The sequence below is a fragment of the Pseudoalteromonas sp. SR41-4 genome (assembly GCF_014163985.1).
Taxonomy (GTDB): Bacteria; Pseudomonadota; Gammaproteobacteria; order Enterobacterales; family Alteromonadaceae; genus Pseudoalteromonas; species Pseudoalteromonas rhizosphaerae.
Map to the genome: position 1 here is coordinate 1 of NZ_JACJEI010000005.1, position 230,686 is coordinate 230,686.

Below are 230,686 nucleotides of genomic sequence, written 5' to 3' on the forward strand. Positions count from 1 at the left end.
TGAAAGGTAAAAGGCATCAGGTAAAAGGAAAAGAATAAGCGCCTAATGCCGACCTATACATTTGCTATGTGGCTCTCTACCGCTGTGGGCACTATGACATCACCAAGCTCCAAATTGAGAAAGCCGCTTCAGAAATGAAGCGGCTTTTTTACGTCTGGAATAAAATGAAAACACCAAGCCAAGACCCCATGGTGAACTCAGTAGTGGCCGCTCTTGCAATCCCTATGCTCCACGGCATGTGTATCCCTATTTATCAAACAAACGCTCCTTCACATCCCAGGGAATCTACCTTTAGAGCAATTTGAGTATGGATACTTATACCAATCGACTTAAATATTTAACCATTCTAGCGAGCTAAATAAAGCGCTAACTGCGTTATAATTTTTTTAAGTAGAACAACTACATGTCAAAATTTACGCCTTGTTATCACTGTATTTATCTGTCGCTATAAATGGTCAGTAACTTAACACGATTGGTATTTGTGGTACTGAGTTTGATTATGATGCTGACCCGCACAGTAAATTGGTACCACACTAAATCACAAGCTGATGATTAATCACTGTTTGCAGAGGGCTGCATGATTGCAGCCCTTTAATTATTCAGGCCTAACACAGTTAGCATTGCATATAGCCGCTGAAGATAGGCTTATTATCCAGCGTTCATGTTATTAACTTGCTGATAAAAATACGGTTAGCTTATCGCCTACTTTTAAGCGATCGCTTGAAAGGCTGTTCCATTGTTTTAGCTTAGTGATGCTGACTTTGTAATGGTTGGCTATTTTCCACAAGCTTTCGCCAGATTTAACCTTATGCTCTATTTGCGTATCGGCTAACTGCGGTAGCACTAATTTTTGACCAATACGTATGGTACTATTTTTCAAATTATTAAATGCTTTTAGTTGGCTTAAAGTTACTTTGTAGCGCTTAGCGATCACGCTCAAACTATCGCCACGCTTAACTGTATAATGTTGCCATTGGCTGTAGTCGTTAGAATCTTGATCAGCAATCATAGTCTCAAATTGCTTTTGCTCACTAGCAGGAACGACGAGATGCGGTGCATCAATAATCGCCGGAAAGCGAATGACCCCGTAGTTTAAGGGCTCTAACTGTTGCCATTGGGCTTTATTATCTAAAATAACTGAGCCAGAAATGGCTATTTTGGCAATTGCATCTTTATTTGCTATTGCAGGGAACGCCATTTTTTGGCTTTTTAATAATTGTGCCGCAGCAAGTAGTTTAGGTACATACTGACTGGTTTGCTGAGGGAGTTTTAAACTGAAAAAGTCAGTTGGTTTACCTTGCTTTTTATTGTTGCTGATCGCTCTAAGTACACGGCCTTCACCTAAGTTATAGGCTGCTATAGCGTGATACCAATCACCATCAAAGCGTTTGTATAAGTACTCCATAAAATCCAGAGCAGCGCGGGTACTGTCGATCACATCTTGGCGGCCATCGTACCAAGGGCTAATTTTTACCTTAAAGTACTTAGCAATGGCAGGCGTTAATTGCCAAAGCCCAGATGCATGCTTGTGCGAATAGGCACTGGCATCAAAGTCACTTTCAATTAGCGGCATTAACGCTAATTCTATGGGTAAGTTCCGTTTTTCAACCTCTGTGACAATATAATAAAGGTAAGGCTCAGCACGGCGACTAATTTCATCCATATAGTTTGGGTGAGATAAATACCATGCAATGCGTTGTTGCACATCTGGGTGGCTAGAATTGGAAAATGTAAGCTGCGCTCGGATGCGTTGCCACACATCATCGAGTTCCTGAGGACTTAAGGGAGCTATTTGCTCAATATTTTCGTTTTGTTCTTTAACAACAATATTTGGGTTAGCCTTAATATCAGGTTGTGAAGATGGTTTTTCGGGTGTGGTTTCACAACCGGATAAAATAACAATCAATGGCAGAATGCGGATAAATCGATTTAAAGACACGTACTAAACTACTCCGAAAATATAAATGCGGTTAACTTAAATCAGGCTAGCTTAACATAGCGTGAGTTAAGAATGACTTGTAGTTGAATTTAACTGTCCCTTAAATTGCTCTTTATAGCGACGCGATAAGTTAAGTACTTTGCCCGTTGTAAGTTTTACTTCACTGTCTCCGCTCGGTAGTGGCGTGATTGATTCAATCGCATCTAACCGAACGCCATGGGAGCGATGAATACGGCAAAACCCTTGCGGTTCTAACTGAGTTATAAGTTGGCTCATAGTTGCACGTAACGGATAAATTCTTGCATCAATATGTAGATTTACATAATTACCGCTAGATTCAAGCCAGTCTATTTGTGCTACGCGGACAATAAATTCTTTTCCCAGTTTTTTTACCAGTAGTCTATCGAAATTTAAATTTTCAGGCGTATCTTCGCCTTGTCTGATCGGTGCTGCTTCACCACTTAATTGGCTCACTACATATTGATAGGTTTTAATAACAGCAATTAAAAATAAGAACCCCCACAAGTCTTTGCGGTATTCATAAAGTAATTCAAACCAGACCAAACCAAAGTCATAATACATGCCTTGTACGGTGTAAATGAGCTTGCGAATGGTGACCATAATGCCAATATGCAATAACGAAAAAGCAATGCTTGCCAGCAGATATAGCAGTAATGAGCGGGGGATTTTTTGCCAATTAAAAGGCTGGGTTTTTAATAGCCTAACTAAAGCGGGAAACAACATCAAGGTGCCAATAGCGCTGGAATATTCCCATACAAACGGCTCCCAGATCATAAATGGGAGTTCGCCATCGCGCTGGGCTTCCATAATGTTTGAGCTGGCATTTATAGTATTGTTGATAAAAATATAACTAGATAAAAATAATGCCGCATACCATCTCTGGTAGCGCTGAAAATGCGTTAAGGAGATCATTATTATTGTTACTCTTTAAAAGACCATAATTAGACTAGCAAGATAGTGATAGATCACCAAACTTATCATCCCTGATATCCACCGTTTATCCCTACTGACTGTTTTATCAGCCTTTTCTGATTGCTTAACGCAGATTGTTGTTCATATTTGTTATTAATTAGTCGTAAGCTAAATCTACCATGAAACTTAAAATAGTAATTAAAAACACAACACGTACGCTATTACAGCCATGGCTAAATGTATTTAATCAGCATGATGAACTGCCAAAGCGCCGTTATGATCTTGATTGGCTACGGGTGATTGCGTTTGGTTTATTAATTTTTTATCACACCGGCATGTTATACAGCCAAAACTGGGGATTTCATTTTAAAAGCCAGTATTTGTCTAGCAGTGTTGAAAATGTCATGTTGTTACTGTCACCGTGGCGAATGGGACTAATCTGGTTTATTTCAGGAGTAGCGCTGCGCTTTATTATTGCGCGCTTTAGTTTAGATATGTTTTTAATTACGCGCAGTGTAAAAATATTACTGCCTTTATTGTTTGGCATTTGGTTTATAGTGCCGATTCAGCTTTATGCGCAAATGAGCCAAGAGGTTGGTTTAGCTATGAGCTTTTGGCAGTTCTACCAGCAGTTCTTTGATTTAACTAACCCTTTATTTAATCACTACCAAGCAGGTATTTGGCCACATGTTGATGTAAACCATCTTTGGTACTTGCGTTCGTTATGGCAATTTACTTTATTGCTGGTGTTAATGATACCGCTGCTTCATCATGCTACTGTGCAAGCAATAATGACGCGTTTATGTGAGCGATCGTTAGTTATTGTTTTTATTGTATTGCTATTGCCGCTGTGTATTTTAAAACTGAGCTGGCCGAGTGATACATTCCGATACCCCATGGGCGCGTTGTTTTTACTTTACGGTTACTTGCTTGCTTGGCAGCCTGCATTTTACAGCCAACTGCTACGTCACTGGCAGGCGTTATTAGTGGTATTCATTTTAGGTTATTTAGTTGTCGTGCTGGGTTATCACATGATTTGGCAAAACCCAGCTACGAGCCAATGGCAAATTACCAGCATGGATATGCTGTATACCGCGCAACGATTAGTGGGTGTGATGTTAATGCTGGCATTAGCAAAACGCTTTTTGAATCACGATCACCCTAAATTAGCGTTATTAAACTCAGCCGTATTTCCGTTTTATCTATTACATCAAAGTGTAATTATTGGCCTTGCCTTTTATTTGTCGAAGCTGCAATTAGGTGGCTTTGAAGAGCCATTACTTATACTCAGCCTCACTTTCATTATTTGTTGGCTGGTATTTATTGCTGTTCGCCGTATCGATCTATTAAGCCCATTTATAGGGATTAAAGTCACAGGTAAATATAAAGCATGGCAAGTTAAAGCGGGCTTTTGCTACGGACTTATATTGGTAAGCCCACTGATCTTTAAGTTAATTTAACCAAACACGCATCTAAAGCATGCGCCTTGTGGTTTTGGTACATAAATTAAATCACCGCCGTGGTTGAGCATAATTTGCCTTGATAGGCTCAAGCCAATACCTGATCCTTGTTGTTTAGTGGTGAAAAATGGTACGAAGATCATATCCACCACATGTTCGCTGATGCCTGGGCCATTATCGCTCACTTCAACATAGAGTTGTTGGCTGGCGTTTTGTGCCAAGCTGAGCTTGATGTTTGGCTGAGCGGGGCTTTGCGCGTTATATTTTTTGTTGCTGCTTAGCACTTCAAATGCGTTCTTTATAAGATTTACTAATACTTGCTCTATTTGACTACTGTCTAGCATCACTAATTGCTGGCTTTTAATTGTAAGTTCTATATTGATTTGCAGCTCACGCGACTGTTGTTGATGCAAGGTGACAATACGCGCTAGCATATCGGCTAAATTTTCAGGCGCTAAATTAGGTTTAGGTAAGCTGCTAACTTGGCGAAAACGAGCAATAAAGTCGCCTAAATGTGCCGTTCTTGATGCTAAGGTGCTTAGTGCAAGCTGTAAGTCTTGTTTATCTTCAATATCAATAAAACACAGTTCTTGTGGCAGTAAATTGCTGCACGTATCAGCTAACGATGAAAGCGGGGTAATAGAGTTGGCAATTTCGTGCGTAAGTACTTTAGTTAGGCGTTTATACGCTTGTTGTTCTTTGAGTTGTAGTTGGTCATGAATTGATTGTAGGCTTACTACGCGACGCACTTTGCCTTGTATTTCGGCGATACTGAGTTGGATAGAAAGCGTGTCGTGCTGCTCGCCATTTTGCCAATAGGTGGTGCTGCGCATATTGTTCTTGGCGTTCAAAATTAGTTCACCAACAGCGCCTAATTCTCGTAGATGCTGGAAGCTTTTACCCAGTAGTTTGCTGACTGCTGGGTTTGATTCAATCACTTTGCCGTTGTCGTCACATACCATAACCGCTAAATCAACATGAATAAGCAGTGCTTGCAAAAACTGCGCTTGTTGTTCGGCATTAAAGCGTGCTGTTTGCATTTGCGTTTTTACTTGCTCAAATTGTTGGCGCATTGGATGTTGTTGGCCAAGACCTAAGGTGCTGTCGCCATTGGCTAAGGCGCGGATCACCATTTCTGCTTGTTTTTGTTGGCGCTTAAAGAGCGTAAAAATATGCGTTATCAAGGCCGCAGTGACTAATATAATTAACAGCGAAGTTGCTGAAAGCCCATTATTTTGTAATAGATAACTAACGAGTGCGCTGGCGCTAATAAGTGCCACAATATTAATAGTTAATAATAAATGAGGGCGCATTGTTATAGCCCATACTTTTCAAGACGGCGATACATAGCACCACGCGTTAACCCTAAGGCTTTGGCCGCATGGCTAACATTACCTTGGTAATGTGTTAGCGCTGCACGCACAGTGCGCTGCTCGAGCATCTCAAGATCAAAGGTGTCGTATGCCTCGTTGTCATTGGTGGTTGTATGATTAGTAGCACCAGCACTACCAATCACTGAGCTAACATCAAGATTATCGCCATCACTTAAAATAACAGCCCGCTCAATAGCATGAGCAAGCTCGCGGACATTGCCTGGCCATGCATATTGACAAAGTAAGCTCATATCATGTGTTTTTATGGTTAAGTTGCGCTTGTACTTTTGTGCGAAATGATTGAGGTAATAATCTGCTAGCAGTGGGATGTCATCACTGCGTTCACGTAAAGCCGGTAAGCGAATTTCAACAGTGTTGATCCGATACAATAAATCTTGACGAAAATGCCCCTCTGCGACGGCTTGATCAAGGTTATCATTAGTGGCACAAATAAGGCGTATATCAATATCAATCGCTTTGCTGCCGCCAACAGGTGTAATTTTGCGGTTTTGTAATGCGGCAAGCAGTTTAGCTTGATGCTCAAGGGGCAAATTGCCTAGTTCATCTAAAAATAAACTTCCGCCTTGGGCGAGCTCAAATTTACCAATTCGATCGCTTTTGGCATCGGTAAATGCGCCTTTTTTATGGCCGAATAGCTCACTTTCAAATAGGTTCTGTGCCACAGCACCCATGTCTAAACTCATAAAGGTTTGATTATGGCGCATACTTGCTTGATGAATGGCATGCGCGGTGAGTTCTTTACCTGTGCCGCTTTCGCCGGTGATCAGTATATTGGCATCAGTTTGTGCGGCTTTTTCAATGGTGGTGAATACCTGCTGCATAGCGGCGCTTTGACCTAAAAACTCAAATGGCTGATTATTGAGTACTTGATTAAGGCCGTCCTTTTGACGGGTAAGCTTACCCACTTGCTGTTTGTCTTTGGCATGTGAAAAAGCCGCCGCCACAGCCCCAAGTAGTTGCTCGTTTTGCCAAGGTTTAGCAATAAAATCAGATGCGCCTGCTTTAATAGCATCCACCGCGAGTTGAATGTCGCCGTAGGCGGTCATTAACAAAACAACGATATTAGCGTCTTGCTCGATGATTTTTTTTAACCAATAAAAACCTTCTTTGCCGCTGATGGAGTCTTGGGTAAAGTTCATGTCGAGTAAGATCACATCAATTGGCTGATCAGCTTTGCGTTGCTCGTTAATGATGCCTGCAATTTCAAATGGGTTGTCAGTGGTTTTAACGCTTTGATAATGCTGCTTTAGCAATAACCGTGCGGCGATTAGAATATCGGGGTTGTCATCAACGATTAAAAGCGAGCCTGTGTGTTTCATGATTTTTATTTTTATAGAGTTTTATTTAGCCTAAAACAAAAAAGGAACAGTGTCCATAAATGGACGTTTATAAAATAAAAAAGTGTTCTATTAACGGACACTACAAACATAATAATAATTTCATTTAATTATAAGGCATTGAATTTTAATGTTAAATAAAGTTGGCACAGCGTTTGTAATAACTATCGGTAATTAGTTTATTAAACCTGTATCAAGGTGGCCAACATGGATAAGAAAATAGAACGCTCATTTACCCAAAAGTATTTAAAGAAATTCACCTTTGCAGCATTGGCATTGGGTGTTGCTGCCGCTGCGTATGGGTTTACACAAACAGGTAATACAGGTCGTAGCCAGAATATTGAACGCAGTAGCTTAACCGTTAGCACGGTGAAACAAGGTGCATTTAAAGATGCCTTAAGTTTACGCGGTCAAGTGGTACCAAAAACCAGTATTTACCTTGATACCATCGCCGGTGGGCAAGTTGAGGAGCGTTTAGTGGAGCAAGGCGAATATGTTGAGAAAGGCCAACCACTAGTGCGTTTGAGCAATACCAACTTACAACTAGATGTAATGAGTCGCGAAGCCCAAGTAACTGAGCAGCTAAATTTTTTACGCAATACGCAAATGACTATGGAAACCAGCCGGTTAAATTTACGCCGTGACTTATTAGAAATAGAGCTAAAAATTACGCACCTCACCCGTCGTTTACAGCAAACTAAACCTTTGGTTAAAAGTGGCGTATTAGCGCAGGAGCAACTTGCAGAGTTAGAAGAAGATTTAAATTATTACCACGCTCGTAAAGAGCTCACGCTTGAGCGCCAAAAGCAAGAAAACTCAATCCGTGAGGTGCAAGTCGCACAGTTATCAGACAGCGCTAAAATGCTTGAAAAAAACCTGCAGTTTGCGCGTCGAAATCTCGACAATTTATTAATCAAAGCGCCTGTTTCAGGCTACCTAAGCGAGCTTGATGTGGAAATTGGTGAATCTAAAAACAGTGGCGCGCGATTAGGCCAAATTGATATTCCAAATGAATATAAATTAGTGGTACGCCTTGATGAGTTTTATTTAAACCAAGTACAGCGTGACATGACCGTGATGATTGAACTTGAAAGCGGCACAGTGAACGCCAAGGTGAGCAAAATTGATAGCCGCGTACAGCAGTCGCAATTTCAAATTGAAGTGGATTTACCAAGTAATACCAAAAGCATTAAGCGCGGGCAAAGCATTGATATTGAGTTAATGCTGGGGGGTGACAAAAACAATGCTCTACTGCTTAAACGTGGCGCCTTTTTTACCAACTCGGGCGGTAACTGGGTTTATGTTATTGAGCAAGGTGGCGATAAAGCAGTGCGTCGTGATATTCGCTTAGGCAAAAAGAATCAAAACTATTTTGAAGTGCTTGAAGGGCTAAACGCTGGGGAGCAAGTGATTACTTCTAGCTACAGTAACTTTGATAAAGCACAGCAACTACAATTTTAAGGAAAATAACAATGATCAAACTAACTAATTTAAGCCGCGTATTTCGTACTCAAGATGTTGAAACAACAGCGCTAAGTAACATTAACTTAACCGTAAACGAAGGTGACTTTTTAGCGATTATGGGGCCATCTGGCTGTGGTAAATCAACTTTGCTGTCTATTTTAGGTATGTTGGATTCACCAAGTGCAGGTAGCTTTGATTTTGCTGGAACAGACATCGCAGGGTACAGCGAAAAGCAATTGTCGGAGCTACGTAAAGCATCAATCGGTTTTGTATTTCAGAGCTTTAACTTAATTGACGAGCTAACTGTATTTGAGAACGTAGAGTTGCCGTTACAGTATCAAAAAATATCAAAAAGTGAGCGCAAACAACGCGTTGAAGCCATTTTAAAGCGCGTAGGCATTGATCACCGAGGCGAGCATTTACCACAGCAGCTTTCGGGTGGTCAGCAGCAACGGGTAGCCGTGGCGCGTGCATTAGTGATTAATCCTAAACTAATTTTAGCCGATGAGCCAACCGGTAACCTCGATTCTAAAAATGGTGATGAAGTCATGGCTATGTTGCGCGAGCTAAACCGCGAAGGCACCACAGTAATTATGGTGACCCACTCAGAGAAAGAAGGTGCATATGCTGACCGTTTAGTACGCTTACTCGACGGCCAAGTGATGCTTGACAAAGCGAATGTTGTGCAGCAAAGCGCTGCTGAGGTTGCTTAACATGTTTATTAATTATTTAGTGACAGCCCTACGGGCATTTAAACAGCAAAAACAACATTTTTTACTTAACATCATTGGCTTAAGTGTTGGTTTAGCTGCGGCTATTTTAGTGGCCATGTTTGCCTTTAATGAAGCTTCTTATGATGAACAGCAACCTAATGCTGATCGCGTGTATCGTGTATATCAATATTTCCCATCACTTGGAATGGGAGCACCAGTTGTCAATAAAGATGTGATCGCGTCTTTTAAAGACATGGCTGAAATTGAAGACATACTCTCACTTGATTTGGTTCCGCCAGGCTCTGAGTTTGTTCGTGATGGCGTTGGTTACAAATTAGAAAATGTGCTTGCGGCGCGTAGTAACGTGACTGATTTTATCAATATCGATATTGCAGCTGGGGATCTGGCAAAAGTACTTGCAACGCCAAATATGATTGCACTCAGCGAGCAGTATGCAATACGGATTTTTGGTAGCACAGCTATTATTGGTGAAACTTTAATACAGGGAAATAAGCGTTGGCAAGTCGGTGCTGTGTTTTCTGATTTACCTGATAATACGCACTTCTTTTTTCAAGCATTAATTAAAGAGCCACCTGCAAATAATAACTTTCAAAATAACAATGGCTATACATATATCCGGGTTACTCCTGACGCTGATGTTGGCAAGCTTGCTAAAGCTATTGAGCATCGCTATAGAGAAGTTGTTTATAAAGATTCTGAGTATGATTCAGCCCAGCTTACATTACACTCCTTAACTGCTTTGCATTTAACCGCAAGCTCTAATTTTGAAATGAAAATGAATGGCTCGCTTTCAACGCTGCGTATTTGTATTGGTTTAAGTATTTTATTAGTACTGCTAGCGGCTTTTAACTTTATCAATATGAGTATTGCGCAATCTGCAAAGCGCGCAAAAGAAGTCGGTGTTCGTAAGGCCCTTGGTGCGAGTAAGACACAAATTGTTTGCCAGTTTTTAGTTGAGTCATTACTTATAACCGTTATTGCAGCACTGATAGCATGCATGTTGGTTGAATTATTAACACCAGCTTTTAACCAATTAGTTGATCGTCAGCTAGCGCTTAATTACAGCTCAGCCTTAGGTGCAGCAATTGCCGTTGTTACCTTATTGGTTGGTTTGCTTGCAGGGATTTATCCTGCGATGTTTATGTCGGCGTTTAGTGCTAAGCGTGTACTTAGTGGTGACATGCAACGCGGCCGCACAGCCATTGCCGTTAGAAAAAGTTTATTAGTTTTACAGTCTGCGTTGTCGGTCGCACTGATCATTGCCGCCTTATTGTTACAACAGCAGCTGGCACATTTGCAGTCACTCCCTGTTGGTTACGCAAAAGAAGGCAAGCTAATGATCAGTGATATTGACGCAGGAGATATATTCTATAACCAAAACAATGTGCTGTTAGATCGCATTAACGCTATTAATGGTGTGAAACAAGCCAGCGTAATAGATATTTCACTAACCGGTGCTTATAACTCGTCTCGTACATTTACGGCTGATAACGGTCAGTTTACTAAACAAACTTTACCCTTTATTGGTGTGGGTAATGATGCTGTGAGTGCTTTGGATTTATCACTGGTAGCTGGGCGTGACTTTAGTGCAAAAATGGGGGCTGATTGGTTTAATAAAGTCAGTGATACTCAAGCTACCGCGTCAGCAATATTGACCGAATCTTTAGCTAAACAAGCGGGCTATGTAACTGCAGAAGATGCAATTGGTAGCATTTGGCGCACAGACACAGGTTACGGCCAAGAACTTACCATAACGATTGTTGGCGTTGTTAAAGATATAAAAGTAGGTAGCGTTAAAGATACACAGCCCTCAACCATCTTCATTTGCGGTTACACCAGCAGTTGGGTTGGTAGAATTATCGTTAATCTGGATTTAACACAGCTCCCGCATATAAAGTCACAGCTTGCTAGCATCTTGGCCGAAACACTTGATATTTATGACCCAAAAATAGAAATGATGGCTGACAATTATCGTGCGCTTTATCGTAATGATGAACGTGCCACTGAGTTTGTCACTTTATTCTCTGGCTTAGCTGTCTTCTTAGCGTGTGTGGGGACCTTTGGTTTAGCGTCATTCTCGGTATTACGCCGCCAAAAAGAAGTCGCGGTGCGTAAAGTACTTGGCGCATCACGCATCAGTATTATGAATCTACTGGCGAAAGAGTTTTTGATTTTAGTCGTGGTTAGTGTGGCCATAGCATATCCGCTTACTTATTGGCTGGTAGGAGATTGGTTGGCTAATTTTAATGAGCGTGTTGATCAAGCTATGTGGGTTTACTTAATAGCAGCTCTTAGTGTTGCTGCGATCACTTGGCTCACGGTTGCCAGCCTTGCCTTTAAAGCCGCCAGTACAAGACCTTCGTTAACATTAAGGTATGAATGATAACTAGCACAGAACCCTACTTAAGGCCTATCAGAACATCGATAGGCCTTTTGTATATTCTTGTCGTCATAAATGACGACCAACAATTTGAGGGGGGAGGCAGTAGCGGGTTTATCCCGCGACAGGAGCTTAAGCCGAGTTTTTATATGCTCGCAAACTTGAGTCGTGCTGTTTAAATATCTTTAATTTTCACTGCGGGATTACCTGCAACAACAGTATTTGCTGCAATATCTTTGGTGACGACAGAGCCTGCGCCTACTACAGCATTATCGCCAATGCTAACACCTGCAAGTACAATAACCCCCGCGCCTATCCATACGTTATTGCCAATGGTTATAGGTGCTGCAAAGTTTTCTTTATTGAGCCGCTCTATGGGATTAACTGCATGAGAGACTGTCAAAAGCTGAACGTTCGGGCCGATTAAACAATCGTCGCCAATGCTTATGGCTCCTTCATTAATTGGCGCATCTAACATAGTGCAGTTAATGTTTATAAAAGTACGATCACCAATTTGAACTTGCGAGCCATAGTCAAAGTGAAAGCCTGCCTCAATAACCACTCCATCGCCACACTGCGCAAAAAGCCCCTTAATGCGTTTTAAATTGCCTTTGCTGGGGCTTTTAGCAAACAAGCGGCAGATTTCATGGGTGATTTTACGTTGCTCTAAGTATGACTTATCAAGGCTGTTGAATTTATTCATGAATTAATGCCATTATTTATAATTTCACTTAGCTTAACTTGATTGCTAATAAGATCAACGCTTGGAAGGGTTTATTATATTGTTATGAATTTAGAGGTATTTTTATACATTCACTTGCCATTTTCATAGTTTCGTTTAAAATCTCGTAACTTTCGAAACGAAACTTAAATGGTTTACTTAATGACTAAACGAAACACCCAGCAACGTCGTCATCTTATTCTTACTCAAGTTAATGAGTTAGGTGAAGTAGCCGTAGATATTTTAGCTGAGCAGTTTCAAACCTCTGAAGTAACCATTCGTAAAGACTTAACAGCGCTTGAAAAAAGCGGACTATTACTGCGCCGCTATGGTGGCGCGATTGCATTGCCGCAAGAAATAGTAAGCGATGATATTGATTCAAAACGTAAAGTGGCGATTGCCAAAGCCGCAGCAGCACTAATCAAAGATCATAACCGCATTATTATCGACAGTGGTCGTACTACAGCAGCAATGATCCCTGAACTGGGTAATAAGCGCGGTTTAGTGGTGATGACTAATGCAATTAAAGTGGCTAATCGCTTATTAGCGCTGGAAAACGAGCCAACACTTTTAATGACCGGTGGTACGTGGGACCCGCATTCTGAGTCGTTTCAGGGGCAAGTTGCTGAGGGGGTTTTACGTTCTTATGATTTTGATCAGCTATTTATTGGTGCTGATGGCATTGATGTTGAGCGCGGTACCACTACCTTTAATGAACTTGTAGGCCTAAGCCAAGTTATGGCGGGCGCTGCTCGTGAAGTTATAGTGCTGGTGGAGTCAGAAAAAATCGGCCGAAAAATCCCTAATTTAGAATTACCTTGGCAGCAAGTGACTACGCTTATCACCGACAGCAACTTAGCACTCGATACTCGCCAAGCAATACAAGCGTGTGGTGTGCAGTTGATCTGCGCTGAGCTATAAATTTACAAATTCGTGTTTATTACAGGCCGACAACACCTGTGATGTTCATTTAAATATTAAACAACACATACAAACCCAAAGTTGACGCTTTGGCATGTGCAAAAGGAGAAATTATGTGTGGAATAGTTGGGGCAGTTGCAGAACGCCCAGTAAATAAAATTTTAGTTGAAGGCCTTAAGCGTCTTGAATACCGTGGTTACGACTCAGCTGGTGTGGCACTTTTAGATGGTAATACACTTAATACTGTAAAAGCAGTGGGTAAAGTAGTAAACCTTGAAAACGCGCTTGATGAAGCTGGCGTAAAAGGTACTACCGGTATTGCACACACTCGCTGGGCAACTCACGGCGGCGTGACGAAAGCAAACGCGCACCCGCATATTTCAAACAGCGAAATTGCCTTAGTGCACAATGGTATTATTGAAAACCACGCCAGCTTACGTGAAGCGCTGAAAGGCGATGGTTACGAGTTTTTATCAGACACAGATACCGAAGTAATGGTGCATTTAATTCATCAACTTCGCCAGCAGCACACCACTTTATTAGCCTCAGTTCAAGCAGCTGTTAAACAGTTTGAAGGTGCATTTGGTACAGTTGTATTTGATAAAGCCAACGATAACGAAATTATTGTAGCGCGCTCAGGCAGCCCGTTAGTTATTGGTTTAGGCCTTGGTGAAAACTTTATTGCTTCTGATCAACTTGCATTATTACCAGTAACTCGTACCTTTATCTACCTTGAAGAAGGTGATGTAGCGCGTATCACCCGTAACAGTGTGGAAATTTTTGATGTAGACGGCAATGCCGTTGAACGTGAAGTCATTGAATCAAACATCACACAAGATGCATCAGGTAAAGGTGAATACCGTCACTACATGCTTAAAGAGATTTACGAGCAGCCGCTTGCTGTACGTAACACCCTTGAAGGACGTTTAAACGACGACCGCGTAGCGATTGATGCCTTTGGTGAAAGCGCTCAGCAAATATTTAAAGACGTAAAACACGTACAAATTATTGCCTGTGGTACGTCTTACCACTCAGGTATGGTTGCCCGCTACTGGCTTGAGCAATTTGCAGGTGTTAGCTGTAACGTAGAAATTGCCTCTGAGTTCCGTTACCGTCAGTCGTTTGTACACGAAAATAGCCTGCTAGTAACTATTTCTCAATCGGGTGAAACGGCTGATACTTTAGCTGCGCTTCGTTTAGCTAAAGAGCAAGGCTATATGGGGTCAATGACTATTTGTAACGTACCAGGCTCATCGCTTGTACGCGAATCAGACCTTGCCTTTATGACCAAAGCCGGTGCTGAAATTGGTGTAGCCTCTACTAAAGCATTTACTACACAGCTTGTTGGTTTGTTAATGCTTACTGCGTCTATTGCGCAAGAGAAAGGCTTAGATCAAAGTACGATTGTTAACGCTATTAAATTGCTTCCAGCTAAATTAGAAGAAACGCTACTATTGGCTGATGGCATTGCAGACCTTGCAGAAGAGTTTGCTGATAAACACCACTCACTGTTTTTAGGTCGCGGGTCGCAATACCCAATCGCAATGGAAGGCGCACTTAAGCTTAAAGAGATTTCATACATTCACGCAGAAGCCTATGCAGCAGGTGAGCTTAAACATGGTCCATTAGCATTGATTGACGCAGACATGCCAATTATTGTTGTAGCACCAAACAACGAATTGCTTGAAAAGCTTAAATCAAACGTAGAAGAAGTCCGTGCTCGCGGCGGCATCATCTATGTATTCGCTGATAAAGACTCACACTTTGAATCAGACGAGACAATGCGTGTAATTAACGTAAACCACGTAGATGACGTGATTGCACCAGTGGTATATACAATCCCACTACAGTTACTTTCATACTATGTAGCGGTGATTAAAGGCACTGATGTAGATCAGCCTAGAAATCTCGCAAAAAGTGTAACTGTTGAGTAAAATCAATGGGTTAATGAAGCTTCATTAATTTTAAAAAAAGCGCGTAATGCGCTTTTTTTGTGCCTGAAACTCTGTTAACTTAAGTAACTCATTATTCTCTAAGGGATTAGTTATGCGTTTATTTACAGCTCTCTGCTTTGCTAGTTTTTATATTTTTAGTTCTCAAAGTGCCTTGGCACAACCTAACACCAAACAACAAACCGTAGATTATTCTCAGCACACACATACATTTAAATCGGCTGTTTTAAATGAAGAACGCAGCGTTGTCGTTCAATTACCTAAAAGCTACCAAACTAACCCCGATAAAGTTTACCCTGTGATATATCGCCTAGATGGCGCGGGTAATATACCGCTTGCCAGTGCTGTTATTGAGCGTTTACAAAATGATAATCGTGCGCCAGAGGTTATTATTGTCGCTATTGAAAACACTAGCCGACTCAGAGATATGTATCCTACCGTGAACAAGGAGCCGCAAGGTCCAGTTGGTGAAGGGGGCGGTGCTGCAAAGTTTTTAGCGTTCTTTGAACAAGAGCTTATTCCTCTCATTAATAAAAATTATCGTACGCATGACTATAAGATTATTGCTGGTGCCTCTGCTGGTGGTGTATTTTCGTTATATGCGTTGCAGGCAAAGCCTGAATTATTCCAAGCACATATTGCGTATAGCCCTGCGGTTTGGTGGAACTATGGCGCATCGGTAAAAAGTACAAAGTCGTTTTTAGCTAAAAGCAAAGACCTTAACAATTACGTTTATATAAATATCGGCGAAGAAGCCGGCATAATGCGTGAAAGGTATGATGAATTACAGCAATCACTGCAATCACATAAAGCGCGGGGGTTACGCTTTTTTAATGATGCGTTTGATGGCATCTCGCATGGCTTAACTACTGCTGCTGGCGTATTTAATGCCTACTACAACTTATTTTTACCTAAGCAAATGCCAATCAGTGCTTTGACTGACGATGTAGCCTCTATTGATGCATATTACAAAACATTGTCTCAGCAATGGGGTGAGCAAATATCTCCACCCGATCGCGCTGTTAGATCTCTCGGTTATAACTTAACGGGCAGCAAGCAATTTACTCGTGCAATTGAGGTGTTTAAGTACAATATAAAAAATCACCCAAAATCAGTCGATGCGCTTTCAGCCTTATCCTACGGTTATGAAATGCAAGGTGATACTCGTCAAGCGCTTGAAAATATGGAATCTGCTCTAGCAATTGCAAATGACTCATATCCTTATATAAATTACTTAAAAGAAACTAGGGCTAGGTTAAAAAAGCATGATCAGAGGCAGTAATTTAAGCTATTAACTTTTGAAAATTAAGTTGTTGATTATCGTATATAGCAAAAGTGAGGCCTAACTTTAGGCTTTAAATCACATAATAAGAAGGATATTTAAAGTGGCAGATTTATTAATTGAACACTTAAAAACAAAAGGAACTGAACATTCCGATTTAAGTTTATTAGTGAACCAATGGGGATTTGATCAAAAAATAATCCCAAAAGCTTTACAGAGTATTGGTAGTCTTTTCCCGCACTTCAGCCGCCATGATGAATCTCATAGCAAACAAATTTTGATAAATATCGAAAGAATCTTAGGTAAAGAAAATATAGCTAATTTAACAGCTACAGATACATGGCTTATCTTAGAGTCTGCTTATTGGCATGATATAGGTATGGTAGTTCCGCAAAATGACCTAAAAGAAGCTTTTAGTGATCCTGATTTTCGTCACTATATTGATTCCATAGTTACAGATAAAAATCATCATTTAAATGAGTTTTGCTCAAATTTTAATAATGAAAATCTGATAGATAGCTTTCAATTCATGGGATCGCCCATTGAGGCCACTGATAATTTCCGACAGCTAATGGCTGAATGGTTCAGAAGAAAACATGCCAATAGAGCTGAGCAAACGGTAAATACTCCTTGGGAATCCGCTGGTATATCTTCTCCAAGAACTGAACTGATCCCTAAGAGGCTTTTCAGAATACTTGGGCAAATTTGTGCATTACATGGAGCAAATTTTAAAGAGATTGTTGGTGAAAATGGCTTACCTTATAAAGAAGCTGGACTGGGACAAGAAGATTGCCACCCTAGATTTGTTGCCTGCATGCTAAGAATTGGCGATTTGTTGGATTTAGATGACAACCGTTTTTGTCCTGTAATGAAAAAAATTGCTGGTGATAGCAGACCATCATTAAGTAAGGCTCATGAAGATAAACATGCTGCTATTAGGCATTTGCGCATAGACAAAGATAGGATTGAGGTTACGGCAGAGTGCAGTAGTGTTGATAGTTACCTTGAATCTTATAAGTGGTTTGAATGGTTAAAGCAAGAAACTCAGGCGCAAATGAGCCTTTGGCAAGAAATAGCACCTAGCAGGAGCTTTGGTTTATTGCCTACTTTAGGGAATATACAGGTGAAACTTAGTGGGCAGCAGCAAGTACTGTCTGAAGGGGAAAGACCTCAATTTAAACTTGATAGTGAACAAGCAATTAAGTTACTACAAGGGAGTAACCTTTATGCTTCAAAATTTGCCTGTATCCGAGAGCTTCTACAAAATGCTGTCGATGCAACTTTAATAAGTATTTGGTTAAGGAATAAAAACAAGATTAGTTGTGAAAAATGGAAAGAACCAAGAGATCCAGATGTAAAGAGTGTTATTGATAATGAAGCAATCGAAATCTCACTTAAAGAAATGGGAGAGTGCCCAAAAGAAAGTGAAAATTCATTATGGGAGCTTACTATAAAAGATAACGGTACCGGTTTCAGTATAAAAGACTTTTCTTACTTATTAAGTATTAGTAGTTCTAGTAAAAATAAAACAAAAAAAGATATTGTGGATTTAATGCCTGAGTGGATGAAACCTTCAGGGGCATTCGGTATTGGTTTTCAGAGTTCATTTATTCTTGCAGATAAAGTGAGCATTACAACAAAAAGTCTCTTTACGAATGAGTGTAGCCATGCAGAATTATATAACCCCTTAGGTGAAAAAGAGGGGTTAGCACTTTTAAAAAGTTTGCCTAATGATATATCTACTCAACACGGGTCTGAAGTTAAGATTACATTTTCGCTTAAAAAAATTGCTACAAGTTGGAGTATAAATTTACATAGAGAGCCAAGTGTTAAAAGCATGATTTTAGATAACCACGATCCAAATTTAGATGAATCGTTTCCATTTGAGTCAGCTCGAATTGCTGACTCGATAGTTGATTTTGCGAAACACTCACCAATTAGAGTAAACGGACACTATAAATTGAAAGATCAGGAACCGATCTCTCTCAATACTAAGGATGAAGAAAAGAAAGGGTTTTTTATAGATTTAGAAGATGAACAAGTAGAGCTACTTTTTTATCCCACTAGTCATTTCTCGCGGGTTAATACTTTATATCGCGGACAGGAGTTTGACTCTGGAAACATAAGGTTTCTTTTTGCTGATGTAACAATAAACTTACTTTCAGGTAAAGCAGGTGCTTGGCTTTCAATTAATAGAGATGAAATAAACAAAGAGGCTAGTGCAAAACTGATACAAGTTATTGAAAATTCTCTTTTCCATATTTCTGAGATGTTAGTCGGAGATTTGGAAGCTAATCAAGAGAGCTCAGATGTTAAAGAAGAGTTTAAAATACATTTTTCTTTATTTTTAAATGCCATGGCTTTAATGGATTCTAGTAATAATCCTTGGGAAAAGCTATCTGATGACTTTAATCGTTTTGATAAATTTTGGCTCAAATATAAGGTTGCTGATAAAGCTTTAGACGAGCATTTAAATGGAGAGCCATTAAGGATTGGAGAGAAAAACCTTAATGGTGAAAACGTTTCTATTTGTAATATCTATTTGGGGAGTAACCCTGGTTATGATGACTTGATAAAATGTTTAGTATTCAAAGAGTGGCAAGAAAGGTATGGGGTAAACACAATTGAGGTAATCGAATCAGATGACTTTAAAAATCAAAAAACAGATTTAGTTTACCTGTGTTCAAAACAAAAGCCATTACAACCTTATAACAGTAATGCTTTGCTTTCAGCTCTAATGAAAGCAAAATCGAAAAGTAATGCAAACTCTAGGTTTTTGGTGCCCCCTCCGCAAGGTTTTGAATCATTAGTACTAGATAAGACCACCACGTTAAATGCTCATTATTTATTTGATACAGGAGTAGGTGATTACGAATATATGCTTTTACCCCATTTATTTACATCTCCTAAAAGTGGATATTCTACTGAGGGTATAATTTTTGTATCCGAAGAGAAGTTAGATAAGCTTTGTGAGTGGATAAAACCCAAATTGAAAAACATGTTGACAGAGGCTGAGATTAAAGAAAAATATGATGAGTTAATTAAGTATATAGATGCCTTGATGGCCGAATCACCTTACAAAGATAAGTGGTTTAAATTATTAGCTAAATAATAAAATTGATAGCTAAGAACTAAGTTGAGTCCACCAAGGTTTGTTTAAGGAAAAAATTATTTTACTAGAGCGTGAACCTTCGCTCTAGAAAACTTGACCTGATGAAGTACCAATATTATCGAGTCAAGTTTATTACTTACAACACGCAGCTGTTATTTAAAACCACTAACCCCTACTTAATACGTGCTAAATACGCTAAAATTACAGGCTATTTTTAGTAATGAGCCCGCACCTTTTATGACCTCAGCCGCAAACCCTAGCAATTTCAACGAACTTGGCCTAATTCCAGAGCTAATTGCTCGATTGTCTGATTTGGAATACACGCAACCTACGCCGATTCAGACACAAGCAATTCCAAGTATCTTGGCGGGAAGTGACTTAATTGCAGGGGCGAATACCGGTTCAGGTAAAACGGCTACCTTTGCATTACCAACACTACAAACGCTGTTTTTAGCCCAAAACGTTAATAAAACACCGAGCAAAGGTAACTTTGTATCAGGGCTTATTTTAGTGCCAACGCGCGAGCTGGCAGTGCAGGTGGCTGATAGCGTTAAATCGTATTCTGCGAACTTTAATGGCGCGATTAAAACCGTGGCGGTGTTTGGTGGGGTATCGGTTAATACGCAAATGCAGGCATTACGTGGCGGTGCCGATATTATCGTAGCAACCCCAGGGCGTTTGCTTGATTTAATCTCAAGCAATGCGATTAAGCTCGATAAAGTGAGTACATTGGTGCTTGATGAAGCTGACCGCATGTTAAGCCTTGGCTTTACGGAAGAGCTTGCCGAGCTACTAGCGCTTATGCCTGCTAAAAAACAAACCATGTTGTTTTCAGCGACTTTCCCTGAGCAAGTTAAGCTATTAACCCAAGAGCTTTTAACCAACCCTGTTGAAATACAAGTTCAAAGTAAAGACGAAAGCACCTTAGTGCAGCGTGTATTTACGGTAAATAAAGGTGAAAAAACCACGGTTTTGGCGCATTTAATTAAGCAGCATAAATGGCGCCAAGCGCTGATTTTTGTCAACGCTAAAAAAGACTGTGAGCATTTAGCGGGCAAACTTGAAAAGCGTGGCGTGAATGCGCAAGTGTTCCATGGTGATAAAGGCCAAAGTGAACGTACTCGGGTAATCGAAAAGTTTAAAAATGGCGAAATAGAAGTACTAATAGCCACGGATATTGCCGCCCGTGGTTTAGACATTGCCAAACTGCCAGTAGTGATTAACTTTAACTTACCACGCAGCCCAGCTGATTACATGCACCGCATTGGCCGAAGTGGCCGTGCTGGTGAAGTAGGTTTAGCGTTATCACTGATTGATTATGAAGACTTTCATCACTTTAAAATTATCGAAAAGAAAAACAAACTACGCCTAGAGCGTGAAGAAGTAACAGGCTTTGCCGTAAACCAAGCCAACCTTGATGCAGCACTTGCGCTTAAAAATGACAAGCCAATGGCCAAGCCTGAAGGCACCGGCAAGAAAAAGAAAAAAAATAAAGCCAACTCAGAAGATGATGTGTGGAGTGGCTGGCGTCGTAAGTAAAACTACTTTTTAATGGCGATAGAAAACGAAAAAAGACGCGTCGGCGTCTTTTTTATTGAGCTTGTATAATTTAGAGAAACGTTTAACTCAGAGCGTATTTTTTCTCAAATTTAGCAACTTGCTGTAGAACTTCATCAACACTTTCTTGTAGCTCACCGCCCATTTTAGTGAGTTCATGGGGAAAGTCATCCTGCATTAAAGTCATCAAGGCATACCAAACAGGTTTGCATTTATCTTTTAAGGCGTGTTCAGGCAGCTCTAAAAGCTCTTTCGTTTTATAAAGCTGTTTTTTGGCCATAAGCAAGGTTAAGTAAAGTGCAATGTCATAATCACTGTGTTCTCCATCCATATCTAACCATTGTAAAAATAACTCACCGCTTTGTGATAAATGTTCAGTCCAAAGCAGAATAACGGCGTAGGCGTAAGTACTAGAAAAGTTCGGGTCCTGTTCATAATCAGTTTTAACTAATTGTAATGCCTTATTTAAATCATGGTTTTGTTCGAAGTATAGCCAAACTAAACATTCCTGAGCACTAGATATACCTGCATTAATGGCTTTTAAGTAATAGCTTTCAGCTTTATCAAATAACCCTTGAATATAATATATCTGACCAAGATTAAGTAATGCTCTGTTGTCATTATTTTTGAGGGCCCTTAAATAGTAACTCTCAGCTATATTAAATTGGTCTTGTTCGAAATATACATTACCTAAGTTAATTAAGACGGAATAATTTCCTTTTTCATACGCTTTTTGGTAATGGTCTTTCGCTTTTTCAAATAGTCCTTGCTGGCAATATAGGGCCCCTAAATCTAGAAATGCATTGTTATCTCCAAATTTTATTGCTAGTTGATAGTAATTTTCAGCCTTTTCAAACTGAGCTTGCTTAGCGTATAAATGACCTAAATAGAATAGTGCGTTATTGTCACTACTATCACTGGCTTTTAAATAATAAGTTTCAGCTTTAGCGAGCTGTTTTTGGTCGTAATATAAGTGGCCTAAATGGATAAATGATTTAGTTACCTCACTTTCAGCAGCTTTAAGGTAGTACTTTTCAGCCTCTTTAAAACACTTTTCCTCATGGTACAGCATCCCTAAACTAAGAAGTGCATCACTACCTCCGCGTTTGAGTGACTGTAAAAAATAGTATTCGGCCTCTTTAAAGCTTTCGTTTGTGCGGTATAGAAGACCTATACAAAATAAAATTTTAGCGCTATTTTTTTGTGAATTAATGAGTAGTCTTATTGCTACATCAATCTCATTTTCATCAGCTAATTGAAGGGCTTCTGTTATAATTTCTTTATCTGACGCTGAAATGTCATTAACGAAACTAGAGTTTTTTGAAGTTAAATAGGCTTTGGTGCTTTCCTTCATTTCATGCTCAGTGTTTATATCTAAACCAGCGTAGCTAAGTGCTTCACACATGTGATAAACGTAAGACTCATGAATTTTACCGCCGCGAATAGCACTCATAAAGCCTTTGGCTCTACATTCAAGATCTTCAGGGCTGCACCATGACGTTAAAAAGTTAACTAACCACTCGACTTTTTGGCGATCTTTTTTACGGCCAAAGCGCATTAAATACCAAATATTAAAAAATCGCTCTTCAATTTTATAAATCTTATTTTTACCGATGGAAATAGATTCTACGATGGCGTATTTAGTTTCTAATTGCTTAAGCTGAGCTGATACAGTTTTACTTTCTAAGCGGGTTTTTTTAGCAATATCTTTAGTGCTGATGCCGTCCCAGTTCATTGCTATGGTGTGTGTTATATCTTGTAATGTCTCAGGTAGGTCATCCATGCGGTGCTTATATAAAGGGGTGGCATCATCGAGTATTTTTAATAAGTCATCAAATGCATTACCGCCATCATCGACAAAAATATCAAATAGCATCACCATTGTTCTTGGTACACCACCGGTTAAACGGCGTAAAGTTTCTATGCGCTCGGGGGTATTTTTAATGATACTGGCTATTTTTTTCTTTTGTTGTTCATCGCCCATGCTGGCAAGAAAATCAAAACACTCTTGTTTATTTAAGCCGATAAGTTTAATAATTTTGAAAAATTCGTAAAACGGTTTTCCGTAGTCAAAATGCTGCTCTAGCATTTTGGTTGAACCGCCAATGATTTTGAGAGTTGGCGATGTGAGGAGTATTTCTCTGAGTCTGCGTTGCTCTTTTTCTTTTAATTTGCCTAGTAGCTCGTCAATGTTGTCTATCAACAGTATTAGTTTTTTATTTTTCGCTTTTACTGCTTTTTCTAAGTATGAAAAGCTTTTTAGTTCGTAATTGGCATCGTCAAAATGGCTTTCCATATCATCATGTATGGTAGCAAAGTTATCTTCAGCTGTGCATTGTAAATAATCTGCAATTTCTTCCCATAAGCGGCTAAGCGAACGAATTTGATATTGTTCCTCTGAGAATTTTATCGGGATCAAAAAGTCAGCTAACGTTGGCTCAGCTTGTACTGCGAGTTTTATTTTTCTTAAAAGGGTTGTTTTGCCCTGACCTCGCTGACCGACAATTATAAAGTGTTGGCTAGGAACCGTGTAATCACTATTTATTATGTCATCAAAAATGTCGTCAAAATCATGATTTCGCACAACAAACTTAGCTAAAAATTCTTTTTCATCAATTTCATCAGGCGTGTATTTATAGCGTGAGTAATTAGTTTGCGACATTTTTGTTCCACCACATTCTTAAGATCGGAGAGTTAAATTGATAGGTTTTATTGTTGTCGTTATTGTTAATATAGCCATCGTATATTAGTGAGTGCAGGCAATCTTTTGCTTCACTGTCGTTTAAGTCATGTTTACTGGCAATATTCATAATATCGAGCAAGTTAATCTCTTTTTGGTTCGAAATAGCATTCAGTACTTCTTTACAAAATAAATACTCATTGTTGCCTAATGCGGTTTTCAGCTTACTTTGCCAGCTCTCAAAATGATTGCGGTTATCTAATGCGTTTTGAATTGCTTGATCAATAACAGTTTGGTCAAGTTTTTGCCCTCTTCGGCATATTTTTTTAATTTCTTGAGTGATGAGTTGGATATAAAACGGGATCAGCCAATGTATGGTATGAAGTAAATGATCAATATCAGTTTTATTGATTTTAATCTCTGCGCTTTTGAACAGTGCGATAGTAAACTGCTCTGCTTCGGGGAAAGTTAAAGGCGGGACTTTTATATTGTTTAAATCGTTAATGTGTTTAATAGCGTCAATTTTGGATACTACGCTCTCTAAGCCTATAGAGCCTGCGTAGATAAAAGTCACTTTTTGTGAAAACTTCTTATCTTGTCGTAATTCTCTATGGGCTTTTAGTAAGCTGATTGCGTTTTTAGATTCTTCGTACTTTATTATGTTTTCAATGGTCTGAGCAAACTCATCAATCATAATGATGAGCTTTTTATCATGATCTAAATCTTTAATTAGTCGATAAAAAGCTTGTTTATGATTTAGCTTATCGCCATCACCAAACTCAACGCCTTCCATCGTTATAGATCTGACGTTGATATTTTTAATTTGATCCATGAAGTTTTTAGCTTTTGTTTTTAGGCTTGCAATAAAGTCTTCTTCCATTAGCGCATTAAAAACTTTTGACCAAAACTCTGCCTCAGAATCCGCTGACTCTGTATCAATATAAATGGGGATATAATTTGCTTTAGGCTCATCAACTATTTTATACATTATTGATGTTTTACCTACACGGCGAGGAGCGCATAAAAGAATATGACTGCCGTTGTCTATTGCCTCCCAAATGTCTGCAAGTTCATAGGGTCTATCCCAAAAGTTCGTACTTCTCGCAGCCTGACCAACAATGTTTTTCATAACACACCTCGTGACAAATTATATTTTGTCAGGTTAGTTGGCAAATTATAATTTGTCAAACTTAATGACAAATTATAATTTGTTATAAAGTTTGCTCTGTATTGGCTTTCGTTAGTAAGGTGAAATTAATTAAAAGTTAAACACAAAAAAGCCGACTTCAGTCGGCTTTTTCATTTACAGTAAACAGTTAGTTTACTTATAAAACGCTTCTACTGTGCCTTTTACTTTCATAAGTAATGGCTGGCCGCGGCGGTCTAGTGCTTTAGGTGCGGCTACTTTGATCCAACCTTCACTGATGCAGTACTCTTCAACGTCAAAACGCTCTTTGCCGTTAAGTGTAATGCCGATTTCATGCTCGAATACTTCTTCTACATAAAATTTGCTACGTGGGTTGATCGAAAGTTGATCTGGTAATTCTGGTTTATTTGTATCAGTCATAATTGTGATCTGCATTGAATATATTGTGTGCCATTGTAGGCAATACAGGCTTTAGGCTCAATATACTGATCAAAATAAATTAACTGCACAGTTGCTTTGATTGCTTAATACAGTGGCTAATTATTTCGTCACGAGTGACATCTTTGTCAAAGTAATAATCAAAGCGCATAGTGAGGTTAGTCGCTTGCTCTTGCTCAGGCCAATGCCATTTACGAACAAGTTGCAGAGTAGCTGACACCATAGCATTTAGGGTTGGTATTATTTTTTATTAAATTGAACGTTATATTGTATCACTGCTTTGCAATTATGTTATATTATATCCAAACAAGACTAGCAATCATTAAAGTGGATCATGAAGTACTCAGCATTAACTCTTGCCTTTGCAGCACTCTCTTTTGGCTCTAATGCCACAGAATCAGATATAGAAACCATCACAATTGCACATAAACAAGCCTTTAGAGGAGATATTCCTGTTAAAGAGCTGCCGCAGTCAATTACCACATTAAGTAAAGAAATGATGGTTGATAATGGCATCACTAAATTCAGGGATGCACTTGATTTTTCTGCCAGTATTTCTCGCAAAAATAATGGTGGGGCATTGTGGGATAGCTACTCTATAAGGGGGCTATCGGGTAATGAAAATATGCCATCCGGCTATTTAATTAATGGCTTTAGTGGTGGGCGAGGTTTTGCGGGACCACGTGATGTATCTAACATTGAATATATTGAAGTGTTAAAAGGTCCTGGTTCTGCACTCTATGGTCGTTCTGAACCAGGCGGTACAATTAATATCATTACTAAAAAACCACAGTTCTATCAGCAAGGCCAGTTAAAAGCTGAACTTGGCAGTGAAGATCATAAACGTGTGCAAGGTGATTACACTAACGGCCTAACTGAAGATATTGCATTTCGAATTAATGGTGCATGGCAAGATAGTGACAGTTTTCGAGATCACGTACATCATGATAAGTTTGTGATCACGCCTTCGGTGTATTACAGCATCAACGATAAATCGTCATTAACGTATGAGTTTGAGTACGTTGACCAGCAGCAAATGTATGACCGTGGTATTGTTGTACTTAATGAGAACTTTGATACTGTACCTAGAAGCCGCTTTTTAGGTAACCCTAATGATACGCCAACCAACGTGCACTCTCGTGGACATCAGCTAAATTACAACTATGATTTTAACCGTGATTGGTCTCTTTTACTTGGCAGTAGTTATCGCACAGCGACACTAACAGGACAATCTTCAGATGCTGAGCTATCGTCATCACGCCAGTCACTGTTTGATGATGGCAAAACGCTTACTCGCCAGCATCGTTATCGCGATTATGCATCTGATGATTTATCGATACGTTTTGAATTAAGTGGTCACTTTGATTTTGCGGGTATAACTAATCATATTTTGCTTGGCGCTGATGCCTATGATTACGAATTACGTACTGGTCTGTATCGTTACCGAGGTGGCAAAGATACTTATACAATTGATATTCATGAGCCAAATTACAGCACAGAACCAGGCCCTGCTGTAAGCATGCAATATGAAAACAACGAAAAGCAAAATGCATATGGTATTTATTTACAAAACCAATTAGATATTACCGAGCGCTTCAAAGTAATGGTGGGTTTACGTTTTGATGAAATAGAACAAGATATTTTTGAAACTAAGTCTGGCGTTGCCTCTAACAGCAAAGAAAACCGAATCAGCCCTCGTTTTGGTATAGTTTATGAGTTAAATGATGCCATCAACCTTTATACAAGCTACTCTGAAGGCTTTTTACCGCTGAGCGGAACTGATGCTCAAGGTGAACCTTTTGGCTTTGAAGAAAGTGACTCGTTTGAAGTGGGTATGAAGTTTAGCTTTGACAACGTTAGCGGTACACTTGCGTTATTTGATGCAAGTAAAAGTAATATGCTGGTAGCTGATCCGGTGAATGTTGGCTATTCAGCACCGGTAGGTGAGGCGACGAGTAAAGGTTTTGAACTAGACTTAACTGGCTATTTAGATGCAAATACTGAATACACAATCTCATATGCCTACGTAAAAGCTGAAACAGCGAATGATGTAGTTAATGTTGATTGGTTAGTACCAATTCCCAAAGGCAGCCCATTAGTTAACGTACCAGAGAATAACTTTTCGCTTTCATTAAATCATGATACCCGTGTATTTGAGCAAGACATCAAAATTGGTGGTCATTACCAATATATTTCAGACCGACTTGGTGATCCAGCTGATTTAACATTTCGTCTACCGAGTTATCAGTTAGTGGGTTTATTTGCTAAATGGCAAGCAACTAATCGTACGGCAGTGTCACTGAATATTGATAATATATTTGATGAAAGTTACATAGCCAGTAGCTACAACGCATTATGGGCCTACCCTGGCTCACCAACACAGTTTAAGTTGGGCATAAGCTATGACTTCTGAGCAAATTAAAAACCGTATTCACAGTATCGACATCATGCGTGGTGCGGTTATTTTGTTGATGCTCCTTGATCATGTGCGAGAGCGATTTTTCTTGCACATGCAGGTGTCTGATCCAATGAATGTTGATGTAACATCACCGGGATTATTTTGGAGCCGTTTTGCTGCGCACTTTTGTGCGCCAACCTTTATTTTTTTAACGGGGCTTTCAGCGTGGCTTTATAGCCACCCAAGCTCAGGTAAAGTACGCTCTGCACGTAGTTTTTTAGTTAAGCGGGGGTTGTTTTTAATTGCCCTTGAAGTTACGGTTATTTGCTTTTTGTGGATTTGGTTTATCCCGACTATTTTTCTACAAGTGATATGGGCTATTGGCCTGTGTATGTTGGCTCTGGCATTACTAATTAACTTACCGCAACGACTATTGTTAGCATTGGGTTTATTGATCGTTTTTGGTCATAACTTACTTACACCAATTACCTTCAGTCCTGATGAGTGGGGTTATACCTTATGGACTATTCTGCACGATCGTGGCTTTATCTCCGAAGGTGGTTTAGTTAATGTCAAAATCAGTTACCCTGTATTACCTTGGATTGGGGTTATATTACTTGGTTACTGCGCAGGCCCACTGTATGCACATAACCGAGACAGTGAAGATCGTAAACAGTGGCTAATTGGTTTAGGCTTGGCGTGCGCTGCATTATTTGTGATTTTACGAGGTTTAAATATTTATGGCGAAACCTTGCCTTGGCAGCAATTTGCAAGCACAGCACAAACGGCGATGTCGATATTTAACGTTACTAAATACCCCCCGTCATTGAGCTTTTTATTAATTACTTTAGCGCTGATGTTTTTTGGCTTATGGTTTTTTGAGCGTCCGTTAAATCGCTTTAGTAATGCTTTAAGAGTGTATGGCTCGGTGCCGATGTTCTTTTATATTTTTCATCTTTACGTTTTATTGATTTTATACACAATTTGCAGTGCTATTTTTGGTGCTAATCATGGTGCATATTTTGCCGTAAATGATATTACATGGATTTGGTTAATTACGGTTGTGTTAGCCGTTACTTTATATTGGCCAACTAAGGCATTTAGTCACTATAAGCGCAAAGCAAATAAACCTTGGTTAAAGTATTTATAGTAACAAACAGCGGTTATAGCGCCGGCTATTTATCCACTTGTTATACCTAGCTTTTGGGGCTGGGTATAACAAGGATATTCAGTATTAAATCTTACTTGCAAATCTACAATGATGCCGATAGAGGTAAATATTCGCAGTAAAATGATTGCTACTAGCGGGTAAACGATATTACTGAGCCGAAACAGCATAATGCTTGTTGGGTGAACGGACGCCACTTTAATGTGCTTATCAACGCGCTTTTTACTGTTTTTGAATAAAGTATTAGTTTTACTTCTGTACCAAATATCTACTTTTGTAATGTATTGTAATACTGCATCGCTGATGAAACCTTCTACACTCATTTGACTTACGCGACAAGTTTCTTGGTCGCATATAACTGTCATCATGGAGCAATTGAAAATGCAGAGTGCACAAAAGGCGGTAAGGATTAACCTCGATCTTGATCTTAAAGTCAGCATCAAACAATACAAAAAAATTAAAGAGCGTCCCGTAAGTTACAAAGACGCTGATATTGCGTGTATAAAAGCCATCGCACAAGCTGCGATTAACGTTGAGTTATTTACCATCCCGTTATATATGACAGGTCTGTATTCAATACAAGGCATGCATGCAATAGGTGGGGATGAAGGCTTGTATCCCGAGCGTTTATGGCCTGGGTTAGGGGCAACAGCAGGCTTTATTCCTAATGAACGAATAGCAAAATTAGATATTACTCCAACGCCAAAACCCAGCAAGCCACTGAGCGTAAATGAACAGGCGTTTAATGCTGTTTATAGTGTGTTTATAGAAGAAATGCTGCATTTACAGTTGGCTTCTAATATCGCCAGTAAACTAAATCTAACTCCTTCATTTACCAGTAATGCACTGCAAACAGAAAAGTTTGGTTGGCATTGTTATGACGATACAACGCAAATCCCGCATATCTTAGATTTTAAAGACTGCAGCCGTGATTTATCAAAACTTAGCCCTAAAGTGAAAGAATACTTTACAACTCACTTTCAGGGTCAAACGCTACAAGATATGCGAGTCAATGCAGCTGCATTGACAAAAGAGCAGGCTTTACTGTTTTTATTGATTGAAGAAACCGAGGAAAGTGCAAAAAAATTAATAATTAATAAAGATTTAGATGGAGTTCGCCCTAAATACTTTGAAACAGCTCCTTTTGATTGGTTTAAAGCAACAGATACAGAAGTTGATTTACCTATGTTTGGTTCTATCGGGCATATGTATTGCTGTTATTGGGACTATCTTGAAATTGTGTATGAGGATGGTAGTAGCTTAATTGATATTTTGGTGAATCCAGCTAAACCTGATTCCGTGCAACGTGATTACTTTAATACTCGTGACTCAGCCGAATATAAACCGCAATACCCGGGGATTAATGGTTCAATCAATGAAAGTAATGATCTAGATAAGTTAAAAATTGAAATTGTTAATAATATCAATGCAATAACGGATCAAGGTGAAGGTAAAGGTGTTGTTTCTGAAATCTGCAGCCGCTGGGCGGCAGAGAGTTGGGTAATAACGTATTTGCAGCAACAAACGGTAGCATTGAAAAGCACACCGATTGAGGCAGATGATCATCAGGTCGCTGCTAAGTTTCAACCTAATGCTGATAACCTAAAAGAAGATTACCCAGCGGATAGCGCTGGGCAAAAGCCACTTCCGTTATCTGGTATTGCATGCGCACGTATTACAAATACTAAAAAAGATCATTTTATTACCTTTGCTGATGTACTTGATTTGATTATTCAATATGAATACCAAGAGGGTCAATCTTACAGTGATAACAACGCGGCCCAAGTGTATATGACCTGGCAAACGTGGCATAACTTGTGCGGTAAATTTACAGTAGCAATGCTTAACCCGCAAGGTGGCGATAAGGCTAAGCATAAGCACCCAGATTTACCTGCTGTAGTTGATGTAGAAAAAGCATTGAATAATTTGTTTTCTAGCCCTGAACGTCGTGCACAAACACATCAAATTTTTAGTGAATCAGCGGTTGGCACTTTAAAAGGACTTACCACAGCATTGGATCGCTATTGGGGTGGTAAAACGACTGAGTTTCCAGGTCCTGCAATGGGTGGTTCGGGCGATCGAGTATCTATTTGTTGGGCTACAACAGGGCAGGCTCCAGATCTGGTTGCGGGTATTGCGGATATGTCTAAGGATGTTTTATACCATGCATGCCAAGGTATGGATTATACAAAAGAAAATTCAAATAATTTGCCTCCCGCAACAGTGTTCCACAGCTGTAAAGGTTCGAACAATTGCAAAGCGCAAGGTGGGTGTGGGTTTGTGCATAGCACAACACCGGGAGGAAGCTGTGGTGGTAGCGCCCCTGCTGATGGTCCATTTAGCGCTCCTGCAAATAACAAATGTAATAATTTAGGTGGCTGTGCTGTGCCGATTTCTGCCTCGCAGCTATTCCCAAAAGAGCCATCAGCAAAACCCCAGATGCAATTATTTGAATTTGGTGATGGACCAGACTATGCATCTACGGCTAAACCATATACCGACCCAGAAACAGGTAAAGTTCTAGAGCAAATGCCATTTAAAGAAGGTGATGCGGTTTACAGTATCGCGTGGCAGGCCTATTGTAATGCAAAAGGAGTGCAAACTACGCCGCCACCTGCAGATGATATTCGCTTAGCGCTTCCGCCTTCAACTTAATTGGATTGAATACATGACATCATACATACAGAAGCAGCCTTTTGCTGCTTCTGCTATTGAGCAAATAAACCCGCTAGGCTTTGGTTTGGGGTTGCGCAGTGAGCATTATCCGTACTTAATGCAAAAACCAGTAACAGGGGTTGATTGGTTTGAGATCATTAGTGAAAATTACATCGATAATTATGGCTATGGCCGTCATGTATTAGAACAATTGATGGCTGATTTCCCTATTGTTATGCATGGTGTGTCTATGAATATAGGCAGTAGCTCTGCGCTTGATTTTGACTATTTAGAAAAGTTAAAAGCATTGGCGGATTTTGTAAAACCAGCGTGGATATCAGATCATCTATGTTGGACAGGCTTTGCAGGAGTAAATAGCCACGATTTACTACCTATGCCGCTTACTGAGGAAAGCTTAAAGCATGTTATTAACCGGGTTAATCAGGTACAAGACTTTTTACAGCGGCCATTAGTGCTGGAGAACCCCTCTACTTATTTAGAGTTTCAAAACTCGTCGCTCACGGAGCCGGAGTTTTTTACGCAGCTGGTCGAACAAACACAGTGTGCTATGCTGCTAGACGTTAATAATGTTTATGTGTCGGCGTATAATCACGGTTTTTGCCCAAGGACATATATAAAAAACTTACCGCTTAAAAGTATTGTGCAAATGCATTTGGCGGGGCCAACACTCAGCGGGCATTGTTTGATAGATACCCATGATAAACCAGTTCCTGAACCTGTATGGGAATTGTATCAACTCGCGCAATCTTTATGTGGGCCTGTCTCGACTTTACTGGAATGGGATGCAAATATTCCTGCGTTTCCTAAATTAGTCGCTGAGTTAAACAAAGCTAAAACTGTATTAGCGGGTCAAATTCCTCATGCTCCAGTACAAAATAGCCACCAACAAGGTTGTATTTCTACACCGCTGGTTTTAGCTAAAGAGAAATTATGAGTGAACATTCATTGAGGCAAGTGCAACATTGGTTGCAAACAGTATTAATTGTTCGTGGTGATTTGGATGATAAACTCTTACAGGCATATGCGCATGATGGCGTTATGCTTGATACGCTAATTAAAAGTACAGATAAAATTTCAGCCCAGCAGCGAGTAGATATTTACGCTGCAGGTTATGTGCTAAGGCTTGTGGATTGTTTACGTTGTGAGTTTTCATTGTTGGCGCAGTATATGGGAGATTCGTTATTTTCCACATTTGCTAAAGCATTTATTGTGACGGTGCCTTCTAAAAGTTGGAGTCTATATTATTTAGGTGAGCAATTTGCCGAATTTTTAGCACAAACTAAACCACAAGGTATAATCGATGTTGCTCAACAAACTATGGTCGATTTACCTGCTCAAATAGCCTTATTTGAACGCACCAAGTCTGAGGTGTTAGTAGCCCAAGGTCTTGAAAAAAATGTAACGGCAACCGAGCTTTCTATCGAACAGCAAATGCTCACGTGTTTAGTAAATAATACTGATATTCAAGCGGCGCCTTGTTTGCGGGTAATAACATTAGATTACCCTATTTTAGAGCTCATTTCACAAATTGAAGCCTGCATAGTAAAATTAGAAGTAATGCCTGATGAGTTGATTTTACCTATTCAGCAACCATGTTACCTTGCTTTAACACGTATACATTATAGATTTAGAGTCTGGTCTTTAGCTCATTGGCAGTATTTGCTACTCGGTTTTTGTATACAAGGAAGTAGCTTTAATATGGCGATTAAGCAAACAGCATTACAGCTAGAGGTTTCTAGCGATGAGTTGACCTCAGACGCAATGATGTGGTTGCCACAAGCAATCAATATGGGCTTATTGTTTCAATAAGTGCTACAAGTAAGCAGTTAACCTAATTGATAACAATTAAATAAACTATAGCGCCAAGATTTCATCGCGATTACTTGGCGACCAGGCTTTGTCAGCCGCTTGTTGTTGCGTTAGCCAAATAAAATCGGTGTGCTCATTCGGATCTAAAGTAATGGCGATATCATTGGGTACGCAAATACTAAAAACATACTCAGTATTAATTAACGCATTGGCTTGATAGCGGTGTCGCCATGACTCTCTAATGGTATATTGATTGGTTTTTTGGTGATCGCGTATTGTTAAACCCAGCGCGCGGGCATCTATCCCTGTTTCTTCTAATAGCTCACGGTAAGCTGTCACAACAGGCGTTTCGCCTTCATCAATCCCGCCGGTGACTGATTGCCAAAAGTTAGCATCATCGGTACGTTGGATCAGTAAACAGTCTTTATTTTTTTTATAAATAACAACCAGTACAGAGAAGGGTTTACGAAGTGGTTGGTTATTTAACAAAATAGAGCCTTAAATAGCGTTTGTTGAATCAGTTTACCTAACTACGAAATGTTTAACTAGCCAGATCACATCACTAACAACCAAATACCCAGCAACAAGAGTAGTATATTCATTATTTTCAGAAACTGCGAAGTATTGAGTTTGCCCTGCAACCAGATCCCTAAACGATTACCACAAAAAGCAATCGGCAAGCTGGCAAGTGCAATTAATGCCCACTTTATTTCGATTAAACCCAGACTAATAAAGCCAATAAGCTTGACGGCATTCATCATCGCAAAAATAATCGCCACAGTTGCGACAAATCGTTTCGGTGGTAACTTAATGGTACTGAAATACATTATTAAAGGTGGGCCGCCAGCATGTACTAAGGTACTTGCAATACCGGCTAAACCGCCCATAGAGAAGGCACCTAAACGGCTATTTAAGGCACTAAAAGTAAACTTGCTAAAGGCTAAACTGCGAATAGCAAACACTATACATAAAATAGCAATCGCTGTTTTTATAAACGCCGCATCTAACCAGCCAATTAACGCATGTGCAATAACTACGCCTACCAATAAACCCGGTAGTAAGCGTTTAAGTTGCTGTATATCCCATTGTTGCCAGTAACTTTTTAAACTAAAGACATCGGCAACAATAAGTACCGGTAGCATCAAACCGATTGCGGCAACGGGGGGCATCACTAGCATTAGTAAAGGGACACTAAACACTCCAAGCGCTCCTGCAAAGCCTGATTTTGACACGCCGGTGAGCAATACGACAAATGCGATGATAGAGAGGGTTGTTACTGTCATTGGTTTTTTTACTTACTGATTATTTACTTTATGCTGGTAGATCAAACCACAGCGCTTCTAAGCTGCTGGTGGCTGTTAATGTTACCCGTTCATTGCGATTTAGTGCAAAGGCATCGCCGTTACTAAAATTTTGCTTGTTAGCGTCTATATGCCCGCAGATAATATGCAAATAACCTTTTCTATCCGCTGTTTGCAATGTATGCGATTGACCCTCATCAAGTTTTAAACGATAGATACTAGCATCTTGGTTGATGCTCACGCTGCCGTGTTCGCCATTTGGTGTAACAAGTGGTGTAAGCTGAGTTGTTTGCGGAATACTTTTTTGCTCATAGCTAGGGGCTATACCACGCAATTTGGGTTGTATCCAAATTTGTAAAAAGTGCGCTGTTGCTGAATTTGAAGCATTATATTCGCTGTGCATAATGCCACTACCGGCACTCATCCGCTGCACGTCACCAGCAGGAACAATGTATTCATTACCAGTGCTGTCTTGGTGTTTTAATGCGCCGGAAATGACATAGGAAATTATTTCCATATCTCGGTGCCCGTGAGTGCCAAAGCCTTGGCCTGCAAGTACTTTATCTTCGTTGATCACTCTAAGCACCGACACCCCCATGTGTTTTAGATCATGGTAATGGCCAAATGAAAAACTATGCTGACTTTGTAACCAACCAAGATCAACTTGGCCGCGCTCGCTGGCTTTGCGTATGTAGTGCATAACTTAACTCCTGATTAAACCCTAATTTGAATAGCAGCAGTATAAGTTTTATAAGGAAGATTAAAATCGCTTTTAAAAGGACTATTTGTTCTAATTAATAGAATGAAAGCCCTTGATTAGCAATCAAGATCAGCCTGCATTACTTGATATCGTAACTCGCCAATAAATGTGCGCGCTGCCGGGCCAAGGCGATCACCGTCTTTAAACAGTAAATGTAGCATGGCACTGCGCTTACTATTGTGGCTAAGATTAAGGGGCTTGAGCTGATTTTGTGCTAACTGATTGGTAATCGCTGTGCTAGGCAGCCAAGCAAAGCCTAAGCCGTTGCTGATCATATCAATGGAAGTCCGCATATGGCTTACTGTCCAGCGCTGGTCGGCACCTAACCAGCCACCGTCTTGTTTATTGTGTAAGGCAGAATCGCGTACCACAATTTGTCGGTGCGATTTTAAATCTTCAAGGGTGATAGGCCGAGTGATGCTATGTAACGCATGATCTGGGTGCGCAACAGCAGTAAACTCGATATTGCACAACTCTTCACTAAACCCGGCTTTGCCAGTGAATCCCGATATTGCAATATCGGCACTGGTGTTCTCTAGTAATTCATTCGCGCCAGTCAGTACTGATTCGTATAATTCAATACGTAATAATGGATACATTGCCGAGGTATTGTTGAGTACTTTATAAAGCAGTGCTTGCGGAAAAACTTCATCAACAGCAATACGTAATTTGCTTTCAATCCCCTCACTGAGAGTCTGCCCAATTGCTTCTATTTTGGCGGCTTCATCGAGTAGGTAATTAGCGCGGCGCATCATCATCTCACCAGCTTCGGTGATCACTGTTTTACGTCCTTCAATAGTAAATAACTTAACACCTAAAGCGGTCTCAATTTTACCAACAGCATTGTGAATACTTGATTGGCTTTTATAAATTTTTAGTGATGCTTGATTAAAACCGCCATGTTCAACCACAGCCCTAAACATACGCCATTGCTCTAAAGTTATTTTAAGCATCTTTATGGTTGTCCTCGCAGTCACCTTGGTCACAGGTATTGAGTGATTCTCTGGCACGTTTATCTTGATTGAGTACTTGTTTTAGATCTTCAGTACGTTGGCGTACCGCTACACCATAACTGTGATCATCGCCCCACAGTTTTGCTAATTGCAGTACTGAAGCACGATCGTGCTCTCTAAATAAGTGTCCTGCGCGCTGCGAGTCTTCCTTTGAATTTCCTAATAGTTCTAGGGTTTCAACGGCAAGGTTGATGGCGGAGTCAACGGTTTCTCGGTTAAACGCATCAACGTGCAAATTAAGTAATTGGTAAGCATGGCGACGATCTTTAGCGCGCGCCACAATCTTTAAGTGCGGAAAGTGTTTGCGGACAAGTTTAACTATTTCGAGAGTTTTGTCGGCATTATCAATAGCAATAACCAGTAATTGTGCGGTATCAGCTCCAGCGGCTTCGAGTAGTTCTTTACGTGCTGCATCACCATAATGCACCGTATTACCAAAGCGGCGCAGCAGATCAATTTGGCTAGGACTGTGATCAAGGACACTAATATCATACCCTTGGGTGCTCAGTAAGCGCCCCATAATTTGTCCAAAACGGCCGTACCCAGCAATGATTACGTGTTTGGCTGGGCTTATCTGCTCTGGTTTATCAAACTCAGGTTTTGTTGTTGTGTTGCTACGTTTTTGTAATGTGTCGTAAAGCATTAATAGTAAAGGGGCTATTAACATTGAGATGGCCACGACTAAGGTGGTTAAGTTGCTTTGTTCTGGGGTTAAAATTTGCAATGTATTAGTCATCGTCAGGAGCACAAAAGCAAACTCACCACCTTGTGCTAGGGCTAAAGTGAATAACAGTTGCTGGGTATGATGAATTTTAAAAGTTCGTGCTAAGGCATACAAAACAGCGGCCTTTACAACAATTAAAGCTGCAACCAATGTAACCACTAAAGTAAATTGATTAAATAACAATGCAAAGTCGATAGAGGCACCGACAGCGACAAAAAACAATCCTAATAACAGTCCTTTAAAGGGTTCTATATCGGCCTCTAACTCATGACGAAATTCACTTTCTGCCAGTACCACACCAGCTAAAAAAGTCCCTAACGCTGGAGATAAGCCAACATTTTGCATAATCAGCGCAATCGCTACCACTAAAAATAACGCAAATACAGTGAATATTTCCCGCATTCTGGTTTCAGCAATGTACCTAAATAGCGGCGCAGAAATATACTTACCAGCTAAAATAATTGCCGCGATCACTGTTACTGAGGCGGTTACTTGCCCCCAAACTGGCCAATCGGCAGTTAGCGAATTATGCGTGCTGGTGGCATTTAACATTGGCTCAAACGCCAATAATGGTAGTAATGCTAAAATAGGAATAACGGCAATATCTTGAAATAGCAGTACCGAAAACGCATTTTGGCCGGCTTCATTTTTCAGCCAACCTTTTTCTTCCAGGCTTTGTAGCACAATTGCTGTTGAAGAAAGCGCGAGCATTAAACCAATTGCTAGTGCTGTTTGCCAATGCATGGCCATAAACCAATAACAAATTGCAAAAATTACCGCGGCTGTTAGGGTTACTTGCAAACCCCCAAGCCCTAAAATAGAGTGGCGTAACTTCCAAAGCCTTGCAGGTTGTAGTTCAAGGCCGACTAAAAACAGCATCATTACTACACCAAATTCAGCAAAATGCATAACAGACGTTTGATCGCCCACTAACCCCAGCAAATACGGGCCAATTAAAATACCTGCCAGCAAATAGCCGAGCACGGAGCCTAACCCAAGGCGTTTTGCGATAGGCACCGCAACAATGGCTGCGGCTAAATAAATTAATGCGATCTCTAACATAGTTGTCCTTTGCTAATACTGGCTAACTTATTATGCCTTAAAATACTGTTTACTATAGCGGAATAAATTCTTTATCGTCACCAGGGATTTTTGGGAAACGTTGAGTTTGCCAGTCTTGTTTTGCCTGCTCTAAGCGTTCTTTGCTATAAGCAACAAAGTTCCAATGCAAGTATGGGACTTTTTCAAATTTATCGCCACCGAGCAAAATAAAGCGTGCATCACTGGCAAAGTGAATATCAGTATCGAGGTTATCAAGTAGGATAAAATCACCTGCTTGATAATCCTGTTGACCCACGGTAACGCTTCCATAAATAACATATAACGCGGTTTCTTGCTGTGGGTTAGGCGACTTAATTTGACTATTGGCGCTGCCAACCACATCAATATAAAACATGGGGGAGTAGGTTTTAACTGGGGAGCTTAATCCGTAAGCTTCACCAACAATTAAGCGCATCATGATACCTTCATGAATTATGTGTGGTAGTTGCTGTTTTTTTATATGGGTGAATGAAGGCTCAATCTCAGTCATATTTTCTGGTAGCGCAATCCAGCATTGTAAGCCGTCAATATGATGCGGGTTAGCGCGCACTTCAAAGCTTTCTCGTTCTGAGTGAACAATGCCTTTACCTGCCGTCATCCAGTTCACATCGCCTGGGTGGATTTCTAAATTATTACCTAGCGAGTCGCGATGTAAAATGCTGCCGCGAAATAAATAAGTGAGTGTTGATAAGCCTATGTGCGGGTGAGGGCGAACATTGATCCCTTGGCCAACAGGAAAATCGTTTGGTCCCATGTGATCAAAAAAGATAAATGGTCCCACCATTTTTTTATCAAAATTAGGCAGTACGCGCTTTACGTTTAAGCCACCAATATCATGTTCAGTTGGGTTGAGTATTTTAGCCATGTTTTGCTCCTTAAAGGTGACCAAGCAGAGTCACGTTGATTCGATTAATTGAATACATAAGTTATAGCCCTAACAATAGATGATCACTTAATTTCGAGTGTCACTATTGATGCTTGATTAATAATATACTCAGGTTAAAAGAACGAAAATTAGTAAAAATAGGCATTAACATTCTTTTTTAAAGAATTTTAATGGTGTGTTGTATGGCACTAAAAGGAGCTTTATGCGTAGTAAACAGTGCTTACTATTACTTGTTGATGTTTTTAATGCAAAATACCGCAGGTAGGGAAACTAGCGACGACACATTTACGCTCATCAAGCATTGCGATAAGACGCTGAGGGTATTTGCGATTAGCAAAACATAGCAGTTGTTGTGATCACACGACCGACAACACAAAATTAGACAGTAAAAAACGGCCAATTACTTGGCCGTTTTACATCAAGAGTTAGTTAAGTTTTACTGGGCCGTTGATATTATCGATGCTCAAATCACCAGAGCCAGCGTCAATGATGGTGAGACCTTTACTGTCGTTAACACGAATACTGCCTGAGCCATCCTCAATGGTGACTAGGCCATTTACATGTTCAACATAAATATCACCCGATTCATCTTCAATGGTGATGTAACTGCCTAGAGTTTTGGCATTGATGCTGCCAGAGTTATCGTCAATATCTACGCTGCCAGTGATATTAGTAAGGGTTATATCACCCGAATCATCTTCAATAGTCATATTGCCAGCAACGTTACGTGCAGTAATACTGCCAGAGTCATCACTGATCTCTACATTACCAGTAATATTTTGCAGATCGATATCCCCTGAATCATCGTCAATTGTGACGTGATGACCTTGATCAATACGAATGCTCCCTGAGTCGTCATCTATAATGATATTACCTAGTACACCAGCAATATCTATATCGCCAGAGTCATCGTCAATCTCAAGGTTAAATGAGCTTGGCACAGTAATAACTAAATCAATACTGGGTGAATTACCTTGATATACCACTATTCCTGATGAACTATAATTTTTTGCTATAAGTACGGCTTTATCGCCTTTTTGTTCCAGAGTAAGTATGTAAAGGTCATCACTTTTTGCTGTATAAATAGTGGCATCTACGCTGATGTTAGTTGCTGTGGTTGAGCCGATCACTTTAAGTGAACCCGCCTCAGCATTAATACTTAGTTGCTGTAATTGTGACGCTGATATTGAGCGTTGCTGCTGTTGTTGTATATTGGCTGACGAGGTTGAAACATGCACAATACAGCCACTGAGAAACAATAGGCTAGTGGCAATAGGAAGGGCTTTGGCTAGCAAAGAAAGAGGTTTGTTGATCATTATTTATTTTCTCATTGTTAATTATATTTTACGATTTGCTAATTTATAGCAAAAACAAAGCCAAAATTTAATGATTTGTTTTTATTGGTTTTTATTTTTATTATCAGATAAGTATAGCGAATAAGTGGTCAAAAATACCAAATTTAGGGTTGTTCTTAATATTCTTTAGATTGGATCTGGAAGGTACGCTAAGCCACTTCAACACGCGTGAAGTGGCTTAGTTTTTTCTAATTATTACAAATGGTGATTATCGCTAAGTTTGGGGGCGACTGAGAGTAGTAAATAGCAGTACTTGAATAAGATGTATTGCGCACATTGTCTTCAACCACGGTTATTTCATATGTTGCAGTTACAGGGAGTGCAATATTTAGTGTGCTATCTAGATATGTGTTATTACTTTTTTGTAATATCAAAGGCTTGGTTTCATCATACTGAGCCTGAAAACTATTCGACGTTAAAATAGTATCGATCATTTTAAAGCGCAGATTTACGGTGTCGGGTCCAGTAAAATCAGGACAGACGAATACAGAGACTTCTACATCTTGAAAAACCGGTAGGCTTGTTTGATTAATATTAATGATAAAATCATTTTGTGTTATCGCTGCTGAACTATACTCGCTAGTTGCCAGTCTTTCATCTGCTGTAGAAATACTAACAGTTGCGCCCTGTTCAACACTAACTATTGCCTCAAAGAAGCCGCTGCTATTTGTAGTATGCTGCTTACCATTTATCATCAGTATAGCGTTATTGATACCAACTTTAGCTACGTTGGTAATTTGTCCTTTAACTATGCCTGTTAGTAAAGCGGAATCGGTAGCAGAGATCGCAAACTCCATTACAGCTGCATTGCCCTCAGCATCAGTAACAGTAACAGTTACATTATAGCTACCTATAATATCAGGGGTAAATTCAGCGACGCCATCTTTTATGTTTACCAGTGCTGCATTTGACTCATTAGGCTTGGTAAGCCCCCAAGTATAATTAAGATTGGTCTCTTCAGGGTCGTAACTTTGGCTAACATCAAATGTTACTATATTACCAACAAAAGCCTGACGTAATTGTTCGCCTTTAGAAATAATGACTGGCTTTGCATTGTCTCTAACTATGATAGTAATTGTTTGCGTATCGGAGTCCTTATTACCATCATTGGTACGTAACGAAATAACAAAACTTCCTGCACCTGATGCTTTAAAGTAAGGTTTAGCAACGTCTGTGTTAGAAAGCGTAGCACGTCCTAATGGCGATAAAATTTCCCACTGGTAGGTAAGCTCTTTGCCTTCAGGATCTGTGCTTTGTGAGCCATCAAGTTGAATTTCTTCATCGACTAAAATAGGTGCTACATCAGCAATAATCGCTGTTGGTTTTGCATTGGCTTGAGCGTGAAGAACGCTTGTTGCTTGCTCAGAATTAAGCTGTCCGTCTGATACGATTAATGTGATCACATAATCACCTTCAATATCAGCACTGATAGAAGGGGTTGCTGTCGTACCTTGGATTAGCTGCGCTATACTATTCTCAGGTCTGCTTTTTATCTGCCAAAGGTAGCTCAAGGGTTGCCCTTCAGGATCGTTGCATTGTTCGCATTGCAGAGTAATAGTTTCAGCTAAGTTAATGTTTCTCTCAGCTACAAGTTGTGCAATAGGAGCTTGATTTGCTATCTCTACAGTTAAAGTAACTGTGGCGGTATCAGTTTCACCGTATTGATCTTTAACTGTTAGTGAGAGCGTGTACTCACCGAGGTCTAAAGAAGAGAAGCCTGCGGTATGGCTTAAGTTATCAGTGAGTGTCGGGTTGCTATCGGCAGGTTGTGCGGTAATAGTCCACAGATAACTTAGTGTATCACCTTGATCAGGGTCACTGCTTTGCTTGCCATCTAATGTGACTATGCTGCGAGGAGCGACGGTTTTATTTTGTACTTTAATAACCGCTTGAGGAGCTGAATTTTCGTATAAAGACTCACTTTTTATCATTACCTCGTTGCTTGCTGTTTCGCCCAGTGAATTAGTAATGGTTAGCTTTATTGCGTAAGCACCTGTTTTATCTGCAATGAATTTGCTGGTAACGCTATTATTATTTTCTATGATTGCATTGCTGGTAAGAGGCTTTGCCGTAAACTGCCATAAGTATTTATTTATTACACCGTTAGATGTGCTACTTAGCGCACCATTTAATGCAACCACATCACCTTGTTTTACTGTTTGAGTAAGTCCTGCATGAGCAATTAATTGCGTTGGCTCGGCTTTAATTTCAATTAATTTTTCAACTGGGGCGCTCGAAAGTTTGCCATCGCTCACAACTAGAATTAGTTTATAACTCTTTGCTTCAGCAAGTGATACTTCAACTTTACTTTCATTATCAACAGCAAGAGCGAGCTCATTTTGTCCGTCTGCAGTGGTTAAGCGCCATTTATAAACTAATGAATCGCCGTCGGGATCGCTACTTTTTGTACCGCTAAATGTTAGCGCGGTATTTACCCGCATTTCACCGGTTGGTGCACTGATCATGGCAACGGGTTTATTGTTAGTGACTTTATTGGTTGGTTTTTTTTCTGAGTCACCACCTCCTGAGCCACAGGCTGTGAGAGTTAGGATCAAAGCTAGCTGGATTAAAAAACTCCATTTCATATTACTTTCCTTGTTGTTGGTTTTGTTGTGTTTAGTGGTACTGTAAAGCTAAGCCTGTAGTGCTTGCTATTAAATTTAAATGAGGATTATTTCTGGTTTGAATTAGGTTGGTATAAAGTCCATTTTTCATAATATTTATTTCCGTTAAATATTTTATAGTTATGTTAATTTAATTGTTTATAATATGAACCCAAAAGAGGGAAAATAAAAGAATTAAATTCAAATTTTAGAAAAATTTTGGCGCTAAGTTGTTTATGTGTTTATTTAGAGTTGTAGGCCAAGCTAAGTTACTTGGCCTTTATTTTTAATGAGGGGTTTTATTCAGGTGCTACATCTAATGTAGTAAATAATGAATAACGTACGCTATCGATACCTTTTTCAGTTGAACCTTCGCTCACACTTGCTTCAATCAGGTATAGTCCAGGGTGTTGCCATGTGTTAGTGAAAAAGCCGTTTTTATCTGTGGTTACTTTAACTTCGCCACGTTCGTTACGATAACGTGTATCACCTTTTAAGATGGCAAGTTCTATGTTGGCAGCAGGTTTACCGTCTTTTAATAACTGAAAACGTGCCTCTTCACCAACAAATAAATCATTAGGATGAGTCGGGCCGCTGATCTCTAAGCCTTGACCAAGTAGCGCAGGTTTTGAGGTGCCGTTGCGGCTTACAAATGTATCTACCGTTGCAATCGATTTTGTGGTTTTAATATCGGTTGCATCAGCTGGGATATCTTTACTGTCTTTAGGGCCAAATACACGGCCACGTTCGCCTTTGGCATCTTTATAAAAAGTCATTAGTCGTGGTTCTTGGCTCATCGTTATATGATAAGTACCTTCCCCAGCTAGTTTTACCGCCGCTGAATTTTTACGTTGCAGATAATATGCACGAATTTTATCGCTAACTGGTTTGCCATCAGGGCCGATTGCCATAATCAGATTATCATCATATTCCGCGCCTTTTTGTGCTGGACGATATGCTTTATCTGGTGCGAAAATTTCATTCGAAATACTGGCATCGATCATCACATAATGTGCTTTGTCGCCTGAAAGAGATGTGTGCGAAGGCACTAACCAGCGAGCATGTGCATTGGCATAGCTAGATGCTAGGGCAGTGAAAGTAAGTGCGCCGATAAATGCGCTTTTAAGTAAATTGATTTTCATAGTCTTTCCTTATTTAAATTGTTTTAGCAGCTACATTTACTGACTTTTAATGGTGACGAAGCTTTGTGAAAATTCATTGGTGCCATCGATGGTGATCTTGCCGTCTTTATTTAGATCAAGTTCTACACGGGTGTAATCACGGCCACCTTCTTCGCGAACGACTTCTAAATTAAGTAAATACTTGCCTGCAGCTACGGCTTTGCCATCTAGATCTGTGCCATTCCAGTTAATGGTGTAAGTACCTGGGCGCTTTGTTGCACCTGTTACACCATCAAAGTTAGCGTCACTTTTTCCGGCTTTACGCCACCACTGGCGTAAGTCTTTAAACCATTCTGCTTTTTCAACCCATAAGGCAACCGTGGTTACATGCTTACGCTCTGGGGTTTCTAGCCAAACCGCGACATAAGGTCGATGGTAAGGTTGTACGTCTAGATCAGGTAGGGTTAGTTCTATTTCAAGTTCAGCGGCATTCGCATGAGGTTGAAACAAAGCTGCTGTAAATAAAACAACAGCGCTTATTAAGGTATTAAGTTTTAGCATTAAGACACTCCTTTTAGTTGCGGAACCCAGCATAAATAAATGACTGCTGGTGTTGCGACCCCAAGCACTGTTAGCCATATTCCTACTAAGCGTTTTTTTCTATTTTGAAATAAAATAATCATCCCGGTGATAGCAAAAAAAATCATTAACACGGCTGATATATCAATCACCCAGCTCCATGCTTCGCCGCTATGACGGCCTTTATGTAAATCGCCAATTAAGCTTAAAAAGCCGCCAGTTTGATATTCGAGATTCAGTTCGCCACTGATGAAATTAAGTTCTGCGAAGGCAAAACCTGCAGGCAGTGGGTAGTCGAGCATCACGAGTGCATCTTCTTTTTCCCAGTCGATACTTTTTACTTTAGTTAAGCCATATTGGTTGGCTAAGTAAGCTTCTATTTCAGGGTATAAAATGGGTAAGGTTGCTAGGTTTTCTTGGCCCTGCTCAAGTAATGCACTTGGGAGTGATGTGGTTAGTTGCCCATCACTTTTATCGCCTTCTAGCCAATCAACATGATTAAGTACAATCCCACTGACAGAAAATAAAGTAAGCAAAAACAGCAGTGCTGTTGATAGATAAATATGCAACGCACGACTGGTACTATATAAAGTTCGTTTATTTATTAACGGCATAAATAATTTAGTAGTTAAGCAATGTTATCTACATGGTAATGATTTGCATTAGTTATCACAACATTATTTACGAAATTTACATTGGTAGGTATTTTGAAGGGCGAGAGAGTAAATAAACCATAACCGCTATTTCGATGCAGGCTACCAGCAGTAAAACCCACCACGGCGGTGCACAAAGCAGCAATACAATAAAGCCAAGTGACATACCAATACCCGCAAACCACTTCGCCTTTACGGGTACTACTTTGTACTTTTGCCAATGGCGTAAGGTTACGCCATAACGAGGATGATTGAGTAACCAAGCAGCGAGTTTTGGGGACGAGCGAGTAAAGCACGCTAATGCCAAAATGAAAAAAATAGTGGTGGGCATCACAGGTAAAACAATACCTATAATTCCCAGCCCAACCAAGGCTAGTCCTAATAGTTGATAGCCAATACTTTTATAAGTGGCTAAAATTACTTTTAAATTCATGAATAGACTTGTGCCTGATAAAGTTGAAAACGGCTAAATGCTTGGCAAGCAACGTTAAACAATATGCTGCTAGTTTACTCAGCATTGTCAGTTAATTGTACTCGATGACGTTATACTCTGCCACGTTCAGCGCCTCAGCTTGCGATTCAACCTGATGCCGCTGTTCTTTTTATATCCTATTATGAGTTGATGGGAATGTAATTGCTTGCAGTCATTGCTTACAGCGTTATGAAGGATGAGTTTATGAGGGGGTAACCTCTTAAGACTAACCCCCCTAATTACAGGCTGACTTTAAAGATTAAAAGTAATAGCCAATATTAATATTAAAGCGACGCTCGGTTTCATTACTATCACCGGCAACAGAGCCACCTACAAATGCTTGATTGCGGGCATGAACTAAATCAAAGTAAGTGAACAAGCCGCCAGCCGCGACGGATACCCCGGTAACATTCATCCAAGTATCGGCAGTGTCATCAGACTTGTTATAGATCGCGCTGTAATCATTATAAAATTGCAGGTTGCTTACTGGACCCCATTCAACCGGTACGCTGTAAGCGACATTAAAGCTACTGGTGGTTGCATCGGTCGCAATAGAGTCATAAAACCCATATGCGCCAACCGCGATACGATTAGTGTCATCGATATTGTAGTCATATTCGCCATGCTGTAGCTGAATATTCCAATTATTGATAACGCTGTTTACATGCAGTGCCCATGCGTTGTAACTTCCTGCGCGGTCTTGGCCGTCATGTAAGCCACCGGCTAAGCCTGATATTCCGACTTCTGTGGTCATGCCTTTGCCGTGTTCAAAGTAATAGGCGTAGCGGCCGGCAAAGGTATTATACTCACCAAGCCCTTTGCTCGGTTCGGCATAAATACCCTCGTCGACGGTGCGACTACCAACAATATCGTACGAATAGCGATGGCTGCGATCTTCAACATAACCATCGACACCACCGAGTTCGTCATTTTTGAAAAAACCTAAATCGAGCTGCCAGTTATCAGCTACTTTACGTTTAAACATCACGCCTAAATCATGATCGTCTTCTAAACCAACGTAGTAGTTTGCACTAAAGAAATAGTTATGGGAGTTATAAGGATCATTACCAAACGGCACTTTTGTGATACCTACTTGCACTTGCCAGTCGTCAGTAAATTGATAGCCTGCCCATGCTGATTTTATTGCGGTCATGTAATCAAAAAAGCGGATCTCTCCGCCGATCAGCACTCCACCAATATCGCCAGAAACATTTAAACGGAAAATATCAAAATCAAAATCGCCACCACGGTTTTTATTGCCGTCATCATATGAGGTGTGACTGTAGTTAGTACGAATTGCACCACCAAATTTAACTCCGGATAGGGCTGTTTCGGTATTATCTTGAGTTTGCTTTGCGATAGTCTTGGTCTGTTCTTCAAGCTGTTGATTAACTTTAGCTTGTTTTGCTTTTTCAGCCGCAAGCTGCTGTTGCAGTTGCTGCATCTGTTGTTGGAGTTGAGAAAGTTGAGCTTGCATAGCATCAATGTCTGAAGCATATGAGGCGCTGCTTGTTGCGCCTAGCATAGTCGCGAAAGCTAACTTTGATAGTTTAAGCATGATAAATCGCTATTCTTGATATAGGTCTGTATAGAATAGACTAATTGTACCTTTAACCCAAGTTAACTAACCATGCGTTCTAGGGTAATCATTTGTTTAATATGATTTTATAAACTATTTATTCGGTGGGTTTGCCTTCAGCGGCGCGGGTCAGCACACCAACTTCTAATAAAGGAGCTGCATCTATACTTTGAGCATCCATCATAGTAGCAATACGCTGCATTGATGATAGTAGCTGGCTTTGTTCCCACTCGTCTAAGGCTGAGAACTTTTCAATAAAGTGTTCTTGTAACGGTTGTGGTGCTGCTTGCAGAATCGTTTGACCATTTGCAGTGAGGTAAAGACTCACTCGACGTTTGTCTAATTGGCTGCGAACACGCGTCACTAAATCGCGGTTTTCTAAGCGATCCAAGATATTAGTTACAGTTGCAGGACTCAGGTTTACATTTTGGGCAATGCGACTGGCTGTAATACCATCAGTTTGTGCTACTTCAGTCATAATTAATAGCTGCGGACCGGTAAGGCCGGAGATTTTATTTAACTGCTTAGAATGGAGGTCGATCGCGCGGATCACTTTACGTAAAGAAACCAATAATTCGTCATATTTTTTCATTTTTATCTCATTCGCAGATGGTTTACGGTCAAGGCGCTCGCGCAATCAATAAATATTACACATCTAATAAATAGAGTTCAAATAGATAAGGTCGATTTATACTGTATTATTGGCTTTACACAGAACTGTGGCTGTTTTTTATTTGTTTTGAGTTGAAATTAAATTTAGTTCATTTGCATATTATTTAATTAAACGTTTTTGGTGCTGAGCTTACCTATAAGTCATGACAGAGTGAAAAATTGTAAATTTGACATAAAAACTCACTAAATAATATTTACTAATTGGTTGGGGATTGGGTAAGGTGAGATAGGTTTTTCATTTTTATGGGACGTATAATGAAGTTATCTCCATCTGTAAGCATCGAACAAACTGACACTGGTTTAGAATATATCAATGTTGCAAGCGAGCTTTGTAGCGCTAAAATTTTTCTACAAGGTGCACAACTCACTGAATTCACGCCAAGTGGCAAAAAGCCATTAATTTGGGTATCAAGCGAAGAAGATTACCAAGAAGGTAAAAGTATACGTGGTGGCATTCCTATTTGTTGGCCATGGTTTGGTGTCAATCCAAATCCTGAGTGGCCAATTCACGGTGTAGCACGTACGAGCTTATGGCGAGCAGATGAAGTTGCAGAGCAAGACGATGAAATTCGAGTTAGCTTAACCTTGCCAATGGCACAAGTTGATGAAACCTACTGGCCACACAAATCAAAGCTAAAGGTTGAATTTATACTAACTAATCAGCTTGAAGTGCGTTTAACAACCACTAATTTAAGTAACCAAACTATTACTTTCACGCAAGCGCTGCACACTTATTTTCCAACCCCTGCTATTGAAGAAACTCAAGTGGATGGGCTGCAAGGTTCCAAATATATTGAGTTTAGCGAAGGCCCGTTTGATCAAGATGGACTGGTTGGTTTTGCTCGTGAAACAGATATGGTTTATACCCAAGCCGCAACTATCCAGCGTATTATTACTCCGGATGGAATTATTGAAGTCGGCCGTGAAAACTCCAGCTCTTGTGTGCTGTGGAACCCGTGGATTGATAAGTCTAAGCGTTTATCTAATTTTGCTGATGATGAATACCATACAATGTTGTGCCTTGAAGCGGCAAATGTAATGGATGATAGTGCGATTGTAGCGCCAGGCGAAAGTCATACCTTAGCGACGACCATTCGCTGGGTGTAATATTGGGCCGCAACTTTGCTATAAATCAAAGCCAACGTATCAAATCGTTGGCTTGTTAAGGAAAAAAAGTGTTCGAAAACCACCAACTGGACGTCTTACCCCAACATCAACAAATAGTATATAAGCCACTGGCAGATAAAGCGTTGCTGCACGCTCAGCTTAACTGGCTGCTGTTTTATCTACCATTAACTGCAATATTAGGCGCTGTTTGCTTTTTTAATCAGGAGTTTGCAGCACTGGCACAAACGAGCTTACTGATTGGTTTACCAATTATTTTAGTTTTATCGCTAGCTTATAATGTTGTCAGTATGCGACTTAAAGGAATTGCTATGCGTGAGCATGATATAGCTTATCGCAAAGGCGTTATTTGGCAGCAGGTGACGATTTTACCTTTCTCACGAGTGCAGCACACAGAAATACATCGTGGCCCTTTGGAGCGAAAACTGGGCTTGGCTAGCTTGCGTTTGTACAGTGCTGGCGGAATGAGCGCCGATCTCAACATTAGTGGCTTAAGTCATGATGATTGTAAAAATATCCGTCAGTATATTCAAAAGTACACTGAAGCAAGACAAGTATCTAACAATACCAGCAATCAAGCCGGTGATAGTGTATTAGCTACTGATGAGTCGTTAAATGGATAATTTGAAATGGCAGCGTGTTTCGTCTTGGTCACTGGTTTATTTTATCGTGCATTTTGCTTTCCGATTTGTCAAAGACGGTGTATTTAACTTACTACCTATTATGGTTGTGTTTGTTACGCAAGTTGAAAATAAGTGGTTTTGGGGGCAAGTTGCATTAGCGGTAGCGATTATTAGCTTGTTAATTTATTCATTTTTTTACTATATTAATTTTCGCTTTTGCATTACTGATGAGCATGAAATATTACTCAATAAAGGGGTGTTTAAAAAAGAGCGTTTAACCTTGAACTTTTTGCGAGTGCAGAATGTTAATATTGCCGAACCGTTTTATTTTAAGCCTCTGGGTTTGGTTAACTGTATTTTTGATGCCGCTGGCAGCACTAGCCAAGAGGCTGTATTACCCGGGGTTACATCGCTATATGCAGAGCAAATGCGCGAGCGAGTATTGGCTTATAAAGAAACCCAACAACAAACTGCAGCTAAGCAGCAACCTGAAGATACACATACCAACGAACCACAACAATGTTTGGTGCTGAGCAATAAAGAAGTTGCAAAATTTGGCTTGATGTCGAATATGGCTATTTTGGCATTAGCAGCGCTTGCGCCTTTTATGAATGTTGTGCTGGAGTTTTTAGAAAAAGCGGTGATCAATCGCCTAGAATCATTCTATCAGCAAGAAGTGGGCGTGTTGGTTGATGCTGCAGCACTCGCTGTGTTTTCAATACTTGTGCTTGTTGTGTTGGTTGCCGTTTTATTATCGGTATTAATGTCATTAATCCGCTTTTATAATTTTCAGCTTTACTTTCAGGCCGGAAAATTTAAACGCATTGCAGGATTATTAGAGCGTCATCAGTTGTCGGTGAGTCTTGATAAAGTACAATCGCTGCTGATTAAGCAAAACCTAATTGCACGACTACTTAAACGTTATACCGTGCAGTGCTTGCAAGCAACCAGCGGCGGCTTTAGCGCGGGCGCAAAGAGCAAACAAAGCTTAGTGATGCCAGTGCTTTCACTTGAGCAAGTAAAACAAGTTTGTCAGTGGGTACATCCTTGGCTTAATTTAACCAGTGATGATTTTAAAGCACTCAACTTTAAAGGTGTCGAAAAAGCGTTACTGATCAAAAATCTATGCTTTTATGCTTTGTTACCGAGCGCTTTAATTGCATTTATGGGCTATGCAGGACAAGGTTACAGCCCGTTATATGGCCTGCTTTGTGCTGTATTACTAAGTTCCTTGGTGTACTTATCATATCGACGATACGGTTATTATTTTTATCAATATCAAGGGCGATATTACGCAGTGTTTCGCAGTGGCATGATAAGTGTGCATTATCGAGTGTTTGAACTATATAAAGTGCAAAGCACGCGCGCAGTAAGCACTTATTTTATGCGAAAAAGTGGTTTGAAGAGCTTGTCTATACAACTCGCTGCGGGCACAGCGACTATGCCTTATATCAAAGCAGAGCAAGCCGATGAAATTATCGACTTTATTCTCTGCCAAGCTGAATCTGATCAACGAAGTTGGATGTAATTCACCGCTTTCAAGTTCTTAGGATGGTATTTTATTAGGTTATAAAGCGTAATAGCGGTAACTCACGTTTTCTTACATTTTTATGCTCTCTTTTTAGACTAAGTTATGACAATAATGGGTTTAAAATAAGAGATCAGGGAACATGATGAAAAAAACGTTACTCGCTACTTCGTTATTATTAGCCACACATACACAGGCCGCCGTGCAATGGCAAACTATTCATACCGAACACTTTAATGTTCATTACAGTCAAGAAAATGCAGATTGGGCACGCTCTGCGGCCAATGAATTAGAAATCGTCCGCAGCAAAGTGCTTGAGCAACAAAACCGTGCTTTAGATGAAGCGGTTGATGTGGTGGTGTTTGATCCACTCAATGCCGCTAATGGTTTTGCATTACCGGTTTCAAATAAGCCATTGATGGCGCTTTTTACTACACCACCGCAGTCAGATACAGTGATCTCAAATAATAGTGGTTGGCAGCAATTACTGGTACTGCACGAATATATTCATCTAGTGCATTTAGCACAACCTACCCGCAGTAAATGGCGTCAAGGGCTCAGGAATATTTGGGATTTATACGATATAACACACAGCGAGATGCCTCGCTGGGTGGCAGAGGGTTACGCAACATTACTTGAATCGAAAATGACGGGGCGTGGTCGGTTATTTGATAACTACAGCGAGGCGATTTTAATCGAATTTGCTCAGCAAGGTGCATTGCCTCGCTATGATCAGTTGAATAGTACAGATGGTGGCTTTATGGCTGGCTCTATGGCGTATTTAATGGGCGCCCGATTTTTAGCTTGGCTAGAGAAAAACTATTCAGAGCAAACCCTTGATGCTGTTTGGACGCGTATGCAAGGGGTTAAGCAACGCGAATTTGATGACGCATTCGAAGGGGTCTTTGGTGACTCTGCGAGTAAGTTGTATCGACGTTTTATTGCTGAGTATACCTATCAAGCAATGAGTAAAGAAAGAAGTGAACAGTCACTTACTAGTGAGCTTTGGTTGGCGTTAGATCACTATGCTAGTGGTCCTGCTTTATCACCAAATAGCGAGCAACTTGCAGTGGTGGAGCGTGATCAAGACGGCAAGACTCAGTTAAAACTCTACAGTACTGAGGATAACCTCAAAGCTGCAGAAGAGTTTAACCAAGAGCAACAAGAGCTACTCGCTGATGATCCTAAAGATGTTGCTGATAAACCACCCAAGGTGTTTCAACGTAAGCAAAAGCAAGTCTTGAATCAAATCAACCGTGCGGGTATTCAAAACCCACAATGGCTAAATGACGACGTGTTGTATTTTTCAGCCTACAGCAACGTAGATAATATTGATAATCAGCGTATATCAGATATATTTAGCTGGGATACGCAAACCGGTGAAGTTACCAAACTAACTGATTTAGCTGGCCTGCGGCGCTTTAGTATTGCAGATAATGGGCAAACACTTTATGGAGAACAGGTTAAAGGAGGTTACTCAGAGTTAGTGCGAGTTGATTTACAAACCGGTCAAGCTCAACCATTATTCGAAAAAAGTCTAGCAACGGTTTACGATTATCCTGTAGTTAGCCCCGATCAACAGCAACTCGCCTTTCTTAAAACTGAGTTTAATCATAATTGGCAATTGTATATACAAGATATTGATGGACAAAAATCAATTGCTGTACCAATGCCTAAGGGATATCAATACTTATCACAACCAAGTTGGAGTGCGGATGGCAAGCAGCTTTATTTTGTTGCAGGATTAGCTCAGGCAACGGATATCTATCGTTATGATTTAACTACACAACGTTTGTTCAAGCTGACTCAAGGTCAACAAGCGGTTGCTAATCCACTCGCATTATCTGACGGGGATTTACTGTATTTTTCAATCAGTAGTGATGGCCCTGACATTATGCAGCTACAGGTAAATAATAACGAAGAAGAAATCACCGATTTTGCAACTAGCAGTATTGCGCCTTTGTTGCTTGTGAATGAGCACACCTTGCCAAAAGCTCAAGTATATCAACAACCCATTGGTGAGCAAACGCACTACGATATTTGGCAGCAAAAAGCCACTTTTGCGTTAGGTGAACAATATCATTCAGCCTCTGCGGCATTATTTTCAGCGAGTATTAAAGGCAGCGATTTACTCAAGCAATTAGATTGGCAGCTGGGCTACAGTGTTGATTTACATGACACTGCACTGCAAGGCATTTATGCCCAAGCACGTTACAGTGCGCTTGCAATCAAGTTTGACAGCCAGTTATTTTCTTATGATTTGAATGCTAGCAAGCAATATCAGCATGGCCTGTTGGCTGATCAGTCAGTGCAAGGCGGCTATATTGCTGCCAGCCTGCCACTGAGCTTTGGAGAGTTTAAAGTACAGCCAGAACTGGCTTATAACTACTCAGAGATAGATGATGCAAATATCAAGCAAGAGCAGAGTTCACAGTGGCTTAGAGTCGGCTTGAAGCAATCTTGGAGCTATGACAGACAAGATTATGCCATTGGCCAAGCGATTGATGCGCGTTGGTATAGTGGCGATAGCGACACGCAAAATTGGCAGGGCTATGATGTTGCTGCGCAGCTATTTGGTAAAGCGCTGGCAATCCCTATGTATGCTAATTATAGCCAGCAATATAGAGATGATAGTGAGTTGCGATTAGGTGGTTTTAGCTCTTCGTTGTTATCAAAAAATATTCGCAGTGATTTTGTTTTTGCACCTGAACTGCCCTTTTACAGCGCTATTGGCAAACGCTATCAAGGTTATGGTGGAGGTATTAGTTGGGCAGAAGGCATGCCATGGTTGTACTATCAACAGCATCAGATTGACCAACAGGTATACGGGCAAAGCTATGGTGTGAAATGGCAAGGCCCCTTTAGTTTTGGCTTAGGCCCTGCAGGCCTCAATGATGTGAAGCTTGATTTTGGCCTAGTCAGAGTAGAAGGCGACAGCTTTGATGATGAGCTTAGAGGCTGGCTCGGGTTTTATTATTCGTTGTAAACGCTTACGCCTTGAGTCTTTTCACTCAAGGCGGTTATTGGTGACTTCTTATAGCGGCAAGCTTTGCCGCATAAATACTACGTTGTTGATGATCTCTTTCGAGATCCATAGCTTGTTTGAGTAATTTATGAGCGTCATTTAAATTACCTTGTTGATAACGGATTTTTGCAAGAGCTACATAGGGATCAGCCAAATAAGGTGCCTTGTTTATTGCTTCATCTATGTGTTTTTTAGCGCTCATTAAGCGCCCACTCAATGCTTCTGTTTCACCAAGAGCAATTAATTCATAAGGATCTTTTTCTTGAGCACCTAACAATGAATTAATTTGTTCAACTAACATTTCATTGCCAATATCTTCTGCGAGTACTTTGTAATTGCTTAGTAAGTTTAAACTTTGTAATTGCTGATCAAGCGCTGTTTGGTAAATTAATTGACTGGTTGTTTTATCGTTAATTCGACGATGTAATATAGCCGCAAGATTGAATAACTCAGCATCATTTGGGGCGTACTGATTAGCCTTAATTAACAAGCTATACACTTGATTATAATCATTTTCCAGTAAAGCATCAGCCGCTAAATTACTATAATATTTGGCAATGAGATCCTCATAACTAGCACTGCCAACATAAAAACTTCCTCGCGAAGGAAAATAGTCAATAAGTACTCCTGGTCGAATAAAAGTAATTTGATCTTCATCTTCAGTGAAAGGGCTATATAACTTAGTACGAAAATGGTTAGCAATAAATACCAGATTGCCTTCTTTGGCGTAAACAGGCTGGCTTGTCATTTCTTGAAAACCAGTTTCCAGATCAATTAAGTTTGCATAGGCTTGGGTTAATATTGCCAGACTTATACAGTTACCATGAGATAACTCGAGGGTTTGCTCTGCTGTGAGGGTATCGCCATGATAGCTAAAATTACTAAAGCTGCGTTCAATGTAGTTATAAAGAATAATATCGTCAGTTAAACCGTCTTGGCGTTGATTCTCGACATAAGATAGAAAGATCTTAGCTTCATCGTTGGGCAGTTGAAAAATAACTTGTTCTGAAGGGACTTGCTGTAACTCAAAGAGAGTGTGATTTAGTAAACTAGTTAGTGTTGGCGCAACCGAACTCTGCTGTTCTGTGCTTTTACAAGCTGTTAATAAACATATTAATAATAAAGAAAAGTAAAGTTTCATAGTCACCTCAGCGTTTAGATAAAGGTACGCTGAGGTAAAAATTTAATCAAGTATTAAATGCTGTCGCTGTTCGCCTTTGCTCGCGATTTCTTTGTGATTGTTTTTTACGATTACGGCGGCTAAGCCACAAGTAAAAACCAGTGCCTGCAAGCCATACTGGGCTTAGTCCAATCACGCACCATAAGATTTTACTGAGTAAACCGGCAAAATAACCAAAGTGTAATTTTCTAAAGCTATCAATTACTTGCCAACCAATGCCGACTTCGCGAATATCCCAGTTAGCTATATGTTCACCGGTTTGTTTATCATAAGTAACGGTGTTAGCGTATTCGCTTGCCAGTGGATTATTGCTATCAACTTCACCAAATAGCGTAATGTTTTCGTCAGGCTCCAGTGGCATAACTAAAAAAGTACCATTAAATGTCGGGATTTGTTTTTTGCTGTCATCTAGAATGGCTTGAAAGTTAATGGTATCGCTATGTAAGTTTTTAGTGAGTATAAAATGCTGTTCTTCTGCGTGTTCGACTACTTCGTGATACCACACAGCCCAATTAAAGTAGCCGCCAGTGATCGCCAAAATTAAAATAATGGGTGAGCCAAGTACCCCTGTCATTTTATGAATATCGCTTAGTACAATTTGCAGCGTCGCCTTGAAGCGTACTGAAAATAAACGTTGCCAAAATTTACGATAAATTATTAAGCCTGTAACGCCGAGGATAAATAGAAAGATTGCAAAAAAGAACCCAAGGACGGTGCCTGTTTGACCTGGTAGAGTTTTTAAATCGTTTAGCAAAAATGTGTAATGCAGTTCTAAAAACCAATCTGTGAAGTAGTGACTGGTGCTAACTGGCTGCGAGAGTATTTCGCCAGAATATTGATTGATATGAAATTTATACCAAGTGTCGGTACCGCGTTCGATTAAATAAACCCGATCAGCAGTATCATCATTAAATATTTCCCAACTACCTACTATATAGCTAGGAAATTCATGCTCAGCAACCGCTATTAATTTATCAATGGGTTTGCGTTCTGCGTGACTATCAACGACAAAGTGACTATCTGGCATGAGTAAGCCATCAATTTCACTTTTAAACACTAATACGCTGCCAGTAATACTGATCACAATAAGTGGAACTAAAGCACAAAGCGCAATCCAACTGTGTATTTTAAAAAGTGTTTTTCTCATAAGGCAAAGAGCTATCAAAATTAATTTGTTGCATGATAACAATTATCAATGTTATTTCAATTCTATGCGATGAGATGTTTACTTGCTAACTGCAAAGTGTCAGTCGAAAAACGGAAACTGTAAGGTTAACTTGCCGCATTAGCAATGAGTTTATTTTGTACAAATGGTTGCTTGTTTTTATAGGACCTTTACAATGCCGCGCCTTACATAAAGCATATAAAAACAGTAATTTACACTGATTTATTGTTTTGTTTATAAGTTGCTAACTTATTAATCAACTACTAACGAGCGAGGTCTACTTTGGCGCATTACCTGCCTATTTTATCATCATTTATTTTAGTGTTTAGCTTTTTACCGTTACTCAATAAAATTCGTAAAAATCGCAGTGTATCGGGTTTATCATTACTAATGATGGCCTTTGGTGTTGCCCAAAGTGTCTACTTTATTACATATAACTTGTACTTTGAGCGCTTTTATATGGTGCTGCCTTTTGTGGTGACTGGATGCTTAAGTGGCTTAATTTTGTATTATTTTGCCCGTTATAATGCAAAGACAAGAGAGCGAATTCAATTAACTGCCATGCTAGGCTTTTCGTTCTTACCATTTTTATTGTTGCTTAATCCTCAGTTAGAAACTGCACAGGTACTCACATGGCTTACTTTTGTGGGTTTGATCATGAGCTCTGTACGAGTGATGCCGCAAACCTATAAAACGCTGCGCAGTGGTGATATAAGCAACTTAAGTGCTCGTTATTTTAGTTTACAGTTTATAGCGGGTGTATGTGGTTTATTTGCAGAATTAGCGATGGCAGCACCAAGTACTTCGCATGTTTTAACGTTTGTGATGATCTTACTGACTAATGCCGCGCAACTTGGTTGTATTCAATATTATAAAATGCGCCCTGTCGCAGCTTGATATTAGCTAGATAAATTTAATACTCTTTTAGCTCAATTTGTGGCAAGTTATTAGAAACTTAGCCTGATAAATTGAGCAAAAATGCAACTCACAATCCATCAAATAGACGCTTTCACTAACGAGCTGTTTAAAGGTAACTATGCCGCAGTTATTGATTTAGATAATTGGCTTGATAATGAGCTAATGCTAAAAATTGGCGCAGAAAATAACGTCTCCGAAACCGCGTTTACTTGTCGTCAAACTGACGGTAGTTTTGCTATCCGTTGGTTTTCGCCGTTGATGGAAATCGATTTTTGCGGACACGCCACGTTGGCTGCCGCTTTTGTATTGTGTGAGCAATACAACTTATCGCAAATTCGCTTTCAAGCCGATGCGGTCGGGCAGTTAATGATTAATAAAAATGATGATGGCAGCTTTGCCATGACTTTTCCAAAACAAGCTCCTTTTGTTACAACAGAAATACCCTCTGAGCTATTTGCTGGCTTGTCTATACAACCAGTTAAGGTGTTGAAAAACAAACAAGCTTACTTTGCGATTTATGAAAGTGAGCAGGATATATTAAACCTTAAAACAGATTCAAACTTGCTAAAAACACTAGCTCCACTTGATGTAGTTGCAACCGCACCAAGCGCAAAATACGACTTTATTTCACGTTATTTTTGGCCTGCTAATGGCGGTGATGAAGATTACGTTACCGGCTCAATTCATACCGGTCTTGCGCCTTATTGGGCGCAGCAATTAGTTAAAAAAACCTTAAGGGCTTATCAAGCCTCTAGTCGTGGCGGCCATATGCAATGCGAAGTCAGTGAACATAGTGTTACTCTCACAGGATACGCAGTGCGGTATATGCAAGGCACAATTTATTTGTAAGTTTTTAACAGCTATTTTGCGGTAGTTTAATGGTGATTTGCGCGCCATCTGCTGTGTTAGCTAACTGCAATTGGCCGTTGTGCTTTTGCACAATATCATTACACAAGGCAAGGCCTAAGCCGTTGCCTTGTTTTTTGGTGGTGTATAAAGGTTGCAGGGCATTATCAATATTGGCAAAACCAGGACCGTTATCAGTCAGCTGTAATATTTGCATGTCGCTTTGTGCAAAACAGCGCAATGTTATGCAAGCTTGCTCTGCGCAGGCTTCATAGCTGTTTTTAAATACATTAATTAATAATTGTTCTATCAGTAGTTTATCGGCAAAAAAGGATGGGGAACCTGCGAAGTTAAGTTGAACGCTTTGTTCTTTGGCGTTGAGTATTGCGAGCGCTTTTAAATCAAAGGTTTGCGGTTTTGCGCTCGGTAAACGACTTAACTCTGAATAGGCTTTAATAAAAAGCAGCAGTGACTCACTGCGCGATTTAATCCGTGTTAGCACTTGTCTCGTTTGTATTTCGTCTAATTCATCTGCCGCCATTAGTGTATCTGTCATTGAGGCCATGGGCGTCAGTGAGTTGTTTAATTCATGCGATAAAATACGAATTAGATCAGCTTGTGATTGGCGCTTTGCATCTTGTAACTGATGGCCTATATAGCTGGCGGTAATAAGTGTTTGTTTAGCATCGCTCAGGGCAATGCGTTGTATTTGCCAATCCTGGTTTAATTTTGCATGGCTGCATTGGTTATTATCAAGGCTAAAACCACATTCTGTAAAAGTCATTCCTCGTAGTAATGGCGTTTTCAGCTGAGCATACATTGGGTGGTTAAAAAATATCAGTTGGCTTTGCTCGTTAAATACTGCAATAGGGTGTGGCCAATGCTGAAATAACCCATCAATTAAGTGCTCAGACTGCGGTTGTTGTGTTGTAAATAATGTTTCTATTTGTGCGCCGAGTATTGCCCATGGGGAGCTTGGATCACTGTAGCCTAAGCTAAGGTTACTTTGCCCTTGCTGTTTTGCATCAATATAAGCTTGTAATTGTGCCACGGGTGAAAAATGACTATGGAATAACCGATAGGCGCAAACAATCAATGCATAACTTAAGCAAACCCCTAAAGTGACGGTGAGTAGAGTGTCTTGGCTTAGTTGGTACACTAAAGCAGCAGTAGGAATAAGAATTGCGGCAAATATGGCGCTTAAAATGGCAATCATCTTGGCTTTATGGCTCATTTTAAAATGATTCATCCAAACCCTCTAATTGATATTTTTCCATACGCCGATAAAGCGCATTGCGAGAAATACCTAAGCTTTTAGCTGCCGCTGTGATCTGCTGATTATGTTGTTGTAGTACTTCGACTATGCGTTGTTTTTCTAGCTCCTCTAAAGTCAGCGCAGGGATAGATTGACTTTGTGTTGTTTGATAGTCGAGCATGATATGACTTATTTCAATTGCTTCACCGTTACAGATCAGCACAGCACGTTCGATTACATGACTTAATTCTCGAATATTGCCAGGCCAAGGGTGGTTTTTTAGCAACTCGCGAGCACTGGCGGATAATGGCAATATGGGCTTGTTGTACTTAGCCGCAAACTGATTGATAAAATGTTCGCACAGCGCAGAGATATCGTCTTTACGTTCGCGTAGCGCAGGCAGACGAATGACAAAGGTATTTAAGCGATAATATAAATCTTGGCGAAATTGGCCGTTTGTAATTGCGCTGGCTAAGTCTTGATTGGTAGCTGCGATTAGTCGCACGTTTATATTTTCGCTGGCGTTTGCGCCAAGCGGAGTGAACTCACCAGTTTCTAACACCTGTAATAATTTAGGCTGTAAATGAAACGGTAAAGTGCCGATTTCATCCATAAACAACGTGCCATTTTTAGCACGGCTAAATGCGCCTAAGCGGTCTTGCTTGGCATCGGTAAAAGCCCCTTTATGATGACCGAATAGTTCACTTTCAAATAACGACTCTGCTAATGCCCCCATATTGAGACTTATCAGCGGCGCTTCGCAGCGGCCACTGAGCAGATGAATTCGCTTTGCTAATTGCGATTTCCCGGTACCGTTTTCACCTAAAATTAATAAATTCGCATCGGTCGGCGCCAGTTGCTTGATGAGTGTCTCGAGAGACTGCATCGCGCTGGATTGAGCAATCCAACTAGTGTCTACAGGCTTTGCCGTTACGGACTTAATATGATTAGCAATTTGGCTTAGCAATTTTTCTTTACGCCATGGTTTTTCAATAAAATCTTTTGCGCCATTTTGTAAACCAGTGACTGCCAGCTCAATGTTAGCCCAAGCGGTCATTAAAATGACGGGAATATTTAATGGGTTAATTTGTGCAAGTAACGCGAGCCCTTCTTTTCCTGAGGTGGTATCACGAGTAAAGTTCATATCCAATAACACCAGTGCAGGCGTTAATCGGCTAAGCAATTGCATGCATTGCACCGGTCCATCAGCTTCAACCACGCGATAACCGGCTTGCTCTAACAGTAATGTGAGTGCAAAGCGGATATCGTCATCGTCATCCACAACCAAAATAGTGGGTTGGTTCATAATGGTCGTATTGGCAGCGTCTGCTGCCAACTCCTTAAATTTATTGCTCTCTAAGCGCACGCATAGGATCAGCATTTATAATACGCCATACTACCAAAACAATGGCAATAAAGACGATAGCAATCAATAAACTAGTAAATATTGTAAGTGCCTGCCAGGAAAATGCCGGCAACAAAGGTATTTGCAATTGCAATAGTAAGTAAATACCACATGCAAGTGTAATCGCAATGACAAGTGCGCTCAGCAGTAAACCATTAAAGCTTTTAATGGTGCGTTTCATCAGATTACTACGACTTGCTCCTGTTGCCATACGGATGGCAAGCTCAAAGCGTTTTAGTTCTGTAAAGCTGATTGCCATACCATTACTGCCCACCGCGGCTAACAATAGCGTTAATACCGATAATGCACTGATAAAGTAAAACTGTACGCGAGCTGGCATTGTTTGCTCATCCCAACGTTCAGTCAGTGTACGAGCTTTAACTTCGTTGACTTGTGGATGAGCACTTTTAATTGCTTGAATAATGGCGTTCTTATCAAACTCTTGCCCTTCTGGCAGTTGCATCACCAAGTTTATTGTTGAGGTGTTGCTCTTGTCAGTATAAAGCATAGCTGGGTAGCCTTGGTTTTTAGCCATGATAGTATAGGTATCGGCAACCACTCCAATGATACGTCGGCTAGCAATATTTTTTCCTACCACAGATTCAAGCGTACCGTCAGTCGAGATTTGTTTGGCAAAGGTCTCGTTAATAAGTGCTACATCATCTAAATCTTGGTATTGTGCTTGGCTAATATTTTGCCCAGCTAGTAATGTTAAACCAAAGCTATCCACATAATCAGCCGCTATGTTTATATTCATAAAGGTGAACCTTTTTTGGGTTTCATCATCCTGATTCATGCTAATTGTGGTATTAAAATTAAACGGTTCACCTTGGCTTTGTAATATGGTTATATTTGGTTGAATCTTTTGAACAGTCTGACTTAATTGGCGCTTTATATCGAGGGTGCCCAAAAAGCGTTGCTTCGCTTTTTGCTCGCTATCTTGGTCATTATCTAGCGCTACTTTTTGTGCTTCCAACTCGGCATTCGTTAAAAGAGCTTTTTCGTTATTGTGTAGGTTTACCTGAGCAACAAGTGTATTACCAGGGGTGAAACCTAAATCGACATTTAAGCTGTTATAAGCCGCATTTGCTAGCATCGCGGTACCTGTTAATATCACGGCGGCAGAGCTTAATTGTGCAATAAACAGTATGCGACTAAGCATGGTTATTTTCCCTGCATTAATGCCTTTATTGCCGTTATTTAAATTGCTAATCAGCTGCGTTTGATCAAATTGCTGGGTTGATAGAAACGCAAAAAACAAGTTGATAGTTAAAACGGCCACTAGTGCAACCAATATAGTTACGGCGTCAATTTTTACCAGTTCGAGCATCTCTATATTACCGCCACTGATTATGGGTAATATGCGGATCAACCACGCAGCACCTAATAAACCTAACACTGCGGCAAGTAAAAAGGTGCTGAGATTTTCTAAGAAACTCATCACCAGTAGCTTGTTGCGGGTGGCACCCATGCATAGGTGAGTTGCAAATTCTTGTTCACGCTGCTGATAGTGAGCAATAAATAAATTGAGTAGGTTTAGGCTTGCCATTATGAGTAGAATGGTGACAGCGGCGAGTAAAAACCAGATCATAGTTTGTTGCTCAGCCATTAAACTATCTCGATAGAGAACCGCAGTACTTTCTGGATTCATGCTTTCAAACATTTGCTTCATCGGGCCAAGTTGTTCACTTTCTTGTTGGTAATATTGCAGCCAGAAATCTTCGATGTCGCTTGTTGTAATTGCTTGCTGAGTTTTTCTAAACAGAGGTTGCAGGCTGCCATCAATCGTCATTTGTGTTGGCTTTGAAACTTGCTCTGCTAAATTGTAGTAAAGCCATATTTGCTGGGCGTACCTTTCGTCAGTTTCCGATAAAAAAGATGAAAAATCAGTAACAACGCCACGAACTTGCAGTGATTGGCCTTCAAGTTGTAAGGTTTGACCGATTACATTAGCATTATTTTGAAATGCACTGCGCCATAAACTTTGAGAAATCCACACTGCATTTTGGCTATTTTCTTGACTTGGTCGTTCGCCAACTAATAACTCGCCGCCGACTACCGTCATAAAGTTATCACTGGCATCAAAGCGCGATACAGGATAAGCAACCTCATCCACTTTTATAGCACTTTCATCTGCTTGAAAGCCTGCAAATTTGCCATACTGTTTATATTGTTCAGCTAACAGTGCAAGGCGTTTAGTGGTAAATATTGATACTCGCATATCGTCTGAGACAGCCATCGTCCGGTTAATTGTATAGAGACTTTGTTCGTCTTTAATATCGGGTAGCGGTTTAAAAATTAGGTTGCTACTCATTGCGACCACAACCAACACGGCTGCCAGCGTAAAGCTGAGTGTAATTAAAATGGGCAAAGATAGGCGCGGCAAAGTAAATAGCCTCAAAACGCCATGGCGCAGAGCGCGAAGGTAAAAACTCATGCTACCGCTTCCTTATGTTCAACAAGTACTTTGCCGTCAAATAAGCGAATTTGACGCTGTGCCATTTGGCTATACCGTTCGTCATGGGTCACCATGACGACAGTGGCACCTTGTTTGTTTAGCTCTAGCAAGAGTCGCATTACAGCATCGCCATTTTGGCTATCTAGATTACCAGTTGGTTCATCCACAAGTAGTAAGTCGGGGTTGCCAACTAGCGCGCGAGCAATCGCAACGCGCTGTTGCTGTCCGCCAGAGAGTTGGCTTGGTTTATGATGTAAACGGGCGCTCATGTTAACTGCCGCTAGTTGTTGCTCTACGGCGGCCTTAATATCTTTACTTGGCGTACCTCGGTGCTCCAGCGGCAAAGCCACGTTTTCAAATACGGTTAGGCTATCAATCAAGTTAAATGACTGAAATACATAGCCAATATGCTTATTCCTAACACTTGAGCGTTGATCAACATTGAGGCTGTGAGTGTCAATATTCGCCAGTTGATAGTCGCCATCGGTTGGCGTATCCAGCAATCCTAAAATACTCAGTAAGGTTGATTTTCCGCAGCCAGATGAGCCAGATATAGCGATAAACTCGCCTTTGTTTATTGTTAAAGAAACATCCTGTAGCGCATGAGTTTTAACTTGGCCTTTGCTATACACTTTATTGATGTTGTTAATGGTAACGAGTGCTGTCATGGTGTTTTTCCTTAAAGTTTTGCAGTATCTAGCGCCAAGTGGCTGTAAGTATGCCATTGGCTTAAATCATTTGTGATAATTTTTTCACCAGCGTTTGCACCTGCGGTGATGAGTAAATCTTTGCCCGTTAGCTCGCCAAAGGTGATCTCTTGTTGCTGTAATTGCGCTTGATTCGCTGAGTGTTTATAGAGCAGTTGCGCACCGAGAGGTTTTAATCCTGGTTGCTGGCTCACATAGAGGGCATTTTCTTTACGCTCAACAAATACTAAAGCATTGACAGGCTGCGCAGGACGCAGATTGGTCGGTAATGGTTCACTCAGGTGTACTTCGGCAATAATAAAGCCGTTTTCGACTACGGATGTTAGTTGCTTAACTGTGCCTTTTAACATGCCTGATGGATGTTTTAGTTCGACTCGAGCACCAAGTGTTATGCGCTCAGCAATGCGTTGCGGAATATTTAATTTAGCCATTAGTTGGCTTTTTGAGCCCACTCGCGCCATAGCTTGTCCTTGGCTTACTCGCTGACCAAGTTCAATATCTAAGCGCTGTAATGTACCTGCAATCCCTGCGATGATTGTTAATGCCGTCACTTTATTACTGACTAAATCTACTTGTTTTTGTTGCTGTGTTAATAAAATTTGTTGCTGCTGCAGTTCTAACTTGTGCATTTCTTTTTGTTTTTCAAAACGGTAGATTGCAAACTCAAGACGCTTTTTAAGTTGTTGGTATTTCAACGTAGCTCGTTCTAAATCAATTTTGGCGGCGATACCTTGCTCTGATAAGCGCTGATTGACATCAACATCTAATTTAGCGCTTTGTATTTGGCTATCAATATCAGCAAGCTCAGCTTGAAAGGTCAGCTGCTCATTTTGTTTTTGAAATTTAAATGCAGCAAATTCAGAGTGCATACGTTCTAGCTTGGCTTGAGCTTCAAAAAATTGCTGTTCTAGATCTGGGTTGGTGAGTTTGGCAATCACAGTGTCAGCTTCAACATCTGCGCCAGCACGTAGATAAATTTCACTAACTTGACCAACTGCAGGGGCACTAATTAGGCGCTCATAGCGTGATGCATATTGACCATACACCGGCGTCATAATATCAATATCACCTTGTTGGACGGTCACCACATTGAGCGTACTCGCATTTAGCTGCGGCACAGCAGGTTGCACAGCAAAATAGCTGATGCTTGCAAGCAGTATGAGTGCGGCAACAATGAGGGCTATTTTAACTTTGTTTAGTTTTGTGGTTTTCTCAATATTAATATTCATAATCTACAAATCTACGTGGTTGATAGTGTAGTTAATGAAAGTTTGATGCCAGAAATAAATACTGTTTATTTTCAGTTGGTTAAGTTTTTATATGGTGATTATAAAGTGATAGCTGTTCGATATCGAACACGCAGGTGTTCGGTTTTAAAAATAAAAAAGGCCACACTTGAAGGTGCGGCCTTATTATTGCGTGGTTAGTTATGCTTCGAGCGCTTTATTGATTAGGCGATCGATATACTTTTTATGTGCTTTTGTCGCTGTATCTGCACCCCATGGCGTGCTGCTGTCTGCAATTTGAGTTAATTGATAAAGCGCTGCAGTTTTTGCTAAGTTATCGTGCTTGCTTGGTTTACCTAGTCCCGCGATAGCAATTAGCTGATTGACATATTCAATTTGCAAGTTATGACTGATTGAATTAGCTGCTTTACTGTCAATAAAAATACTCGCCGTTAAATCGTTCATAAACTGACTTAAGCTATATTCATTACCGTATAGTGCCGTGTCTGAGATGCGTTGCATAACAGCGGGGTGGAGTAATTGGGCTAATACTGATTTTTGCATCCCCAAAATCATTTTATGTGGTTTTGGATCTTCATTTTTGCCGTAATGATTAAAGCCGCGACGTTGTTGTTGCATGTAGTTATATAGAGGCTGCATGCTGGTAAGTACATCTGGGGCAAATACATTTTTCGCTAAAATTTGCATGGCTTGTTGTTGGCGCTCTAGTGGCACAGGGGTAAATGGTGCAACAGCATCATTACCACCCACAACAGCGCGCTCTACGTAGACTCCGCCAATTTGGCGAGAAATTATATTCGCTTGGGTGCGATATTGACCAAATAAGCTGTTTGCTGAGATCAGTAATTGTTGGTGTGACTCACCAGCAACACGCGCTTTATCTTTGAGCTCAGTAAACAGTTTGTTGATTAGCGCCATGCGATCAGCACCATACGCTGCTGGGTTTGATGACATATCGCCAATCATCACGCGAGGATCAATATGCCTACCGGGTGCGCGCATATCATCGGCATCGTTACCAAACGCAAGTTTGTGTTCGATTGAACGGGCTAAAATCTTTTCAAGGCGTTGCTGTTCAGCTGCTTCATCCGCTAATGCTTGGCTGTAACCAAACTCAATTGCCCAATCATCATAAGGACCAGGCTTGGTTTGGAAAATATCACCCTGAGCCATACCAATAGGAGCAATATTAGCAGGGGCATAATCCATCACTGAACCTGTTACGATCCCTTGTGTTTTATTTTTGTCGTGAACGTCTTTTTCATTCCACAAAATGGATGATTTCATATTGTGGTTTAAACCTAGTGTGTGGCCAACTTCATGTAGCACTAGTTGGGTTAAACCTTGACGTAAAATTTCTTTGTCTTCAATGCTTGCATCGGTTGAAAGGCTGTTTGCTAGCATCATATTTTGTTGTATTTCATGTCCTAGCGAGCAGTTTAGTTCACCGGTATTAGCAGCACCATTGCTGTGGCTCATAGTGCCTTGTGTAAATAGCGTATCGTAAATCCAGCGATTTTTCATAAATACAAACTCAAGCATGATGTCTGAGCCTAAAATTTCACCGGTTAATGGGTTTGCTAGGGCTGGACCGTAGCCGCCAAATGGTGGCTTTGGTGATGAAGTCCAACGTAGCACGTTGTAGTTGATGTCGCCTGCGTCCCACTTTGCATCATCCGGCTGGATTTTTACTTCTATAGCATTTTTAAAACCAGCCTTTTCAAATGAGCTATTCCATGCCAGGGTTGCTTTTGCAATGGTGTCGCGCCACTCAATTGGGGTGGTGTTTTCAATCCACCAAGTAATTGGTTTTACAGGTTCGGATAACGCAGCGCTTGGATCTTTCTTTTGTAAGTCCCAACGCTTGATCACATCATTATATGGTGCCCAGTCTGGGGAGGTCATTTGATCAAACTGATTTGTGAAATAACCAATGCGAGCATCGTCAATACGAGATTGGTAATCATTCTTTGGCAGTGCTACGAATGAATGCTGTACCTTTAAGGATACGTTGCGAGGATCACTTACTGCACTTGAGCCGCGCACGCTTGGGTTAGCATTTTCAAATACGTAGTCAACAACAATATCGAGGTTATTAGGGTAAGGGCGCTGTTTGATAATACGTGACTTTTTGTCGCTCAATTTACCAAGATTAAAGCGTTTTTTGGCATTTTTATCATCTGGGTTTGGCCAAGGAGAAACTTTATGTAGTGCTTCACTTAAAAATAGTTTGTTTACATTAAAAGCAATTTTGCCTTGCTCTTGTTTTTCAATCTTAATACTAGCTAGTACCGCTTCACTGATGTTTGCATTAGCAGCTTTTGCAATAGCACTACTTTCATCAAACTGGTAACGAGGTGTTTTACTGATAATATCTATGCGATCAAAATACTTTCTAAATTCAATAAGCTTTGTTTCACGATAAGCCCCACGGAAGTGACCAGCATCAGTAACGCCATCGACAGTATGGGCAAAGTACACAAATGGGGTATCAAGCTGTGATTCATCAATTACCATTAAGTGATCACCGGTTTTTTCATCTTGATAGAGGCTAAATATCCCCGCAAACTCGGTTTTATCTTTGATCAGCTCGGCAATGGTTTTGTCTTTTTTTTCGTCTTTTTTATCTGCGGCCAAAGCGTGGCCGTTGGTCGCTAAAGCTAAACTTAATGCTAGCGTAATGGTTGTTAACTTCATTTTATACTCTTTATTTTACTTGTTAAAATCTTATTCAGTGTACCCAAACTGACTCGGGAAGAAACAAATCTAGGATGAAATTCCTAAGCTTGTTTTTATCATTTTGATTTATATGGTTTATTTTTTATATCAAAATATAACAAAAAATATTAAATAATAGATTAACAATGGTTTTTTAAAGCTTTTTAAAGATATCAATTTTTTTGTAACAGTTGCTTACAAATGTCACGTTAATGTTTCATTCAGCTCTGTTATTATGGCTTTAGTAAAATATTAAGGGGACTGATTATGCGAACAACGATATTAAAATGGGGACTTCCTTTTGTCGCGCTTGGCATAGGGATTGTTGGCTTTGTGGGAATTAATGCGATTGCCCAAGAACCAGAAAAAAAAGAAATAGTCGACACTCGGCCGGTTGTAAAAGTTGAGGCTGTGGCTGCCAACGATCACCAAGTAATGATTAACAGTTATGGTGAAGTAAAACCGTTGGAAAACACACAGCTTTCAGCACAAGTGTCAGGTGAAGTTGTTAGTTGGCATCCTAATTTTGTCGCCGGTGGTATTGTTGGACGTGGAGAAGTTCTATTTACTATTGAAAAAGATAATTACGAAGCGGCTGTACTGCAAGCTGAAGCTGAACTAGCTCGCGCGCAGGCGATGTTAATTGAAGAGCAAGCGCAAGCCAAAGTAGCAGAAGACGAAGCTAAGCGATTCCCTAGCAAAGCACGCACCGATTTATTTTTACGTAAGCCACAAGTGCTAAGTGCACAAGCGTCAGTTAAGTCAGCGCAAGCAGGATTAAAACGTGCACAGCGTGATTTAGACAACTGTGAAGTAACCGCTCCATACGATGCATTAGTTATTAATCGTAATGTTGGTGTGGGTCAATTTGTTTCTATGGGCGCACAAGTTGCTGAATTAAATAATATTGAAACCGCTGAAGTCATCATACCTATAGCTGGGTTTGATAGTGTTTTTTTACCTGAGCGCGTCAAAGGCGTCACTGCAACAGTGATTAAAACGGGCTTAAATGGTTTTACTCGCCAAGCGGTAATAGATCGTGATTTAGGTATTGTTGATAATGCTACGCGTATGAGTAGTTTGGTTGTTCGAATTGACGATCCGTATGGTTTAGTGAATAAACAACCAGCGATTAAGTTTGGCACTTATGTACAAGTTAATTTTGCCGGCACCATGCTTAATAATATCTATCGTTTACCGCAAGAACTGGTGAATAACCAAATGGTATGGATAGTTAATGATGAACAGCAACTTGAACCACGTAAAGTGAAAGTGATCCGCGAAGAAGGAGAGTTCTTTTATATTAGTGATGGTTTAGAGGCTGATGATCAATTAGTTGTTACCTTACCGGAGTATCCACAAAAAGGCATGGCAGTAAAAATTGCAGGCCTTCAAGATGCTAAAGAAATAGAGGCACCGAAAAGTGCATCTACTGAACAACTATAAAAGGTAGATTGAGTTATGAATAACACCGAACTACCCAACAAGGCTAAACAAACAGGGGTAATTGCTTACTTTGCTAATAACTCTGTTGCTGCTAATTTAATGATGTTTTTTATCATTGTAATGGGATTGATAAGTTACTTTACGATTCAGCGACAAATGTTCCCTAATATAGAAATTAACTATATTAATGTGTCGGCGAACTATCCTGGAGCCTCGCCACAAGAAATTGAAGAAAGTATTCTAATAAAAATTGAAGAATCATTAAAAGATATAACAGAGATAAAAAAAGGGGTGTATCGCGCATTTCGAAATGGCGGCACGGCCAGCCTTGAAATAAACACTGATGCCGAACTTACCGACGTGCTTGATAAGGTAAAACTACGCGTTGATGGTATTGCCACTTTCCCTGCTGGAATGGAACCGGTCACCATAAGTCAAGTGGAGTTTCGCCAAGACGTAATAGGTATGACGCTGGTGGCCGACTTACCCTTAATTGAATTAAAACCTATAGCCAATCAAATTGAGAATGAGCTGTTACAGCTATCTAATGTGTCATTGGTGGTTAATGACGTTCCTCTGGATGAGATCGCAATAGAAATTGAACCAGATACATTACGCCAATATAATTTAACTTTGTCGGACGTGGTAAATGCTGTACGTCGTTATTCGGCTAACTTTTCAGCTGGGCAATTAAAAACAGATGCAGGAGTTATTTCGGTTCGTGTAGAGAATCAGTTTTACTCGGGTGAAGAGTTTAGACAAATTCCGGTTAAAATTGGCGCTAATGGCGCAAAAGTATTACTACAAGATATTGCTGTTATTAAAGACCAGTTCACTGAAGGGGAGCGTTACTTTAAGTTTAACGGTGAAAATGCGGTTTACTTATCGGTAAAAGCAACCGAAGATCAAAATATTATTCCGGTGGCTGACTCGGTAAAAGCGTATATTGATCAAAAAAATAAAGAGTTACCGCTCGGTGTGCGTTTAGAGCCATTAATGGACTTTACCTACTACCTAAATGCGCGCTTAGATATGATGAAAGCTAACTTATTTCAAGGCGCTATTTTGGTAGCAATCATGCTTTCGTTATTTTTACGCTTTAAATTAGCGCTATGGGTAATGATTGGCTTACCTGTGTGTTTTTTAGGGGCGATGATGTTGATGCCGCTGTTTGGTGTCACTATTAATATTGTGTCCCTGTTTGCCTTTATTATGGTGCTGGGGATTGTGGTGGATGACGCCATAGTCATAGGCGAAAGTGCCTACACCGAAATAGAGAAAAAAGGCGGTGGTGTTGTTAATGTGGTCAATGGCGCTAAGCGAGTGGCAACCCCTGCAACCTTTGGTGTACTAACAACTATTGCCGTGTTTGCTCCGTTTACGCTTTCGAGTGGTCCTGAAAGTGCCTTCTTTTATGGTATTTCAGTGGTGGTTATTTTATGTTTAGTTTTCAGCCTCATTGAATCTAAATTAATTTTACCAGCACATATTGCGCATACGCATTTCTCACCTATTAATCCTGATGGTTGGCGAGCACGTTTTAATAACCGTTTTTTTGGCTTTGTTAATGGCCCTTATAAACAATTTATAGTGAACTGCATAAAATGGCGCTGGACGGTGATGTTTGGTTTTATTGCGCTGTTAATTTTAACCTTTGGTTTAATTTCATCTAATCAAGTGCGTATGATCCCTTCACCTAAGGTACCTCATGACTTCCCGCAAATTAATGTAGAAATGAACGACAATGTATCCGACATTCAAACCATTAATGCGATACGTGAAATTGAAGCTATGGTGCTAGAGGTTGATAGACAAACAGAGCGTGAAGAAGGCCAGAAGATGGTGCGTGATGTGCTAGTGTTCAATCAAGGTCGCACTGAAGCGCAATTACTCGCACCATTAGTTGACGAAGAACTGCGTCCATATAATGCATTTGAGCTATCTCGACGTTGGCGTGAAGCGATGCCGGTTATCGCTGGTGTCAAATCATTAACTATTCAAGATGATGTTGGCGGCGGAGGCGGCGGTAGTGGTGGCGAGTTTGGCTATTTACTATATGGCTCTGATATCGATACGCTTAATGATGCGGGTCGTCGTTTTATACAGCTATTACAACAGCAAGAAGGTTTGTTTGATATTAGCTCAACTATCGATCCTGCCAGTAAAGAAGTGCAAATGAGCTTAAAACCAGTTGCCTATGACTTAGGCTTAGATCTGGCGGCAATTGCGAACCAAGTAGGTGCAAGCTTTTATGGTGGTGAAGCGCAGCGCGTTATTCGCCGTGGTGAAGAGGTTCGGGTGATGGTGCGTTATCCTAAGCTCACTCGTGAGGCATTTTCATCACTTAAGCATGCGGTTGTTACAACGCCACAAGGCCGAGAAGTTTTATTAGGTGATGTGGTTGAGCTAACAGAAACACCGGGCATTAGTTATATTCGCCGTGAAGGTGGTTATCGTACTGTTTACGTTTATGGCAACATTGACGAGGAAGCAATTGAACCGAGTGAGGTAGTCAAACAAGTTAAAGAAAACTTACTACCACAGCTTCAAGAAGAATACCCAAGTGTTAAGTCTGAATTAGGCGGTGCAATAGAAGAGCAGCAAGCGCAAGCAAATGAGCAGCAACTGTTTTTTGCAGGCGGGATGATTTTAGTTTACATATTATTGGCCGTACCGCTTAAAAGTTATTCACAACCTTTAATTGTAATGTCGGTTATTCCATTTAGTCTGACAGGAGCAATTTGGGGTCACTTTTGGTTTGGCTTAGACATTAGTCTAATGTCGGGTTTTGGATTAATTGCCGCAGCAGGGGTGGTTATTAATGACTCCTTGGTAATGACTGATTTTATTAATCAAGCACGCCGTGCAGGAATAGATATTAAAGATGCGGTTATAGAGGCCGGTTGTGCTCGTTTTAGACCTATATTGCTGACATCTATTACTACATTTGCAGGCGTATTGCCGATTATGTTTGAAACCAGCTTACAGGCTAAATTTGTAATACCTATGGCAGTTGCACTTGGTTTTGCTGTGATGTTTGCAACCTTAATTACACTTATTTTAGTGCCATGTCTGTATATTATTTTAACGGATATTGGGGGGTTGTTTAAACGTCCATTTACTAGCCAAAAGGTTAAAGTAAGCTAACTTTGAGTGTTAAGGTTTTGCTTACACCATAATAAAAAGCCAACCAGCTTAAGGTTGGCTTTTTTATTTTATGTCGACACAACTAAGTGTAAGTTTATGAATTGTATGTAATAAATCATGTTTGAGCAGCTGTTTATAATACTGGTAGCTTTGAGTTTAATTACAAGAGGCCAGCTATTGAGACGTAAATTAACCTTGTTTTTACAGAAAATCTCTTAACCAGAGTGCAGGTTAATTAAACTTAAGTGTCAGCTTTAACTTTTGATTACATTCTTTAGTTTGATCTTCGAGCTATGTCACACTATACTCACGCTGTTTTGGCAAACTAACCGAAAGGTTAGGACGCAAAGTTTCCGGTCTAAGGTTTTAGCATTAAAACTAAGATAGCGGGGCCGTCGCACAGGGTAATACCAACCTCACTGTGTGTCATCAGCCCTACAATGTAGTTAAAAGTATTTCTTTTATCCAATAAATGCTGGATAGTACCTATTAGATATTCTTAAGGTGTTGCTTTGTTTATGCATACGTCATTGGCCTGTGGAAATTGGATGCCAATAGGTTGTCTAAATCATCATACCCAATTGTTTGTAGGTGATATGGTGACGGTGACTTTTTATGACACGCAAGGAGAGCTAGTCGATTTATCATTTCAATATGAAATTATCACGGAAGAACAAGGTGAGCCACATAATTGGCCACGCTTTGTCGCGGAATATATTAATACTCATATACCCTTAGTCGAAGCAGGAAGAATGACTGAGCAAGGTTTAGTGGTAGCTTATCGTTCAAACCAGATTTATGCACTCGAAGGTTGCGGGATTACTCGTGCGGAATTAACTTTTCAATGTATTGCTAAATGTGATGATTACCAGGTTGTTAAGCCCGCATATGATTATATCTATCCTGAAAAGTGTGGTGTATATAATGCGGGTGTAAAAGTATTACAGCCAAAAACAGGCTTAATTTATAAATGTAAACCTTGGCCTTTCAGCCAGTTTTGCAATGTGAAAGAAGAAAATAATCCACTTTACGAGCCCGGTGTTGGACAAAGTTGGCACCTTGCTTGGCAGCAAGTTTCCCCTTAATGCTATTTAGCATTTTTCGGCCCACTCATTGAGTGGGCTTTTTTATGCACTTTTGAAAATTATGTTAAACTCCAGCCATCGAAATTTTTTATTGGTTTTTCTGTGGCTCTATCAAACTTATCGTTGTCTTCACTTCCTAATGCTCCTGTTGCGCGTAAACAGCCGCACACGTTAACAACACACAAAAAAATACGCATTGATGATTATTATTGGATGCGTGATGACGAACGTACAGATCCAGCGATGCTGGCACATTTAGCTGCTGAAAATGACTATTGTGAACAGCAACTAGCGCCTATTCAGTCTTTTCAGAAGCAACTGTTCGAAGAACTAAAAGGGCGGATTGTTAAAGACGATAATACTTTTCCCGTTAAAGATGGCCAGTATTGGTATCACTCTGAAGTACGTGGCGATGATGAATATTCTCGCCATTACCGTAGTCGTCAGATGGATGCCGCAGATAAGCAGCTACTGTTAGATGTAAATATACTTGCAGAAGGTTTTGAATTTTATGAATTAGGCGAGGTGGCAATTAGTCCTAATGAACAATTGTTGGCTTACTCTGAAGATACCGATGGCCGTCGTATCTATACCGTAAAGTTTAAAGTTATTGATAACGATGATTTACTTGAAGATGTATTAGAAAACACCGAAGGGCAAATCGTTTGGGCAAACGACAATAAAACGGTTTTTTACGTAAAGAAAGACCTTAAAACGTTATTAGGTTATCAAGTTTATCGCCATGTATTAGGTACTAAGCAAGCGCACGATGTATTGGTATATGAAGAGCAAGATCGAAGCTTTTTTATGGGGCTTGGTAAAAGCCGTGATGAGGGGCTGATCATTATTGATTTAGCCACTACAGAAACGAACGATACTTGGGTGCTAGATGCTGATCAGCCGCAAGGAGTGTTTACTCAGTTACTGCCACGCGAAGAAGGGCATGAGTTTGATGTTGATAAACTCGGCGATACGTTTTATATCGTGACTAATTGGCAAGCTAAAAACTTTCGTTTAATGACGGCTAATACAAGTACCATTGCAGATAAAACACAGTGGCTTGAGCATACCCCTCATCGTGATAGCGTTTTATTAGAAGGCGTAGAGCTGTTTGACGATTTCTTGGTGCTTACTGAGCGCGAGCAAGGACAAACACGCTTTGTGGTCATTAATAAGCAACAGCAGCGTATGACCTTAGAATTTGATGATCCTTGTTATTATGCTGCCATTGCAATGAATCCTGAGCATGATACGCACGTAGCTCGTATTTATTACTCAAGTCTCACCACGCCAGGTTCATTATTTGAAGTAGACTTAAATAATGGTGATAAAACTTTATTAAAACAACAGCAAGTATTAGGCAGTTTTGATCCGCAAAACTATGCCTCTGAAAGATTAATGGTAACAGCGCGTGATGGTATTAAAGTGCCCGTGTCGCTGGTTTATCGTAAAGATAGTTTTGCTAAAAATGGCACTAATCCACTGTTTCAATATGGTTATGGGGCGTATGGCATAACCATCGATCCGAGCTTTTCGAGTACCTCATTAAGCTTACTCGATCGTGGTTTTGTGTATGCCATAGCACATGTTCGTGGTAGTGAGATGTTGGGCCGTGATTGGTACGAGCAAGGCAAAAAACAACATAAGCAAAATAGCTTTAACGACTTTATTGATGTAACCAAAGCATTGGTTGAGCAAGGTTATGGTGCGCAAGATAAAGTGTTTGCTTCAGGGGGTAGTGCCGGTGGCTTACTAATGGGAGCGGTTGTTAACCAAGCGCCAGCGCTTTATTTAGGAATTGGCTGCCATGTGCCATTTTTAGATGTGCTAACCACCATGCTGGATGAGTCAATACCTCTAACTACCAATGAATACGATGAATGGGGTAATCCAAATGACCCTGCCTATTATGATGTGATTGCTCAGTATTCACCGTATGACAATATTACCGCACAGGCATACCCACATATTTTAGTGACTACCGGTTTGCATGATTCACAAGTGCAATATTGGGAGCCGATGAAGTGGGTGGCTAAAATGCGTGAATATAAAACTGACGATAATATTTTGGTGTTTAAAACCGATATGGATGCCGGTCACGGCGGCGCATCAGGGCGTTTTAAAAGCTTGGAAGAAAAAGCCCTTGAGATGGCATTTTTTATTAGCCTAATAGACTTTTAATCCCGCAGGGTTTACTTTTATAGTGCGCTGTGTGAAGTATAGGACCTGTTTATCTTTCGAGGTTACTTTTGCCGCAGTATGTTTGGTTTTTAGGCAAGGCAGAGCCTATGTAGTGTGGTTATTCCCCATAAATAGGCGATAACGTAGCATAAATGCCAAACATGCGCTGCCCGAAGGGTTCTGCCTAGGGGCGATTAACTCTTTGTTATTACATGGATGTAAGTAAGGGGCGATAGCAGGACGCGGTAGCTTTGCTCGATTTTTACTTAGCCCACTAGGTTACAAATCTCGCGCCGCGATTAAATCGCCCCTAGATTGAACAAATTTTAATCCTGAAAGGTCAACAGGCCCTAAATAACAAAGGAACCGTGTTATGTGTTTAGCTGATGAAATAAAACGAAGGAATAACGTAAAAATAATTGGGAAAGGGCAGAAAACGCTGCTTTTGGCTCATGGTTTTGGTTGTGACCAAAACATGTGGCGCTTTTTAATTGCGTCATTAGCCGATAACTTTAGCATTGTTTTATTTGATTACGTTGGCTCGGGCGCGTCCGACATTTCACAATACAGCAAACAACGTTACAGTAATTTAGACGGGTATGCGCAAGATGTTATAGATATATGTGACGCCTTACAGCTATCAAAGGTGGTATTTGTTGGCCACTCGGTTAGTAGCATGATTGGTGCTATAGCTGCTAATAAAAAGCCTGAATATTTTTCAAACTTGGTTATGATATGCCCGTCGCCATGCTTTTTAAATGATCCACCAGATTATGCAGGGGGATTCGAAACACAAGATCTACTCGAACTCCTTAGTATTATGGATAAAAATTATATTGGCTGGGCTAATTACCTTGCACCATTAGTGCTTGGAGATAGCAACACCCATGAATTTATGCGGGAGTTGTCAGGCAGTTTTTGTTCAACGGATCCTGTGATTGCCAAAACATTTGCAGAAGCAACGTTTTTATCTGATCACCGACACTTATTAACAGATATTAATCAGCCGACATTAATTTTTCAAAGTCAAAATGATGCATTAGCCGCCGTGACTGTGGGTGAATATATGCATGAGCGAATACCACACAGCAAGCTTAGTGTAATTGCAGCTGATGGACATTGTTTGCACATGACACACCCGAATGAAATTGCGCAAATAATGATTGAATATTTGCAGTAACCTCAGTGAACAATACAATTACGCAATACAAAATTAATTACACTCCAGATGACTTTGCCTGTGGTGCCTGTGTGACTGACGCTAACAGAATCATTATTTACGTTAATAGTTACTTTACCAACGAACTCCAATGGCAGCCAGAGGTGTTGCTGGGGAAAAATGTAGATACGGTGTTTACTAAGTCATCAAAAATATTTTTTCAAAGTTATTTAATTCCCACCCTATTACATGAAAAAAAATGTGAAGAAATGCAACTTCTTATAATGAACGGCAAAGGCGAGCGTTTACCTGTTACAGTGAATGCGCATATTGGGTCTGATCATTGTATTTATTGGAGTTTTTTTAATGCCTCGAAGAGAGATTTACTTTATGAGGAGTTACTAAAAACACGTTCAGTATTGGAAGCACAAGCCGAACAGTTAAAGCAGCTGGCTGCTACTGATGAGTTAACGCAATTACTCAACCGAAGAGAAATGAAAGTCAGAAGCACGCTAATGCTTGAGCAAGCTGCAAGATCGCATCAGATTGTGAGCTTATTAATGCTCGATATAGACTTTTTTAAAATCATAAATGATACCTATGGCCATATGAAAGGTGATGACATACTAAAAGAATTGGGTGCTAAGCTTAACAGCGAGTGCAGAAAAACAGATCTTGTTGCGCGTATTGGTGGTGAGGAATTTTTAATTATGTTACCAGATACAAATCAAGAGAATACGTTACTATTTTGCCAAAAGCTGCATGCGTTAGTTGCAACAATTAAAGTTGAAAATACGCCAATAACAATAAGTATTGGTGTGAGTATTGCTGATGAAAAAATGTCTTTTGCCGCGCTTTACGCCCAAGCAGATAAGGCGGTATATCAAGCAAAAGAGCAAGGCCGAAATAGAACTGAATTTTTTCAAGCGGTAAAGTAACTTAAAACATCACAGAGTATGTTTATTAAGTAGGCCAGCTCTTTAAAAGCTGGCCTACTTGTGGTTATCTAAAAATTAATTTAAATAGGCTTTAAGCATCCACACTAGCTTCTCTTGCTCAGTAATATAATCACTCATCAATGAAGCCGTACCTTCATCTTGTGCATCACTTGCTTGCTCTAAAATATCGCGCTGCATTTTAATTAAGATGCTGTAACCAGCGAGTAAGTTTTCGACTGCTGCGACACCATCACTGATATTTTTTGCTTCTTTAATTTTGCTGATCTCTAAGTAATCAGAAAATGCATGCAGTGGTGCGCCATCAAGCGTTAAAATACGCTCAGCGACTTCATCTACTTTTAAAAGTAATAGGTTATAAATTTCTTCAAACTTGATGTGTAGTTCAAAAAAGTTGCGACCTTTAATATTCCAATGAAAACCGCGGGCATTCATATATTGAATTTGATAACTACTTAGCAGGGTATTGAGTGACTTGACGATATCTTCACTTTTCGCGCTGTTAAGACCAATTGCGTTTACCTGTGACATAACTTCTCCTTAATAAACTGATAAGATGTTTTCTAAACACTGAAGCAAGTATCAGCCATTTTTAGTAATCTGTAAAATGGTTAAAATCGATAACCTTAATAGATTTTACCTATTAGCCAACCTGCTGTAGTAATTAATTTGTACGTACAATAGAGATGGGCTCCAATCTTTAAAAAACCACCCCAAAAATCAAAATAACCGCAAATCGCTTAATAAAAGCACAATAAGATGATCTAAAACAAGCTTTTATAGCAAGCTATTACATGGCGAGTGGTTATTTGATTTAGGTCAAAATTAACGTTTTTAGTCGGCGCATAATCAACACAGATAAATTTGATGGAGAGATAACATGCAGGCTAAAACACAAAAAGAAAGTAAAATGGAATTAGTTGTTATTGGTATAGCGTTGATTGCATTTGTAGTTGGCTTAGTCGGCCATTTAGCAGGAGCAAGCTTTGCTAACTTTGATACCTTTGGTTATATCGCAGCGCCAACACCACTGATCTTAGCAATCATCGCATTTGTTGCCTATAAAGTGGCTGCTAGTGCAGAAGATTAAACCAGCAACTCAACAATATAATTCATCACTTGGCGTGAGTAGATCATACTGGTGTGACTTAAATGAAACACTTTATGTTCTGCCATGCCTTTGAGTTTGGTTTCATCAATTAATACCGTGCCATCTGATTGACTACCTTTGGCAATTAGCGGCATGAGGCCGATCGGTAAATCGCCAGCAATACTATAAAGCTTGGCATTAAATGGCCAATCACCATTTTCGGTCAGTAAAAATTCCACACTGTTTTTTAAAAATATATCAAAGCCTTTTTGCTGCATTCTGCGGGCTATATGGCTGCCTTTATGCGGTGTGCCTAAAGTAATAACTTTTGTTACGTTTTGGCTTTGCTCTGAATTTGCAGCAAGGTATGCGCGCGCCACCAGTCCGCCCATTGAATGACAAACAAGGGCCGTATTTTTATCATTAATAAAATTATCAATCTGTTTAAAAATAGCGGCGCGATCGGGAGACAATGTATTGTAAGAGAGGTTGAGAATATCCAACCCAGACTTTTCGAGCTGCGAGCATAAAGGGCGCATTACAAAGCCAGACATATACAATCCGTGTAATACCACAACGCGTTTAACAGTCATACACCCTCTTAATCTATTGAACCTACAATTACATTAATTGTACTGGTTTTATTTCAATGTTAACTGAATCAGAGCTCACCCATACATCACCATCTTGAATGGTAATAGTCAGCGATATATTGCGATCAACCAGCGCTGCCAGCGCTTGAGTTGTAGCAAAATCTAAACTAAAAATACTTAAATTTTTAAACTCATACAATTTAGGTTGATGCTTTTGCCACCAAATTGCTTGGTTGTTTTCACCATAAGTGTATAGCACCACTTTTTTAGCTTTATTACAGGCTTTTTTAACACGCTTTTCATCAGGTAAACCAAGCTCAACCCACAGCTCGATCTCATCGCTATAGCTTTTATGCCACAGCTCTGGTTCATCATCAGCCGATAAACCCTTAGTAAATTCTAAACCATCACAGGCATTAAGTGCATAGGCAAGCAAGCGGATCATCAAGCGTTGCTCGGTTTCTGAAGGGTGTTGTGCCAAGGTTAAATTAAAGTCTTGGTATACGTTGCGGTCCATATCGCTTAGCGATAACTGCGCTTTAATAATCGTCGATTTAAGAGCCATAACAGTTTATTTAAAAAAATTTGCGTCAGTATAGCGCAATAATACCCAAACCACCTCAAGATACAGAGCCCAGCGTTTCACAGGGGGTTAATACCAAGGCGTAACTTTGCAAAAGTGTAGTCACTGTTAAGTAGTCATAACGCAGAGATCAAGTTGCTGTGAAACGTCCTAAGGATTGGTTTAAAAGCGATTGATACTGCGTTATTGATTTTAACAATAGAACCACTATTACTTGCAATCAATGCCTTGCCTAAATCACTTTTAATTCCAACTGAAACTCAGATCTTAAGGTGGTTTGGGTATGTGACCTGAGCCAGTTAAAAATTACATACTCTGTAAAGTTATATACTAATAACCAACTGAAGAAATCCATGCGTTTAATCAAATTAAAAGAAGTAATCGAAAAAACATCACTTGGCCGCTCAACAATTTATGAGTTTATGATTAAAGGTACATTTCCAAAGCAAGTTTCTCTAGGTGCAAAATCTGTAGCCTGGCTTGAGTCAGAAGTTGATGATTGGATAATGGAAAGAATTGGTGAAAGGGGATAGGCTCATGTAGTCATCTAATCTGTACTAGCTCAGACTTGATCTGACAGTTACCCATTCTATTATGGTGTCTGTCAGCTTAGATTTGAGCTAAATTTTTCTCAGCCCAAATCGTTTTTCCATCTGTTAATGTTTCAAGTGGTGTTCTACCACAACATATTTTTCCTTGATGAGTTCGTTCATTATTATAATAAACCATCCATTCGTCCAGATCCTTTTGTAATTCCTCAAGTGAATCATAGAGCTTTTTCCTAAATGTAACTTGATAAACTCATTCAAGATCGTTTTATGAAACCTCTCACAAATACAGTTAGTTTGAGGTGACATCGCTTTTGTCTTTGTATGCTCAATATCATTGATCGCTAAGTATAATTGGTAATCGTGATGCTCTACCTTACCACAATACTCAGTGCCTCTATCAGTGAGTATTCGGAGCATTGGCAGCTCATATTCTTCGAAGTACGGTAGTACTCTGTCATTAAGGATGTCCGCCGCTGTGATGGGCGTTTTAGTTGTATAAAGTTTAGCAAATGCAACTTTGCTAAATGTATCAATAAATGTTTGTTGATAAATGCGTCCAACACCTTTTAAGTTGCCGACATAGAAAGTATCTTGTGACCCAAGATAACCTGGATGTATCGTTTCAATTTCACCACAGGCCTCATCATCAGTTTTCTTCTTTTCCAGCGCAGTAACTTGCGCTTCGGTCAAGATGATACCTTCTTTGGCTACTTTATCTTCAAGTGATTTTAAACGCTTTTTGAAGTTCTCTAGATTATTTCTAAGCCAAATTGAGCGAACTCCACTACCAGAAACAAATATACCATTTCTGCGTAATTCATTGCTTGCTCTGTGCTGTCCGTGGGCTGGAAATTCAATTGCATATTCGACAACTGCTTTTTCAATTACAGGGTCAATACGGTTCTTTAAATTTGCACCTCTACGACTTTTATCAATCAGTGCATCAAGGCCACCTTCATCAACAAGTTCTTTATAGCGATAAAATGTATCTCGAGATGTGCCCATTACTTTGCATGCTTTAGAGACATTACCAAGTTCTTCAGCAAGATTGAGTAAACCAGCTTTGTGTTTAATGATTGGATTGTTAGTATGTAGCATGAGAGTTACCTCTTTTCATTTTGATTAAAGATTCGACACCTTTATCAAAACGGGTAACTCTCACTTTTTCAAGTGAATTGTCAGATCTTGTCTGAACTAATACAGGTCAATGGTTAGATTTATCGATAAGTTCGAAAAACTTTCTTCCTATCGCTCTGGTATTAAGGTTCGAGTGATTAATTAAAAGAGCATTTTCATCTATATACTCCGCAAGTATCTTTCTGGCAATTTCTTTATCGCCGCTATCCTGATTAAAAACCTGAATTTGTAAACTATCACGTAGAACCACCTTATAGGCTCCAGAACTTGTAGATATAAGTGCCTCTTTAATTACTTCTCCTATATCCTCGCCTACTCTAATAGACTTTCTAATAGTTGGTTCAGTTGTCATTTTACTATGACGTATAAATGCTTTGATCGTGTGGCGCATATACTCATTTATAGGGTTAATGTCACCAGACATTTCCTGCGCTAATAAGCTTGTGAGTAAGTCAGTTATGCAGTTTCCTCCAGATGCCCAATAAATCCAGTACTTTTTATGTAGGCAGTCTTGAAGGTGTAAATTTTCATATTCAGCAGATAAAAGGTTGTTTTCAACATTTGGTGTTACAAAAACTGTGCTGAAATTTTTAATCCTAGGCTCATCTTCAATAACCGCTTTATAATAATCATTTAATTGTTTTGGGTTAGCAGCACCAACTTTAATTTTATTTTCTATAATTATTCTATGGATTTCTTGGCGCTTTTCTCCCAAAATAGTTAACTGTATATCTATGTCTTTTCTGCTACCGTTGAGTTCATAAGGCTCTTCCAAAGATACCTGGGCATCAACAAAGTCCATTTCTAATATTGATTTGAAACGTTCTTTATCCAATAAATTTAGAAATACACGGACAAAAGCATCGCCTAGTCCATGGTCTTTATTGCTATCTAGAAGGTAGCCCAGCATTGCTGACATACTTGGTTCATGCAGCCTTGATTTACCCTGACTCAAAACATGGAAAATATTCATCAAATAACCTTAATGTATTAGTTTTATTTTTGGTTTAGAGAGCTATTGTTTTAAACTTATTTTTGGATAATTCACCCTCAATTATCCATTGCTCATTACTTTGCAACCATACGCCTTTCAAATAGCAGATACCTGAATTTGTGATTTTAACTTCTGAAAATTTTATACTCATATAAAAATCTGAATCAGTGGTATAGTTTGTGTATTTAATAGGTACGCGCGAAGCAAAGTAAAATCCACCCTCATCAGGTTGCCAGTAACAACGACAAGAACAATTAAAGTTGCCTAAGCTATCTGTACCTGAAAGTGATACGATAATTTCTTCACTTTCTTCGAAAAATAAGCCGTCTGCATCAAGAAGCCATTCGCCATCTTCTACTTCTAAAGGCCCAGAAAAAAAGAGTTCTTTTGCAGGTGCAGAGCTTAATTTTTTGTCTTTTGCGATTATTTTTTTAATTCCTTCTGGTGTTAACTCAACTTTATTTGCTCTATATATTTTTCTGTTTCCAGGGACTTGTATTTGAGTCGGCTCTTTATTGCGTTGCTTGACTCGTTTTCCTTTTTTAGCTTTATAAATAACTATTAATGGATATGATTTATTTGCAGACAGAGAGTGAATAATGAGATTTGTTAGTTCGCTGCCTTCATGAATTTGTGGGAAATAAATCGCTTTCAAATTATCTAGATTAAGTAACCAATTCTGAAGGTTTCCAAAATCTTCAAAAAAAACATCGGTATCAGAAAAGCTAAGCTGCAAATAATCCAGGCCTATAAATGGCCATAAATCTTTACTTTCGTATTGTTCGGCATTATCTAATATAATATTTAGACCTTTTATTTTATCCCCCAAGTAAGCTAATTCAGAAAGCTCACAAGGCATTACAGGCTTCTTTGAATTGGCCAAGTTAAAAAATGATAAAGGGTACTTTTCGATTAGCGCTTCAATCTTTGTAGTTCCCTCGGGAAGAATATCTAGTTCATGCATGTCCATTGTTAAACCTATTTAAGCTGATGAAATGTTTTTATTGTTTTGAAATTATTTTGCTTTAACAGCCTGTAGAAGTAAAAGCTGAGAAGTCCAAAATATGGTTAATATATTAACAAGAATTTATATGTCATTTTATAGTAAACTCTACTTATAACCAAAAAGTACAAAAGCATGGTTTTGCTTTTAGTACCCACATTAGTACCCATAGGCTACGGCCTGAAATTAAAGGTCATAAAGTCAAATGAGTAGAGCAGGAATACAGTGGTTCCCTGGGCGCTTGGATTAACTTCCGCCTGTATACGCTATAAGTATTTTGTTTAAATAAAATCAATTGTTTAGTGTTATTTTTCTCCGCCACCTTCCGCAAGGTGATTGCTGAATCCGAGTCTTTCAGTACCCCAGCCAGTACCCCCAGTTATAAAATTGCTATATACTCATGTTATTAATTGAATATATGGGTTATGCGAAATATGCGTTTAACTGATCGCAAGATAAAATCAATCGTGGCTACAGGTAAAGAGCAAAGCTTCTCAGATGGTAACTGTTTAGTATTGCGCGTTAGAGCAAATGGGACTAAATCTTGGCGGTTTAAATATACAGTTAATAAAAAAGTTACCAAGCTTTCTTTAGGTGCTTATCCTGCTGTTACTCTTGCTGAGGCCAGAAGTGTGGCAGTAAACTATATGCAGCTTTTGGCTAAAGGCATTGACCCTAAAGAATACGAAAGTACTAAAAAGCTTGAAGCAAGTAGAAAGCTGGCTAATACATTCTTAGCTGCTGCAGAGCTTTGGTTTGAACGCAAACAGCCTACTGTGACGCCTCATCACGCAGCTAGGGAATGGCGAACGCTTGAGATGTATATTTTCCCCAAGTTGCAAGATACGCCTTTAGAAAGTATTACAGCGATTGATACCATTGAAATTCTCAGGCCACTTGAGACAGATGGAAAGCACTCCACAATCAAGCGTATTTGCCAAAGCTTAAATCAGATCATGGATTATTCAGTAAACCACGGATTTATTAGTGCCAATCCACTAGCAAAAATTATAAAAGTATTTACTAAAAACACAGTAGAGCATATGGCTACTATTAAACCTGACGAGCTCCCTGACTTTTTAACAGCTTTGAATAGTTCACAAACCATCCAGAACAAAACTAAGTTTTTAATTTTGTGGCAACTACACACTATGACTCGTTCAAAAGAAGCCGCAGGCACCAAGTGGGCTGACATTAATATTGAAGAAGCGGTATGGATGATCCCAGCTGAAGAAATGAAACGAAGAAGAGCGCACCGAGTACCTTTAACGTCTGCTACTTTGGCAATACTTGAGCAAATGAAACCACTCAGCGGTCACCATGAATATGTATTCCCGAGTGAGCGTAATGAAAAGAGTCATGCAAGTACCTATACGGTGAATGCAGCCATTAAACGCAGTTTAGGCTACAAAGATAAGCTGGTAGCCCATGGTTTACGATCCGTTGCTTCTACAGCACTTCATGAAAAAGGTTACGATAGCCTTTTAGTTGAAGCCTGCTTAGCTCACGCAGATGAAAATGAAACAAGAGCGGCATATAACCGCTCTGATTACCTTGAACAACGCAGGCCAATAATGGGCTGGTGGAGTGAATTTATAGAGAACTCATCTCCAAATGTAACACAAGAATTTACACAATTTTGATGTAAGTTTTTACTTAGTTTTTAACTTCTTGTGTGCTTCTTCTATGAGTAATTCTATAGTTTCATTTAATTTGAGCCGCTCTGCTTTGGCTAACTCTTTAAGTTTTTCTTTCACTTCAGCCCGAAGCATGTAATTTGATGATGACTTTCCTTCGCTTTCATTTCTATATTTACGCTGTGAATAGGCTTTTCTAATTTTCAAATTAAGATTTTCAGCAATTTCTGGCTTTGTTGTCATATGTAAAGTATCAAAAAAGTACATTACTCCTAATGCTTTCTCCTTCAATTCAAGCCCAACATTTAGGCTTGGTTTTGATCTGTATGAGTCTTTAAACTCTGATATTCTTTTTTGTAACATTCTGTCTGTTACATTTGTAGTAGATAGATTGCGATCTATATAACTTTTTATGTAGTTAATTATCCAGTTTAATTGATCATCGTCTTTGTTATTAATCCATTGATTGCTATTAAAAATAGAGTTGTATTTGTTTAAAAAAAAATCAACTTCATTGTCGGTTTTTTCTACTTTACTAAAAGAGGGTTTCTTTTTAATCGAAATATAGGACTCATAATTTATGTAGTCTAATAGTGCTTGGAGATGCAGCAAGGGGTCAGTAAAAATTAAAGATTCAGGGATATATGTTTTATAATAGGTATAGGAGTTATAACAACAGCTGAGTAAGTAATGAACCAACCTACCATCAGACCTCTTATTACCCCCAAGTTGATCAAGGATTGTATGGTTGAATTTATATTTTTTGTACATTTCTAAAGTGGTTTTCAAGTCATCAATTTGAAACAGATAAAGCTCTTGATGTAGGTCTTCAATATTTACGCTGTGGTGAGCCTCCGTTTTATGTTTTTTGTTAACTAAGACAGTATATAAAAACAGGGTCTTTCTATAATCTGTTTTCAAACTACTAATTAATGTATGCACACCCATCAATATCACTCCGTAGTTTATTGTAGTTTATGTAGTGGTTTATTAAAGTTTTTTTAGTTACTTATAAGTGTTTTATTAACAAGTAATAATATGCATTTTTTGAGTTCTAAGTCAATAAACACATAGGCTATGACTGTATAGCTAAGTGAAAAGTGATTTTTAAACAGTAAATAGGAGGTTAGCTTTCAAAAAAGGGCATTTAAAGTTACCAATCTAAGCTCTTTAATGAGAGCTTACTTCGTATAGTTATTATAATGACTATAAATAAAGATCATGTGGTGATAATGCGGTTTGGCTAGTAAGTATCTTTTCACACAACCCTAGTTTTGTATGAGTTATTCAAAATTAGAGAAAAAGATGAGAAACATAAACCTTGCTATTAACCCTTACAATGAAAAGCAGGCTATTTATTGGGATCATTGGTTATTAATTCGTAAGGCTTTAAAAATGGCTCAAGATAGTTACCCAAGGCTATCTGTAATCCGGTTTGACTTACGTATAACGGATATAAAGACCGATGATCCAAATATCATTTTAGATGGTGTTATGAAGCGATTCTTTACATCCCTACAATCGAAAATAAAGCACAATACTAAGTTTAAAGCTCATGCTAAAACTCAATGTTTGAGATATGTGTGGGTAAAAGAAAAAGGTAATGAAAAGGATAAAGAGCACTTCCATATTTGTATTTTTTTAAACAAAGATGACTTTGGTTTTATAGGTCAGTACAGGACGGATAAAAGAGAAAATAAAAAAGTAATAAACACCTTACGTGAGTCCATAGTTCAATCTTGGGCTACAGCACTTAAAGTCGAACTAATGATGGCTGAAAGGCTAGTTTATTTCGGTAAAACACCTTTACATTGGCTTGATAGAAAAAGGAATAGCTATTCTGCCGATTTAGAAAATGTTAAGAAAAGGCTCTGCTATATGGCTAAAGTCGAGACTAAAGAGTTTGAAGGTCGAAAAATAGGCGTTGGTAAATATTTGATTTACAAACCGAAGAGTAAGAAATCTAGTACTACTGCAATAAAATAATCATTAGTTGAGAGAAGGTATTCACCTTCTCTCTATGCTTAATTTTCACTAATAACGTCACGCAATATAATTAAAATTGCAATTACATGTGTGACTAGCTGTGCAGTTCTATTACGTCTAAGCATTCTACCTCCTGTTTAAGTTGAGTTAATAAATTAAGTTCAGCAAATGAGGCATATGAGTTACCAATAATTAAGTGATCCAACACCTCTACGTCAATCAATGACAGTGCTTTGATGAGCTTTCCTGTTATGAGCTTATCAGCTCTAGATACCTCAACGTTTCCTGACGGGTGGTTATGCGCCAAGATAACACTAGCGGCGTTAACTCTTAAAACGTCCTTTACAACCTCCCTTGGATACACTGATGCTGAATTAATAGTGCCAAAGAAGAGCTCTTTATATTCAATGATTTCGTTGTTATTGCTCAGATAAATGATTGAAAAAACTTCCCTTTCATAATTACCTAACTTCAGTTTTAAAAAATCCACAGTTGCTAAAGGTGAATTAATTTTCCCTTCTCTTTTTAATCGTCTAAATAAAATTCTTGATGCTAAATCAACAATTTCATCATCAGTCAAAATTGTATTGTTTGTGCTTGGTAGTTGCTGGCTTTTTAACATGTGGACCTCTTATGAATTGTTTGCTCATAAAAGTGATATAGATTTGAAAATATTTGGATTGGCTGGTGGTTATACAGCTAAGCATCAAGGCAAAGTATTTTTTTACACAACACGCATATCTTTTGAACCTATAACGGAGAAGAGAAAATGCGTTTCATTAAACTAAAAACAGTAATGCAAAAAACATCGCTTGGCCATTCAAGCATTTATAAATTTATTGCTGAAGGCACATTCCCAAAACAAGTATCGCTTGGTGCAAAATCAGTAGCTTGGCTTGAATCTGAAGTAGATGATTGGATTGAAGAAAAAGTTAGGGGGAGAGGCTAATGAATCTTCCATTAAACAAAGGTAAAGTGTTGTCGTGCTTAGAGGAAGTGTTGAGCAACATTACAGGGATTAAAGTTGTTACTGCAACAAATGATAAATTAAGAGTGTGCAACTTCTTAAAAGGTATATATCAACCTCTCTTCCCCGCAATCCAAGTCAATGAGACAGTCATCAATACTGATACATCAGTTTGTTTATATACTGAAGACTCAGTCGGTGTGATTACGAGTACGGTGTCAATATCATGGCTGAGCGGAGAGATAGTGCCTGAAGTATGGATGGAAAAGGCAGCTTTAATTAACAAAAATAATGACGTCACATTACAAGTTGGGCGGTTTTATATTGGAGGTGTGAAAGGGCAGTCATTACTTAAATTGTATTTTAAATGTTTTGTGGAACTTGCTGATGCTCTAGATATATCGACAATTACAGGTCTTGTTAAGAGCAAAGATGTACATCTTCATGAAGCAAGGTTTAAGGCTGATGTATTAGCCAGGAATACTCAGCTTACCTTTGGTAGTGAGCACGAGTTTGCTTTGGTTCAGTGGCGTTTAAATAGCTTAGACAGTCGTTTTTATAACTGGCTTGGTATTGTTCAAAATACTAATCCTGAAACGTTTACAGCTCAAGACTGGGATGATTATGCGAGGCCGTTTTCCTCAGTGCAAACGCAAGTTCAGCAGGAGCTCCAGCAAGAGGCTGCGAAGTATCTAAAAGGCAACGTCGGTGATTTTGGTTGCGGCAGTGCAAAAGTAGGGGTGTTATTATCTGATAATGAAATAATTGAGTCTTACATTGGTATTGATGCAGCGATAGAGATGATTAATATTGCTCGAAAATCAATCAAAAAAATGGAGCCAATAAACGAGCAAAGCGTTTATCATGGATTTATAGAAGACTACAATCTTACATCTTTCGATACAGGGGTTAGCTTAAATAGCTATTATTCATGGCCAAACCCACTCGCTACATTAAAACACATTTACAATTTAATTAAGGTAGGTGGTACTTTTGTTTTAGCTACACCAAACAAAAAATTAGACCTAATTTTATTAGATAAACAAGCAAAAAAGGAGTTAATAGGAAATCCTTTCTATAACAAGTTCAGAGAGTATAACTTGATGTTAATCAACGAGAGGGACGCAAACCTAGTTGAAATGACAGAGTTGATTAAGCAAGTTCAAAGTGTCGGTTTTAAAGTTGAAGCCTGTCACCAAAAATTTTATTGCGGGGGCTTGAACTTCTTAGTTTTATCTAAGTGAATCTATAGCTGAGAAGGACCTCAGCAACTTACATTGGTATATAGTTTTAACCGGAGCCATGCTAATAAATAATTGACGAAAGCGATTGAATGCATACAGTTATGCTGTTTGGCGTAAAATTAGTTCCTTGCTTCAATGGAGCTGTTATTCTTCATTTAGTTAAACGTTGTAATGTTATATTTAAAAAGGAATTTGCTTTGAGTGAATATGAAATAAGTTTGTGGCTGAAGTCGCTTTTTACGGCTTCTCAGGATAAAGGTATCGGGGAGTTTAAGGAGTACTGTTTTAAGCACTTGCAGAGTGTAATTCAATTCGATAGCGGACTCTGGACCACGCGTTCAGATATGTTCAATAAGGTCAATGTACACTGGGTAGATGATTCTTTCTTATTTAATCAGCCAGATGCATTTATGGAAAATTACTTCAGTATCGCAAGTACTGCTGACACTCCCGATTTATTGAATGTATATTTAATCAATCATCCAAATCAATTCATTGACTTATGGCAAGTCGTTTCAGTTGACGAGTGGCAGCGTTCTGTTTATTACTCTGAGCACTGTAAGCAATATGGCGTTGAAAATGCTTTAGCTGCTTTAGTTAGTAAAAGTGAGAATACATCAGTTAGCCATGCAATTAGTATCTACCGAAGTGATTTTGCTCTTAAGTTTACCGCACAAGAGCGGGAGCTGATAACTTTCCTATTACCATTTTTACTCCAAGCTTTTAGACTCAATTTATTGTATTCATTTATACCAAACAGTTCGGTAAGGGTAGTGCGCGGGGTTGTTGATCGATTTGGTACTATTATTGAAGCTCAGGATCAATTTATAAGCATAATGACTCATTGCGATGTATTAGATGATGGCGTTCTCAAACTAGAATCCCATGGAGGTATTACTACATCATCAGGCTTTTGGGTGGATCGATATTTAATACAAATAGAACATGAAAAAGGTCTGTTTTTTATTAAGATCACTCTTCCTCTAGTTGAAGAGCTGCTAAGTCCAAAAGAAATTGAGGTAAGTAAATTATTACTCAATGGATTGAGTAATAAAGATATCGCAAATTATTTGTGCCGAAGCCCTAATACGGTAAAAAACCAAGTTAATAGCATACTACAAAAGCTGAATGTAAATACCAGAGAAGCTGCTGTATTAGCACTAATGGAATGGATGGTTTGAGTGTGCAGAGCATATCAAAATCTACGCAATTTAATTATCAGAATACACTAAGTAAAATGTATGAAGCGGCTCTCATTTACGGCCTAAGTTTGTTCCAACAAAAACTTAGTGAGCAGCTAAATGGAGTGATGAGTTCATCTTGTCAAATTTGGGTCTATGAAAATAAGCATGATCCTGTGTGTCACTTTAGCAAATATTACTCTCATGAAGCGAAAAGTAGAATGCGAACATCAATCGCTGTAAAATTTTTACAGCGGGTCGCATCCTTTAGTAATTCGCAGGTAACACTATTGTCCCACGATGAGTGGTTGGAGGTTTTATGTGATTATCCTGACTATCAACAATATAGATCCCCAATAATTATAACGCTCAGCAGTAATGATGAATTTCAAAGCATAATTCTTTTGCGTTTGAGTAGTGAAAAAGAGTTTTGTAAAACTGATATTGAGGTTCTTGATTTTTTAGCACCTCATTTAGATGGTGCAATTGAGATGCATATTAAGGAGTTTATTCGGTTTGGTTGGAAAGTAACGAGAAACCAAAGAGCAGTCTTTGATAATCATGATGAGCTAATTGGAAAAACAGAGCAATTTGATAGCTTTTGTAATAAGTTATGCACACTCGATAGCCGTTTTTCGACCCTCTCAAATATATTAGCAAGTTCAGCTATATACAACATTGATTGTAAATTGAAAGTATCCATATCTAGCTTATCAGTTTACAGAGTAATCAGTATCATTGAATATGACTTTCGTATTGAGTCACTCTCAACGGCAGAGTGGTCAGTATGTAAGCTTTTATTATTGACCTATTCTAACCAAGAAATAAAAAATACATTGGGTATTAGTGTTAAAACAGTGGAGGCACATATAAAACAGATAATGAATAAGCTAGGTACTTCCTCCCGCGCAGAGGTGATTAGTTATCTGTATTACTCAGGTTATGATCTAATTGAAAGTAACTTTAATGATGAACAAGTTAGATTTTAGTCCAAAACCCTTATTCTCTTAATTCCACTTCTCCCTCATACTAAAAATCAATTCAATACCTTAAGTTATTTATATTAAAAGAGCTTTCATGTAAACAATGAAAGTTATGTTTATCAATATACATTAGATGGAAAGTGCAAAGGGATTTTATGCCATCACTCATTAATAATGCAGCATCACTTTCTGCAAGAAATAACTTATCCAAGATACAGCTAAAAGAACAAACTAGTTTAGGGCGTTTATCATCTGGCTTACGCATAAATAGTGCAAAAGATGATGCTGCTGGACTGCAAATTTCATCTCGTTTAACTTCCAATATTAACGCAAGTAATCAAGCAATAAGAAATAGCTTCAATGGTATTTCTGTCACGCAGTCAGTTGATGGGGCGTTGGAAGGGGTTGTTAATAATCTACAAAGAATGCGAACACTAACCATTAATGCTGGAAATGGTGCAAACACAGATATTGATGTTGATGCCATTTATAAGGAATTCTCGGCACTTCGAGACGAAATTGATAGAGTAGCTGAAGATACTACTTTTGCAGGTACTCCATTACTTAATGGCACTTATCTTGATGATTTTCAGGTTGGCCAAGAAGCGCTCCAAACTATTCGGATTACAGATTTAAATACAAAAACGGAAAACTTGGGGTCTTATGAGTGGGAGCCAAGGTCAATAAAAGTTATTAGTAGATATCCTGATGGTGGACTTAAATCTTTCGCTAGAGGATTAAATCTAGAGACAGCTTTTAATGCTGGGCCGCTGGTGGTTAATGGGCAGTCATTTTCAGGTCCATATACAGACGTGGATGAACTTATTGAAGATATTAATTCTGCACCTCAATTGCCAAATCAGTCGCCATTAATCGCGGAGAAAGCTTCTGGAAATGGTGTATCTGGGCACGTTGACTTAAATCAGCTGCCGCACGTATTCCAAGTCAATGGTATTGATGTTCGGTGTGACAATATATCCACTTATGACCCAACAATTGTTTACCCTCCAAATAACCTTAGAAGTCGAGGGGAAGAAGGGTATTACTACGCAGAAGTACTTGATCGAGTTCGTAATGTAATGGTCAGTCAAGGGTTAAACTTTCATGGAGTATTCGATCCAAACTCAGATGCAAATAGTATTGGCTTTACTGGGAATTCCAATCCATTAGAGCTGAGGAATTTAAGCCCATTGTTTCCTGATATTGACGATGGGGTTTATACACCATTTATCCGTTTTGAGTCTTTCGGTGATAAGTTCACAACGATGGAAGCTGAACTTGAAGATAATGAAGCTTTCAATCTATATTCCGAAGATCGTATCAAATCCACAATAGATTCACTCACACTAGACTCGGAAGAAGAGCGAGCTCGCTCACTACGTATTATTGATGTTGCTTTACAGCAGGTTTCAAACCAACGCAACACAATGGGGGCTACTCAAAATCGTTTTGAATCGACCATTCGTAGGCAGCAAGCCTCAAACACTAACTTATCTGCGGCAAGGCAAAGAATTCAAGATGTCGATTTTGCTAGTGAAACTACAAAGCTTACGCAAACCCAGATCTTAGAAGAAGCTTCGACAACTATTTTGTCTCAAGCAAATGTCAGAGCAGAAAGTTTGCTCAGTTTATTGGAATATATTTAATTTAACTTTGAAAAACACTTAGGAGAAAACAGCTTGAGCGGAAAAGTATCTGAAGGAAAGATCATGCAAGTGCTTGAATGGAGTTATGAAAAAGCTATCAACGGTGTTGCTGGGTTAGATTCAGCAAGTGAACTAGCTCAGAGTTACATTAAAAGTAGTGCTTCTCGTAATGATCAAGCTAACTCACTAATCCGTTGGCAAAATACGAAAGCAGGTACATCAGGTTTCTTAACTGGTTTAGGCGGCATAATTACAATGCCAGTTACAATACCAGCGAACGTCGCAAGTGTAATTTTCGTGCAAATGAGAATGATCGCTGCAATTGCACATATCGGTGGCCATGATATTAGAGATGATCGTGTGAAAGCCCTTGTATATGCTTGTTTAACTGGTAATGCAGCTAAAGATATTCTTAAAGATATAGGAATCGTTGCCGGAACAAAACTAACAACGAGTGCAATTAAAAATATATCAGGAAAAACGATTGTAGCGATAAATCAAAAAGTAGGATTTCGTTTAGTCACTAAATTTGGAGAAAAAGGGGTTATTAACTTAGGAAAAGCAGTGCCATTTGTTGGTGGAATTATTGGCGCGACATTTGACTCTGTTGCAACTAATACGATCGGAAATATCGCTAGAGATACGTTTATTACCGAAAAATAATTATACAAAAGGATTTAACATGGGATTTTGGGATAAAGTAAAAAGTGCTGCAACTTCTGCAAAATGCTTAACAGGCTGGCATGCTGGAGACTACAGCCCTATAACGGGCAAGCCTCAGTGTAATGTTGAGAAGACATGCCCTGATTGCAATAAATATATAACAGCGATCAAGCATAAATTTAATGAATGGCAATATATTAACTCGGTTCATAGCCATAAATGCGATTCATTTAGAAGCTGCATACATTGTGATGCTCAAGAAACTAAGAGGCTGCATGAGTTTAAAGAAAAAGGTAAAAACTCAAGTTGTAGAATAATTAAGCAGTGCTCAGTTTGCCACGAAGAGGAACTAGGAAGTACTTCACATAACTGGACGCAGCTCATGGGGCGCGACTTAAAGATTCAAGGAAAAAGAAAGTGTCGAGATTGCGGCACTGTTGAAAATTAGTTACTTATATAAAACTTAAAAGAGCGCACTCCATACGTGCGCTCTTTTGTTTTTATCGACTATTTAATGCAAGAATATTGAAAGCTTTATGGTGTATATTCTGTTTCATGGCATTTAGGGCAAGGTGGCAAAGTATCATCATGATCGTCAAGTGTTACAGTTTTGCCGCAATTATCACATTGGTAAGTACCAGTACCCGGTTTTTCCCCTGTTGTAGACATTTTTATATCCTCTGAAAGTTTACCTAAAAAGCTACTTCTATTACTGAATAGGTGATTCAATAAAGCCCTGTTATTACAATGATTGTATTAATTGAAAAGTGCTTATTAAACTTAGTAATAACATACCTATCTGTAAAGGTATTAGAGGTAATTTATAGTCTTAAAATCGTAGGTGTTATATTGGCTACTTATTCAAAAGCGAGGAAAGGTTATGAACTCATTTTATAATGATTTAATAAAAAAGCTATCAGGGATGGATGGCGGGAATATTAGTGCACCTTTATGGCTTTCAGGGCTTGAATGGGGTGGCGCTGATGAGAAGGTTACCTCTGAAATAACACGGCCAACCCACGAAGTACATGGTTATTGCGTTCCTCACCTTTCTTCTGAGTGGAAAGCTGAAAACCTGAATTTTTACAAATGGCAATTCGACCAAAAAATAGCAAAAATTCTTTGTAAGGCCTTTGAATTTGAAGGTGAGTATAAACAGTACATGAAAAATCACTACTGTAATTTTGATTCGAATGAGTTTAAGTTAAATTTGTTCCCTCTTCCTTGCAAGAATATGAACACATGGACTGCGGAACATGTCGAATTAACTAAAACTAAGATCAAATATCACTATCAAACACATTGTTCAATTACTCGGTTTAAATTGTTTAATGCCTTAGTAAAAGAGTTTGCACCAAAAGTTATAGTTTGCTTTGGGCCAAAGTATGTTGAAGAATATAAAATGGCTTTTTGGGGCTGTATCTATGATGAGATTGAATGTACTGAAGGTCGAGTATTTTTAGGGATTAAAAACGAATTAAAAATTCTTAAAGCTCGCGGATTACCCATACTAATACTTGCGCCTTTTTTAGGACGAAATTTAGTTGCTAATGTTGAGTTGGAAAAGCTAGGTGAGGTGATAAAAAGCAACCTATCAGCACTGTACTCTTAAAGTTATTGAAAGCTTGCCTAATAATTGCGAATTGATACTATGACTCATCATTTTAAGCTGCCACCAAAGTAGTTCTTTTTTAACTCATAAGCTTGTTTAAGAGCCAATAATCTATGGATTTAGCTTGTATAGGGTATAGGAAAAATAACTTAAGGTGAGTAAGTTTTATCAAAGCTTTAAGAGCTTATTAATAGGTAAGTATTTTGAATAGTGTTATCTTTTCTTTTTTTTCTGGTTCAGGTTTTTTAGATTTAGGCTTTGAGAAAGCTGGATTTGATGTTGTTTTTGTTAATGAAATAAATAAATCATTTATTAATGCATATGAATATAGTCGTCAATTGATGGGCCATTCCATCCCCAAATATGGTTATCATACGGGTTCAATAGATGATTATTTAGAAGAACGTGATGAATGCTCGTTAGCTGAGAGCGTTAAGGCAGAGCAGGCTAGCGGAAAATTAGTTGGGTTTGTTGGAGGCCCTCCTTGTCCTGACTTTTCCGTAGGTGGAAAGAATAAAGGGCAAGCTGGTGAAAATGGTAAACTTTCACAATCGTACATTGATTGCATTAAAAAGTTTGAGCCAGATTGGTTTGTTTTTGAAAATGTAAAAGGGCTTTGGAGAACAAAAAAGCATCGTGAGTTCTACGAAAGCTTAAAAAGCGAATTATCAAATGCTGGGTATGTATTAGATAATAGATTAATTAATTCATTAGAATTTGGTGTTGCTCAAGATCGCGATAGAATTATATTGTTCGGCATTAAAAAAACAAAAATAAACTCAGAAGCTAAGTTCGAATGGGAAAAATATATGAAGTACCCCAACGGAGTTGCATTTAATTTTGATTGGCCTGGAACTAATAAGTTTGGTGAAACACCAACTTTTCCGGCCGATTTTCCTGAAGATCTTACTATACAATATTGGTTTAATAAAAACGAAGTCGAAACTCACCCAAATGCTAAAGCTCATTTTACGCCAAGGGCTGGCCTCGCTAAATTTTTAGTGATCGAAGAAGGTGATACCTCTAAAAAATCTTATAAGCGGTTACATCGATATAGATATTCACCAACTGCGGCATACGGTAATAATGAGGTTCATCTTCATCCATACAAAGCAAGACGGTTATCTGCGGCTGAGGCTCTTGCGATACAATCTTTACCAAAGGAGTTTCAGTTTCCTCAAGAAATGACTTTAAGTGCGATGTTTAAAACTATTGGAAATGGTGTTCCGTATTTGTTTTCTTATGGTATAGCATCAACAATAAAAGATTACTTGGAAATGTAAACTATGATTACAGAAGAAGAAATTAGATTAATTAAATCTTGGATAGACAATCTCGTTGGGAAGCGGTTGAGCTATATTTCAGGGCGAAACTTCTTTGTAATAGATAGTGCAGATTGGTCCGGCAATGGTAAAATTGTTGTAATACGCAATAATGATCAGAAGTTAACGATTTCATTTGATAATTTTGAAACTGTTCTCGAACAGTTAAACACAGGTAAGCCTGTACATGTTGATAGCGTATTAAGAGGGGGGGGGAATTATCGAACAGTAATAGAAACAATTTTTGCAAATTTTCCTACGGTCGGCTATATGGAAAACAAAAAGGGCCGAAATAAAAGTTCAAACAAAGTAATCCAACTAATGAGTGAGGAAGTGCATAATTTAGGTGATATTTTAGATGTTTCTGATGATTATTATAAACCTTATCTTTTAAGTTCATATAGTCCCGATGAGATATCATTTTTATCAAAACCTTTTCTGCTTTTAGCTGGTATATCAGGAACAGGTAAAACTCGCTTTGTCAGAGAGCAGGCGAAGCAAACAGGCTCCTTAGCTGAGACTTACTGCTTAACATCTGTGCGACCTGACTGGCATGAGCCTAGTGATTTACTGGGGTATGTGTCTCGTTTAAGTGGGAGTGCTGAGTTTGTAGTAACGGATGTACTTAAATTTATTGCTAAAGCATGGCGTGAAATACTTGATAAAGGTATTTCATTATCAGTAAATGAAAAGCTTTTATGCCTTCAAGGTGGCGTATCAGATATTGATGCGATAAAACCATATTGGCTTTGCTTAGACGAAATGAATTTAGCGCCTGTTGAACAGTACTTTGCGGATTACTTATCAGTTATTGAAACAAGGTGTTGGGCTTGGGATGAAGATGATTTTCAATACTCGTGTGACCCACTATTAAAAGCTACTACAATTCAATCAATCGATAATATTGAAAGGCTACGTGAGGAACTGGGGTTTGCGGATGCGAATTATGATGATGCGTGGCAACATATTTGTGAATATGGTTTAAGTATTCCGTTTAACTTGATAGTTGCTGGCACAGTAAATATGGATGAAACTACCCATGGCTTTTCTCGTAAAGTAATAGACCGAGCGCTAAGTTTTGACTTTGGCGACTTTTTCCCTAACGATTTCGATAACTTTTTCGCACCTACAACCACCAATAAGGCATTGAGTTACCCTATTTACTCTGATGCACGGACTAGTGCCGATAAACTCCCTAAAATCGATATAGATGGTTGTAAAAGCATCGCATTTATTAATGCAATAAATAACGTATTGGCACATACGCCATTTAAGCTTGCATACAGAGCGCTTAACGAGCTGCTATTAGCAGTTATAAGTAGCGAACCAGAAGAAGAAATTGACTTAAAAGCGGTATGGGATGACTTTTTAATGTGTAAGGTTTTACCTCGTATTGAAGGTGATACTGAGAAGCTTGCCGCAATTGGAGCTGTCGATATATCGATATTGAAACAATTGGAAGAAATTCTTAAAAGTGAATTTGGTAGCTTTTGGAATGAATTGCCTGGCTCAGATAAAGCAAGACCTGATTTGTACCGTGAAAATGTAGATGGCGATAAATTAATTCATATTGCTTGCCGGAGCAAAGAAAAAATAAACTGGATGGAAAGTAGGTTAGCAACATTTGGTTTTACAAGTTTTTGGCCTTAATTAAACTGGATGGAGTGCTAAGGAATGCAAGAGCTTTTATATCTGCAATCATCACAGTTTGAATTATCTATATGGACGAACGATATTTTTAAACGAAAACAGGTTTACCAAGCCACGTTTGGTAAACGCAATCTCGCTTGTTCAGATCTTGAAACACTCGCCAAAGAATCGACTTATGCAATTAAGCTTTCCCCTTCCTTAGATGTTGATACGTTAGTAGTAGATAAAAAAGAATATGAAGCGACTAATCACGCTAATAGCATAGGTATTGCCGAGCCTATTTTTTTTGAAAATACACAATATCAATTTGAATGGGAGTTTAGCTCTGAAGTTGAAAGTGCTTATTTATCCCATCGTAGCCAAAACATTAATGATAGCTTTCGCTTTAAAAGAGCTAGCTTAACTTCTTCAGCACGATTAACAGGTACATTAAATACGGGAAATGATGTTGGTTGGATGCGTTTGCCGCTTGAGTTTATTGCAGGTGGAAAGGTATTTAAAAGTAATATTTCCTTTGAAGTGCTGCCAACAAAAATGGATATGCATAGCGATTTACCTGCTATGTATAAAATGATTGATAAAGAATTTCCACTATGGCGCTTTAGCTTACTTGAAAAAACAGAACAGAATGCTTCTAAGGGCCAGCAAAGAGGTCACTTTCCTCTGCTGTGGCTTGCTAACTTTAATAATTTACGCAAACGGTTTGAAGATGGCCTTAAGGTTATTACTCAAGCTCCGCACAGTCGCTTACAGTCATATGTTTCATATTCAAAAGCGGATAGGTTGAAAGGGCGTTTACCTCAACGTTTAAGTGAAAAGGTTAAAGAAGATATAAAAAGTAAGCAGTTCGCTAAGCGGTATAAAGTTGAAAAAAGGCAGCTTAGTGTAAATACACCTGAAAACCGTTTTATAAAAATGGTGGTTACAAATAGTAAAAAGTGTATTGCCAAATTTGAAAATAAACTAAGAGAAGCAAATAAAGCACCGGATAAGCAACGCCTTTCAGATAGCTTTTTAAATGAATTACAAGAGTGGCAAAAACCTTTACAAAAAACACTAAATCAGAGCTTTTTTAAAGAGGTGAGCACGTATACGGGGCTTAATAGCGAATCTTTAGTTTTGCAGCAAAAAACGGGCTATAGCGCTGTGTATCGCGTGTGGCAAGAATTAAAATACTATTTGGATGTGTTTGAAGAACAATCAAGCGTATCAATGAAGTCTGTCGCTGAAATATACGAAGTGTGGTGCTTTTTAGAGATTCGAAATATTTTAATAAATGAACTGCGCTTTGAAGATAAAACAAAAAAGCTAACTAATTTACAGTTAAACGATTTTTTAGAGTATCAATTAAAAGACGGTTTTGCAGGTGCGTTTGAATTTGAGCGTGAGGATGGTCTAAAAGCAAGATTAGCACACGAGCCAAGGTTTACTAAAAAGGGTAAGCCTATTAAGTCATATTTAGTTAGTCAAGAGCCAGATATTGTACTTGAAGTAACGTTATCCAAGCCCAACTCTAAGCGATTCATTTGGATATTTGATGCCAAGTACCGTATTAAAACGAAGCAAGGCCGCTATGATGAAGACAATATTGATAAAACAGACTTTGTGCCTGATGATGCTATAAATCAAATGCACCGCTACAGGGATGCGTTGATTCATATAAATAGAGAAAGCCGATCAGAAAGCATAAGCAAGAGCAGACCCATATTTGGTGCATTTGCTTTATATCCAGGCTACTTTAAACAAGAGGCTAACCCACAAAGCAACCCTTATGACGAAGCTATTCATGAGGTAGGTATAGGTGCATTTGCATTGTTGCCAAGTGCTGGTGGGAAAAGTGGTAGTTATTGGCTTGCTGAATTTTTACGTAAACAGTTGGGTGATGGGAATAATAGCTATGTTAAGAACTCTCAGGAGATAGAAGAGAGTTTATATGTTCAAGAAGCAGCCCGAATTCCATATGCAGGTATGAAGCAGATGCTATATTCTGATTTGGTTTTTACAGCCGCTTTAGGTGGGCTAGCAGGGCGAGATAAAAGTTATTTTGAGCGCTTCGAAAATGGCTCAGCATCTTGGTATCACACCCCATTAGCTACTTTTAATTCAGCAACAAAAAAATCAAAACTCAATGTGTTAAAGGAAATAAGGTATTTAGCTATTGCCTCTACGAGTGCTATTAACTCTCGAACTAAATCTATAAAAAAAGTATGGCCTGTAATTGATTGCCAAATAGTAGCGCGAAGCAGTTTAACAATTGAGCAAGCGGGTAAATTGAAGAGTAGTGCCGAAGAATGTGTTTTGTTTAAGCTTGGTAAACCCCTCACTCTTAATTCACCAGTTGAATCTGTACCGCATCGGCCAATAGATAAGACTATGAAGCTCACTACGTTATCTAACCTTGAAAAGATATCTGTATTTCAAGAGGTTGAGAAAGTTTATTCTCAAACGTTAAACTGATTTTAGTGGCTTTGGTTTTTACTTAGCAGGCTGTCTAAAAAGAGCTTTAAACCAGCATAATTTTCACACTCAAAAGTGATTGCCCCATCACTAGCATAGATCTCTGGCTCTTCATTAGATCCTTCATTGATTGCTTCAACTATTACATATCTAGGCGTCTCTTCTTCTCTTTGCTCTATGTCAGCATAATCTACCCATAGTACATAATACTGTTCGCCTACTTTTAAGTAGAAGCTAGGGCATTGATCATTGTGCCAGCTTTTATCTATTAGATAAGGGTGATCTTTTAAGTCAAAGCCGAGGTCAAAATTTTGACCAAATTCTTGTTTATAAAGTGACATATTGTTTCCTTCTTAAAAAAGTAATTTAGCCAGTGCGTGTAGCACTGGCTCTATGCCGTACTTGCGTTATAAGGCGTTTAAATGCTCTATAGCCACCTTCCAAGGAAGTCTTCGGCCTGATAGCTTCATTTTCTCGTAGGCCTTTAATGCAGTTTCTTTCGTTACTATTTGCTGCCTAACAAGCTGCGTTATTAATGAAATAGTGCCTTGAACAACAATGCCTTCTTTTTCAGCGGCTTTTCTTAAAGCCATATCGCCAGTTACAAGAGGGCAGTTTTTTTGCTTAGCTAAACACAAAGCAAATATATCGTTACGGCTGGCATTTAAATACAGCGGAATTAACTCCATTGCATGCATCATTGAATCAGGTGATAGCTCTTCTAAAGTTAAGCCCATAGCAGGTAAATGTGCGTGTTCTTCCTCAAGCTCTTCAACAAATAAAATGTCAGGTATGGCGAATTGGTAAGGCAGCTGAAAAAGTTGGGTTAGTAGCTCACCTTCTTCCATATCTATTAATATATTGGCATCACTAATTAGTAGCTGCTGCATTAAGCACCTCTAACTTTCGTTCTTTGTGAAAGCTTGAAAGTGATACTCCTAATAGCTCTGCTGCTTTAGATATACCAATGTATTCTTCACTTAGGGCACGATATACTAGCTGCTTGTATAGGTAAGTAGCTTCATGAGGATAAGGTTCGCCAGGTTCCTGAGTGCGCCACCCTTGCTTGCCAAACCAAATGAACATGTTTTTTTGAGTTTGGTGTGAAATTACACCAGACTGTGAAGCACGATACAAAGAGGCAAGCATGCTTATGCCGTACTCATGCTTGAGCATGTATAGCTCTTGTGCTTCTAATTGAGTTCGGCTTTTACCTAAGTGTTGTATTAAGCTAGTGCTTGGTAATAAAAAAGCACCTGCGAAGTGATTACATGCCTTTTCTTCATCTAGCTCTTCAGACAGTCGGTTGTGCAATACTAAGTGACCCAATTCATGAGCGAGTGTAAACCGTTGACGATCACCACTTTGTGCCGTAGAGATAACAACAACAGGTAGTCCATTAATGTTACCCGCGAGACCATCAAATTTTTTGCTGGTTTCTACATCAGTGCAAATTATCATTACACCTTTCGATTCCAGCGTATCAATCATGTCATGAATAGGATTTAAGCCTAAACCCCATTCGTTGCGCATAGTGGTTGCTACATCTTCTAGCTGCTCATATGAATCAATCACATCAGGTAATGTACTTGGTAGTGAAAATGGCGTAATAGGTTTAATCGAGTCTGGATAAAAGTTTAAAAGCTCTTGCCAGCGCTCAGCCTGATCTAAAACATCACCATTTATACGATCTAAAATTTTCTGTGGTGTGCTTGCACGCTTACGATATTCCACACCTTCTAACTTTACTTTTATAGGACGGAAAAAGTATTCAGTGCGCACTTCAAGTGCGCTTGCAAGCTTTAATAAATTAGAAGAAGATGGCATAGCAGTACCATGCTCATATTTTTTTATAGCATTAGCAGATATACCAACTGCGGTAGCTAGCGCTTGCATTGATAGGCCTGAGGCTTTTCGGGCACGAGTGAATCGTTCAGCAAACATGTATATATATACCTCGTGGTTTATAAAATTTATATGTTTGTCGCAAATATAAACCATTGGTGTATTTTTGTCCATAAACATAAATTGTACTTATGTAGCTGAGATATACTACTGGTTTTATTTATACGAGAAGTTTAAAGGGATTATGTAGTAAACTACGCACTATTAGTTGAGGTGATAAATCGAAATTATTCACCCAGTACCCCACACAGTACCCCATGGTGTTATGGGTTGAATTAAAAGGTTTAAAAATCAAATGAGTAGAGCAGGAATACAGTGGTTCCCTGGGCATATGAATAAAGCCCGTAATGAAATTAAAGAAATAATGCCACAAATGGATGTGATCATTGAAGTGCTTGATGCGCGCATTCCTTACAGTAGTGAAAACCCGATGGTGGCGACGTTGCGTGAAGGTAAGCCGGTCATCAAAATTTTGAATAAAGCTGATTTAGCCGATCCTAAAATGACGCAAACGTGGAAGGATTACTTTGAGCAAGAAAATGGCGTAAAAGCGATTGCGTTTGGTAATGATAAAGCGGCTGAAGTTCATCGTATTAATGAACTGTGTAAAAAATTAGTACCACACAAAGTCGGTGCTGATAAGCAAATTAAAGCCATGATCATGGGTATTCCTAACGTGGGTAAATCTACGTTAATTAATGTGTTAGCGGGTCGTATTGTTGCGAAAACAGGCAACGAACCGGCGGTTACTAAAGCGCAGCAACGTATTAAGCTAGAAGACGGCATCATGCTTTACGACACACCGGGTATGTTGTGGCCAAAAGTTGAAAATGAAAACTCAGGCTACCGTTTAGGTGCTACAGGTGCGATACGTGATACCGCACTTGAATATGAAGAAGTCGCTAGTTACACCGCTGAATATCTATTGCGGGCGTATCCTGAACTTTTAAAAGCGCGTTATAAAATTGATGAATTACCTGAAAATGATTGGGAATTTGTTGAAATGGCGGGTAAAAAGCGTGGTTGTATTCGTGGTGGTAACCAAATTGATACTTATAAAATGTCAGAAATTCTAATTAATGAATTACGCGATGGCATAATTGGTCGTATCACTATGGAAACTCCAGCTATGCGTGAAGAAGAAGAAGTGATGGTTGCAGGGCTTCGTGCTGCAGCTGAGGCTAAAAAAGCCGCTAAAGAAGAAGAGAAAAAACAACGTCGAGCACGAGCACGTAAAAACCGCCGGTAATTGTTTTTCCACTGGTTAGCTCACTAAATTACAGACATAAAAAAAGCCCGTAAGGGCTTTTTTAGTTTCATATCTACCGTCACCGATATGAGCAATGTAGCAAGTAAAATAGTAGGGCGGTTACCTGTCACCAACATCAAGGGGCGTTGCGGTTAGTAACAGGTAACCTTAGCTGTTTACGTGCGCCACACGTGTTTCAGGGTCGAGAAACAAATCAGTTTATTCCGTACAAGTCGTTGTGCTTTGCGTCTTGTTGATATTGATTATCAGTTAGATCTTATGATCTGTCAACACCCATTTGCAAATAATTCTCATTTATTTTATTTGCTGATAAAAACAACAAATAAAGCACTTTGTTGGCATTAATATTACACAGCCCGACTTCTTGCTGATATTAGATTATTTTGCATTGCTAATGCTTATGGCGTCTTATTACTTGCAATGCGGTTATTTATTTGTTCTACCAATTCTTTATCTTTGCTTCCTTCGCTATTAACTATAAGTAAAAAGTGCTCGCCTTGTTTGTCGATAACTTTAATCACTGTATTATCAAGTTGTGTTCTGCCATAAGTGACTTCGACGCTAGTAACATCCTTAAAGTGTTTTAAGTTTGATTCAAGTTGGCCTTGTTCATTTTGCCAATAGCTAAAAATGTAGTTGTCGCTTATACCATTGCCGTCGTTACGAAAATCTACCCACGCATCGCTGTAAAAATATAAAACATCTTCATCAATAGGTACTAATTGATGGCGTTTTAAGAATTGCATTTGAAATGACCACAATTTATCGCCTTTTACGATAGCGGTACTCGGTAATAAATAGACTTCTTCCAGTAAGCTTAAAAATAAAATAGGTACCCAGATTATGGCGATAACTATATTTCTTACTCGCCATTTAGAATTGTATGCAAGTGCGTCAGATGATTGGTTTAGGTGTTGAATGTAATTAACTAATGGCAGCCATAAAAATGGCAGGATACAAATAGCTATAGTAGTTGCTTCGTCAATACGGGTCATGAGACTTGCCAAAATAACCAGTAACCACGCAATAATTGCCAAGACGTTTGGCATGATTTTATTTTTATTGTGCTGCGTTTGGCTGTGTGCAACTAGCTCTAAATATAAAGAGTAATAAAAAAATATCGCGAAAATCCCGCGAGCAATCGGCATGATATGACTATTTTGCTGTATTTTAATTGCTTTCCAGTTGCGATAACTCCAGTAGTTAATAAAAAGTCCTAAAGTAAAAATACTATAAAGAATAAACTTTGCATTAGTAACTGGGTAAAACTGCGCATCACTAAATGTTGGGCGCTTTGCTGACTCGATACGCCATGCCACAATAAAAAATATCAGTGCGAGCAGGTAAGCAAGTAATACTACAATGATCCAATTATCGTTTAAATCAAAACTGCTAGTGGTATCTGCAGTTACATATTTAACAATGCCAAACTGCGCATTGTCGATTAGCTTGTCTCGTTCGCTCAGGTACAGTTTAATCTGATCAGCTGGAATATGATCTTGTTTGGCGCTAAATGAAAAATCGAGTGTTAATATATTGTCCGTAAAGTGGATATTCTTTTTGAAATTAAAGAACGCATTATCAATTTCACTTTGCTTATTATCAAAGTGCCAATTTGGTTCTTCAAATTTTATTTTAATAGTTGTTTCAATATTATTTGGGTACTTAAAATACAGCGGCGTTGTGCGATTAATTTGATCGGGTTCGTAAACGCTATTTTGTATCTCTGAGGCATAAAAGTCAGCTCTGAGTCCTTCGTCGTCAGGTTGCCAAAAATCATTAATAAGGTAAAACTCGTCACTTAACAGCTCGCCGTTATTTGTATTCTCAGTTACCGTCATCGGCTTATCAATGGCTATGCCTTGAAAATAGCCTTGGTAATATTCTAGGTAATCTTTCGCTATTTTATCGAGTCCATTGCGGGCTAATGAACTGCGTCTATTTACAGCATCAAACTGGCTATATATGTAACTAGTTTGAAATGTTGTTGGCTGTTCAGGTTTAAGAGCTATGGTGTAGTTATCATGTGTTTTAATTGTAATACCATCTACAGGGGGACTCATTTTTGTAAGCTGTTGCTCAAAAGGTTTAACAATCAAGGCATAACCATAATTTGGTTGTGCTAAATGCGCTAAAGTTCCGGTTTGATAGTTTATTGTTGGATCTAGCCAATAACGTTGACCTGCATGCTCAAGCGTGACAATGACATGATCAAATATTTGTGCTGAGGCTGGTAGTTCAATTAACCGTTTACCTTCGTCAGTGTTCACTAATGCAGGATAGGCTTTGATCCCCATTGCTTTAAGTAATGAAATTAGCAGTACGGTTTTGTCTTTACAATCACCATAACGAAGTGCCAGAGTTTCAGATGCCGACGTTGGTTGGTGGGAGTTAGTACCCATCTCCAAGCCTAAATAACGAACCTCGTCTTGACTGAATTTTAATGCAGCGGCGATACGATCGGAGGCTTGTGGATTACGCATGGCTATTTCATCGGCAATGAGTGTTACAGGATCTGTTACTTCTATTGCGGATTGATATAAAGGGGCTGCCCAGTTAGCAACTTCCTGCCATGATTTTAATTCAGAGAAAAAAACCTGTTTATACGGGTTATACCAATATGGTGTTTGGCTTGAAGATGTGATTGTTGCTTGATTGTGTAAGCTGATTTGATAGTCATGACCAACAGCGAGCGGGGTGTCTTTTATGTCAACCTCGCCGTTAATTGTATTGATATAAAGTGGTGTGGGTTTTTGCCATAACACACGCATAAATTGTTGCGCCACCGGTACCGACCAGTTTAATGTGCGAGACGCGCTAAAATGTTGGTAAATAGGGTTGCGGCCAGTAATCGTAAAGCTGTAATCGAGCTGGTCGTTAATGCGCATATCATCAACAATAATATTTAAACTTAGGCTGCCGTTGTAAATTCCATTGGCTAATTCGGTTTCTCGTTGTAAGACCTTAAATTGTGCGCTAGCGAGTTTATTTATGTATTGCCCATCTCGGATAAGGCCAAGACTATTGAGCGTGAGGGTTTGATAACTGGGATCAAAGTCTAAATTAAGTTGGCTAATGTAATCGATGCCAGTTTGGTTCACCGCCTGCATCACAGTACGCGTGAAGCGCTGCTGAGGATGTTGAGCAGATACTTTTATTTGGGTATCAAGTAATCGGTAATAAGTACCATCGACGATTTGGTTGACTGGGATTTCCGTTTTAATCAGTGGCTGTTGTTTCACCCAATCATCTGCAGCTTGGATTTGGTATTCTTGGCTGGTGCTATAAAAACTTATAACTAAAAAACACACACTGAGTGTGAGGCTCGTTAATTGAGTCCATTTCATTATTGTTCTTCTTTTTGGCTGGTTTTAAGTGTCCCTATTGTTGTTAGATTACCAAGCTATGGCTTATAAGCCAATAAAATACAGGGCATTATCTTGGTAAGGTAACTAATACACGAGTACCTTGACCTTCAGGATTGGCTAAAAATTGTAACTGACCACCTTGATTACGAATGAGTTCGCGGCTGATCACTAAACCGATCCCTGCGCCTTGCGCTTTTGTTGAATAAAAAGGCACAAATAGGTTTTCAGGATTTGTAATACCAGTGCCGCTATCGAGCAGCTTAATAACAACTTTATCTTTATGTTGTTGCCAGCTAAGAGTAGGTGCGCTTCTACCTCCGGCTTCAAAGGCATTTTTAATTAGGTTGATCAGTGCTTGTTCTAACTGGCCTAAATCTACATTGAAGTGCTGAGGTTCAGTTGCTTGAATAACTAACTGTGGAAATAAGGCATGTAATCTCAGATTGATTTGTTCTGTGGTTACGGCTTGCTTATTAGCGGCAGGCAGCTGTGAAAAGGCACTGTAACTGGCTACAAAGTCGAGCAAATGCTGGGCGCGTTTTTCAATCACTTGTAGCATGTCGCTGGCTAAATCAGGTGCATTACTGATCTGTCCTTGCTGCTTCATGATCTGAAGAGACTGACTCATTGAGTAAATCGGTGTGAGGGAGTTTCTAACTTCATGATTAAGTACGCGTATTAATCGCTGCCATACTTGTTGCTCGTTGCTACGTAGTTGTTGCTCAATCGAAAATAATGTCAGTAATTCGTAGCTTCGCCCTGCACGCCAAAATGTTTGTGATGAGATATGAAAACGCTGCTCAAAACATGAATCATCATGTTGTTGCCACATGCCTTGGTTATATATGAGGCCGAGATTATTTGCTGTTAAACCTGCAACGTCAGGAGTGGTTAAACTATTTAAGAATGCTTGATTAGTGAAATAGACTAATCCGTGCGGGTCTAAAATAACAATGGGTAAATCAAGCATGCCAACAAACTCAAATACAAACTCTTCGGTTTGTATGTAATGACGTTTATTTTTAGCAATTTTGTTACTGAGTTTATTAAAGTCGGCTTTTAAGCTTGTAATGCGCCCACCTTGGTATTTGGCTAAGTGCCAGCTATTGCTTTCGTTATTCGCAAGGGCATCAAGTTGTAAGCCAAACCGATCGAGTACATCAGTAACTAGCCGATAACTTTTTAGCGCCGCAAGTACCGTTAGAGTGACCAACGGCAATAATATACTGATACTGGCAAACCAATCTAAATCCCAGCTGATCGTAAGCAAAATACATAACGTCAGCAGGATAAAAACCATCAAATAAAGGTAGCGTTTAAGGTGCTGTTCAAGTGACTGGTTGGTTGGCATTTAACTGTCTGCTTCTTTTAAATCAAGCTGATGCTTATCGATGCGCCTGTAAATAGCTGATTTACTTAATCCTAAAAATTCCCCAGCAGCAATAACATTGCCATTAAATTCAGCCAGTGCTTTTTGGATCATTTGTTTTTCTAGCTCCTCCAGCGGTAATAGCGGTAATGATTGATTGGCTGCTGCGCTATGGCTGATGCTTGCTTCACTACTGGGTTGTGCAAGAATTAAATCACAGGCGCCAATATTGTCGTTGTCGCTCATAATCACGGCTCGCTCAACACAATGGCTAAGCTCTCTTACATTACCAGGCCAATGGTACTGGGTAAGCGCCAGCGTCGCTTCGCCAGTCAGTGTCATGCCGCTGCGCTGATATTTTTTACTGTGTGTTGCCAACAAGTGATTAGCCAGCTCAACGATATCTTCTGGGCGTTCGCGCAGGGGCGGAATGTGTAGTTCAATGGTGTTGAGTCGAAACAGCAAATCGCGGCGAAATTCGCCTTCTTCAATGGCTTTGGCAAGCTCTGCATTGGTTGCAGCAATAATACGAACGTCGGCAATTTTGGTTTGACTGGAACCGAGCACTTCAAATTCTTGGCTTTCGAGTACGCGCAGCATTTTACTTTGCAACTCCAGCGGCAAAGTGGCTATTTCATCTAAAAATAAGGTACCGCTATTGGCTATTTCAAAGCGGCCTAAGCGGTCTTCTTTGGCATCAGTAAAAGCGCCTTTTTTATGACCAAATAATTCACTTTCAAATAATGAAGGGGCAATAGCACCAATGTTTACGCTAACGAAGCGTTGCTCACTGCGGTTTGAATGTTGATGTATGTAATGTGCTAAGAGGCTCTTGCCAGTGCCATTTTCGCCAGTAATTAAAATGCTGGCATTGGTTTGGGCTGCGCGTTTAGCTCGGGCTAATAACTGTTGCATAGTGGCTGACAGGGCAATGTAATTAGCATCGCTGGTGCTATGCAATGCTTTTAAACAAGCATTGTCGTGGTTGGTTTTTTGTTGTTTCAGCTGCTGTTGTACCACCGCAGTTAAGCGCAGGTTGTTCCATGGCTTTTCAACAAAATCGACCGCACCCAACTGCATGGCTTTTACAGCAACATCAACGCTTGCCCATGCGGTCATGACTACCACCGGGATATTAGCGCTCAGGGTCTGCAGTTGCTGTAAAAATCGCAGTCCTTCAGCGCCGGATGTGGTGTCGAGTTTAAAGTTCATATCTAGCAAAATAAGGCTTATAGCTGTGCTGCTGATTATTTCCAGCGCCTGCTCTGGGCCTTGTGCTTCAATGCATTGATAGCCAATTTGATTTAATGCCACGATGGCCGCCATGCGTACATCGGCTTGGTCGTCGATAACTAAAATTGTGTCCATTTTGTTCTTCTTGTTTCAAGCAAAAGCAAATTGCTTTACTTTTGCTTGGTTATCACATCATATTGCTTAGTCGTTACGAAGCGCAGCCATGGGTTTTGCTTTAATTAACAGTAATAATGGCCTAAAACACGCGAACATGGCAATAATTAAGGTAATTGTCCATGCCATTAATTGCAGCCGGACATCCATGATTAGCCATGACATTAGCTGTTCTTGAAGTATAAAATAACCAGCTAACACGGTTATTATTGCAAGGGCAAAGCCAACCAGCACAGGGATCACCGCCTCTTTGCTCATTAATTTAAATAAGCGTATCTTTTTAGCGCCGAGCGCCATGCGAATACCAAACTCATAACGGCGCAGACCTAGGTTATAGCTCAGCACGCCAAAGATACCTATTGCTGCTAATAATAGAGTAAATAATGCCAAGGTACTACACAGTACTACTGTTAGGTGGCTCATATACAATAAATCATCGTACTCTTGTTGTAAGTCTCTAAATTGCCATAAAGTTAAGTGACTATTGGCTTTTCTTAATAAACTTAAAACTTGCTTGCTGGTCAGCTCAACACCTTGCTCTGTTTCAATAACAAACATATAGCTCCAAGGCTGTGCGGGCCACCACATGTGCCGACCAAATGATTCGTCGTAGTATTTAGGATGGTTAAAGTCCTCCGTTATGCCGACAATTTCAAACATTTTATCTTCAAGGCCTTTGTAGCTTTTACCGATAACATTTGTGTACTCCTGGTCGGGTAATAGCCATTTAGCGACACTGATAGATACCAATAACTCGTTAGTTTCACCGCGCATTGCTTGCTCACTAAAAGTACGCCCAGCGAGTATTTTTGTGCCCACTAAATCAAAGTAATCAGGCCCGACCCACTGGCTTGGAAAGAAGATTGAGCTTTTACCTGCAACATCGGTTAGGGTATTGGCATTTTGCCTTGCTGACACTGGGCTTTGCCCAAGAGCAACATCTTTAATGCCTTCGCTATTTTGTAATACTTTTTGATACTGCTTAATTTGCTCGTAGCGCTCAGCCAGTGTTGCATTGTTATTGGTTTGAAATAACTGTGCAAAGTACAGGTTTTCAGTGTCGCTACCCAGTGGGCGATTAATGGTGTCGAGTGCTTTGCTAACAATCATAATTGAAAAGCTAACTAATAAGGCTGCCACAAACATTTGTGTGCCAATTAGTATACGCACAGTACGACCAGATACTTGCGACACGCCGCCTTTGCCACTGTTTTGCATTTTGCTATTTAAGGTTTTGTAGTTAACTAAACGTGCAGTGATCACTGAGAATATGTACGCTAAAGCAATACACATAACTACCGCTATCAGCACCAAATTAAGGTCAACAGCCAAGCTGTTCACCAGTGGCAAGCGTCCTTCTGCAAGTACTTTGAATAACCGAATACCCCAAATAGATAAAAACAGTGCAATGCTGACCGATATACTCATTAAAATGAGTGATTGCAGTAAAATGCTGCTAAATAAAGTTTTACGTTTTGCGCCCAGTACAGCTTGCAGCGCTAAGGTTTTATGCTGTGCTAACGCGCGTGAAAAAAACAAGGTGCTGACGTTTAGTACAGCGATGACCAATAGCCCCACCGCGCCTGCAAGCATCATTAAACTAAGTTGATCGTTATTGCCAAGCTCAACTTCACGATACGGTGTTACAACGGGCTTTACATCAGTAATGCCGCCATTATTGAGCCACTCAGATTTAATGTTATCAATTTGGGCTTTTAAGTCGGTTTTTACTTGCTCGTTAGTGACGCCAGGCTTTAATACTGCAATCAGTTTTAAGTTTCTAAACGTGTTGGTCCACGGGCTTTGCCAGTCATCATTATGGAAAAATCGACGGTCAGAACTGGTTGGATACCACACATCAACAGAGCCCGCTTTAATCATGTAAGGTGGGCTGAAATTAGCCGCTACAACCCCCGTTATTATATGCCCATCACCTTCAATCTCACTGGCTGTTTTTAAGGGCTTACCAATTACATCAGGGTCACTATTAAAATGTTCTTTCCAGAACTTCTCTGAAATGACCGCGCTATTATCAGCTTCTTCTAAAGTTCCGCCCTTTTTAAAGCCATGTCCGAGTAAAAAAGGAGTATGTAGGAGCTCAAAATATTCACCACCGACATACAGCACATCCTTTTTTGGTTGGCCGTCTAAGTATAAAAAAACATTTTCAGCGGCATTCATCATAAAAGCTTGCTCAAAGCTTTGATTGTTTTTAAGCCAGTGCACCATCGATTGATAACTTTGAAAGCCAACCGCATCGTAGTCGTCATAGGTTAGGCTTTGCTCAACCACCACCATGCGGGTTTCGTCAAATACATCAAGGGGTTTTAAAAAGTAACTATTTACTAGGCTTAGCACTACAAATAAGGTCGCGAGAGTGAGCGCCAATGTGGCTACAACGGCGGTAACAAACCCCGGTGCGTTCATCAGTGATGCCCACGCCAAGCGCAGTTGACTACGTGTTTTAGTTAAACGGCTCATGTTAAATCACCTCGGCAGTATCAGCGGATACAGCGCTGGTATTTTCAGTGTGCGTATCTTGGCGTGCTTGCGAATACGAGATAATTTCGCCATCGAGTAGTTTTAGCTGAGTTTTTGCGCGTCCTGCGTAACGTAAATCATGGGTTACCATACAAATGGTAGTGCCTTTTTGATTCAGTGCGTCGAGCAAGTCCATCACTGCATCACCATTTTTAGAGTCAAGGTTACCGGTTGGCTCATCAACCAATAAAATACTGGGTTTACCGGCAAGGGCGCGGGCAATAGCAATACGTTGTTGTTGCCCACCAGAGAGCTGATTAGGTTTATGTTGGGCGCGGTGCCCCATTTCAACCTCATCAAGAGCATGCTTTACTGCGCTCTGAATATCAGCTTGGCTCATAGCAGGCTCACGATAGGTCAGCGGCAATGCTACGTTATCAAACACCGAAAGTTCATCTATTAAATTAAATGACTGAAAAATAAAGCCAATATGTAAATTACGCAGCTCTGCCTGTTGGTCCATGTCGAGGGTGTTGGTATCGACGTTTTTAATAAAATATTGCCCCTCGGTAGGGCTGTCTAGCAAGCCAAGTAAAGATAACAGCGTTGATTTACCACAACCTGATGGGCCACTAATGCAAATATAATCGCCTTGATTTATTTCAAGGTCGATATTTTTGAGGGCGTAGGTTTCAACATTTTGGCTGCGATAAACCTTGGCGATATTTTTTAATGAGATAAGTGTATTGGTGTTCATAAACTTTCCTGTTCTATTTTTATAGTTGCCAAATGCTGCCATTTAGAGAGATCTGAAATGATCAGCTGTTCACCCACTTTAGCGCCGCTCAGCAGTTGAATTTTGTTATCACTGAGTGTACCAAATTCAATTTGCGTGGGGTGTGCTAAATGGGTAGTCGGGTTGAGTTTAAAAAGCGTAGCGTCAGTATCGGCTTGCACTTTGGTGGGTAAGTTAACGGTGAGTGCATTGGGTATGACGTGGCTTATTACATACCCTTCAATACTTAAATCTGGGCGTGCGTTAGCTGGCAACGAACCTGTTAAATCAAGTTCAATCATCACGCGGCCATCACTGACGATAGGGTCAATACGGGTGACAGTTGCGATTACTTCGCCACTATTACCCGTGCTAAACGTGTTTACTCTTGCTGGCATATTTAAAGCTATTTTTTCTGCATCGCTTTGTTGCACACTAAGCTCAGCCTTGAGAGCGGTATCTGAGCCTACTATGGCGAGCCGTGTACCTGGTGTAAGGTTTTGACCAAGCTCAACATTAAGCTCTTGCAGCATGCCGTCAATGCCGGCGGTGACCTGTAAGTCATCAAAGGCTTGCTGTTGTACTTGATAGTTCAATTCAAATTGGCTTAATAGCTCTTGTTGAATTTTACTGCGCTGATGGTGCATATCGGCTAATTGGACTAAGCGTTGCTTTTCAATATCAACACGTTGCTCTAGCTGCTTCACGGTTAATAAACTGCGCTTGTAATCAAGGCTTGAAACAATGCCTTGCTCGATTAATTTACTTTCGGCCTGTGCACGCAGTTGGGCACTTTCAAGCTCGCTTTTTAAAATAGTCAGGCTTGCTTGGCGCTCTAATAGCTGACTCTTTTGATTGATTATTTGTTCGTTAGCGCTGGCTTTTTGTCTTGCCAATTCGAGCCGTGCGACTGATAAACGTTGCGCTTGTAGTGGATTTACCAGGGTTAAAATAACGGTGTCTTTATTGACGCGGGTGCCGGGGTATACATGAATAGCTTCGACCATGGCGCTATCGGTATTGGTTAAATAACGCTGATACTTTGATTTTAAACGGCCAAAGCCACGTATTTTTATTACAAAATCAGCTTGAGTTACGGTGGCTATTTGCAGTTGATTAGCCGCCAATGTGGTAGGTGCTAGCCATGAGTAAATCAGCCAAATAATAAGCGCTATGCTAATAAGTAAGGTACCAAATATGAGTTTTTTACGCTGACTCGGTTTGGTGCTGCGTTTTAAGGTGTTATCTATATCCATGGCATTGGTAATTTGTTGTTAAGGCAATTGAATAACCTAAAGCGAATAACATGCCAAACTATAAGTGATTGAAATTACTTGGTTTGCTTTTTTATTGTTAGAAGCAGTTTCCCAGCTTTGGGAAAATAAAATTAAAAGTGGGAGTGTGGCTTATAGGGCTTAATAAATATACTTGGAATGGTCGTGGCTATTAGGTTTTTTAATTCTTTTTGTTCATTTAGTTTATTTGTTTTTTCAGGTACATAGCGCTATTTTTCTTTTAAACAGACCCTCCCATTGCCCGCAAACTGATAAGTGATAAAAATGAGCCAATTTATAAATAACCTTAGCTTTCGAGTTAAATTTGCTATTCCTGTCGTCGTCGCCTTAGTTATTTTTTCGGTGTTGTCGGGTTACGTGTTGTATACGTTTAAAGAGCAAGCTCGACTTAACAGTTTTATAAGCTTAGAGGTGCGAACGGTGCTGGACGATCTTGAAGACGGCTATCGTGATCTCTTTCAGGTGAAAACGGCAGGTTTGAGCATGGTGCTAGGACAAGGTGACAAACAAAACTATATAGTACAGCTTGCAGAGTACCGAGATAATATAGTTCGTATCGACGCGCGCCTTTCTAGCCCATTAAAGCTGGTGAAGTCTGGCTACATTGATGCGATCAATGCACAGCGGGTTACGAATATCAAAGCCGATGTCGCTATTTGGTCTCGTTACTACCAAGCACTTTTTAGTGATCACCAGCTTGCGGCTAGTTACTTAGCTGAGCATAAACAAGATATGGAAGCAGTGTTAGCGCGTATTCGCAAAAATGTTACTAGCATGCGTGATGAAATAGATGCCAAACTTACAAATTCTTTAATTGAAGTAACCGCTAATCAAGAGTCTGCTAGCTTTGCTTTGCAGTTTGGTATTGTATTGAGCTTTGTTTTATCAATAGCTGCAACTTGGCTGCTGTCTACCGTTATTTTGGCGCCGTTAAAGAAAATGCAGTTAGCATTAGAAAACATAGCTAGTGGCCAAGGCGATCTCACGCAACGGTTAAACAGTAAGTCAAACGATGAAATGGGTGCGCTTGCGCGTTCGTTTAATACCTTTATCAGTAAAATTCATAACACAGTATTGGCGGTTGTCGGCTCGGCTGAACAGGTGCGCAATGAAACTGAAAGTTTGCGCATTATTACTGCAAGTGTATTAAGTGAAGCCAGTAATCAGCAAATAGAAAGTGAGCAAGTGGCAGCTGCGGTAAATGAAATGAGCACGACCAGTGATAACGTAAGCCAAAACGCTAATGATGCGGCCAGTGCCACAAGTACTGCTAATAATGATGCCAATGTAGCAAAAGCCACAATTGAAGAAACCATTTCGTTAATTAATCAACTGGTGACCGACATTTCGGCATCGAGCGACGTAATAAACACCTTAGAGCAAGATGTAATGAATATCGCCACTGTGCTTGATGTTATCCGTGGTATTGCTGATCAAACAAACTTGTTAGCGTTAAATGCGGCCATTGAAGCCGCGCGCGCGGGTGAGCAGGGGCGAGGCTTTGCGGTCGTTGCTGACGAGGTGCGTTCATTAGCGAGTCGCACGCAAGATAGTACCGGAGAGATCAACGCCATGATTGAAAAGCTCCAACAAGGCACCAATCAAGCGGTTGGTGCAATGCAAGCCAGTACCAAAAGCGGTCAACAAACGATTGAGCACTCTCGCGGTGCCGCGCAATCGGTGCAGCGTATTAATGACGCAGTTACCATTATTAACGATATGAACATGCAAATTGCCACCGCTGCCACGCAGCAAAGCCAAGTGAGTGAAGATGTGAATATCAATGTGCAACGTATCGCTACATCAAGTGGCAATATGCTAGACAAAGTGGATCAGGCTGAGCGTGCATGCCAAGCATTGGCACAGCAGTGTCAACGGTTAGACAACCTAGTAAGCAACTTTAAAGTATAAGTATTATCAAGGGGGTGAATTATTTATCACCCCTTAAGATGCCTCTTTTAGCTAAACCTCAATAAATAATCAATTACTATCAACGAGTTATTAAACTGTAGTTTTGTGCATATTGTGCGTGATTTTTATGCGCTAAATGCATTTTAAGCAGATCAATGCAGCTTAAATTCTAAACATTTCGTTAATCTGACGTTAACACTATGCTCGAAGACAGATAGCAGTGTGTAGTCGCTCATCTAACGACAACAAAATCATCAACAGGTGTGGAGAGAACAACCAATGAAAGCAAGTAACACACAATTGGCTTTAGCCATTGCAGCAGCGCTAGCAAGTACCTCAGCATTCGCTGCCAATGACACTGAAAAATTACAGCAGCAACTAGACGAACTACAAAAAGAAGTCGCTGCGCTGAAGAAGTCTAGCGGCTTTAATTTGGAATTTGGTGGTCGAGTGCAACTTGATTACAACTATTTTGATGGTGCATATAACGCGAATAATGACGGTGATGCGGGCGGTGATTTTTTTGCGCGTCGTATTCGTACTTATGTTGAAAGTGAGCATGGTAACTGGGATCACAAGTTACTGCTTGAGTTTGCCGAAGGTACAGCAGAAATCGTGATGGCGCGAGTTCGTTATAATTTCGATAATGGTCTAAAAATTAAAGCGGGTAAAATCCGTGAAGACATCACTTTAAATGGCTTAACGAGCTCTAAGCATACCAATACTATAGAGCGCAGTACGCTAGCCAATACTTTTTCGCCGTTCTTCCGTTGGGGAGCGTCAGCGTCTCAATACTTTAAAGACAGTGGTTTTCGTTATGCCGTTGGTGTTTATAAAAATGATGCCTTTGGTGCGACGGGTCATGACGAAGATGATCAACTAACACTCGCTGCAACGGGACGTATTACTTGGTCAAGCGCAGCCCCAGGCGATGTGATTCATTTAGGTGCGTGGCATTCATACCGTGATATGGGTGGTAACGAGTTAGGTGCGCGCTTTGCCCGTGGCGAAATACGTGAAGCCAATGTACGTCTTGTTGATTATGCGGTGGGTGGTAATGCCGTGGCATTGGATAGTTTGTCGCAAAGTGGTCTTGAGTTTGCGTATCAAGCTGATGCATTAACGCTAGAGGCTGAATACGCAAGCCGCACACTCGATGCTGTTAATGGCGCCGACCCGCTTGATGGCGAGCGTTATGATGGTTTTCATGTATCAGCGAGCTACTTCTTAGGTGGTGAGCAACGCAGGTACAAAGCCGGTTCAGCATTATTTGTACAACCTAAAGGCATTAAAGATGCGTGGGAGCTTGTCGCCCGAGTATCACAAATGGATGCAACAAGTAGCACGCAAGGTACTGAAGTAACTACTTATACCCTAGGCACATCCTATTATATCAGCAGCGATATCAAATTTATGGGCAACTTGGTCTACAGCGATGTAGAGGGCCCAGGCGCAACTGCGTTAGTGGGTGATGAAGACTCAGGTATGGGCTTTAGTGCGCGCATGCAGTATTTATTTTAGGAGTAAATTGAGATGAACTTACTTAAAAAATCATTTAAATCATTTAAAACTACGGTACTTGCGGCATCGTTAGTACTAAGCAGTCCGTTTGCTATGGCTGACATTCACTTTTTAGTACCGGGCGGCCCTGGTGGCGGCTGGGATACCACAGCACGCGGTGTGGGTGAAGGTTTAGTGAAAGCGGGTATTGAAGATAATGCGTCTTTTCAAAATATGTCGGGCGGCGGCGGTGGCCGTGCAATCGCTTATCTGATTGAGTCTGGTACTAAAAAAGGCGATATCTTAATGGTTAACTCAACACCTATCGTGTTGCGGGCACTAACCGGTAAAATTCCTTACAGCTACCGTGATTTAACTCCCGTTGCCAGTATGATTGCCGACTACGGTGCGTTTGTAGTACGTAACGATTCGCCATTTAAAACCTGGCAGGATGTGATCGCAGCAATGAAAGAAGATTCAGGCTCTGTAAAAGTAGCTGGTGGCTCTGCACGTGGCAGCATGGATCACTTAGTTGCAGCGCAAGCAGTTAAAGCGGCAGGCCTTGACGGACGTCGTTTGCGTTATATCCCTTATGACGCGGGTGGTAAAGCCAAAGCAGGGTTGTTATCTGGCGAGGTTAACTTACTTTCTACCGGACTTAGCGAAGCGTTAGAAGTCGCTAATGGCGGTCAAGCGCGCATTCTAGCTGTGACCTCTGGTGAGGCACTACCAGATTATCCACAAATTCCAACCTTAAAATCACTTGGTTATGATATGGAGTTTGTTAATTGGCGTGGTTTCTTCGCGGCACCTAATTTACCGGCTGATAAACTTGCAGAATACACCGAGAAGTTACGTAAATTACAAACCACTCCAGAGTGGGAAGTAGTCCGTGCACGTAACGGTTGGTTAAACCTATTCCAAGAAAAAGATCAATTTATAAAGTCACTTGAACAGCAAGAAGCACAGCTTAAAGTTGTTATGGAAGAACTCGGCTTTATTCGTACGTCACGTTAATCGAGGCTTTTATGTTGAATCGCGAACTACTAGGGCCAAGTTTATTCTTGGCGCTATTTACCCTCTACGCCATTGTTGCATGGCAAATTCCGTTACTCCCATTTGAAGAGTATGAAACGGTTACTTCTGCCACCTTACCTAAAGTATATGCGGCATTTGGTATTATCGTTTGTCTGCTTTCTATCGGGGCTACTTTACTTAAACCAACTGCAGCCGTTGATGAAGATAATGCGCTCGAAAAGTCACATGTATTGCGAACAATCGGGTTGCTTATATTGATGGTGATATATAGCGCAGCGCTTGAGCCTATTGGCTTTTTAATCTCAACCAGTGCGTTTTTATTAGTTGGCTTTTTTGTTATGGGTGAGCGCCGCAAGGCTATTCTCTTATTGGCCTCTATCCCTGTTGCTGTAGTGTTTTGGTTTTTAATGACCCAAGTGCTCGGTATTTATTTGGTTCCTGGCAACCTGTGGAGTTAAGTTATGTTTGATGGAATTATGCTGGGCTTGTCGACCGTACTCGACTGGAACAATTTATTGTATGTCATAGTGGGTTGTTTTGTTGGTACCTTTATCGGCATGCTTCCGGGGCTTGGGCCAATTACTGCTATTGCGTTAATGATCCCAATTACTTATAGCATCGGTGCCGATTCAGGGATGATTCTGATGGCGGGGGTGTATTACGGTGCAATTTTTGGCGGTTCAACATCATCTATTTTAATTAATGCCCCAGGGGTGGCGGGTACAGTTGCGTCCTCCTTTGATGGCTATCCGCTGGCTAAACAAGGTCATGCTGGAAAAGCATTGGCGATAGCCGCTTACTCCTCCTTTATCGGCGGAACCATAGGCGCAATTTTATTGATGGTTGCAGCCCCCTTGTTGGCAAAAGTATCGCTGAGTTTTCAATCTCCAGATTACGTTGTACTGATGTTTTTAGGTTTAACAGCGATCGCGGCGTTTTCTAATAAAGGGCAATTTTTAAAAGCCATGATGATGACAGTATTTGGCTTAATGCTCGCGACTGTGGGGATTGATCCATCATCTGGTACTGAGCGTTTTACGTTAGGCCAAGCTGACTTACTTGATGGCATTAGCTTTTTATTAGTGGCAATGGCTACTTTTGCACTGGCTGAGGCGCTTATTAATGTAGTGCGTCCAGAGAAAAAAGAAACTAAAAGTATTAATGATTCAGACACACCGCAAATCGGTTCAACTAAATTGACCAAAGAAGAGATCAAAGACATTGCGCCAGTTATTGGCCGCTCGTCTATACTTGGTTTTATTGTTGGCGTATTGCCGGGTGCAGGTGCCACTATCGCTAGCTTTATGGCGTATGCGACGGAACGTAACTTAGCGCCTAAAGGCTTAAAAGAAAAGTTTGGTAAGGGTTCATTACGAGGCTTGGCAGCGCCAGAGTCTGCAAATAATGCAGCATGTACCGGTTCATTTGTACCATTATTGACATTAGGTATTCCAGGCTCGGGTACTACCGCTATTATGTTAGGTGCCTTAATTGCTTACGGTATTCAGCCAGGTCCAATGCTGATGCAAGAAAACCCAAGTGTATTTTGGGCGGTTATCGTTAGCATGTACTTTGGTAACATCGTATTGCTGATTTTGAATCTTCCTTTGATCCCATATTTTGCAAAAGTATTAGCGATGCCAAAATCAGTATTAACGATAATGATTTTGTTCTTCAGCTTAATTGGTGTGTATTTAGTTTCCTTTAATACCTTTGATTTATTTATGATGGTTGGCTTTGCTGTGGTGGCGTTGGTATTACGATTACTGGCTTTCCCAATGGCACCATTACTACTAGGCTTTATTTTAGGCGACATGATTGAGCGTAACTTCCGTCGTTCAATGATGATCTCGGATGGTTCATTAAGCTTCTTATGGGAACGCCCACTAACATTGAGCATTTTTGTTATCTCAATATTAGTGTTGTTATTTCCATTAAAAGACTTTATAACCCAACGCCGGGCAGATAAAGCGGCGCTCAAAGTGAAGCAAGAGCATGCATAATTGAGGTAAAAAATGAGCTACACCAAGACGCAAAATCCGCTGCAAAACATAGTTAAAAAGCCTAAGCGTTTAGAAACGCGGTTAATAATTTGGGTTACAGGGCTGTGTGTATTACAAGCGGTGTTATTTGGCGGTTTGGTGTATCGAATTACCGCACAAAGTTTGCATGATCACATTGGTGACAAAGCACTCGCTGTGGCGACGAGTATTGCATCAAGCGATGATGTCGTTAAAGCTTTAAAGAACCCTAGTAACTTGGTGGCAATCAACCAAGAAATAGAAAATCTGCGCCAGCTAACTGGCGCAGATTTTATTGTTATTGGTGATAAAAATGCGCATCGAATCGTCCATCCAGATAGCAATAAACTCGGTAAAAAAATGGTTGGCGGTGATAGCCAAGACGCGTTACACGGCGAGCGTTATATTTCAGTGGCGCAGGGCAGCTTAGGTGAATCCATTCGCGGTAAAGTGCCGGTATACGATGAGCAACAAAATATTATTGGTTTGGTCTCGGTCGGTTTTTTAGTGCAATCGGTTGAGCCGTTGATCCGTGAGCGGATTGTTGAAATTATGATTTGGGGTTTGTTGTTAGTTGCTTTGAGTATTATTGCCGCTATCTTTATTGGTCAGCGAGTAAGAAATGCCATCTTTGGTTTGCAACCAGATGAAATAGCGAGGTTGTTTTCAGAGCAGGACGCTATTTTAAATACCATGCGTAGCGGTGTTATTGCACTTGATCCCGACGGACGAGTACGCAAACTGACTCAGCGTGCCTGCGAAATTTTAGATAAACCAGTTGCCTGTATTAATCAGTCATTAACTCTGAAAGATTTACTGCCAGAGCATGCTGAGTTTTTATTACGCAATCAGCGTCGTAAAATGGTTGGCTTTGAGTTGTTTGCTGCGGATAAACGTTTGGTGTTGTCGCGTTTTTCATTGCAAGTGCAAGGGCAGGCTGATGGTATTTTACTCACTCTGCGCCCAGCTGATGAGCTTGAATACTTGAGCCAGCAACTTACTAAAGTACAAGCATTTGCCGAGTTGCTAAGGGTGCAAACCCATGACTATTCGAATAAGCTAAATCTAATTGGGGCGCTTATTCAAATGGGTAAAAATGAGCAAGCAATCGAATTGATCGGCCAAGAAAGCCAAGGTTCACAAGCACAGATCCACCATTTATTAGAACGTATTCAAGATCCTGTGTTAGCCGGTTTGCTGGTGGGTAAATACCATAAAGCCCGCGAGTTAAACGTAGTATTGGAATTAAACCCAGAAAGTCTACTTGGTGCCATCGCACGTACTGAAATGTTAGAACGAGTAGTATCAATCTTGGGCAACTTAATTGATAACGCCATTGATGCGGCGATCAGAGCCAGTAAAGATCGAGAACCTCATGTACGAGTCACGGTTGATGAAACGAGTAAGACATTATTGTTTGATGTCGAAGACAGTGGTTTTGGCTTGGGTAATGACCATGAAGTGATATTTACCCCACAATACAGTTCAAAAGCAGGGGCAGAGCATGGCATTGGTTTATATTTAGTGAAAACTAATTTAGATTCGTGTGGTGGTAGTTTAGAAATTGGTGAGTCAGATTTAAAAGGCGCGCGATTAAGCGTCTATATTCCTAAATAACCCTAAGGTAATTTAGGCTAATAAGCAGTGGCCAAGCAAACAATAATAAAAGTAAATGGGCTAACATTGCAACGCTAAAATGAGTAATAAAAAATGACATATTCAGTAGTTATCATCGAAGATGAGCTCGAAGTTGCACAACTTCTTGCTCAATACCTGCTTTTACCGAATGGGGTTGCGGGGAACCAAACTGCGCGACAAAGCTTGCGTCAAGGTCAGTATCAGGTAGTTGGTATTGCAGCAAACTTAAGTACTGCTACCGCGCTATTACAGGCGATAGAGCCCGATTTGATCTTACTTGATATCCATCTACCAGATGGCAATGGCCTTGAGTTATTAACCGACTTGCGTCGGCGCTCAATTAAAAGTGAAGTGATGCTACTGACTGCCGCCAAAGAAGTCGAAACTCTTGAAAAAGCGATGCAGTTAGGGGCCTGTGATTTTTTGGTTAAACCTTTGATGCTTAATCGACTTGATCAGGCGTTAGCGCGATTTGAGTCACGCCAGCAGTGTTTGTCTGATGCTAACGAGGTGACCCAATCTATGGTCGACACTTTATTTGGCTCAAGCGAACAAAGTAAAGCACCGGTTAGACTGCCTAAAGGGGTTGATCAGCTTACTTTAAAAAAGATTATTGATGCATTTAAAGAGCACAAAAAAACGCCCTTTACAGCACAGCAAATGGGCGATCTTGTAGGAGTAAGTCGCTCTACGGCACGCCGTTACTTAGAGTATTTACTAGAGGCAGAGCAAGTCAGTGCCGACCAAAGCTATGGCAGCATAGGTCGGCCAGAGCGCTGTTATAAAATGGCTTAGTTATCTGGCAAAGCGCTTAAGTCTACCTCAGGCGCTTGACCAACTGGGCGTTCAAATTCACTGTGTAATTTAGTTGGGCCTGTAAAAAAGCCAGTGTTGCGTAAGTAAAAACCTGCGTTTTCAGTGCCTCCTTGATAATCCATTCTCGATTGCTTGGCAGCCGTTGCATCATAAGTAAATTGTGCTTTATCAAGCGAGTGCCATTGGCCTTGAGTATCTCTGAGCCACTGATTACTGTATAGCGCTTTGCGCTCGAATTGCCCTGCATCAGGGATGAAGTTTTCTAAGAAGCTGTGTGGCCTTGCCACATATGTATCTGTACTAGGGCGTCTAAATGAAGCAATGAACAGCCACTTTGCGGCGATAGGGTCATAAAAATATGCGCTGTAGTCGGTATGATTAGCAAGGTTTTCAGTCGGATTTACTTTCAATAAAAAGCGGTAGGTTTGTTCTGCTTGCCAAGGGAATACTAAATAGCTTTGCCCGCCAGAACCTTCATTACCAAACTTACCGGTATACACATCATGCCCTTTAGCTAATTGCTGAATACGCATTTCCACAGGAATAGCAGCTGGATCATCGGTCTGAAAAGGACTCCATACTGAAAATAATACACGGCGTTCAGTGTCAGAGTTTACTTGCATACCAAAGTAACCCTCAGCAAAACCATTGGCCATAAAATACGAGCCTTGATGATCATACCCTTGTGGTACGCTCAGCTCTGAATAGAACCATTGATAGTTTTTAGTCTTGTCAGGTATGGGATAGTTTAAATGCACGGAAGGCCCGCGACGACCCCAATAAATATCATCTTTTACATATAAAGGCGCCGCCGACTCTTTATCTAGCGTGACAATAAGACCTTGAATATCAGCAAAGGTGTCAGCTGTTTTAGCGATACCGGTAAGTTGCAATTGTTGGTATCCGATTTGATCTGGCAGAAACTCGCCAAGATCGATATCTTGAAATTGCTGATTAGTGAGCGTAATTAACTGACTCTGTTGATTAAAGTCGACTTTAAGCTGGCTGCGATCGCCTGCAACTTTTACGCGCAACTTTAAATTAAAAGCCGCTTTTGTTGGCAGGTAAAAGTAGTGATTAACTGGTATTGTAGAGTCTTGCCAGTGCGTGATCCCCACATCACTAATCAGTTTTTTATTTGCTGCGATACTATGGCTAGTAGCACTATTGCCATAACTGGGAATAAAGTAATCCGTGGTTTGGTTTGCCACTGCAAATGGCGAAAATGAAGTCCATAATAATGAACCAATAAATAGTAAAACTCTCATAGTGAGCTCCATAAAAAGCGCCGACAAACGGCGCTAATATAAGAGGGTATACCCAAGCCTCCTCAAGATGTGAATTTTGCATCTTGAGGTGGTTTGGGTATAAGCTTAAAATGATGCTGAAAAGCCAAGGCTAATCGAGCGACCATAGCGCGCTAAGCGACGAATTTGTTCTTCTGTTTTTACGTATGACCACTGTCTTTCATTGGTTAAGTTGGTTACGCTTAAATCAACTCGCACTTTCTCAGTGATATTGTAACTGGCACTGAAATCGTATTGGCCGTAGTCTGCCGCCCACTCTGGTCCGCCCCATGCATCAGGATAGACTAAGTAGTCGTCGCGCCAGTTATAAGCAATACGAGTTTGATAATCACCTTTTTCATAATAAATAACCGCGTTATACGAGTGCTCAGACATCCCCACAAATGGCAGATCATTTAGCTCTTCGTCGTCATAGCTGCTGTCTGTGAAAGTATAGTTTATTTGTACACCCAGGCCATCGAATGGTGCTGGAAGTATTTCGTCAAAAGACTGCTGATAAGCTGTTTCAAAGCCTAAAATTGTTGCGCCTTTTTCCGATGTAGGTGAGATTTTTGTAAAAACTGGGCCTTCTACAGCCACTCCATCTTTAAAATAATTACCCACTTGCGCAGTGCCTACTCGGCCGCGGGCAATCACTGATTCGATGTCTTTATAGTAGGCTGCAAAGGTTAGTGCACCATAGTCAGAGAAATACCATTCAATCGTCGTATCTATTTGATTGGCTCTTAGTGGCTTAATACCCGGGTTTGAGGCATGGTATTCGGCATTATTAAAATCTAAGTAGCTATAAGGCGATAGATAATCTAAGTTTGGCCGTGTGATTACTTTAGCCGCACTAAAACGATAGAGTAAGTCATCACGTAGATGCAATTTAAAGTTTAAGCTCGGTAGTACGTCGGTGTAGCTTTCTTCAGTGGTGGAGCGGGTGTAATAATCTTCAATTTCACCCTCAACGCGATAGCTTAATGCGCCATCTTTTTCGGTTATATTGTAACGAACATTATCAACATCAAAGATGTAACCATCTGATGTGACATCGGTTTGTATTACACGGACGCCCATGTTTAGTGCAAAAGGCAGTTTAGCAATATCGCCTTGTAAATTTGCTTCAACAAAAGCCGCTAAGGTCTGCTCAGTAAGGGCGAATGAATCCTTTGGGCTGTTCTTTGCGACAATTTTATCTTGCGCCGCTTGTGGATTAATTGATTCATAAAAAGCATACAGTTTGTCGTAATTAAAGCTTGCCCATGGATCAGGATGTTTACCAGGCTCACCATCTAAGAAGTTATCAAAGTTAGCTGGCACGAGTACATCTGCTGGTAAACGAAATAAGTTTAAGCCGCCTAGCTCTTCAACACTTGAGTCGTCAAAACTGTCGTATTCTGAGTTTTTAAAATAAGCGCCACCATTACTGAACATTGATGCATTTTTTGATTTATAAACACTGCGTTCTTTGGTTTGTTTGCCGTAATGAACGCCAAATTGAATATCTTTCACTAGTTCAAAAGAGGGAATATAGGTTGCTGCTAAGCGCACCTCTTCTATTTGGTCTTTCACATCGGTGCCTGAATTGTAGCTGTAATGCGCACCAAAAGGTTGTTCTGCACTCAGTGCTGGGGTCATGGTCACATCTGGCAGCATATTACTACCGGTTTGGTCGATAGTGATACCATCAACAAAACCACGTGCAACAATAAAACGATTGTTACCATTGCTGACATTTTTAGCTTGTGACTGTGAAATATCTAAATCAACCGTTAAGCTCTCTGTGGCATACCAAACCGTATTAAAACCCCATTGCCAAGTATCTGTATTACGTGGCACAGACACATTTAACAGCTCAGCCATTGCGCCATCAACTAGTTCTACATAATTAGCGTTACCATCTTCATTGAACTTTACTTCACCGATAGCGGGGATCCCCGGTGTCCAAGATTCATCATAGGTTACAAATGAAATTTGATATTGCTCACCATTGGTTTCGTATTGTGAGTACATGCTGTCAAAGTTAACATCTATACTATCTGACGGGCGCCATTGCAGCGCTAAGCTTGCACCCAGTCGCTCACGCGTATCCTGCCAATTTGAATAACGAACGTAGCCTGGAATAATCGATGGGTATGATTGCTCATTATCTTCAAGCTTGCCGTTACCGTTACTATCGATTGGGATACGTACATCAACATTCTCGTCTGGATCATAAAAACCTTCACCTTCATAAGAGTCTTCACGCTGTGTACGTTCAGAATATACCGCTGTAAACAGCGCTCCAAAGGTATTATCAAAAAAGGTATCACTAATTAAAAACGAAGCTTGTGGATTGGTGTCGCCAGTACGTTCTTCATAAATGCCTTTGGCACTGCCTGATAAAGTGAAACCATCTAAATCCAAAGGTTTGCGGGTTTTGATATTGATAACTGAGCCAATGCCGCCTTCTTGTGTTTTACTTTGTGGGGATTTGTATACTTCGAGGGATTGGACTATTTCGGGGGCGATTAAATCAAAATTAAAGTTACGGCTAGAATGCTCTGATGCCATACGTCGGCCATTAACGGTGGTAACGTTGTAGTCACCACCTAAACCTCGCACGGTAACATTTTGGCCCTCGCCGCCGTTACGGGTAATTGCAATCCCCGTCATCCGTTGCAATGCCTCGGCAATGTTTTGGTCGGGAAACTTACCGATATCTTCTGCAACGATAGCATCCATAACCCCCACAGCTTGTTGTTTTAAATACAGGGATTCTTTAATACTCGAGCGAACACCTCTAACTTCAATTACTTCGACTTGCTCTGCTTCGGCTTCTTTTTCTTTTTTTTTGTCTTCATCAGCTGCCAGCGAGGTGCCACTGAAGATGGCGCTCATAGACAAAAACAGTGTGGACAGTTTTAGTTGTGCTTTCATAATAGTTACCTGTATTTTACTTGTTGATGGTTGTTTTTTTATTGAGTTATTGCCACGCGTGTTGAGTGTATTTTTCTCCAACACGCGTGAGGTTAATTACGAAATAATGCCAAGTGGTTTTGCTTGCTGCCAAAGACCACGGGTGAAATCTGGGAAGTCTTTGCTGTTACTTCTATCGGCTACAGAATCAACAGATAGCGGGAAAACAGCTGACCATGCTGCTGCGTCATACACATCTTGATCAAGTGGTTCGCCATTGCGTAGGCAAAAAATAATCCGCCAAAACATCAAGAAGTCCATGCCACCATGGCCGCCGTTGCGTTCAGCCTCAGCGCCCATTTTTTGCCAGAGCGGATGATCGTATTTGTTATACCAATCAGCCATGTCGTAATCCCACTCGTGATAGCTTTTACTGCCACCTTGCTCAAGTGCGATCCTATTTGGAAAGCCAGCAAAAACACCGTTAGTGCCTTGAATTAAGTTATGACGAGAATAAGGACGTGGGGTGGTGGTATCGTGTTGCACCATAATGCTGCGACCTTTAACCGTTTTAATAATGCTGGTATTCATATCACCCGCAATATAGTTAAGTTTGTTGCGGCTATGATCTGCGGGGAATTCTTTTTTAGCGTAGGCTGCACGGCCTAATGATGGCGAGCTCATCGAGCTTATATAGTCAAAACGATCGCCACGATTGATATTCATGTATTGTGAAACAGGGCCTAAGCCATGAGTTGGGTATAAATTACCATTAACCGCTGCATGCCATGGTGTACGCCAAGAACCTGTTTTATGGTCAATTTCTTTCATTTGCCAGCGTAGCTCATGGATATATGCTGCTTCACCATGCAACAATTCACCAAAAACGCCTTGGCGAACCATATTAAGAACCATTAATTCGTCGCGTCCGTAGCAAACATTTTCCAACATCATGCAGTTTTTTTGAGTTCGCTCAGAGGTGTTTACTAGTTGCCATGCCTCTTCTACAGTCACAGCTGCTGGTACTTCAACAAAAGCATGCTTGCCGCTTTCCATGGTATCGACAGCCATCGGCGTATGCCACTGCCATGGCGTTGAAATAATAACAATATCAATGTCTTGGCGTTCTAGCATGCGACGGTAATCGTGATCGTTTTTGCCATAGGTATCTGGTTTTTTAAAACCTTTATCAACGACAATCTTCACGGCCCTGTCTACAACGGCCTGATGGGTATCGCAAATTGCTTTAATTTCAACGCCATCGAGATGACAAAAATGCTTAACAGCACCAACACCACGTTCACCCACGCCAATAAAGCCAACCCTTACTACGTCCATTTTTGGCACTGTTAAGCCAAGGGTTGAACGTCCTTGTTGTGCGGTTCTTAATATTGATTTGGAATTGGTGGTAGAGGTACAACCCAAAGCCGCGCTGGTTGCTGCAATTGCGGCCATTGATTGTAAAAATCGTCTACGGTTGAGATCGCCCATAACATTGCCCTTATTGTTTATTATTTGTAAATTTGTTTTCGCAGGCTTTTATTTGTACACACAATGAAATGTCAATGCAAGATAAAAATCTTTCATTTACTTTCGTTTTAGTGGTGTTGTTTTTTATTTTTTATTTTAAAGTCTTTATTTACAATGGTTTAATTGCACTTTTTAATGTTTAAAGATAAATGTAAAAAAATTGAATTGAAAGTAAACGAAAGCTGCGTACAATGAATGAAAGTTAACAATGAAAGAGAGCGGGCATGCTTAACACTATCGAAAGGCGTCATGAGATTGTGCAATTGGTCTACAAACAAGAGCGGGTGCAGGTTCCTGAGTTAGCTCAGTTGTTTGGTGTTTCAACGGTAACTATCCGTAACGACTTAAATGAGTTGGATGAAAAAGGATTGTTGGTACGGTCCCGTGGTGGTGCAGTTGCCAGTAATCGCTTAACTCAAGAATTATCATTAAAAGAAAAACACGATGCAAATCGCGGTATTAAAGAGCGCTTAGGTAAATTTGCAGCGAGTCTAATTAAGGATGGTGAATCGATTATTTTAGACTCAGGGACAACAACTGAAGAAGTCGCTAAAAATCTAACCAGCCACCACGGCGTAGTTGTGATGACCAATGGCTTAAATGTGGCGCACTCACTACTTAATGCGCCATCGGTTGAAGTGTTAATGACTGGTGGCACGCTACGTAAAAAATCACTGTCATTTTATGGCCGCCAAGCTGAACAGCACTTACAACAATATCACTTTGATAAGTTAATTTTGGGTGTTGATGGCTTTGAAAAAGATATTGGTATTACAACGCACTTTGAGCTTGAAGCTCTGCTAAATCGGGTGATGTGTGAAGTATCGCGAGAGATCATAGTAGTAACAGATTCTAGTAAATTTAATCGTAAAGGCGTGCATAAAATTATTGCCGCCAGTGAAATAAACGTACTGGTTACAGACAGTGGAATTCCAGCAGAGATAAAAACCGCGCTCGAAGATGCAGGTGTGCGGTTACATATTCTCGATCTTTAACTTTCATAACTAAACAAAGATTATCTAACGAAGAGGCTTGCAATGACGATATTACAGCAATTAATCGCAGCGAATAAACGCGGCGAAAAACAGGGTATTTATGCCGTTTGTTCCGCTCATCCATTGGTGCTAGAAGCTGCCATATTGCAAGCCAAACAAGATAATAGTTATTTATTAATCGAAGCAACCGCTAATCAGGTCAATCAGTTTGGTGGTTATACGGGTATGTTACCTGCTGATTTTATGGCATTTATTGAGCAGCTTGCGACAAAGCAAGAGTTTGCAATTGATAAGCTGATCCTTGGCGGTGACCATTTAGGCCCTGTGTGTTGGTGTGATGAAAGCGCTGAATCGGCGATGCAAAAAGCTGAGCAGTTGATCGCCAGTTATGTTGGTGCAGGATTCAAAAAAATTCACTTAGACACCAGTATGCGCTGCGCCGATGATGAATTAATTTTAGCTGATGAAACAGTTGCAACACGTGCGGCGCAGTTGTGTGCAGTGGCTGAACAAACAGCATTAGATACCTTTGGCCGCAGTGACTTAGTCTATGTTATTGGTACTGAGGTGCCGCCGCCCGGTGGTGCCGATGAGCAAATAGATACGCTTGCAGTCACAGAAACTGACCATGTTGCTAGTACATTGGCATTGCATCACGATGCATTTTTACAGCAGGGGTTATCATCGGCATGGCAGCGAGTAGTTGGCTTGGTTGTACAGCCAGGTGTGGAATTCGATAACACGCAAGTATTTGATTATGATAGCGCTAAAGCGCAACGGCTAAAGCAATATATAAAGGCCGTTGATGGCATTGCCTTTGAAGCACATTCAACTGATTATCAAACGCCCATTGCGTATCAACAATTAGTAAATGATCATTTTGCGATTTTAAAAGTGGGCCCAGAGCTTACCTTTGCTTTGCGTGAGGCATTATTTGCATTAAGCCATATTGAAGATGCGCTAATAGACACCGAGCAATGTTCACATATACGCACTGTTATTGATGCCGATATGCAGCAGTTTCCGAAAAATTGGCAGCGTTTTTATCAAGTTGATAAATCAGTGCAGCAGCTTTATCGTCGCTTTAGTTTTAGTGATCGAATCCGTTATTACTGGGGACAACAAGGCAATCAAGCTGCCGTTGATAAGCTATTTTGTAATTTACAAAAACAACCGATACCACTGCCGTTACTAAGCCAATATATGCCATTGCAGTATCTTGCAGTGCGAAATAACACCCTGCAAAACAGCCCTAAATCTTTGGTACTTCATCACATAATGCAAGTAACCAGTCGCTACGCAGATGCGTGTTTTAAACAACAATAGACGTAAGTGAGGTAGTAATGTCTAGTTATTTAGCAATTGATGAAACCCTTTTAGAAGCTAAAAATAGTTTATGGACTGCAAAAGAAATTATGCAGCAGCCCGATTGTTGGCGAGCAACGCTCAGTATTGTAAAAGCTGCGCGAGCGCAGCTAGATAGTTGGCTTGCGGGCGTATTAGATAAGCCAAATGCGCAAATAATTTTTACCGGTGCCGGTACCTCAGCTTATGTTGGTGAGGCGGTTGTTGGTTATTTGAATCAACAATTGGATATTGCTTGTCGAAGTGTTAGTAGCACAGAGCTTGTTGCCTGCCCAGAGCAGTATTTACAGCCAAATAAGTCAACTTTATTAGTGTCATTTGCACGCTCGGGCAATAGTCCTGAAAGTGTTGCCGCTGTTGATGTAGTGAATAACTATGTAAAACACTGCGCGCATCTATTTATTACTTGTAACCCTGATGGAGCACTGCATAAACAAGTAGCGCAAGATGAAAACTATTTCTCGTTATTGATGCCTACGCAAACACTTGATCACAGCTTCGCTATGACCAGTAGTTTTACCTCAATGTTGGTGGCAAGTGTGGCAATATTTAGTGATGCAGATAACGCTGTTTTAACTATTGCAGAAGCGGTTGAAAAAAATATTGCTGGTAAATTAGCTGAACTAAAAACATTGGCTGAACTGCCTATACATCGCTTAGTGTATTTAGGCGCAGGATCCTTAAAAGGCTATGCGCAAGAATCAGCATTAAAATTATTAGAATTAAGTGCGGGTCAAGTTATGGGGTATTTTGAATCCCCGCTTGGTTTTCGTCACGGCCCAAAATCATTGGTTGATGATAAAACTTTAATTGTTTTATTTGGCTCAACTAATACCTATACCAAGCAGTACGATATTGATTTGTTGAATGAGTTACGTCGCGATAATAAAGCTATTGATGTTCACGCCTTTACGCTGCCAGATGACGCGGTGATGCAGCAATTAGACGATGTATTTAATGGCTTATATTATATGGTCTGCGCGCAAATAATGTCGTTCTATAAAGCGTGGCAACTAGGCATTACAGTAGATAACCCATGCCCAACTGGTGAAGTAAACAGAGTGGTGCAAGGGGTGACGATTTACCCGCTAAAACAAGGTGATATTAATGACTAAGCAGTATATTTATGGCATTGATATTGGCGGTAGTAAAATTGAACTTGCTGTATTTGACGCTTCATTAAAGCAACTTGAATCATGGCGCATTGCGACTCCGCAAAATAGTTATCAAGACTTTCTAAATGCGTTAGTAGGTATGATTTTAAGTGCCGATCATAAATATCAATGTCACGGTGCGGTCGGTATTGGTATGCCTGGCATTGTTAATGCGAACCAACAAGTACTGTCGGCTAACGTGCCTCATGCGACCGGTAAAAATGCCGCGCAAGATTTAGCTCAGTTAATAAATCGCCCGGTTGCGATCGAAAACGATTGCCGCTGTTTTGCACTCTCAGAAGCGCGCAGCAGCGTTGGTTTGCAACATACTCGGGTGTTCGGTGCAATTCTTGGTACTGGTGCGGGTGGTGGGCTGTGTATTGATGGTCAATTGTATAAAAGCGCCCAGGGAATTGCAGGTGAATACGGTCATTACGCACTTTCTGCAGTGTTACAGCAGAAGTACCAGTTACCTATTTTAAAATGTGGCTGTGGTTTAACAGGGTGCATTGAAAGTTATATTGCAGGCCCTGGCTTGGCGAGAATTTACCAGCACTTTTCTGGCGAAGTATTAACTACTTTTGAAATTGTTGAAGGGTTGAGAAAAGGCGACGTATTTTGCCAACAAAGCTTTGCCTGTTATTTGGATTTAATTGGCAGTACTTTTGCGGCAATTATTATGGCCTATGACCCTGAGGTGATTGTAGTTGGTGGCGGTATGTCTTTAGTTGATGAACTAATGAGCAAGCTTGAAGAGGCAATCGTACCGTATGTATTTGCTGATATTCGGGTGCCAAAAATAGTGCTTGCTGAATTTGGCGATGCCAGTGGCGCTCGCGGTGCCGCTATTTTGGCCAAAGAACAAGTGGGAGCGCTGGCATGATTGGATCCGTTTTTTACGTCAAAGCTGATGTAATTTATTGTCAAGAACGAGTACTTAAAAATCACTTCATGTTAGTTGAAAATGGCATTATTAGTCACTTTACGCAAAACCCTAAAGCCGGTGTGCCTATTGATGATTATGGTAATGCTGCAATTATTCCAGGCTTAATTGATTTACACATTCATGGTCGCGAAGGTTGTGATGTGATTGATTGTAAAATGAGTAGTATTGAAACGATTTCATGCTCACTTGCAGAGCATGGCGTGACAGGCTTTTTAGCAACGACTGTGACCACCGATTGGCAACAAACACTTAATGCTATGAGTGTAATTGGTCAGGCATACACGCAGCAACCCAGTGGTGCACAGGTGCTTGGTGGTTATAGTGAGGGGTTGTTTTTCAGTGAAGTTCATAAAGGTGCGCACAATCAAGATTACTTTTTAGAGCTATCACAGTCGCATTTAGAAGCGATGATTAATGCAGCCAATGGCAGCTTAAAAGTGGTTGCGTTGGCGCCAGAAAAGCCCGGAGCCAATGCGTTAATCAAGTTTCTTACCGAGCAAGGTATTAGAGTGATGTTGGGGCATTGTGATGCCAATTATGAACAAACTCAAAGCGCGCTTGAGCATGGCGCATGTGGTGGGGTGCATGTTTTTAATGGGATGCGTGGCATTCATCATCGTGATCCAGGTTGTGCCGGCGCGGTATTGATGAATGATGACGCATTTGTTGAAGTGATTGCAGATGGTGTACATCTTCATCCTACAATTTTAAAGCTGATCTATAAGCTAAAAGGTCCACAAAAAATCGCTTTGATCAGTGATTGTATCAATGCCGGTGGACTAAATGATGGTGAGTATAAATTGGGTAAAATGGATGTTGTTGTGCAACAAGGTGTGGCGAGAACTGCCACCGGCTCGTTAGCTGGCAGCACTTTAACGCTTGAGCAAGCAGTTAAAAACATGCATCAGCTAGGCAGTGTTGCGTTACTTGAAGCCATCAATATGGCCAGTATTGTACCTGCGCAATTTTTAAATATTGCAGATGAAGTAGGCTCTTTAGCAACCACTAAACACGCAAACTTTGCTATTTTAGATAGCAATTTTACTATTCAAGCGACCTATGTAAAAGGTCAAAGGTGCTTTTTGAGAACCGCTAATAATGGCTAAAGTGTTCAGTCACTAGCGTTAAAGACCATAGAAAGTAAAATATTATAAAATTGATTGCATTTTAAGCGACATGTATGGTGATGTTCGCTATAAGTAATGCTATACTCCCGCCGAATAATTTTTCGACTTTATTAAGAGTAAAATAATGGCAGATTTATCGAAGTACAGAAACATTGGTATTTTCGCGCACGTTGATGCGGGTAAAACCACGACTACTGAGCGTATCCTAAAGCTTACTGGTCAAATCCATAAAACTGGTGAGGTTCATGATGGTGAATCAACAACTGACTTCATGGAACAAGAAGCTGAGCGCGGTATTACTATCCAGTCTGCGGCTGTAAGCTGTTTCTGGAAAGATCACCGTTTTAACGTTATCGATACTCCTGGACACGTTGACTTCACAGTTGAAGTATACCGTTCATTAAAAGTACTTGATGGCGGCATCGGTGTATTCTGTGGTTCTGGTGGTGTTGAGCCACAATCAGAAACTAACTGGCGTTATGCTAACGATTCAGAAGTTGCGCGTGTTATTTTCGTAAATAAATTAGACCGTATGGGTGCTGATTTTTACCGTGTAACAGAGCAAGTACGTAAAGTACTTGGCGCAAATCCACTAATCATGACGTTACCAATCGGTATCGAAGATGAGTTCTGTGGTGTTGTTGATGTTTTAACTAAAAAAGCATACATCTGGGATGATTCAGGTCTTCCAGAGAACTACACAATTGAAGATGTTCCAGCTGACATGGTAGACAAAGTTGATGAATACTATGAAATGCTTGTTGAAACTGCTGTAGAGCAAGACGACGAACTACTTGAAGCGTATATGGAAGGTGAAGCACCTTCTCTTGAAGATCTTAAGCGTTGTATCCGTAAAGGTACTCGTGACCTTGCTTTCTTCCCTACATACTGTGGTTCTGCTTTCAAGAACAAAGGTATGCAATTGGTACTTGACGCTGTTGTTGATTACTTGCCATCTCCTACAGAAGTTGATCCTCAACCGCTTATGGATGAAGAAGGTAACGAAAACGGCGAGTTTGCAGTTGTATCTGTAGATGAACCATTTAAAGCGTTAGCGTTCAAAATCATGGATGACCGCTTTGGTGCATTAACGTTCGTACGTATTTACTCAGGTAAACTTAACAAGGGTGACACTATCCTTAACGCGTTTACAGGTAAAACTGAGCGTGTTGGCCGTATGGTTGAGATGCAAGCAAACGATCGTAACGAATTAACTAGCGCACAAGCTGGTGACATCATTGCAATCGTAGGTATGAAAAACGTGCAAACTGGTCACACTCTATGTGATCCTAAGCACCCAGTAACACTTGAGCCAATGGTATTCCCAACTCCAGTAATCTCGATTGCTGTACAGCCTAAAGATAAGGGCGGTAATGAGAAAATGGGTGTTGCTATCGGTAAAATGGTTGCAGAAGATCCATCTTTCCAAGTTGAGACTGATGAAGATTCAGGCGAAACTATCCTTAAAGGTATGGGTGAGCTGCACTTAGATATCAAAGTAGATATCCTTAAACGTACTTACGGCGTAGACCTTATTGTTGGTCAACCACAGGTTGCTTACCGTGAAACTATCACTAAAGAAGTTGAAGATAGCTACACGCATAAGAAACAATCTGGTGGTTCTGGTCAGTTCGGTAAAATCGACTACCGCATCAAGCCAGGCGAAGTTGCTTCAGGCTTCACGTTTAAATCATCAGTTGTTGGTGGTAACGTACCGAAAGAATTCTGGCCTGCAGTTGAGAAAGGCTTTAAGTCAATGATGACTCAAGGTGTTCTAGCTGGTTTCCCAGTACTTGACGTTGAAGTTGAGCTTATCGACGGTGGCTTCCACGCCGTGGATTCATCTGCAATCGCATTCGAAATCGCTGCTAAAGGCGCTTTCCGCCAATCGATCCCTAAAGCGGGCGCACAACTTCTTGAGCCAATCATGAAAGTTGACGTGTTCACGCCAGAAGATCACGTTGGTGATGTAATCGGTGACCTTAACCGTCGTCGTGGTATGTTGAGCAACCAAGAAGCTGGTTTAACAGGCGTTCGTATTAAAGCTGACGTGCCGTTATCAGAAATGTTCGGTTACATCGGTTCATTACGTACAATGACATCAGGTCGTGGTCAGTTCTCTATGGAGTTCTCACACTATGCACCATGTCCACAAAACGTAGCTGAAACTGTAATCGCTGCAGAAAAAGAGAAAAAAGCTGCTAAGTAATTAGCCTTTAAACTCTTAAAAAAACCCGCACCTGTTGCGGGTTTTTTATTGCCAGAAATATTATCCCTCCAACAATCGAATACTTTTTTGTTGTCATGCTAGTAATGAGTCGTTAGCACTCTTTAGTAGTTATTTAAGCAAACAGTTAAATAATAGAAAAAGAATCAACTATTTATTACTGCAGTTTAAACGTCATTCCACTCATAAGTTGTAGTTTAAAAGCTGGCTGTTTTACTAATTAAACTAGTTATTTATAACTAGGTAAAAAGTAGTGCAATTACTTGAATCTTAGTTACTAATACAGGTAGAATACCCGCTTATGCCACCCATATACGCATATTAGAGAAATGGAAGTCTCTCGAATAAAGAGACATATATGTGTACTTTTTTAGGACGTTTATATGAATGCAATTAAATTGAGCCCAAACTGGCTGTTGCAGTTAGTTATGATACTAACCCTTTGTACAGTTACTTTTTTGCTAACAATCATCTTTGCTGTTAATCAGACTTTTTTAGCCCTAATTATTGTTCCTGTTATTTTTATTATCTCAATTTTAAGTATCGTCAACTTACGTTTTATGCATTGTTATAAAGCGGGTATTTATTACTCTCAAGGGTTAAGTAAAAAATATATTAATGCAGATGAAATTGTTGATATTCAATTTAACTCATTAAAATTACTAACTGTATTATCGGTTTCTTTAGAAAATAACAAAGAAATTTGTTTTTATAACTGGCAGTTTGACGAGCAAGCCCAGCAGTCAATTAGGTGTTGGTATAGCAAAAAGAAGAATCGCTGTAATAATTCACAGCATACTGAATGTAATGCATAGAAAAGGCCGCAGTTTAGCGGCCTTTTTACTAATCTGAACTCTGCTGAATAAAGCTATTCAAGCAGAGTTTAGTTTATACTACGCTTTTTTACGGCGCAGGAGTGTTAGTGGTAACGCCAGTAACGTTAACCAAAATAATGAACCTGAGTCATCGTCTTCGTCATCAGTTTCATCATTAGCAATATTAATGTACACAAGCTGCGCATTTGATAAATTACCAGCACTGTCTTTTGCTTGTACCATTAATGTGATTTTTCTTTCAAACTCATAGTCTAAATCACCAGCAACGATTAGTTGTCCTTGCTCATTTATAGTTACTGCATCGTGGCCAGATACAATGAAGCCAATAACGGGTGTGTACTGTGCATCGGCATCACTAAAGCTCAATTGACCAATGACAGTGCCAATAGGGCTATTTTCACTGATGTTAAAGCTTTGCTCAGGCTCTAGCACTGGAGCTTGTGGCTCAGGCGTTGGCTCTACAGCAGGTGTAGATTGAATATCAATAATTACAGGATCATGATCAGAGGCACGATAAGCACTCTCTGAATACAAGCTAGCAACTTGAGAATCAGATTTAAACTCTACGTTATAATCCAGACTGATCGGCTCATCAGCATTGATATGCCAATCTGTCGCTGCGACAACTTTAGCAAGTAAACTTGGACTAGCAACAGCATGATCTAAGCTACCCATGCGGCCAGAAAAACTATATGAATAGCCAAGAGTATTACCATCTAATTCTGCGACGACATTTTTAAATCCTTTATCAGCAAATGCGCGTATTGGATCTTCCATCGCATAGGCATTCATATCGCCTACTAAAATGATGTCTTCATCGTCTACACCAGTTGGCTTGCTATCAAGCCAGTCAGCATAAGCATTGGCGCCCGCTACACGGATCTCATTCCAACATGCTTGGCCATCACCTAAATCAGCATTGTTGCCATTAGCACTGCCACAGCTACCTTTGGATTTTAAATGCGCTACAGCAACAGTAAATACTTCTTCTGATTCAAGTGATTTGAAGCTTTGTGCAATAGGTGGGCGGTTACTGTAGTCAAATGGATATTGGGTTGTGATAGCTGCGGTGCCAACTTGTGCGACTTTATTTGCACGGTAGATCAGTGCGGTGGTAATTTCATCAGTACCAATTTTATCTACGTTAAAATTAACAAAGGCGTATTCATTATTGCTATCTTCATCGTTTAACGCATTAACTAGACTAGCAATAGCGCTATTTGCACTGAAACCATCGTTTTCGATTTCCATTAAGCCGATAACATCAGCTTCTATAGCAATAAGTGCACTGACAATTTTCGCTTGTTGGCGAATAAATTCAGCTTCACTATCGGCGCCACGACTGGTTGGGAAACCAGCACCTTGGCCATCACCATTGAAGTAGTTAAGCACATTAAAGCTTGCAATCCGAAGATCTGCATCAGCGTGCAGTTCTGGTGCATCTGTACGTGGATTAGTTGCAACAAAAGTTGGTTGTACTGTTGGGTGAATGCGATAGCGATCAAAGCTGTAACCCATTACACCAGTGATTGCGTTCACAGAATCACCTAAACGTAATGTGTTATAAGCGTCTAAGCCAGTACCTGGGTAAGAAACTGGGTCAAGATTTTGTTTCGTTGAACCATCATCAAGTAAGATTTGTTTCTTGATGTTTTCGGCTTCAACAGCGTTAGCAGCATCACCGGGAAGGGCTATTTGTGTACCTTGATATAAACGTTCTGTGGCAAGACCTACTTCACCATAACGGCCTAAACCATAGTTGTTGCTAACGACCAGCGGTTGTTCTAGTGAAACCAGCATGCCTTCATAAGCTTCTAAATCGGCTACATTATTAACAGGGAGAGTGATGCTTGTTGCTGTTGGCGTTAAGCCTGTAGCACACACTTCTACTTGACTAACATCAGCAATTTGGGTGGCATTAAAGTATTCTGCGACACTGCCTTTAACTCGCACGTGGTCACCAACATTGACATCGGTATCAGCAAAATAAACAAATACACCTTCAGAAGTAAGTGGGTTTGTGTCAATATCTGCATCAAGTGATGTAATAAAGAAGCCACTTAATTGCTCACTACCTTGAAAATCAGCAGTTACTACGCCTTCCAGCTCAATTTCTGTGTTTAATAGAGGGCTATCACCGCCTTCACCTTGTACAGCGCTGATCAAGGTTTTAGCTGCGCCGCATTCTAATGGTACTAACGGCTCCGGTTCTGGCTCGGGATCTGGTTGGTTGTTTTCACCGTGGAAGCCTAGGCCAGAAAAGTCATCTTTATCAAATTGTAGCCATTGTTCACTTGGATCAAATGACGCAGTAGCATCGCTACGACCTGCAGTAATACTTAGCTTGCGACGTAAGCTTTTGTCCTTGGTGCTAACACCTCCTGCTGACCATTCGCTACCAGGGTCAACGCCTAACTGACCAAAACTATCAACAATAGTGCCGTCTTTCGTAAGTACTAATGCATCATCACCATTGAAATAAGTAACGGTTGCTTCAATATCAGCTTTAGCTTTAAGCTCGTCTGCAGAGCCTGCATTTACGATTACATAGGTGCCATTGGCGGCTAAGCTACCGGATAGAGCAAGTGTATTATTTGGAGCTGTCAGGTCGCCATTGCCATTGGCGAAAAGTGAGATGTTATAGCCATCAAGCGATAGTGTTTCGCCAGAGGTATTAAAAAGCTCAATTGCTTTATTGTTACTACCACCTTCAACATATTCTGAAATTATTAAATTAGCAGAAGCTGGTGCACTGAGGCTTGCAATAACAAGCGCCAATGGCGTTATTTTTGTTTTGAACATTATTATTTTTTTCCCGTGTATTGTGTCCCGAATGGGACAAACAGTTTAAGGAAAATTTATGACAAAGAAAATACAAAATGTTAATAACATGAAAATAAAAAGGGCGGTTAATCGCCCTTTTCTAAATTAAATATCTATGAGGCTTATCTTTTAAGTAGTTGTGCAGCTTGTTTTGCAAAATAGGTAAGAATACCGTCAGCGCCAGCACGCTTGAAAGCAAGCAATGACTCCATAATCGTGGCTTCTTCAGCAAGCCAGCCATTATCTATCGCCGCTTTATGCATAGCGTATTCGCCACTCACTTGGTAAGCAAAAGTAGGTACACCAAACTCATCTTTAACCCGGCGTACAATATCTAAATAAGGCATACCAGGTTTGACCATCACCATGTCAGCACCTTCTTGTAAATCCAGCGCTACTTCACGAATGGCTTCATCAGAATTAGCAGGGTCCATTTGGTAGGTTTTTTTGTCCGCACCTTTTAAGTTACCAGCAGAGCCGACGGCATCACGAAATGGTCCATAGTAACTTGAGGCATATTTAGCTGAATAAGCCATAATGCGTGTATGAATGTGACCTTCGGCCTCGAGCGCTTCGCGGATCGCGCCAATGCGGCCATCCATCATATCTGAAGGGGCAACAATATCTGCACCCGCTTGTGCATGAGATATCGCTTGTTTAACTAATATTTCAGTCGTGATGTCGTTAATTACATAGCCATTATCGTCGATAATGCCGTCTTGTCCATGCACAGTAAATGGATCAAGCGCCACATCGGTGATTACCCCTAATTCTGGATAGGCTTCTTTGAGTGCGCGTACAGTGCGTTGTGCCAGTGCATCATCATTGTAAGCTTCTTCAGCAAGCAATGATTTTTTGTCCGCAGGGGTGACCGGAAAAATAGCGATTGCAGGAATACCTAATTCAACCAACTCTTTTGCTTCAATCAGCAGTAAGTCAATCGATAAGCGATCTATGCCTGGCATCGATGCAATGGCTTCACGGCGATTGTTACCTTCAAGTACAAATACTGGATAAATTAAGTCATTTACACTGAGTTGATTTTCGGCCATCAAGCGGCGCGAAAAATCATTGCGGCGCATTCTGCGCATGCGAGTATAAGGGAAAAGGTCGAGACCTGATTGGGCCATTATTTGCTCCTAGTCTAAAATTGGAAAACTAACTACACGATTACGCCCACTTTGCTTGGCATGATAAAGTGCTTTGTCGGCGCAGTCGGTGAATAATCCCGGATTATGAATGTCTTCTGCAATGGCGCTATATACACCAGCACTAATGGTAAACTTTATCTGGGTGTTTGCCACTGTAATTGTGGCATCCATGATTGCTTGGCGGATTTGCTCTGCTATTTCTACTGCACCGCCGAGGATGGTGTTAGGTAGTAAGATCACAAACTCTTCGCCACCATAACGGGCTACTTCGTCAAGTGGGCGTTTTAAATGGCTTTTTATAATGTCAGCCACAGCACGGATAGTTTGGTCGCCAATTAAGTGCCCGTAGGTGTCGTTAATGCTCTTAAAGTGATCAATATCGAGCATGACCACACTTAAAGGCGTTTGCTCTCGACGAGAGCGACGCAAGTCCATTACTAGCTTTTTATCGAAATAGCGGCGATTTTTTATTTGTGTTAATGGATCTTCCATATTGATTTGTTCAAGTGCGCGATTCTTTTCTTCAAGCTCTCGCAGGGTGACCTGAAGTTCAAACGTTCGCTCTTCTATATTTGCTTCTAAATCTAACCTAGCTTGTTCTTGTAGTGCTAAACGCTCTTGCAATAAAGCATCTTGTGCTTCACTTTGGGCTATTTTACTCTGCTGTGCAGTAACTTGAGCATCGCGTTCGATTAAAAAGTGTTTGATGGTAGCAAAGCTTAAACTGAGTGAGCAGATTAAAAAGCTAAAAAATACAAACGGTAAACCACGCGCATTAAAATCATAGAAATTAAACACAACAATAATCATGTAAAGCTGTGCGGAAAAAAACATCAACGCTCCACATAGCAGCGCACATAGTGGCTGTGTTCGCTGTTGCTTAATATCGATCCCTAACGCCGCTATGTGTAATAACATAACTAGCGCGGGCAAGAGTAGACTGTAATAAAGCATGATATTTGTTGGTAATAACCAAATAAAAAATAGGCTGATAAAAAGTAACCAGTTACTCAATCTATGTAAGGGTTGCAGCCACATTTTCGTGGACAGTCGTAATTGTTCAAATAATAGTTTGAATAAGCAAGTGGTTAATATCAACATGCTTGGAACTGCAAGCTGCTGCAGACTAGGCAAAGACGGGTGAAAATAGCGATAGCCAAAGCCATATAAGTAAATCAGTAATAACCATAAAGTCATTAAAATAGTGCCACAGAGTGCAAAGTAGCGCTTTCGTGAAAAACCAAACATAACCAAGCAAGTGATCGCTAAAGATAAAATAAACCCGACTAGCAAGCCATACATTAAATTAAACTTACTTTTATATTTTAAATATTCATCATATTGCCAAAGACTTAACGGCACTCTGACACCATCTAGACTTTTAATATGAAGTAGTAATGTTGAGTTACTTTTCGGTGGGAGTGTTAGCTTTACTAATAATGATTCTGTTTTAATTTGTCGGTTATTGAGTGGTAATGCATCACCAATTTCTTTAAACAATAATCTGTTTTGCTTAAAGTAATGGTATACAGCCACTTTATCTAATAACGGATTATCAATGGACAGTAAAATTTGTAGATCTGAATCCTCAGCGTTGACCAGTTGTAGGCGCAGCCACACGGCTTGATTGGTTAGTCCTAAATTGAGCGATTGCTCAGGAAGTTGTTGCCATTGCTGAGTAGGGGCTAGCTTAGCTTGCTCTATTGTTAAAGGTTGTTGAGAATATTCAAAAGGAATATTTAATATATGTTCAAAATGCTTATCTAAGGTGATCTGCGTTGCATTGGCTGAGAATGAAATAAGTACAAAGCTATAAAGCAGCAACCAAACACGCTTCATTATCAGCCCTTGTGGTTGAATAACTGTTGGAAGTTAAGTGTAGTTTGCTTTGCAACAGTTGCAAACTCTAGACCTTTTAAGGACGCAATTGTTTGGCATATATGTGGTAAATAGCTTGGTTCATTGCGATGCGATTTTGGTTTTGGAGTTAACGAGCGTGGGATCAAAAACGGCGCATCTGTTTCAATTAATAGACGCTCTAATGGCAGCATAGGCACCAGTTGTTGTAGTGATTTACCACGACGTTCGTCACAGACCCAACCAGTAATACCAATGTATAAACCAAGTGATAAGTATTGCTCTAAGGCGTGTTGATCACCGGTAAAACAATGTAATACTCCTCGCACCGAATACTGTTGCAGTATCGCCAGCATATCTTCGCTCGCATCTCGCTCATGTAAATATACCGGAAGATTTAACTCTACCGCTAAAGCGAGTTGTCGGTGTAACACAGAACGTTGAGTTTCACGAGGCGAAAAGTCGCGGTTGTAATCTAACCCGCATTCACCAATTGCTACAATCTCAGGATTTGCAGCAAGAGCGCACAATTGTATTTCTAGTTTTTCATCGGCTGATTTTGCGTCATGAGGGTGAACACCGGCGGTAGCAAGTAGGTGGTACTGTTGTGCTAAGTGAAGAGCTTGCTGGCTGGAGTTTATATCGCAACCAATTAACAGCATCTGGCTAACATTTTGCGCTTTTGCACGAGTAATGATAGCCGAATGTTGAGCATCAAATTGATGATTGGTAAGATTTACGCCAGCATCAATAAGTGATGTGGTCATTAATTAGTGCGCTTAACGCGGATTGAGCGATTCTGACCTGCTTTTTTCAATAAAAATGAGTTGAACATACCGCGCTCAATAATTACAGTATCATCTTGGTCGATACGCAAGCTATCTGAGCCAATTTGGCGCCATTGTTGGCCGTTATTTAAACTAATTATTAACTCACCGTAAGGTGCTTCTTTTACGTTAGTCACGACGGCAGTAATTTCATTGTCGTTTTCTTTTACTAGTTCTTTATGCTCTAAGCCAAAATCTTCATTTTTAACTTTAACTATTTGCTTACTAGCAACAGCTACATCCGCTGTTGCGGTGACTGAACTTGCAGGTGGAGTTAAGGTTTTTGTTGTTTCTGGTTTAGTTAATGACTTGCCTGCCATGGTATTGTCGTAACAAAGCAAGCGATTGAAGTCATTTTCAATAAATGTACAGGCTTGTAAAGCTTGTAAGTTAACTTCATTGGCATGAACAGTTGGAATGCTTAACAAGGCAAGTATTGGTAAAAGTTGTTTTTTCATTTATTCCTCTGATTCATCTTGTTGAGGTTTAGCCTTATAAAAGGATGCTAAGATTAAACCCAATTCAAATAACAGCAGCATTGGAAATGCTAATAAAGATTGTGATAGCACATCAGGTGGCGTTAAAAACATTGCTACAACAAAAACCCCGACTACAATATAAGGGCGTTTCTCTTTTAAACTTTGTGTTGTGGTAGCGCCACTAAAACATAACAGCATAATAGCTACCGGAATCTCAAAAGCGACCCCAAAGGCAAAAAAGAGCTTCAATGCAAAACTTAAGTAGCTACTAATGTCTGGTGCCAAGGTCATCATTTCTGGACCAACGCTAGTAAAAAAGCCAAGAATAATGGGCAGCACTACAAAGTAACAAAATGCGATACCACTATAAAAAAGAATAATGCTTGATGCCAAAACAGGCATTAACATACGTTTTTCATGTTGGTATAACCCTGGCGCAATAAAGCCCCAGATTTGGTGTAAAATTAACGGAAACGCTGCAAATAAAGCGACAAATAAGGTTAACTTAAACGGCGCAAAAAACGGTGCAGTTACATCTGTAGCGATCATGGTTGCTGTACTTGGTAAGTGCGCAACTAATGGAGCCGCTACAAAACCGTAAATATCGTTTGCAAAGTAAACCAGCGCAATAAAAAATACTAATATGGCTAATAAGGCTTTCATGAGCCTATTTCGCAATTCAATTAAATGACTTACAAAGCCTGATTTAACTTGTTCAGTCATAATTTAACTCGTTACCGATATATAGACCATAGCTAACAAAAATAATTTCATTTTTGTTCATCAACATTCACTTTATCTGCTTGCTCAGGAGGATTTCTTTTATAACTATGGGTGACCGAGTCCGCAGCCTTTTGCAATTCGCTGACTGAATCTTTTATTGCAGGACTTAAGTCCTGCATGCCTTGTTGTTCGGCTTTTTTTAAATTTTGGTGTAACTCATGCACTCTTAATTCTTCATTAACTTCAGCCTTAACCGAATTAGCCAGCGATTTTATAGTTTTTATCCAACGGCTAACAGTACGAATAGCAACTGGCAACCGCTCAGGGCCAAGTACCACTAAGCCGACGATTAACACCACAACAAGTTCCCACATACCCATGCTAATTAAGCCTTATGGTCTTCTTTACTTTTATCAACAGACTCTTTGTTTTGTATTGGGTTATTTGCTTGTTCAATTGGTTCTGCTGGTTTATTTTGCTCATCTTCAGAGACTGCTTTTTTAAACCCTTTTACAGCGTTACCTAAATCACCGCCAATACCACGCAATTTTTTCGTACCAAAAAGTAACACTATGATTGCCAAAACAATTAACAATTGCCAAATACTAATGCCGCCAAAACCCATGATGTTCTCCACTTAATTAAATACTGTGAATTAAAATTATTGTACTGATTATACTCACCGAGCACTAAATAGCACTTAGTTTATGCAGCGCTGCGCCAAGCAAGTATAAAGCCGCTTAAAGAGCATATCGCAGCAATACCTGCAGCGACAAGGTCATGCTGCAAATAACATAACCCTGATACTATCATTGCTGAGCCAGCAAAAAGACCAAGTAATAATGGCTTGTGCGATGGCTGTGGCAGTGGTGCAGGACTGTTGCGCTGTTGTTTTAAGTTGTGATAGATCAAATCAGGTAACTCGGGCATTTTTTCTGCCCAAAATGGCAAATTTGCGTATACCTGTTTAAATACCGACCAAGGACCAACCTGTTGCTTTACCCAGTCTTCTAAAAAGGGTTTAGCTGTTTTCCATAAATCTAGTTGCGGATATAGCTGACGCCCAAGGCCTTCAACATACAACAAGGTTTTTTGTAGTAGAACTAATTGGGGTTGAACTTGCATATTAAAGCGACGAGCGGTATTAAATAGATTAACTAAGACATGGCCAAATGAAATCTCTGCTAATGGCTTATTAAAAATCGGCTCGCAGACAGTGCGAATGGCAAACTCAAATTCTTCCACGCTGGTGTCTTTAGGTACCCAGCCAGAATCGACATGTAATTGTGCGACTTGACGATAATCGCGATTAAAAAAGGCAATAAAGTTTTCGGCTAAGTAACGTTTGTCTTCTTTGTTTAGCGTGCCCACGATGCCACAATCGATACCGATAAATTTGGGGTTTTCAGGGCTTTCATAGGATACAAATACATTACCAGGGTGCATATCAGCATGAAAAAAACTATCACGGAACACTTGGGTGAAAAACACCTCCACACCGCGTTCAGCCAGTAGTTTCATATTGGTGTTTTGCGCAACTAATGCCTCAGTATCAGACACTGGAATGCCGTAAATTCGCTCCATGACTAGTACATTTACGCGACTATAGTCACTGTAAACATAGGGAATATAAAGCGAATCAGAACCTTCAAAATTACGCTTTAATTGAATGGCGTTTGCGCCTTCACGCATCAGATCAAGTTCATCAAGTAAGGTTTTCTTATACTCTTTGACTACTTCAACAGGGCGTAACCTTTTCGCTTCATTGATTAACTTGGCCACTATTTTAGAAAATTGTTCCATTAATGCTAAATCAGCGTCAATTTGTTCTCTGATATCAGGGCGAATGACTTTGATAACCACCTTTTGTGGTTGATTATGCTCATCCACTAAAGTGGCTGTATGTACTTGGGCAATGGATGCTGAAGCTAAAGGGGTTTGCTCAAAATCACTAAAGTATTCACTGATATCATCGATTTCGAGTGCATTTTCAATTAGTTGTTGTGCTAACACACCATCAAATGGCTGTACTTGATCTTGCAGCAAGGCTAGCTCTAAAGCGATATCTAGTGGTAATAAATCGCGCCGAGTAGATAACATTTGGCCAAATTTGATCCATACTGGCCCCAATTGTTGTAATGCTAAACGCAGTCTTAACCCTGCTGGTTTTTCTGGGTGCTTATTGGTTAGCCAAAATAGACATGCACGGCCAACTTTGCCATACCAAGGTATTTTTTGTGATGGGATCAGTTCATCCAAACCATAGCTAAGGAGGGTTTTTGTGATGTTATAAAGCCGAGCAGCTGACACAGATAATCCTTACTGATTCATTTTGCTTGAAGTAGTTGGTTGATACGTAACTCAAGTTGCGCAACATGTGCTTTGAGTTGACGCGTGTGTTGCTTAAATTGCTCAAGCTCTAAAGGATGAATGGTCACTTTGAGCTCGTCTTGGCATAAAGTAGTTAGCGTTGTAGAGAGTTTCTTGTTGGCTTTTTGACTTTGCTGTTGAGTTTGTTTAACTAACTTCCATAGTTGCTGTGCCGCTGCGTCACCAAGATAATCAGATAAGTGTTCAGGCCAATCGATATTAAGCGCAGCGAAAGCATTACTAAACCCTTGTGCAATATTTAGATCACCTTGCAAATCGAGTTTATCTTGGCGGATTAACTGAGTCAGCATTGCAGGGTTTTTAAGTGCCATTAAAGTATTAATATCGGCGCTTATCATGCAGTCATATTGCGTTTCGGTAGTGTTGTATAAATGCAGTTGTTGGCCAGTAAACACCACTAAAAACTGCTGTTGCCAATCGCGTATATCAATTAATAAACGTTGTTGGGATATTGACGACAGTCTATCGCTAAGAGTGGGATCGAGTTTAAGCGCCGTATTTAAAACCCTTTCGACGAGTGCGACCATGAAATTATTTAACATACAATACCTTAGCAATAAACTTTACTAGCTGGTGTGACGCTTAATATTTAAAGCCACGATGTAATGCTACAATACCACCGGTGAGATTTTGATAGGTGGTTTGCTCAAATCCAGCCTCGTTCATCATTGCTTTTAGTGTTTCTTGATCTGGGTGCATACGAATTGATTCAGCTAAATATTTGTATGATTCACCGTCGTTAGCAACTAACTCACCCATTTTAGGTAGTAAGTTAAATGAGTAAAAATCATAGGCTTTACTTAATACTTGATGCTCTGGTTTGGAGAACTCCAATACCAGCAGACGACCACCAGGCTTTAAGATTCGGTACATCGAGCGAAGTGCTTTATTTTGATCTGTAACATTACGTAAACCAAAGGCAATGGTAATTAAATCAAAACTATTATCAGGGAAAGGCAGTGCTTCAGCATTCATTTGTACGTAGTCAATATTACCGACAAGACCTAGGTTATGTAGCTTTTCGCGCCCCACTTTAAGCATTGATGAGTTAATATCACCTAATACTACTTGCCCAGTATCACCAACTAGTTGACTAAACTTTGCCGTTAAGTCGCCGGTGCCACCGGCTAAATCCAGCACATGATTGCCTTTACGCACACCTGAACTAGCAATGGTTTGACGTTTCCATAAACGATGAATACCAAACGACATGAGATCATTCATTACGTCATATTTAGTAGCAACGGAATGAAATACATCGGCAACCATAGAAGCTTTTTCGGTTTCGGCAACGGTTTTATAACCAAAATGCGTGGTCTTTTCAGGATTCTCGTTCATGATTAATCTCTATCGTGGTAATAAAGACTAGTGTACTTGATTGTTACGCCATGGTGCAATTTGAATCTGGGGAAAATTGCTTGTGGATCAAGCTTTATGAGTTACGGCTCACTGTCCGGCAATAAAGCTGCTTTGGCCAAGCGATCTGGCTTTATGTGCTGCATTGGAGGCTTTACGGGCAAGATTATTAAAATCTTTTTCGTCTAAGTGCTTGGCAATCCCTAATGAAAGGTTGATTGCTGGAAGTTTAATACCGTTTTTAGAACTAACGAAACGTAATTTTTCGACTCCATTACGGACTTTTTCAGCAATTACATTCGCAGTTTCAGGGTCGATATCAGCCAGTAATACAGTAAAAGCATCTTTGCCTGTTCGCCCTGGTAGGCCACTTTCAAATACATATTTTTGAATTTGTTTAGCTACCTTGCTTAAAATTACTTCACCAATGATATCGCCGTAGTTATCAATAAAGTGATCTAGGTTATCTATTTGGATGGCAATCGCGCACACAGATTTTTTTTGGTCTAACCATAATTGTGTTTGCTGGTTTAAATAATGACGTTTAAAAAGGCCTGTTTGTTGATCGGTGATGTGTTGTTTGCGTAATTGTACGAGTTGTTGTTGAGTTTTTTCTTGTCGTCGCTTTGCTTTGATCAGCTCTTGTTTAAATTGTTTATGTTGAGTGAGCAAGTGAGCAGTTTGCTTATTTAATGTCTCAAGTGCGAGGCGAGTTTGGGCAATATTATTTTCATCTAAAGAATGTACACAGTCGCTGACTTGACTTGCAAAGCGGATAATATCTTTTTCGGTTGAGTGCGCGCTACGTGATAATGAATTAATAATACCATCAACATTACGAACCATATTGGTTTCAGCTTTATGGGCTTGATCCATGTAATCGAAATAAAGTTGTTCTACATAAACACAGTCAATTTCTTGGCCTTGGGCAATTGCACGATCGATAGTGGTATTTAAATCAGAATTAACTTGGCTAACGTAGGTGTAGACAACGTGATAATTAAGAGGAGTCGGTGGTAATATATGATGTTCTAAAAAGATACATACCTTGGTCATTTTTTCTTGAGCAATAGCCATGGAATCATGGAACATCATTGTATACACCAATTAAATACACGTAACAGCGAAATTAAATAACTCTCTCCGTGAGGTCTTGACGCAATCCTAGCGTATGGGATTGCCTTACATTAATCTGTATCGGGGATATTTAAAAGCAAAAATATGTAATTTGATAGCGAAATTTCTATTTTTATCGCTCAATAGCTGGTTTTCTCGACAATCTTATTAAGCAATAAAAAGTGCTGATTAACTACTAGTCAATAGTCGCGGTTAATTTAACCTTGTATTTATTGTCCTTGGTCGCATTTTTTTGGTTATTGTAGCAGTCTAGGTTAGGTTAACCCTCACGTTTTCAGTAGCAGATCCCTATTATTATGAAAAAATCACCTTCATCGGTTATGCGTCATTCTCTGTTAAGCATCGCCTTGGCATGTACATTAAGTGCTTGCCAAATGACCACCGTAGATAGCGATCAACAATTTACGCAGGTTGCGCAATCAATTGTTGATTATCGTAAAAGTATTAGCACGTATAGCAACCCCGAGGGTGTTGATGGTTATTTGTTAACTAATTTATCTGCTGAGTTTCTTGAAAAGAAATATCAACATAACACTGAATTATTAGCGAAGTTAGATGCAATAGATAAAGATAAACTCAGTGATGAAAACCGTATTAATCTCACTATAATTCGTGGACAAGTACAAAATAGTATCGATGAATATGTATTTAACAGCCACTACATGCCGCTTACTTCTGAATATGGCTTTCACTCTAGTTTATCTTTTATGGTGTCGAGTTCAGATTATAAAAAATTAGCTGATTACCAGCTTTATTTGCAACGTTTGCAGCAAGTTCCTCGATTTTTTCAGCAAAACATCGGCTGGATGCGCAAAGGTTTAGAAGTTGGTTTAACGCAACCGAAAGCGGTGCTTGTGGGTTATCAAGACTCTATCAGTGCATATATTGTTGATGACGCTACTGAGTCTGAGTTTTATAAACCATTTTTAAATAATACCGCTGGTTTGAGTGATGGTGAGTTTTTTGCTTTACAACAACAAGCAAAGAAAATTATTAAAGAGCAGGTGATTACTGCTTATCAAGATTATTTAACATTTTTTAATGAAGAGTATCAGCCAGGTGCGCGTACTGAAATTGGTATCTCTGCAACACCTAATGGTGCTGCGTTTTATGCCAATCGCGCCAAGTATTATACCACCACAGATATGACGCCAAAAGAAATCCATGAACTGGGGTTAAAAGAAGTGGCACGTATTCGTGCTGAAATGGATAAGATTATTGAGCAAGTTGGTTTTAAAGGCACGTTTGCTGAATTTGTGCACTTTTTACGTACTGATCCGCAATTTTATGCTAAAACACCGGAAGAGTTATTAAAAGAAGCATCGTACATAGCTAAAAAGATGGATGCACAATTACCTAAGCTATTTCATACCTTACCACGGATGCCTTATGGTGTTGCGCCGGTGCCAGCAAGCATAGCGCCTAAGTACACGACTGGCCGTTATTCTGGTTCGAGTCGTGATGATCAAGCGGGTTATTACTGGGTAAACACTTATGCACTTGATAAGCGCCCTTTATACGTATTAGAAGCTCTCACTTTTCATGAGGCTGTACCAGGGCATCATTTACAGATCTCACTTAATGCTGAATTAGAAAACTTACCAAGCTATCGTCAGAATGCATACTTATCGGCATTTGGTGAAGGGTGGGGGTTATATTCTGAGTATTTAGGAATTGAAGCGGGTTTTTACCAAGACCCATACAGTAACTTTGGCCGTTTAACTTATGAAATGTGGCGAGCAGCTCGTTTAGTGGTTGATACTGGCATGCATATGTATGGCTGGAGCCGAGATCGCGCGATGAAGTTTATGAGTGAAAATACGGCATTGTCACTACATAACGTGAAAACCGAAACTGATCGTTATATTTCATGGCCAGCACAAGCACTATCATACAAAATTGGTGAGCTGACTATTAAGCGCTTACGTAAAGAAACCGAGCAAGCGCTTGGTCAAGATTTTGATGTACGTGAGTTTCACCATCAAATACTTCGCCACGGTTCTGTGCCAATGTCAGTATTAGAAGATCAAATCCATCAATATATTGAAACTGAGCTGGAAAAGCGCGGCTAAATTACAACGTTCAATTTATCTCGGTTCGTGCTGATTAGCGTGTAACCGAGCTTTCCTTACAAAACATTTGCTTGAAACTTGTTCTGCTTATATTCTCAAAGCTGGAAAAACAACCAGCAAGGGGCGCTGCATGAGTAATTTAATAGTTTTTAGCATTGATGTGTTTGCCAGCTTATTTATAGTGGTATTTGGGTGTTTAGTTTTAGTTGTTATTTATTTTTATATCAGTGATGTAACTCAATCTAAACAAGCGATTAGACGTAATTATCCGGTAATAGGTCGGTTTAGATACTTTTTTGAGCGCCAAGGTGAGTTTTTTCGTCAATACTTTTTCGCTATGGATCGCGAAGAAATGCCATTTAATCGCGCCGATCGTAGTTGGGTATATAAAGCGGCTAAAAATGTTGATCGTACCACCGCCTTCGGCTCAACTCAGAGCCTAGAAGTTACCGGGACCGTGATGTTTATGAACTGCGCGTTTCCTACCTTGGACGAAGAAGCGCTTGAACCTAGTGCAGTTACGTTAGGGCCGCATTGTCCAAATCCTTATATTACTAAATCGCTATTCAATATTTCAGGTATGAGTTTTGGTGCGTTATCAAAACCTGCTGTACGTGCGTTATCACAAGGTGCCAAACTCGCTGGTTGTTGGATGAACACTGGTGAAGGTGGTTTAAGCCCTTATCACTTAGAAGGAGGTGCCGACATTGTGTTTCAAATTGGCACAGCTAAATATGGTGTGCGCGATGAACAAGGTAAATTAAGTCATGAGAAGCTCAAGCAAATAGCTGCGCATGAACAAGTAAAAATGTTTGAAATTAAAATGAGCCAAGGTGCGAAGCCTGGTAAAGGCGGTATGTTGCCAGGCAAAAAAGTGACTGCTGAAATTGCGGCTATTCGTGGTATCCCAGAAGGTTACGATTCAATTAGCCCAAATGGTCATCCTGAAGTTAAAAACCCTGCAGATTTACTTGATATGATTGCCTCGGTGCGCGAAACGACTGGCAAGCCAACCGGTTTTAAAGCGGTTATTGGCGCTTATGCATGGCTGGAAACCTTGTTTGCTGAGATCAATCATCGTGGTATTGAATCTGCGCCCGATTTTATTACCATCGATAGTGCTGATGGCGGTACCGGTGCTGCACCACAACCGCTGATGGATTCTGTGGGTTTACCACTGAAAGAAAGTTTACCTTTGGTTGTTAATATGCTCGAAAAGCATGGCCTGCGAGAGCGAATTAAAGTTATTGCGTCAGGCAAACTGATTGTGCCGTCTAAGGTTGCATGGGCGCTCGCGGTGGGCGCAGACTTTGTTGTATCGGCACGTGGTCATATGTTTGCTTTGGGTTGTATTCAAGCGCTGCAATGTAATAAAGACACTTGCCCAACAGGGATAACCACACACAACGAGCGGTTGCAACGTGGCTTAGATGTCGCCGATAAAGCGCAGCGCGTAGCAAACTATAATAAGTACATTCATTATGGTGCGGGTTTAATTGCTCACTCATGCGGGGTATTTAGTGCCCGTGAACTTGGCCGCCAGCATGTGCGCGTTGTGCAAGAAAATGGTTTATCAGAGCCGCTTGATAAAATGTATGAAAATTATCAGTAATTTAAAAGACTAGGTAATAGAAGCTAGGTCCCGCCCAAATAGGTTGATAAAAGGCACTAAATAAAGTGCCTTTTGCTATTTTTATAAATTTAATTTAGTTGGCTTATCAATAAAGAGAAAAACTCTTCTTTGTTATTGCAAGTGTGGGCGTTGAGTACTAACTGCTCACCCAGCGCTAAAGTGTGGCGTTGCACGTCTAAACGCGCCTGCGCATCTTCAATGCCATCAATGTCAGCAACGTGTGCTAAGCCGATAGTGCGGCGTATCAGTTCTGTCCCACAGTAACCAATCGCATCTTGCAATACTTGTTGCATAAAATACTCGCCATAACCAGCGGCTTTTAAATTGTTATCTGTGGTTTGCTCTGCAATAAATGTCAGCCACTGTTGTTCAAACAAAGAATAACTCTCTTGCAGGCAAGTCAGTAAATGGGTGTGATAGTTACGGCGTGTAACAAATTCACTAATACGAGCATTTTGCGCGCAGTAGTTTAATAATAAATTGCCGATAAATGAGCCGATATCAAAGCCAACTGGGCCAAAAAAGCCAAATTCAGGGTCGATCATCTTAGTGGTGTTTTGATCGACAAAAATACTGCCGCTATGCATATCACCATGTAATAGCGTCTGCGGGCATGATAAAAACTTAGCTTTTAGTTTTGCGATCGCTAAATGTAATGCGGTGTTATTTTGTAGTTTATTGACTGTACTTTGCAACTCACTTGGGTAGTTATTACGCTCATGTTCACGCAAGATATCGTTGAAAAACAAATCTTCAGTAATTTGGCACAACTCTGGATTGGTAAACTGACTGACTTTGGCTTTTTTATCTTGCGCGGTTACGTAAAAGTCTGAGTTATAAAAACCGGTATGGCTTAAGTAGTGAGCCACATGTTGACCTAATAGCGGAAATTGCTCTGCGTTTATTTGTGCGCTACGCAAAATTTGTAAGTGACCAAGATCTTCTAAAATGGTCAGTGCTTGCTCTGGATTATGATGCAATACTTTTGCTGTGTAGTCAGGGCTTAATGCGCCGTGATTGAGTAAAACCTCAGCTTCAATGCGTGCTCGGTCAAGCGTTAATGGCCATGACTCACCCACACAGCGCGCATAAGGCAAGGCTTGCTTTAAAATAACGCTATTACTTTGCTCGTCGCTTATTCTAAAAACGAGATTTAAATTGCCATCTCCAAACTCATACGCCGATAACGTTTGGTCAGGATCAAACAAATCATACCCATCTTTAGTTACAAGATTTTTAATATAATCAATCGCATGCTGTGCATTAAAGGCAACGTATTCGGCCATCGGCGTACTCTCAGAAAATGATAAGTGATAGCATTCTATACCTTCAACCGTTTAGATGTCTACACTTCTGGGTTGTGCGTTTTAAAAACTACTGTAAAATAACCTCAGCCTAACGATTATTCAGGATCAATCATGCAAGACCTCATAGCGAGCAGTTTAAAATATCAAAACAATACACTAAGCGTGTTAGACCAATACCTACTGCCGCATCAGCAGGTATGGCACGAATGTGATGATGTAGCCAGTATGAGGGATTTAATTCTAAGCTTAAAAATACGCGGCGCACCGCTGATTGGTTTAGGAGCAAGTTTGCTAGTTGCCCATTTGGCAGAGCAAGGCACAGATAAAGTAGCATTAGCGCAGGCGATTGATGATTTAGAAGCCACTCGGCCAACCGCGGTTAATTTAATGCATTGTATGGCAAAGTTACGTATTGCGTTACAGCAAGATGATTATGTAACGGCAATTGTAAGCGCAGCTGTTACCCTGTTTAATGAAGATATCGCCTTGTGTGAAAGCATGGCAAATCATGGTGCTGCATTGGTTAGCAGCGGCGATAATATTCTCACACATTGTAATACAGGTGCCTTAGCAACCGCAGGTATTGGTACTGCTCTTGGTGTTATTTATAAAGCGCAGCAACGTCATGGCGATATTCATGTATGGGTGGATGAAACGCGGCCATTATTGCAAGGCGGGCGTTTAACCGCATTTGAACTTGAGCGCTGGCAAGTACCTTACACCTTAATTTGCGATAATATGGCAGCGAATTTAATGGCTGCTGGCAAGGTTGATAAAATTTTTGTCGGTGCAGATCGTATTGCTGAAAATGGTGACTTTGCTAATAAAGTGGGCACTTATAACTTAGCAGTACTGGCGCATTTTCATAACATCCCATTTTATGTCGTAGCGCCGCTAACAACCCTCGATGTAAACACTGCATGCGGTGCAGACATTGAAATAGAACAACGTAACAGCGCAGAGGTGCGCGGTGTAAGCGGAAGCTTTGGAGAAGCACTATGGGCACCTACAAATGCTAATGTATATAATCCCGCATTTGATGTAACCCCCGCTAAGCTTATTACCGGCTGGGTACTCGATACTGGCGTTTATGACCAACAACAAGTTTTAGTTGGTGAATTAAAAAGGCTGGTTTAACAGCCTTTTGCCACATACACCCATGCATTAATGCCGCTGCTAAATGACTCTTCAATACGGATGTAGTCATTAACTTCGTAGCTATCCGCGTTAGCAAGTTCCTCTAAGGTGATAGTAAAAATAGTGCCAGTTACTGTATCTGTTGGCAGGCCTGTTTCAATTAATGCTGGATGAAAACGCTGGCCGCTGCTTTTGTGCACGGCGGCGTCGGTGATCTCAACTTCGCCTAATACGTAACCTTGTAGTGTATCGGCTTGGCCTTCGAGCAAGCGGCTAAAGGTATCAAGCTGTACTTGCTCTAATTGCAGTGTGCCGTATGAAAATAACTTTTCCATTTAAACTCCATTATTAACAGATATCTAGTCTAATAAAGGAAACTGCTTAGCAATCTCAGATTCGGTGCTTTGTGCCACCCAGCCTTCGGTATTATTGAACAAACGGATCGCAGTAAATTCAGGATCGCTGCCCATATCAAACCAATGGGGAGTAAGCTCTGGTACTGAAATTAAATCACCCTGCTTGCAAAGTACTTGGTAAACCTTGTCATTAATATGCAGGCAAAATAATCCTTGGCCTTTTACAAAAAAGCGTACTTCGTCTTCACTATGGGTGTGCTCAAATAAAAACTTAGCACGTAATTCTGCAGCGTTCGGGTTGCCTTTTGCCAGCGAAATAACATCTACAGTTTGATAACCACCTTGTTGCTTTAAGCGTTCAATATCAGCGTTATAGGCGGAAATAATAGCTTCATGACTAGTCTCAGCAGTAATCGTTTTTGTTGCTTGCCACTGCTCAAATCGTACATTTACTTTATTAAGCTCGGTGGCAATTTGTGCTGTATCTTGAGTGTTTAATAAAGCATTATTGCCGTTACAATCAGCAAAAATAGTCAGTTGGCTCATGCTAAATGCTCCACGGTGAATTGGCTAAAATCGTTAATATAGTTATGCGCAGGCGAGCTTGCTTGACCATCACGGATCAGGTGCAAGGTTTTTAAACCTGCGGCTTTGGCGGCATCAAGCTCGGCTGCCACATCACTTAAAAATAACACTTCATTAGCGGCAAAAGGTAGTTGCTCAATAATATTGTGATATGAACGTTGCTCTTGTTTAGCGCCGACTTGAGTATCAAAATAATCAGTAAACAAGGAGCGAATATCACCAAAGTCAGAGTAGTTGAAAATTAAATGCTGTGCTTTTACTGACCCTGATGAATACACATACAACTGCTGGCCGGCTTGTTGCTGTGCAACTAAAAAGTGGTAGGCATCTGGGTATAAATGGCCGGTAAAATCGCCATTTTCATAGCCAGTTTGCCAAATCAAACCTTGTAACTGTTTTAATGGAGTGATTTTTTTATCGTCACGGATCCATTCAAGTAAAGTGTTAATTACGACATCAATACTGGCATCTGGCTGTTCAATAACCGCTTTTACGGCATAAATTTGTTCAGCTACAGCGCTTTGCTCTTGATGAGTTTTTACAAATTCGGGGAGCTGCTTTGCGGCATATGGAAATAGTACGTCTTTAACAAACGAAATACGGGTAATAGTGCCTTCAATATCGGTCAGCAGTGCTTTGATCATGATTCTAATCCTACTAATTTTAAGCGTTCTATCTCACATGCAAATAAAAACTCAAGGCCTTCTAATTGACGGCGTACTTCACCAATAGTGCGACCCACTACATACAAACCGTGGCCGCGAATAAGCACGCCGTGCTCAATAGGCGTGTGTAAGTGGTGATCGCTCACTAATAAACTCAAGCGATCAATATCTTGGTCGTTATCAAAGATTGGAATACTCAAGGTGTCTAAATGTGAAGTAATGCCGGTTAGTGACTTTTGCATTTCGTAGCCGTGTAAGTCTAGGCTGTGACCTTTAATAACCCGAGATAATACCGTCGCAGCAACCGAATGAGTGTGCAATACATAATTAGCAGCAGGAATAAGTTTATACATGCACAAATGCAATTCGGTTTCAGCTGAGGGTTTGGCGGCGCTAGCGCTACGATTACCGACATGATCCAGTTCAATAAAGGTATGCGACCCTAATTGACCTTTGTCAAAACCGCTGGCAGTAACCACAAAACCGGTGTTAGTTCGCGCTGAAAAATTACCACCCGTAGCTGGCACCCAACCACGTTGACTGATCCACTTTCCTGCTTCTATAAGTTCTGAAATAGCGGTATTGTTATGCATACATTCCTCATACTTTTTTAGACGGCTATACATCTGTTAACAGCAATGATAGCATCGCTTTGGGCGCAAAACCATCATTAAGGGTAACCAGTGTTTGAAAGTAAATTGCCAAATTTAGGCACCAGTATTTTTAGTCAAATGACTGCTTTAGCAAATCAATTCGAAGCGATTAATTTATCGCAGGGGTTTCCTGAGTTTGATGCGCCTGAGCTACTTAAAAAACAGCTTAATCATTATGTGCTTGAAGGAGTTAATCAATATTCACCTTCATCTGGTGTGCCGCGCCTGCAGCAACAAATTGCCCAGTTAGCAAAACGAAAATATGCAGCTGAAATAGATGCCGCGCAGCAAGTAACGGTAACCTCTGGCGCGACCGAGGCCTTGTTTGTTGCCATTCAGGCGCTGGTGCGCGAAGGTGATGAAGTCATTGTGTTTGACCCCGCTTATGATTCATACCAGCCAGCGATTGAATTGGCCGGTGGTAAGTCAGTCAATATTGCTCTGCATGCTCCGAGTTATGCAATTGACTGGCAAACGGTGGCTGCGGCTATCAATAGCAAAACGCGGGCTATTATAATCAACACCCCACATAACCCAAGTGGTAAAACGTTAAAACAGCACGATATTAATGCTCTAAAAGCCTTAGTAATTAAGCATGACTTATACCTGATAAGTGATGAAGTATACGAGCATATTACTTTTGATCAGCAACCGCATTTAAGTGTGCTGCGTGATAACGAATTGTTTGCTCGCAGCTTTGTGATCTCAAGCTTTGGCAAGACTTTTCATAGCACAGGCTGGAAAATGGGTTACTGCATCGCACCCGCTGCACTTGCGGTCGAGTTTCGTAAAATTCACCAATATGTGACTTTTTCAAGCTTTACGCCGGCACAACATGCATTAGCCGATATGTTAGAACAGCAAGGTGAGCATGTGGATGAGCTCAGTGAGTTTTATCAACAAAAGCGTGATGTACTTAGTAAAGCACTAAAAGATAGCCGCTTTACCATTTTACCAAGTGAAGGCACCTACTTTTTACTGCTTGATTACAGCGATGTATCGGATTTAAATGACGTAGAATTTTGCCAGTGGTTAGTAGAACAAGCAGGCGTTGCAGCCATTCCACTAAGCGTGTTTTATCAGCAACCAAGCAACGATAAAGTTATTCGCTTATGCTTTGCCAAAAATGACGCCACGCTATTACAAGCCGCGGAGATTTTATGTCAACTTTAACCATGGCACTGATACAAACATCGCTTAATTGGTTAGATAAAGACGCTAACTTGGCACACTTTGGCAATAAAATAGCTGATATAGATAAATCAGTAGAGCTTATTTTATTGCCAGAAACCTTTGCCACCGGCTTTGCTATTAACCTTGATTGCGCAGAGCCGGATCATCAGTTAAAGCAAGGCAAAGTGCTTGATTGGATGATCGCGTCGGCAAAATCAAGTAATGCGGTAATTGCAGGCTCGGTATTGGTAACGCAAGGAAATAAAAAAGCTAATCGCTTTTATTGGGCATGGCCCAATGGCGAAGTGAAGTATTACGACAAACGGCATTTATTTTGCTTGGGCAAAGAGGGCGATTTTGTAACCGCAGGGCAGCAACGTGAAGTGTTCACCCTTAATGACTTTAGAATTTTACCGCAAGTTTGTTACGACTTACGTTTTCCGGTCTTTCAGCGCAATCGCAATGACTACGATGTGATGGTTAATGTCGCCAACTGGCCTGCTGCAAGGCGCAAAGTATGGGACACCTTACTAATGGCGCGGGCGATGGAAAACCAGTGTTATGTGATTGGCGTTAATCGTATTGGTGATGATGCTAATGGCGTCGCGCACAATGGCGGCACGGCAGTGTATGACTTTAAAGGTGATACGTTAGCAGCCGCTACTGATAACAAAGCTGATGTTGTTATTATCACTTTGGACAAACAGCCGCTTGAGCTCTTTAAGCAAAGTTTCCCAGCGCATTTAGATGCCGATGGGTTTAGTTTGGGTTATTAAGATAAAGAGACTGTTTAGCCTCTTTACCCGTTTTACGCAGAAGCATTGTAGGTGAGTTTGATCGCAGCGAAACCCGACAACATACAACAAAAAAATAATCTACAGGCTTGTATCAATACAAGGCCGTTTATCTGCGATGAATTTTTACCTGCTCACCCAATCGTTACGAGAGAATACCTAGGCTAGGTTAAAGTATTGATTTAATAGGTAGCAACCTATTGCATTACTATGATGTAACAGTTAGTTATCCGGTTTTTTATCTGCATTGTGATTATATGGTTGGCACAATATCTGAATTTCGTGATGCCCATCATATAATTTAAATAACTCATTGCCCCCAGTTTTGTTAAAAAATTGAGATAGGGTTATTTTGTCCTGCTCATACTCCATTAGTAACCAAAAGCCGTAAAAACCTTTAAACCAAAAATAATAGAATATCGCTGCGAAAAAAAATACTAGATAGGCTGCTTTACCTACTTTCTTTTTATATTTTAAACAACTAAGGAACAACCAAATACAACTCAACATTGCTAAAATTAAGAATGCTGAAAAAGGAGTAATAACTACTTCAATGTTGTCCCAGCGAGAGCTTAGACAAGAAGCATGTCGGTCTGAAACTATTGTGTAAATTAAAGTGATTTTGAAAAGGAAGTACAATAATACAGTTGTAAAAACTGCATATAAAATACCACTTTCTTTGTCCTCACTGTTATACCAATCGACTTAAATATTTAACCATTCTAGCGAGCTAAATAAAGCGCTAACTGCGTTATAATTTTTTTAAGTAGAACAACTATATGTCAAAATTTACGCCTTGTTATCACTGCATTTATCTGTCGCTATAAATGGTCAGTAACTTAACACGATTGGTATTATTCAACTTGTAGCCTTAGAAAATATTTTGGTGTTTTTAAAAAGAAAAGTCAGAACGATTTTTGAATTTGGTTTAAGAGCTGACTTATGTGTTCTATTTGATATTACATTACACAACTTAGCGGAAGGGATCTAGAGTTTAGTTTTCTGGCCGCACTGCGTGCGTTTAACTTTGTTCCAGACAAAGTTTGGTCGAACCCTAGTCGAGGGTTCTCACCCGCCTTCATTGGTGTAAAGGTTACGGACATAAAACAATAGGCTTTTCATTCTGAAATTTGTGTCAAACGTGGGGATGGGCTTGCTTACGTCCATGTAACCAATCGCTTCGCGACGCTTGCAGCGGCCTAAAATGTTCCTGACATTTTATCGAACCCTGGTCGAGGGTTCTCACCCGCCTTCTGCCATTTTTAACAACAAAAAAAGCCCCACAATAAATTGCGGGGCTTTTTTCGTTATTAAATGGCGGAGAAGGAGGGATTCGAACCCTCGATAGAGCTACAAACCCTATACTCCCTTAGCAGGGGAGCGCCTTCGGCCACTCGGCCACCTCTCCGGCGCATAAATTGTCATTTTGATAATCGAGTGAACCACCAAAACGTAATAATGGTGGAGAGATAGGGATTTGAACCCTAGAGGGGCTATAAACCCCTGCCGGTTTTCAAGACCGGTGCATTCGACCACTCTGCCATCTCTCCGTTGGGAAAGAATAATACGCAGGTGATTGGGGTGTGTAAATAGGAAAAAGATCGTTTGCTGTTTTTTTGTTCTAAAAAAGAGGTTTTTTTATAAAAAAGGAGTTTTTAGGGAGTTTAAAGAAGGGGTTGCAGCAAACGAGGGAGCTAAATAAGTAGTTTCATTTAGTGGTTGGGTGTTTGCTGCACCGCTAAAGTAATCATGGTTGGGTGATTACTTGTATTGAACTGCGCCGCCAAGAGCTAGCTTTTTGCCGAAACGGTTAAGTCTGGCAAGCATTTTTGCTTTGCGGTTGGTCGATTTTACTGCAACATGGGTAGCTGCATTTTCGTTTAATGTATTTACTGGGTTCATTACTTTGCTCCGGGTTATGTCTGTTTTGACAACACGGCTATTCTGAGCTTTTTTTGCACAAAAATAAAACGATAAAAATTAGGGTGTTCGAATAGAAATAACTAATCCGAATTGTTTTTATTAAGGTATGATTCAGATAGTGTGTACTGAGTATTATGCATGGTTATGAAATTTTAATTCGCCTAAATCACTTGTTTAAAAGCAATATTACACTGCCACTGATATTTTAATGCATTAGATAATAAATAAAGTGACTAATTATTCAGATTAATTTATTTTTTGAATATGTCTATTTTCCTACTTTTGAATAGGCTGGTATCCAGATGCTAATAATTATTAAACCAAGTACGCAAAAAAAACATAAAAAAAATTGCACTTGGTTATTAGAGCAGTGTCAAAAACGTCAAATTAGTTACACTGTTTTTTACACCACAGGACATTTTACTAATGATTGCCAAAAAATAACGTTTTTGGCTCAGTCACAAAAGCGCGTTGTTGTGCTCGGTGGTGATGGCAGCCTGCATTTGGCTGTAAACGCATTGATGGGATTGAGTTGCTCGTTGGCGTTATTGCCTCAGGGGACGGGTAATGATTTTGCACGCGGCTTTGGCTGTTCAAACTCAGCTTGGCGTAATGCTATTTTTAGTGAGCATCAAGTAAAAATCGATATTGGCCAAATAAATAGCCGTTACTTTATTAATATTGCGGGGGTTGGCTTTGATGCGCATGTAGTACAGGCATTGCAAACCAAGCCTGCATTATCCGCTTTAAGTTATAGTTTAGCTGGCTTTAAGTGTTTATTCGTTTATCAGCCTTCTCGCTTGGCTGGGAGTTTTGCAGGGCAGCAATGCGAATATGGTAATTTGATTACTGTATTTGCAAATCATCATTATTTTGGTGGGGGGTTGATGATAGCGCCAAAAGCACAATTGAATAGTGGCTATTTAGAGTGCTATCGCGTGCCTACGCGTGGTTTGTTAGGTAACCTCTACAGTTTTGTGCGCTTATTGCTACGTAAGCACCACGGTATGAAAGAGCTCAACTACCAGCGCTTGGAAATTGCTTATATAAATACGCCTGATTTACCAATCGAAGCAGATGGTGAGCTGGTAGGCGTTACCCCAGCGGTGGTGACTATTCATCCGCTCGCGTTGCGTTTTTGTATGCCGCAATGTTAAATGACGAGTAATATGTTAGTAATAAAAAAGCGCCTAACAAGTAGGCGCTTTTGGCGTTAGTTGCGTATATACGCATTCTAACTGGGGATGGAGCGTTTATTAGCAAATGATGCTTTATTAGACTCAATAAACGCTTTAATTCTTTTTGTTGGAGTCAGTACAATAGCATTACCAAGCAGTACTAAACTAAAGCCGATAAACGTATTGGCTTGCCAACTAAAACCTTCAAATAATGTACTTAAAGTCACTGCAACTAATGGAAATAACACAATCACATAGCTGGCACGTTCTGGGCCGATATTTTTTAGTAGTGCAAAGTAACATGCAAATGCAATAACCGTCCCAAACACCGATAAATAAACTAATGAATACCAGTAGCTTGCTGGGGCCGACAGGCTAAAATCGGCACCGCTGATGATTACATATACAAATAAACCAATAGCGCTGTATAACATGCCCCATGCATTGCCCTGCATGACGCCAATACGTTGTTGAGAGTTACGTACGCTGATCATATTCCCTAATGAAGCCACAAAGGTGCCAGCTAAGGCAAGTAGCAAACCGACCAACGCCCCATTACTCAAGTCGAACTGCTGTAATTGTGGCCAAAACAGACTGATGATGCCCAATACCCCTATCAATGCACCCGTATAAATACGTTTAGCGATGGGTTTACCAAAAAATAATCGGGTATTTACAATGTTCATTAATAACAACATTGAAAAGGCGATTGATGCCATGGCTGACGTTAAATAATGTTGTGCCCAGTAAAGTACTAAGTAATTAAGGCCAAAGTTACACAGTGCTAGTAATACGAAAAAGCCATGATCGCGACGACTATAATTCATCGGTAATTTTTTAATATTCACCCATACCCACATTAGAATTGCAGCCAAACTAAAGCGATAAAATAGTGAAACTTCAACGGCGATATCGCCAAGTTGAAATTCGATTGCGAGCCAGGTAGAGCCCCAAATTAAAACGGTTAGTGCATAAAGCACGATACTTTTCATGGCCTTGGTCCATTATGTCGATTAAGTGTTTATTTTAAGATACTTCTGTATACTTAACATACACAGAAAACTATAAATGCAACCTATACAGATTGTACGGCTTTAAGGTGTCTACTATGTCGCTGGTGATCAGCAAAACCAACCATGACTTTTTATATCAGCAAGTAATGCAGCTGGTGCGTGAGCTGAGTGAGCAGGGGACACTATTACCAGGCGAAAAACTCCCCTCATTACGTAAAATGGCCACTAAGCTGAATGTCAGTATTCCGACGGTGAAATTGGCTTACCAATCACTTGAGGCACAAGGTTTGGTTGAAGCACGAGAAAAGTCAGGCTATTTTTTAAAAACGGCACATACCCAGTTAGCGCGGCCAAAGCGGGTTAAACTCAATCGTGAGCCAGTTTCGGTCAACATGCAGGTATTAATTGAGCAAGTGTATGATGCAATTCATCAAGCCGATGTCGTACCGTTTGGCATTGCTAATCCTGTTGCTGCCGCTCCAACTGATAAAATGCTAAGTCGTACGATGCGCCGGGTTATGTCGATTGCCGGCAGTCGGGCCATAAATTATGGTGCGATGGATGGTTTTGCACCATTAAAAAAGCAGTTAATCCATCGTTATTTAGATTTTGGCATTGGTGTTGACTCGCAAGAACTTGTGATCACCAACGGTGCTCAAGAAGCACTGGCGATCGCGCTAAAATGTGTCACTAAAGTAGGTGATGTGGTGGCGATCGAGTCACCTTGTTATTTTGGTATCATTGAATTGATCGAAAGCCTGGGCCTCAAGGCGCTCGAGATCCCGCTGTGTCCTGATGATGGGATCTGGCTTGATGATCTGAGCCAGGCTTTACATGATCACGATATTAAAGCCTGTGTGTTCTCTACTTCGATCAATAATCCTGTGGGTAGTTTTATGCCTGATCATAAGCGTAAACAATTAGTAGAGTTATTGGAATCTCAAGATGTGGTGCTAATTGAAGATGATGTGTATGGTGATTTACATTTTACCCCGCAGCGCGGTACACCCGCTCAGGCTTACTCAACAAAAGGGTTGGTATTAACCTGCGCATCGTTTTCTAAAACTGCGGCGCCGAGTTATCGTGTTGGCTGGTTGATTGCCGGAAAGTTTGCTGCCAAAGCGCGTCGCTATAAGCGTGCATTGAGTTGTTCTACTTCATTGATCAATCAATGGACGTTATATGAATTTATAGTTAGTGGTGATTATGATCGTAATATAAAACTACTGCGACAGCGTCTACGTTCTAATAAAGAACGAATGATCTGGTGTTTACAACAGGCCTTTCCGAGTACCGCTAGGATCAGCGATCCGCAAGGCGGATGTGTGATCTGGATTGATTTAGGTGCGGCTTACGATAGTGTAAAACTATTTCAACTGGCATTAGAAAGTGGCATTAGCATTACTCCTGGCTATATTTTTTCAGCCACTAATAAATATCGCAGTTGTATTCGATTAAGTTATGGTTTGCCATGGGGTGAAAAAATTGAACAAGCTATTATAAAGCTAGGTGAGTTAGTGCATTTAGCGAAGAAATAGCATGGCATAAAAAAGCAGCACCTTTAAAAAAGAGTGCTGCTAAAGGGATATCAAACTTTTAGCGTTTAGAACCTGAGTTCAAGTTAGTTATTTTGTTTATAACTAAATAATTGGTAGTCTTTCAATTCTGGAACTAGTTTAACTAATTGTTGCTCTTGATCAGCAATGGTTGAAAAATTACCGCACAGTGCATCAGCGCGTTTTTCAAGTTGGTTAGCTTGTTGCTCAACTTTGGCTTCAATTTCAGCTCCCATATTTTCCATGCGTTGTTCAAAGGCTTGCATATCGCCACCAGAGCCCATTAGTTCTGAACCTACAGCCATTAAAATACTACCCATCGATTGCATCATCGCAGCTTGTACAGCGCTTTCTATTTGCTCATCAAATTGGCTTTCAAAGTTTTCGCCAAATTGGCTAAAGCTTTGTTGGCCCATTACAAAAGCGCCTTGTTGGTAAAAGGTGTTTTGTACTTCTACCTGAATATCAGCCATTAATTCATTAATGCTATCTAGGCCATCGATATTAAATGCATTGGCGACTTCTTCAATGGCGACCCCGGCAATTTTAACGCCTTCAAGAGCAATGTTCGCGACTTCTGGTAATTGGCTACGCAGACTGTCTGAATAATTACTGATCGCTTGGTGTTGTTGACTGTTGAGTGTCAAAGTTTGGCCATCAATCATTAACTCGCCACTATTTATAAAAGTCATAGTGTGGTTATCAGCTGTAAAAATTTCTAATTCATTTGGCTTAATGCGCACATCATTTTTAAATTCAACGTCACATGTGTCGCCGCTAAAAGAAATATTCGTCTCATTGTCATTATGTGCCATTGCCCCTGTGGCAATGAATAAAGAACTTATTAATAGTAATTTTTTCATTTTTATTTCCTGCTAATTTGTTGATTATGACCAGTACGCATTTAACGTATTTAATACTTATCAAGTTTAATGCCAATAATTATTGGCATTTAAAAACAATGGGTTAATTGTTTTTTGCCCTTTTTTAATTGCAGTTAAATGTTATAAAAAAGCCATTTTTTAGTCATTTTGACTAATTTGCATTAATGCATAAAAGATACTTATCGTTTCGATAAAAAACTCTCACTTTCCAGAACTCAAATTTAGCGCTATTTATTCACAATATCGACATAACACTATTTTAGAATTGCGTTATGGCTTTATTTTGGTGCTTTTTCATACGATGAAATAGTGCTGAACATTTTTAATTTACCAATGATAGTGATAAAAAATCCTTAATTGGTCTCAAACACTTTATGGAGTGGGTTGTGGGTAAGACATTTAGTTACGATGCGCTAGATGACGATTTTGTTGAAGACGAGTACGAAATGGTCGGGCGTAATCAACACGACAAGAATAAGCAAAAGGTTAAGAAAAAGTTGGAAGACTACCTTGAGCAAAAACGCTTGCGTAAAAACTTGGGCGATGATGACTTAGATGAGTATTTAAACGACTAAGAGATAATTTAAATAAAGAGGCAATTTGCCTCTTTATTGCTTTTAGAGTTTAGATATTACTGCTTTTAAGGGCTTTGATAATAGCACCTTCGATTTGCTGCGGTTTAGTAAATGGTGCAAAGCGTTTAATTGCCTCGCCGTCGCGGCCAACTAAAAACTTAGTGAAATTCCATTTTATTTTGCGGGTTAAAAAACCAGGTAAGGCTGATTTTAAATGCCTGAATACGGGGTGGGCATTTTCGCCATTAACATCAATTTTGCTCATCATCACAAAATCAACACCGTAGTTAATTAAACAACCTTGCGCTATTTCTTTTGCGCCGCCAGGCTCTTGTTTGCCGAATTGATTGCACGGAAAACCAATAATTACTAACCCTTGATCAGCGTATTTTGCATGTAATTGTTGTAAACCTTCGTACTGTGGAGTGAAGCCACATTTACTGGCAGTGTTGACAATTAACACAACTTTGCCTGCGAAATCTGAAAAATCAATGCTTTGGCCTTGCAGATTGCTGGCTGAAAGTTGATAGAAGTCGTTCATGTTGCTCTCTTGTTATTGTTGTTTGTTAAATTCTATCCTGAGTTGTGACAGACATACAGCTTAAATTATCATCACATTGCATAGACCATTTTATTTTAACTTGCATGATTAAAGCTTGTGAGTAAATGTTCAATCAATAATCGCACTCTGTACGGCATTAAATCTTTACGTGGATACACTAACCAAGAGGCATTGTCTGTTACCTGAAACTCATCAAGTAAGGTAATTAGTTGCCCGTTTTCAATATACTTATCAACAATATCAGTGGCTAAATGGGCAATGCCTAAGCCTGCTAATGTCGCAGATAATAGTGCGCGCGGATGGTTACTGCGCCAGTTGCCGGCAACTTTTACCTCTTTAATATCGCCGGCAAAATTAAATCGCCAACGTTTCCCCATGGCAATTAAGCAATTATGAGCGGTTAATTGTTGAGGCGTAGTTGGGGTTGGGTGATGTGCTAAATATTCTGGACTGGCAACGAGAGTCATGATTCGCGGGCTAAGTGGTCGTGCAATTAAGTTAGAGTCTTGCATGCGGCCAAAACGGATCGCTAAATCAAAACCTTCTTCAACTAAGTCGACATTACGATTGTTGAAGTCCATATCTACTTCAACCTCAGGGTAGCGTTTTACAAACTCAACAATTTTAGGTGCTACATGACATGCAACAAATTCACCAGCACCAGAAATTCTAATGACCCCTTTGGGTTTACGTTGCTCACCTTGCAGTTGATTATTAGCATCAATTAGCTCTTGTTTAATTGCTTTGAGCTTTACGGCATATTCGCGGCCGGCATCGGTGAGGCTTATTTTTCGGGTGGTACGTTGAAATAGCAATGAGCCTAAGCGGTTTTCAAGTTGCTGTACTTGGCGGCTGATATGGGAAGTTGATACTTCCATGACTTTGGCTGCTTTGGTAAAGCTGCCATGTTCAACCACATGTAAAAATTCATCAAGGCCATGCCACATAATTTAGTTCTCAAATATTAAGTAATTATAGTTTATACCATCTATTGTTGCAGCTGTGCAAAAGTGATTCTCTGAGCTTAGTCTTTAAATTAATGCTTAAATCCCTACAATTAGGTGGTCAGCAAATTTTAGCTCACACTAAATAATGAGCACCTCAAAGCAATGGAGCAAGCATGTTAAATTTCAGTTTTGCAAACCCAACCAAGATTCATTTTGGCGAACAGCAAATTGCCTTAATCAAAAATGAGATCCCGGCAGACGCAAAGGTACTTGTTACTTATGGCGGTGGCAGTATTAAAAGTAATGGTATTTATGATCAGGTGGCTGCGGCGTTAAGCGAACACACTTGGTTTGAATTTGCCGGTATTGAACCTAACCCAAGTTACCAAACATGTATGAAAGCTGTTGCTTTGGTTAAAGAAAAGCAAGTTGATTATATTCTTGCTGTAGGCGGTGGTTCGGTAATTGATGGTAGTAAATTTATTGCCGCAGCAGCTAATTATGACGGCGAGCCATGGGATATTCTAGCTAAAGGCGGTGAGGTAAAATCAGCAATAGCATTAGGTGTTGTATTGACTTTGCCAGCAACGGGTTCTGAATCAAATTCTTTTAGTGTGGTTTCAAACCTTGATAGCCACGATAAACTGCCGTTTGCGAGTCCATTAGTACAGCCACAATTTGCAGTACTCGACCCTGCGGTGACTTACTCATTACCAAAACGTCAAGTGGCAAACGGTATTGTTGATGCGTTTGTACATACCATGGAACAATACTTGACCTATGACGTAGGTGCAAAACTTCAAGATCGTTTCGCTGAAGGTATTTTAATGACCTTACTTGAAGAAGGACCGAAAGCGTTCAGTGAGCCAGATAATTACCAAGTACGCGCTAACATTATGTGGTCAGCAACCATGGCATTGAATGGTTTAATTGGTGCTGGTGTGCCACAAGATTGGTCAACGCATATGTTAGGCCATGAGATGACAGCGGTTTATGGTCTTGATCACGCACAAACCTTGGCAATTGTACTACCGCGCATGATGGCGGAGCAAAAAGACACTAAGCGCGGTAAAATCTTACAATACGCAGAGCGTGTTTTAGGCCTTGATATTAGCGATGAAGATACGGCTATTGAGCAAGCGATTGCAGCAACAGAAGCGTTTTTTCATAGTGTTAATATGCCAACGCGTTTAAGTGATTATAACTTAGGTGAAGAAGTCGCAGACAAAATTGTTGCGCAACTAGAGCGCCATGGGATGACGGCACTCGGTGAGCGAGAGCAAGTCACGCTTGATAAGAGTCGTGCAATTTTATTAGCCAGCGTTTAAGGCTACTTTTAGCGCATTACAAATGCGCTAATTTAAGATCAAAAATAAACCCATACCAACCAGTGTTGTGTAGTAAATGTTATGCGTTTTATATGCGACAATAATAGCTGCTATTGCCGCACTGAGGTATGGGTTTTGCCAATCTAAATTTATCCCCTCGTCTGTTACAAACACAATAGGTACCCAAATCGCGGTAAGTACCGCCGGTGCGCTAAAACTTAAAAACTGCTGCATTTTCGGGCCAACTTTAAATGGTAGGTCACGATGTAAAAATAAGTAACGGGTAAAAAAGGTAATACATGCCATAAGTAAAATAGTTGTTATCATCAATTATGCTCCAATTTACCTTGGATACGGCTAATAAGGTAACCGATAGTCATCGCCGATAGTGCCGCAGCTACTAACCATAATTCAAACCCCTGGCTTTTTAAAACGGTAGCCACAACACCAGCGCTTACAACCGTTGCCAATGTAGCTAGATTTTTAATACCAGGAATTACTAATGCAATAAAAGTTGCAGCAATAGCAAAGTCTAAGCCTAAATTAGTGAGAACAGGTAGCAGACTGCCCGCTACGATGCCAATTAATGTCCACAAGTTCCAAGTAATATAAAAGCTAAAGCCGGCACTGAGCGCGTAGATCAAGCGAGTTTTAGTTCGATAAGCTTTGCGATGATGGGAAAACGCAAACAGCTCATCAGTGAGTACAAAGCTTACCGGTAAGCGCCAGCGTAGCGACTGATCAATCACTTTATGACGCACCGCTAAGCCGTATAAAAAGTGCCGTGAGCTAATTATGAAGGTGGTGAATAAAATAGTTAATAAAGGCGTATTGCCAGCCATTAGCTCTATAGCGACTAGTTGGGCGGAACCGGCAAACACTAATAATGACATGGCTTGGGTTTCAAATGCGCTAAAGCCATTTTGAATTGCCAGTGAACCACATAAAATCCCCCAAGGGATCACTGCTAAACACAGTGGTAGCATATCTAAAAAGCCTTTTAGGAGTGCGCGTTTGGTGCTAAGTGTCATTAATATTATTCATTACGGTAATTAATGCCCTTAGTCTGCCATAGATCAATTAACCCTGAACAGCAAAGATGCTAAATTAACAAAAGTTTGAAATAATAAGCTTTTACGCAAAAGAGGTTAAGCATGCATAAAATTAAAGTATGGGATGGGTTTATTCGCAGTTTCCATTGGTTGTTAGTTATTGCAATTGCGGCGCTGTATTTTAGTGCTGAAGAAGGCATGATGGAATTACACTTTGTGGCTGGCTTTTTCACCTTAGCGCTACTAGTAACACGTCTTATTTGGGGCTTGATTGGTAGCAAAACAGCTAAGTTAAGTGCATTGTTTCATTCACCTAGTGCAGCACTAAAATCATTTAAACAAACAGATAATAAACCAGGCCATGGCGCAGCGGGCAGCTACATGGTGTTGGCATTTTTTATTTTATTACTGGCGCAGTTAGTAAGCGGCTTAATGACCACCGATGACATTTTGACAGATGGCCCATTAGTGCAGTATGTATCAAGTAATGTAGTTGAATGGGCCGGCTGGGTGCATCATAAGAACTTTGATTTATTGTTGTACGCGATTATTCTCCATATTGTGGCAATTGTAATTTATCGCATGAAAGGTAAAAATTTAGTCAAAGCAATGGTTACGGGCTATGCCGCTGAAAAAAATAATGATAGTAATGAAGAGCTAACAAAATCACCGTGGACTGCGATAATTATTCTTGTCGTTGTATTTGCGGTATTACTGATGACATGGGGCGCAGAGCCTGTGGCTTACTTGTTTAGTTAAACTGTTTAACAGATCAAAAACGGCGCTAATTTAGCGCCGTTTTAGTTTTAAGATGATCGCATTAAAGATTAGTCTTTAAATGATGTGTGGCAATCTTTACAGCCTTTAGCCCATGGGCCAAATGCTTTAGCAATTACTTTTTTATCGCCTGTTTGCGCGGCAACGGCTAGTTCGTCAGCATATTGTTGAAATGCTGCTGCTTTTTTCATAAAGGTTTCGTTATCGCTCCAAATAGCAGGTAATGCAGATGTGTCACCTTTATCACTGCCTGCAACGAATGCTTCCCATGGCATTTTTGATAATGCAGCAGCATTATTTGCACGATGCTTAAACTGTTCTGCGTCAAAAGGTACTTTGCCTTTTAGCATGTCACCCATATCACCAATTTGGACACGGATCATTGAAAATGCCGCTTGGCGGTACTCAATGGCGTCTCTAGGCTCTTCAAATACAGAGTTTGCTGTTGCACCAAATGTTAGTGCACAAAGTGTTGCACCTAAAAATAATTGCTTTAACTTCATTCCTTTTGCCCCTTATATGTAATTCATTGCTTGTACAGTTGCTGTTGTATATCAGCAAGTCAGATTATTCAAGTATATTGCGGTTAAACTGAACTGTTATTGAATTATAAAACTAAGATTGTATCTTAATTATTGATATCAATATCAGCAAAGATCATTCCTCTGCGCATACTACGAGTAGCTAAAAACACCTCACCCAGTAAAGACATAAATGCACAAATAAGTAGTGCCATTGCGCCAACAAAACAACTGCCGATGGAAACACCTAAATTAACTGATTGAATATGAGACAAAAATAACAGCATGACCACGGCGCAAACAAGTACCGCACTTAATACACTTAAACTAAAGGCAATATGGATACAGCGAGAGCGTTTCAGCAGTGCTCGTAGCTCGGTTGTTAGCGATGAATTAAATTCTTCATCGGTACTTACCTTTAATTTTCGTTCAAGTTGACGAGCACGGTCGGTAATTCGAGCTAAGCGATTAGATAAAACCCCCAGCGTAGCAGCAATACCAGTAATTAAAAAAACTGGCGCAACGGCTGTTTGGATTACTTTTGCCATTGTTAGAATATTTATAACATCAGAGTTCATTGCTTTCCTTTTAGGTACATTGGTAGATTTTAATTATTCCGTTTACAAAGATTTACATTTATTTTTTTGATTATTTTTTTATTTAAAACAGTCACTTAGTGTTGATTTGTTAATTTTCACATTGCTTTTTGTAATTTACATGTAATCGAATTGTTGTCATTTTGGGTGTTGAAGTTCTATATTAGTCTCGCACTTAATTTATGATCATCAATAAGTACAATAATACATAACATATCCCAGGGGAAATCATGTCTAAGAATCTAATAAAAAGAACGGCGGTTGCAACCGCTGTAACAAGCATCTTAGTTGCAGGTGCTGTAAATGCAAATACTATAAATAACAGCGCACTTAAGAATACTAGCTACACACCAGTATCACAGACCGATATTGTTAATAAAAATCAACCTTCAGCATACCTTGTTGTTTTAAAGGCAAAAACAGCAGCTGATATGATGGAGCAAGGCGCCTATAATGTTTCTGATGCTCGTCAAAGTTATGACCAAGTAGCAACGTTACAAAGCCAAGTTCAAGATAAGTTATTTACTCTTGATAGTAATGTAAAAGTACTTGGTTCTACTAAAATTTTGGCACCCACGTTAATTGTTCAAGCAAGTCAAGGTGCGCTAGATCGAATTGCAAAAGACTCACGCGTAGAGCGTGTTTTACCTATGTTTGATTACGACCTTCATGTTGCAGCAACCGCTGACTACATCAAAGCGTCGCCATTAGTAGTAAATGGTACAGTTACAGGTGCAACGCAAACTGTTGCAGTATTAGATACGGGTATTGATTATACTCACAAAATTTTTGGTGGTGAAGGAACCGTTGAAGCTTATGAGGCAGCTCAAGCAGATCCTACCACAGTAAATTGGCCACAAGGCCAAGTTATGGGTGGTTATGACTTCATACGTAATGATGCTGATCCAATTGAAAATGATCCAGCCGCTCCTACAGAAGAAGATGCACCAACAAGCCATGGTACATCTGTATCTCACTCAGTAACAGGTATTGCACCAGCGGTGGAGCTATACGTGTATTCAGTGTGTGGCGGCGGTTGTCCAAGTGCAGCACAGGTTTCGGCATTAGAAGCCGCTATGGATCCAAATGGTGATGGTGATTCAGAAGATCGTGTTGATGTAATCAATATGTCTTTAGGTGGAGAGTTTGGTGACACATACATCGGTGGCGGTGCGCAGTTCTTAATTCAAAAAGCGGTTGAGGCTGGTGTAAACGTTGTTATTTCTGCTGGTAATGATGGCGATAACCCATTCCGTATTGGTGGCCCTTCTACAACTCCTAACGCATTATCTGTTGGCGCGATGACGCATCCTACAAATGATGTTGGCGTTGCAACAGGCACAATTGAAGGCGCAGAGACCACAATTCAGCCGTCAGGTTTTGGTCCACAAACTGCGTTTGTAATGACAGATGCCGATGCTGAAGTTGTTTACCCTGAAGAAAACCAAAATGGCTGCGAGGCATTCTCTGCTGAAACTGACTTTACTGGTAAAGCGGTAATTATTGACCGTGGTGCATGTAATTTCACGGCAAAAGTATTAAATGCTCAAGACCGTGGTGCTAAGTTTGTATTTATAGCAAACAATACTGATGATGGCACGCCTGCTCCAATGGGTGGCTTTGATGCTGCAGTAACAATTCCTAATGTTGGCATTAACTTTGCTGCAGGTGCAGCAATGAAAGCTGCTTTAGCGGCCGGTGAAATGCCAACATATACCATAACGATTGAGCGTAAAGTGACTGCGGGTGCAGTTGCATCATTCTCATCTCGTGGTCCATCAATGGATGGTTTATTAAAACCTGAAATTACAGCGCCAGGTACTGATATTATGGTAGCGGCAACTGGTACACAAGATCAGCTAGCTCCAGCAACAGGTACTTCGTTCTCAGGTCCGATTACTGCCGGTGCTGTTGCATTAGTTCGTGAAGCGCATCCAGAGCGTAATGCGTTTGAAATAAAAGCGACAATCATGAATGCGGCTGATTTAAACGTAACCGTAGATCCTATTAGTATTAACCCAGATTCACCACTTGCACCAATTAGTTTAATCGGTGCAGGCTTAGTGGATGTTGAAAAGGCGGTTAATTTACCTGTCGCAGCATGGGTTGAAGATGATGAGTATGAAACTAAACAGGCTGCGTTATCATTCGGTTTAGAACGCATGACAGAAACAACCAGCTTTACAAAAACAGTGACGCTGAAAAACTTCTCTGATGCAGACAAAACATATGACCTTCGTATTGAAGAGCGTTATATGAATGATGTGGATACAGGTGCTGTTAGCTTTGATATTCCACGTAGTGTAACTGTTGCGGCAAATACAGTAACAACATTCGAAGTAACCATGACAGTTGATCCATCTAAACTTCATGAGTGGACATTAGAAAACCCATTTAGCCAAGATGATCTAGCTGCTCGTAGTCCGTCACTGACAATGGCTGAATTTGATGGCGCATTGGTATTTGATGATACTTCAACAGCCGATACGGACCACGACTTACACATTGTTTATCATGCATTACCTAAGGCCGGTGCTGAGTTAGAATTCTCTTTTGAAGATATCGATGGTTCTACGCAGTTAGTTGTTGAGAACGTTGGTGCGCTGGCTGTAGAGCCAACATCTGAGCAGGTCGTTGCATCTAGCCCTGAAAATGCTGAGATAGATTTTGACATTCTTAGCACTACATTTGCTGCTTATGCATCTGAAACATGTGATTCTGGAGTGTTTATTACCTCTTCAATTCAATTACGAGATGAAATTACCCATATGCGTCAAGTCGGTGTTCGTATGAATCTCGATATTGATAATGACGGTGTTTATGATCACTTTATGATGAATCTTAATGATGTTGGCCGTGATGCTGCAATACCTGGACGCAGCCGTACATTAATTGGTGAAATCGATGCGGCGGGTGAGGATGTATGGCAATGGGGTACACCTATGTATCATGCTGCTGGCGAAGATACAGTGACCTTCTCTGGATGTAGTAATCTGTTAGGATTAGATGCAAACATGCTGGGAGGAACAATTAATATTGCAGCTTCAGTTGGTTACCCAAGTTATCAGGCTGGTGTATTCTTCGAAACAGATAGTGCAGCTGGTTCTACTGTGTTTACAGCGAACCCTGCAGTAACAATGTATGCGACTGATAGCGTAGATAATGCAATCACTAAACTAGAGCCAGGTCAAAAAGCTGTTGTTAAATCTAGCGGTGCGTTTGCTCTTACATCACCTGCAGGAACGAAAGTTTATTTATCTGCGCCACGAGATATTCCTGGTGCACCTAAAGTACCTAACTTAGTAATTGAAGATTTTGCAATCGACGAAACAATGCTTACTGGTTTAACTATTGGCACAATCAAACTCGATGCTGAGGCAGCACTTGATATTGCTTATTTTGAAACTTTGAGTATGTCTGCTCCGGGTCTTATTGTTGATGCTGATACTGGTGATATCATTGTTGATAACACTGATTTAATTGACTCAGAAGCTGGTCTTAAAGAAATTACAATCACAGTAAAAGCTGTTGACGTTATTGGTACTGAGTCTGCACCAGTAACATTTACAGTAACAATCAATAACGTAGCTGATGAACTTCCGGTTGTTGCTGAAGGTCAAAAATTCAACGTGATTGAATCTGCAGCTGAAGGTACTGTTATTGGTAAACTAGCAGCGGAGCTTTTCGAAAGTTCAGCAACGATGATTGTTTCAGGCAGTGTTAAAGGTTCTGACGTAATTGCAATTAATGAAATGGGTGAATTAGTCGTTACTGGTAGCCTAAATCATTATGCAATGCCAACACTTGAGTTAGAAGTTACGCTAACTGATGATAGCGGTTTAGAGTCTGCACCTGTTACTGTAATGCTTAACGTGGAAATTGATCCTAATTCACATGCACCGATGATTGAGATGAATCAACGTTTCAGAATTGATGAAAATGTTGCCTTAGGAACAACTATTGGTACTCTTGCATTCTCTGACCCTGATTCTGATGTGTCACCAGTTGAACGCTTTATTGTATCAGGTAGCCATTTAGTTTCAGTAAATCCAGATGGAACAATTGTTACTGCTGGCGAAATTGATTACGAATTTGACCGTGAAATCGTATTCAGTGTTCAAGCTGAAGATAGCAAAGGTTATGTGTCTAAAGCCGTGAGTGTTGTTGTTGGTGTTAACAATCTACGTGCGAACGATGATGACGACAATGACAACTCTGGTTCTCTAGCATGGTTAACGCTGCTTGTAGCACCGTTTGCATTTATGCGTCGCCGTAAACAAAAGTAGTAATATAGCCTCTAAAGGCATATAGCTTTAGTTAAAATACCGCCATTGGGCGGTATTTTTTTTGTTTTAAATTTATTGTGATTACCTAAAATGGTTACACTTTTTGTTTCAATGTTGTTTTTTTGTTTCTTGCTGGTGTAGTATTCGGGACTTGATGTTTCTTTTTGGGGACATTTAATAACAATAATCTCATCAGAGGAATTTATGTCTAACAAGTTAATAACAAAAACAGCCTTATCAATTGCAGTATCATCAGCGCTAATGGCGGCATCGGTAAATGCACAAACAGTGCAAACAGCACACAGTATTACCGCTCTCAATAATTTCTCTACAGCTACATTTAATGAAACCGAAGTTAAAGAACAGTTACCATCAGCTCATATGATTGTGCTAAGAGCGACAACCGCCGCCGATCTAATGGCGCAAGGTATTTATCAAATAGGTGACAGCCGTGCAACCATTGCACAAATTGAGCAAGTGCAAAGTGAAGTGACAATTGAACTAAGTAGTCTAGATTTTGGTACAAAAGTAATCGGCCAAACTAAAGTGCTGGCGCCTACTTTGATTGTACAAGCAAGCCCTGAGGCGTTAGAAAAAATTGCCCGTGACTACCGAGTTGAGAAAGTGCTGCCAATGTATGATTATGAATTACATGTCGCCGCATCTGCAGATTATTTAAAAGCTTCACCATTGGTTGCAAATGGGGTTGTAACAGGTAAAGGTCAAACGGTAGCGGTACTGGATACAGGTGTTGACTACACGCACAACGTTTTTGGTGGTGCGGGTACCGTAGAGGCGTATGACGCAGCTCAAGCTGATCCTACTTCTGTAGCTTGGCCGCAAGGCATCGTACATGGTGGCTACGACTTTATTCGTGACGATGCTGATCCAATTGAACATGATCCTGTAGTCGTGATCCCCGATGTTGATGAACCGACCAGTCATGGTACGTCTGTTTCTCACTCTGTCACTGGAATTGCTCCTGAAGTAGAGTTATATGTGTACTCAGTGTGTGGTGGTGGTTGTCCAAGTGCAGCACAAGCATCAGCATTAGAAGCGGCAATGGATCCTAATGGTGATGGCGATATCTCTGACCGCGTAGATGTTATTAATATGTCTTTAGGTGGCGAGTTTGGTGGCACTGAAACTGACGGAGGTACTCAATACTTAATTCAAAAAGCGGTTGATTTAGGTGTAAATGTTGTTATCTCAGCAGGCAATGATGGCGATCATCCTTTTCGTATTGGGGGACCAAGTACCACGCCAAACGCACTTGCAGTTGGTGCGATGACGCATCCAACATTAGATATTGGGATTGCTTCAGGTACCGTGCTTGGAGAAGAGGTTGTTTTTCAAGTTTCAGGTTTTGGTCCGCAAACCGCATTTGCTATGGCAGATACCGATGCTGAACTTGTTTACCCAACCGCAAATCAAAATGGCTGTGAAGCATTTTCAGAAGACAACGATTTTAATAATAAAGCGGTGCTTATAGATCGTGGTGAATGTAATTTCACGAAAAAAGTACTGCATGCACAACAGCGCGGCGCATCGTTTGTATTTATTGCAAATAACGAAGATGACGGTACTCCTGCTTCAATGGGTGGATTTGATGCCACGGTTACCATCCCAAATATTGGCATTACTTATGCTGCCGGGGCAGCGATAAAAGCGGAGCTTAAAGTATCAGGCAAGGCTGCATATAGCTTAGTTGTTGAGCGTAAAGTAACATCAGGTGCTGTGGCAACCTTTTCATCGCGCGGTCCATCAATGGATGGTTTATTAAAACCTGAAATCACAGCGCCAGGTACAAGCATTATGGTTGCAGCAACTGGTACGCAAGATCAACTAGCTCCAGCTTCAGGTACATCCTTTTCAGGACCGATTACTGCCGGTGCGGTTGCGTTAGTACGCGCAGCGCACCCACAGCGTAATGCCTTTGAAATTAAAGCAACATTAATGAATACGGCAGATCTAAATGTGACTAATGAGCCGCTTAGCACAAATCCAGATTCTGAATTAGCACCAATTAGTATGATTGGTGCTGGTTTAGTTAACGTTGAAAAAGCGGTTAATCTGCCTGTTGCAGCATGGGTTGATAATACCGAGTTTAAAACTAAACAAGCGGCATTATCGTTTGGCTTAGAAAATTTTACTGGCGTTAGGTCAATCAGCAAAACAGTCACCGTGAAAAATTTCTCGACACAAGAAAAAACCTACAAATTACGGACTGAAGCACGTTACGCAAATGATAAAAACAGCGGTGCAATCAGTTGGGATATTCCAGCCAGCGTAACAATTCCCGCAGGTCAAACTACAGAGTTTGATGTAACGCTAACGGTTGATCCTAGTAAATTGCACGAGTGGAAACTGGAAAACCCATTTGATGCCGAGTCGGTAGCTGCACGAAGCGCCGCATTAACGCTCGCAGAGTTTGACGGCGCCTTAGTGTTTGACGATGTGGATGATACTGATTCAGATTATGCGCTACATGTTGTTTATCATGCGCTACCAAAAGCGGCTAGTGAATTAAGTATTGCTCCGGAAGTGGTTGGTAATGAGATGCAACTTATCGTTGAGAATACCGGGGCAACAACAGTTTCAACAATGACAGAAAATATTGTTGCAACTGGTAAAGTTAAGTCAGCAGCAGAGGCACCGTTCAATATTCTTGCAACGACATTCAATGCAATAGCAGCTGAAGGATGTGAATCTGGTGTATTAGTTACAGCATCGATTCAGTTACGTGATGAGATCACTCATGTATTCCAAGCAGGTTATCGTTTAGATATAGACACCAACAACGATGGTGCCTATGACTTCCTTATGCAGAACTACAATGACCGAGGTCGTAAAACGACTTCGCCAGGGCGTTCACGTACTGTTATTGGTACTATCGATGACGCTGGCGCAGAAACGCTTCGGTTTTTGACACCGTTATATCAATCAGCCGGTGCAGATACCATTACCTTCTCGGTATGTAGCAGCACACTTGGGTTAACACGTGATAATTTAGGTGATCCGTTAAATATTAAGGCATCTGTAGGCTATCCATCTTATGGTGGCGGCGTGTACTTTGAAACAGATAGTCTAGTTGGCGCTACGACCTTTAGTTCTTCAGCGTCAGTGAGTTTAACTGCGGTGGATGGCAGTGATACAGTCGTAAATCAACTTGCGCCAGGTGAAAAAGCGATTGTGAATGCTAGTGCGCCATTTGCTTTTACAGCATCGTCATTACAAGATGTACTGAAATTAGTGACTGCTGAAGACTTAGTGTTACCAAAAACGCAGGCTCCTAAGCTTGCAAATGCATCATTTGATGTTGTTGAAAATGCGGAAAACGGCCATCTCGTTGGCACCTTGAGTGTTGTGGAATCAGATAGAGATTTAGCGATTGCTGAGTTTTATGTGCAATCGCAAACTCATCAAGGCTTTAGTGTTGATAATAAAGGGCAAATTCTTGTATCAAACAGCGAGTTAGTTGATTTTGAAGTTGGTAAGCACATCGCTGAACTAGTCGTTGTTGCCATCGATACTTTGGGAAATACATCAGAGCCTGCTGTTATTACTATTAACATTACCAATGTTGCAGATGAAGCGAGCGAAGTAACCCCAATTATAAATTCTGGCCAAGTATTCTCTGTTGCAGAAAACACCCCAGTAGCTACCGCATTTGCTCAATTAGCTTTCACAGATCCAGATAACAGTTCAATCACTATGTTTACTGTAGCGGGAAGTGATGCAATCACGATTGATAATACGGGGATGCTAACCGTTGCTCAACTACTTAATTTTGAAGAGCAAAGTACTATTACGTTAGAGATAGTCGCAATTGATGAAGATGGTCATCAGTCAGCTGCTGAAATTGTGACGATTAACGTGTTAAATGTCGCTGATGAAGGAGCAGAAGTTGCGCCAATTATCGAAGCCGGGCAAACTTTTAAAGTGCAAGAAAATGCCGTGGTAGGCACTGTGATTGGTCAAATACGTGCTATTGATCCAGATACAGCAGTAACACCAATTGTAAGCTACACAGTTGCAGGTCATAACGGTATTGCAATTGATGAACTTGGCCAAATCACAGTGGCGGGTGACGTTGATTATGATGCAACACCTGAGATAAAGCTGATGGTTAGCGCAACGGATAGTGCTGGTAATCAATCTGCAGCTGTTGAAGTAACAATCACTGTAGCGCAAGACGCATTAGAAAACACGCCAGTTATTGCTGATAATCAACGCTTTAGTGTTGATGAAAATACAGCGCTTGGCACTGTGATTGGTAAACTCAACTTTAGTGATCCAGATGCTGATGTAAGTCCTGTTACTAAGTTTATTGTGTCAGGCACTGACTTAGTCACTGTTAATGCTGCGGGTGAAATTGTTGTTGCAGGTAGTATTGATTATGAATATGAGCGTAACTTTACATTTAGTGTTATCGCTGTTGATAGTGCGGGTAATAACTCTAAAGCTGTTGATGTTGAAATACGAGTAAAGAATATTGTGGGCAAAGATGACGATAATAATGACGGTGACAGCGGTTCACTAGCATGGTTAACATTGCTTATTGCACCATTTGCATTTATGCGCCGCCGAAAACAAAAGTAATTAATTGTTTAGTTAGTCATTTTAATTATCAGTGATTAACGAGCAAAGTTAATCAAACAAAGGGAGCTTAGGCTCCCTTTTTACATTGCTTTACAAACTAATATAGGTAATCAACAGCTAGTTAGATATATTGCTAGTAGTGGAATAATAATAACTCTAGGGAATACTATGAAAACACGTCAATCATTTGCGTTAGCGGCTTTGTCGTTAGCTATTTTAGCGGGCTGTAATAAAGCTCCAGAACAAAATAATATAAAATCCGAGGCTGTACAGAGTGAAGCTGCAGTGGTTAATGTAACTGCACCGGTAGCCAATAAGATCCCTTTCGAAATGACTATTCATGGTGATACGCGCACCGATAATTACTATTGGATGCGTGACGATGAACGAAAAGATGCAGCTGTCATAGCACACCTTAATGCAGAAAATACCTATACTGATGCGATGCTAAAGCATACTAAAGCTTTACAAACTACTTTGTTTGAAGAGTTAAAAGGGCGCATTCAAAAAGATGATGACTCCGTGCCAACTAAAAGTGGCGATTATTATTATTCATCGCAAACGCGAGGGGATAATGAATACCCGACTTATGTTCGCAGTAGCGATGATAAGGGCACTGATCAACACGTTATATTAGATGTAAATGAGTTGGCAAAAGGCCATGACTATTTCGCGGCAACAGGTTTATCTGTCAGCCCAAATGGTCACTTATTAGCATATGGTGAAGACACGGTAAGTCGACGAATCTACTCTATTTTAGTGAAAGATTTAAAGACCGGTAAATTACTAGAAGATAAGCTCGAAGGGACAGATGGTGATATCGTCTGGGCGAATGATAATAAAACTTTTTATTACATTAAAAAAGACTTACAGACATTGCTAGGTTATCAGGTTTATCGCCATACCTTAGGTACGTCACAAGCACAAGATGAGTTAGTGTACGAAGAGACTAACACAAGTTATTACACTGGCCTTGGTAAGAGTAAAGACAAACAAGAAATTTATATTTGGCATGGCAGTACTAACGCTTCAGGTGTGTCGGTAATTGATGCTAATGACGTCAAGGCACAGCCAAAGCGCTTAATTGAACGTGAAGAAAACCTAGAATATGATATTGCTAAACTCGGTGATACTTATTACATAGTCACTAACCTTAACGCAGTAAACTTTCAGCTAATGACGGTGGATAAAGATAAAGCGCACGACAAAGCGAATTGGCAAACACTGATCGCTGCGCGTGATGATATTAAGCTTGAAGGCATCGATTTGTTCACTGACCATTTAGTGTATAAAGAGCGTGAAATGGGGCAATCTCGTTTAACGATACGCAACTTAAAGTCGGGTGATGAACAGCAGCTGAGCTTTAATGACAGCAGTTATATGGTCAGTACATATGGTAATAATGAATTAGATAGCGAAAGCTTACGAGTATATTATGCCAGTATGACGACGCCTGGTTCATCGTATGATATCGATTTGAATAGCACAACGAAAACACTGTTAAAACAGCAACAAGTGATCGGTGATTTTAATGCCGATAATTATGCATCGGAGCGACTATTTATTACTGCGCGAGATGGCGTAAAAGTACCGGTGAGTTTAGTTTATCGCAAAGATAAATTCAAAAAAGATGGCACTAATCCATTGTTACAATATGGCTATGGGTCGTATGGGGCAACCATGGATCCAAGTTTTTCTAGTAGCCGTTTGAGTTTACTTGATCGAGGCTTTGTATTTGCTATCGCGCATATTCGTGGCTCGCAGATGCTTGGTCGTCCTTGGTATGAAGATGGCAAGCTACTCAATAAAAAGAATACTTTTAATGACTTTGTTGATGTAACCAAAGGCTTAGTTACCCAGCAGTATGGTGCGCAAGATAAAATATTCGCGATGGGCGGCAGTGCGGGCGGCTTATTAATGGGCGCCGTGGCAAACCAAGCACCAGAGCTTTATCAGGGGATGGTTGCGGCTGTGCCATTTGTTGATGTAGTGACCACTATGTTAGATGCGAGCTTACCATTAACAACCAACGAGTACGGCGAGTGGGGCAACCCAAATGACAAACTATATTATGATTATATGCTGTCTTACTCACCGTACGATCAAGTGAGTAAACAAGCGTATCCAAATATGTTGGTCACCACAGGTTTGCATGATTCTCAAGTGCAATATTTTGAACCAGCAAAATGGGTTGCAAAATTACGTGAGTTTAAAACCGATGATAATAAATTACTGTTTAAAATTGATATGGAAGCAGGCCATGGTGGCGCATCTGGGCGTTTTAAAAGCCTTCAAGATACAGCTCTAAATTATGCATTTATCTTAGATTTAGCTGGTATTAAAAAGTAATAACTGATTTTAGTGTTTTACAATTAAGGCGTGACTTAGGTTACGCCTTAATTTTTTGTCTAAATTAAGTGTTGTGGTTTTGCACACTTGCTCGAGCTTAGCAGTATCGACGACGCTGATTAAAATCTAGACATTAAGACTGAAAAAGGTCAGCATATAGGTATTAACGAAATAAGGAGATGGTAATGGAAGATAATCAACAGGTTGAACCAGTTATAACGAGTAAAGATGAGCGTATGTGGGCGATGTTATGTCATTTAAGCGCATTAGCCGGATTTATTATACCTATGGGTAGTATCATCGGTCCGCTGATTGTCTGGTTAATAAAAAAAGACGAAATGCCATTAGTGGCTGAACATGGGCGTAAATCGCTTAACTTTCAAATCACTATGTTCATAGCATATATAGTGTGTTTGATTTTGATGTTTGCAGTTATCGGAGTAATTCTATTACCTATAGTCGCTATTTTCTCGTTTATTATGGTGGTGATTGGCGCAATCAAAACTAATGACGGTAAAGAGTTTAACTACCCATTTAGCTTACAATTGATAAAATAAACTACTCTTCATTTTTATCAAACCCAGCAAATGCTGGGTTTTTTATATGTATTAATAAAGGCTTAGATGGCTTATTTAACTCTGTTCTTTACTGCGTTTATTTCGGCAACATTATTGCCAAGCTCATCAGAAGTGGTACTCACAGCAATGGTGACCAAAGGAGAATATTTACTTTGGTTGTTATGGCTCAGTGCCACAGTTGGTAACGTACTAGGTAGTTGCGTTAATTACTGGTTAGGCACGCAAGTCATACGTTTTAAGGATCGGAAATGGTTTCCCGTGTCACAGGCAAGTATCGATAAGGCTGCAGAGCGCTTTGAAAAGTATGGTGTTTATAGCCTGTTGTTGGCATGGCTACCAATTATTGGTGATCCGCTAACAGTTGTAGGAGGCATTTTTAAAGTGCGCTGGTGGACATTTTTATGGCTGGTTACCCTTGGCAAAGGCGCACGTTATTTGCTTGTACTAGCCTTTGCCGTTGGGCTGGATAAGTTGCTTTAAGCTTTACTCCAATCGAGTGTTAGCGATACTGAATCTGCAAAACGCAAAGCGTGAGGTTTATCAACTCGCACTTTTGCATAATTCACGCTGCTATGGCTATGGCAAACACTGAGTATTTCTGCCACTAGTTTTTCAAGCAATAAAAAGTGACCTTGCTCAACAATACTAATCACTTCTTTGGTGATCACTTTATAATTAAGTGCTTGTTCAACTTGATCCGTTTCACAGGCTTGCTCAGCAGGATAGTGAATTTCTAAATTGATCACTACATCCTGCTTTTTCTCACGTTCATCGGGATTAAAGCCAATAAAAGTGCGCAGCCGTAAGTTAGTTACATGGATAATTGCATTGGCCATAGGATTAGCCTTTTACAAGTTGTAAAAATTCATTGCGGGTTTTTGGATCGGCTCTGAAGTTACCTAGCATTACCGACGTACGCATACTTGAGTTTTGTTTTTCAACCCCACGCATCATCATACACATATGTTTTGCTTCCACTATTACACCAACGCCTTTAGCACCGGTGACTTCTTCAACCGCTTTAGCGATTTGATGAGTCAGTTGTTCTTGAATTTGAAAGCGGCGTGCAAACATATCAACAATACGCGCAAATTTCGATAAACCCAGCACCTTACCGTTAGGAATATAAGCAATATGACAGCGCCCTACAAATGGTAATAAATGATGTTCACACATCGAATAAAGCTCTATATCTTGAATTAAAACCATGTCATCTGCATCAGAAGTAAATACCGCATTATTGGTAATTTCTTCTAATGTTTGACGATAGCCTTTGGTCAAATATTCCATCGCTTTGGCGGCGCGTTTTGGCGTGTCTAATAGGCCTTCACGTTGTGGATCTTCACCTACAGCAGTAATAATTTCGTGGTAACTATTTTTTAATTGATCGTGCATAAATTTCTCGATTAATCCGTTATTTTAAATGTCTGCCACCATCTACGGGTAAAGAACGTCCCGTGATGTAATGGCTGCTAAGCAATAAATCGACGCTGTTTATAATTTCGCGACAACCGGGCTCGATGCCCATTAATGATTTTTTAAGGGTTTTTTCTCGGTACTCATCGCTATCGTGATCATTAAAAATAATTAATGAAGGGGCGATAGCGTTCACTTTAATATTCGGGGCAAACTTAGCTGCAAATGATTTTGTCATATTTTCTAAGGCGGCTTTACTTGCGGCATATGCGATATGCTTTGGACTTCCTTTTTCAACAACATAATCAGTTAAATGAATGATATCAGCAGGGTGTTGCTGCTGTTGCTGAAAATTTAACAGTAACTCGCTAAGCGCTAAGTTAATTAAGTAAGGTGCTTTTGCATGGATACGCATCATGTTATCAAATAGCGTACTGCTATCTGGATTATTCGCTTCGCAGTCCCAACTCGATGCATTGTGGATCACCGCCTTTAAGCTATTTGTGTGCAGCTTTAATTGACTGACAAACTCATTAATGCCGTTGTCAGTGCTAAAGTCTGCGTAAACACATACAGCACCATGGCCAGATAATTCATCAATAGCGGGATGGCGAGTTCGGTAAGTAACGATAATAGCTTGCCCTTGGGCTATAAAATGTTTTGCCAGTGCTAAACCAATACGTTGGCCGGCACCTGTTATTAAAATGGGCGATGTCATAACTAAATACAAATCCTTAGGTTTTTTAATGCGATGAGCTTGATTACCATGTGTTTACTAACAACTATAAACTAAATTACAGAACTATTTCATCTTTACTGCAAAGATATTGCACCAATATAACAATCTGTTTGTACGCCGTAACGAACAGTTGCGATCATTTGCTCTGCGATGATTGTCAGGCATAATAATAAAACTTCAATTTATGATCCGTAACTATGCAATCACCACCTAAACCGATCCATAAACTGCGTATGATCCCCTGGTTATTTGTTGCTGGCGTGTATTGTTCATTAATTGCTTGGCAAGGCGCAAATGCCGCGCTACAAAGTGTTATCGCAGAGTTTAGCATTGCTGTGACTATGGCTTTTGGGTCTTTTGTTGCTGGTGGCACTGCACTTGGTGGTGGCGCAGTAGCATTTCCTGTGATGACTAAGTTACTGGCAATAGATCCTGTAACCGCAAAAGTATTCTCGTTAGCGATTCAAAGTTTTGGTATGAGTGCGGCCGCATTAACCATTATTTTTACTGGTATTCCATATTATCGCCAAGTGGTATTAATCGCAGCTCCTGCTGCATTAGTTGGCGTATTACTAAGCCTTACTTTTATTGCCGATCAATTACCAAGACTGGTGGTTAAAGGAGTCTTTAGCGTACTTTTAATATGCTTCGCATTAACTCTTTTATGGCGTATTTACTGCAGGGTGCAACATGTATGTAGTCAAACCGATATACACGTTAGTACATTTACAGTTGCATTAGTTGCTGTTATTGGAGGAGTTGCATCTGGCTTAGTTGGTTCGGGAGCTGACATTGCTATTTTTGCGTTATTGATTATCGCCTGCAACGCTAATATTCAAAAAGCGACTGCAACCTCGGTGATTATCATGGCAATAACGTCTGTAGTGGCAAGCATTGCTAACGTATGGTTCTTCAATAGCTTAAGTAGCGAAATACAGTCGTATTTATTAGCGGCTATTCCAGTGGTTGTGGTCGGAGCACCGTTAGGGGCTTATGTTTGTGCTAAAGTGAAAAGCGGGCAATTAATCACATTTTTCTTATTGTTAATTGCCCTAGAAGTGTCATTTACGGTTTATGAACTTATGACAGCCTAAAGAACGTCGTAAATGGTTGGAATAGCTTGGCGTTTATGTTGAGTGCGTAGATAAATTGCGATGAGTTTTTCACTTACCTCGTCACTGACTTCTTTGCCTTCTAAAAAGTCATCAATTTGTTCATAGCTTAAACCAAGGGCTTCTTCATCAGTAAGGCCTGGGCGATCACACTCTAGGTCGGCGGTTGGCGCTTTATTAACGAGTAAATCGGGTGCACCTAACTGCTTGGCTAATGCGCGTACTTGGCGTTTTGATAAGCCAAATAATGGCGCTAAGTCGCATGCGCCATCACCAAATTTAGTATAAAAGCCAGTAATGTTCTCGGCGCTATGATCAGTACCAACAACGAGGCCTTGGCACAGTCCGGCAATTTCATACTGCGCGACCATGCGTTGGCGGGCTTTCACATTACCTTTAATAAAATCAATTTGTGCTTGTTCCGGCAGTGCATCACCGCAACCTACTACTGCCGCTAATGCTTGCTCATGCATGCCGTCTGCTGCGGGTTTTATATTCACTGTTAGGCGTTTATTTGGTTGAATAAAATCAACAGCCAATTGCGCTTCAGCTTCATCAGCTTGCACACCATACGGTAAGCGAACCGCAATAAATTGATACTTTTCGGTTTGTTGCTGCGCATTTAATTCGTTAACGGCGAGTTGGCATAAGCGACCACAGGTAGATGAATCTACACCGCCACTAATCCCCAGCACTAAAGAGCGTGAATGTGCTGCCACTAAACGGTTTTTTATAAAGTTTACGCGGCGTGTGATCTCGTTGTTGACGTCTATATTTGGCTGGACTTTCATTTCTGCCACTATTTCAGCGCGCATGCTGAGCTCTCCTAATAATATTACTGGTTGTCATGGTTATACCAATTAGCTTAAAAGCATGATCTCTATTTAATGTAATTGGAATTATTATCTAATTCAAAGGGTTTAATTTAAAGCCCTAAATGTAGCTTAATTTTTTGTAATTCAGCTTTTAGCTCATCAATTTCAGCAAGTAACTCATTCAACTCGTCAGCTTTGAGTGCTGGCAATTCAGGTGGTTCTACTGCAACAGCACTTTGTGGATCAGCAAATAAATGGCTGTAACGGCTTTCACGTTTGCCGGGTTCTCGTGGGTGTTTAGTCACATGTTCGGCAGTCATCAAGGCATTTAATGCCGACTCAACTTCAGCAACATTATTAAACTCAGCGAGCCGATTACTGCGTGTTCTTAATTCACCAGGGGTTTGTGGGCCACGTAGCAGCATTAAACAAATAATAGCGCGCTGTTGCTCCGTTAACTGTAAATTACCAAATTCAGTATTGCAAAAGCGATGTGCGAACTTAGTTACGCGTCCAGATAACCCTTCGTCTAATGTAACTAACCGCTGGGAAACTAGCGAGTCTAGCGCCTCTTGTACTTCAGTTTCGCTGAGCGTGAGCACTGGCTCTCGGTTCGATTTTTGATTGCACGCATTGGTCAATGCATTTAGTGACAGCGGGTAATGCTCTGGTGTGGTGCTTTGTTTTTCAAGTAGGCAGCCGATCACACGTTGTTCAATAGCAGTGAGTTGCATAATAAATCCTTCTTTTTGTTATGCCTTAGCTTACACCTTTATTGTTTACCAAGCCATTGTTGCAGTTTCGGATTAAGCGCATCAAAATCGAGTGGTTTGGTTAGGTAATCAGTCATTCCTGCACTGAGGCATTTATCTCTATCGCCTTGCATAGCATTTGCGGTTAACGCAATAATAGTTACGTTTTTGTAGTATTCACCCGCATCCCCATTACGGATTGCCTTAGTTGCTTGGTAACCATCCATTTCTGGCATCTGGCAGTCCATTAACAATAGCTTGTATGGTTCTGTGGTTTTGTTTTTTAGTTTTTCAATAGCTTCCAGACCATTTTCAGCGATATCAAAACTTATGCCTGCTTGTTTTAGTAATGCACAGGCTACGACTTGATTTACTTTATTGTCTTCTACCAGCAGGATTTTGTCTTGATTTACAAAGTGTGTATTGTTGATTGCAATACTTGCTGGTAGTGCATTGTTATTTTGTTGTTGCTCGATAAATTTTTCATTCGCCAAAGAATCAAACAAGTCCGAAGGCGTTAGTGGTTTAAAAATCATGCAATCGGCTTCGATTGGCAAGTTTGCATGTGCTTCTTGTGAGAAACTCATTGGTGCCATAAGGATCAGTTTTACGTGATGCTTGCTTAGGTAAGTTTTCAATGTATTAATTGCAGCGGCGTCGGCTTGCTGAAAAAAGCTATAATCAAGCAGCACAGCATCAATCAATTCATCGCTAGAATTGAGATAGTAACTCAAAGCTAGGTAGTTTTTGAGGATATGCGCACGTGCCCCCCACACATTCAGTTGTTTTTGCGCAATTGAGCTATTTAACGGACAAGTATCGACAATTAAAATATGTTTGTTTGTAATTAAATGACTCGGTAAGTCTTGTTCTTTACCCAGTAGCGGCTGTACTTTAATGGAAAAAGTAAATGTACTGCCTTGGCCATAAACACTCGTGACATTGATTTCTCCATCCATCAAATTACACAGCTGCTTAACAATCGCCAGGCCCAAGCCTGTGCCGCCATATTGGCGAGTAGTTGAGGTATCGGCTTGAGTGAAAGAATCAAATAACGAAGCTTGTTTGTCGGCTTTAATACCAATACCGGTATCAATAATTGAGCAATCTAAAAAAGTCCCGTTAGTGGTGTTTTTTAAGTTTGCGCTCACGATAATTTCACCATTATGAGTAAATTTAACGGCATTACCGAGTAAATTATTAATAATTTGGCGAAGCCTATTTGGGTCACTAACAATCTTATTTACATTAATTTTAGTGGCATCTAAAATCAGTTTAGTATTATGTTGCTCTACTTTAAGGGCAAATGACTCGACCACTTCACCGAGTAATTTCGGTAAATTAAAAGCAATCTTTTCGATATTTAATTTACCAGCTTCAATTTTTGAAAAATCCAGAATATCGTTAATTATATTAAGCAGCGATTGCGCTGATGATTGTGCTAATTCAATATGATGCGCTTGCTGAGGATCTAACTTAGTCTGTTGCACAATATTAAGCATCCCGAGCACACCGTTCATCGGGGTGCGAATTTCGTGGCTCATGCTCGCTAAAAACTCACCTTTAGCGGTTACAGCTTGTTCCGCTGCTTCTTTTGCTGTGACTAATTGTTGCTCGGTTTCTATACGTTGCTCGCTAGAATATAAACTGCCAATTAAAGCGGCAACGGCAATTAAAAAGCTTTCTTCGTTACGCGACCATACCCGCGGATACTGACAATGCTCAGCACAAACAATACCAATCGCCCCGCTTCCTGTAGGGATAGATACACAAAGCATTGATTTTATGTCGAAAGGGGCTAAATAGAGCGCTGTAAGCGGGGCTGTAAATTTATTGCTCAGTGCATTTGAGGCGCGGATCACAGCTTGGTTATCAATCGCTGTAAAAAAATCATTTAACTCAGTTTGCTGCCATGCTGGTAACGCAGTGTTATTTGGGGTGTGTTTACCATGATGGGCAAATGATTGCAGTTGATCTCTTGCATCATTGAACAGCCATATACTGGCACGTTCAACATTAAATGCATCGCAAATTGATTGTGTAATAATATCTTTTGCTTGTTTTAAATTACCAGTCAACACAGCGTTATTAACGGTAAGTGAGGCGAGTACCTCATTGTGCAAAGCGGTTTTACTGCTTTCTAATTCAATGCATTTACGGACGTTTATATCTTGTAAAGAGCCAAAAATCTTAATACAGCGGCCATTACGGATTTCGGCCTCACCATGCACTAACACCCATAAAGCATTACCTTTAGAATCGATAACTTCGAGCTCAACTTCGTAACTTTCACCATATTTAATTGCTCGCTCAACGAGCTTTTTTATCGTGTCACGGCTTTCGCCTTCTTTAAAGTAAGAAAAGTTCGTTGGCCAATCAGGTTGTTCGTCTAGTGGATATTTGAAAATGTTTTTGGTCATATCTGACCAATATACTTGTTGTGTTTCAAGGTTAAATGACCAAGCGCCAATTTTTGCAAGACTACTCATTGTCAATAGCATTTTTTCATTTCTTAGCTGGCGGTTGAGCATTTTTAAGAATAATAAGAAAGCTAAAATTAATAGCCCGCAAATAGTAAATATTGCTAATCTCAGCGGCCAAATCGCAGAATTTGGAGGTGCCCAACCGACTTTAGGAGTAACAAAAATTTCCCACTCGCCACCTTGAAAGGTTAAAGTAAACGCCAGAGGGTTTCGCTCTAAAATATCCGCTTTACCGCGGAAAAACTCTCCCTTTAGACCCAAGCCATTGCGTCCTTGAATGGCAACATCATAGTCTTCTTCTAGTTCGTAGATACCCGCTCTTTTATATATTTTGTCTATGTCGAGTACCACCGAGAGCAGTCCCCAAAAATGCTTGTCAGGGGGAAGGTACACAGGGACTCGGGCAATTAATGCTTCGCCACCTTGCACTAATGTAAGTGGGCCTGCCATAACTATTTCATTGTTATCACGCGCACGAATTGCATCTGCACGTTGTGCTTTGTTATCTAAAAAGTTTAGCCCTATGGCTTTTTCATTGCCTGCCAATGGGTAAGTCATGCGGATCACCATATTAGGTGCACCACCGATATTACGTAATTCAGATGAGGTGTCGAATAATGGCGCGGCAATTTGGGCAAAACGTTGTTGATCTAAATTAGGCTCTGCAGCAACTGCAACAGCTAAACCACGCACCAATTGAATATTCGATACTAATGTTGATTCAAGTTGAGTACGGTAGCTACTCACTTCAGATAAAATTAATAGTCGATGAGATTCTTGGGCACGTTTATAACTGATCTGATCAAGCACTAAACTGATTAATAAAATAAAAACGAGCGAGCACCAAAATATCAGTTTAAATTTGTAGACTTGTTTGTGATCATCTGTTTTTAACAATGGCATTAGCGACTTGTGCTTTTAATATTTGGCTGTTCAACTATAGTCAATTTATCACGGAAATAAAAATAGTCCGATCAATTGAGCTATTTGTTTTTTATTTAAATAACCGCACGTTATGTGGGGAAAGTATTAAGAATAACTTCATATAAGCTGGTTGTTGCTACAGTGATTTATTTTATCTAAAAACGAACTAAGCGCATTATTTTTCATAAAACTATGGTTATGATAGAGCTAATTAAGAGTGAAAGGACTGGTTCATGTTTAAAATTATCAAGTGGTTGGTGTTAGCAATCGTAATTTTAGGATTGGCTGCAACAGCAGTTATTTATGGTGTACTGTCAATTAGCTTACCGGCGCTTGATGGTAATGGGCGTAGTAACCACGTCAGCCAAGCGGTAAAAATCTCCCGAGACCAACTGGGTCAAGCAGTTATTTCAGCTGAGAACCGCCTTGATGCTGCGTATGGTTTAGGTTTCGCACATGGTCAAGACCGATTTTTTCAAATGGATTTGTTGCGCCGTAATGCTGCAGGTGAATTGAGTGAACTGTTTGGTAAAGCAGCATTAGGTTTGGATAAAAAAATGCGCTTCCACCAGTTACGAAAACGCAGCGCTGCGATAGTTGAGCAATTGCCTCAAGCAGATCAAGCATTATTAACAAGTTATGCCGCTGGCGTTAACGAAGGCTTAGCACAGGTAGGTTTTAGCAGTTTTGAATATTTACTAACAGGCGCTGAGAAAAAGCCTTGGCGCAGTGAAGACAGTTTGTTAGTGATTTACAGTATGTACTTAGATTTACAAACGGCGACCTTTGAACGTGACCAAGCGTTAATTCAAATTGCCGATATTTATGGCCCAGAAATGGTCAGTTTTTTAACTCAACCCAGTCAATATCAAGCGGCTTTAGATGGCAGCACACTCGCACCTTATAATTTAACTATTCCTGAATTTCCTAAGCAAACCTTACAAGCTTTACTCAGGATTGATGCAAATCAAGAACGTGGTAGTAATAACTGGGCGGTGACTGGGCAGTTAACTACCACAGGTGCTGGGATGCTGTCGGATGATATGCACTTGTCGATGGCGGTGCCGGTTATTTGGTATCGTGCGCAACTTAACTATGCAATGTCAGGAAAAGTGAGCCAAGTGACAGGGGTTTCCTTGCCTGGCGCACCAGCAATTGTGGTGGGAACTAATAACAATATTGCGTGGGGATTTACTAATGGTTACCTCGATACTGCCGATTGGGTAGCATTAACTGATAACAGTAAAACATGGCAAGAAGTTGAGCAAATAGCACTACCCGATGGGTCAATTGAAGAATATAAGCTGACATTGAGTGAGTATGGTCCAGTGCGAGAAATAAATGGCAAGCCTTATGCGCTTAGCTGGGTTGGCCATCAACCTTATGCAGTCGATATGGATTTATTGAAATTAGAACAAGCAACAACTGTCGATGACGCGCTGCTGATTGCCAGTGAAGTGGGTATTCCAGTACAAAACTTAATGGTGGTAGATAGCCAAGGCAATGCGGGTTGGAAAAATATGGGAGCCATTCCAGGGCGTATTAAGCCCAGTGAACTAGCTGTTCAGGAAAATGACTACTCAACACTTTGGCAGCATAATGAACAGCAAAGGCCGGAAGTTAAAAATCCTGTTGATGGCCGTTTATGGACTGGGAACTCTCGCGTTGTATCGGCTTTGGATGACCAGCGTTTTGGTAATGGTGGTTATGCCTTGGGAGCACGATCGAGTCAAATTCGTGATAGATTGTATGAAAAGCAACATTTTAATGAAGCTAATTTTAACCAGTTGCAGCATGATAATCAGGCGCGCTTTTTACAACCGTGGCATAGCTTATTGCTGCAACAGCTTAATAGAAATAGTTCGGCTAATCAGCAGTACATAAAAGAGTTAGATAACTGGCAAGGTTGCGCCTGTGCAACGTCAATAGGCTACACGCTGGTTAGGCGTTATCGTGATGAAGTTATCAATAGTGTATTTACGGCTATGCAAGCAAATTTACAGGCTCAGGGCGGTTCATTAAAGTATGTTAAACGTGATTTAGAGCCGGCAATATGGCAGCTTATTGAACAGCAACCAGATAGCTGGTTAAATCCACAATTTGCTGATTGGGATGCACAATTAACTGATTCATTTAGTCAAGTTGTCAGTAATTTAAGTAAAGAGTTTGGCAGTAACTTAAAAGGTTGGCAGTGGGGGACAGTTAATGAATTGGTTATTGAGCATCCATTCGCACAGCAAATACCACAACTAAGTAAATTATTAAATATGCCGACAGCGCCAGGATTTGGCGACAGTTATATGCCAGCAGTGCAGGGGCGTAGTTTTGGTGCGTCACAGCGATTTATTGCTCAACCTGGGCATTTAGAAAACGCCATAATGGCCATTCCCGGTGGCCAGTCAGGTCATCCACTATCGCCATTTTATCGCGCAGGATTTGATGACTACGTAGCTGCAAAACCAACGCCGCTATTACCGCAAACACTAATGCATGAGATCACAATATTACCTGCAAATGAGCTTTAAATGAGTAAAGCCACCTTGTTTTGAGGTAGTGGCCGCTTGATTTCGGCCATTACTTTTACTCTTATAAAGTGCAATTAACCTAAGCTTTAGGTCGAAAACCGCTAAACCAGCGTTAATGTTAGCTGAGCAAAGAGGTGTAAAACTAAAAATTTATACCTACTTATACTTACTTCAACACTGTTGTTGGTGCTATCTTAAAAATAAACCAGCGCTAGGTATGCTGCACTAAGCAAGCGTTCAGAGCTGATCACGTATTATGCGCGTATTGAACTATCAAATTTAATGTCCTACGCCTAAAGGAGTTGTGTATGTCGGCAGAAAAAACCCATCTTGAGATTTGTAATTTAACTAAAGAGCAGTATCCACAAGTAAAAACTTTGATGGATCAGGCTTATCCAGATTTAGGTGGTGCATGGCCAAGCCATACTATATTTAGACTGATTGACCAGTTCCCTGAAGGGCAGTTGGGCATGGTGGATGATGGCGTGCTGGTAGGGATTGCGTTGAGTGTGCAAGTTGATTACACGCGCTTTTCTAATCCGCACACCTATGAAGATATTGTTGACGGCCATGACCGGGTATTTAGTGACCCCGATGGTGATGCGCTGTATGGCTTAGATGTGGTTATTTCGCCTACTCATCGTGGTATGCGTTTAGGGCGCAGGCTTTATGATGCGCGTAAAGAATTATGTCGTCAGTATAATCTGCGGGCTATTTTGGCGGGCGGACGTATTCCGCGTTATTACAATCATAGCAGTGACATGAGTCCAACAGAATATATTGCCAAAGTCGATCATAAAGAGCTGTATGATCCAATTTTAAGTTTTCAATTGTCGAATGATTTCCAGGTTAAACGCTTACTTAAAAAGTATTTACCGGAAGATCAAAATTCGGTGGGTTATGCCACGCTACTTGAGTGGAATAACATTATGTTTGAACCGACCGACACGGTACTTGAATCAACGAAGTCGATAGTGCGAGTAGGCGCAGTGCAATGGCAAATGCGCAGTGTTGAGTCGGTTGAAGAAATGCTCACGCAGGTCGAATATTTTGTAGACACAGTGTCTGATTACAAAAGTGATTTTATTCTTTTTCCGGAGTTTTTTAATGCGCCACTAATGGGGCTTACAGAGCAAAGAAATCAGACCGAGGCTATTCGTTATTTAGCCGAATACACGGAGACTTTTCGTGATGCGATGTCGCGTATGGCGATTGAGTATAATGCGAATATTATCACCGGCTCAATGCCGCTTGCTGAAGGCGATAAAATCTATAATGTCAGTTATTTATGCCATCGCAGTGGTAAAATTGACGAACAACGTAAAATTCATATCACGCCTCATGAACAAAATGACTGGGTGATTCAAGGTGGTGACAAAATTGCGGTATTTGATACTGATGCTGGACGCGTGGGTATTCAAATTTGTTACGATGTTGAATTTCCTGAATTGTCACGTATTTTAGCAAAACAAGGTCTCGATATTCTGTTTGTGCCATTTTGGACCGACACCAAAAATAGTTATTTACGAGTACGCCACTGCGCGCAGGCGCGGGCCATTGAAAACGAATGCTACGTGGTTATTGCCGGATCGGTAGGTAACTTACCAGAAGTTGAAAGTCTTGATGTGCAGTATTCACAATCAGCGGTATTAACACCGTCTGATTTTTCGTTCCCTCATGATGCTACGCTTAATGAAGCAACCCCCAATACTGAAATGCTGTTATTTAGTGATTTAGATATGGATAAATTAAAAGTTCTGCACAGTGAAGGCACGGTGCGTAACTTAAAAGATCGTCGTGAAGATCTGTACGATGTAATATTGAAAAAGAGAGAAAATTAATGGCGTGGATTTATTTAATTATTGCAGGCTTGCTGGAAATTGGCTGGCCTGTAGGATTAAAAATGTCGCAAGAGGGTGAAAATCGCTGGTTAGGTATTGGCATTGCAGTGGCGTTTATGGTCGCCAGTGGTTTTATGTTATGGCTGGCACAGCGTGATATTTCGATGGGGACTTCCTACGCTGTGTGGACAGGTATTGGCGCGGCAGGAACATTTTTAGTAGGGATACTATTTTATAATGATGCAGCAACATTCGGCCGTATTGCCGGTGTATTAATGATTATTAGCGGCGTTATCACATTGAAAATCAGCCATTAATTCAGTGAATTAAAAAATCGAAAGGCGGCCACGTTGCAGTGAGCCGCCTTTGTTGTTTATATCGAAGGTAACATGACTAATACTGCGGCTATAGCAATTAACACCAGCCCTGCGGTATCTTGACGTTTTAAAGGCTGCTTGAGCCATAAAACTGAGATCAAGATTGTAAAAAATACTTCTACTTGCCCTAAGGTTTTGACATAGGCAACATGCTGTAAACTCATCGCACTAAACCAACCAATCGAGCCTATGCAGCTAAAAAAACTCACCGCACTGGTGGTTTTTTTATGGTTCCACATAGCGCGAAATGTTGAGCGTTCCCTTACTGTAATATAACCACATAGCATGATAGTTTGCAGGCTGATAATAAGCAGTAAAACCCATGCTGCGGAATAAGGAAACGACAGACCTGAGTTTAGGCTTGCTTCGCGTATCCATGATGAGGAAAGTGCAAATGCTGTCCCACAGGCCAAGCCTAGTAAGGCTGTTTTTAAGCTAAAGTGCTTAATGTTAGCAATTCCACTTAATAGTAATACTGCAATTGAGCCAATAAACACGCCAAGCCAGCCTAATAAAGATAGCGTCGCGCCAAAAAATAATACTCCTAGTATAGCCGCAACGAGAGCTTCACTTTTTGCAAGACCAGCACCAACAGCAAAGTTATTCATTTTAAATAACGTCACCATTAATCCTGTTGCAATAATTTGCACTATGCTCGCGCCGACAATGTAGCTAATAAAAGCTAGGTTGAAGGTGGGCAAGGGAGCATCTTGATAGAGATATAATGAAATGAGGTATGCCAAAGCAAGTGGGCTTGCAAGTATAAAGCGCGCTAAGGTGACGCCTGCAACACTCACATGCGCACTTAGTTTACTTTGTAAAGCGTTGCGCCACGACTGCATAAAAGCGGCTAAAATAGTTAAAAAGATCCAAGTCATAATGAAAAAACAGCAATTCACAGAGGCGGATAAGTTACCAGTGCCAGGGCTCTAAAGCGAACTAAGATTCCATAAAATGAAAATATCTTTGCTGCGACAATATGCCACAGCTGCAAATCCAACTTTTTGGGCTATAGTTATCGCGATGTTATTGTTAGTCGCAATGCCTTGTATTTATTTCATATAAGTCATTGCGGCTTTTTTATTACTCAAGTCAATTACGCGATCAGTTTAGCTGTGCTAAGTTAATGAAAACTATGATTAGGAGTAACGATGACGATATTACTTATTTGCGCACTACTTGCTGTACTGATGCCTTACTTTGCCAAGGCCCCCGTGGCATTTGCAATGAACAAGCTCGATGGCTACGATAATAAGCAGCCAAGAGAGCAACAGTCTAAGCTCACCGGATTTGGCGCAAGGGCGCTGGCGGCACATCAAAATTGTTTTGAATCATTGGCCGTGTTTGCTGTAGCGTTAGCCACCGTGCTGGGCACCAATAATGTTCACCAAGTTACTGAGCTATTAGCCATTACTCATATTATTGCCCGCGTTCTATATTGTGCTTTTTACTATCTAAATTTAGACGTACTGCGTTCTTTATCATGGCTGGTTGGTTTAGCTGCTGCAGTCGCTATGATTGTTGTGTGCTTGTAATACCAATCGTGTTAAGTTACTGACCATTTATAGCGACAGATAAATACAGTGATAACAAGGCGTAAATTTTGACATGTAGTTGTTCTACTTGAAAAAATTATAACGCAGTTAGCGCTTTATTTAGCTCGCTAGAATGGTTAAATATTTAAGTCGATTGGTATAAGCTTTGTTTTTTAAAACGCTAAAGCAAGCGGCTTCAATAAGGCGCTTGCTTTAGGGTCTTGGTTGTTAAAATTTACTTAGCCGCAACAGTCACCTTTTCAATCAGTTCTTCTGATTTGTAATTACTGTCAATTGCAAAGTCTAACTGTACCAATACATCTTTAAAGCCTGAATTTGAAGGCTTATATTGCCATTGCATTAGCGCTTTTTTTGCCTCTTTATCGAATACTCTTTCAGGTTTGGCATTCACAACCGACACATTTTGTGTCTTTCCGGCTGGGCTAATATCGTATTTTAATACTACTGAACCGCTTATACCTTGTTCAGCTGCCTGTATCGGGTAAAGAGGCTCAATACGCATGATGGGTGAAATAGCTTGCACCTTACTTATTGCTTCTGGTTGTTTTGCGATAGCAAAGCTGCTGATCATACCCGCTGCAAAAATAAGTAAAGCGCCTTTGGCAATCATTGAGCTATTGCCGGTGTGTTTGATTTGATTGAGTCGTTGTAACATCGTGTTTTTATCTCCATAGTGTGAGTAAGCTATTAACCCTGCACGGCTATTTGCTGCACAGTTGATCAGAGCTTTACTGTATAAAATGCGTTGTTGAGTAGTTTTATTGGTCAGTACTTTTTCGTCGCACGACAGCTCTTGCAAGCGTCTAAAGTTCATGTAGCCAAGCCAAGCCAGTGGATTAAACCAAATCAGCAATGTGGCCATTAATGCCAGCGCATTAAATAAATTATCGGCGCGTTTTATATGTACTTTTTCATGTTCAATGATCAGCGTTAACGCATTGCTATCAATGTGTTGTGTATAGGCGGTTGGTAGGACTAGCTGATTACTGAATAGCCCTATAACCATTGGTGTACTAACGGCGCTACTTTGTAATAGTTGCATGTCGGGATGTGCGTCAATCAGCACTTTATCATCAAGATTGGTTAATCGTAATTGGTTGATAAACCGCAGGTGTACCACGATGGCAGTTAACGCCAGTATGCTAAATATAGCGCTATAAACTAGTACCCAACTAATACTAATCGTTGTTGAAAAACCTTGCTTGGGGCTGATCAGCATAGTGCTAATGACGTTGTTTGGCAGCGGCTTAAAATGCTCTGGCATATTTGCTAGCAGTAATGTGATTGGTAACATTAGCCATAACTTATAGACAAAGTTAGCATTGAGCCATTTTAGTGAATAGCGTTCTAAAACCAGCAAACTGAGTATCAGTAAGCTGATTAATAGTTGCTGCTCAAGAAGCCAGTTAAAGGTGTTTTCTAACATATTAAACCCTTACTTTTGCTGTTTTTCCCAGTCATCAATCACCTTTTTAAGTTCGTTGATGTCTTGTTGAGAAAGTTGCTCAGATTTAGCAAAACCGCTGACTAACGGCGCGATACGGCCACTAAAAAAACGCTCAATAAAATTTTGACTTTCTTTTAGCGTGTATTCAGCGCGTTCCATGCAAGGAGTGTAAATATACTGGCGGCCATCTTTTTCAAAGCTGAGTGCGCCTTTTTTTACTAACCGACCGAGTAAGGTTTTAATGGTTTTTTCGTGCCATTGTTTATCATCGCTTAAACGCTCGATAATTTGGCTTGCTGTAGCAGGGTAGTTCAGCCAAAGTGCATCGAGCACTTCAAATTCTGCTTTTGATAATTCAATCATATATATTGCCTACAGGTGTAATCTTTAACTTAAGATTACACCTGTAATCAAACTTTGCAACTATTTTATATAAAAATAATTAGTTTTTTAAAATGTCAGATTTATTTATTTTACGATAGGTATTTTCTGGCAGGCTTAGGGTGGCCAAATTAAGCTCGGCAATTTGTTCTCGGTAAAGATCAATCACTTTATAGCCACAGTAATGGGCCATTTTTCGGATTTGGCGATTCAGCCCTTGCTTTAAAATAATACTAAATTGGCAGTCGGCTACTTTCTCCACGGTGCATGGCAGTGTGATATGTTTATCAACAGGCACACCATTTGCCATTTTTTGGCTAAAGCCATCATTAAGCGGTTTATCAACAGTGACTAAATAACGTTTTGGCTGGTGGAAGTCAGGATGGATCAGCTGATTACAAAATTCACCATCATTAGTCAGTATTAACAGACCACGAGAATCTTTATCTAGCCTGCCAATGGGGTATACGCGGGTGTTTGTTGGTAGATGGTGAATTAAGCTGCTAGGGTCATGTTGATTGAGTTTACAATCAATTCCTACCGGTTTGTGATAGGCATAATAAACGCGCGTTGCTTTACCTTGTACGCGCGTGTTATTGACGCGTATATCGTCGTTATCATCAACGTGATCAATATGATTGGCTGGGCGGTTATTTACGCTCACCACACCTTCATCAATCAGCCGCGAGGCTTGTTTACGAGAACAAACGCCAGCATGGGCAAGGTATTTAGCTAGACGAGTTTTCTCGCTCATAAATTAAGTCGCTTCGGTTTAAATTGATCAAAGTATATCAAAGCAACGTACAGATAACTTAATCCACTGTAAAAAGGGTTTCACCATGGCGATAAAATTATCAGAACTTAAAAACCATCAGCCTTTGCAAAAAGTTATTGTTCACTCATTGGAAATGGCTTTATACCAAGTGTCGGTGATGATCAACAATGTTGAGTATTATGTAACGGATGAGCAGGGGGAGTTTATTCGTGGCTTAAGCCCATTGCATATTCAAAAACGACTCGACCACCTTAGTTATGCGCAAATGGTATTGCGTCATACCAGCGCATACGATGAAATGTGTGGCCAGAGTGAAAAAGTGGGCAGTAATATGCTTGAGGTGCCTTACGGTAAAAATCATTTATATTAACTTGTTAGTCATTTAAACTGACCTTTTAACTTGGTAAAAAGCGACCATGTATCAGTTTGAAAATGATGATTCACAGGTATTAGAACAGTTATTGCGTGAGCAAATAGTTGCTTATAATCAAGCTCACTTTGATGCACAAAGACTGCCATTGGGGTGTAAATTTGTTGATGAAAATCAGCAAGTGGTGGCGGCTGTAGCTGCTCAATTATTTGGTAACTGGTTACAAATAAATTGGCTTTGGTGTGATGAAAAAGCACGCGGTCAAGGCCTAGCTAGTAAGTTACTTAGCGCGATCGAATTAAAGGGTAAGCAGTTAGGTGCGCTGCAAGTTCAGCTTGATACTTTAGATTTTCAAGCTAAACCATTTTATGAACATCGTGGTTATGAAGTTAAATATCAACTCGATAATTATCCTCGCTCTGGCACCCGCTACTTTATGGAAAAATCACTTAGTTAGCTGTTAATGGTTCGCCATCAAAAGTAATGCCCAAGAAGGGGGTTACTTCTGGTGCTAACATAAATGTGCGAATGTTCATGTGATCGTGCTCATTAGGATTGCCAAGTACATCATCACGATAAAACGCGCCAAAGCAATCTAGAGTATTTTGTTTACTTAGTTGGTTTAGTTTAGCAAAAGCAAAAATTTTACATGAGCCATTATTTTCACCAACGGCACTTTTTAAGCCGTGGTTATTGAATGCGCAGGCTGTAAAAGTATAGTTTGCTTCAATCACTGCCATCGTATCGGCAAATGCAATGGTGTGTGGCTCATTAGCCAGACGGCTTAAAAAATCGTTGAGTGTCATAGTCATCCTTATTTAGCTAACTCTAGCTGATTAGTTTGTTGATTAATATTAAATTTAAACAACTGTAAAAAATTCATGCCGAGTAATCCATACCCACTATGGTTATCAATTACTAACACTTCAAAGTTTTCAATATATTGCTGGCCAATTAAAATTGAATCAAGTTGGTAACGTTTTGCGATTACTTGGCCGTTGGCGGTATTGATGCTTAAGCTATCAATATAGTCGGGTATTGGCCGTAATGCTTGAAATACGTTATTTGGTAATACGGTAAAGCTTGCCCCGGTATCTATCATTAGTTGGGTGTTGAGCGCATCGTTGATTTGCATATCTAATAAATAGTGTGCGCCGTATGGACGTAATGGCACCAGATCAATACCGCTTTGCGCTTGTGCTATGCGTGTTTGTAATTCAGCAACTTTCGCTTGTAATGGATGCTCCAAAGGAAAGCGATCTAATGTTGCTTGCGCGCTTAGCAGGTCACCGAGATGGTAATACGCATTAGCTAGTGCGAATAAGTAATTAGGATTTTCGTTATCATAATCAAGCCACACTAAGGTTTGATTAATGGTTTTTTGCCACGCGTGCTGCTCTGTAAGCGTTTTTATTTGTGCCATGGTCAATTGTATTAAACGCATATTAATGGCTGCTTGCTGGCTTTCATTGGCAAGTGATTGCAATGATAATAACGCAACAATAGCTTGGTGTAGCTGCTGGTTTTTCACTAAACGTTCGGCATCAAGCTGTAACATATTTATATCGTATGGATAGCTATTTAAAAATAATTGCAAAAAAGTCTCAGCAACTGTGAGCTCATTATTTTTTAACCAGTTATCGAGTTTATCTAACCATAAAAAGTAAAGTTGTTCAGCTTGTAATGGCTGGCTTGTAGTTAATGCTTGGTAGCTGGCTAAGGCAGCCGTAAACTGTCGCTGATTAAATTGCTGTAGAGCTTGCTGATAGAGTGATTGCTGATTGTTTTCAACGATAACTGATGGCGACAATTTAACGGCTGCTTGTGGGGCTGTTGCTTGCTGTTGTGGCCACAATAAATAGCCATTAAGTGCCACTGATAGCAGTAGCAGCAGCGTGATAAATTTAGTAACAGCAGTCCCTTTCATTGCTCGCTCCTAGAATATTATGGCTGGCTTAAAAAGTGTTTAAGCGCTTGAATATCAGTTATTTCAATATCGGCTAAGCCTTTGTAGGCATATTTAGCTGGTTGGTCATTTAACCAAAGTGACTGACAACCCGCATTATGCGCACCTTGTACATCGGTGTCTAAACTATCACCAATGTGCAAAATGTGCTGGGTTGGGACGCCAAGCGCGGCGGCGGCCTGTTCAAACATCGTGGTATGAGGTTTAGCTTTACCGTGAATACCTGCTTGTAAAACCAGTTCAAATACACCATTTAAGTTAAAACGTTCAATTTCTACATTACCATTGGTAATAGCAATTAAGCGATAGCGTTTACTCAGTTGTGAAAGTAAATCGAGCACTTTATCATCCACTACAATTTGGCTGCGGGCATCAGCAAATGCTTGATAAGCATTATTAGCATGGTGTTCGAGCTCTGCGTTTTGATAACCGAGCTTTGCCAGTGCTGTACGCAGAGTGCTTTTGCGCCACTGCGTAACATTGTCGACTAACTCGGGGTTATCAAGTAGCGCCTGCTCACGGCACTGTTGCCAATAGTCTTTACCTTGTGCTTGCCAGTTTGGCAATGCATTTAGATAATTTATCTGTGCTTGTACGGCTGCTGTAATTATCGGATGGTTATTGTATAAGGTGTCGTCTAAGTCAAAACTCAATACGGTAAAAGGTGAAATGGCACGATTAAAGCGGATCATATAAGCTCCTTGCTAGTCGGTATTTGAACGTTTTTTAGCGCGAGGGTGCGTGTTGTCATACACTTTAGCTAAATGCTGAAAATCTAAATGGGTATACACTTGGGTGGCCGATAAACTGCTGTGACCCAATAACTCTTGTACTGCTCGCAAGTCACCCGATGATTCTAAAATATGTGATGCAAATGAATGGCGTAATTTATGTGGGTGTACTTGGCTGCTAATACCTTGTTTTATTCCCCACTCTTGCATGCGAAGTCGAACGTGACGTGCTGAAATACGGCACTTTTTGCTACTGACAAATACTGCAATTTCTTCTGGATGAGCAAATTGAGGGCGTAGTTTAAGCCATTTATTTAATGATTCTAGCGCTTTGCCTCCCACTGGTAACAGGCGTTCTTTGTTGCCCTTACCGCGGACTAATATTTCCCCCGCACTGCGATTTATATCTTGTATATTGGCACCAACTAACTCACTAATTCGTAAGCCAGACGAATACATCAGCTCCATCATCGCCTGATCGCGAACTGCAAGAGGATCATCATCGTGAATATCAAGTAACCGTGCCATTTGGTCTACATCAAGGTTTTTAGGCAGGGGTTTGGCAAACTTGGGGCCTTTGATTGCTTCTGCCGGATTATGATAATGGTTTTGTTGACTGTTATCTTTGGTCTTTAAAAACTTATACAAACTGCGAATGCAGCTGAGCTTTAAACTAATCGTACGGCCACTTAGTTGCTTGCTTCTAAGCTGCATGCTGTAACGGCGTATATGCTCACCCTGTACGCTTGACCAATCATTACACAGTTTGCTGAAATACAATGCAGCGAAGTTAAGTTGGCTGGTGTACTGGCTGATAGTGTGTGGTGAGTATTGTCTTTCGAAGCGCAGATAATCACTAAATAATAGGATTGGCGTGCGCCACTTATCGCTTAGTTTGTCACATAATTGATCAACATTTGGCGGCTGCTGCTCGCTCATGCCTGCTCTAGTTCCAATTCCAACAGTCTAAGTTGCAGTGAGCGAACAAACTCAAGTACAAATAAACTATCTTTTGCCGGTTCGAAGTGGTTTGCATCATCACTGCCAAAGGCCAAAATAGCGATAGGGTGCTGACTGTTACCAATTAAATAGAGCGCAGTTGATTGTGTAGCAGGGCTGAACAGTAAATCTCGCTCTTGCTGATTTACGCGACCCAGATAAACGCCATTATGCTCTAAGCGGTGTTCAATTAGTTGCGCAAACTTTTTATCATACTTAAGCAAGTGGCATTCATTAATCGCCGGATTAGTACAAATAATATTGCGTAAGTTTATTGCTAAAGTTTTAAAGTCGTAGTTAGTCCAAAGCTGGCGATGACACTCGCTGAACAAGCCATAAATTAGCTCATTTTCTTTTGCGTGCTTAATTAAGCTGTCAATTTTGCTTTTCAACATGGTGTTGTGTTCACGCAATTGACGCTGTTGAATGTGCACTAATGAGGTTGCGCCTTGCGCTTGCTGCAGCTCAAGTTGGGCTAATAGTGCTGGATTTTGAGCTAAAAACAGTGGGTTTTGTTGTAAAAACTCACTCACTTGCTCACTAGTTACTTTGTCGTTTGAGTTACTCATAAAGCGACCTGCCCATCAAATACATGCTCTGCAGGGCCGGTCATTCGCACTGGATGGCCTTCACCTTGCCAGCGAATTTGCAAACTACCGCCCGGTAAATCGACCTGTACTGTAGTGGATAATTTACTTTGAATTTGGCCAATTACCATTGCTGCACATGCGCCTGTACCGCAGGCGAGCGTTTCGTTAACGCCACGTTCCCAAACTCGCAATTTAATATGCTCAGAATTAATCACTTGCATAAAGCCCACGTTAACGCGCTGTGGAAAACGTTCATGATTTTCAAGTAGCGGGCCTAAAGTGCTGACGTCAGCTGTCTCTATATCATCAACTTCAAGTACACAATGTGGGTTACCCATTGATACTGCACCACTAAATACGGTGTGTTCTTCTGCTCGAATAATATAAGTCAGTTCACGCTTAGTCGCTTTGAGTGGAATTTTGCTCGGTTCGAAATTAGGGTGACCCATGTTGACGGTGACTTGGCCATCTTTTTCGATGTATAAGGTTAAATTACCTGATTTGGTAGATACGGTGACTTTATGTTTATTTGTAAGGCCTTTCATCCGTACAAAACGGGCAAAACACCGAGCACCATTGCCGCATTGTTCTACTTCGTTACCGTCAGCATTAAAAATACGATAATGGAAATCAAGATCGGGAGAATAAGGCGCTTCAACCATTAATAGTTGGTCAAAGCCGATGCCGAAATGGCGATCTGCCAGTTTTTTTATTTGGTCTCGTGACAAGAAAACGTTTTGTGTAATGTTATCAATTACAACAAAATCGTTGCCTAGGCCGTGCATTTTGGAAAAATTAACTAACATAGCGCTCTAATTCGGGTTGCTCTGCGCTAATCATGCCACAGAGCAGCCTCGTTACAAAAAGTTTATGGTAAAATTTTCTCGCCTTGCCATAGACTTTCCAGAGTTTCACGCGCGCGGATCAAATGACTCTGCTCGCCATCGACCATGATCTCTGCCACACGTGGCCGTGAGTTATAATTTGAGCTCATGGTAAAGCCGTAGGCACCAGCGCTGCGCTGGGCAAGTAAATCACCTTGTTGTAAGGCTAACAGGCGATCTTTACCTAAAAAATCACCGGTTTCACACACCGGACCGACAATATCAAAGTTGTATGTGGGTGTGTCGTCATTACGAGGCGTTACCGGCACAATTTTTTGCCATGCTTGATATAAAGCAGGGCGCAACATATCGTTCATACCGGCATCAACGATTGCAAAAAACTTATCTTGGTTTTGTTTTATAAACTCAACTTTTGTAACCAAAATACCCGCATTGGCAGCAATCGCACGGCCCGGTTCAAAAATAAGCTCTAAGTGTTGATAATCAGTTAAACGATCGGTGATATGTGCCACATATTCACTTGGATGCGGTGGCGCTTCGCCATTGTATGGTACGCCTAAACCGCCGCCAATATCTAAATGGCTGAGTTCAATACCGTTGGCTTTTAAATCGTCAATTAGAGCCAGTACTTTGTCTAGTGCTTCGAGAAATGGTTTGATTTCAGTCAGCTGTGAGCCAATGTGACAATCAACCCCGGTGATTTTTAGGCCAGGCAATGACGCAGCATACTGATAAACACTTGTTGCAGTAAGAATATCTATACCGAATTTATTTTCTTTTAAACCCGTTGAAATATACGGATGGGTTTTCGCATCGATATCAGGGTTTACACGAATTGAAATTGGCGCGACTAAATTAAGTTCACTGGCAACGTGTGAAATACGATCTAGCTCTGAGACAGACTCAACATTAAAACATTTAATCCCGAGCTTGAGTGCGTAGGCAATCTCGTCTGCTGTTTTGGCAACCCCTGAAAAAACCACTTTACTAGCGTCGCCTCCGGCCGCAATGACGCGGGCAAGCTCACCTTTAGAAACAATATCAAAACCTGAGCCCAAGCGTGCCAGCACATTTAAAACAGCAATGTTTGAATTGGCTTTTACAGCATAGCAAACTAAGTTTTTATGATTGGTCGCGGCCTGTGCAAAGGCAAGGTAATGACGCTCAAAGGTTTTGCGAGAATATATATAACAAGGCGTACCGTATTGTGCGGCGAGCTCCTTGACAGCGATGTCTTCAGCATGCAGCTGATTATTTTTATAGTCAAAAAAGTCCATTATTGGTCCTGTTTCGATTCAATTGTTGATGACTGTGTTTGCGTAACTGGAGTTGTTACTTGTTGTGGTTTATTTGGCTCGGCTTTATCTTCTGGCAAATATAGTGGCCCGCTTTGTCCGCAGCCAGCTAAAGTGATGAGTAGTACACCAAGTGGGGAAAGTCGTTTTAATTGTTTAAGATGCATCTCTTTCATTAGATTAATCGTGTTGCTGGCTTTATAATCGCAGATTAACAGAATATCTAAAAAATGCAGCTATTCGCGGATGAATTTATTCCTGTTACACTAGCTGCATGCAATTCGTACCGAATATCTGGCTAAATGCCCGTAAAAGGAAACAATAATGACTGATCATGAATACCACCAATTAGCCGAAGCTCTTATGTTTACCATTGAAGAACAAGTGGATGACTGTGAAGCTGACTTAGACTATGAATCTGCACAAGGTATTTTGGAGATTATTTTTGCTGATCGCAGTAAAATTGTGATTAATAAGCAAGCTCCTTTGCATCAAGTATGGGTTGCGACTAAGTTTAATGGTCACCATTTTGAATTGCGTGGCGATAAGTGGATTGATAATCGCTCGGGCGCAGAATTTTGGCAGTTTATGAATGAAGCAACAACGCGTCAAGCTGGCCAAACGGTAGAATGGCAATCAGCACTATGAGTTTAGAGTTTGTAGAATACGCGGCAAAAGGCCAGCATCAAGCAACGATTATTTGGTTACATGGTTTAGGCGATTCAGGCGATGGATTTTTACCTGTCGCATCGCAACTTGCATTGCCTGATGAATTAGGTGTGCGGTTTGTGTTCCCGCATGCTCCGGTACAACCGGTCACCATAAATGGTGGTATGGCAATGCGTTCTTGGTATGATATTAAATCTATGGATCTAGACAAGCGCGCTGATGAAACTGGAGTACGCGAATCAGCGGCGAAGGTTGAGCAGTTGATTGAGCAAGAGCTTGGTAAAGGTATTCCTGCAGATAAAATAATATTGGCTGGTTTTTCTCAAGGTGGCGTTATTGCGCTACATTTAGCACCGCGTTTAACTCAGAAACTGGCAGGTGTAATGGCGCTTTCGACTTATATGTGCGTGCCAGATAAGTTAACGGCTGAAGCTAAACATACAGATTTGTCGGTATTTATGGCTCATGGTAGCCAAGATCAAGTAGTACCTTATGATGCAGGTCGTCATGCGTTTGACATACTTACAACGCATAACATGGATGTAAGTTGGCAAGATTACCCAATGGGCCATCAGCTCTGCGGGGAAGAACTAATGGCTATTCGCCACTGGTTGATCGCGCGCTTAAGTTAAATAGTGTTGAGTAGCCGAGGCTAAAATGAAACAAAAAATAGTGATCACTGCAAGTATGAGTCGAGAGGCTGCACCTATTGCGCCTGAGGTAACCTATCAATGGCATTGGCAGCGCATTGTTACCGTTACGCTACTGATGATATTTGCGTTAGTTATTTTTACTTATAGCCTGTTGAGCTCCGTAAATGCTGAGCAAAATGATCAACAACAACCCCTTGATAGCCCCGAGTCTGTTGCACAGACAAGCGAAGAAGACGCGCCTTTAGCATCTTCAACAACGGTAGCAGACAATACAGAGTTTGAGGTAGTCAGCGAAGCGTCGACACTCACTGATATTAATGCTGATGATGGTAATGATGCTAGTGTAGTGGATGATAAAAGTGAATCGCTAGAAATGGCGATGATAACTGATAGCCCAGAACAGCAAATTGTTGATAGTAATCAGCCCGAACAAAGCCAAGCACTTGCAGCTAATACTATTGTTGCTACAAATACCAATAATGAGCCAGTAGAAAGTGACGTTAGTGCGGAGCAACCAGATAGTTTTGCTACATCCGCACATATTGCCAGCGTTGCTCTTGGTGCAAAAATTGATACCGACAAAGTAAGCCGCGCAGTATTGACCCGTGAAGTGGTTGATCGTGAGCCCGTTAATGTTTTTAAAGCGGATGTGCGTTTAAATGAATTTACTGAAACAATGGCATTTTTTAGTGAGCTTAAAAATATGCAAGGGCAGACGGTCAAGCATGTTTGGCGCTATGAAAATGAAGTGCTAGCTAGTATTGAGCTTGGTGTAACGTCTCCTCGGTATCGCACTTACTCTAATAAAACTATTTTACCTGAACAAGTTGGCAACTGGCGTGTTGATGTTGTTGACGAACAGGGCCATTTATTGGCACAAAAAGAATTTCGCATTTTAGCTGAGTAAGTGTTTATTCACCTTTAGGCTCAGCAAAGAAAATTAATTGGACTCCTTTTATGACTGAAAACGTGACAAAAAAACCTCAACTTATTCGTATCGCTACGCGTAAAAGTGCATTAGCACTGTGGCAGGCTGAATTTGTAAAGGCACAGCTAGAGCATTTCCATGCCGGCATTACTGTTGAGCTAGTACCAATGTCGACACAAGGAGATATTATTCTTGATACACCACTTGCAAAAATCGGTGGCAAAGGACTATTTGTTAAAGAGCTTGAGCAGGCCATGTTAGATGGCCGTGCAGATATCGCTGTGCATTCAATGAAAGATGTACCTGTTGATTTTCCTGAAGGGTTAGCACTGCATACAATTTGTGAACGTGAAGATCCACGCGATGCATTTGTGTCAAATACCTTTGCCAACATTGCACAGCTACCACAAGGTGCTATTGTTGGTACATCGAGTTTGCGTCGTCAGTGTCAAATTCGTGAACTGCGTCCTGATTTAGAAATTCGTGATTTACGCGGTAACGTCAATACTCGCCTAGCTAAGCTTGATGATGGCCAATATGATGCGATTATTTTAGCTGCTGCTGGATTAATTCGTTTACAGATGCATGACCGTATTAAAGCATTTATTGAACCAGAAGAATCGTTACCAGCGAATGGTCAGGGCGCTGTAGGTATTGAATGCCGTATTGATGACGAGGTTACCCAAGCGTTACTTGCACCACTTGAGCATAACGAGACACGTATTCGTGTTAATGCCGAACGTGCAATGAATCGCCGTTTAGAAGGTGGTTGCCAAGTACCAATTGGCGCTTATGCTTTAGTTGATGGCGAGCAAGTACATTTACGTGGTTTAGTGGGCGCAATTGATGGCAGCGAAATTTTACGCGCTGAGATCAGTGGTAAAGCAATTGATGCTGAACAGCTTGGTGTGCAACTGGCTGAACAGTTACTTGCTTTAGGCGCAGATAAAATTTTAGCTGAAGTATATAGAGACGCATAAATGTCACAGATCCTGATAACTCGCCCACATGGAAAAGGCGCCGACCTTGCAGAGCAACTGTCGCAAGGGGGTTATCAGGCGACTTTATTTCCGGTTTTGAAAATTGATTACTTAACCCCAGATAATACTCAACTGACCCCTTTACTGAATGCAGATAAAATTATTTTTATCTCCCAAGATGCTGTCAAAGCATTGTTGGCACTTAAACCCGATATCAATACTAAAGCGCAATTTTATGCCGTAGGTGAACAAACGGCAGAAGCCATTTGGCAGGCATTTGGCGTACGAGCAGCCGTGCCTAAACTGCATGATTCTGAAGGATTACTGGCTTTAAAATCATTACAGCAAGTTGATGGTCTAAATATAGTGTTGGTCAAAGGTAAAGATGGCCGAGCAACGATTGCAAAAAACTTAAAGCAACGTGGGGCATTTTTAAATAATTTAGTGGTTTATCAACGAGGCCCTGTAGAAGGTAATGCAACTGACTGGCTAGACCACTGGCAAAGCCTTGATGTTAAAGGTATAGTCATAACAAGTAATGCGGCAGTTGATGCGATTTTTCGGGAACTGGGCGCAAAACAATTAGAGTGGATCAGACAGTGCCAGTTTTATGTTGCCAGTGCTCGCATTAGTGAATACCTTGCGGCGCAACAGATTGACTCGGCAAATATACACATTGCTGCAGGTGCAAGCGATAGCGCTATGTTTACTTGTATTAGCGAAGGTAACATTATGAGTGAAGATACAAAGCCAACATCACAGCTTGCTGACCCTAAAGCAACGCCAAGCAGTTCAACCAAGGCGAGTGCTAAGGTTGCAGACTCTCCTTCGGCAACAAAAAAAGACTTTGCTATGAAACAAGAAACGAACCAAAACAACAAACAAAAAATAAGTAAAACTGGCAGCTTAGCATTACTTATCTCGTTGATTGTGGCCTCTGGTGTTGGTTTTCAGTTTTACCAAAAACTTCATACACAACAGCAAGCAAATCTGTTAGTTAATCAGTTATCAGCTGACAACCAATTACTCAGTAAAGAGCTGCAAGCAGTGAAAGTTGCGCAGCAAACCTTGCAACAAGCGCTGTTTAATAGTGAGCAAAAAGTTGCTGCTAGCTTAGCTGAAAATGCAGATAACACGGCAAAACAATTAGCAGCCGCCTTGCAGCGTGCAGAGCAACAAACATATAGTCTTAATCCACAAGAGGTGACTAGTTTGCAGCGTATGGCTGAGTTTAAACTGTGGGCTGAGCATGATTATAATGGAGCGGCGGCAGTATTAACTCGATTAGATACGTTATTAGCAGAGCATCCAGGAACTGGCGCTATTCGCCAAGCAATATATCAAGATTTGCAAGCGCTTAGCACTGTTGAGCCGGTTGCAATAGAAGCAATTTATTTAAAGCTGCACGGTGTACTTGGGCAAGTAGATAAGCTCGTTTTCAATGCGGTGGCATTACCACAAGAAGTAGATCAAAAAGAGCAACATGTATTGAGCGAAAACGTTAGTGATTGGCAGCAAAATTTAGCTAATTCGTGGCAGCAATTTAAAGATAACTTTATTAAAATTCGCCAACGTGAAGATATCGCTATTGAACCTTTATTGACAGAGTACGAGCGTCATTTGATCCAACAGCGATTAAGTTTATATTTATCGCAAGCTCAAGATGCGCTTTTGACTAAACAAGCCAGTATTTATTTTACTGCTCTGAGTCAAGCCGAAGTATTAGTAAAAGATTATTTCCAACATGATGAAGCACTAACTAAAAGTACGCTTAAAGCGCTGCAGGAGTTGAGCAAAGAGCAGTTAAACTTTAGTCCAGCTATCACTTTGCAAAGTACTGAGCAGATCAAGGAGTGGGCAAAATGATCCGCTTAATATTGGTTATTATAGCAGTTGCTGTATTACTTGCTTTATCGCCTATGTTAATAGGTGAAGTGGGTTATGTATTAATTTCGTTTAATCAAACTACTATTGAAGGGTCTATCGTCGCTTTTTGCGCGACCATTTTGGTTATCGCGCTGGGTTTGTATTTAACTTATAAGCTTATTCGTTATATTTTGTCTTTATACAGCAATACTCGCCATCGTTTTTTTGCCCGCAGTGAAGAGCGTAAACAAGCGGCGATTGAGCAAGGTGTATGGAGCTTAATTAATGGTGATAGCGAGCAGCTAGAACTGGCATTGGGAAACAATAGCGTGGCTGATAATTGGCAAGATGTGCGCTATGCGTTACTAGCTAAAGCGGCTTTACAAAATAATAACACAAGCAAAGCGATTGGATTACTTGAGAAAATATCGCCAGCAAACCAACTAAAAGCGGCTAAACTCTGGTTAGCCAGTGGTGATTGCAGCACAGTAAGCAGTGAATTAAAAGCGTTAGCGGAAGCTAAAAAAGCCACCGCGCTGGAGCTGAAATTGTATGCCGAAGTACTTGTGCAACAGCAAAAATGGACTGCGCTTGAGCAGTTTATGCCGCGTTTACTAAGTAAAAAAGCGTTAACAGATAGCCAATGGTCGATATTATTAACCACCTACTTTATGGCACAGCCAGAATCGCAATTAACCGATAAGTATCAGCAACTATCTAAAAACGTAAAAGTAAAAGCGCATAGCTGTTACTTAGCTGCGATGGCAAAAGCTGGGCGTTTAAATGAGATTGAATTAAGTTTACTTAAAATGCTGAAAAAACCAGAGCAGCATATTGAGCTTGCACATATATTAAAAGTGTCCGCCCCTGGAGACGCATTAAAGTTACAGGCGAGTTTACAAGATACTTTAAAAAAAGAGCCGGATAATCAAGCATTGTTACTGGCACTTGCATGCTTAGCTAATGCTCATGGTGAGTATGAGCTTGCTGCTCGGGTGTTCGATAAAGCGTTAAACACAGAGAACAGCAAAGAATATTTAGTACAAGCACAGCTTAGTTATAGTAAAAGCGCACAACCACAAAAAGCACTCGACCTTTATTTGTAATTACAGTTAGTTGAGGCCTGAATAGGAGCGCCAGAGCATTGCAAAATATATTTACTCTGACGTTTGGTTTAACTTTTGCTTATTTTATTACTGGGTTTTTCAGTAATTCGCTGCTCGCTATTGATGGTTATGCAGTGGCTTCGTGGCCACCATCAGGCATTGCCCTTGCAGGGTTTTTATTGTGCGGGCGACGCGCCTTAGTTGGGGTTTTGCTCGGTGCTTTACTCACCAATATGATTCATCTCGATCGTGTTGCTGATATTCTGCATTGGCAGGTTTTCTTACAAGCTTTAGCTGTCTCTTTTGCAGCCGTTTTGCAGGCCTGGGTAGGCTGCTATTGCATCGTTAAAATAATTAAAGCTCCGCTAGATTTATCCTCTTTAAAACACAGTGTACAAAGCTTGATCATTGCAGGGCCTGCTTGCTGTGTGATTGCTGCAGCGATAGGCACTAGCTTATTGGTGTCCAATAATATAATACCGGTACATACCGCTTTTGATAACTTTGTGGCGTGGTGGATTGGCGACAGTATTGGGGTGTTAATTTTTACACCGTTAATATTGGCGGCTTTTAATTACGAGCAGATGCGTCATCGCTTACAAGTAATTTTACCTGCAACCCTAATTTATATTGTTATAAGTGTTAGCTTTTATGCTGCAGCAAGTGTGAAAAAAGACAAAGATATTCAAAAGCAAGAAGCAAAAGTAGCTGAAGTTCGGTTGGAAATAAATCATAAATTAGATGAGGTATCGGCGCATTTAGCTCTGCTTTCTACTTTTTTTGCCAGTAGTGATGAAGTTAGTTACGCTGAATTTAAGCGTTTTACTACAACTCAACTTAATTACAGCAATGAAGTACTTGCCCTAGAATGGGTGCCAAATGTACCGTTATCAACGGTTGCTCAATACCAACAACAAATTCGTCTAGAAGGCTTTAATGAGTTTTATATAAAAGAGCAATCACCCCAGCAACAGTGGCAGAGTGTGACTAAACGGGACAGTTATTACCCTGTACAGTATGTACATCCGATGCTGGGTAATGAAGAGGTATTAGGTTTTGATTTAGCCTCAAATGCGCAAATCCGTAATGTGATGATGATGTCAAAAGCATTAAATGAGTTGATTATCAGCGAGCCGATGAAGCTTGTACAAAGTAACAATGATGATACTGGGGTGTTGTTTTTCTTTCCGGTTTTTGGTGACTTAGAGATGCAAGGTGATTTTAGGGGCTTTGTGGTTGGCGTTATTAACTTAGCGCGCTTGGCTGATACTTTGCAGATTAATCATCGTAGTCAAATAAGTATGCACTTCTACGATGTGACTGATGCGCAGCAGCGACAACTAATCTACCGCGCATCTCGCACCGATAGTGAACTGCTGAGTGAATACCAGTTAGTTATCGGGCAGCGAATTTGGCAAGTTCAGCTATTTGAACCAACAACACAAACGTCATGGATAATGTATTGGTTTGCACAAATATTAGGGATGTTATTTGTTTGGTTACTGATCACTTTTTTAATCTCAGTGACCGGCACCAATATTCAGGTGCGCGAGCAAGTTGCTCAACAAACACGAGTGTTGCGTCAAGAAAAACAAAAAGCAGATGAAGCAAGTCAAATCAAAAGCCAGTTTTTAGCGAATATGAGTCACGAAGTACGTACTCCGATCAATGGCATTAAAGGTCTGCATTATTTAGCGTTGCAACAGCAAGATTGGCAACAAGCCCGCCATTATATTGAACAAGCTGATGGTGCACTGAGTGTGTTGCTGCGAGTATTAAATGATGTACTCGATTTCTCTAAAATGGAAGCTGGCAAACTCGATTTAATACAAGAGCCTATTGCGTTAAATCAGCTTATTGATGAATTAGTTAATTTGGTGAAATTTGACGTTGATATAAAGTCGCTGAAATTAATATTAGAACTCGATAACAACGCGGATCTTCAGCTAGATAGCGACCCAATACGTTTAAAGCAAGTCTTGTTGAATTTATTAAATAATGCGATTAAGTTTACCGCTACAGGCACAATCACACTCAAAGTATGGCAGCAGCAAGACGTCACTTACTTTAGTGTCAGTGATACTGGTATTGGTATTAGCCAAGTAGCTCAACAGCAACTTTTTCAACCGTTTGCACAAGCCGATAGCTCTACCTCGCGACAGTTCGGCGGTACAGGTTTGGGGTTAAGTATTTGCAAAAAATTGGTTGAATTGATGGGAGGAAATATTAGTTTAGTAAGCGAGGAAGGACAAGGTTCAACTTTCACTTTTACCTTACCACGTATCTCGCCTCTCGCTAAAGCCGAGCAATTAGAGCCTCTCTTTGCTGAGATTGACACGAGTACTTTATCGCTTGCTGAATTTAAGATCCTATTGGTGGAAGATAATCCGCTAAACCAACATGTTGCTACCGCTATATTAAAAACCAAAGGGTGTATTGCTGATGTTGCCAGTGACGGTTTTGAAGCCATTGAGAAGGTCTCTGAAACCCGTTATGATTTAGTGCTTATGGATATTCAAATGCCTAATATGGATGGTTTGCAAGCCACTAAAGTGATTCGTGATGAGCTATTTATACATCAGCTTCCTATTATTGCTCTGTCAGCAAATGCTCATGATGATGATGTTAAAAAAGCTCTCGCAGCTGGTATGAATGGCTATTTAACAAAACCAATCGATGCCGAAAAGCTATTTAAAACCATATGGCATTATCTACAAAAGAGTAGTGATTAATTTTTAGTACTTTTATCGAGCGGGGCTGACAAATGACCTCAATAATACAAACAAAATCATCTAAACTTGAATTACCGATTTAAGTGCGTATGATCCGCGCAAATTAACTGAACTGAGTGCTAATTATGATCAATAAAAAACTCCCTTTGCTAGATATCCATCGCCATTTAGATGGTAATGTCCGCGCGCAAACTATTCTTGATTTAGGTCGTCAGTTCAATATTAAGCTGCCTGCTGATAATGTTGCAGACTTAATACCGCATGTGCAAGTTATCGATCCTGAGCCTAACTTAATGGCTTTTTTACAAAAGCTTGACTGGGGCGTCACGGTATTGGGTGATTACGATGCGTGTCGGCGTATTGCCATCGAAAATATTGAAGATGCGCAAGCACAAGCTCTTGATTATGTAGAGCTGCGTTTTAGCCCTTACTACATGGCACAAAGCCAAGGCTTACATCCACAAGGTGTTGTTGAAGCTGTAGTTGATGGTATTAAAAGTGCGACTCAAAGTAGCACGGTTAAAGCTAACCTGATTGGTATATTATCACGTACTTATGGTACTAGAGTTTGCCAGCAAGAGTTAGATGCCTTACTCGCGTTTAAAAATGATTTAGTTGCAGTGGACTTAGCTGGTGATGAAATTGGCTTTCCGGGCGAGTTATTTGTCGATCACTTTAAGCAAGTACGTGATGCTTACCTTAGCGCAACGATTCACGCCGGTGAAGCTCTGGGAGCTGCCAGTATTTGGCAAGCAATCAATGAGCTAGGTGCTGAGCGTATTGGCCATGGTGTCAAAGCTATTGAAGATGCCAAGCTAATGGACTACCTACGTGATAAACGCATAGGTATTGAATCGTGCCTAACTAGTAACGTGCAAACCAGCACAGTAGCGAGTTTAGATGTACATCCACTGAAGCGCTTCTTAGATCATGGTATTTTAGCGTGTATTAATACCGATGATCCCGCAGTGGAAGGCATCGAAATTGAACATGAATACATGGTTGCAGGACCTGCTGCAGGACTGACTCAGGCTGATATGGAAAAAGCCCAAGCCAATGCACTTGATATTGCATACTTGAGTGATGCTGAAAAACAGCAACTAAAGCAAGCAGTCGCTGCTCGATAGTTACGATGTACAAGCCATTAAATTATGCGCCTAATGCTCACGTTGGCAGCTTAGGTAGTTATCAAACATGGCTTTAAGAATATCACTACGGCCTATCATGCCTATGACCGTAGTGCCTTCTACAACTGGGTAATTTTTAGGTTTGCCCGTTTTCATTTGCTCGGCAAGTTCCATTATGTTGGTGTCGCCGTTGACGGTTACAACCTCGGTTTGCATCAGTTGTGAAACCTTAACCACACCGTCACAAAAATAACTATTTTGCATTAACGGTTTTAGCAGTTCTTGCTCAGAAATAAAGCCCACTAAACATTTATTATCATCAAACACTGGCGCTCCCAGTAGTTTGAATTTTTGTAGTTCTGCAATTGCTGTGGTCATCTCGGTTTCAGGGGTTATATGCGGTAACTTGCGCTGCATAAAATCTTTTACTTTGGTGTTTAACATTTGGGTCTCTCCCAATTAATGAGTTATACAAAGTATGGTTAAGGATTGGCCGTTTGTGAAATTGTTTATGTTGATTGCGCTGATAGGTAACAACAATTACAGCTAAATTTAATTGTGAGCCAGACCATCAGAGTGAGTTTGGTATTTAGCTTTCACTAACTCCATATAATGCGCTAAGCTTTTTTGTGAATTAGTATCAAATGCCTTGGTGAGTGGAATAATGCTTTGAATACGATCTAAGCGAAACTCTCGGTAGTCACTGCGCAACTGACAATAAGCGATAAGAGTCCACTTTGCGCCCCAATATACCAGTCCTAAAGGGTCGACAATACGCTGAGTTGGTCGTTGATTAACATCTAGATAATGAAATTCAATGCAGGTTTTATTAGTGATGGCTTTACGAAGTATCAAAGTGGTCGTTTGGTGGCTTTTATCGTGATGAAATGCAGAGACTAAATACGGCAGCTCTGCAACGCGTTGCTTTAACCTGTTAGGCAACACTGCATTAATTTTAGTCATTGCAGCTTGGGCATTCGCCGCTAACTGTGGATCAGTCCAAGCGCTCACCATTTTACTACCTAACAACAGTGCTTGTAGCTCCTCAAGAGTAAACATCATCGGTGGTAGATCGTAATCGGTAATTAAATAGCCAGTGCCTGCCTCACCTTCAACGGGCACGCCCGAGCTCTGTAAGTGCTGAATATCGCGATAAATTGTTCGCTGAGATACCTGTAATTTATTGGCAAGTTCGTTTGCAGTGATCGCAAAGCGGCGACTCTTAAGTATGTTTACTAATTGAAATAGCCGCTCTGATTTGTGCATTGGTTATCCTTGTTTTCAAAAATACAGTGTTAGCTTTGTTGGCAAGCTGTTTGGCTAAGCACTTCAAAACGATCCTGCTTTATCGATTCTTTTGCAATGAGAGAAGTGTACTGTTGGCAAATAGCATTATCAAAAAATGTATCACGCAGTTTTTGGGCATCAGCAACCGTAGCAAAATAAATGATACTACTATATTGCTGGGTATCGGCTTGTTTAGCAAGGGAGCGGTAAAGTACGCCTGATTGGTTATCAATATAACGCTGAAAATCATTATTAGCGATGTGGAACTGCGCTAAGTTTGTATCAGTCTTTAGTTTGAAATTTACAACTTCGATTAAATTTGTGGTCATCATAGTTCTCCTTGTTTAAGAAGAGCTAAGTAAATCATAGCGGGCTGTCAGGGAGTGTCAGTAACCAGCTTACGGATAAAAATTAAACTGGTTACTCTGGTTATACTATTTTATAAATGCAAATGCATCGGCGAACATGTTTTCGCGAATTGCACCATGTGCTAGGAAATCATCGCGGACAATACCTATCATGTCAAAACGCCCTGCCATGTAAATATCATATGGGGCAAGCGATACGATATCGTTCATCACCGCTTTATGTACGTAGCCTGTGTGGCCTGTCCAGCTAGCTGTTGGGTTTTCCACTACTGGTATAAAGGTAAAGTTTTCACGGCTATCGGCCCATGTTTGCATTTCAGTATGCGCATACAAGGCTGACTCTTCACGCACACCCCAATAGAACAATACCGGACGCTCACAACCGATTTCACTTAAATGATCAGCCATAGATTTTGCGTATGAAAACCCAGTGCCGCCAGCGAGTAAAATAATTGGGCGTTCGCATTGGAGACGCAACTGTGAAATGCCTAAGCCGGCTTCAATCAACACCTGAGTTTTCTCAGCATGGGCTTGGCGAAGATGCTCTAAAGTTTGCATTGCATATGAATCAACTGCAGATGCGCCAATATGGAGTTCTAGCTCATCAGACTGTGAAGGGCGGCTGGCAATTGAAAACGCGCGCTTGTCTTTTTCGCCAAGCACTACTTGCAAATATTGGCCAGCTTCAAAGGTGACGCTTTCAACAGGTTTTAAAATTACTTTGTGAACAAATTCAGTGAGTGGGCTGATAGCGACAACTTCAGCGTGTAATGTTTGCATGTTTTACCTTAAATTAGCGGATACGCACTTTATTTGAACAATAATAACATATCCGCATAGTGAGTTTATAGCCTCTAAAAGAGCTGTTAAAGAATATCTAAGCTTTGCCAGATTTCATCGACGCGATCTTTAGTCGCTTGATCCATCACAATGGGTTCGCCCCACTCACGAGTGGTTTCGCCGGGCCATTTATTAGTGGCATCCATACCCATTTTTGAACCAAGACCTGAAACCGGTGATGCAAAGTCTAAATAATCAATCGGAGTGTTTTCAATTAGAGTAGTGTCGCGGGCGGGATCCATACGTGTAGTAATCGCCCAGATCACGTCATTCCAATCACGTGCGTTAACGTCATCATCACAGACAATGACAAACTTTGTGTACATAAACTGACGCAAGAACGACCATACCCCCATCATCACGCGCTTGGCATGACCTGGATATTGTTTTTTCATTGTCACTATCGCCATACGATATGAACAGCCTTCTGGCGGTAGATAAAAATCGACTATCTCAGGAAATTGCTTTTGTAAAATAGGTACGAAGACTTCATTGAGTGCGACCCCTAAAATTGCCGGCTCATCTGGTGGACGACCAGTAAAAGTGCTGTGATAAATAGGATCTTTACGATGTGTCATGTGGGTCACGGTCATAACAGGGAAGTTATCAACCTCATTGTAATAACCCGTGTGATCGCCATAAGGGCCTTCAGGTGCCATTTCGCCCGGCATTATATAGCCTTCAAGAACTATTTCAGCACTGGCAGGAACTTGTAAATCATTGGATATCGACTTAACTACTTCTGTTTTGCTACCACGTAGCAAGCCGGCAAAGGCGTATTCACTCAAGGTATCTGGCACTGGCGTGACGGCACCTAGGATTGTCGCAGGATCAGCACCCAATGCTACCGATACCGGATAAGGTTGGCCTGGGTTTTCTTTACACCATTCTTGAAAATCGAGAGCACCGCCACGGTGTGATAACCAGCGCATAATGATTTTATTTTTACCGAGTAATTGTTGGCGGTAAATACCTAAGTTTTGGCGTTTTTTGAAAGGTCCTTTGGTGACGGTTAAACCCCAAGTGATTAATGGAGCCACATCACCAGGCCAGCAGTGTTGAATTGGCAGCTTAGTTAAATCAACATCATCGCCTTCTAGAATAACTTGCTGACAAGGCGCTTTTTTAACTTCTTTGGCAGGCATATTTAATACTTGCTTAAACACTGGAATTTGGCTAAATGCTTCTCTAATGCCTTTTGGTGGCTCTGGCTCTTTTAAAAATGCCAGCAACTTACCGACTTCTCGTAGTTCGCTAACGTGTTCTTTACCCATTCCCATGGCAACACGCTCTGGTGTACCAAATAAGTTAGCTAGCACGGGGATATCATAACCTTTAGGGTTTTCAAACAATAAAGCGGGTCCCTTAGCACGTAGTGTGCGGTCGGCAATTTCGGTCATTTCAAGATAAGGATCAACTTCTTGGTGAATACGCTTCAGTTCACCTTTTTTTTCTAATAAATCGATAAAATCACGTAGATCTTGGTATTTCATTGTGGGCCGCTTTAAAGCTTAAAAGACTGTTGGCATTATACTTAAATAAAGACGTTAAGCGAATTAATGAGGTGTTTTTAGAGCGCATTTAAGCGATCATTTTTGTTACATTATAAGGTGAGTAAGCTATAGTTTAGGACAAATGTTTGAAATGAGTTTTTGATTAATGGGTGGGCTTATCGTAAAAACATTTATCAAGGCTGTTCTTCTTTGCTGTGTAATTACCTTTGTAGATCAAGTAAATGCTAAGCAATCATTAAATTCCGCGCTCAATGTGCCGCTTTTTAATGAGCACAGTGCCGTGATGTTAGTGGTAGAACCGCAAACGGGTGAAATTAAATTTGCTAATAAAGCAGCGGCAGCATTTTATGGTTACAGTATTGCGCAATTGCAAACAATGCGTATCCAGCAAATTAATATATTTACTGAGCAACAAGTTGCACAGGAACGCCAAGCTGCTCTGAGTAAAGGGCAAAACTATTTTGTTTTCAAACACCGATTAGCGAGCGGTGAAACACGTACCGTTAGCGTTTATTCAGCCCCATTTACAATTGAAAATAAAGATTTTTTATTTTCTGTCATACATGATATTTCATCTCAACGTAACCTTGAAAAAGCGCTTTGGCATTATCAAGAAAATCTTGAACAATTGGTTGCCATTCAAACTAATGAAATAGAACAAAAACGCACCGATCAATTGCTGTTAGCGCTAATATCTATTTCTGTACTGATAATACTGCTAGCGACTTTAACTTGGTTAGTTTTGCGATTACGCCGAGCTAAAAAATCGGCGCAAAAAGACAGTGCGACGCTAAAAGCGATTTTCAATAGTATTGATGATCTGCTCGTTTACACGGATGCCGAGCATAGGGTCATTACAGCTAATACTGCGGCTGTGCAAAAGTTAACGGCAGGCGAGCCACTGAAGGATAAAAATATTTACTCATTTACTGAGTGCCCGAAAGGAGTTGTTGGAGTTGATAGTGAGTGTCAATTTCACGGAGCCAAAGAGGTATTTTGGGGAGAGGCACGAGTAACCGCAGTTATCGACGAAAAAAATAGCAAAATTGGTGAAATACACTTAATTCGTGATATCACTTTAAAATTAAAAGCACGCCAGCAGCAACGACTCGCGAGCACGGTATTTTCGACAACTAATGAAGGTATTTTGGTTTCTAATCGTGATAATGAAATTCAAGCTGTAAATAAAGCCTTCACACAGATCACCGGTTATCAAGAACAAGATGTGCTTGGTAAAACACCTGCAATATTAAATTCGGGCCATCATAAACCATCGTTTTTTAAAGTGTTATATCGACGTTTAAATGAGGTAGGGCATTGGGAAGGTGAAATATGGAACCGCCGCAAAGATGGTAGTATTTATCCGAGCTGGGTCAATATTTCGGTAGTATTTGACGAGGAAAAAGACATTGAAGTTTATGTTACCTTATTTAACGACATTTCTTTACGCAAAGAAAATGAACAGGAAATGTGGCTACAAACTAATTTTGATACCTTAACGGGTTTGGCAAATCGCTATCATTATAATAGCAAGCTAGATCAAGAAATGATCCGTGCGACAGCTGATAATAAGCGTTTGGCAATTTGTTTTATTGATTTAGATCGGTTTAAAAGCGTTAACGATACCCTAGGGCATAATAGTGGTGATTTACTATTACTTGAGGCTGCCAAAAGGCTTAAAGCATGTATGCGCAGCTCTGATGTAGTTGCCCGTTTAGGTGGCGATGAGTTTGCGCTATTACTGCCAGGGATCAATACGTTAGCAGATATTGAGCGACTAGCTACAAAAACTCTGCTGGCGCTTAGTTCTTCATTTAAAATTGGTGAGCAAGATGTATTTGTATCCGGCAGTATGGGGATCACTATTTTCCCCGACGATGGAGTCGATCGCAAAATATTATTACGTAATGCTGATAGCGCCATGTACAAAGCTAAAGCACAAGGGCGAAACTGCTTTGAGTTCTTTACCAGTGGCTTGCATGAACAAGCGACTGCTCGCAGTAGGCTCGAAAATGCTCTTCATAAAGCGCTTAGTAATAACGAGTTTACCGTTTATTTTCAGCCAATTATTAGCCACGATAAAAAAACGGTCGGTTGTGAAGCTTTATTGCGATGGCATAGTGCGGAGCTTGGCGATGTGTCGCCGGCACAATTCATTCCTGTATGTGAAGAGTTAGGATTAATCATTCCAATTGGTGAGTGGGTACTCAGAGAAGCATGCCGCGAAGCTGCTAAGTGGTGTAGCAGTTTCGGTGATCAGTTTTTTGTTACGGTAAATATGTCTAGCGTGCAATTTATTCGCCAAGATATTGAAGCGTTAGTTAAAAGTGTTCTACAGGAAACGCAGTTATCAGCTCAGTGTTTAACCCTTGAAATTACAGAAACGCTACTTGCTGATAATAGCTCAAATATTTTGCAGCAGTTGCAAGCATTACGGGCAACCGGCGTGGGTTTAGCAATTGATGACTTTGGCACCGGTTACTCGTCGTTGAGCTATTTAAAGCGTTTTCCGCTGAGTAAGTTAAAAATAGATCGGGAGTTTATAAAAGACTTACCCGATGAGCTTGAAGATTGCGCGATGGTCAGTGCAATAATTTCAATGGCTAGTAACCTACAGCTCAAAGTTGTTGCCGAAGGAGTTGAAACCTTTGCACAGCTGGCTTTTTTAAATGCTCTAAATTGTGATTATATTCAAGGTTTTTTATACAGCAAACCACTGCCAGCGGCACTATTTGATAAATACATTAGGGAGTTTATCGCGGAGCAAAATAATAAATAAGCTGCTACACGCCACTGCAACGTTATTTCTGTGGCGTGTATTTATCATTATCACAATAGCTGCAGATGGGTTTTATATTCAAAGTTAGAACTTAAACCTTTCTACCGCGCTGGTTAATGAGTGAGCGAGTTGGTTAACGTCTTCACTTTGGTTGGCGAGAGACTTTGCATGTTCGGCATTCGTTTGTGCTTGCACCGTTACCTGCGCCATAATCTGTTTTATTTCATTGCTGTTATCAAGCTGGTGATGCGATGAACTGGCAATTTGCATACTCATTTGGTTAATTGTCACTAAGGTACTTTGTATTTTATCCACGGCTTGGTTTAATTCACTACTATTTGCTACACATTCTTTTGCTTGTTGTTGCCCATCGTTAATTTCATGATGAGCAGTGTTGGCCTGATGTTGCAGTGTTTGGATCATTGTATGTATTTCGCTAGTCGAGTTTTGCGTTCGTGCAGCTAAAGAGCGTACTTCATCTGCCACAACAGCAAAGCCTCGGCCATTTTCTCCTGCACGAGCAGCTTCAATTGCAGCATTGAGCGCAAGCAAATTAGTTTGCTCAGCAATACTACTAATTGTATCCACGATCGCGCCAATTAATTGTGTGTGCTGGGTTAGCTCATTAGTACTTTGTACTGCTTGATCAAGTCGAGTAAGCAACGCTGCGATACGCTGGCTGTTACGATCAGCAATCTGGTTTACATCATGGGCAAACTGCGAAGCGTTAGCAACTTCATTAGAGGTGTTATCCGCTCGTTCACAGACCGCTTGGGAATTACTATGCATGCTATGCGCCACCGAGTCGGCCTCTGCAATACGATCTAATTGCTGCTGTGCTGCTTCGGTCATATGTTGGCCTTGTGCACTGGTTTGAATTGCTGATTGATCTAAGGTGTGGGCGTTATCACTTATCGCACTTAGTAATGTACTTAGATCATCGCTTAATTGATTGATATTGTTTAAAAGTACACCAAATTCATCATCATTATGGGGCTTTGTACGTTTCGATAAATCCCCAGAAGCGATACGTGATAGTGCTTTATTTACAGCATTTAGTGGTTTTAACATTGCTTTGGTGGTTAAAAAGCAGATCAAGGCTGCAAATGAAATAAGCACTAAACTTATAATAATCGCGAGTCGCGAACCGGTAGTGATCACCGACTGAGCATCTGCCTGCAAGGTATCAAAGCGTTTATCGGCTAAATGATTTAACTCAATAATGAGCTGCTCGGTAAGTTGAAACTGTTGCTGGAATACAGCAAAGGCTTGCTCGGTCGCAACTTTACTGGTCAAAAGAGTACTTTGTTGCTGGTACAGTGTTGCCAACTGTTGATTAATTAAGCTGAGAAGGTCTTTTAGGTTGCTGAAATTTGTTTGATTTTTTAACTCACTCGCTTGCTGTTGTAGGTATGTAAAATTAGATTGGATATTGTCTAATAAAAAAGCGGTATCTTGTTGGTGCTCTGTGAGTGTTTGTAGGGAGCTAATGTGGTTGATGCTCTTAACATTATTGCCTAAGGTGAATAGTAAGTCGTCAATGCGGGTCGCGGTACCAACAATAGCGGCTAATAACGATTGTTGCTCCGGTGTTACTTCGATTAGTTCTAAATCAAGTAAGCCACTACTCAAGTCAGCAAGATTATTAGCGTAATCATTTGCTAATGAGGTAACCTGAGTTGCTGCTGTTAGGCCTTGTTGTTTGGTGTTAAACATTGTTGCGCTAGTGTCACTAAACTTTTGATAACGTTGTGTTATTTGTGATAGTAATTGCAGCATTTGCGGTTGGTCGTGCAGCTGAGAGTTTAATTCTTCTAGCTTGGTTTTAAATAAAGCTTGTTCTTCATGAGTGCTCTGTTGCTGCTGTTGCAAACTGGCTTTACTTGTTTGGCTGTATGCAACGGCATTAAATTTGGTGATTGATAACAGCGATAACCGCAAGGCATGACTTTGCTGTTGTACCGGTACAGCTAAAGTTTCTATATCCGAAGTGGCGTGATTAATTTGTCCTAATGACCAGTAAAAAAAACTACTGCTGGCGAGCATTAAAAAACCAATTGTGGCAAAGGCAAAAATTAGTTTCGTTTTAATAGCAATAGCGCGCATAGTGAACCCGTAAATACTTAATTATTTATGAGTGTAGCAGTATTTTTATAAATTATAAGTTTGGCGAGCGATTGTATTACTCTAAATTACAATGATATTTGTTGCCATCAATTATCAACATTGCTTCATTCCCTTTGGTCCAAAACAGCACATCTTCATTGGTATATTTTACGCCCGAGGCGCTGATTTGTTTGGTCAGCGAATGATTTACTTGATTGTAATTTAGCGTGGCACTTTCTTCATCGTTACTGGTAATAACGGCGCTTAGCTGGCTATCGCAGGAGAAAGACTGACTATTTAATTGTTCTGTGCATGCACTGAGGCTAATAACACCGAGTGCAATTAATAGGATTTTATACATAAACAAGTACCTTGGCTAAGTGTGTTTAGCAACTAGCATAGCAAACGAAAATTAACCTTTGGTGAAAATACTTGTTTAGGCTATGTTGATTATTATAAATTTTTTAACTGCAAAGGAAATGAGATGGCAGGTACTAACCTATTGACATTATTGGACGATATCACCACTTTATTAGATGATATTGCCACTATGAGTAAAGTCGCCACGAAGAAAACTGCGGGTGTGTTAGGGGATGATTTAGCCTTAAACGCGCAACAAGTGACAGGAGTCACTGCCGATCGTGAGCTACCAGTCGTGTGGGCGGTAGCGAAAGGCTCATTTTTAAATAAAGCAATTTTAGTTCCTGCAGCGTTATTAATAAGTGTTTGGCTACCTTGGCTTATTACACCTTTATTAATGGTTGGTGGATTATTTTTGTGTTTTGAAGGTGCTGAAAAGTTAGTCGAAAAGTTATTACCAGCTACGAAAAATGATGATGTAGATGCTATCGAAAATTTAGATTTAGTTGAGTACGAAAAACAAAAAGTAAAAGGAGCTATTCGAACCGACTTTATTTTATCGGCAGAAATAATAGTTATCACTCTAGGCACCGTGGCGGGTGCAAGTCTACTAAATCAAGCGTTAGTC

General features: G+C 40.3%; 190 protein-coding genes, 2 tRNA genes, 1 pseudogene and 1 riboswitch (1 of these 194 cut by a window edge). Of the genes and pseudogenes, 88 read left to right on the forward strand and 105 right to left on the reverse strand.

All coding sequences use genetic code 11. The features are described from left to right. Positions 1-667: 667 nt before the first annotated feature. Together H5180_RS05330 and H5180_RS05335 are read right to left on the reverse strand one after the other, a co-directional pair. Positions 668-1,939: a LysM peptidoglycan-binding domain-containing protein gene (locus H5180_RS05330; protein ID WP_182757849.1), complete on the reverse strand. Its 1,272-nt coding sequence runs from the start codon at positions 1,937-1,939 to the stop codon at positions 668-670. 66 nt (positions 1,940-2,005) lie between these two features. Continuing rightward, positions 2,006-2,869 (reverse strand): LytTR family DNA-binding domain-containing protein, encoded by an 864-nt coding sequence (locus H5180_RS05335; protein ID WP_182757916.1) that lies wholly within the window; start codon positions 2,867-2,869, stop codon positions 2,006-2,008. Positions 2,870-3,051: 182 nt separating this feature from the next. Between H5180_RS05335 and H5180_RS05340 the strand changes: the two genes are divergently transcribed. After that, the gene (locus H5180_RS05340) at positions 3,052-4,332 is read left to right on the forward strand and encodes an acyltransferase (protein ID WP_182757850.1); all 1,281 of its coding nucleotides are present in this window, start codon (positions 3,052-3,054) and stop codon (positions 4,330-4,332) included. Here the strand turns inward: H5180_RS05340 and H5180_RS05345 are convergent. Next, complete coding sequence (locus tag H5180_RS05345) at positions 4,329-5,645, reverse strand: PAS domain-containing sensor histidine kinase (RefSeq protein ID WP_182757851.1); 1,317 nt, start codon at positions 5,643-5,645, stop codon at positions 4,329-4,331. The genes H5180_RS05340 and H5180_RS05345 overlap by 4 nt on opposite strands. Positions 5,646-5,647: 2 nt before the next feature. Continuing rightward, a complete protein-coding gene (locus H5180_RS05350; protein WP_182757852.1) occupies positions 5,648-7,045 on the reverse strand; it encodes a sigma-54 dependent transcriptional regulator in 1,398 nt (465 codons plus the stop codon). A gap of 225 nt (positions 7,046-7,270) precedes the next feature. On the opposite strand from H5180_RS05350, the gene H5180_RS05355 reads away from it, so the two are divergent. Genes H5180_RS05355 through H5180_RS05365 form a run of 3 tightly spaced genes read left to right on the forward strand, consistent with a single transcriptional unit; the run spans position 7,271 to position 11,644 of the window. After that, the gene (locus H5180_RS05355; RefSeq protein ID WP_182730663.1) at positions 7,271-8,524 is read left to right on the forward strand and encodes an efflux RND transporter periplasmic adaptor subunit; all 1,254 of its coding nucleotides are present in this window, start codon (positions 7,271-7,273) and stop codon (positions 8,522-8,524) included. An 11-nt stretch (positions 8,525-8,535) separates the two neighbouring features. Next, the gene (locus H5180_RS05360; protein WP_182730664.1) at positions 8,536-9,240 is read left to right on the forward strand and encodes an ABC transporter ATP-binding protein; all 705 of its coding nucleotides are present in this window, start codon (positions 8,536-8,538) and stop codon (positions 9,238-9,240) included. 1 nt (position 9,241) lies between these two features. Continuing rightward, positions 9,242-11,644, forward strand: coding sequence for an ABC transporter permease (locus H5180_RS05365; protein WP_182757853.1), 2,403 nt, complete (start codon positions 9,242-9,244; stop codon positions 11,642-11,644). Positions 11,645-11,816: 172 nt separating this feature from the next. On the opposite strand, the gene H5180_RS05370 is transcribed toward H5180_RS05365, so the two are convergent. Next, a complete protein-coding gene (locus H5180_RS05370) occupies positions 11,817-12,344 on the reverse strand; it encodes a sugar O-acetyltransferase (RefSeq protein WP_182730666.1) in 528 nt (175 codons plus the stop codon). A 180-nt stretch (positions 12,345-12,524) separates the two neighbouring features. On the opposite strand from H5180_RS05370, the gene H5180_RS05375 reads away from it, so the two are divergent. The 5 genes from H5180_RS05375 (at position 12,525) to H5180_RS05395 (ending at position 21,168) form a co-directional block, all read left to right on the forward strand. Beyond that, positions 12,525-13,283: a DeoR/GlpR family DNA-binding transcription regulator gene (locus tag H5180_RS05375; RefSeq protein ID WP_182730667.1), complete on the forward strand. Its 759-nt coding sequence runs from the start codon at positions 12,525-12,527 to the stop codon at positions 13,281-13,283. Between the two features lie 113 nt (positions 13,284-13,396). Further along, positions 13,397-15,217: a glutamine--fructose-6-phosphate transaminase (isomerizing) gene (gene glmS, locus H5180_RS05380; protein WP_182734993.1), complete on the forward strand. Its 1,821-nt coding sequence runs from the start codon at positions 13,397-13,399 to the stop codon at positions 15,215-15,217. 112 nt (positions 15,218-15,329) lie between these two features. Then, positions 15,330-16,517: an alpha/beta hydrolase-fold protein gene (locus H5180_RS05385; RefSeq protein WP_182757854.1), complete on the forward strand. Its 1,188-nt coding sequence runs from the start codon at positions 15,330-15,332 to the stop codon at positions 16,515-16,517. Positions 16,518-16,620: 103 nt separating this feature from the next. After that, a complete protein-coding gene (locus H5180_RS05390; protein ID WP_182757855.1) occupies positions 16,621-19,629 on the forward strand; it encodes an ATP-binding protein in 3,009 nt (1,002 codons plus the stop codon). A gap of 237 nt (positions 19,630-19,866) precedes the next feature. Continuing rightward, positions 19,867-21,168 (forward strand): DEAD/DEAH box helicase, encoded by a 1,302-nt coding sequence (locus H5180_RS05395; RefSeq protein ID WP_182757856.1) that lies wholly within the window; start codon positions 19,867-19,869, stop codon positions 21,166-21,168. Positions 21,169-21,250: 82 nt separating this feature from the next. Here the strand turns inward: H5180_RS05395 and H5180_RS05400 are convergent, their stop codons facing one another. The 4 genes from H5180_RS05400 to H5180_RS05415 all read right to left on the reverse strand — a co-directional run bounded on the left by H5180_RS05400 (position 21,251) and on the right by H5180_RS05415 (position 25,674). Next, positions 21,251-23,848 carry a tetratricopeptide repeat protein gene (locus H5180_RS05400; protein ID WP_182757857.1) on the reverse strand — a complete coding sequence of 866 codons (2,598 nt, stop codon included), beginning with the start codon at positions 23,846-23,848 and terminating at the stop codon, positions 21,251-21,253. Continuing rightward, positions 23,835-24,995 carry an ATP-binding protein gene (locus H5180_RS05405; RefSeq protein WP_182757858.1) on the reverse strand — a complete coding sequence of 387 codons (1,161 nt, stop codon included), beginning with the start codon at positions 24,993-24,995 and terminating at the stop codon, positions 23,835-23,837. Before H5180_RS05405 ends, H5180_RS05400 begins: the two co-directional genes overlap by 14 nt. 192 nt (positions 24,996-25,187) lie before the next feature. Then, on the reverse strand, positions 25,188-25,433 hold the full coding sequence (locus H5180_RS05410) for a DUF3297 family protein (protein ID WP_149982278.1): 246 nt from the start codon (positions 25,431-25,433) through the stop codon (positions 25,188-25,190). Positions 25,434-25,512: 79 nt separating this feature from the next. Continuing rightward, the gene (locus tag H5180_RS05415) at positions 25,513-25,674 is read right to left on the reverse strand and encodes a hypothetical protein (protein WP_182717542.1); all 162 of its coding nucleotides are present in this window, start codon (positions 25,672-25,674) and stop codon (positions 25,513-25,515) included. Positions 25,675-25,785: 111 nt separating this feature from the next. Here H5180_RS05415 and H5180_RS05420 point away from each other — a divergent pair, with 111 nt between their 5' ends. The 5 genes from H5180_RS05420 to H5180_RS05440 all read left to right on the forward strand — a co-directional run bounded on the left by H5180_RS05420 (position 25,786) and on the right by H5180_RS05440 (position 33,502). Beyond that, entirely contained in the window at positions 25,786-27,864 is a 2,079-nt protein-coding gene (locus H5180_RS05420) for a TonB-dependent siderophore receptor (RefSeq protein ID WP_182757859.1), read from the forward strand. Then, positions 27,854-28,999: a DUF1624 domain-containing protein gene (locus H5180_RS05425; protein WP_182757860.1), complete on the forward strand. Its 1,146-nt coding sequence runs from the start codon at positions 27,854-27,856 to the stop codon at positions 28,997-28,999. The genes H5180_RS05420 and H5180_RS05425 overlap by 11 nt, the downstream gene beginning before the upstream one ends. A gap of 399 nt (positions 29,000-29,398) precedes the next feature. Beyond that, complete coding sequence (locus H5180_RS05430) at positions 29,399-31,672, forward strand: ferritin-like protein (RefSeq protein ID WP_257325195.1); 2,274 nt, start codon at positions 29,399-29,401, stop codon at positions 31,670-31,672. A 13-nt stretch (positions 31,673-31,685) separates the two neighbouring features. Beyond that, a complete protein-coding gene (locus H5180_RS05435) occupies positions 31,686-32,627 on the forward strand; it encodes a DUF692 domain-containing protein (protein ID WP_182757862.1) in 942 nt (313 codons plus the stop codon). After that, positions 32,624-33,502, forward strand: a complete 879-nt coding sequence (locus H5180_RS05440) for a DNA-binding domain-containing protein (protein WP_145240180.1) — start codon at positions 32,624-32,626, stop codon at positions 33,500-33,502. Before H5180_RS05435 ends, H5180_RS05440 begins: the two co-directional genes overlap by 4 nt. A 45-nt stretch (positions 33,503-33,547) precedes the next feature. On the opposite strand, the gene nudB is transcribed toward H5180_RS05440, so the two are convergent. From nudB to H5180_RS05510, 14 genes are all read right to left on the reverse strand, one after another. After that, positions 33,548-33,991, reverse strand: a complete 444-nt coding sequence (gene nudB / locus H5180_RS05445; protein WP_182757863.1) for a dihydroneopterin triphosphate diphosphatase — start codon at positions 33,989-33,991, stop codon at positions 33,548-33,550. Positions 33,992-34,056: 65 nt separating this feature from the next. Beyond that, positions 34,057-34,785, reverse strand: a complete 729-nt coding sequence (locus tag H5180_RS05450) for a sulfite exporter TauE/SafE family protein (protein ID WP_182757864.1) — start codon at positions 34,783-34,785, stop codon at positions 34,057-34,059. 28 nt (positions 34,786-34,813) lie between these two features. After that, the gene (locus tag H5180_RS05455) at positions 34,814-35,503 is read right to left on the reverse strand and encodes a pirin family protein (RefSeq protein ID WP_182757865.1); all 690 of its coding nucleotides are present in this window, start codon (positions 35,501-35,503) and stop codon (positions 34,814-34,816) included. Between the two features lie 116 nt (positions 35,504-35,619). Further along, on the reverse strand, positions 35,620-36,516 hold the full coding sequence (locus H5180_RS05460) for a LysR family transcriptional regulator (RefSeq protein WP_182757866.1): 897 nt from the start codon (positions 36,514-36,516) through the stop codon (positions 35,620-35,622). After that, entirely contained in the window at positions 36,509-38,362 is a 1,854-nt protein-coding gene (locus H5180_RS05465) for a monovalent cation:proton antiporter-2 (CPA2) family protein (RefSeq protein WP_145240191.1), read from the reverse strand. The genes H5180_RS05460 and H5180_RS05465 overlap by 8 nt, the downstream gene beginning before the upstream one ends. 52 nt (positions 38,363-38,414) lie before the next feature. Next, positions 38,415-39,266 carry a pirin family protein gene (locus H5180_RS05470; protein WP_145240193.1) on the reverse strand — a complete coding sequence of 284 codons (852 nt, stop codon included), beginning with the start codon at positions 39,264-39,266 and terminating at the stop codon, positions 38,415-38,417. 446 nt (positions 39,267-39,712) lie between these two features. Beyond that, a complete protein-coding gene (locus tag H5180_RS05475) occupies positions 39,713-40,603 on the reverse strand; it encodes a DUF4097 family beta strand repeat-containing protein (protein WP_182757867.1) in 891 nt (296 codons plus the stop codon). A gap of 227 nt (positions 40,604-40,830) precedes the next feature. Next, positions 40,831-43,227, reverse strand: coding sequence for a PKD domain-containing protein (locus H5180_RS05480; protein ID WP_182757868.1), 2,397 nt, complete (start codon positions 43,225-43,227; stop codon positions 40,831-40,833). A 317-nt stretch (positions 43,228-43,544) separates the two neighbouring features. Next, a complete protein-coding gene (locus H5180_RS05485) occupies positions 43,545-44,387 on the reverse strand; it encodes a DUF4198 domain-containing protein (RefSeq protein WP_182717530.1) in 843 nt (280 codons plus the stop codon). Positions 44,388-44,423: 36 nt separating this feature from the next. Next, entirely contained in the window at positions 44,424-44,927 is a 504-nt protein-coding gene (locus tag H5180_RS05490; protein ID WP_145240201.1) for a DUF2271 domain-containing protein, read from the reverse strand. Beyond that, complete coding sequence (locus tag H5180_RS05495) at positions 44,927-45,559, reverse strand: PepSY-associated TM helix domain-containing protein (RefSeq protein ID WP_182757869.1); 633 nt, start codon at positions 45,557-45,559, stop codon at positions 44,927-44,929. The genes H5180_RS05490 and H5180_RS05495 overlap by 1 nt, the downstream gene beginning before the upstream one ends. A 76-nt stretch (positions 45,560-45,635) precedes the next feature. After that, entirely contained in the window at positions 45,636-46,031 is a 396-nt protein-coding gene (locus H5180_RS05500; RefSeq protein ID WP_182757870.1) for a YbaN family protein, read from the reverse strand. A gap of 298 nt (positions 46,032-46,329) precedes the next feature. Continuing rightward, positions 46,330-47,628, reverse strand: a complete 1,299-nt coding sequence (locus H5180_RS05505) for a porin (protein ID WP_145240207.1) — start codon at positions 47,626-47,628, stop codon at positions 46,330-46,332. 118 nt (positions 47,629-47,746) lie between these two features. Further along, positions 47,747-48,241: a MarR family winged helix-turn-helix transcriptional regulator gene (locus tag H5180_RS05510; protein WP_145240209.1), complete on the reverse strand. Its 495-nt coding sequence runs from the start codon at positions 48,239-48,241 to the stop codon at positions 47,747-47,749. A 335-nt stretch (positions 48,242-48,576) separates the two neighbouring features. On the opposite strand from H5180_RS05510, the gene H5180_RS05515 reads away from it, so the two are divergent. From H5180_RS05515 to H5180_RS05530, 4 genes are all read left to right on the forward strand, one after another. Then, complete coding sequence (locus H5180_RS05515; protein ID WP_145240211.1) at positions 48,577-49,428, forward strand: D-hexose-6-phosphate mutarotase; 852 nt, start codon at positions 48,577-48,579, stop codon at positions 49,426-49,428. Between the two features lie 68 nt (positions 49,429-49,496). Beyond that, positions 49,497-50,069: a PH domain-containing protein gene (locus H5180_RS05520; RefSeq protein WP_182757871.1), complete on the forward strand. Its 573-nt coding sequence runs from the start codon at positions 49,497-49,499 to the stop codon at positions 50,067-50,069. Next, complete coding sequence (locus tag H5180_RS05525) at positions 50,062-51,597, forward strand: PH domain-containing protein (protein WP_182757872.1); 1,536 nt, start codon at positions 50,062-50,064, stop codon at positions 51,595-51,597. Before H5180_RS05520 ends, H5180_RS05525 begins: the two co-directional genes overlap by 8 nt. A 145-nt stretch (positions 51,598-51,742) precedes the next feature. Then, positions 51,743-54,583 (forward strand): PD40 domain-containing protein, encoded by a 2,841-nt coding sequence (locus tag H5180_RS05530; protein ID WP_182757917.1) that lies wholly within the window; start codon positions 51,743-51,745, stop codon positions 54,581-54,583. Positions 54,584-54,617: 34 nt separating this feature from the next. Here H5180_RS05530 and H5180_RS05535 read toward each other — a convergent pair whose 3' ends face one another. Then, positions 54,618-55,763: a lipopolysaccharide assembly protein LapB gene (locus tag H5180_RS05535; protein ID WP_182757873.1), complete on the reverse strand. Its 1,146-nt coding sequence runs from the start codon at positions 55,761-55,763 to the stop codon at positions 54,618-54,620. Positions 55,764-55,809: 46 nt separating this feature from the next. Continuing rightward, on the reverse strand, positions 55,810-56,949 hold the full coding sequence (locus H5180_RS05540; protein ID WP_145240219.1) for a PepSY domain-containing protein: 1,140 nt from the start codon (positions 56,947-56,949) through the stop codon (positions 55,810-55,812). A gap of 300 nt (positions 56,950-57,249) precedes the next feature. On the opposite strand from H5180_RS05540, the gene H5180_RS05545 reads away from it, so the two are divergent. Beyond that, positions 57,250-57,864 (forward strand): PQ-loop repeat-containing protein, encoded by a 615-nt coding sequence (locus tag H5180_RS05545; RefSeq protein WP_145240221.1) that lies wholly within the window; start codon positions 57,250-57,252, stop codon positions 57,862-57,864. Between the two features lie 81 nt (positions 57,865-57,945). Continuing rightward, on the forward strand, positions 57,946-58,734 hold the full coding sequence (locus H5180_RS05550) for a PhzF family phenazine biosynthesis protein (RefSeq protein WP_182757874.1): 789 nt from the start codon (positions 57,946-57,948) through the stop codon (positions 58,732-58,734). A 4-nt stretch (positions 58,735-58,738) separates the two neighbouring features. Here the strand turns inward: H5180_RS05550 and H5180_RS05555 are convergent, their stop codons facing one another. The 6 genes from H5180_RS05555 to H5180_RS05580 form a co-directional block, all read right to left on the reverse strand. Continuing rightward, the gene (locus H5180_RS05555; protein WP_182757875.1) at positions 58,739-59,980 is read right to left on the reverse strand and encodes a PAS domain-containing sensor histidine kinase; all 1,242 of its coding nucleotides are present in this window, start codon (positions 59,978-59,980) and stop codon (positions 58,739-58,741) included. Beyond that, positions 59,967-61,367, reverse strand: a complete 1,401-nt coding sequence (locus tag H5180_RS05560; RefSeq protein ID WP_259399541.1) for a sigma-54 dependent transcriptional regulator — start codon at positions 61,365-61,367, stop codon at positions 59,967-59,969. Before H5180_RS05560 ends, H5180_RS05555 begins: the two co-directional genes overlap by 14 nt. Then, positions 61,333-63,828, reverse strand: a complete 2,496-nt coding sequence (locus H5180_RS05565) for an ABC transporter permease (protein ID WP_182757876.1) — start codon at positions 63,826-63,828, stop codon at positions 61,333-61,335. Before H5180_RS05565 ends, H5180_RS05560 begins: the two co-directional genes overlap by 35 nt. Beyond that, positions 63,825-64,517 (reverse strand): ABC transporter ATP-binding protein, encoded by a 693-nt coding sequence (locus tag H5180_RS05570; RefSeq protein WP_145240229.1) that lies wholly within the window; start codon positions 64,515-64,517, stop codon positions 63,825-63,827. The genes H5180_RS05565 and H5180_RS05570 overlap by 4 nt, the downstream gene beginning before the upstream one ends. A gap of 11 nt (positions 64,518-64,528) precedes the next feature. Next, entirely contained in the window at positions 64,529-65,785 is a 1,257-nt protein-coding gene (locus H5180_RS05575; RefSeq protein WP_182730697.1) for an efflux RND transporter periplasmic adaptor subunit, read from the reverse strand. A gap of 198 nt (positions 65,786-65,983) precedes the next feature. Then, the gene (locus H5180_RS05580; RefSeq protein ID WP_182757877.1) at positions 65,984-68,500 is read right to left on the reverse strand and encodes a zinc-dependent metalloprotease; all 2,517 of its coding nucleotides are present in this window, start codon (positions 68,498-68,500) and stop codon (positions 65,984-65,986) included. 288 nt (positions 68,501-68,788) lie between these two features. Here H5180_RS05580 and H5180_RS05585 point away from each other — a divergent pair, with 288 nt between their 5' ends. The 6 genes from H5180_RS05585 to H5180_RS05610 all read left to right on the forward strand — a co-directional run bounded on the left by H5180_RS05585 (position 68,789) and on the right by H5180_RS05610 (position 78,477). Beyond that, entirely contained in the window at positions 68,789-69,967 is a 1,179-nt protein-coding gene (locus H5180_RS05585; RefSeq protein WP_145240236.1) for an efflux RND transporter periplasmic adaptor subunit, read from the forward strand. 15 nt (positions 69,968-69,982) lie between these two features. Further along, positions 69,983-73,114 (forward strand): efflux RND transporter permease subunit, encoded by a 3,132-nt coding sequence (locus H5180_RS05590; RefSeq protein ID WP_145240238.1) that lies wholly within the window; start codon positions 69,983-69,985, stop codon positions 73,112-73,114. Positions 73,115-73,423: 309 nt separating this feature from the next. Further along, positions 73,424-73,514, forward strand: a riboswitch (cyclic di-GMP riboswitch). A 118-nt stretch (positions 73,515-73,632) separates the two neighbouring features. Next, positions 73,633-74,199 carry a chitin-binding protein gene (locus H5180_RS05595; protein ID WP_145240240.1) on the forward strand — a complete coding sequence of 189 codons (567 nt, stop codon included), beginning with the start codon at positions 73,633-73,635 and terminating at the stop codon, positions 74,197-74,199. A gap of 102 nt (positions 74,200-74,301) precedes the next feature. After that, the gene (locus H5180_RS05600) at positions 74,302-76,380 is read left to right on the forward strand and encodes a S9 family peptidase (RefSeq protein WP_145240242.1); all 2,079 of its coding nucleotides are present in this window, start codon (positions 74,302-74,304) and stop codon (positions 76,378-76,380) included. Positions 76,381-76,753: 373 nt separating this feature from the next. Beyond that, positions 76,754-77,560, forward strand: a complete 807-nt coding sequence (locus tag H5180_RS05605; RefSeq protein ID WP_145240244.1) for an alpha/beta fold hydrolase — start codon at positions 76,754-76,756, stop codon at positions 77,558-77,560. 5 nt (positions 77,561-77,565) lie between these two features. Beyond that, the gene (locus H5180_RS05610; protein ID WP_145240246.1) at positions 77,566-78,477 is read left to right on the forward strand and encodes a GGDEF domain-containing protein; all 912 of its coding nucleotides are present in this window, start codon (positions 77,566-77,568) and stop codon (positions 78,475-78,477) included. 75 nt (positions 78,478-78,552) lie between these two features. Here H5180_RS05610 and H5180_RS05615 read toward each other — a convergent pair whose 3' ends face one another. Continuing rightward, positions 78,553-79,026, reverse strand: a complete 474-nt coding sequence (locus tag H5180_RS05615) for a Dps family protein (protein WP_182757878.1) — start codon at positions 79,024-79,026, stop codon at positions 78,553-78,555. 349 nt (positions 79,027-79,375) lie between these two features. Between H5180_RS05615 and H5180_RS05620 the strand changes: the two genes are divergently transcribed. After that, positions 79,376-79,585 carry a hypothetical protein gene (locus H5180_RS05620; protein WP_149982248.1) on the forward strand — a complete coding sequence of 70 codons (210 nt, stop codon included), beginning with the start codon at positions 79,376-79,378 and terminating at the stop codon, positions 79,583-79,585. Here the strand turns inward: H5180_RS05620 and H5180_RS05625 are convergent. Further along, entirely contained in the window at positions 79,582-80,178 is a 597-nt protein-coding gene (locus H5180_RS05625) for an alpha/beta hydrolase (protein ID WP_182757879.1), read from the reverse strand. The genes H5180_RS05620 and H5180_RS05625 overlap by 4 nt on opposite strands. Positions 80,179-80,206: 28 nt before the next feature. Further along, on the reverse strand, positions 80,207-80,743 hold the full coding sequence (locus H5180_RS05630) for a YaeQ family protein (RefSeq protein ID WP_145240254.1): 537 nt from the start codon (positions 80,741-80,743) through the stop codon (positions 80,207-80,209). 371 nt (positions 80,744-81,114) lie between these two features. Between H5180_RS05630 and H5180_RS05635 the strand changes: the two genes are divergently transcribed. Further along, a complete protein-coding gene (locus H5180_RS05635; protein ID WP_145240257.1) occupies positions 81,115-81,294 on the forward strand; it encodes an AlpA family transcriptional regulator in 180 nt (59 codons plus the stop codon). 76 nt (positions 81,295-81,370) lie between these two features. Here the strand turns inward: H5180_RS05635 and H5180_RS05640 are convergent. From H5180_RS05640 to H5180_RS05650, 3 genes and pseudogenes are all read right to left on the reverse strand, one after another. Continuing rightward, positions 81,371-82,410 (reverse strand): annotated as a pseudogene (locus tag H5180_RS05640) (IS481 family transposase). Between the two features lie 106 nt (positions 82,411-82,516). Beyond that, on the reverse strand, positions 82,517-83,422 hold the full coding sequence (locus H5180_RS05645) for a PD-(D/E)XK nuclease family protein (protein ID WP_145240259.1): 906 nt from the start codon (positions 83,420-83,422) through the stop codon (positions 82,517-82,519). A 34-nt stretch (positions 83,423-83,456) separates the two neighbouring features. Further along, positions 83,457-84,413, reverse strand: coding sequence for a hypothetical protein (locus H5180_RS05650; RefSeq protein ID WP_182757880.1), 957 nt, complete (start codon positions 84,411-84,413; stop codon positions 83,457-83,459). Between the two features lie 467 nt (positions 84,414-84,880). Between H5180_RS05650 and H5180_RS05655 the strand changes: the two genes are divergently transcribed. Then, positions 84,881-86,089 carry a tyrosine-type recombinase/integrase gene (locus tag H5180_RS05655; RefSeq protein WP_145240263.1) on the forward strand — a complete coding sequence of 403 codons (1,209 nt, stop codon included), beginning with the start codon at positions 84,881-84,883 and terminating at the stop codon, positions 86,087-86,089. A 9-nt stretch (positions 86,090-86,098) separates the two neighbouring features. On the opposite strand, the gene H5180_RS05660 is transcribed toward H5180_RS05655, so the two are convergent. Then, the gene (locus tag H5180_RS05660; RefSeq protein ID WP_145240265.1) at positions 86,099-87,031 is read right to left on the reverse strand and encodes a hypothetical protein; all 933 of its coding nucleotides are present in this window, start codon (positions 87,029-87,031) and stop codon (positions 86,099-86,101) included. Between the two features lie 357 nt (positions 87,032-87,388). Between H5180_RS05660 and H5180_RS05665 the strand changes: the two genes are divergently transcribed. Further along, on the forward strand, positions 87,389-88,069 hold the full coding sequence (locus H5180_RS05665; RefSeq protein WP_182757881.1) for an inovirus-type Gp2 protein: 681 nt from the start codon (positions 87,389-87,391) through the stop codon (positions 88,067-88,069). 94 nt (positions 88,070-88,163) lie between these two features. Here the strand turns inward: H5180_RS05665 and radC are convergent, their stop codons facing one another. Further along, positions 88,164-88,691: a DNA repair protein RadC gene (radC, locus tag H5180_RS05670; RefSeq protein ID WP_145240269.1), complete on the reverse strand. Its 528-nt coding sequence runs from the start codon at positions 88,689-88,691 to the stop codon at positions 88,164-88,166. A 147-nt stretch (positions 88,692-88,838) separates the two neighbouring features. Here radC and H5180_RS05675 point away from each other — a divergent pair, with 147 nt between their 5' ends. The 7 genes from H5180_RS05675 to H5180_RS05705 all read left to right on the forward strand — a co-directional run bounded on the left by H5180_RS05675 (position 88,839) and on the right by H5180_RS05705 (position 95,201). Beyond that, complete coding sequence (locus H5180_RS05675; RefSeq protein WP_145240271.1) at positions 88,839-89,018, forward strand: AlpA family transcriptional regulator; 180 nt, start codon at positions 88,839-88,841, stop codon at positions 89,016-89,018. Further along, complete coding sequence (locus tag H5180_RS05680) at positions 89,018-90,280, forward strand: bifunctional 2-polyprenyl-6-hydroxyphenol methylase/3-demethylubiquinol 3-O-methyltransferase UbiG (RefSeq protein ID WP_145240273.1); 1,263 nt, start codon at positions 89,018-89,020, stop codon at positions 90,278-90,280. Before H5180_RS05675 ends, H5180_RS05680 begins: the two co-directional genes overlap by 1 nt. Positions 90,281-90,369: 89 nt before the next feature. Further along, positions 90,370-91,461 carry a response regulator transcription factor gene (locus H5180_RS05685; protein ID WP_145240275.1) on the forward strand — a complete coding sequence of 364 codons (1,092 nt, stop codon included), beginning with the start codon at positions 90,370-90,372 and terminating at the stop codon, positions 91,459-91,461. Further along, a complete protein-coding gene (locus H5180_RS23430) occupies positions 91,449-92,450 on the forward strand; it encodes a LuxR C-terminal-related transcriptional regulator (protein WP_220493045.1) in 1,002 nt (333 codons plus the stop codon). Before H5180_RS05685 ends, H5180_RS23430 begins: the two co-directional genes overlap by 13 nt. A 149-nt stretch (positions 92,451-92,599) precedes the next feature. Continuing rightward, positions 92,600-94,090: a flagellin gene (locus H5180_RS05695; RefSeq protein ID WP_145240277.1), complete on the forward strand. Its 1,491-nt coding sequence runs from the start codon at positions 92,600-92,602 to the stop codon at positions 94,088-94,090. 33 nt (positions 94,091-94,123) lie between these two features. Then, complete coding sequence (locus H5180_RS05700; protein ID WP_220493046.1) at positions 94,124-94,753, forward strand: EcsC family protein; 630 nt, start codon at positions 94,124-94,126, stop codon at positions 94,751-94,753. A 19-nt stretch (positions 94,754-94,772) separates the two neighbouring features. Next, on the forward strand, positions 94,773-95,201 hold the full coding sequence (locus tag H5180_RS05705; protein WP_145240279.1) for a hypothetical protein: 429 nt from the start codon (positions 94,773-94,775) through the stop codon (positions 95,199-95,201). A gap of 86 nt (positions 95,202-95,287) precedes the next feature. On the opposite strand, the gene H5180_RS05710 is transcribed toward H5180_RS05705, so the two are convergent. Next, positions 95,288-95,422 (reverse strand): zinc ribbon-containing protein, encoded by a 135-nt coding sequence (locus tag H5180_RS05710; protein WP_145240281.1) that lies wholly within the window; start codon positions 95,420-95,422, stop codon positions 95,288-95,290. A gap of 211 nt (positions 95,423-95,633) precedes the next feature. Between H5180_RS05710 and H5180_RS05715 the strand changes: the two genes are divergently transcribed. From H5180_RS05715 to H5180_RS05730, 4 genes are all read left to right on the forward strand, one after another. Further along, entirely contained in the window at positions 95,634-96,365 is a 732-nt protein-coding gene (locus H5180_RS05715) for a hypothetical protein (protein ID WP_145240283.1), read from the forward strand. Positions 96,366-96,568: 203 nt separating this feature from the next. Beyond that, a complete protein-coding gene (locus tag H5180_RS05720) occupies positions 96,569-97,648 on the forward strand; it encodes a DNA cytosine methyltransferase (protein WP_145240285.1) in 1,080 nt (359 codons plus the stop codon). A 3-nt stretch (positions 97,649-97,651) separates the two neighbouring features. Further along, complete coding sequence (locus H5180_RS05725) at positions 97,652-99,337, forward strand: McrB family protein (RefSeq protein ID WP_220493047.1); 1,686 nt, start codon at positions 97,652-97,654, stop codon at positions 99,335-99,337. 24 nt (positions 99,338-99,361) lie between these two features. Beyond that, positions 99,362-101,794, forward strand: coding sequence for a restriction endonuclease-like protein (locus tag H5180_RS05730; protein ID WP_145240287.1), 2,433 nt, complete (start codon positions 99,362-99,364; stop codon positions 101,792-101,794). Between the two features lie 2 nt (positions 101,795-101,796). Here the strand turns inward: H5180_RS05730 and H5180_RS05735 are convergent, their stop codons facing one another. The 3 genes from H5180_RS05735 to H5180_RS05745 all read right to left on the reverse strand — a co-directional run bounded on the left by H5180_RS05735 (position 101,797) and on the right by H5180_RS05745 (position 103,738). After that, positions 101,797-102,135, reverse strand: coding sequence for a hypothetical protein (locus H5180_RS05735; RefSeq protein WP_145240289.1), 339 nt, complete (start codon positions 102,133-102,135; stop codon positions 101,797-101,799). 66 nt (positions 102,136-102,201) lie between these two features. Continuing rightward, positions 102,202-102,684 carry a PIN domain-containing protein gene (locus H5180_RS05740; protein ID WP_008127170.1) on the reverse strand — a complete coding sequence of 161 codons (483 nt, stop codon included), beginning with the start codon at positions 102,682-102,684 and terminating at the stop codon, positions 102,202-102,204. Then, entirely contained in the window at positions 102,665-103,738 is a 1,074-nt protein-coding gene (locus tag H5180_RS05745; protein ID WP_145240291.1) for an ImmA/IrrE family metallo-endopeptidase, read from the reverse strand. Before H5180_RS05745 ends, H5180_RS05740 begins: the two co-directional genes overlap by 20 nt. A gap of 256 nt (positions 103,739-103,994) precedes the next feature. Here H5180_RS05745 and ylqF point away from each other — a divergent pair, with 256 nt between their 5' ends. Next, positions 103,995-104,948 (forward strand): ribosome biogenesis GTPase YlqF, encoded by a 954-nt coding sequence (gene ylqF, locus H5180_RS05750; protein WP_145240293.1) that lies wholly within the window; start codon positions 103,995-103,997, stop codon positions 104,946-104,948. A gap of 419 nt (positions 104,949-105,367) precedes the next feature. Here ylqF and H5180_RS05755 read toward each other — a convergent pair whose 3' ends face one another. From H5180_RS05755 to H5180_RS05780, 6 genes are all read right to left on the reverse strand, one after another. Further along, on the reverse strand, positions 105,368-108,316 hold the full coding sequence (locus H5180_RS05755) for a DUF3857 domain-containing transglutaminase family protein (RefSeq protein WP_182757882.1): 2,949 nt from the start codon (positions 108,314-108,316) through the stop codon (positions 105,368-105,370). A gap of 88 nt (positions 108,317-108,404) precedes the next feature. Continuing rightward, positions 108,405-109,688 carry a PAS domain-containing sensor histidine kinase gene (locus H5180_RS05760; RefSeq protein ID WP_182757883.1) on the reverse strand — a complete coding sequence of 428 codons (1,284 nt, stop codon included), beginning with the start codon at positions 109,686-109,688 and terminating at the stop codon, positions 108,405-108,407. Continuing rightward, the gene (locus tag H5180_RS05765; protein ID WP_145240299.1) at positions 109,689-111,074 is read right to left on the reverse strand and encodes a sigma-54 dependent transcriptional regulator; all 1,386 of its coding nucleotides are present in this window, start codon (positions 111,072-111,074) and stop codon (positions 109,689-109,691) included. 66 nt (positions 111,075-111,140) lie between these two features. Continuing rightward, positions 111,141-113,594 (reverse strand): ABC transporter permease, encoded by a 2,454-nt coding sequence (locus H5180_RS05770; RefSeq protein WP_182757884.1) that lies wholly within the window; start codon positions 113,592-113,594, stop codon positions 111,141-111,143. Position 113,595: 1 nt separating this feature from the next. Next, positions 113,596-114,351 carry an ABC transporter ATP-binding protein gene (locus H5180_RS05775; RefSeq protein WP_149982234.1) on the reverse strand — a complete coding sequence of 252 codons (756 nt, stop codon included), beginning with the start codon at positions 114,349-114,351 and terminating at the stop codon, positions 113,596-113,598. After that, complete coding sequence (locus tag H5180_RS05780; protein WP_182757885.1) at positions 114,348-115,625, reverse strand: efflux RND transporter periplasmic adaptor subunit; 1,278 nt, start codon at positions 115,623-115,625, stop codon at positions 114,348-114,350. The genes H5180_RS05775 and H5180_RS05780 overlap by 4 nt, the downstream gene beginning before the upstream one ends. A 303-nt stretch (positions 115,626-115,928) precedes the next feature. On the opposite strand from H5180_RS05780, the gene H5180_RS05785 reads away from it, so the two are divergent. The 7 genes from H5180_RS05785 (at position 115,929) to H5180_RS05815 (ending at position 124,567) form a co-directional block, all read left to right on the forward strand. Continuing rightward, entirely contained in the window at positions 115,929-117,575 is a 1,647-nt protein-coding gene (locus H5180_RS05785; protein WP_182757886.1) for a methyl-accepting chemotaxis protein, read from the forward strand. 279 nt (positions 117,576-117,854) lie between these two features. Then, positions 117,855-119,096: an OprO/OprP family phosphate-selective porin gene (locus H5180_RS05790; RefSeq protein WP_182757887.1), complete on the forward strand. Its 1,242-nt coding sequence runs from the start codon at positions 117,855-117,857 to the stop codon at positions 119,094-119,096. A gap of 12 nt (positions 119,097-119,108) precedes the next feature. Continuing rightward, complete coding sequence (locus H5180_RS05795; protein ID WP_145240099.1) at positions 119,109-120,092, forward strand: tripartite tricarboxylate transporter substrate binding protein; 984 nt, start codon at positions 119,109-119,111, stop codon at positions 120,090-120,092. A gap of 11 nt (positions 120,093-120,103) precedes the next feature. Beyond that, on the forward strand, positions 120,104-120,571 hold the full coding sequence (locus tag H5180_RS05800; protein ID WP_145240097.1) for a tripartite tricarboxylate transporter TctB family protein: 468 nt from the start codon (positions 120,104-120,106) through the stop codon (positions 120,569-120,571). 3 nt (positions 120,572-120,574) lie between these two features. Beyond that, entirely contained in the window at positions 120,575-122,116 is a 1,542-nt protein-coding gene (locus H5180_RS05805) for a tripartite tricarboxylate transporter permease (protein ID WP_182757888.1), read from the forward strand. Between the two features lie 12 nt (positions 122,117-122,128). Further along, positions 122,129-123,751 carry a sensor histidine kinase gene (locus H5180_RS05810; protein WP_145240093.1) on the forward strand — a complete coding sequence of 541 codons (1,623 nt, stop codon included), beginning with the start codon at positions 122,129-122,131 and terminating at the stop codon, positions 123,749-123,751. Between the two features lie 93 nt (positions 123,752-123,844). Beyond that, on the forward strand, positions 123,845-124,567 hold the full coding sequence (locus tag H5180_RS05815) for a response regulator (protein ID WP_149982231.1): 723 nt from the start codon (positions 123,845-123,847) through the stop codon (positions 124,565-124,567). Here the strand turns inward: H5180_RS05815 and H5180_RS05820 are convergent. The 3 genes from H5180_RS05820 to H5180_RS05830 form a co-directional block, all read right to left on the reverse strand. Further along, positions 124,564-125,856, reverse strand: coding sequence for a DUF3472 domain-containing protein (locus H5180_RS05820; RefSeq protein WP_182757889.1), 1,293 nt, complete (start codon positions 125,854-125,856; stop codon positions 124,564-124,566). The two genes, H5180_RS05815 and H5180_RS05820, sit on opposite strands and share 4 nt — an antisense overlap. 105 nt (positions 125,857-125,961) lie before the next feature. After that, positions 125,962-128,799: a TonB-dependent receptor gene (locus H5180_RS05825; RefSeq protein ID WP_145240087.1), complete on the reverse strand. Its 2,838-nt coding sequence runs from the start codon at positions 128,797-128,799 to the stop codon at positions 125,962-125,964. A gap of 96 nt (positions 128,800-128,895) precedes the next feature. Beyond that, a complete protein-coding gene (locus tag H5180_RS05830) occupies positions 128,896-130,269 on the reverse strand; it encodes a Gfo/Idh/MocA family protein (protein ID WP_182730721.1) in 1,374 nt (457 codons plus the stop codon). Between the two features lie 263 nt (positions 130,270-130,532). On the opposite strand from H5180_RS05830, the gene agaR reads away from it, so the two are divergent. The 7 genes from agaR to H5180_RS05865 all read left to right on the forward strand — a co-directional run bounded on the left by agaR (position 130,533) and on the right by H5180_RS05865 (position 138,937). After that, positions 130,533-131,303: a transcriptional repressor AgaR gene (agaR, locus tag H5180_RS05835; protein ID WP_145240083.1), complete on the forward strand. Its 771-nt coding sequence runs from the start codon at positions 130,533-130,535 to the stop codon at positions 131,301-131,303. Between the two features lie 42 nt (positions 131,304-131,345). Continuing rightward, positions 131,346-132,629, forward strand: coding sequence for a D-tagatose-bisphosphate aldolase, class II, non-catalytic subunit (locus H5180_RS05840; protein WP_149982228.1), 1,284 nt, complete (start codon positions 131,346-131,348; stop codon positions 132,627-132,629). Positions 132,630-132,646: 17 nt separating this feature from the next. Continuing rightward, complete coding sequence (locus H5180_RS05845; protein ID WP_182757890.1) at positions 132,647-133,783, forward strand: SIS domain-containing protein; 1,137 nt, start codon at positions 132,647-132,649, stop codon at positions 133,781-133,783. Further along, positions 133,776-134,705 carry an ROK family protein gene (locus H5180_RS05850; protein ID WP_145240076.1) on the forward strand — a complete coding sequence of 310 codons (930 nt, stop codon included), beginning with the start codon at positions 133,776-133,778 and terminating at the stop codon, positions 134,703-134,705. Before H5180_RS05845 ends, H5180_RS05850 begins: the two co-directional genes overlap by 8 nt. Beyond that, positions 134,702-135,874 carry an N-acetylglucosamine-6-phosphate deacetylase gene (nagA, locus tag H5180_RS05855; RefSeq protein ID WP_182757891.1) on the forward strand — a complete coding sequence of 391 codons (1,173 nt, stop codon included), beginning with the start codon at positions 134,702-134,704 and terminating at the stop codon, positions 135,872-135,874. The genes H5180_RS05850 and nagA overlap by 4 nt, the downstream gene beginning before the upstream one ends. Before the next feature lie 145 nt (positions 135,875-136,019). Continuing rightward, positions 136,020-138,104 carry an elongation factor G gene (gene fusA, locus H5180_RS05860; RefSeq protein WP_182757892.1) on the forward strand — a complete coding sequence of 695 codons (2,085 nt, stop codon included), beginning with the start codon at positions 136,020-136,022 and terminating at the stop codon, positions 138,102-138,104. Between the two features lie 401 nt (positions 138,105-138,505). Continuing rightward, positions 138,506-138,937 (forward strand): hypothetical protein, encoded by a 432-nt coding sequence (locus tag H5180_RS05865; protein ID WP_182757893.1) that lies wholly within the window; start codon positions 138,506-138,508, stop codon positions 138,935-138,937. Positions 138,938-139,015: 78 nt separating this feature from the next. Here the strand turns inward: H5180_RS05865 and H5180_RS05870 are convergent, their stop codons facing one another. From H5180_RS05870 to H5180_RS05925, 12 genes are all read right to left on the reverse strand, one after another. Further along, on the reverse strand, positions 139,016-141,760 hold the full coding sequence (locus tag H5180_RS05870) for an ExeM/NucH family extracellular endonuclease (RefSeq protein ID WP_182757894.1): 2,745 nt from the start codon (positions 141,758-141,760) through the stop codon (positions 139,016-139,018). A gap of 143 nt (positions 141,761-141,903) precedes the next feature. Continuing rightward, positions 141,904-142,911 carry a porphobilinogen synthase gene (hemB, locus tag H5180_RS05875; RefSeq protein WP_182717501.1) on the reverse strand — a complete coding sequence of 336 codons (1,008 nt, stop codon included), beginning with the start codon at positions 142,909-142,911 and terminating at the stop codon, positions 141,904-141,906. A gap of 9 nt (positions 142,912-142,920) precedes the next feature. Then, a complete protein-coding gene (locus tag H5180_RS05880; protein WP_182757895.1) occupies positions 142,921-144,771 on the reverse strand; it encodes a diguanylate cyclase in 1,851 nt (616 codons plus the stop codon). Positions 144,772-144,773: 2 nt separating this feature from the next. After that, positions 144,774-145,556: a TatD family hydrolase gene (locus H5180_RS05885; RefSeq protein ID WP_145240063.1), complete on the reverse strand. Its 783-nt coding sequence runs from the start codon at positions 145,554-145,556 to the stop codon at positions 144,774-144,776. Continuing rightward, positions 145,556-146,074: a hypothetical protein gene (locus H5180_RS05890; protein ID WP_145240061.1), complete on the reverse strand. Its 519-nt coding sequence runs from the start codon at positions 146,072-146,074 to the stop codon at positions 145,556-145,558. The genes H5180_RS05885 and H5180_RS05890 overlap by 1 nt, the downstream gene beginning before the upstream one ends. Beyond that, entirely contained in the window at positions 146,075-146,818 is a 744-nt protein-coding gene (gene tatC / locus H5180_RS05895) for a twin-arginine translocase subunit TatC (protein WP_145240059.1), read from the reverse strand. A gap of 47 nt (positions 146,819-146,865) precedes the next feature. Continuing rightward, a complete protein-coding gene (gene tatB / locus H5180_RS05900) occupies positions 146,866-147,198 on the reverse strand; it encodes a Sec-independent protein translocase protein TatB (protein WP_145240057.1) in 333 nt (110 codons plus the stop codon). Positions 147,199-147,203: 5 nt separating this feature from the next. Continuing rightward, complete coding sequence (gene tatA, locus H5180_RS05905; RefSeq protein WP_064666784.1) at positions 147,204-147,443, reverse strand: Sec-independent protein translocase subunit TatA; 240 nt, start codon at positions 147,441-147,443, stop codon at positions 147,204-147,206. Positions 147,444-147,523: 80 nt separating this feature from the next. After that, on the reverse strand, positions 147,524-149,128 hold the full coding sequence (gene ubiB / locus H5180_RS05910) for a ubiquinone biosynthesis regulatory protein kinase UbiB (protein WP_145240055.1): 1,605 nt from the start codon (positions 149,126-149,128) through the stop codon (positions 147,524-147,526). Positions 149,129-149,145: 17 nt separating this feature from the next. Then, positions 149,146-149,751 carry an SCP2 domain-containing protein gene (locus H5180_RS05915; RefSeq protein ID WP_182757896.1) on the reverse strand — a complete coding sequence of 202 codons (606 nt, stop codon included), beginning with the start codon at positions 149,749-149,751 and terminating at the stop codon, positions 149,146-149,148. Positions 149,752-149,791: 40 nt separating this feature from the next. Continuing rightward, on the reverse strand, positions 149,792-150,547 hold the full coding sequence (ubiE, locus tag H5180_RS05920) for a bifunctional demethylmenaquinone methyltransferase/2-methoxy-6-polyprenyl-1,4-benzoquinol methylase UbiE (protein WP_182757897.1): 756 nt from the start codon (positions 150,545-150,547) through the stop codon (positions 149,792-149,794). A gap of 108 nt (positions 150,548-150,655) precedes the next feature. Then, positions 150,656-151,642 (reverse strand): diguanylate cyclase domain-containing protein, encoded by a 987-nt coding sequence (locus tag H5180_RS05925; RefSeq protein WP_145240114.1) that lies wholly within the window; start codon positions 151,640-151,642, stop codon positions 150,656-150,658. A 356-nt stretch (positions 151,643-151,998) separates the two neighbouring features. Between H5180_RS05925 and H5180_RS05930 the strand changes: the two genes are divergently transcribed. Both H5180_RS05930 and H5180_RS05935 read left to right on the forward strand, forming a co-directional pair. After that, complete coding sequence (locus tag H5180_RS05930; RefSeq protein ID WP_182757898.1) at positions 151,999-153,774, forward strand: DUF885 family protein; 1,776 nt, start codon at positions 151,999-152,001, stop codon at positions 153,772-153,774. A 130-nt stretch (positions 153,775-153,904) separates the two neighbouring features. After that, positions 153,905-155,386, forward strand: a complete 1,482-nt coding sequence (locus H5180_RS05935) for an FMN-binding glutamate synthase family protein (RefSeq protein ID WP_182757899.1) — start codon at positions 153,905-153,907, stop codon at positions 155,384-155,386. Between the two features lie 89 nt (positions 155,387-155,475). Here the strand turns inward: H5180_RS05935 and mtnK are convergent, their stop codons facing one another. After that, positions 155,476-156,693 (reverse strand): S-methyl-5-thioribose kinase, encoded by a 1,218-nt coding sequence (gene mtnK, locus H5180_RS05940; RefSeq protein WP_182757900.1) that lies wholly within the window; start codon positions 156,691-156,693, stop codon positions 155,476-155,478. A gap of 132 nt (positions 156,694-156,825) precedes the next feature. On the opposite strand from mtnK, the gene mtnA reads away from it, so the two are divergent. Continuing rightward, the gene (gene mtnA, locus H5180_RS05945; protein ID WP_182757901.1) at positions 156,826-157,851 is read left to right on the forward strand and encodes an S-methyl-5-thioribose-1-phosphate isomerase; all 1,026 of its coding nucleotides are present in this window, start codon (positions 156,826-156,828) and stop codon (positions 157,849-157,851) included. Here the strand turns inward: mtnA and H5180_RS05950 are convergent. Genes H5180_RS05950 through H5180_RS05965 form a run of 4 tightly spaced genes read right to left on the reverse strand, consistent with a single transcriptional unit; the run spans position 157,848 to position 160,050 of the window. Next, the gene (locus H5180_RS05950) at positions 157,848-158,186 is read right to left on the reverse strand and encodes a gamma-glutamylcyclotransferase family protein (protein WP_182757902.1); all 339 of its coding nucleotides are present in this window, start codon (positions 158,184-158,186) and stop codon (positions 157,848-157,850) included. The genes mtnA and H5180_RS05950 overlap by 4 nt on opposite strands. A gap of 24 nt (positions 158,187-158,210) precedes the next feature. Beyond that, on the reverse strand, positions 158,211-158,753 hold the full coding sequence (locus H5180_RS05955) for an acireductone dioxygenase (RefSeq protein ID WP_182757903.1): 543 nt from the start codon (positions 158,751-158,753) through the stop codon (positions 158,211-158,213). Beyond that, the gene (gene mtnC, locus H5180_RS05960; protein WP_145240037.1) at positions 158,750-159,436 is read right to left on the reverse strand and encodes an acireductone synthase; all 687 of its coding nucleotides are present in this window, start codon (positions 159,434-159,436) and stop codon (positions 158,750-158,752) included. Before mtnC ends, H5180_RS05955 begins: the two co-directional genes overlap by 4 nt. Beyond that, positions 159,433-160,050 carry a methylthioribulose 1-phosphate dehydratase gene (locus H5180_RS05965; protein ID WP_149982209.1) on the reverse strand — a complete coding sequence of 206 codons (618 nt, stop codon included), beginning with the start codon at positions 160,048-160,050 and terminating at the stop codon, positions 159,433-159,435. Before H5180_RS05965 ends, mtnC begins: the two co-directional genes overlap by 4 nt. A gap of 90 nt (positions 160,051-160,140) precedes the next feature. Between H5180_RS05965 and H5180_RS05970 the strand changes: the two genes are divergently transcribed. Beyond that, complete coding sequence (locus tag H5180_RS05970) at positions 160,141-161,283, forward strand: methionine aminotransferase (RefSeq protein ID WP_145240033.1); 1,143 nt, start codon at positions 160,141-160,143, stop codon at positions 161,281-161,283. Next, a complete protein-coding gene (locus tag H5180_RS05975; protein ID WP_182757904.1) occupies positions 161,271-162,059 on the forward strand; it encodes an amidohydrolase in 789 nt (262 codons plus the stop codon). Before H5180_RS05970 ends, H5180_RS05975 begins: the two co-directional genes overlap by 13 nt. Before the next feature lie 1,333 nt (positions 162,060-163,392). Here the strand turns inward: H5180_RS05975 and H5180_RS05980 are convergent. The 3 genes from H5180_RS05980 to H5180_RS05990 all read right to left on the reverse strand — a co-directional run bounded on the left by H5180_RS05980 (position 163,393) and on the right by H5180_RS05990 (position 163,979). Next, positions 163,393-163,485, reverse strand: a tRNA-Ser gene (locus H5180_RS05980). 51 nt (positions 163,486-163,536) lie between these two features. Further along, a tRNA-Ser gene (locus tag H5180_RS05985) sits at positions 163,537-163,627 on the reverse strand. Between the two features lie 211 nt (positions 163,628-163,838). Further along, a complete protein-coding gene (locus tag H5180_RS05990; RefSeq protein ID WP_182757905.1) occupies positions 163,839-163,979 on the reverse strand; it encodes a hypothetical protein in 141 nt (46 codons plus the stop codon). 323 nt (positions 163,980-164,302) lie between these two features. Between H5180_RS05990 and H5180_RS05995 the strand changes: the two genes are divergently transcribed. Then, on the forward strand, positions 164,303-165,157 hold the full coding sequence (locus tag H5180_RS05995; RefSeq protein WP_220493048.1) for a diacylglycerol kinase family protein: 855 nt from the start codon (positions 164,303-164,305) through the stop codon (positions 165,155-165,157). A 77-nt stretch (positions 165,158-165,234) separates the two neighbouring features. Here H5180_RS05995 and H5180_RS06000 read toward each other — a convergent pair whose 3' ends face one another. Then, a complete protein-coding gene (locus H5180_RS06000) occupies positions 165,235-166,170 on the reverse strand; it encodes a DMT family transporter (protein WP_145240025.1) in 936 nt (311 codons plus the stop codon). A 116-nt stretch (positions 166,171-166,286) separates the two neighbouring features. Here H5180_RS06000 and H5180_RS06005 point away from each other — a divergent pair, with 116 nt between their 5' ends. Then, the gene (locus H5180_RS06005) at positions 166,287-167,729 is read left to right on the forward strand and encodes a PLP-dependent aminotransferase family protein (RefSeq protein WP_145240023.1); all 1,443 of its coding nucleotides are present in this window, start codon (positions 166,287-166,289) and stop codon (positions 167,727-167,729) included. Between the two features lie 83 nt (positions 167,730-167,812). Here the strand turns inward: H5180_RS06005 and H5180_RS06010 are convergent, their stop codons facing one another. After that, on the reverse strand, positions 167,813-168,610 hold the full coding sequence (locus H5180_RS06010) for a YggN family protein (protein ID WP_145240021.1): 798 nt from the start codon (positions 168,608-168,610) through the stop codon (positions 167,813-167,815). A 407-nt stretch (positions 168,611-169,017) separates the two neighbouring features. On the opposite strand from H5180_RS06010, the gene H5180_RS06015 reads away from it, so the two are divergent. Further along, positions 169,018-169,206 carry a PA3496 family putative envelope integrity protein gene (locus H5180_RS06015; protein ID WP_145240019.1) on the forward strand — a complete coding sequence of 63 codons (189 nt, stop codon included), beginning with the start codon at positions 169,018-169,020 and terminating at the stop codon, positions 169,204-169,206. A 49-nt stretch (positions 169,207-169,255) separates the two neighbouring features. Here H5180_RS06015 and H5180_RS06020 read toward each other — a convergent pair whose 3' ends face one another. Then, on the reverse strand, positions 169,256-169,747 hold the full coding sequence (locus tag H5180_RS06020) for a glutathione peroxidase (RefSeq protein WP_145240017.1): 492 nt from the start codon (positions 169,745-169,747) through the stop codon (positions 169,256-169,258). A 95-nt stretch (positions 169,748-169,842) separates the two neighbouring features. Continuing rightward, positions 169,843-170,715, reverse strand: a complete 873-nt coding sequence (locus H5180_RS06025; protein ID WP_145240015.1) for a LysR family transcriptional regulator — start codon at positions 170,713-170,715, stop codon at positions 169,843-169,845. Positions 170,716-170,888: 173 nt separating this feature from the next. On the opposite strand from H5180_RS06025, the gene H5180_RS06030 reads away from it, so the two are divergent. Next, positions 170,889-172,043 (forward strand): iron-containing alcohol dehydrogenase, encoded by a 1,155-nt coding sequence (locus tag H5180_RS06030; protein WP_145240013.1) that lies wholly within the window; start codon positions 170,889-170,891, stop codon positions 172,041-172,043. A 27-nt stretch (positions 172,044-172,070) separates the two neighbouring features. Here H5180_RS06030 and H5180_RS06035 read toward each other — a convergent pair whose 3' ends face one another. Together H5180_RS06035 and H5180_RS06040 are read right to left on the reverse strand one after the other, a co-directional pair. Further along, on the reverse strand, positions 172,071-172,370 hold the full coding sequence (locus H5180_RS06035; RefSeq protein WP_145240011.1) for an AzlD domain-containing protein: 300 nt from the start codon (positions 172,368-172,370) through the stop codon (positions 172,071-172,073). Next, positions 172,370-173,074: an AzlC family ABC transporter permease gene (locus tag H5180_RS06040; protein ID WP_259399542.1), complete on the reverse strand. Its 705-nt coding sequence runs from the start codon at positions 173,072-173,074 to the stop codon at positions 172,370-172,372. Before H5180_RS06040 ends, H5180_RS06035 begins: the two co-directional genes overlap by 1 nt. A 123-nt stretch (positions 173,075-173,197) precedes the next feature. Here H5180_RS06040 and H5180_RS06045 point away from each other — a divergent pair, with 123 nt between their 5' ends. Further along, complete coding sequence (locus tag H5180_RS06045) at positions 173,198-173,854, forward strand: cytochrome b/b6 domain-containing protein (RefSeq protein ID WP_145240006.1); 657 nt, start codon at positions 173,198-173,200, stop codon at positions 173,852-173,854. A gap of 68 nt (positions 173,855-173,922) precedes the next feature. Here the strand turns inward: H5180_RS06045 and H5180_RS06050 are convergent, their stop codons facing one another. Both H5180_RS06050 and H5180_RS06055 read right to left on the reverse strand, forming a co-directional pair. Beyond that, a complete protein-coding gene (locus tag H5180_RS06050; RefSeq protein WP_145240004.1) occupies positions 173,923-174,375 on the reverse strand; it encodes a cytochrome c in 453 nt (150 codons plus the stop codon). A gap of 125 nt (positions 174,376-174,500) precedes the next feature. Continuing rightward, complete coding sequence (locus H5180_RS06055) at positions 174,501-174,971, reverse strand: DUF2721 domain-containing protein (protein ID WP_145240002.1); 471 nt, start codon at positions 174,969-174,971, stop codon at positions 174,501-174,503. A 248-nt stretch (positions 174,972-175,219) separates the two neighbouring features. Between H5180_RS06055 and H5180_RS06060 the strand changes: the two genes are divergently transcribed. The 5 genes from H5180_RS06060 (at position 175,220) to H5180_RS06080 (ending at position 187,284) form a co-directional block, all read left to right on the forward strand. Further along, positions 175,220-179,275 (forward strand): S8 family serine peptidase, encoded by a 4,056-nt coding sequence (locus H5180_RS06060; RefSeq protein WP_145240000.1) that lies wholly within the window; start codon positions 175,220-175,222, stop codon positions 179,273-179,275. A gap of 204 nt (positions 179,276-179,479) precedes the next feature. Next, positions 179,480-183,877, forward strand: coding sequence for a S8 family serine peptidase (locus H5180_RS06065; protein ID WP_145239998.1), 4,398 nt, complete (start codon positions 179,480-179,482; stop codon positions 183,875-183,877). Between the two features lie 168 nt (positions 183,878-184,045). After that, positions 184,046-186,226: a S9 family peptidase gene (locus tag H5180_RS06070; protein WP_145239996.1), complete on the forward strand. Its 2,181-nt coding sequence runs from the start codon at positions 184,046-184,048 to the stop codon at positions 186,224-186,226. Between the two features lie 185 nt (positions 186,227-186,411). Then, entirely contained in the window at positions 186,412-186,783 is a 372-nt protein-coding gene (locus H5180_RS06075; protein ID WP_145239994.1) for a DUF4870 domain-containing protein, read from the forward strand. A 66-nt stretch (positions 186,784-186,849) separates the two neighbouring features. Continuing rightward, a complete protein-coding gene (locus H5180_RS06080) occupies positions 186,850-187,284 on the forward strand; it encodes a YqaA family protein (RefSeq protein WP_145239992.1) in 435 nt (144 codons plus the stop codon). Here the strand turns inward: H5180_RS06080 and folX are convergent. From folX to folM, 3 genes are read right to left on the reverse strand one after another with little or no spacing between them, the layout of a single operon-like run. Next, positions 187,281-187,640 carry a dihydroneopterin triphosphate 2'-epimerase gene (gene folX / locus H5180_RS06085; RefSeq protein WP_145239990.1) on the reverse strand — a complete coding sequence of 120 codons (360 nt, stop codon included), beginning with the start codon at positions 187,638-187,640 and terminating at the stop codon, positions 187,281-187,283. The two genes, H5180_RS06080 and folX, sit on opposite strands and share 4 nt — an antisense overlap. A 4-nt stretch (positions 187,641-187,644) precedes the next feature. After that, complete coding sequence (folE, locus tag H5180_RS06090) at positions 187,645-188,199, reverse strand: GTP cyclohydrolase I FolE (protein ID WP_145239988.1); 555 nt, start codon at positions 188,197-188,199, stop codon at positions 187,645-187,647. A 19-nt stretch (positions 188,200-188,218) separates the two neighbouring features. Beyond that, positions 188,219-188,938, reverse strand: coding sequence for a dihydromonapterin reductase (gene folM, locus H5180_RS06095; RefSeq protein ID WP_145239986.1), 720 nt, complete (start codon positions 188,936-188,938; stop codon positions 188,219-188,221). A 218-nt stretch (positions 188,939-189,156) separates the two neighbouring features. Between folM and H5180_RS06100 the strand changes: the two genes are divergently transcribed. Further along, a complete protein-coding gene (locus tag H5180_RS06100) occupies positions 189,157-190,053 on the forward strand; it encodes a sulfite exporter TauE/SafE family protein (RefSeq protein WP_182757906.1) in 897 nt (298 codons plus the stop codon). On the opposite strand, the gene nadE is transcribed toward H5180_RS06100, so the two are convergent. The 3 genes from nadE to H5180_RS06115 form a co-directional block, all read right to left on the reverse strand. Next, positions 190,050-190,886, reverse strand: a complete 837-nt coding sequence (nadE, locus tag H5180_RS06105; RefSeq protein ID WP_145239984.1) for an ammonia-dependent NAD(+) synthetase — start codon at positions 190,884-190,886, stop codon at positions 190,050-190,052. The two genes, H5180_RS06100 and nadE, sit on opposite strands and share 4 nt — an antisense overlap. 110 nt (positions 190,887-190,996) lie before the next feature. Next, on the reverse strand, positions 190,997-191,620 hold the full coding sequence (locus H5180_RS06110) for a YceH family protein (RefSeq protein ID WP_145239982.1): 624 nt from the start codon (positions 191,618-191,620) through the stop codon (positions 190,997-190,999). A 38-nt stretch (positions 191,621-191,658) separates the two neighbouring features. Next, on the reverse strand, positions 191,659-195,024 hold the full coding sequence (locus H5180_RS06115; protein ID WP_145239980.1) for an ATP-binding protein: 3,366 nt from the start codon (positions 195,022-195,024) through the stop codon (positions 191,659-191,661). A 254-nt stretch (positions 195,025-195,278) separates the two neighbouring features. On the opposite strand from H5180_RS06115, the gene H5180_RS06120 reads away from it, so the two are divergent. From H5180_RS06120 to H5180_RS06130, 3 genes are all read left to right on the forward strand, one after another. Beyond that, positions 195,279-197,570 carry a penicillin acylase family protein gene (locus H5180_RS06120; RefSeq protein WP_182757907.1) on the forward strand — a complete coding sequence of 764 codons (2,292 nt, stop codon included), beginning with the start codon at positions 195,279-195,281 and terminating at the stop codon, positions 197,568-197,570. A gap of 308 nt (positions 197,571-197,878) precedes the next feature. Next, the gene (locus H5180_RS06125; RefSeq protein ID WP_145239976.1) at positions 197,879-199,411 is read left to right on the forward strand and encodes a bifunctional GNAT family N-acetyltransferase/carbon-nitrogen hydrolase family protein; all 1,533 of its coding nucleotides are present in this window, start codon (positions 197,879-197,881) and stop codon (positions 199,409-199,411) included. Beyond that, positions 199,411-199,728: a multidrug efflux SMR transporter gene (locus H5180_RS06130; protein ID WP_087531228.1), complete on the forward strand. Its 318-nt coding sequence runs from the start codon at positions 199,411-199,413 to the stop codon at positions 199,726-199,728. The genes H5180_RS06125 and H5180_RS06130 overlap by 1 nt, the downstream gene beginning before the upstream one ends. 56 nt (positions 199,729-199,784) lie before the next feature. Here the strand turns inward: H5180_RS06130 and H5180_RS06135 are convergent, their stop codons facing one another. Continuing rightward, entirely contained in the window at positions 199,785-200,666 is an 882-nt protein-coding gene (locus H5180_RS06135) for a DMT family transporter (protein WP_145239974.1), read from the reverse strand. Between the two features lie 273 nt (positions 200,667-200,939). On the opposite strand from H5180_RS06135, the gene H5180_RS06140 reads away from it, so the two are divergent. Beyond that, a complete protein-coding gene (locus H5180_RS06140; RefSeq protein ID WP_145239972.1) occupies positions 200,940-201,323 on the forward strand; it encodes an MAPEG family protein in 384 nt (127 codons plus the stop codon). Between the two features lie 235 nt (positions 201,324-201,558). Here the strand turns inward: H5180_RS06140 and H5180_RS06145 are convergent, their stop codons facing one another. The 3 genes from H5180_RS06145 to H5180_RS06155 form a co-directional block, all read right to left on the reverse strand. Then, on the reverse strand, positions 201,559-202,770 hold the full coding sequence (locus H5180_RS06145) for a TonB family protein (protein WP_145239970.1): 1,212 nt from the start codon (positions 202,768-202,770) through the stop codon (positions 201,559-201,561). A gap of 9 nt (positions 202,771-202,779) precedes the next feature. After that, the gene (locus tag H5180_RS06150; RefSeq protein ID WP_145239968.1) at positions 202,780-203,154 is read right to left on the reverse strand and encodes a BlaI/MecI/CopY family transcriptional regulator; all 375 of its coding nucleotides are present in this window, start codon (positions 203,152-203,154) and stop codon (positions 202,780-202,782) included. A gap of 79 nt (positions 203,155-203,233) precedes the next feature. After that, a complete protein-coding gene (locus tag H5180_RS06155) occupies positions 203,234-203,926 on the reverse strand; it encodes a pseudouridine synthase (RefSeq protein ID WP_182757908.1) in 693 nt (230 codons plus the stop codon). Between the two features lie 85 nt (positions 203,927-204,011). On the opposite strand from H5180_RS06155, the gene H5180_RS06160 reads away from it, so the two are divergent. Both H5180_RS06160 and H5180_RS06165 read left to right on the forward strand, forming a co-directional pair. Then, positions 204,012-204,317, forward strand: coding sequence for a DUF6482 family protein (locus H5180_RS06160; RefSeq protein ID WP_145239964.1), 306 nt, complete (start codon positions 204,012-204,014; stop codon positions 204,315-204,317). A 46-nt stretch (positions 204,318-204,363) separates the two neighbouring features. Beyond that, complete coding sequence (locus H5180_RS06165; protein WP_145239962.1) at positions 204,364-204,774, forward strand: N-acetyltransferase; 411 nt, start codon at positions 204,364-204,366, stop codon at positions 204,772-204,774. Here the strand turns inward: H5180_RS06165 and H5180_RS06170 are convergent. The 8 genes from H5180_RS06170 to H5180_RS06205 all read right to left on the reverse strand — a co-directional run bounded on the left by H5180_RS06170 (position 204,767) and on the right by H5180_RS06205 (position 210,919). Further along, positions 204,767-205,123, reverse strand: a complete 357-nt coding sequence (locus tag H5180_RS06170; protein ID WP_145239960.1) for a HopJ type III effector protein — start codon at positions 205,121-205,123, stop codon at positions 204,767-204,769. The genes H5180_RS06165 and H5180_RS06170 overlap by 8 nt on opposite strands. An 8-nt stretch (positions 205,124-205,131) precedes the next feature. Continuing rightward, positions 205,132-206,244: a retroviral-like aspartic protease family protein gene (locus H5180_RS06175; RefSeq protein WP_145239958.1), complete on the reverse strand. Its 1,113-nt coding sequence runs from the start codon at positions 206,242-206,244 to the stop codon at positions 205,132-205,134. A 17-nt stretch (positions 206,245-206,261) separates the two neighbouring features. Beyond that, positions 206,262-206,975, reverse strand: coding sequence for an HAD-IA family hydrolase (locus H5180_RS06180; RefSeq protein ID WP_149982187.1), 714 nt, complete (start codon positions 206,973-206,975; stop codon positions 206,262-206,264). 12 nt (positions 206,976-206,987) lie between these two features. After that, on the reverse strand, positions 206,988-207,953 hold the full coding sequence (locus tag H5180_RS06185) for a tyrosine recombinase XerC (RefSeq protein ID WP_145239954.1): 966 nt from the start codon (positions 207,951-207,953) through the stop codon (positions 206,988-206,990). Continuing rightward, positions 207,950-208,582 (reverse strand): DUF484 family protein, encoded by a 633-nt coding sequence (locus H5180_RS06190; RefSeq protein WP_145239952.1) that lies wholly within the window; start codon positions 208,580-208,582, stop codon positions 207,950-207,952. Before H5180_RS06190 ends, H5180_RS06185 begins: the two co-directional genes overlap by 4 nt. Further along, a complete protein-coding gene (gene dapF, locus H5180_RS06195) occupies positions 208,579-209,409 on the reverse strand; it encodes a diaminopimelate epimerase (protein ID WP_145239950.1) in 831 nt (276 codons plus the stop codon). Before dapF ends, H5180_RS06190 begins: the two co-directional genes overlap by 4 nt. 62 nt (positions 209,410-209,471) lie before the next feature. Beyond that, positions 209,472-210,725, reverse strand: coding sequence for a diaminopimelate decarboxylase (gene lysA, locus H5180_RS06200; protein WP_149982184.1), 1,254 nt, complete (start codon positions 210,723-210,725; stop codon positions 209,472-209,474). Next, positions 210,725-210,919: an LPS translocon maturation chaperone LptM gene (locus tag H5180_RS06205; RefSeq protein WP_145239946.1), complete on the reverse strand. Its 195-nt coding sequence runs from the start codon at positions 210,917-210,919 to the stop codon at positions 210,725-210,727. Before H5180_RS06205 ends, lysA begins: the two co-directional genes overlap by 1 nt. Before the next feature lie 148 nt (positions 210,920-211,067). On the opposite strand from H5180_RS06205, the gene cyaY reads away from it, so the two are divergent. The 8 genes from cyaY to add all read left to right on the forward strand — a co-directional run bounded on the left by cyaY (position 211,068) and on the right by add (position 220,804). Then, positions 211,068-211,391: an iron donor protein CyaY gene (cyaY, locus tag H5180_RS06210; RefSeq protein WP_145239944.1), complete on the forward strand. Its 324-nt coding sequence runs from the start codon at positions 211,068-211,070 to the stop codon at positions 211,389-211,391. Continuing rightward, positions 211,388-212,044 carry an alpha/beta hydrolase gene (locus H5180_RS06215; RefSeq protein ID WP_149982182.1) on the forward strand — a complete coding sequence of 219 codons (657 nt, stop codon included), beginning with the start codon at positions 211,388-211,390 and terminating at the stop codon, positions 212,042-212,044. The genes cyaY and H5180_RS06215 overlap by 4 nt, the downstream gene beginning before the upstream one ends. Positions 212,045-212,069: 25 nt before the next feature. Then, positions 212,070-212,972, forward strand: a complete 903-nt coding sequence (locus H5180_RS06220) for a DUF2914 domain-containing protein (protein ID WP_145239940.1) — start codon at positions 212,070-212,072, stop codon at positions 212,970-212,972. A 62-nt stretch (positions 212,973-213,034) separates the two neighbouring features. Next, entirely contained in the window at positions 213,035-213,973 is a 939-nt protein-coding gene (gene hemC, locus H5180_RS06225; protein ID WP_149982317.1) for a hydroxymethylbilane synthase, read from the forward strand. After that, positions 213,974-215,839, forward strand: a complete 1,866-nt coding sequence (locus H5180_RS06230) for a uroporphyrinogen-III C-methyltransferase (protein ID WP_145239938.1) — start codon at positions 213,974-213,976, stop codon at positions 215,837-215,839. After that, complete coding sequence (locus tag H5180_RS06235; protein ID WP_182757909.1) at positions 215,836-216,945, forward strand: heme biosynthesis HemY N-terminal domain-containing protein; 1,110 nt, start codon at positions 215,836-215,838, stop codon at positions 216,943-216,945. The genes H5180_RS06230 and H5180_RS06235 overlap by 4 nt, the downstream gene beginning before the upstream one ends. 38 nt (positions 216,946-216,983) lie before the next feature. After that, on the forward strand, positions 216,984-219,677 hold the full coding sequence (locus tag H5180_RS06240) for a CHASE domain-containing protein (protein ID WP_182757910.1): 2,694 nt from the start codon (positions 216,984-216,986) through the stop codon (positions 219,675-219,677). Between the two features lie 125 nt (positions 219,678-219,802). Continuing rightward, on the forward strand, positions 219,803-220,804 hold the full coding sequence (gene add, locus H5180_RS06245; RefSeq protein ID WP_182757911.1) for an adenosine deaminase: 1,002 nt from the start codon (positions 219,803-219,805) through the stop codon (positions 220,802-220,804). Positions 220,805-220,834: 30 nt separating this feature from the next. Here add and H5180_RS06250 read toward each other — a convergent pair whose 3' ends face one another. From H5180_RS06250 to ubiD, 5 genes are all read right to left on the reverse strand, one after another. Continuing rightward, the gene (locus H5180_RS06250; protein WP_149982176.1) at positions 220,835-221,248 is read right to left on the reverse strand and encodes a CBS domain-containing protein; all 414 of its coding nucleotides are present in this window, start codon (positions 221,246-221,248) and stop codon (positions 220,835-220,837) included. 108 nt (positions 221,249-221,356) lie between these two features. Next, the gene (locus H5180_RS06255) at positions 221,357-222,070 is read right to left on the reverse strand and encodes a YafY family protein (protein WP_182757912.1); all 714 of its coding nucleotides are present in this window, start codon (positions 222,068-222,070) and stop codon (positions 221,357-221,359) included. A 29-nt stretch (positions 222,071-222,099) separates the two neighbouring features. Next, positions 222,100-222,423 carry a hypothetical protein gene (locus tag H5180_RS06260; RefSeq protein WP_257325242.1) on the reverse strand — a complete coding sequence of 108 codons (324 nt, stop codon included), beginning with the start codon at positions 222,421-222,423 and terminating at the stop codon, positions 222,100-222,102. Positions 222,424-222,525: 102 nt separating this feature from the next. Continuing rightward, entirely contained in the window at positions 222,526-223,239 is a 714-nt protein-coding gene (gene fre, locus H5180_RS06265) for an NAD(P)H-flavin reductase (protein ID WP_145239924.1), read from the reverse strand. A gap of 86 nt (positions 223,240-223,325) precedes the next feature. Then, on the reverse strand, positions 223,326-224,792 hold the full coding sequence (gene ubiD / locus H5180_RS06270; RefSeq protein ID WP_182757913.1) for a 4-hydroxy-3-polyprenylbenzoate decarboxylase: 1,467 nt from the start codon (positions 224,790-224,792) through the stop codon (positions 223,326-223,328). Between the two features lie 166 nt (positions 224,793-224,958). On the opposite strand from ubiD, the gene H5180_RS06275 reads away from it, so the two are divergent. Continuing rightward, positions 224,959-227,592, forward strand: a complete 2,634-nt coding sequence (locus H5180_RS06275) for an EAL domain-containing protein (protein WP_182757914.1) — start codon at positions 224,959-224,961, stop codon at positions 227,590-227,592. Positions 227,593-227,676: 84 nt separating this feature from the next. Here H5180_RS06275 and H5180_RS06280 read toward each other — a convergent pair whose 3' ends face one another. Further along, positions 227,677-229,698 (reverse strand): methyl-accepting chemotaxis protein, encoded by a 2,022-nt coding sequence (locus H5180_RS06280; protein ID WP_145239918.1) that lies wholly within the window; start codon positions 229,696-229,698, stop codon positions 227,677-227,679. A 76-nt stretch (positions 229,699-229,774) separates the two neighbouring features. Continuing rightward, positions 229,775-230,059: an MliC family protein gene (locus H5180_RS06285; RefSeq protein WP_145239917.1), complete on the reverse strand. Its 285-nt coding sequence runs from the start codon at positions 230,057-230,059 to the stop codon at positions 229,775-229,777. A gap of 123 nt (positions 230,060-230,182) precedes the next feature. On the opposite strand from H5180_RS06285, the gene H5180_RS06290 reads away from it, so the two are divergent. Next, positions 230,183-230,686 carry the 5' portion of a DUF808 domain-containing protein gene (locus H5180_RS06290; RefSeq protein WP_145239915.1) on the forward strand. 417 nt of this gene lie beyond the right edge of the window, so only the first 504 of its 921 coding nucleotides appear in the window; it begins with the start codon at positions 230,183-230,185; its stop codon lies beyond the right edge, outside the window.

Excerpts from the sequence above, each read along its gene's own strand:
- H5180_RS05680 (WP_145240273.1), top strand. The coding sequence starts at position 89,018 with ATGAATCTTCCATTAAACAAAGGTAAAGTGTTGTCGTGCTTAGAGGAA.
- H5180_RS06125 (WP_145239976.1), top strand. The coding sequence starts at position 197,879 with ATGTCGGCAGAAAAAACCCATCTTGAGATTTGTAATTTAACTAAAGAG.
- H5180_RS06260 (WP_257325242.1), bottom strand. The coding sequence starts at position 222,423 with ATGATGACCACAAATTTAATCGAAGTTGTAAATTTCAAACTAAAGACT.
- H5180_RS05790 (WP_182757887.1), top strand. The coding sequence starts at position 117,855 with ATGAAAGCAAGTAACACACAATTGGCTTTAGCCATTGCAGCAGCGCTA.
- H5180_RS05635 (WP_145240257.1), top strand. The coding sequence starts at position 81,115 with ATGCGTTTAATCAAATTAAAAGAAGTAATCGAAAAAACATCACTTGGC.
- H5180_RS05525 (WP_182757872.1), top strand. The coding sequence starts at position 50,062 with ATGGATAATTTGAAATGGCAGCGTGTTTCGTCTTGGTCACTGGTTTAT.
- H5180_RS06205 (WP_145239946.1), bottom strand. The coding sequence starts at position 210,919 with ATGAAAGAGATGCATCTTAAACAATTAAAACGACTTTCCCCACTTGGT.
- H5180_RS05470 (WP_145240193.1), bottom strand. The coding sequence starts at position 39,266 with ATGGCTAAAATACTCAACCCAACTGAACATGATATTGGTGGCTTAAAC.
- H5180_RS05840 (WP_149982228.1), top strand. The coding sequence starts at position 131,346 with ATGACGATATTACAGCAATTAATCGCAGCGAATAAACGCGGCGAAAAA.
- H5180_RS05615 (WP_182757878.1), bottom strand. The coding sequence starts at position 79,026 with ATGTCACAGGTAAACGCAATTGGTCTTAACAGCGCGAAAAGTGAAGAT.
- H5180_RS05455 (WP_182757865.1), bottom strand. The coding sequence starts at position 35,503 with ATGCACTACATACGCAAAGCCAGCGAGCGCGGCCAAGTTGATCTTGGT.
- cyaY (WP_145239944.1), top strand. The coding sequence starts at position 211,068 with ATGACTGATCATGAATACCACCAATTAGCCGAAGCTCTTATGTTTACC.
- H5180_RS06045 (WP_145240006.1), top strand. The coding sequence starts at position 173,198 with ATGCATAAAATTAAAGTATGGGATGGGTTTATTCGCAGTTTCCATTGG.
- H5180_RS06060 (WP_145240000.1), top strand. The coding sequence starts at position 175,220 with ATGTCTAAGAATCTAATAAAAAGAACGGCGGTTGCAACCGCTGTAACA.
- H5180_RS06140 (WP_145239972.1), top strand. The coding sequence starts at position 200,940 with ATGACGATATTACTTATTTGCGCACTACTTGCTGTACTGATGCCTTAC.
- tatB (WP_145240057.1), bottom strand. The coding sequence starts at position 147,198 with ATGGGTATGTGGGAACTTGTTGTGGTGTTAATCGTCGGCTTAGTGGTA.
- H5180_RS05605 (WP_145240244.1), top strand. The coding sequence starts at position 76,754 with ATGTGTTTAGCTGATGAAATAAAACGAAGGAATAACGTAAAAATAATT.
- H5180_RS05800 (WP_145240097.1), top strand. The coding sequence starts at position 120,104 with ATGTTGAATCGCGAACTACTAGGGCCAAGTTTATTCTTGGCGCTATTT.
- H5180_RS05415 (WP_182717542.1), bottom strand. The coding sequence starts at position 25,674 with ATGGTGTCAGCTACTCTGCAACTTGTTCGTAAATGGCATTGGCCTGAG.
- H5180_RS06010 (WP_145240021.1), bottom strand. The coding sequence starts at position 168,610 with ATGAAAAAATTACTATTAATAAGTTCTTTATTCATTGCCACAGGGGCA.
- H5180_RS05505 (WP_145240207.1), bottom strand. The coding sequence starts at position 47,628 with ATGCTTAAACTATCAAAGTTAGCTTTCGCGACTATGCTAGGCGCAACA.
- mtnA (WP_182757901.1), top strand. The coding sequence starts at position 156,826 with ATGCAAGACCTCATAGCGAGCAGTTTAAAATATCAAAACAATACACTA.
- H5180_RS05575 (WP_182730697.1), bottom strand. The coding sequence starts at position 65,785 with ATGAATATTAATATTGAGAAAACCACAAAACTAAACAAAGTTAAAATA.
- H5180_RS05480 (WP_182757868.1), bottom strand. The coding sequence starts at position 43,227 with ATGAAATGGAGTTTTTTAATCCAGCTAGCTTTGATCCTAACTCTCACA.
- H5180_RS05795 (WP_145240099.1), top strand. The coding sequence starts at position 119,109 with ATGAACTTACTTAAAAAATCATTTAAATCATTTAAAACTACGGTACTT.
- H5180_RS05805 (WP_182757888.1), top strand. The coding sequence starts at position 120,575 with ATGTTTGATGGAATTATGCTGGGCTTGTCGACCGTACTCGACTGGAAC.
- H5180_RS05395 (WP_182757856.1), top strand. The coding sequence starts at position 19,867 with ATGACCTCAGCCGCAAACCCTAGCAATTTCAACGAACTTGGCCTAATT.
- H5180_RS06065 (WP_145239998.1), top strand. The coding sequence starts at position 179,480 with ATGTCTAACAAGTTAATAACAAAAACAGCCTTATCAATTGCAGTATCA.
- H5180_RS23430 (WP_220493045.1), top strand. The coding sequence starts at position 91,449 with ATGGATGGTTTGAGTGTGCAGAGCATATCAAAATCTACGCAATTTAAT.
- H5180_RS05830 (WP_182730721.1), bottom strand. The coding sequence starts at position 130,269 with ATGGGCGATCTCAACCGTAGACGATTTTTACAATCAATGGCCGCAATT.
- agaR (WP_145240083.1), top strand. The coding sequence starts at position 130,533 with ATGCTTAACACTATCGAAAGGCGTCATGAGATTGTGCAATTGGTCTAC.
- H5180_RS05430 (WP_257325195.1), top strand. The coding sequence starts at position 29,399 with ATGCAGAGTGCACAAAAGGCGGTAAGGATTAACCTCGATCTTGATCTT.
- H5180_RS05585 (WP_145240236.1), top strand. The coding sequence starts at position 68,789 with ATGCGAACAACGATATTAAAATGGGGACTTCCTTTTGTCGCGCTTGGC.
- H5180_RS05870 (WP_182757894.1), bottom strand. The coding sequence starts at position 141,760 with ATGTTCAAAACAAAAATAACGCCATTGGCGCTTGTTATTGCAAGCCTC.
- H5180_RS05950 (WP_182757902.1), bottom strand. The coding sequence starts at position 158,186 with ATGGAAAAGTTATTTTCATACGGCACACTGCAATTAGAGCAAGTACAG.
- H5180_RS05365 (WP_182757853.1), top strand. The coding sequence starts at position 9,242 with ATGTTTATTAATTATTTAGTGACAGCCCTACGGGCATTTAAACAGCAA.
- H5180_RS05725 (WP_220493047.1), top strand. The coding sequence starts at position 97,652 with ATGATTACAGAAGAAGAAATTAGATTAATTAAATCTTGGATAGACAAT.
- H5180_RS05405 (WP_182757858.1), bottom strand. The coding sequence starts at position 24,995 with ATGAAAAACATTGTTGGTCAGGCTGCGAGAAGTACGAACTTTTGGGAT.
- H5180_RS05350 (WP_182757852.1), bottom strand. The coding sequence starts at position 7,045 with ATGAAACACACAGGCTCGCTTTTAATCGTTGATGACAACCCCGATATT.
- H5180_RS06250 (WP_149982176.1), bottom strand. The coding sequence starts at position 221,248 with ATGTTAAACACCAAAGTAAAAGATTTTATGCAGCGCAAGTTACCGCAT.
- H5180_RS06160 (WP_145239964.1), top strand. The coding sequence starts at position 204,012 with ATGGCGATAAAATTATCAGAACTTAAAAACCATCAGCCTTTGCAAAAA.
- H5180_RS05820 (WP_182757889.1), bottom strand. The coding sequence starts at position 125,856 with ATGAGAGTTTTACTATTTATTGGTTCATTATTATGGACTTCATTTTCG.
- fusA (WP_182757892.1), top strand. The coding sequence starts at position 136,020 with ATGGCAGATTTATCGAAGTACAGAAACATTGGTATTTTCGCGCACGTT.
- H5180_RS05775 (WP_149982234.1), bottom strand. The coding sequence starts at position 114,351 with ATGAACACCAATACACTTATCTCATTAAAAAATATCGCCAAGGTTTAT.
- H5180_RS06230 (WP_145239938.1), top strand. The coding sequence starts at position 213,974 with ATGTCACAGATCCTGATAACTCGCCCACATGGAAAAGGCGCCGACCTT.
- H5180_RS05765 (WP_145240299.1), bottom strand. The coding sequence starts at position 111,074 with ATGGACACAATTTTAGTTATCGACGACCAAGCCGATGTACGCATGGCG.
- H5180_RS05760 (WP_182757883.1), bottom strand. The coding sequence starts at position 109,688 with ATGCCAACCAACCAGTCACTTGAACAGCACCTTAAACGCTACCTTTAT.
- H5180_RS05370 (WP_182730666.1), bottom strand. The coding sequence starts at position 12,344 with ATGAATAAATTCAACAGCCTTGATAAGTCATACTTAGAGCAACGTAAA.
- H5180_RS05825 (WP_145240087.1), bottom strand. The coding sequence starts at position 128,799 with ATGAAAGCACAACTAAAACTGTCCACACTGTTTTTGTCTATGAGCGCC.
- H5180_RS06285 (WP_145239917.1), bottom strand. The coding sequence starts at position 230,059 with ATGTATAAAATCCTATTAATTGCACTCGGTGTTATTAGCCTCAGTGCA.
- H5180_RS05675 (WP_145240271.1), top strand. The coding sequence starts at position 88,839 with ATGCGTTTCATTAAACTAAAAACAGTAATGCAAAAAACATCGCTTGGC.
- folM (WP_145239986.1), bottom strand. The coding sequence starts at position 188,938 with ATGACATCGCCCATTTTAATAACAGGTGCCGGCCAACGTATTGGTTTA.
- H5180_RS06115 (WP_145239980.1), bottom strand. The coding sequence starts at position 195,024 with ATGCCATTGTTAAAAACAGATGATCACAAACAAGTCTACAAATTTAAA.
- glmS (WP_182734993.1), top strand. The coding sequence starts at position 13,397 with ATGTGTGGAATAGTTGGGGCAGTTGCAGAACGCCCAGTAAATAAAATT.
- H5180_RS05400 (WP_182757857.1), bottom strand. The coding sequence starts at position 23,848 with ATGTCGCAAACTAATTACTCACGCTATAAATACACGCCTGATGAAATT.
- radC (WP_145240269.1), bottom strand. The coding sequence starts at position 88,691 with ATGTTAAAAAGCCAGCAACTACCAAGCACAAACAATACAATTTTGACT.
- H5180_RS05425 (WP_182757860.1), top strand. The coding sequence starts at position 27,854 with ATGACTTCTGAGCAAATTAAAAACCGTATTCACAGTATCGACATCATG.
- H5180_RS06180 (WP_149982187.1), bottom strand. The coding sequence starts at position 206,975 with ATGATCCGCTTTAATCGTGCCATTTCACCTTTTACCGTATTGAGTTTT.
- fre (WP_145239924.1), bottom strand. The coding sequence starts at position 223,239 with ATGCAAACATTACACGCTGAAGTTGTCGCTATCAGCCCACTCACTGAA.
- H5180_RS06035 (WP_145240011.1), bottom strand. The coding sequence starts at position 172,370 with ATGATAACAACTATTTTACTTATGGCATGTATTACCTTTTTTACCCGT.
- H5180_RS06185 (WP_145239954.1), bottom strand. The coding sequence starts at position 207,953 with ATGAGCGAGCAGCAGCCGCCAAATGTTGATCAATTATGTGACAAACTA.
- H5180_RS05385 (WP_182757854.1), top strand. The coding sequence starts at position 15,330 with ATGCGTTTATTTACAGCTCTCTGCTTTGCTAGTTTTTATATTTTTAGT.
- H5180_RS05475 (WP_182757867.1), bottom strand. The coding sequence starts at position 40,603 with ATGATCAACAAACCTCTTTCTTTGCTAGCCAAAGCCCTTCCTATTGCC.
- H5180_RS06020 (WP_145240017.1), bottom strand. The coding sequence starts at position 169,747 with ATGAACGACTTCTATCAACTTTCAGCCAGCAATCTGCAAGGCCAAAGC.
- H5180_RS06190 (WP_145239952.1), bottom strand. The coding sequence starts at position 208,582 with ATGAGTAACTCAAACGACAAAGTAACTAGTGAGCAAGTGAGTGAGTTT.
- H5180_RS05490 (WP_145240201.1), bottom strand. The coding sequence starts at position 44,927 with ATGCTAAAACTTAATACCTTAATAAGCGCTGTTGTTTTATTTACAGCA.
- H5180_RS05955 (WP_182757903.1), bottom strand. The coding sequence starts at position 158,753 with ATGAGCCAACTGACTATTTTTGCTGATTGTAACGGCAATAATGCTTTA.
- H5180_RS05930 (WP_182757898.1), top strand. The coding sequence starts at position 151,999 with ATGAAAAAATCACCTTCATCGGTTATGCGTCATTCTCTGTTAAGCATC.
- hemB (WP_182717501.1), bottom strand. The coding sequence starts at position 142,911 with ATGGCCCAATCAGGTCTCGACCTTTTCCCTTATACTCGCATGCGCAGA.
- mtnK (WP_182757900.1), bottom strand. The coding sequence starts at position 156,693 with ATGGCCGAATACGTTGCCTTTAATGCACAGCATGCGATTGATTATATT.
- H5180_RS06275 (WP_182757914.1), top strand. The coding sequence starts at position 224,959 with ATGGGTGGGCTTATCGTAAAAACATTTATCAAGGCTGTTCTTCTTTGC.
- H5180_RS05550 (WP_182757874.1), top strand. The coding sequence starts at position 57,946 with ATGCAACTCACAATCCATCAAATAGACGCTTTCACTAACGAGCTGTTT.
- H5180_RS06135 (WP_145239974.1), bottom strand. The coding sequence starts at position 200,666 with ATGACTTGGATCTTTTTAACTATTTTAGCCGCTTTTATGCAGTCGTGG.
- H5180_RS05845 (WP_182757890.1), top strand. The coding sequence starts at position 132,647 with ATGTCTAGTTATTTAGCAATTGATGAAACCCTTTTAGAAGCTAAAAAT.
- H5180_RS05880 (WP_182757895.1), bottom strand. The coding sequence starts at position 144,771 with ATGAAGCGTGTTTGGTTGCTGCTTTATAGCTTTGTACTTATTTCATTC.
- H5180_RS05360 (WP_182730664.1), top strand. The coding sequence starts at position 8,536 with ATGATCAAACTAACTAATTTAAGCCGCGTATTTCGTACTCAAGATGTT.
- H5180_RS05620 (WP_149982248.1), top strand. The coding sequence starts at position 79,376 with ATGCAGGCTAAAACACAAAAAGAAAGTAAAATGGAATTAGTTGTTATT.
- H5180_RS06235 (WP_182757909.1), top strand. The coding sequence starts at position 215,836 with ATGATCCGCTTAATATTGGTTATTATAGCAGTTGCTGTATTACTTGCT.
- tatA (WP_064666784.1), bottom strand. The coding sequence starts at position 147,443 with ATGGGTTTTGGCGGCATTAGTATTTGGCAATTGTTAATTGTTTTGGCA.
- add (WP_182757911.1), top strand. The coding sequence starts at position 219,803 with ATGATCAATAAAAAACTCCCTTTGCTAGATATCCATCGCCATTTAGAT.
- H5180_RS05570 (WP_145240229.1), bottom strand. The coding sequence starts at position 64,517 with ATGACAGCACTCGTTACCATTAACAACATCAATAAAGTGTATAGCAAA.
- H5180_RS06155 (WP_182757908.1), bottom strand. The coding sequence starts at position 203,926 with ATGAGCGAGAAAACTCGTCTAGCTAAATACCTTGCCCATGCTGGCGTT.
- H5180_RS05740 (WP_008127170.1), bottom strand. The coding sequence starts at position 102,684 with ATGCAGCAGCTACTAATTAGTGATGCCAATATATTAATAGATATGGAA.
- H5180_RS05780 (WP_182757885.1), bottom strand. The coding sequence starts at position 115,625 with ATGGATATAGATAACACCTTAAAACGCAGCACCAAACCGAGTCAGCGT.
- H5180_RS06110 (WP_145239982.1), bottom strand. The coding sequence starts at position 191,620 with ATGCAACTCACTGCTATTGAACAACGTGTGATCGGCTGCCTACTTGAA.
- mtnC (WP_145240037.1), bottom strand. The coding sequence starts at position 159,436 with ATGATCAAAGCACTGCTGACCGATATTGAAGGCACTATTACCCGTATT.
- H5180_RS06050 (WP_145240004.1), bottom strand. The coding sequence starts at position 174,375 with ATGAAGTTAAAGCAATTATTTTTAGGTGCAACACTTTGTGCACTAACA.
- H5180_RS05355 (WP_182730663.1), top strand. The coding sequence starts at position 7,271 with ATGGATAAGAAAATAGAACGCTCATTTACCCAAAAGTATTTAAAGAAA.
- H5180_RS05645 (WP_145240259.1), bottom strand. The coding sequence starts at position 83,422 with ATGAATATTTTCCATGTTTTGAGTCAGGGTAAATCAAGGCTGCATGAA.
- dapF (WP_145239950.1), bottom strand. The coding sequence starts at position 209,409 with ATGTTAGTTAATTTTTCCAAAATGCACGGCCTAGGCAACGATTTTGTT.
- H5180_RS05995 (WP_220493048.1), top strand. The coding sequence starts at position 164,303 with ATGCTAATAATTATTAAACCAAGTACGCAAAAAAAACATAAAAAAAAT.
- nadE (WP_145239984.1), bottom strand. The coding sequence starts at position 190,886 with ATGCGCGCTGAAATAGTGGCAGAAATGAAAGTCCAGCCAAATATAGAC.
- H5180_RS06055 (WP_145240002.1), bottom strand. The coding sequence starts at position 174,971 with ATGAACTCTGATGTTATAAATATTCTAACAATGGCAAAAGTAATCCAA.
- H5180_RS05340 (WP_182757850.1), top strand. The coding sequence starts at position 3,052 with ATGAAACTTAAAATAGTAATTAAAAACACAACACGTACGCTATTACAG.
- H5180_RS05420 (WP_182757859.1), top strand. The coding sequence starts at position 25,786 with ATGAAGTACTCAGCATTAACTCTTGCCTTTGCAGCACTCTCTTTTGGC.
- H5180_RS06000 (WP_145240025.1), bottom strand. The coding sequence starts at position 166,170 with ATGAAAAGTATCGTGCTTTATGCACTAACCGTTTTAATTTGGGGCTCT.
- H5180_RS06175 (WP_145239958.1), bottom strand. The coding sequence starts at position 206,244 with ATGAAAGGGACTGCTGTTACTAAATTTATCACGCTGCTGCTACTGCTA.
- H5180_RS05630 (WP_145240254.1), bottom strand. The coding sequence starts at position 80,743 with ATGGCTCTTAAATCGACGATTATTAAAGCGCAGTTATCGCTAAGCGAT.
- H5180_RS06170 (WP_145239960.1), bottom strand. The coding sequence starts at position 205,123 with ATGACACTCAACGATTTTTTAAGCCGTCTGGCTAATGAGCCACACACC.
- H5180_RS06145 (WP_145239970.1), bottom strand. The coding sequence starts at position 202,770 with ATGTTAGAAAACACCTTTAACTGGCTTCTTGAGCAGCAACTATTAATC.
- H5180_RS06070 (WP_145239996.1), top strand. The coding sequence starts at position 184,046 with ATGAAAACACGTCAATCATTTGCGTTAGCGGCTTTGTCGTTAGCTATT.
- H5180_RS05665 (WP_182757881.1), top strand. The coding sequence starts at position 87,389 with ATGAGAAACATAAACCTTGCTATTAACCCTTACAATGAAAAGCAGGCT.
- H5180_RS06120 (WP_182757907.1), top strand. The coding sequence starts at position 195,279 with ATGTTTAAAATTATCAAGTGGTTGGTGTTAGCAATCGTAATTTTAGGA.
- H5180_RS05530 (WP_182757917.1), top strand. The coding sequence starts at position 51,743 with ATGAAAAAAACGTTACTCGCTACTTCGTTATTATTAGCCACACATACA.
- H5180_RS06220 (WP_145239940.1), top strand. The coding sequence starts at position 212,070 with ATGAAACAAAAAATAGTGATCACTGCAAGTATGAGTCGAGAGGCTGCA.
- H5180_RS05500 (WP_182757870.1), bottom strand. The coding sequence starts at position 46,031 with ATGAATTTAAAAGTAATTTTAGCCACTTATAAAAGTATTGGCTATCAA.
- H5180_RS05770 (WP_182757884.1), bottom strand. The coding sequence starts at position 113,594 with ATGAGCCGTTTAACTAAAACACGTAGTCAACTGCGCTTGGCGTGGGCA.
- H5180_RS05450 (WP_182757864.1), bottom strand. The coding sequence starts at position 34,785 with ATGACAGTAACAACCCTCTCTATCATCGCATTTGTCGTATTGCTCACC.
- H5180_RS05710 (WP_145240281.1), bottom strand. The coding sequence starts at position 95,422 with ATGTCTACAACAGGGGAAAAACCGGGTACTGGTACTTACCAATGTGAT.
- ylqF (WP_145240293.1), top strand. The coding sequence starts at position 103,995 with ATGAGTAGAGCAGGAATACAGTGGTTCCCTGGGCATATGAATAAAGCC.
- lysA (WP_149982184.1), bottom strand. The coding sequence starts at position 210,725 with ATGGACTTTTTTGACTATAAAAATAATCAGCTGCATGCTGAAGACATC.
- H5180_RS05465 (WP_145240191.1), bottom strand. The coding sequence starts at position 38,362 with ATGTTAGAGATCGCATTAATTTATTTAGCCGCAGCCATTGTTGCGGTG.
- H5180_RS06080 (WP_145239992.1), top strand. The coding sequence starts at position 186,850 with ATGGCTTATTTAACTCTGTTCTTTACTGCGTTTATTTCGGCAACATTA.
- H5180_RS05745 (WP_145240291.1), bottom strand. The coding sequence starts at position 103,738 with ATGTTTGCTGAACGATTCACTCGTGCCCGAAAAGCCTCAGGCCTATCA.
- H5180_RS05345 (WP_182757851.1), bottom strand. The coding sequence starts at position 5,645 with ATGCGCCCTCATTTATTATTAACTATTAATATTGTGGCACTTATTAGC.
- H5180_RS05580 (WP_182757877.1), bottom strand. The coding sequence starts at position 68,500 with ATGAAGTTAACAACCATTACGCTAGCATTAAGTTTAGCTTTAGCGACC.
- H5180_RS06280 (WP_145239918.1), bottom strand. The coding sequence starts at position 229,698 with ATGCGCGCTATTGCTATTAAAACGAAACTAATTTTTGCCTTTGCCACA.
- H5180_RS05890 (WP_145240061.1), bottom strand. The coding sequence starts at position 146,074 with ATGAAAAAACAACTTTTACCAATACTTGCCTTGTTAAGCATTCCAACT.
- H5180_RS05410 (WP_149982278.1), bottom strand. The coding sequence starts at position 25,433 with ATGACTGATACAAATAAACCAGAATTACCAGATCAACTTTCGATCAAC.
- H5180_RS05590 (WP_145240238.1), top strand. The coding sequence starts at position 69,983 with ATGAATAACACCGAACTACCCAACAAGGCTAAACAAACAGGGGTAATT.
- H5180_RS05655 (WP_145240263.1), top strand. The coding sequence starts at position 84,881 with ATGCGTTTAACTGATCGCAAGATAAAATCAATCGTGGCTACAGGTAAA.
- H5180_RS06255 (WP_182757912.1), bottom strand. The coding sequence starts at position 222,070 with ATGCACAAATCAGAGCGGCTATTTCAATTAGTAAACATACTTAAGAGT.
- H5180_RS05935 (WP_182757899.1), top strand. The coding sequence starts at position 153,905 with ATGAGTAATTTAATAGTTTTTAGCATTGATGTGTTTGCCAGCTTATTT.
- H5180_RS05435 (WP_182757862.1), top strand. The coding sequence starts at position 31,686 with ATGACATCATACATACAGAAGCAGCCTTTTGCTGCTTCTGCTATTGAG.
- H5180_RS06040 (WP_259399542.1), bottom strand. The coding sequence starts at position 173,074 with ATGACACTTAGCACCAAACGCGCACTCCTAAAAGGCTTTTTAGATATG.
- tatC (WP_145240059.1), bottom strand. The coding sequence starts at position 146,818 with ATGACTGAACAAGTTAAATCAGGCTTTGTAAGTCATTTAATTGAATTG.
- H5180_RS05625 (WP_182757879.1), bottom strand. The coding sequence starts at position 80,178 with ATGACTGTTAAACGCGTTGTGGTATTACACGGATTGTATATGTCTGGC.
- H5180_RS05460 (WP_182757866.1), bottom strand. The coding sequence starts at position 36,516 with ATGCTTAAAATAACTTTAGAGCAATGGCGTATGTTTAGGGCTGTGGTT.
- H5180_RS05810 (WP_145240093.1), top strand. The coding sequence starts at position 122,129 with ATGAGCTACACCAAGACGCAAAATCCGCTGCAAAACATAGTTAAAAAG.
- H5180_RS06100 (WP_182757906.1), top strand. The coding sequence starts at position 189,157 with ATGCAATCACCACCTAAACCGATCCATAAACTGCGTATGATCCCCTGG.
- H5180_RS05650 (WP_182757880.1), bottom strand. The coding sequence starts at position 84,413 with ATGGACATGCATGAACTAGATATTCTTCCCGAGGGAACTACAAAGATT.
- H5180_RS05975 (WP_182757904.1), top strand. The coding sequence starts at position 161,271 with ATGTCAACTTTAACCATGGCACTGATACAAACATCGCTTAATTGGTTA.
- folE (WP_145239988.1), bottom strand. The coding sequence starts at position 188,199 with ATGCACGATCAATTAAAAAATAGTTACCACGAAATTATTACTGCTGTA.
- H5180_RS05850 (WP_145240076.1), top strand. The coding sequence starts at position 133,776 with ATGACTAAGCAGTATATTTATGGCATTGATATTGGCGGTAGTAAAATT.
- H5180_RS06150 (WP_145239968.1), bottom strand. The coding sequence starts at position 203,154 with ATGATTGAATTATCAAAAGCAGAATTTGAAGTGCTCGATGCACTTTGG.
- H5180_RS05785 (WP_182757886.1), top strand. The coding sequence starts at position 115,929 with ATGAGCCAATTTATAAATAACCTTAGCTTTCGAGTTAAATTTGCTATT.
- H5180_RS06165 (WP_145239962.1), top strand. The coding sequence starts at position 204,364 with ATGTATCAGTTTGAAAATGATGATTCACAGGTATTAGAACAGTTATTG.
- H5180_RS05735 (WP_145240289.1), bottom strand. The coding sequence starts at position 102,135 with ATGTCACTTTATAAACAAGAATTTGGTCAAAATTTTGACCTCGGCTTT.
- H5180_RS05440 (WP_145240180.1), top strand. The coding sequence starts at position 32,624 with ATGAGTGAACATTCATTGAGGCAAGTGCAACATTGGTTGCAAACAGTA.
- H5180_RS05565 (WP_182757876.1), bottom strand. The coding sequence starts at position 63,828 with ATGAGTTTTTACCTTCGCGCTCTGCGCCATGGCGTTTTGAGGCTATTT.
- H5180_RS05560 (WP_259399541.1), bottom strand. The coding sequence starts at position 61,367 with ATGCTGATCCTATGCGTGCGCTTAGAGAGCAATAAATTTAAGGAGTTG.
- H5180_RS05705 (WP_145240279.1), top strand. The coding sequence starts at position 94,773 with ATGGGATTTTGGGATAAAGTAAAAAGTGCTGCAACTTCTGCAAAATGC.
- H5180_RS06215 (WP_149982182.1), top strand. The coding sequence starts at position 211,388 with ATGAGTTTAGAGTTTGTAGAATACGCGGCAAAAGGCCAGCATCAAGCA.
- H5180_RS05515 (WP_145240211.1), top strand. The coding sequence starts at position 48,577 with ATGAAGTTATCTCCATCTGTAAGCATCGAACAAACTGACACTGGTTTA.
- H5180_RS05660 (WP_145240265.1), bottom strand. The coding sequence starts at position 87,031 with ATGGGTGTGCATACATTAATTAGTAGTTTGAAAACAGATTATAGAAAG.
- H5180_RS05485 (WP_182717530.1), bottom strand. The coding sequence starts at position 44,387 with ATGAAAATCAATTTACTTAAAAGCGCATTTATCGGCGCACTTACTTTC.
- H5180_RS05815 (WP_149982231.1), top strand. The coding sequence starts at position 123,845 with ATGACATATTCAGTAGTTATCATCGAAGATGAGCTCGAAGTTGCACAA.
- H5180_RS05695 (WP_145240277.1), top strand. The coding sequence starts at position 92,600 with ATGCCATCACTCATTAATAATGCAGCATCACTTTCTGCAAGAAATAAC.
- H5180_RS05685 (WP_145240275.1), top strand. The coding sequence starts at position 90,370 with ATGCATACAGTTATGCTGTTTGGCGTAAAATTAGTTCCTTGCTTCAAT.
- H5180_RS05965 (WP_149982209.1), bottom strand. The coding sequence starts at position 160,050 with ATGCATAACAATACCGCTATTTCAGAACTTATAGAAGCAGGAAAGTGG.
- H5180_RS05510 (WP_145240209.1), bottom strand. The coding sequence starts at position 48,241 with ATGAAAAAATATGACGAATTATTGGTTTCTTTACGTAAAGTGATCCGC.
- H5180_RS06030 (WP_145240013.1), top strand. The coding sequence starts at position 170,889 with ATGTTAAATTTCAGTTTTGCAAACCCAACCAAGATTCATTTTGGCGAA.
- H5180_RS06025 (WP_145240015.1), bottom strand. The coding sequence starts at position 170,715 with ATGTGGCATGGCCTTGATGAATTTTTACATGTGGTTGAACATGGCAGC.
- ubiE (WP_182757897.1), bottom strand. The coding sequence starts at position 150,547 with ATGAACGAGAATCCTGAAAAGACCACGCATTTTGGTTATAAAACCGTT.
- H5180_RS05495 (WP_182757869.1), bottom strand. The coding sequence starts at position 45,559 with ATGCCGTTAATAAATAAACGAACTTTATATAGTACCAGTCGTGCGTTG.
- H5180_RS05865 (WP_182757893.1), top strand. The coding sequence starts at position 138,506 with ATGAATGCAATTAAATTGAGCCCAAACTGGCTGTTGCAGTTAGTTATG.
- H5180_RS06075 (WP_145239994.1), top strand. The coding sequence starts at position 186,412 with ATGGAAGATAATCAACAGGTTGAACCAGTTATAACGAGTAAAGATGAG.
- H5180_RS05730 (WP_145240287.1), top strand. The coding sequence starts at position 99,362 with ATGCAAGAGCTTTTATATCTGCAATCATCACAGTTTGAATTATCTATA.
- H5180_RS05925 (WP_145240114.1), bottom strand. The coding sequence starts at position 151,642 with ATGGCTATTGCTCAAGAAAAAATGACCAAGGTATGTATCTTTTTAGAA.
- folX (WP_145239990.1), bottom strand. The coding sequence starts at position 187,640 with ATGGCCAATGCAATTATCCATGTAACTAACTTACGGCTGCGCACTTTT.
- H5180_RS06005 (WP_145240023.1), top strand. The coding sequence starts at position 166,287 with ATGTCGCTGGTGATCAGCAAAACCAACCATGACTTTTTATATCAGCAA.
- H5180_RS05595 (WP_145240240.1), top strand. The coding sequence starts at position 73,633 with ATGCATACGTCATTGGCCTGTGGAAATTGGATGCCAATAGGTTGTCTA.
- nagA (WP_182757891.1), top strand. The coding sequence starts at position 134,702 with ATGATTGGATCCGTTTTTTACGTCAAAGCTGATGTAATTTATTGTCAA.
- H5180_RS05715 (WP_145240283.1), top strand. The coding sequence starts at position 95,634 with ATGAACTCATTTTATAATGATTTAATAAAAAAGCTATCAGGGATGGAT.
- ubiD (WP_182757913.1), bottom strand. The coding sequence starts at position 224,792 with ATGAAATACCAAGATCTACGTGATTTTATCGATTTATTAGAAAAAAAA.
- H5180_RS05885 (WP_145240063.1), bottom strand. The coding sequence starts at position 145,556 with ATGACCACATCACTTATTGATGCTGGCGTAAATCTTACCAATCATCAA.
- H5180_RS05375 (WP_182730667.1), top strand. The coding sequence starts at position 12,525 with ATGACTAAACGAAACACCCAGCAACGTCGTCATCTTATTCTTACTCAA.
- H5180_RS06130 (WP_087531228.1), top strand. The coding sequence starts at position 199,411 with ATGGCGTGGATTTATTTAATTATTGCAGGCTTGCTGGAAATTGGCTGG.
- H5180_RS05755 (WP_182757882.1), bottom strand. The coding sequence starts at position 108,316 with ATGAAATGGACTCAATTAACGAGCCTCACACTCAGTGTGTGTTTTTTA.
- H5180_RS05990 (WP_182757905.1), bottom strand. The coding sequence starts at position 163,979 with ATGAACCCAGTAAATACATTAAACGAAAATGCAGCTACCCATGTTGCA.
- H5180_RS05555 (WP_182757875.1), bottom strand. The coding sequence starts at position 59,980 with ATGAATCATTTTAAAATGAGCCATAAAGCCAAGATGATTGCCATTTTA.
- H5180_RS05535 (WP_182757873.1), bottom strand. The coding sequence starts at position 55,763 with ATGAAACTTTACTTTTCTTTATTATTAATATGTTTATTAACAGCTTGT.
- H5180_RS05540 (WP_145240219.1), bottom strand. The coding sequence starts at position 56,949 with ATGAGAAAAACACTTTTTAAAATACACAGTTGGATTGCGCTTTGTGCT.
- H5180_RS05915 (WP_182757896.1), bottom strand. The coding sequence starts at position 149,751 with ATGTTAAATAATTTCATGGTCGCACTCGTCGAAAGGGTTTTAAATACG.